This is a genomic window from Methylomonas sp. AM2-LC (assembly GCF_039904985.1).
In the GTDB taxonomy this organism is placed as follows: domain Bacteria; phylum Pseudomonadota; class Gammaproteobacteria; order Methylococcales; family Methylomonadaceae; genus Methylomonas.
This window is the reverse complement of the sequence record NZ_CP157005.1, coordinates 230,686-461,371: the sequence shown is the minus strand read 5'-3', so window position 1 is coordinate 461,371 and position 230,686 is coordinate 230,686. Positions and strand designations below refer to the sequence as shown.

The 230,686-nt window shown below is 41.5% G+C and carries 209 protein-coding genes and 5 pseudogenes (1 of these 214 cut by a window edge); 100 read left to right on the top strand and 114 right to left on the bottom strand.

The window, feature by feature from the left end; translation table 11 throughout:
• Both ABH008_RS02150 and ABH008_RS02145 read left to right on the top strand, forming a co-directional pair.
• Window positions 1-959 carry the 3' portion of a phosphomannomutase gene (locus tag ABH008_RS02150; protein WP_347988228.1) on the top strand. Its footprint begins 478 nt before the window's first position, so 959 of the gene's 1,437 nt are visible here — the last part of the coding sequence; the start codon falls outside the window, past its left edge; it ends in the stop codon at window positions 957-959.
• A 175-nt stretch (window positions 960-1,134) separates the two neighbouring features.
• Entirely contained in the window at window positions 1,135-1,473 is a 339-nt protein-coding gene (locus tag ABH008_RS02145; RefSeq protein WP_347988227.1) for a hypothetical protein, read from the top strand.
• A gap of 208 nt (window positions 1,474-1,681) precedes the next feature.
• Here ABH008_RS02145 and rmuC read toward each other — a convergent pair whose 3' ends face one another.
• The 4 genes from rmuC to gmk all read right to left on the bottom strand — a co-directional run bounded on the left by rmuC (window position 1,682) and on the right by gmk (window position 5,646).
• Window positions 1,682-3,001, bottom strand: a complete 1,320-nt coding sequence (rmuC, locus tag ABH008_RS02140; RefSeq protein ID WP_347988226.1) for a DNA recombination protein RmuC — start codon at window positions 2,999-3,001, stop codon at window positions 1,682-1,684.
• Complete coding sequence (gene hemL, locus ABH008_RS02135; protein WP_347988225.1) at window positions 3,001-4,281, bottom strand: glutamate-1-semialdehyde 2,1-aminomutase; 1,281 nt, start codon at window positions 4,279-4,281, stop codon at window positions 3,001-3,003. The genes rmuC and hemL overlap by 1 nt, the downstream gene beginning before the upstream one ends.
• A 274-nt stretch (window positions 4,282-4,555) precedes the next feature.
• Window positions 4,556-5,005, bottom strand: coding sequence for a hypothetical protein (locus ABH008_RS02130; protein WP_347988224.1), 450 nt, complete (start codon window positions 5,003-5,005; stop codon window positions 4,556-4,558).
• 26 nt (window positions 5,006-5,031) lie between these two features.
• Window positions 5,032-5,646, bottom strand: a complete 615-nt coding sequence (gmk, locus tag ABH008_RS02125) for a guanylate kinase (protein ID WP_347988223.1) — start codon at window positions 5,644-5,646, stop codon at window positions 5,032-5,034.
• A gap of 231 nt (window positions 5,647-5,877) precedes the next feature.
• Here gmk and polA point away from each other — a divergent pair, with 231 nt between their 5' ends.
• The 3 genes and pseudogenes from polA to ABH008_RS02110 form a co-directional block, all read left to right on the top strand.
• Entirely contained in the window at window positions 5,878-8,604 is a 2,727-nt protein-coding gene (gene polA, locus ABH008_RS02120; protein WP_347988222.1) for a DNA polymerase I, read from the top strand.
• Window positions 8,605-9,121: 517 nt separating this feature from the next.
• Window positions 9,122-9,358 (top strand): annotated as a pseudogene (locus tag ABH008_RS02115) (hypothetical protein); the annotation flags it as partial.
• 75 nt (window positions 9,359-9,433) lie between these two features.
• Window positions 9,434-9,541: pseudogene (locus ABH008_RS02110) on the top strand (transposase); the annotation flags it as partial.
• Between the two features lie 80 nt (window positions 9,542-9,621).
• On the opposite strand, the gene ABH008_RS02105 reads toward ABH008_RS02110, so the two are convergent.
• The 3 genes from ABH008_RS02105 to ABH008_RS02095 are packed head-to-tail and all read right to left on the bottom strand — an operon-like array spanning window position 9,622 to window position 12,819.
• A complete protein-coding gene (locus tag ABH008_RS02105; protein WP_347988042.1) occupies window positions 9,622-10,635 on the bottom strand; it encodes a tyrosine-type recombinase/integrase in 1,014 nt (337 codons plus the stop codon).
• Window positions 10,616-11,575, bottom strand: a complete 960-nt coding sequence (locus ABH008_RS02100) for a tyrosine-type recombinase/integrase (RefSeq protein ID WP_347988043.1) — start codon at window positions 11,573-11,575, stop codon at window positions 10,616-10,618. The genes ABH008_RS02105 and ABH008_RS02100 overlap by 20 nt, the downstream gene beginning before the upstream one ends.
• Entirely contained in the window at window positions 11,572-12,819 is a 1,248-nt protein-coding gene (locus ABH008_RS02095) for a tyrosine-type recombinase/integrase (RefSeq protein WP_347988044.1), read from the bottom strand. Before ABH008_RS02095 ends, ABH008_RS02100 begins: the two co-directional genes overlap by 4 nt.
• A 180-nt stretch (window positions 12,820-12,999) precedes the next feature.
• Between ABH008_RS02095 and ABH008_RS02090 the strand changes: the two are divergent.
• Window positions 13,000-13,206: pseudogene (locus ABH008_RS02090) on the top strand (transposase domain-containing protein); the annotation flags it as partial.
• Complete coding sequence (locus ABH008_RS02085; RefSeq protein WP_347988221.1) at window positions 13,200-13,511, top strand: hypothetical protein; 312 nt, start codon at window positions 13,200-13,202, stop codon at window positions 13,509-13,511. The pseudogene ABH008_RS02090 and the gene ABH008_RS02085, both read left to right, overlap by 7 nt.
• Window positions 13,512-13,555: 44 nt before the next feature.
• Here ABH008_RS02085 and yihA read toward each other — a convergent pair whose 3' ends face one another.
• Complete coding sequence (yihA, locus tag ABH008_RS02080; RefSeq protein WP_347988220.1) at window positions 13,556-14,173, bottom strand: ribosome biogenesis GTP-binding protein YihA/YsxC; 618 nt, start codon at window positions 14,171-14,173, stop codon at window positions 13,556-13,558.
• A gap of 109 nt (window positions 14,174-14,282) precedes the next feature.
• Here yihA and ABH008_RS02075 point away from each other — a divergent pair, with 109 nt between their 5' ends.
• From ABH008_RS02075 to ABH008_RS02060, 4 genes are all read left to right on the top strand, one after another.
• Window positions 14,283-14,960, top strand: coding sequence for a c-type cytochrome (locus ABH008_RS02075; protein ID WP_347988219.1), 678 nt, complete (start codon window positions 14,283-14,285; stop codon window positions 14,958-14,960).
• A 125-nt stretch (window positions 14,961-15,085) separates the two neighbouring features.
• Window positions 15,086-15,688, top strand: a complete 603-nt coding sequence (locus ABH008_RS02070) for a thiol:disulfide interchange protein DsbA/DsbL (RefSeq protein ID WP_347988218.1) — start codon at window positions 15,086-15,088, stop codon at window positions 15,686-15,688.
• Between the two features lie 99 nt (window positions 15,689-15,787).
• The gene (locus ABH008_RS02065; protein ID WP_347988217.1) at window positions 15,788-17,320 is read left to right on the top strand and encodes a GGDEF domain-containing protein; all 1,533 of its coding nucleotides are present in this window, start codon (window positions 15,788-15,790) and stop codon (window positions 17,318-17,320) included.
• A 15-nt stretch (window positions 17,321-17,335) separates the two neighbouring features.
• Window positions 17,336-18,685 (top strand): GGDEF domain-containing protein, encoded by a 1,350-nt coding sequence (locus tag ABH008_RS02060; protein WP_347988216.1) that lies wholly within the window; start codon window positions 17,336-17,338, stop codon window positions 18,683-18,685.
• Window positions 18,686-18,693: 8 nt separating this feature from the next.
• Here the strand turns inward: ABH008_RS02060 and ABH008_RS02055 are convergent, their stop codons facing one another.
• The 7 genes from ABH008_RS02055 to ABH008_RS02025 all read right to left on the bottom strand — a co-directional run bounded on the left by ABH008_RS02055 (window position 18,694) and on the right by ABH008_RS02025 (window position 25,507).
• Entirely contained in the window at window positions 18,694-18,960 is a 267-nt protein-coding gene (locus ABH008_RS02055; protein ID WP_347988215.1) for an oxidative damage protection protein, read from the bottom strand.
• Complete coding sequence (gene mutY, locus ABH008_RS02050; RefSeq protein WP_347988214.1) at window positions 18,944-20,011, bottom strand: A/G-specific adenine glycosylase; 1,068 nt, start codon at window positions 20,009-20,011, stop codon at window positions 18,944-18,946. The genes ABH008_RS02055 and mutY overlap by 17 nt, the downstream gene beginning before the upstream one ends.
• Before the next feature lie 51 nt (window positions 20,012-20,062).
• Window positions 20,063-21,649 carry a glutamine-hydrolyzing GMP synthase gene (gene guaA, locus ABH008_RS02045; RefSeq protein ID WP_347988213.1) on the bottom strand — a complete coding sequence of 529 codons (1,587 nt, stop codon included), beginning with the start codon at window positions 21,647-21,649 and terminating at the stop codon, window positions 20,063-20,065.
• A gap of 198 nt (window positions 21,650-21,847) precedes the next feature.
• Window positions 21,848-22,852, bottom strand: coding sequence for a class I SAM-dependent methyltransferase (locus ABH008_RS02040; RefSeq protein WP_347988212.1), 1,005 nt, complete (start codon window positions 22,850-22,852; stop codon window positions 21,848-21,850).
• 31 nt (window positions 22,853-22,883) lie between these two features.
• Entirely contained in the window at window positions 22,884-24,350 is a 1,467-nt protein-coding gene (gene guaB, locus ABH008_RS02035; protein WP_347988211.1) for an IMP dehydrogenase, read from the bottom strand.
• Between the two features lie 85 nt (window positions 24,351-24,435).
• Window positions 24,436-24,912: a hypothetical protein gene (locus ABH008_RS02030; protein ID WP_347988210.1), complete on the bottom strand. Its 477-nt coding sequence runs from the start codon at window positions 24,910-24,912 to the stop codon at window positions 24,436-24,438.
• Between the two features lie 4 nt (window positions 24,913-24,916).
• On the bottom strand, window positions 24,917-25,507 hold the full coding sequence (locus tag ABH008_RS02025; RefSeq protein ID WP_347988209.1) for a CPBP family intramembrane glutamic endopeptidase: 591 nt from the start codon (window positions 25,505-25,507) through the stop codon (window positions 24,917-24,919).
• An 89-nt stretch (window positions 25,508-25,596) separates the two neighbouring features.
• Here ABH008_RS02025 and ABH008_RS02020 point away from each other — a divergent pair, with 89 nt between their 5' ends.
• From ABH008_RS02020 to ABH008_RS02010, 3 genes are all read left to right on the top strand, one after another.
• Window positions 25,597-25,869: a YcgL domain-containing protein gene (locus ABH008_RS02020; RefSeq protein ID WP_347988208.1), complete on the top strand. Its 273-nt coding sequence runs from the start codon at window positions 25,597-25,599 to the stop codon at window positions 25,867-25,869.
• An 82-nt stretch (window positions 25,870-25,951) separates the two neighbouring features.
• The gene (locus ABH008_RS02015) at window positions 25,952-26,971 is read left to right on the top strand and encodes a DUF2333 family protein (protein WP_347988207.1); all 1,020 of its coding nucleotides are present in this window, start codon (window positions 25,952-25,954) and stop codon (window positions 26,969-26,971) included.
• Between the two features lie 4 nt (window positions 26,972-26,975).
• Window positions 26,976-27,281 carry a DUF4389 domain-containing protein gene (locus ABH008_RS02010; protein ID WP_347990018.1) on the top strand — a complete coding sequence of 102 codons (306 nt, stop codon included), beginning with the start codon at window positions 26,976-26,978 and terminating at the stop codon, window positions 27,279-27,281.
• 265 nt (window positions 27,282-27,546) lie between these two features.
• Here the strand turns inward: ABH008_RS02010 and ABH008_RS02005 are convergent, their stop codons facing one another.
• Window positions 27,547-27,765 (bottom strand): Nif11-like leader peptide family natural product precursor, encoded by a 219-nt coding sequence (locus ABH008_RS02005; RefSeq protein WP_347988206.1) that lies wholly within the window; start codon window positions 27,763-27,765, stop codon window positions 27,547-27,549.
• A 423-nt stretch (window positions 27,766-28,188) separates the two neighbouring features.
• Between ABH008_RS02005 and ABH008_RS02000 the strand changes: the two genes are divergently transcribed.
• Both ABH008_RS02000 and ABH008_RS01995 read left to right on the top strand, forming a co-directional pair.
• Window positions 28,189-29,319 (top strand): efflux RND transporter periplasmic adaptor subunit, encoded by a 1,131-nt coding sequence (locus ABH008_RS02000; RefSeq protein ID WP_347988205.1) that lies wholly within the window; start codon window positions 28,189-28,191, stop codon window positions 29,317-29,319.
• A 3-nt stretch (window positions 29,320-29,322) separates the two neighbouring features.
• Window positions 29,323-32,460 (top strand): CusA/CzcA family heavy metal efflux RND transporter, encoded by a 3,138-nt coding sequence (locus tag ABH008_RS01995; protein ID WP_347988204.1) that lies wholly within the window; start codon window positions 29,323-29,325, stop codon window positions 32,458-32,460.
• 538 nt (window positions 32,461-32,998) lie between these two features.
• Here ABH008_RS01995 and serS read toward each other — a convergent pair.
• Both serS and orn read right to left on the bottom strand, forming a co-directional pair.
• On the bottom strand, window positions 32,999-34,270 hold the full coding sequence (gene serS, locus ABH008_RS01990; protein ID WP_347988203.1) for a serine--tRNA ligase: 1,272 nt from the start codon (window positions 34,268-34,270) through the stop codon (window positions 32,999-33,001).
• Between the two features lie 89 nt (window positions 34,271-34,359).
• Window positions 34,360-34,905: an oligoribonuclease gene (gene orn, locus ABH008_RS01985; protein ID WP_347988202.1), complete on the bottom strand. Its 546-nt coding sequence runs from the start codon at window positions 34,903-34,905 to the stop codon at window positions 34,360-34,362.
• Between the two features lie 88 nt (window positions 34,906-34,993).
• Between orn and ABH008_RS01980 the strand changes: the two genes are divergently transcribed.
• From ABH008_RS01980 to yacG, 14 genes are all read left to right on the top strand, one after another.
• Window positions 34,994-36,247, top strand: a complete 1,254-nt coding sequence (locus tag ABH008_RS01980; protein ID WP_347988201.1) for a M48 family metallopeptidase — start codon at window positions 34,994-34,996, stop codon at window positions 36,245-36,247.
• Window positions 36,244-37,143: a ribosome small subunit-dependent GTPase A gene (gene rsgA / locus ABH008_RS01975; RefSeq protein WP_347988200.1), complete on the top strand. Its 900-nt coding sequence runs from the start codon at window positions 36,244-36,246 to the stop codon at window positions 37,141-37,143. Before ABH008_RS01980 ends, rsgA begins: the two co-directional genes overlap by 4 nt.
• Before the next feature lie 231 nt (window positions 37,144-37,374).
• Window positions 37,375-38,085: a fluoride efflux transporter CrcB gene (gene crcB, locus ABH008_RS01970; protein WP_347990017.1), complete on the top strand. Its 711-nt coding sequence runs from the start codon at window positions 37,375-37,377 to the stop codon at window positions 38,083-38,085.
• Window positions 38,061-38,375: a DUF190 domain-containing protein gene (locus ABH008_RS01965; protein WP_347988199.1), complete on the top strand. Its 315-nt coding sequence runs from the start codon at window positions 38,061-38,063 to the stop codon at window positions 38,373-38,375. The genes crcB and ABH008_RS01965 overlap by 25 nt, the downstream gene beginning before the upstream one ends.
• Window positions 38,376-38,378: 3 nt before the next feature.
• Window positions 38,379-38,864: a phosphohistidine phosphatase SixA gene (gene sixA / locus ABH008_RS01960; RefSeq protein ID WP_347988198.1), complete on the top strand. Its 486-nt coding sequence runs from the start codon at window positions 38,379-38,381 to the stop codon at window positions 38,862-38,864.
• 56 nt (window positions 38,865-38,920) lie between these two features.
• Window positions 38,921-41,065, top strand: a complete 2,145-nt coding sequence (locus ABH008_RS01955) for a hypothetical protein (protein ID WP_347988197.1) — start codon at window positions 38,921-38,923, stop codon at window positions 41,063-41,065.
• Between the two features lie 205 nt (window positions 41,066-41,270).
• The gene (gene pdxA, locus ABH008_RS01950) at window positions 41,271-42,281 is read left to right on the top strand and encodes a 4-hydroxythreonine-4-phosphate dehydrogenase PdxA (protein ID WP_347988196.1); all 1,011 of its coding nucleotides are present in this window, start codon (window positions 41,271-41,273) and stop codon (window positions 42,279-42,281) included.
• A 231-nt stretch (window positions 42,282-42,512) separates the two neighbouring features.
• Window positions 42,513-43,325, top strand: coding sequence for a 16S rRNA (adenine(1518)-N(6)/adenine(1519)-N(6))-dimethyltransferase RsmA (gene rsmA, locus ABH008_RS01945; RefSeq protein ID WP_347988195.1), 813 nt, complete (start codon window positions 42,513-42,515; stop codon window positions 43,323-43,325).
• Between the two features lie 86 nt (window positions 43,326-43,411).
• Window positions 43,412-45,124 carry a type IV-A pilus assembly ATPase PilB gene (gene pilB, locus ABH008_RS01940; RefSeq protein WP_347988194.1) on the top strand — a complete coding sequence of 571 codons (1,713 nt, stop codon included), beginning with the start codon at window positions 43,412-43,414 and terminating at the stop codon, window positions 45,122-45,124.
• A gap of 2 nt (window positions 45,125-45,126) precedes the next feature.
• Window positions 45,127-46,347: a type II secretion system F family protein gene (locus ABH008_RS01935; protein ID WP_347988193.1), complete on the top strand. Its 1,221-nt coding sequence runs from the start codon at window positions 45,127-45,129 to the stop codon at window positions 46,345-46,347.
• 157 nt (window positions 46,348-46,504) lie between these two features.
• Window positions 46,505-47,371: an A24 family peptidase gene (locus ABH008_RS01930; protein WP_347988192.1), complete on the top strand. Its 867-nt coding sequence runs from the start codon at window positions 46,505-46,507 to the stop codon at window positions 47,369-47,371.
• A gap of 3 nt (window positions 47,372-47,374) precedes the next feature.
• Window positions 47,375-47,986, top strand: coding sequence for a dephospho-CoA kinase (gene coaE, locus ABH008_RS01925; RefSeq protein ID WP_347988191.1), 612 nt, complete (start codon window positions 47,375-47,377; stop codon window positions 47,984-47,986).
• Entirely contained in the window at window positions 47,983-48,753 is a 771-nt protein-coding gene (gene zapD / locus ABH008_RS01920) for a cell division protein ZapD (RefSeq protein ID WP_347988190.1), read from the top strand. Before coaE ends, zapD begins: the two co-directional genes overlap by 4 nt.
• Window positions 48,753-48,941: a DNA gyrase inhibitor YacG gene (gene yacG, locus ABH008_RS01915; RefSeq protein WP_347988189.1), complete on the top strand. Its 189-nt coding sequence runs from the start codon at window positions 48,753-48,755 to the stop codon at window positions 48,939-48,941. The genes zapD and yacG overlap by 1 nt, the downstream gene beginning before the upstream one ends.
• Here the strand turns inward: yacG and ABH008_RS01910 are convergent, their stop codons facing one another.
• Together ABH008_RS01910 and argJ are read right to left on the bottom strand one after the other, a co-directional pair.
• Window positions 48,942-49,913 carry a Nudix family hydrolase gene (locus tag ABH008_RS01910; RefSeq protein WP_347988188.1) on the bottom strand — a complete coding sequence of 324 codons (972 nt, stop codon included), beginning with the start codon at window positions 49,911-49,913 and terminating at the stop codon, window positions 48,942-48,944.
• Window positions 49,876-51,090, bottom strand: a complete 1,215-nt coding sequence (gene argJ / locus ABH008_RS01905; RefSeq protein ID WP_347988187.1) for a bifunctional glutamate N-acetyltransferase/amino-acid acetyltransferase ArgJ — start codon at window positions 51,088-51,090, stop codon at window positions 49,876-49,878. Before argJ ends, ABH008_RS01910 begins: the two co-directional genes overlap by 38 nt.
• Window positions 51,091-51,771: 681 nt before the next feature.
• Here argJ and ABH008_RS01900 point away from each other — a divergent pair.
• Window positions 51,772-52,635: a glycosyltransferase family 2 protein gene (locus ABH008_RS01900; RefSeq protein ID WP_347988186.1), complete on the top strand. Its 864-nt coding sequence runs from the start codon at window positions 51,772-51,774 to the stop codon at window positions 52,633-52,635.
• A gap of 98 nt (window positions 52,636-52,733) precedes the next feature.
• Window positions 52,734-53,531: an indole-3-glycerol phosphate synthase TrpC gene (gene trpC, locus ABH008_RS01895; protein WP_347988185.1), complete on the top strand. Its 798-nt coding sequence runs from the start codon at window positions 52,734-52,736 to the stop codon at window positions 53,529-53,531.
• Window positions 53,532-53,612: 81 nt separating this feature from the next.
• On the opposite strand, the gene ABH008_RS01890 is transcribed toward trpC, so the two are convergent.
• The 17 genes from ABH008_RS01890 to mnmG all read right to left on the bottom strand — a co-directional run bounded on the left by ABH008_RS01890 (window position 53,613) and on the right by mnmG (window position 70,710).
• Window positions 53,613-55,097, bottom strand: coding sequence for a carbohydrate porin (locus ABH008_RS01890; protein WP_347988184.1), 1,485 nt, complete (start codon window positions 55,095-55,097; stop codon window positions 53,613-53,615).
• 206 nt (window positions 55,098-55,303) lie between these two features.
• Complete coding sequence (locus ABH008_RS01885) at window positions 55,304-56,059, bottom strand: methylenetetrahydrofolate reductase (RefSeq protein WP_347988183.1); 756 nt, start codon at window positions 56,057-56,059, stop codon at window positions 55,304-55,306.
• Window positions 56,060-56,070: 11 nt separating this feature from the next.
• On the bottom strand, window positions 56,071-57,900 hold the full coding sequence (gene glmS / locus ABH008_RS01880) for a glutamine--fructose-6-phosphate transaminase (isomerizing) (protein WP_347988182.1): 1,830 nt from the start codon (window positions 57,898-57,900) through the stop codon (window positions 56,071-56,073).
• Between the two features lies 1 nt (window position 57,901).
• The gene (gene glmU, locus ABH008_RS01875; RefSeq protein ID WP_347988181.1) at window positions 57,902-59,272 is read right to left on the bottom strand and encodes a bifunctional UDP-N-acetylglucosamine diphosphorylase/glucosamine-1-phosphate N-acetyltransferase GlmU; all 1,371 of its coding nucleotides are present in this window, start codon (window positions 59,270-59,272) and stop codon (window positions 57,902-57,904) included.
• A 71-nt stretch (window positions 59,273-59,343) separates the two neighbouring features.
• Window positions 59,344-59,766, bottom strand: coding sequence for a F0F1 ATP synthase subunit epsilon (locus tag ABH008_RS01870; protein ID WP_347988180.1), 423 nt, complete (start codon window positions 59,764-59,766; stop codon window positions 59,344-59,346).
• Window positions 59,767-59,790: 24 nt separating this feature from the next.
• Window positions 59,791-61,164 carry a F0F1 ATP synthase subunit beta gene (atpD, locus tag ABH008_RS01865; RefSeq protein WP_347988179.1) on the bottom strand — a complete coding sequence of 458 codons (1,374 nt, stop codon included), beginning with the start codon at window positions 61,162-61,164 and terminating at the stop codon, window positions 59,791-59,793.
• A gap of 43 nt (window positions 61,165-61,207) precedes the next feature.
• On the bottom strand, window positions 61,208-62,071 hold the full coding sequence (gene atpG, locus ABH008_RS01860) for a F0F1 ATP synthase subunit gamma (RefSeq protein ID WP_347988178.1): 864 nt from the start codon (window positions 62,069-62,071) through the stop codon (window positions 61,208-61,210).
• 9 nt (window positions 62,072-62,080) lie between these two features.
• The gene (gene atpA / locus ABH008_RS01855) at window positions 62,081-63,622 is read right to left on the bottom strand and encodes a F0F1 ATP synthase subunit alpha (RefSeq protein ID WP_347988177.1); all 1,542 of its coding nucleotides are present in this window, start codon (window positions 63,620-63,622) and stop codon (window positions 62,081-62,083) included.
• 22 nt (window positions 63,623-63,644) lie between these two features.
• Window positions 63,645-64,175, bottom strand: a complete 531-nt coding sequence (locus ABH008_RS01850; protein WP_347988176.1) for a F0F1 ATP synthase subunit delta — start codon at window positions 64,173-64,175, stop codon at window positions 63,645-63,647.
• 3 nt (window positions 64,176-64,178) lie between these two features.
• Complete coding sequence (locus ABH008_RS01845; RefSeq protein WP_347988175.1) at window positions 64,179-64,652, bottom strand: F0F1 ATP synthase subunit B; 474 nt, start codon at window positions 64,650-64,652, stop codon at window positions 64,179-64,181.
• A gap of 113 nt (window positions 64,653-64,765) precedes the next feature.
• Entirely contained in the window at window positions 64,766-65,035 is a 270-nt protein-coding gene (gene atpE / locus ABH008_RS01840) for a F0F1 ATP synthase subunit C (RefSeq protein WP_347990016.1), read from the bottom strand.
• A 70-nt stretch (window positions 65,036-65,105) separates the two neighbouring features.
• Window positions 65,106-65,870: a F0F1 ATP synthase subunit A gene (gene atpB / locus ABH008_RS01835; RefSeq protein WP_347988174.1), complete on the bottom strand. Its 765-nt coding sequence runs from the start codon at window positions 65,868-65,870 to the stop codon at window positions 65,106-65,108.
• A gap of 18 nt (window positions 65,871-65,888) precedes the next feature.
• Window positions 65,889-66,257 carry an ATP synthase subunit I gene (locus ABH008_RS01830; protein WP_347988173.1) on the bottom strand — a complete coding sequence of 123 codons (369 nt, stop codon included), beginning with the start codon at window positions 66,255-66,257 and terminating at the stop codon, window positions 65,889-65,891.
• Between the two features lie 341 nt (window positions 66,258-66,598).
• Window positions 66,599-67,450 (bottom strand): ParB/RepB/Spo0J family partition protein, encoded by an 852-nt coding sequence (locus tag ABH008_RS01825; RefSeq protein WP_347988172.1) that lies wholly within the window; start codon window positions 67,448-67,450, stop codon window positions 66,599-66,601.
• On the bottom strand, window positions 67,447-68,223 hold the full coding sequence (locus ABH008_RS01820) for an AAA family ATPase (RefSeq protein ID WP_347988171.1): 777 nt from the start codon (window positions 68,221-68,223) through the stop codon (window positions 67,447-67,449). Before ABH008_RS01820 ends, ABH008_RS01825 begins: the two co-directional genes overlap by 4 nt.
• The gene (rsmG, locus tag ABH008_RS01815) at window positions 68,216-68,842 is read right to left on the bottom strand and encodes a 16S rRNA (guanine(527)-N(7))-methyltransferase RsmG (protein ID WP_347988170.1); all 627 of its coding nucleotides are present in this window, start codon (window positions 68,840-68,842) and stop codon (window positions 68,216-68,218) included. Before rsmG ends, ABH008_RS01820 begins: the two co-directional genes overlap by 8 nt.
• The gene (mnmG, locus tag ABH008_RS01810; protein WP_347988169.1) at window positions 68,842-70,710 is read right to left on the bottom strand and encodes a tRNA uridine-5-carboxymethylaminomethyl(34) synthesis enzyme MnmG; all 1,869 of its coding nucleotides are present in this window, start codon (window positions 70,708-70,710) and stop codon (window positions 68,842-68,844) included. Before mnmG ends, rsmG begins: the two co-directional genes overlap by 1 nt.
• A 55-nt stretch (window positions 70,711-70,765) precedes the next feature.
• Here mnmG and ABH008_RS01805 point away from each other — a divergent pair, with 55 nt between their 5' ends.
• The 5 genes from ABH008_RS01805 to ABH008_RS01785 all read left to right on the top strand — a co-directional run bounded on the left by ABH008_RS01805 (window position 70,766) and on the right by ABH008_RS01785 (window position 75,885).
• Window positions 70,766-70,933, top strand: a complete 168-nt coding sequence (locus ABH008_RS01805; RefSeq protein ID WP_347988168.1) for a hypothetical protein — start codon at window positions 70,766-70,768, stop codon at window positions 70,931-70,933.
• A 65-nt stretch (window positions 70,934-70,998) separates the two neighbouring features.
• Window positions 70,999-71,607: a GTP cyclohydrolase II gene (gene ribA / locus ABH008_RS01800; RefSeq protein ID WP_347988167.1), complete on the top strand. Its 609-nt coding sequence runs from the start codon at window positions 70,999-71,001 to the stop codon at window positions 71,605-71,607.
• Between the two features lie 8 nt (window positions 71,608-71,615).
• Window positions 71,616-74,009 (top strand): ATP-binding protein, encoded by a 2,394-nt coding sequence (locus ABH008_RS01795; protein WP_347988166.1) that lies wholly within the window; start codon window positions 71,616-71,618, stop codon window positions 74,007-74,009.
• A 173-nt stretch (window positions 74,010-74,182) separates the two neighbouring features.
• Window positions 74,183-75,292: an AAA family ATPase gene (locus ABH008_RS01790; RefSeq protein ID WP_347988165.1), complete on the top strand. Its 1,110-nt coding sequence runs from the start codon at window positions 74,183-74,185 to the stop codon at window positions 75,290-75,292.
• Window positions 75,286-75,885, top strand: coding sequence for a DUF4276 family protein (locus tag ABH008_RS01785; RefSeq protein ID WP_347988164.1), 600 nt, complete (start codon window positions 75,286-75,288; stop codon window positions 75,883-75,885). Before ABH008_RS01790 ends, ABH008_RS01785 begins: the two co-directional genes overlap by 7 nt.
• Window positions 75,886-76,184: 299 nt before the next feature.
• Here ABH008_RS01785 and ABH008_RS01780 read toward each other — a convergent pair whose 3' ends face one another.
• Entirely contained in the window at window positions 76,185-78,050 is a 1,866-nt protein-coding gene (locus tag ABH008_RS01780; protein WP_347988163.1) for a M48 family metallopeptidase, read from the bottom strand.
• 451 nt (window positions 78,051-78,501) lie between these two features.
• Between ABH008_RS01780 and nifV the strand changes: the two genes are divergently transcribed.
• From nifV to ABH008_RS01720, 12 genes are all read left to right on the top strand, one after another.
• Window positions 78,502-79,626, top strand: coding sequence for a homocitrate synthase (nifV, locus tag ABH008_RS01775; RefSeq protein WP_347988162.1), 1,125 nt, complete (start codon window positions 78,502-78,504; stop codon window positions 79,624-79,626).
• Between the two features lie 11 nt (window positions 79,627-79,637).
• Entirely contained in the window at window positions 79,638-79,802 is a 165-nt protein-coding gene (locus tag ABH008_RS01770; protein ID WP_347988161.1) for a hypothetical protein, read from the top strand.
• Window positions 79,799-80,578, top strand: coding sequence for a serine O-acetyltransferase (gene cysE / locus ABH008_RS01765; RefSeq protein WP_347990015.1), 780 nt, complete (start codon window positions 79,799-79,801; stop codon window positions 80,576-80,578). The genes ABH008_RS01770 and cysE overlap by 4 nt, the downstream gene beginning before the upstream one ends.
• Window positions 80,578-81,090 carry a hypothetical protein gene (locus ABH008_RS01760; protein WP_347988160.1) on the top strand — a complete coding sequence of 171 codons (513 nt, stop codon included), beginning with the start codon at window positions 80,578-80,580 and terminating at the stop codon, window positions 81,088-81,090. Before cysE ends, ABH008_RS01760 begins: the two co-directional genes overlap by 1 nt.
• A gap of 49 nt (window positions 81,091-81,139) precedes the next feature.
• Complete coding sequence (locus tag ABH008_RS01755; protein ID WP_347988159.1) at window positions 81,140-81,262, top strand: hypothetical protein; 123 nt, start codon at window positions 81,140-81,142, stop codon at window positions 81,260-81,262.
• A gap of 4 nt (window positions 81,263-81,266) precedes the next feature.
• Window positions 81,267-81,581, top strand: a complete 315-nt coding sequence (locus tag ABH008_RS01750; RefSeq protein WP_347988158.1) for a nitrogenase-stabilizing/protective protein NifW — start codon at window positions 81,267-81,269, stop codon at window positions 81,579-81,581.
• Window positions 81,578-82,057, top strand: coding sequence for a nitrogen fixation protein NifZ (locus ABH008_RS01745; protein WP_347988157.1), 480 nt, complete (start codon window positions 81,578-81,580; stop codon window positions 82,055-82,057). The genes ABH008_RS01750 and ABH008_RS01745 overlap by 4 nt, the downstream gene beginning before the upstream one ends.
• A 19-nt stretch (window positions 82,058-82,076) precedes the next feature.
• Window positions 82,077-82,913 (top strand): nitrogen fixation protein NifM, encoded by an 837-nt coding sequence (gene nifM, locus ABH008_RS01740; protein WP_347988156.1) that lies wholly within the window; start codon window positions 82,077-82,079, stop codon window positions 82,911-82,913.
• Window positions 82,914-83,085: 172 nt separating this feature from the next.
• Complete coding sequence (gene clpX / locus ABH008_RS01735) at window positions 83,086-84,390, top strand: ATP-dependent Clp protease ATP-binding subunit ClpX (RefSeq protein WP_347988155.1); 1,305 nt, start codon at window positions 83,086-83,088, stop codon at window positions 84,388-84,390.
• A 54-nt stretch (window positions 84,391-84,444) separates the two neighbouring features.
• Window positions 84,445-85,062, top strand: coding sequence for a Grx4 family monothiol glutaredoxin (gene grxD, locus ABH008_RS01730; RefSeq protein ID WP_347988154.1), 618 nt, complete (start codon window positions 84,445-84,447; stop codon window positions 85,060-85,062).
• 24 nt (window positions 85,063-85,086) lie between these two features.
• Window positions 85,087-85,620 (top strand): flavodoxin, encoded by a 534-nt coding sequence (locus ABH008_RS01725; protein ID WP_347988153.1) that lies wholly within the window; start codon window positions 85,087-85,089, stop codon window positions 85,618-85,620.
• Window positions 85,621-85,625: 5 nt separating this feature from the next.
• Window positions 85,626-86,081, top strand: coding sequence for a SoxR reducing system RseC family protein (locus tag ABH008_RS01720; RefSeq protein ID WP_347988152.1), 456 nt, complete (start codon window positions 85,626-85,628; stop codon window positions 86,079-86,081).
• A 142-nt stretch (window positions 86,082-86,223) separates the two neighbouring features.
• On the opposite strand, the gene ABH008_RS01715 is transcribed toward ABH008_RS01720, so the two are convergent.
• Window positions 86,224-87,081, bottom strand: a complete 858-nt coding sequence (locus ABH008_RS01715; RefSeq protein WP_347988151.1) for an SIR2 family protein — start codon at window positions 87,079-87,081, stop codon at window positions 86,224-86,226.
• 439 nt (window positions 87,082-87,520) lie between these two features.
• Here ABH008_RS01715 and hxlA point away from each other — a divergent pair, with 439 nt between their 5' ends.
• The 7 genes from hxlA to ABH008_RS01680 all read left to right on the top strand — a co-directional run bounded on the left by hxlA (window position 87,521) and on the right by ABH008_RS01680 (window position 94,305).
• Complete coding sequence (gene hxlA, locus ABH008_RS01710) at window positions 87,521-88,168, top strand: 3-hexulose-6-phosphate synthase (RefSeq protein ID WP_347988150.1); 648 nt, start codon at window positions 87,521-87,523, stop codon at window positions 88,166-88,168.
• A 149-nt stretch (window positions 88,169-88,317) separates the two neighbouring features.
• Window positions 88,318-90,330: a transketolase gene (gene tkt / locus ABH008_RS01705; protein ID WP_347988149.1), complete on the top strand. Its 2,013-nt coding sequence runs from the start codon at window positions 88,318-88,320 to the stop codon at window positions 90,328-90,330.
• Between the two features lie 81 nt (window positions 90,331-90,411).
• Entirely contained in the window at window positions 90,412-90,681 is a 270-nt protein-coding gene (locus ABH008_RS01700) for a hypothetical protein (protein WP_347988148.1), read from the top strand.
• A gap of 112 nt (window positions 90,682-90,793) precedes the next feature.
• Window positions 90,794-92,143, top strand: coding sequence for a hypothetical protein (locus ABH008_RS01695; RefSeq protein ID WP_347988147.1), 1,350 nt, complete (start codon window positions 90,794-90,796; stop codon window positions 92,141-92,143).
• Window positions 92,144-92,360: 217 nt separating this feature from the next.
• A complete protein-coding gene (locus ABH008_RS01690; protein WP_347988146.1) occupies window positions 92,361-92,705 on the top strand; it encodes a DUF2782 domain-containing protein in 345 nt (114 codons plus the stop codon).
• 266 nt (window positions 92,706-92,971) lie between these two features.
• On the top strand, window positions 92,972-93,643 hold the full coding sequence (locus tag ABH008_RS01685; protein WP_347988145.1) for an SAM-dependent methyltransferase: 672 nt from the start codon (window positions 92,972-92,974) through the stop codon (window positions 93,641-93,643).
• The gene (locus ABH008_RS01680; protein WP_347988144.1) at window positions 93,640-94,305 is read left to right on the top strand and encodes a thiopurine S-methyltransferase; all 666 of its coding nucleotides are present in this window, start codon (window positions 93,640-93,642) and stop codon (window positions 94,303-94,305) included. The genes ABH008_RS01685 and ABH008_RS01680 overlap by 4 nt, the downstream gene beginning before the upstream one ends.
• Window positions 94,306-94,315: 10 nt before the next feature.
• Here ABH008_RS01680 and glp read toward each other — a convergent pair whose 3' ends face one another.
• From glp to nhaD, 7 genes are all read right to left on the bottom strand, one after another.
• On the bottom strand, window positions 94,316-95,593 hold the full coding sequence (gene glp / locus ABH008_RS01675; protein ID WP_347988143.1) for a gephyrin-like molybdotransferase Glp: 1,278 nt from the start codon (window positions 95,591-95,593) through the stop codon (window positions 94,316-94,318).
• Between the two features lie 42 nt (window positions 95,594-95,635).
• Window positions 95,636-98,764: an efflux RND transporter permease subunit gene (locus ABH008_RS01670; RefSeq protein WP_347988142.1), complete on the bottom strand. Its 3,129-nt coding sequence runs from the start codon at window positions 98,762-98,764 to the stop codon at window positions 95,636-95,638.
• Window positions 98,761-100,023 carry an efflux RND transporter periplasmic adaptor subunit gene (locus ABH008_RS01665; protein WP_347988141.1) on the bottom strand — a complete coding sequence of 421 codons (1,263 nt, stop codon included), beginning with the start codon at window positions 100,021-100,023 and terminating at the stop codon, window positions 98,761-98,763. Before ABH008_RS01665 ends, ABH008_RS01670 begins: the two co-directional genes overlap by 4 nt.
• A complete protein-coding gene (locus ABH008_RS01660; RefSeq protein WP_347988140.1) occupies window positions 100,023-101,303 on the bottom strand; it encodes a TolC family protein in 1,281 nt (426 codons plus the stop codon). The genes ABH008_RS01665 and ABH008_RS01660 overlap by 1 nt, the downstream gene beginning before the upstream one ends.
• A gap of 133 nt (window positions 101,304-101,436) precedes the next feature.
• Window positions 101,437-101,784 carry a hypothetical protein gene (locus ABH008_RS01655; RefSeq protein WP_347988139.1) on the bottom strand — a complete coding sequence of 116 codons (348 nt, stop codon included), beginning with the start codon at window positions 101,782-101,784 and terminating at the stop codon, window positions 101,437-101,439.
• 86 nt (window positions 101,785-101,870) lie between these two features.
• A complete protein-coding gene (locus ABH008_RS01650) occupies window positions 101,871-103,220 on the bottom strand; it encodes an MFS transporter (RefSeq protein ID WP_347988138.1) in 1,350 nt (449 codons plus the stop codon).
• 41 nt (window positions 103,221-103,261) lie between these two features.
• Window positions 103,262-104,626, bottom strand: a complete 1,365-nt coding sequence (gene nhaD, locus ABH008_RS01645) for a sodium:proton antiporter NhaD (RefSeq protein WP_347988137.1) — start codon at window positions 104,624-104,626, stop codon at window positions 103,262-103,264.
• A gap of 160 nt (window positions 104,627-104,786) precedes the next feature.
• On the opposite strand from nhaD, the gene ABH008_RS01640 reads away from it, so the two are divergent.
• The 3 genes from ABH008_RS01640 to ABH008_RS01630 all read left to right on the top strand — a co-directional run bounded on the left by ABH008_RS01640 (window position 104,787) and on the right by ABH008_RS01630 (window position 122,780).
• Window positions 104,787-106,439, top strand: a complete 1,653-nt coding sequence (locus ABH008_RS01640; protein WP_347988136.1) for a nitrite/sulfite reductase — start codon at window positions 104,787-104,789, stop codon at window positions 106,437-106,439.
• Window positions 106,426-106,872 (top strand): DUF934 domain-containing protein, encoded by a 447-nt coding sequence (locus ABH008_RS01635; protein WP_347988135.1) that lies wholly within the window; start codon window positions 106,426-106,428, stop codon window positions 106,870-106,872. The genes ABH008_RS01640 and ABH008_RS01635 overlap by 14 nt, the downstream gene beginning before the upstream one ends.
• A gap of 398 nt (window positions 106,873-107,270) precedes the next feature.
• Complete coding sequence (locus tag ABH008_RS01630; protein ID WP_347988134.1) at window positions 107,271-122,780, top strand: hypothetical protein; 15,510 nt, start codon at window positions 107,271-107,273, stop codon at window positions 122,778-122,780.
• A 10-nt stretch (window positions 122,781-122,790) separates the two neighbouring features.
• Here ABH008_RS01630 and ABH008_RS01625 read toward each other — a convergent pair whose 3' ends face one another.
• From ABH008_RS01625 to ABH008_RS01615, 3 genes are read right to left on the bottom strand one after another with little or no spacing between them, the layout of a single operon-like run.
• Window positions 122,791-123,096: a hypothetical protein gene (locus tag ABH008_RS01625; protein WP_347988133.1), complete on the bottom strand. Its 306-nt coding sequence runs from the start codon at window positions 123,094-123,096 to the stop codon at window positions 122,791-122,793.
• 26 nt (window positions 123,097-123,122) lie between these two features.
• Window positions 123,123-123,296: a hypothetical protein gene (locus ABH008_RS01620; protein WP_347988132.1), complete on the bottom strand. Its 174-nt coding sequence runs from the start codon at window positions 123,294-123,296 to the stop codon at window positions 123,123-123,125.
• A gap of 20 nt (window positions 123,297-123,316) precedes the next feature.
• Window positions 123,317-123,799, bottom strand: a complete 483-nt coding sequence (locus ABH008_RS01615; protein ID WP_347988131.1) for a YajQ family cyclic di-GMP-binding protein — start codon at window positions 123,797-123,799, stop codon at window positions 123,317-123,319.
• 175 nt (window positions 123,800-123,974) lie between these two features.
• Here ABH008_RS01615 and glyQ point away from each other — a divergent pair, with 175 nt between their 5' ends.
• The 4 genes from glyQ to ABH008_RS01595 are packed head-to-tail and all read left to right on the top strand — an operon-like array spanning window position 123,975 to window position 128,221.
• On the top strand, window positions 123,975-124,889 hold the full coding sequence (gene glyQ, locus ABH008_RS01610; protein WP_347988130.1) for a glycine--tRNA ligase subunit alpha: 915 nt from the start codon (window positions 123,975-123,977) through the stop codon (window positions 124,887-124,889).
• Between the two features lie 2 nt (window positions 124,890-124,891).
• Window positions 124,892-126,961, top strand: a complete 2,070-nt coding sequence (glyS, locus tag ABH008_RS01605; protein ID WP_347988129.1) for a glycine--tRNA ligase subunit beta — start codon at window positions 124,892-124,894, stop codon at window positions 126,959-126,961.
• Window positions 126,958-127,497, top strand: coding sequence for a D-glycero-beta-D-manno-heptose 1,7-bisphosphate 7-phosphatase (gmhB, locus tag ABH008_RS01600; protein WP_347988128.1), 540 nt, complete (start codon window positions 126,958-126,960; stop codon window positions 127,495-127,497). The genes glyS and gmhB overlap by 4 nt, the downstream gene beginning before the upstream one ends.
• The gene (locus tag ABH008_RS01595) at window positions 127,466-128,221 is read left to right on the top strand and encodes a lysophospholipid acyltransferase family protein (RefSeq protein WP_347988127.1); all 756 of its coding nucleotides are present in this window, start codon (window positions 127,466-127,468) and stop codon (window positions 128,219-128,221) included. Before gmhB ends, ABH008_RS01595 begins: the two co-directional genes overlap by 32 nt.
• Before the next feature lie 58 nt (window positions 128,222-128,279).
• Here ABH008_RS01595 and ABH008_RS01590 read toward each other — a convergent pair whose 3' ends face one another.
• The 4 genes from ABH008_RS01590 to ABH008_RS01575 form a co-directional block, all read right to left on the bottom strand.
• Window positions 128,280-128,402, bottom strand: a complete 123-nt coding sequence (locus tag ABH008_RS01590; protein WP_347988126.1) for a hypothetical protein — start codon at window positions 128,400-128,402, stop codon at window positions 128,280-128,282.
• 197 nt (window positions 128,403-128,599) lie between these two features.
• On the bottom strand, window positions 128,600-128,731 hold the full coding sequence (locus tag ABH008_RS01585; protein ID WP_347988125.1) for a hypothetical protein: 132 nt from the start codon (window positions 128,729-128,731) through the stop codon (window positions 128,600-128,602).
• A 99-nt stretch (window positions 128,732-128,830) separates the two neighbouring features.
• A complete protein-coding gene (locus ABH008_RS01580) occupies window positions 128,831-130,738 on the bottom strand; it encodes a DCC1-like thiol-disulfide oxidoreductase family protein (protein WP_347988124.1) in 1,908 nt (635 codons plus the stop codon).
• Between the two features lie 131 nt (window positions 130,739-130,869).
• Window positions 130,870-130,998 carry a hypothetical protein gene (locus ABH008_RS01575; RefSeq protein ID WP_347988123.1) on the bottom strand — a complete coding sequence of 43 codons (129 nt, stop codon included), beginning with the start codon at window positions 130,996-130,998 and terminating at the stop codon, window positions 130,870-130,872.
• 213 nt (window positions 130,999-131,211) lie between these two features.
• Between ABH008_RS01575 and ABH008_RS01570 the strand changes: the two genes are divergently transcribed.
• Window positions 131,212-131,631: a hypothetical protein gene (locus tag ABH008_RS01570; RefSeq protein ID WP_347988122.1), complete on the top strand. Its 420-nt coding sequence runs from the start codon at window positions 131,212-131,214 to the stop codon at window positions 131,629-131,631.
• 68 nt (window positions 131,632-131,699) lie between these two features.
• Here the strand turns inward: ABH008_RS01570 and ABH008_RS01565 are convergent, their stop codons facing one another.
• On the bottom strand, window positions 131,700-131,888 hold the full coding sequence (locus ABH008_RS01565) for a DUF2970 domain-containing protein (RefSeq protein WP_347988121.1): 189 nt from the start codon (window positions 131,886-131,888) through the stop codon (window positions 131,700-131,702).
• Window positions 131,889-131,980: 92 nt separating this feature from the next.
• On the opposite strand from ABH008_RS01565, the gene metH reads away from it, so the two are divergent.
• From metH to ABH008_RS01545, 4 genes are read left to right on the top strand one after another with little or no spacing between them, the layout of a single operon-like run.
• Window positions 131,981-135,649 (top strand): methionine synthase, encoded by a 3,669-nt coding sequence (gene metH / locus ABH008_RS01560; RefSeq protein WP_347988120.1) that lies wholly within the window; start codon window positions 131,981-131,983, stop codon window positions 135,647-135,649.
• A 29-nt stretch (window positions 135,650-135,678) separates the two neighbouring features.
• Complete coding sequence (locus ABH008_RS01555) at window positions 135,679-136,167, top strand: TIGR00645 family protein (RefSeq protein ID WP_347990014.1); 489 nt, start codon at window positions 135,679-135,681, stop codon at window positions 136,165-136,167.
• Window positions 136,167-136,400: a glutaredoxin family protein gene (locus tag ABH008_RS01550; RefSeq protein ID WP_347988119.1), complete on the top strand. Its 234-nt coding sequence runs from the start codon at window positions 136,167-136,169 to the stop codon at window positions 136,398-136,400. Before ABH008_RS01555 ends, ABH008_RS01550 begins: the two co-directional genes overlap by 1 nt.
• 16 nt (window positions 136,401-136,416) lie before the next feature.
• Complete coding sequence (locus ABH008_RS01545; protein WP_347988118.1) at window positions 136,417-136,614, top strand: hypothetical protein; 198 nt, start codon at window positions 136,417-136,419, stop codon at window positions 136,612-136,614.
• 370 nt (window positions 136,615-136,984) lie between these two features.
• Here ABH008_RS01545 and ABH008_RS01540 read toward each other — a convergent pair whose 3' ends face one another.
• Together ABH008_RS01540 and ABH008_RS01535 are read right to left on the bottom strand one after the other, a co-directional pair.
• A complete protein-coding gene (locus ABH008_RS01540) occupies window positions 136,985-137,338 on the bottom strand; it encodes a hypothetical protein (protein ID WP_347988117.1) in 354 nt (117 codons plus the stop codon).
• A gap of 22 nt (window positions 137,339-137,360) precedes the next feature.
• The gene (locus tag ABH008_RS01535) at window positions 137,361-137,816 is read right to left on the bottom strand and encodes a transposase (protein ID WP_347988116.1); all 456 of its coding nucleotides are present in this window, start codon (window positions 137,814-137,816) and stop codon (window positions 137,361-137,363) included.
• Between the two features lie 78 nt (window positions 137,817-137,894).
• On the opposite strand from ABH008_RS01535, the gene ABH008_RS01530 reads away from it, so the two are divergent.
• Window positions 137,895-138,188, top strand: coding sequence for a hypothetical protein (locus ABH008_RS01530; protein WP_347988115.1), 294 nt, complete (start codon window positions 137,895-137,897; stop codon window positions 138,186-138,188).
• A gap of 44 nt (window positions 138,189-138,232) precedes the next feature.
• Here ABH008_RS01530 and ABH008_RS01525 read toward each other — a convergent pair whose 3' ends face one another.
• The 5 genes from ABH008_RS01525 to ABH008_RS01505 form a co-directional block, all read right to left on the bottom strand.
• On the bottom strand, window positions 138,233-138,625 hold the full coding sequence (locus ABH008_RS01525; RefSeq protein WP_347988114.1) for a DUF4279 domain-containing protein: 393 nt from the start codon (window positions 138,623-138,625) through the stop codon (window positions 138,233-138,235).
• Between the two features lie 176 nt (window positions 138,626-138,801).
• The gene (locus ABH008_RS01520; RefSeq protein WP_347990013.1) at window positions 138,802-139,485 is read right to left on the bottom strand and encodes a transposase; all 684 of its coding nucleotides are present in this window, start codon (window positions 139,483-139,485) and stop codon (window positions 138,802-138,804) included.
• Window positions 139,486-139,806: 321 nt separating this feature from the next.
• Complete coding sequence (locus tag ABH008_RS01515; protein WP_347988113.1) at window positions 139,807-144,657, bottom strand: AAA domain-containing protein; 4,851 nt, start codon at window positions 144,655-144,657, stop codon at window positions 139,807-139,809.
• A 194-nt stretch (window positions 144,658-144,851) separates the two neighbouring features.
• Window positions 144,852-145,295: a DNA polymerase III subunit chi gene (locus ABH008_RS01510; protein ID WP_347988112.1), complete on the bottom strand. Its 444-nt coding sequence runs from the start codon at window positions 145,293-145,295 to the stop codon at window positions 144,852-144,854.
• Between the two features lie 63 nt (window positions 145,296-145,358).
• Window positions 145,359-146,837 carry a leucyl aminopeptidase gene (locus ABH008_RS01505; protein WP_347988111.1) on the bottom strand — a complete coding sequence of 493 codons (1,479 nt, stop codon included), beginning with the start codon at window positions 146,835-146,837 and terminating at the stop codon, window positions 145,359-145,361.
• Between the two features lie 152 nt (window positions 146,838-146,989).
• Here ABH008_RS01505 and lptF point away from each other — a divergent pair, with 152 nt between their 5' ends.
• Both lptF and lptG read left to right on the top strand, forming a co-directional pair.
• Window positions 146,990-148,060 (top strand): LPS export ABC transporter permease LptF, encoded by a 1,071-nt coding sequence (gene lptF / locus ABH008_RS01500; protein ID WP_347988110.1) that lies wholly within the window; start codon window positions 146,990-146,992, stop codon window positions 148,058-148,060.
• Window positions 148,057-149,124 carry an LPS export ABC transporter permease LptG gene (gene lptG / locus ABH008_RS01495; protein ID WP_347988109.1) on the top strand — a complete coding sequence of 356 codons (1,068 nt, stop codon included), beginning with the start codon at window positions 148,057-148,059 and terminating at the stop codon, window positions 149,122-149,124. Before lptF ends, lptG begins: the two co-directional genes overlap by 4 nt.
• A 162-nt stretch (window positions 149,125-149,286) precedes the next feature.
• On the opposite strand, the gene ABH008_RS01490 is transcribed toward lptG, so the two are convergent.
• Together ABH008_RS01490 and ABH008_RS01485 are read right to left on the bottom strand one after the other, a co-directional pair.
• Window positions 149,287-149,676, bottom strand: a complete 390-nt coding sequence (locus tag ABH008_RS01490) for a hypothetical protein (protein ID WP_347988108.1) — start codon at window positions 149,674-149,676, stop codon at window positions 149,287-149,289.
• Between the two features lie 76 nt (window positions 149,677-149,752).
• Complete coding sequence (locus tag ABH008_RS01485) at window positions 149,753-150,208, bottom strand: RDD family protein (protein WP_347988107.1); 456 nt, start codon at window positions 150,206-150,208, stop codon at window positions 149,753-149,755.
• Window positions 150,209-150,974: 766 nt separating this feature from the next.
• Here ABH008_RS01485 and pcnB point away from each other — a divergent pair.
• The 5 genes from pcnB to panD all read left to right on the top strand — a co-directional run bounded on the left by pcnB (window position 150,975) and on the right by panD (window position 154,913).
• Window positions 150,975-152,273 carry a polynucleotide adenylyltransferase PcnB gene (pcnB, locus tag ABH008_RS01480; protein ID WP_347988106.1) on the top strand — a complete coding sequence of 433 codons (1,299 nt, stop codon included), beginning with the start codon at window positions 150,975-150,977 and terminating at the stop codon, window positions 152,271-152,273.
• Window positions 152,270-152,773, top strand: coding sequence for a 2-amino-4-hydroxy-6-hydroxymethyldihydropteridine diphosphokinase (gene folK / locus ABH008_RS01475; RefSeq protein WP_347988105.1), 504 nt, complete (start codon window positions 152,270-152,272; stop codon window positions 152,771-152,773). The genes pcnB and folK overlap by 4 nt, the downstream gene beginning before the upstream one ends.
• Window positions 152,755-153,579 carry a 3-methyl-2-oxobutanoate hydroxymethyltransferase gene (panB, locus tag ABH008_RS01470; RefSeq protein ID WP_347988104.1) on the top strand — a complete coding sequence of 275 codons (825 nt, stop codon included), beginning with the start codon at window positions 152,755-152,757 and terminating at the stop codon, window positions 153,577-153,579. Before folK ends, panB begins: the two co-directional genes overlap by 19 nt.
• A gap of 4 nt (window positions 153,580-153,583) precedes the next feature.
• Window positions 153,584-154,471 carry a pantoate--beta-alanine ligase gene (gene panC / locus ABH008_RS01465; protein ID WP_347988103.1) on the top strand — a complete coding sequence of 296 codons (888 nt, stop codon included), beginning with the start codon at window positions 153,584-153,586 and terminating at the stop codon, window positions 154,469-154,471.
• A gap of 61 nt (window positions 154,472-154,532) precedes the next feature.
• Window positions 154,533-154,913 carry an aspartate 1-decarboxylase gene (gene panD, locus ABH008_RS01460; RefSeq protein WP_347988102.1) on the top strand — a complete coding sequence of 127 codons (381 nt, stop codon included), beginning with the start codon at window positions 154,533-154,535 and terminating at the stop codon, window positions 154,911-154,913.
• Between the two features lie 206 nt (window positions 154,914-155,119).
• On the opposite strand, the gene fliW is transcribed toward panD, so the two are convergent.
• The 11 genes from fliW to ABH008_RS01405 form a co-directional block, all read right to left on the bottom strand.
• Entirely contained in the window at window positions 155,120-155,581 is a 462-nt protein-coding gene (gene fliW, locus ABH008_RS01455; protein WP_347988101.1) for a flagellar assembly protein FliW, read from the bottom strand.
• Between the two features lie 118 nt (window positions 155,582-155,699).
• Window positions 155,700-156,716 (bottom strand): anthranilate phosphoribosyltransferase, encoded by a 1,017-nt coding sequence (gene trpD / locus ABH008_RS01450; RefSeq protein ID WP_347988100.1) that lies wholly within the window; start codon window positions 156,714-156,716, stop codon window positions 155,700-155,702.
• A 156-nt stretch (window positions 156,717-156,872) separates the two neighbouring features.
• Window positions 156,873-158,114: a TIGR03862 family flavoprotein gene (locus ABH008_RS01445; protein WP_347988099.1), complete on the bottom strand. Its 1,242-nt coding sequence runs from the start codon at window positions 158,112-158,114 to the stop codon at window positions 156,873-156,875.
• Window positions 158,115-158,154: 40 nt separating this feature from the next.
• A complete protein-coding gene (locus ABH008_RS01440) occupies window positions 158,155-158,745 on the bottom strand; it encodes an aminodeoxychorismate/anthranilate synthase component II (RefSeq protein WP_347988098.1) in 591 nt (196 codons plus the stop codon).
• The gene (trpE, locus tag ABH008_RS01435) at window positions 158,742-160,229 is read right to left on the bottom strand and encodes an anthranilate synthase component I (RefSeq protein WP_347988097.1); all 1,488 of its coding nucleotides are present in this window, start codon (window positions 160,227-160,229) and stop codon (window positions 158,742-158,744) included. Before trpE ends, ABH008_RS01440 begins: the two co-directional genes overlap by 4 nt.
• Window positions 160,230-160,331: 102 nt before the next feature.
• Window positions 160,332-160,745 (bottom strand): TM2 domain-containing protein, encoded by a 414-nt coding sequence (locus ABH008_RS01430; protein WP_347988096.1) that lies wholly within the window; start codon window positions 160,743-160,745, stop codon window positions 160,332-160,334.
• 272 nt (window positions 160,746-161,017) lie between these two features.
• Window positions 161,018-161,458 carry a universal stress protein gene (locus tag ABH008_RS01425; protein WP_347988095.1) on the bottom strand — a complete coding sequence of 147 codons (441 nt, stop codon included), beginning with the start codon at window positions 161,456-161,458 and terminating at the stop codon, window positions 161,018-161,020.
• 10 nt (window positions 161,459-161,468) lie between these two features.
• Window positions 161,469-161,978 (bottom strand): hypothetical protein, encoded by a 510-nt coding sequence (locus tag ABH008_RS01420; protein ID WP_347988094.1) that lies wholly within the window; start codon window positions 161,976-161,978, stop codon window positions 161,469-161,471.
• Window positions 161,979-161,981: 3 nt separating this feature from the next.
• Window positions 161,982-163,865 (bottom strand): ATP-binding cassette domain-containing protein, encoded by a 1,884-nt coding sequence (locus ABH008_RS01415; RefSeq protein ID WP_347988093.1) that lies wholly within the window; start codon window positions 163,863-163,865, stop codon window positions 161,982-161,984.
• A gap of 195 nt (window positions 163,866-164,060) precedes the next feature.
• On the bottom strand, window positions 164,061-164,597 hold the full coding sequence (locus tag ABH008_RS01410; RefSeq protein ID WP_347988092.1) for an MEKHLA domain-containing protein: 537 nt from the start codon (window positions 164,595-164,597) through the stop codon (window positions 164,061-164,063).
• Window positions 164,557-165,315 (bottom strand): SDR family oxidoreductase, encoded by a 759-nt coding sequence (locus ABH008_RS01405; RefSeq protein WP_347988091.1) that lies wholly within the window; start codon window positions 165,313-165,315, stop codon window positions 164,557-164,559. Before ABH008_RS01405 ends, ABH008_RS01410 begins: the two co-directional genes overlap by 41 nt.
• A 385-nt stretch (window positions 165,316-165,700) precedes the next feature.
• Between ABH008_RS01405 and ABH008_RS01400 the strand changes: the two genes are divergently transcribed.
• Window positions 165,701-166,084, top strand: coding sequence for a hypothetical protein (locus tag ABH008_RS01400; RefSeq protein ID WP_347988090.1), 384 nt, complete (start codon window positions 165,701-165,703; stop codon window positions 166,082-166,084).
• A gap of 66 nt (window positions 166,085-166,150) precedes the next feature.
• Here ABH008_RS01400 and ABH008_RS01395 read toward each other — a convergent pair whose 3' ends face one another.
• The gene (locus ABH008_RS01395) at window positions 166,151-166,645 is read right to left on the bottom strand and encodes a YkgJ family cysteine cluster protein (protein WP_347988089.1); all 495 of its coding nucleotides are present in this window, start codon (window positions 166,643-166,645) and stop codon (window positions 166,151-166,153) included.
• Between the two features lie 3 nt (window positions 166,646-166,648).
• Window positions 166,649-167,233, bottom strand: coding sequence for a hypothetical protein (locus tag ABH008_RS01390; RefSeq protein ID WP_347988088.1), 585 nt, complete (start codon window positions 167,231-167,233; stop codon window positions 166,649-166,651).
• 556 nt (window positions 167,234-167,789) lie between these two features.
• Between ABH008_RS01390 and ABH008_RS01385 the strand changes: the two genes are divergently transcribed.
• From ABH008_RS01385 to ABH008_RS01375, 3 genes are all read left to right on the top strand, one after another.
• Window positions 167,790-168,257 carry a chemotaxis protein CheX gene (locus tag ABH008_RS01385; protein WP_347988087.1) on the top strand — a complete coding sequence of 156 codons (468 nt, stop codon included), beginning with the start codon at window positions 167,790-167,792 and terminating at the stop codon, window positions 168,255-168,257.
• Window positions 168,258-168,464: 207 nt separating this feature from the next.
• Window positions 168,465-169,364, top strand: coding sequence for a response regulator (locus tag ABH008_RS01380; protein WP_347988086.1), 900 nt, complete (start codon window positions 168,465-168,467; stop codon window positions 169,362-169,364).
• An 18-nt stretch (window positions 169,365-169,382) separates the two neighbouring features.
• Window positions 169,383-170,216: a hypothetical protein gene (locus ABH008_RS01375; RefSeq protein WP_347988085.1), complete on the top strand. Its 834-nt coding sequence runs from the start codon at window positions 169,383-169,385 to the stop codon at window positions 170,214-170,216.
• A 528-nt stretch (window positions 170,217-170,744) separates the two neighbouring features.
• Here ABH008_RS01375 and ABH008_RS01370 read toward each other — a convergent pair.
• Window positions 170,745-171,503: a hypothetical protein gene (locus tag ABH008_RS01370; RefSeq protein WP_347988084.1), complete on the bottom strand. Its 759-nt coding sequence runs from the start codon at window positions 171,501-171,503 to the stop codon at window positions 170,745-170,747.
• 49 nt (window positions 171,504-171,552) lie between these two features.
• Window positions 171,553-172,257 carry a transposase gene (locus ABH008_RS01365; protein WP_347988083.1) on the bottom strand — a complete coding sequence of 235 codons (705 nt, stop codon included), beginning with the start codon at window positions 172,255-172,257 and terminating at the stop codon, window positions 171,553-171,555.
• A 301-nt stretch (window positions 172,258-172,558) separates the two neighbouring features.
• Here ABH008_RS01365 and ABH008_RS01360 point away from each other — a divergent pair, with 301 nt between their 5' ends.
• On the top strand, window positions 172,559-172,768 hold the full coding sequence (locus ABH008_RS01360; RefSeq protein WP_347988082.1) for a cold-shock protein: 210 nt from the start codon (window positions 172,559-172,561) through the stop codon (window positions 172,766-172,768).
• 244 nt (window positions 172,769-173,012) lie between these two features.
• On the opposite strand, the gene ABH008_RS01355 is transcribed toward ABH008_RS01360, so the two are convergent.
• Window positions 173,013-173,285: a type II toxin-antitoxin system VapC family toxin gene (locus ABH008_RS01355; RefSeq protein ID WP_347988081.1), complete on the bottom strand. Its 273-nt coding sequence runs from the start codon at window positions 173,283-173,285 to the stop codon at window positions 173,013-173,015.
• A 109-nt stretch (window positions 173,286-173,394) separates the two neighbouring features.
• Window positions 173,395-173,625 carry a hypothetical protein gene (locus ABH008_RS01350; protein WP_347988080.1) on the bottom strand — a complete coding sequence of 77 codons (231 nt, stop codon included), beginning with the start codon at window positions 173,623-173,625 and terminating at the stop codon, window positions 173,395-173,397.
• A 73-nt stretch (window positions 173,626-173,698) separates the two neighbouring features.
• Between ABH008_RS01350 and ABH008_RS01345 the strand changes: the two genes are divergently transcribed.
• The gene (locus ABH008_RS01345) at window positions 173,699-173,857 is read left to right on the top strand and encodes a helix-turn-helix domain-containing protein (RefSeq protein ID WP_347988079.1); all 159 of its coding nucleotides are present in this window, start codon (window positions 173,699-173,701) and stop codon (window positions 173,855-173,857) included.
• A 247-nt stretch (window positions 173,858-174,104) separates the two neighbouring features.
• Here ABH008_RS01345 and ABH008_RS01340 read toward each other — a convergent pair whose 3' ends face one another.
• The 3 genes from ABH008_RS01340 to ABH008_RS01330 all read right to left on the bottom strand — a co-directional run bounded on the left by ABH008_RS01340 (window position 174,105) and on the right by ABH008_RS01330 (window position 176,587).
• A complete protein-coding gene (locus ABH008_RS01340) occupies window positions 174,105-174,491 on the bottom strand; it encodes a cupin domain-containing protein (protein WP_347988078.1) in 387 nt (128 codons plus the stop codon).
• A gap of 347 nt (window positions 174,492-174,838) precedes the next feature.
• On the bottom strand, window positions 174,839-175,576 hold the full coding sequence (locus tag ABH008_RS01335; protein WP_347988077.1) for a hypothetical protein: 738 nt from the start codon (window positions 175,574-175,576) through the stop codon (window positions 174,839-174,841).
• 783 nt (window positions 175,577-176,359) lie between these two features.
• Window positions 176,360-176,587, bottom strand: a complete 228-nt coding sequence (locus ABH008_RS01330) for a hypothetical protein (protein ID WP_347988076.1) — start codon at window positions 176,585-176,587, stop codon at window positions 176,360-176,362.
• A gap of 541 nt (window positions 176,588-177,128) precedes the next feature.
• On the opposite strand from ABH008_RS01330, the gene ABH008_RS01325 reads away from it, so the two are divergent.
• Both ABH008_RS01325 and ABH008_RS01320 read left to right on the top strand, forming a co-directional pair.
• A complete protein-coding gene (locus ABH008_RS01325) occupies window positions 177,129-178,130 on the top strand; it encodes a thymidylate synthase (protein ID WP_347988075.1) in 1,002 nt (333 codons plus the stop codon).
• Window positions 178,131-178,150: 20 nt separating this feature from the next.
• On the top strand, window positions 178,151-179,065 hold the full coding sequence (locus ABH008_RS01320; RefSeq protein WP_347988074.1) for a hypothetical protein: 915 nt from the start codon (window positions 178,151-178,153) through the stop codon (window positions 179,063-179,065).
• Here the strand turns inward: ABH008_RS01320 and ABH008_RS01315 are convergent.
• Window positions 179,044-179,319, bottom strand: a complete 276-nt coding sequence (locus tag ABH008_RS01315; protein ID WP_347988073.1) for a hypothetical protein — start codon at window positions 179,317-179,319, stop codon at window positions 179,044-179,046. The two genes, ABH008_RS01320 and ABH008_RS01315, sit on opposite strands and share 22 nt — an antisense overlap.
• Window positions 179,320-179,431: 112 nt before the next feature.
• Here ABH008_RS01315 and ABH008_RS01310 point away from each other — a divergent pair, with 112 nt between their 5' ends.
• Both ABH008_RS01310 and ABH008_RS01305 read left to right on the top strand, forming a co-directional pair.
• On the top strand, window positions 179,432-179,731 hold the full coding sequence (locus ABH008_RS01310; protein ID WP_347988072.1) for a DUF4031 domain-containing protein: 300 nt from the start codon (window positions 179,432-179,434) through the stop codon (window positions 179,729-179,731).
• A gap of 140 nt (window positions 179,732-179,871) precedes the next feature.
• A complete protein-coding gene (locus ABH008_RS01305) occupies window positions 179,872-180,693 on the top strand; it encodes a hypothetical protein (protein ID WP_347988071.1) in 822 nt (273 codons plus the stop codon).
• Window positions 180,694-180,836: 143 nt separating this feature from the next.
• Here ABH008_RS01305 and ABH008_RS01300 read toward each other — a convergent pair whose 3' ends face one another.
• From ABH008_RS01300 to dnaN, 8 genes are all read right to left on the bottom strand, one after another.
• Entirely contained in the window at window positions 180,837-181,910 is a 1,074-nt protein-coding gene (locus tag ABH008_RS01300) for an ImmA/IrrE family metallo-endopeptidase (RefSeq protein WP_347988070.1), read from the bottom strand.
• A complete protein-coding gene (locus ABH008_RS01295) occupies window positions 181,903-182,064 on the bottom strand; it encodes a hypothetical protein (protein ID WP_347988069.1) in 162 nt (53 codons plus the stop codon). Before ABH008_RS01295 ends, ABH008_RS01300 begins: the two co-directional genes overlap by 8 nt.
• A 569-nt stretch (window positions 182,065-182,633) precedes the next feature.
• Window positions 182,634-182,774: a hypothetical protein gene (locus ABH008_RS01290; protein WP_347988068.1), complete on the bottom strand. Its 141-nt coding sequence runs from the start codon at window positions 182,772-182,774 to the stop codon at window positions 182,634-182,636.
• Between the two features lie 98 nt (window positions 182,775-182,872).
• Window positions 182,873-183,085 (bottom strand): hypothetical protein, encoded by a 213-nt coding sequence (locus ABH008_RS01285; protein ID WP_347988067.1) that lies wholly within the window; start codon window positions 183,083-183,085, stop codon window positions 182,873-182,875.
• A gap of 312 nt (window positions 183,086-183,397) precedes the next feature.
• The gene (locus tag ABH008_RS01280; protein ID WP_347988066.1) at window positions 183,398-183,859 is read right to left on the bottom strand and encodes a hypothetical protein; all 462 of its coding nucleotides are present in this window, start codon (window positions 183,857-183,859) and stop codon (window positions 183,398-183,400) included.
• 269 nt (window positions 183,860-184,128) lie between these two features.
• Entirely contained in the window at window positions 184,129-186,534 is a 2,406-nt protein-coding gene (gene gyrB / locus ABH008_RS01275; protein WP_347988065.1) for a DNA topoisomerase (ATP-hydrolyzing) subunit B, read from the bottom strand.
• Between the two features lie 116 nt (window positions 186,535-186,650).
• Window positions 186,651-187,727 (bottom strand): DNA replication/repair protein RecF, encoded by a 1,077-nt coding sequence (recF, locus tag ABH008_RS01270; protein ID WP_347988064.1) that lies wholly within the window; start codon window positions 187,725-187,727, stop codon window positions 186,651-186,653.
• A 9-nt stretch (window positions 187,728-187,736) separates the two neighbouring features.
• Window positions 187,737-188,840 carry a DNA polymerase III subunit beta gene (dnaN, locus tag ABH008_RS01265; RefSeq protein WP_347988063.1) on the bottom strand — a complete coding sequence of 368 codons (1,104 nt, stop codon included), beginning with the start codon at window positions 188,838-188,840 and terminating at the stop codon, window positions 187,737-187,739.
• 1,992 nt (window positions 188,841-190,832) lie between these two features.
• Here dnaN and ABH008_RS01260 point away from each other — a divergent pair.
• The 5 genes from ABH008_RS01260 (at window position 190,833) to ABH008_RS01240 (ending at window position 195,182) form a co-directional block, all read left to right on the top strand.
• Entirely contained in the window at window positions 190,833-190,997 is a 165-nt protein-coding gene (locus ABH008_RS01260; RefSeq protein ID WP_347988062.1) for a hypothetical protein, read from the top strand.
• Between the two features lie 786 nt (window positions 190,998-191,783).
• Window positions 191,784-192,071, top strand: a complete 288-nt coding sequence (locus ABH008_RS01255) for a hypothetical protein (protein ID WP_347988061.1) — start codon at window positions 191,784-191,786, stop codon at window positions 192,069-192,071.
• Window positions 192,072-192,670: 599 nt separating this feature from the next.
• Window positions 192,671-193,012, top strand: a complete 342-nt coding sequence (locus ABH008_RS01250; protein ID WP_347988060.1) for a TraR/DksA family transcriptional regulator — start codon at window positions 192,671-192,673, stop codon at window positions 193,010-193,012.
• A 3-nt stretch (window positions 193,013-193,015) separates the two neighbouring features.
• Window positions 193,016-194,053, top strand: a complete 1,038-nt coding sequence (locus ABH008_RS01245; RefSeq protein ID WP_347988059.1) for a type IV pilus twitching motility protein PilT — start codon at window positions 193,016-193,018, stop codon at window positions 194,051-194,053.
• Window positions 194,054-194,066: 13 nt separating this feature from the next.
• Window positions 194,067-195,182, top strand: coding sequence for a PilT/PilU family type 4a pilus ATPase (locus ABH008_RS01240; RefSeq protein ID WP_347988058.1), 1,116 nt, complete (start codon window positions 194,067-194,069; stop codon window positions 195,180-195,182).
• Between the two features lie 84 nt (window positions 195,183-195,266).
• On the opposite strand, the gene dapD is transcribed toward ABH008_RS01240, so the two are convergent.
• Together dapD and dapC are read right to left on the bottom strand one after the other, a co-directional pair.
• Window positions 195,267-196,085, bottom strand: a complete 819-nt coding sequence (dapD, locus tag ABH008_RS01235; RefSeq protein ID WP_347988057.1) for a 2,3,4,5-tetrahydropyridine-2,6-dicarboxylate N-succinyltransferase — start codon at window positions 196,083-196,085, stop codon at window positions 195,267-195,269.
• Between the two features lie 7 nt (window positions 196,086-196,092).
• The gene (dapC, locus tag ABH008_RS01230) at window positions 196,093-197,295 is read right to left on the bottom strand and encodes a succinyldiaminopimelate transaminase (protein WP_347988056.1); all 1,203 of its coding nucleotides are present in this window, start codon (window positions 197,293-197,295) and stop codon (window positions 196,093-196,095) included.
• 369 nt (window positions 197,296-197,664) lie between these two features.
• Here dapC and ABH008_RS01225 point away from each other — a divergent pair, with 369 nt between their 5' ends.
• Complete coding sequence (locus ABH008_RS01225; protein ID WP_347988055.1) at window positions 197,665-199,194, top strand: fumarate hydratase; 1,530 nt, start codon at window positions 197,665-197,667, stop codon at window positions 199,192-199,194.
• 11 nt (window positions 199,195-199,205) lie between these two features.
• Here ABH008_RS01225 and ABH008_RS01220 read toward each other — a convergent pair whose 3' ends face one another.
• From ABH008_RS01220 to ABH008_RS01185, 8 genes are all read right to left on the bottom strand, one after another.
• Window positions 199,206-200,933, bottom strand: coding sequence for a hypothetical protein (locus ABH008_RS01220; RefSeq protein WP_347988054.1), 1,728 nt, complete (start codon window positions 200,931-200,933; stop codon window positions 199,206-199,208).
• Window positions 200,934-201,066: 133 nt separating this feature from the next.
• Window positions 201,067-202,737 (bottom strand): hypothetical protein, encoded by a 1,671-nt coding sequence (locus ABH008_RS01215; RefSeq protein ID WP_347988053.1) that lies wholly within the window; start codon window positions 202,735-202,737, stop codon window positions 201,067-201,069.
• 162 nt (window positions 202,738-202,899) lie between these two features.
• Window positions 202,900-204,993, bottom strand: coding sequence for a right-handed parallel beta-helix repeat-containing protein (locus ABH008_RS01210; protein ID WP_347988052.1), 2,094 nt, complete (start codon window positions 204,991-204,993; stop codon window positions 202,900-202,902).
• Window positions 204,994-205,035: 42 nt separating this feature from the next.
• Entirely contained in the window at window positions 205,036-206,817 is a 1,782-nt protein-coding gene (locus ABH008_RS01205; RefSeq protein WP_347988051.1) for a nucleoside-diphosphate sugar epimerase/dehydratase, read from the bottom strand.
• 40 nt (window positions 206,818-206,857) lie between these two features.
• Window positions 206,858-207,892, bottom strand: a complete 1,035-nt coding sequence (locus tag ABH008_RS01200) for a glycosyltransferase family 4 protein (protein ID WP_347988050.1) — start codon at window positions 207,890-207,892, stop codon at window positions 206,858-206,860.
• A gap of 1 nt (window position 207,893) precedes the next feature.
• A complete protein-coding gene (locus tag ABH008_RS01195; RefSeq protein ID WP_347988049.1) occupies window positions 207,894-208,856 on the bottom strand; it encodes an NAD-dependent epimerase/dehydratase family protein in 963 nt (320 codons plus the stop codon).
• Complete coding sequence (locus ABH008_RS01190; protein ID WP_347988048.1) at window positions 208,849-209,967, bottom strand: glycosyltransferase family 4 protein; 1,119 nt, start codon at window positions 209,965-209,967, stop codon at window positions 208,849-208,851. The genes ABH008_RS01195 and ABH008_RS01190 overlap by 8 nt, the downstream gene beginning before the upstream one ends.
• Before the next feature lie 7 nt (window positions 209,968-209,974).
• Window positions 209,975-210,313 carry a hypothetical protein gene (locus ABH008_RS01185; protein ID WP_347988047.1) on the bottom strand — a complete coding sequence of 113 codons (339 nt, stop codon included), beginning with the start codon at window positions 210,311-210,313 and terminating at the stop codon, window positions 209,975-209,977.
• A gap of 448 nt (window positions 210,314-210,761) precedes the next feature.
• Here ABH008_RS01185 and ABH008_RS01180 point away from each other — a divergent pair, with 448 nt between their 5' ends.
• From ABH008_RS01180 to ABH008_RS01150, 7 genes and pseudogenes are all read left to right on the top strand, one after another.
• A complete protein-coding gene (locus tag ABH008_RS01180; RefSeq protein WP_347988046.1) occupies window positions 210,762-211,064 on the top strand; it encodes an IS66 family insertion sequence element accessory protein TnpB in 303 nt (100 codons plus the stop codon).
• A complete protein-coding gene (gene tnpB, locus ABH008_RS01175; protein WP_347988045.1) occupies window positions 211,052-211,402 on the top strand; it encodes an IS66 family insertion sequence element accessory protein TnpB in 351 nt (116 codons plus the stop codon). The genes ABH008_RS01180 and tnpB overlap by 13 nt, the downstream gene beginning before the upstream one ends.
• A gap of 106 nt (window positions 211,403-211,508) precedes the next feature.
• Window positions 211,509-212,930, top strand: a pseudogene (locus tag ABH008_RS01170) (IS66 family transposase); the annotation flags it as partial.
• A gap of 149 nt (window positions 212,931-213,079) precedes the next feature.
• The gene (locus ABH008_RS01165; RefSeq protein ID WP_347988044.1) at window positions 213,080-214,327 is read left to right on the top strand and encodes a tyrosine-type recombinase/integrase; all 1,248 of its coding nucleotides are present in this window, start codon (window positions 213,080-213,082) and stop codon (window positions 214,325-214,327) included.
• Window positions 214,324-215,283, top strand: coding sequence for a tyrosine-type recombinase/integrase (locus ABH008_RS01160; RefSeq protein WP_347988043.1), 960 nt, complete (start codon window positions 214,324-214,326; stop codon window positions 215,281-215,283). Before ABH008_RS01165 ends, ABH008_RS01160 begins: the two co-directional genes overlap by 4 nt.
• Window positions 215,264-216,277: a tyrosine-type recombinase/integrase gene (locus ABH008_RS01155; protein WP_347988042.1), complete on the top strand. Its 1,014-nt coding sequence runs from the start codon at window positions 215,264-215,266 to the stop codon at window positions 216,275-216,277. The genes ABH008_RS01160 and ABH008_RS01155 overlap by 20 nt, the downstream gene beginning before the upstream one ends.
• Window positions 216,278-216,388: 111 nt before the next feature.
• Window positions 216,389-216,619: pseudogene (locus tag ABH008_RS01150) on the top strand (transposase domain-containing protein); the annotation flags it as partial.
• Window positions 216,620-217,029: 410 nt separating this feature from the next.
• Here the strand turns inward: ABH008_RS01150 and ABH008_RS01145 are convergent.
• The 6 genes from ABH008_RS01145 to ABH008_RS01120 all read right to left on the bottom strand — a co-directional run bounded on the left by ABH008_RS01145 (window position 217,030) and on the right by ABH008_RS01120 (window position 223,737).
• Window positions 217,030-218,094: a glycosyltransferase gene (locus ABH008_RS01145; RefSeq protein WP_347988041.1), complete on the bottom strand. Its 1,065-nt coding sequence runs from the start codon at window positions 218,092-218,094 to the stop codon at window positions 217,030-217,032.
• Between the two features lie 7 nt (window positions 218,095-218,101).
• Window positions 218,102-218,980, bottom strand: coding sequence for an alpha-1,2-fucosyltransferase (locus tag ABH008_RS01140; protein WP_347988040.1), 879 nt, complete (start codon window positions 218,978-218,980; stop codon window positions 218,102-218,104).
• Between the two features lie 285 nt (window positions 218,981-219,265).
• The gene (locus ABH008_RS01135) at window positions 219,266-220,783 is read right to left on the bottom strand and encodes an oligosaccharide flippase family protein (protein ID WP_347988039.1); all 1,518 of its coding nucleotides are present in this window, start codon (window positions 220,781-220,783) and stop codon (window positions 219,266-219,268) included.
• A 111-nt stretch (window positions 220,784-220,894) separates the two neighbouring features.
• A complete protein-coding gene (locus tag ABH008_RS01130) occupies window positions 220,895-221,818 on the bottom strand; it encodes a glycosyltransferase (RefSeq protein ID WP_347988038.1) in 924 nt (307 codons plus the stop codon).
• 46 nt (window positions 221,819-221,864) lie between these two features.
• The gene (locus tag ABH008_RS01125; protein ID WP_347988037.1) at window positions 221,865-222,812 is read right to left on the bottom strand and encodes a hypothetical protein; all 948 of its coding nucleotides are present in this window, start codon (window positions 222,810-222,812) and stop codon (window positions 221,865-221,867) included.
• A 4-nt stretch (window positions 222,813-222,816) separates the two neighbouring features.
• Complete coding sequence (locus ABH008_RS01120; RefSeq protein ID WP_347988036.1) at window positions 222,817-223,737, bottom strand: GDP-L-fucose synthase; 921 nt, start codon at window positions 223,735-223,737, stop codon at window positions 222,817-222,819.
• Between the two features lie 902 nt (window positions 223,738-224,639).
• Between ABH008_RS01120 and ABH008_RS01115 the strand changes: the two genes are divergently transcribed.
• On the top strand, window positions 224,640-225,443 hold the full coding sequence (locus ABH008_RS01115; RefSeq protein ID WP_347988035.1) for a glycosyltransferase family 2 protein: 804 nt from the start codon (window positions 224,640-224,642) through the stop codon (window positions 225,441-225,443).
• A 116-nt stretch (window positions 225,444-225,559) separates the two neighbouring features.
• Here the strand turns inward: ABH008_RS01115 and ABH008_RS01110 are convergent, their stop codons facing one another.
• From ABH008_RS01110 to ABH008_RS01085, 6 genes are all read right to left on the bottom strand, one after another.
• On the bottom strand, window positions 225,560-226,363 hold the full coding sequence (locus ABH008_RS01110) for a DUF268 domain-containing protein (RefSeq protein WP_347988034.1): 804 nt from the start codon (window positions 226,361-226,363) through the stop codon (window positions 225,560-225,562).
• Between the two features lie 31 nt (window positions 226,364-226,394).
• Window positions 226,395-227,105 (bottom strand): methyltransferase domain-containing protein, encoded by a 711-nt coding sequence (locus tag ABH008_RS01105; protein WP_347988033.1) that lies wholly within the window; start codon window positions 227,103-227,105, stop codon window positions 226,395-226,397.
• Window positions 227,106-227,441: 336 nt separating this feature from the next.
• On the bottom strand, window positions 227,442-228,482 hold the full coding sequence (locus ABH008_RS01100) for an NAD-dependent epimerase/dehydratase family protein (protein ID WP_347988032.1): 1,041 nt from the start codon (window positions 228,480-228,482) through the stop codon (window positions 227,442-227,444).
• Window positions 228,475-229,365, bottom strand: a complete 891-nt coding sequence (locus tag ABH008_RS01095) for a hypothetical protein (protein ID WP_347988031.1) — start codon at window positions 229,363-229,365, stop codon at window positions 228,475-228,477. The genes ABH008_RS01100 and ABH008_RS01095 overlap by 8 nt, the downstream gene beginning before the upstream one ends.
• On the bottom strand, window positions 229,362-230,138 hold the full coding sequence (locus ABH008_RS01090; RefSeq protein ID WP_347988030.1) for a transketolase: 777 nt from the start codon (window positions 230,136-230,138) through the stop codon (window positions 229,362-229,364). Before ABH008_RS01090 ends, ABH008_RS01095 begins: the two co-directional genes overlap by 4 nt.
• Entirely contained in the window at window positions 230,138-230,536 is a 399-nt protein-coding gene (locus ABH008_RS01085; protein ID WP_347988029.1) for a MarR family EPS-associated transcriptional regulator, read from the bottom strand. Before ABH008_RS01085 ends, ABH008_RS01090 begins: the two co-directional genes overlap by 1 nt.
• Between the last annotated feature and the right edge of the window lie 150 nt (window positions 230,537-230,686).

Below are 230,686 nucleotides of genomic sequence, written 5' to 3'. Positions count from 1 at the left end.
TACAACAATATGTGCAACGTTATCTACGGTTATTCCCAGTTGAGTTACTGGCAGGGCAACGTATTGGTATTTACGAACATTCCAGTGCTGCCCGAGATTGCCTACGCGAAATACTATCCGCACTGGGAGCAACCGTTATTGGTTTGGCACGAACGGATACCTTTGTACCTATTGATACCGAAGCAGTCAGTGACGAAGACCTCCAGCGCGGGCTAGGCTGGGCTGCAGAACATGGTCTTGATGCCATTATCTCTACGGATGGCGACGGTGATCGTCCGTTGATTGCTGATGAAACCGGCAACTGGTTACGTGGCGATATCGTTGGCTTATTATGTGCCAAATTTTTAGCGGCCGATACTGTAGTTACCCCAGTCAGTTGCAATACCGCTATTGAGGCATCGGCCTGGTTTGAAAAGGTAATACGCACCCGAATCGGCTCACCTTATGTCATTGCTGGCATGGAAGAAGCCCAAGCTAACGGTAGCCGCAGTGTGGCAGGTTTTGAGGCCAATGGTGGGTTTTTGGCTGGAGAAGGTTTAAGTGTTGGTGGTAAATCTTTAGCCGCTCTGCCAACGCGTGATGCCGTTTTACCGGCTCTAGCTGTATTGGCTATGGCCAAGCAGCATGGCAGCAAAATTTCGACCTTACTGACCGATTTACCACACCGTTATACGGCTAGTAATCGCTTACAAGATTTTCCAGTGGTTAATAGTCGTGCCTTACTGGATAGACTGCAAAGCGATAAACTGGCTTACCAAAGTTTATGGGGCAAAAGTCTGGGTGCAGTGATTCATCAAGATATTACCGATGGCTTACGTTTGACTTTTGAAAATGGTGAAATCATTCATCTGCGACCTTCTGGCAACGCACCGGAGTTGCGCTGCTATGCTGAAGCCGATAGAATGGAACGAGCTCAGGAGTTGGTAAATTTAAGTCTACAACGTATCGCTGGACGCTAAATAGCAAGCGGGAACTTGTCTGACTCATGGCGCTCTTAACAGGAGCGTCTATACTAATTACGCAGTCAGAATTGCTAAACTCAATATCTTGACTCCATAGCTCAGCTGAAACATTCAATTTAGCTTTTTACAATACTCTATTTAGCCCTAGTATTCTTATTTGAGGAACCTATCCATGCGTAACAAAGCAATTATTTTATCCAGTTTATTATTTCTGGCTTCAGGTAACAGTATGGCGCAGTCGTTTTTAAACTCTGCAACTCAGGCTGTTGAAAATGCAGGTGAACAAGCCGTAGTAAATGCTGCTCCAGCACCTGTTCAACAAGGTGTTAATGCTATAAATCAAGCACAACAATTAAATAACTTATCTAATGGCGCAACTGGCTTAACAAACGCTACTGGTTTACCGACTACAGTGACACCACCCACACCTACTGCAAGTGGTGTAGTTAACGCTGTTGAAGGTGAAGCCAAACAAGAAGCGGCTCAAAAAGCCTTAAATCTTCTTCAATAATAACAAAGCTTATCAGGAAGCAACTCAAAACCTGCGGGTTTTGAGTTGCGTATAAGGCTTACCCTAACTATTCACTGTAAAAGTAAGCCTGGATAGGATGTGCCGATACAAGGAGGCGCATCTATCGCGACAGATGCGCTTCATTTTGTTCAGCACATTCTATAATCCATTGATTTTAATTCAATAATATAACGCTGAATAACTACCGTTATTCTTCTCGCTCATCATCCAGCATTTGTTCGGTTAAATTTTTGGGTAATTTCTTTTTAATTTTTACACCCAGTTCTTCAAAGCTGCTAGCCTGACGCAACAGATTACCATTCCCGGTACTGAGTTTATTCACTATCGAATCGTATGTTTTGTGAACGGTATTGATCTGGTTACCCAGTTTATCGATTTCTTCTACGAAACCACGGATTTTTTCGTACAAAGTACCCGCCTTATCGGCGAGTAAGCGCGCATTTTCGTTTTGTTGTTCATAACGCCAGATATTCTGAACGGTACGCAAGGTTGCCAGTAGGGTAGTAGGAGTAACCACTACAATTTTATGTGCAAACGCCTCGTTAAAAAGGGTTTCATCTGCCTGAAAGGCGGCCATAAACGCAGCCTCTATCGGCATAAATAACAAGACGAAATCGAGAGAACGTAAACCTTTCAGACTGGAATAGTCTTTATTGCTTAAACTTCTTATATGATTTCTGACTGCTTCAGTATGTTGTTTTAAGGTTTCTTTACGTAGTTGATCGTCTTCGATTGAGCAATATTGTTCATAGGCCAGTAGCGACACTTTGGAATCAATAATTACATCTTTGTTATCGGGTAGACGTATAATCACATCCGGCTTAAATAAGCGGTTATCTTCATCGCGAAAGGCTCCCTGTGTTTCGAATTCTATACCCTTACGTAAGCCCGATTGTTCCAGCACTTTCTCCAGTATCATTTCTCCCCAGTTTCCCTGAAGTTTATGATCTCCTTTTAGAGCTTTAGTCAGGTTTAATGCTTCTTGATTCATTTTGCTGGTATCGCGCCGTAGCGAGATAATTTCTTCCCGCAAGGAAATCCTGTCCTTACTTTCGTTATCGTAAACACTTTCAACACGCTGCTTAAAATCACCAATTTGTTGCTTAAGGGGCGCAATCAGGTTCTCGACACTCAGTTTGTTTTGTTCGCTAAATTGTTTGCCGCGTTCTTCAAAAATTTTATGCGCCAGATTTTCAAACTGGGTTTTTAATTGTTGTTCGGCATCCTGAAGTAAGCGTATTTTTTCTACGGTACTATTCTGTTGTTCCTGAATACGTGTATTAAGCTCAGTCTTTTCAGTTTGTAATTGCAAACATTGCAGTTGTAGTGCCTCACATTGCTGTTCTGTAATATCCAGACGCGTCAATTTTTCTTCGGCAACAGCTATAGCAACCTGTGCTTGTTGTAGGCTGTCACGCAGTTGGTTATACCGTTTTCTAATCAGCAACAGACTAATTATTAATCCACCACAAGCGGCCAGTAATAACCAACCCAATGTTATAGTCATTACAATTGCCTAAATGCAATACGCGCAGCGTTAATAGTTTCCTGAATATCTGCTTCACTATGTGCTGCAGAGACAAATCCCGCTTCAAATGCTGACGGTGCCAGATAAACCCCTTGCGCTAACATGGCATGGAAAAATTGTTTGAATTTGGCTTGATCGCATTGCATGACCTGCGCGTAACGGCTGATATTTTTTTCGGCACTAAAAAACAAACCAAACATTGCTCCTACCTGATTGCTGGTAAAACTTACGCCAGCCTGATCCGCCGCCTGTTGCAAACCTTGTAGTAATTGGCTGGTTTTGGCATTAAGCTCTGCATAAAAACCAGGCGCGCTGATTAATTGCAGAGTTTTTAATCCGGCTGCCATGGCAACCGGGTTACCTGATAACGTACCTGCCTGATAGACTGGTCCTAGAGGCGCTAGATATTCCATTATTTTGTGACTACCGCCGAAAGCACCTACAGGCATACCACCACCAATAATTTTACCCAGAGTGGTTAAATCCGGCTTTATGTCATAAAGCCCTTGTGCTCCCTGCAAGCCCACCCTAAATCCGGTCATCACCTCGTCAAAAATCAGCACACTACCGTATTGATCACAAACTTGACGCAGGCAAGCCAGAAAACCGGGTTCAGGCGGAATACAATTCATATTGCCAGCCACAGGCTCAACAATAATACAGGCGATTTGTTCACCAAGCTGTGCAAAGGTATTCAACACAGCTTCACTATCATTATAACTAAGGGTAATAGTGTCAGCGGCTACAGCAGCGGGTACACCAGGAGAACTGGGAACTCCCAATGTTAAAGCACCAGAACCGGCTTTAACTAATAGCGAATCGGAATGTCCGTGGTAACAACCTTCAAATTTGACGATTTTATCGCGGCCTGTGTAACCTCGAGCCAATCGCAATGCGCTCATGGTAGCTTCTGTACCAGAACTAACCATCCTAACCAGTTCAACAGAGGGCAATAATGCGCAGACCGTTTCCGCCATTAGGGTTTCAATTTCAGTAGGAGCACCGAAGCTTAAACCTTTTTCCGCGCTCTGTATCACCGCAGCAATCACCTCTGGATGCGCATGCCCCAGTATCATTGGCCCCCAGGAACCGACATAATCAATATAGCGCTGCTTATCACTAGAAAATATATATGCACCTAGAGCGTGATCGAAAAAAACTGGTGTTCCACCCACCCCACTAAAAGAACGAACAGGCGAATTAACGCCGCCGGGTATAAATTTTTTGGCTTGAGCGAATAAATCTTGAGTTTGGGTCATAGCTTAAGGAATGCTGAAATGAATGGGGTTTATTATAAAGAGTAATGATTTGAATGGCACTTACTTCAGGATAATATTTTTATATCAACAACTTAAATATATTATCATCAGATGTATGGATTAGGTGTAGGCTAAGTTAAACTAAGTAAAATCCAGCCTACAGTATGCTGTATATATTTATAGACTATCGTTACCAGCCGTTAGTGCATCAAAAACGGCTGGCAAGCAATATAACAGAGCGTGCAGATTGGCCTAACTATTACCAACAGGGTAATTATTCTTTGCCAAACAAATGCGGGCCTTTTGGTTGTGGCTTGCTTTGCAAACAGAAGTATGCAGCATGATCAAACTTGATTTCCAAGGTTTGAGTATCTTCGTGTTCTTGTAAATATTTTTCCGCATCCAGATCGGATAAATCTTCAGCAATTTTTTTAGCAATACATTCACAGGAATCTGAAAAGCGTTTTTCATCAACATCTTTGTTAATGGAGTTTTTTAGTTCTCTAGCCACACAATTTTTGGCAAATTGCTTTTCAAATTTTTGTTTAACCGAATCACTGGCTTCGCCTTGATCAATATGATTTGCTTTGGCGTGTTTAGCTTGAGCGGGTTTCTCAACCGAAGCATTCTCAGTTTTATCGTCCGAGCAAGCACTAAGGAAAACAGTCATTACAGGTATGAGTAATAAAATCAGAAGTTTTTGCATACTGTTATTTTTTTTCATTGTCGATTTTGAAATATTATATAGTTTTAATTAAGAAGATTATCCAACAACGGCTTGAGTAACTGTTGCTGACGCAGTTGTAACAAACGATTTGCATGAATGATACTTTTCAACTGATTCAGTGCGATTTCGAAATCGTCATTCACCAACAAATAATCGAATTCGCAATAATGGCTCATTTCTGCAACCGCTGCGCGCATGCGCTTATCTATAATTTCTTCGCCATCCTGAGCACGATTTTGTAGACGCTGTCTTAATACCGCAATCGATGGTGGCAAAATAAATATAGAAATACTTTCTGGTAACATGCGCCTAACTTGCTCAGCACCTTGCCAATCAATTTCCAAAATAACATCAAGACCTTGAGCCAGATTTGCTTCTACGGTTTGTTGTGCTGTCCCGTAAAAGTTATCGTAAACCTGAGCATGTTCCAGAAAAGCCTGTTTAGCAATCATATCTGTAAACATCTCAACTGGAACAAAAAAATAGTCAATACCGTTAACTTCAGCACTGCGCTTAGCCCGCGTGGTGTGCGAAACGGATACGACCAGTTGCTCAGTATCAGCAATAAGTTGTTTAACCAGACTGGTTTTACCAGCGCCAGATGGGGCAGAAATGATATAAAGTTTACCTGGGATCATGAGTATTAATTGCGATTATTAATGCAGTTGTCATTCTTTTCTGATAACGTTAAAGAGTCAAGCTCAAAATCGCTATGCATGAATAATATTACTTTGCTATTGTTCATGACACAAAATTTATGCGGCATATATTGATCACACTAACTGATTGAGTTGTTTTCATTCTATACTTGCAGCTATTGTATTAGCCCTGTATCGTTAGCTTAATCTTACTCTGTTTGCTGATTTTTAATGTCTGATATTTCCGCAAAAAAACTTATTCTAGTAGATGGCTCGTCGTTTTTATTTCGAGCTTTTCATGCAGTACCCCCTTTGAACAATGCTAAAGGCGAACCTACCAATGCAATTTACGGCGTATCAAATATGCTACGCAAATTACTGCATGATCACGACACACCTTATTTCACTGTAATTTTTGACGCACCAGGTAAAACCTTTCGTCATGATTTATATGATCAGTATAAAGCGCATCGCCCACCCATGCCCGATGAATTACGTGTACAGATAAAACCCTTGCACGATTTAATTCGTAGCTTGGGTTTACCCTTGATAATTGAAGATGGCGTTGAGGCGGATGATGTATTGGGTAGTCTGGCTCAATATGCAGCGCGGGAAGGTTTCCGAGTTATTATCTCCACAGGCGATAAGGATATGGCGCAATTGGTCACCGAGCAGATTACTCTGGAAAACACCATGACCAATACGGTATTGGATAGTCAGGGGGTAATAGAAAAATTTGGAGTAAGGCCAGATCAAATCATAGATTATCTAGCTCTGATGGGCGATGCTGTGGATAACATACCCGGCGTACCTAAAGTTGGACCAAAAACAGCGGCCAAGTGGTTACAGGAATATGGCAGTTTAGATAATCTGATGGCCAATGCTGAGCAAATAAAAGGCAAAATAGGTGACAATCTTAGAGAGAGCTTAGCTACCTTACCTTTGTCGCAACAGCTGACAACTATCAATTGCGATATTGCCAATCACTATACGTTGGACGATTTAAAACGTGGTGAACCGGATATCGTCGCCCTAAAACAGCAATTGGGTAGTTTGGGCTTTAGCAGTTGGTTAAAAACCTTTGAAGGGCAAACCAGTGAAACAGCCGTAAAAGCTGAAACGACTCCCAGTTTACCAGTTGCTCCCGAGCATAAAGATTATCAGACTATTCTTACGCAAACTGAGTTTGATGGCTGGTTACAAAATCTAAAAAATGCAGACTTGTTCGCTTTCGATACCGAAACCACCAGTCTTAATTACAGTGAGGCGGAAATTGTTGGCGTCTCCTTTGCCATTAATATTGGTCAGGCGGCCTATGTACCTTTAGCGCACAACTATATAGATGCGCCCGAACAACTTGATCGGCAACAAGTGTTAACCGCTTTGCAACCGTTACTGGAAGATGCCACCCATGCCAAATTGGGTCAAAACCTTAAGTATGATGCGCATGTACTCAGTAATCACGGTATTTCCTTACGCGGTATCGGCCACGACACCATGCTTGAATCCTATGTTTTGAATAGTACCGCCAGTAAACATAATATGGATGATCTGGCTAAACATTATCTGGGGCAGGACACCATTCATTATGAAGATGTTGCCGGCAAAGGAGCAAAGCAGATCAGTTTTCAGGAAGTCGACATAATACAGGCGACTGAATATGCTGCTGAGGATGCTGATATTACCTTACGTTTACATCAAACTCTGTCTGAGCAACTGCAAAAACAACCGCGTTTATGGGATTTATATCAGCAGATAGAAATTCCGTTAATTGATGTGCTTACTCAGATTGAAGCAAACGGAGTGATGATCGATAGCGATATGCTGGCCCAACAAAGTATGGAGCTGGCTAATCGTATCTTGGGTATTGAACAACATGCTCACGATGTTGCCGGCTCTACCTTTAACTTGGGTTCTCCGAAACAGATACAGGAAATTTTGTATGACCGCCTGAATCTGCCGGTATTGAAAAAAACTCCAAAAGGCCAACCCTCTACGGATGAGTCGGTATTGCAAGAATTGGCATTAAGCTACCCTCTACCCAAACTTATTTTAGATTATCGCAGTATGAGCAAACTTAAATCGACTTATACGGATAAACTGCCACAACAGATCAATAGTAAGACTGGACGAGTGCATACCTCTTATCATCAAGCTGTTGCAGCAACGGGCCGTCTGTCCTCTTCAGACCCAAATTTGCAGAATATTCCGATACGTAGTGAAGAGGGTCGTAAAATCAGGCAAGCGTTTATAGCCCCGCAAGGATATAAAATGGTTGCTGCAGATTACTCGCAAATTGAACTACGCATCATGGCGCATTTATCTGGCGATACAGGATTGCTTACGGCTTTTTCACAAGGAGTTGATGTCCATAGTGCAACTGCGGCAGAAGTATTTGAAGTAGATATTTCTCAGGTAACACAAGATTTACGCCGTTCTGCCAAAGCCATTAATTTTGGTTTAATTTACGGCATGTCAGCTTTCGGCTTAGCACAACAACTAGGCTTATCCCGCAATCAGGCACAAGCCTATATTGATCTTTATTTTGCCCGCTATCCGGGCGTAAAACAGTATATGGACAGCATTCGTGAACAGGCAAAACTACAAGGTTATGTGGAAACCTTGTTTGGTCGGCGTCTGTACTTACCAGAAATTAATTCCCGTAATGCAGCCTTACGCCAATATGCAGAGCGCACGGCCATTAACGCCCCCATGCAAGGTACGGCTGCTGATATTATTAAACGCGCCATGATTGCCTGCCACAACTGGATTAGAGACAGTAGACCCGATGTTAAAATGATTATGCAAGTGCATGATGAACTGGTGTTCGAAGTTGCAGAGTCACAATTGGAAACCAGTATTGAAACTATCCGCAATAGGATGTCTGCCGCTGCAAGCCTGGATGTACCATTACTAGTTGATGTGGGTTGCGGTGAGAATTGGGATGAAGCGCATTAGCTCTAACAAAACATACCACAGCGAGTGCATATTGGTGGCAGTCTAGAGCCAGACACTACAGCGTCTCTCTTATCTCGTATTCCGCAGATGGTAGCATACCAATCCAATAGAAAAATAGTATAACTACTCACTCAGTTGCTTAGCTACCCGGCTTTTGGTGCTAGTTTGCGGTTTTTTTTAAAACGGGGTGACCAGTTACTATTTCACTTGACATACCCCTATATTCAGGGGGCTATTATATGAAAACTCTTTTGCAAGCAGGATAAGCATGCATACTAATCGACTACATCCTTTTTTAAAACTCCGGATTTTTCTGTGCTTATTATCTACTTCCGTTGTAAGTTCAGCGCCCGCCGTCTGAACTCACTTCAGCTGCAGCAGACCCTAATTTCCAGACGATCAAGACGATTCTTGAATTGCCCGAACAGCAAATCGATCTGGCAAGAGTCAAGCTGACTATCGACAAAATGATCGATCCAGGCATTGATATAGAAAAAAACTTAAACAACTTGATGAAATAGCTGCCGAAATTAAAGCTAAACTTCCTTTTGCAGCAAATAGTCCAACCAAGTTAGACATACTCCGCGCCGCCATATATCAACCCAACCCCATCAACGGATTTAAGCCATTTAGTTATGATCTTGACGATCCGTTAGGACAAAACATTCACAATAAGCTGTTGCCTACCTATCTGGCTACCAGAAAAGGTAATTGCATATCTATGCCTTTTCTGTTCATCATACTGGGTCAAAAATTGGGTCTGGATGTAACTGCATCAACAGCGCCAGAGCATGTCTTTGTTAAATACCGCGATGATATGGGTAATATCCTTAAATGCTGGCCAGCGTTCGTGCGTTACGCCAATACTGGACATCTGCCCATAGACAATAATCCCGTGGAAAACTGCATACGGCCCATTTCTCTGGGTAAGAATTATGCTCAGTCAGTTATTATGCTGAGTATTTATCGAAAGTCGGCAGCACACAATACTTACTGCGCTACCGACTGTGCATAATTTTATAGGCTCTCCAAAAACTTTAGAAGGTCATCAGATGGATGATAGCGCACCTGCCCAATTTCAGGTGGCAGAGCTATTGTCGACAAAGCACGTTCTTTCATAGATAGGTCAGCCTCAATATATCCATGGGTAGTTGCTGGGTTTTCATGACCCAACCATAAAGCGATAATGGTAATGTCTACACCTGCTTGTAGTAAGTGCATGGCTGTAGTGTGGCGGAGTGTATGTGGCGTTACTTTTCGACCTTGTAACTGAGGACAATGCTTTATTGCCGAGCTGACCGCTAATGCAATTCGCTCAGCCACATTGGATCTAGTCATTGGTAAGCCTTTGCGTGTTGGCACTAATGATTGCTCTGGATTTAACTTGGCATACAGCAGCCACTGACGTATTTTGGTGGCGGTATCTTTCCATAATGGTACAGTGCGTTGCTTGCGGCCCTTACCATGTAGACGTACCGAAGGTGAAATGGTTAACTCAACGTCTGCCACTCGAATACCAATTAACTCAGACACCCGAGCTCCAGTGTTATAAAGCAAAATCAACAAAATGCGATCCCGATACCCATACCAAGTTTGATCGTCGGGCGCTTCCAGCAAAGCCTGAATTTCTTCACGAGATAGAAAGCCTAACATAGGTTTTTCAAAGCGCTTCATCGGAATCGCCTGGATTTGTTGAGTCAACTGCATGGCCTCTGGACATTGTAGCGACACATAATGTGCAAAAGCTCGTATAGTCGCCAAACGAGCATTTCGTGTTCTTATCGTATTGTGGCGTTCCGATTCAAGGTATGCCAGGAAGTCGAGTATCAATGCCACATTAAAATCGATCAAAGCCATTTTGTTTGGTGATTTACCTATTTTGCGCTCGACATAACATAAGAGCATTCTAAAGGTATCACGATAGGCAGCGATTGTTCTGGGGCTGGCATTTCTCTGCTGAAGTAATCGTTCGACAAAGAAGCGCTGAACTAAGGCGGCAAATTCAGCGGGATTAGTTAGCAAACTGTTCATTGCTGATCTCCTTCGAATATCTTTCAAAACGTTCCGCTGCGATTGACATCAGTTCTGGAATGCCAGTGAAATACCAGTAGGTATCGCTGATTCGCGCATGTCCAACATAAGTTGATAAAGCAAGCACGGCGTGGTCAACATCAATACCTTGCTGGTAAAATCGCAACATGCTATGAACAATGAATGTATGTCGAAAATCATGTAGTCGATGATGTACATAATCTCCACGAGGCTTCCAGCCAAATTCTTGGCAAATCGAATGCAAGGCATACATAATATTTGCCCGTTTAATGGGCTGTCCTTCGTCAGACAAGAAAAAACGATTGCAGGCTGGATGAGATATGATTTGATTACGTAGCTTGGCGTAGTCGATTAGTGATTGGGTGGTGCTTGGATGTAACGGAACCCAGCGACTTTTCAGGAATTTGGTCTCATGGATATAAAGCACGCCATCATCAAGATCAACCTCACTACAAGTTAGCGATGTCGCTTCGGATATGCGTAATCCACTTGAAGCCAATAGACCGAAAACAGTTCGACAGGTGGCGGGACGTAAGCCGTGATGAGAAACGAGATTATCAGTTGCATTGAGCAGCGCAATGAGTTCGGCTTCTGTATAGATATGCGGAATAAGTCGCCGATGGGCAGGGCCGAATAATCCTATTGGTGGAATCACCGTAGCGGGATCAATCCGCAAACAGAATCGAGCAAATCCACGTAGAACTTCAAGTCGGCGCGCCCAAGTGATGGGTTGACTTCGTTTCGATTGGCGAGCCCATTGCACGGCAAGTTCTAACGTCAGGCAATACTGATCGCCCTGATCATCAGCGTAGCGGGCAAATCCATTAAGTACGGTTTCATCAATGGATAGTTTATAACCTAGACTGTGGCGATGTACTAAATAAGCTTCGACCCGCAACTTCCAGAAATTGGATTTCATGAGCAACTCCCTGGCCAAGGTAACGCCACAGTACGCAAAAGCTCAATGTCAACTCGGGCATACGTCTTTGCGGTATCAAGGCTTTGATGTCTTAGTAAATCCGCAATTTCCTTAATGGATGCTCCTGCCTTTTGTAGTCGTGTCGCAGTTGTTGACCGTAGAGCATGGGTATTGCAAAATTGACTTCGTAAACCGCAACGAACAAATGCACGATTCATCGCGCTGCGGATGGCAGGTACACCTAACGGTTGATTAAAAGGGGCTCTATGCCGAATAAACAGGATTCGACTGGTTGTCTGTGGTCGGCCTGCGAACAGATATTGAGCGATTGCTTGCCCAGTTGAAGTGGAAAGTGGCAATTGCTGTACTCGCTTGCTCTTGTTAATATTGATGGTCAGCGTTGCGTTACGCCAATCCACAGAATCCAGCGTTAAATAGGCTGTTTCTTGACCGCGTAAACCCAGGTCGAGCAAGCAGCGAGCTATGGCATAATCGCGCATACCGACCGGATAAGAACAATCGAATGCCTTTAAAAAAGCATCGACTTGGATGTCAGTTAGCACCTTGGGTAGTGTCGCATGCGAACAGGATGAAATTTTTGGAATAAAAGCCAGCAATACAGAAATGTGCTTCCCCTGCAAGGCGAGGAAGCGCAGGTAACTGCGTACGCTTGAGCTAACCTCTCTAAGCGATGCTGGCTGCCACTTCAAAGCTAGGTGTTGAAAAAAGGCATCAATATCGTCACCGGAAATCTGAGAAATATCAGGTGGAGCTGTGTCAAATCGATGTTTAAGAAAGGCGCAAATATGCTGGCGACGATTTACACAGGTCTGTGGCGAAATCCCGCAAATGTTAAGCAGATAATCAGAAAATCGATCAAGTTCTGCTTCTATCGGTTTTTTTGTGATTTGTACCTGCTGTTTAGGCAAAAGAATTAGCAAACACCTTAAAGCTGCTCTGTCCATTCTAATGAAGTAGCGGGCATCTACCGTTGCTGGGTACAGCAACATTAAATCATTAAGGTAGTGGTCAATCAGTTTAGGTGTGACACTTGATAAATCTAGGTTTTCTGTTTTTAGCCAGCAACTAAAACGAATAATACATTTAAGGTAAAGTTCAATAGTATGTTTGGCATATTGCTGTTTTTGTAATGCTTCAATGTATGGGGTGGCAATGCAGCTAAGCGGTGCATCGACGAGCAAGGCTAGGCGGGATAATCCCGTTGGTTGAATTTTGGTAGGCATGATGTATTCCTGATGAAAGCAAGAGGAACTACATAAAACCACCAATTTATTATGTTGAGTTAAAAAACAGCTCTATTGCGCTGAAAGCCTAATTGTTACGCGGCTTTCCGCATAGTTACAGGTAAACTCAGCATAATAACTGACTGAGCATAATTTTTTTTATGCAAAGCTTTGCATAAAAAAAAAAATTGGCTCTTCGCGGGTTCTGAGCGTGCAGGTCAACGCGCCGCTGCTATTCAAACCCTACTGGGTACGGCCAAGTTGAATGGACTTAACCCTTCCGAATGGCGAAAAGACACTTTAGAAAAACTGCCTATCTGGCCTAATAACCGTATTGCCTGGATTGAAGCCGTGAAACTGTACCCGATCAAAACCCCTGTGTGGTAGCGCTACGCGCTTACGATGTTTTATGTGAATTGATTTATACCCATGGGGATAAAAGCACTTATATTGAGTTCATCGACTCACCGGCTAGATTCGAAATTAAAATTAATGTTGATATTTTTGATGGCTGGAAAATGTTTCTTATCGACTTAGAGAATAAGACTTTGTTTATTTGCCAGCCACCCGATAAATCTATCAGTTTTTATGATTTAAAAATTGGGGATTTTGATGCTGCTGTTTCTGAGTTCTCAGAATATTTAAATAATTGCTACGAAAGAACGATCCCTATACAAGACAAAACTTTATGAATCCGAAAGTTCATAAAACACAATCAATAATACATTCACATTCATTAACTATCAGGCTGCGGCTTTTTAAACTTGAACCATTCATCCAGCACATGATGAATATCATTAATGCCGGTTTTGTTAAGTGCCGAAAACAGTTGCAATGTGACCTCGATACTCACTTGACCTAAATCTTTTTGCACCTGTAGCAGCGTATTTTTGGCCGCACCAAAATTAAGCTTATCCGCTTTAGTCAGCAAAATGTGCAGAGGTAATTGTGCCTGTTCGCACCATTCGACCATTTTCCAGTCAAAATCGGTCAATGGGTGACGAATATCCATGACTAATACGATGCCACATAAGGCATTACGTTCGCATAGATAGATTTGTATCATTTTTTGCCAGTCTTTTTTGACTGATTCCGGTACTTTAGCATAACCATACCCCGGCAAATCGACCAGTTTACGTTGTGCATCAACCTCAAAAAAATTCAATAACTGGGTTCGTCCAGGGGTTTTACTGACTCTTGCCAACGCATTCTGTTGCACTAATGTATTGATAGCACTTGACTTTCCAGCATTAGAGCGTCCAGCAAAGGCAATCTCCATGCCTTGATCCGGTGGGGCATCCTGTAAGCGCGGGGCACTATTGATGAATTTGGTCTGATGGTAAACTGGATTCATCGCTATCTCGCTTAGTCGTTATAAATCGGTTAGAATCCCACTATTATAACGTCTGCGCTTGTTTAACAGACGGCTTTATGTTGATTAATATTCCTTACAGGGGCTAATAATGATAAAAACACTGCTGACTGTTTCCATTTCTCTGGCACTGATAGTCAGTACGGCTAATGTCCGTGCACAGGGTAATTCAGGTATCGGTAAATCTAAAACCGCTAGTTGTGCAGGTTGTCATGGTGAAGATGGCAATAGTACAATGCCAAGTTTTCCAAAGTTGGCAGGCCAGCATAAAGGCTATTTAATTAAGCAATTACAAGCATTTAAAAGCGGTGCACGCATATCACCCATGATGGCTCCACTTGCGGCCAGCTTGGACGAACAAAGTATTGAAGAAATTGCCGATTATTATGCACATAATAAAATTGCAGCTAATCTTGCACCGGTTTTACCTGTCAGTGATGACGACGACGCCCCAGCTAAAACTAATGAAGAGAAAAAGGCTGAACTGGAAAATCTGATCCATAAAGGTGGGGATTTATACCGTAATGGTAATTTGTCGACAGCTGTTTCGGCCTGTATAGCTTGTCACGGACCTTTTGGTGAAGGTAACAGACCCGCAAACTTCCCGGCTTTACATTCACAGCATGCCGATTACCTGATAAAAACTTTAACTGATTTTAAAACGGGTGTGCGCAGTAAAAGTAATGAAAATATGATGCATATGATTGCCACTAAAATGACTGAGCAGGAAATTACCTCAGTTTCTTACTATATTTCGACCATGAAATAAACTGATTTTAGGTTAAATCTACCCAAAAGCGCATTGGCAATGGATACAACATTTTACAAATGTGACGCAACTTAATCAATGCAACCAATTTTTAACTGGATTTTATAATTTAACGGAGAACGATGATGTTGAAAAAAATTATATTTTTACTGCTATTGTGTATTGGTCAAGCGGCTTATGCTGAAGACGGCTATGAAGTTATTTCACCTGCACAACCGGTAGAAAACCCAGATAAAATCGAAGTCATAGAGTTTTTCTGGTATGGCTGTCCGCATTGCTATCATCTTGAACCAGCAATGTCCGCCTGGCTAAAAAACAAACCCGCTAATGTGCGCTTCATACGTCAACCAGCCGTATTTAGTGAAGCATGGGGCAAACACGCCAAAATATTTTATACCGCAGAAGCGTTAGGTATTCTGGATAAAGTGCATGCTGATATTTTTGATGCTATCCAAAATAAAAAGGAAAAACTGCTTACTGAAGAAGAAGCCGCAAAATTTTTTGTTGATCATGGTGTGAAAGCAGAAGACTTTCACAACGCATATAATTCATTTGCGGTTTACACCAAAGAACGTCAGGCTGAAAGCATGGGATCACGTTATGGAATATCTGGAGTTCCAGCCCTGATTGTTAACGGTAAATATCGTGTAACAGGGCCATCAGCAAAATCGCAGGAAAACATGCTCAATGTGGTTAATCAACTGATTCAAAAAGAAAGTAACAAATAAGTTCTAACCTTAAGCACAAGGATGTGTGGTCGCTTAATTCTATATATAGTCTATAATTTGTTATTTACTAACCAATTAACTGGTCAAATCTAAAACGCCATGGCCTTTCTAAGAAACAAGGACGACAATCAGGATAAGTGGAAAGATAAATACTACCATTTATTGGATAGCCAAGAGCAACTCGATAATAGCTATAGAGCCAATGAAGAATTACTGTGTAAAACTATTGTTCGTTTTGCACTAGCCATTAAAGGACTTAATCGGGAACTAGATCCTCATCTTAATCGCATTCGAAATATATTAAAAGATAGATTACAAACTGAGCAATTAAAAACTGAGCTAGAAGCTTTTTCAAACGTCCTAATGACCTTGGGCGACAATAATTCCAAACGTGAATTTGATAGTTTTTTATTGTTCGAATTTTTGCACAATCAATATCCCCAGCATCAAGCCGTACTCGACACGATTCAGGATAAATATGATCATCAGGGCTTTAAAAATACGCAAAGCCTGATTGTCTCTTTATTAGAAGTCGTTGATGAAAAACCAGCAGGAAGTGTTTATTTTGGCATCGAATTACCCGATTCAGAACACAAGGCTATTCGCGCTCATTTAATGCATTTGCTGGAGTTTACCGATATCCCATCAAGTTTCTCCGAACAACTTGAGCAAATTAAAGCGCGATTAACATCAGAAATTAATATCAAATCGCTCGTCTCTATTTTTGATAATACGGTTTCCTTGCTGCTTGCTGTAAAAAAACATCAGGCTCTGGAACAATTCGAAATGACCCAGTTTTTATCTCGACTGACTGAACAATTGGCAGAAATAGCCATAACAGCCACCGGGGTTGATCATGCCACAGAAAAAGCCAGCCTAAACCGAAATCATTTTGATGAATCAGTTACCAGACAAATGGTTGATCTACAAAACATTTCGAACAGTGCAACTCACCTGGAAGCTTTAAAGCAATTGGTCAACACGCACCTTACTAGTATTAGCCAACAAATTCAAGTACATAACCAACAAGAACAATTAGAACGTGAAAACTTTCAAGTCGACTTACATAGCTTGACACAAAAAATAAGGGAAATGGAAACAGAATCCACCGAACTTAAAGTCAAACTAGAAGTCGCTCAACAAAATGCAACTCGTGACCCGCTTACTCATCTACCTAACCGACTTGCTTTTGAAGAACGCATGACGAGTGAAGTTGCACGTTGCCAACGTAATGGTTTACCGTTAACCATGCTGATTTGGGATATTGATTACTTTAAAAAAATCAATGATAGCTATGGACATAAAACAGGTGACAAAGCATTGATTGTGATTGCCCAAATACTACAAGAACACTGTCGAAAATCTGACTTTGTAGCGCGTTTTGGCGGTGAAGAATTCGTTATGCTGTTTCCAGATACGGATGTACAGACAGCTTTACTTGTGGCCAATAAGTTACGAACCACTGTTGAAAAAGCTAATTTTAAAGCATCAGGCGATAAAATTTCTATCACTTTATCTTGCGGTCTTAGTCAGTATTTAACTAGCGATACGCATGAAACTATTTTTGAACGTGCCGATAAGGCTTTATATCAGGCCAAGCAAAATGGTCGTAACCAGTGTATTGTTATCTAGCCGGGAAATCTATCTGTGGACAGCTTATCACTCAATCCCTCTGAAAACGAAAAGTTGCTATATAAATTAGTGATTCAATTTCTGATTTTTAGTCAGGGTAGTCACAAACAGTTAGAACCTCATTTACTGCAAATAGGTAAACGCTTGAGAAACGGTGCCAACCTTGGACAATTGGTTCCAGAGTTGCAATCCATATCTAAAACCTTAGTTCATATTTCCAAACAAACCAAACAAGTCAAGCAAGAGAACCTCAACGATACCGTAGAGACAACAGAGGAAATACTTGCCTCTGATCGACCCATTGATCAAATAAATGAATATCTGTTCAAACGCATTGATGAATTACTGGATGAGATTGGCGTATCACCACGTTTTCAAAAACAAGCTACAGCCTTAAAACGACAAACACGAAACGAATTAACTAACGACTCCTACAGATCAGTTATAGACATTGCTGTAGCCTTATTAGTTGAAATAAAAGGATATGCCGAATGCGAACAACAAGGACTGGATGCTTTCTTGATAGGTATGACTCGCGAATTAAACTTGATTGAACAACAGGTTGAAATCGCCGGACAAGCTAATCGCTTGTCTATCGAAAATCGTGAATACCTCAATACAACCATGAATCATCAGCTAGGCAATATTAAAGATGCCACCGAAAAAGCGCAGGAACTATCTGTCTTAAAAAGTCAAACCAGTTCCCATCTGGATAGCCTCATGCAACAACTCATTGAGCATAAGCGCGAAGAAGACAAACGCCAATGGCAAGCTCAAACACAAATTGAGCTGATGACACAAAAACTCATGGATTTAGAGTGTGAAACTGAAAATTTACGCACCAAACTCAAGCTTGAACATGATAAGGCTATGAATGATCCCTTAACCGGATTGCCAAATCGTTTGGCTTACAATACCAGAGCCGAGTTTGAGGTTAATCGTTGGAATCGTTATAAAATACCTTTATCACTCGCTATTTTGGATATTGATCATTTTAAACGCATTAACGATACCTATGGTCACAAAGCTGGCGACAAAACGTTGGCATTGGTAGGGCAATTGATTAGCAGTCATTGTCGACAAACCGATTTTGCCGCTCGCTATGGTGGGGAAGAATTTGTAATATTAATGCCGAGCACAGATGCTAAACAAGCACTGGAAATGGCAGAAAATATAAGAGTACTTATTGAAAGTAGTGGCTTTAATTACAACGGTGAAAAAATCAACCTTACCCTTTCATGCGGAATTAGTGAATTTATGGAAGAAGATCAACTCGACGATGTATTTATTCGAGCTGATCAGGCACTCTATCGCTGCAAGCAAACTGGACGCAATTGTTGCATGATATTTAATAGTATCGATTAAGCCGCGTTTTATTTTGGCACGTAACCGTCCGGCATTTCAAATCCTCCCGAAAACAAGAATTTTTCGCGTTCGGCTTCCAGAATTTTTTTAGCCTCCGGATCAAAACTGGCTAAACGTTGTTCATTGATAATCATAGTCTGCATGGCTAACCATTGTTTCCACGCCTGTTTTGATACCTGTTCAAAAATGCGCTGGCCTTTCACACCTGGAAAAGGTGGTGAATCTAAGCCTTCGGCTTCTATACCGAGTTTTACGCAATTAACCATTCTGGTCATAACTCTCCTCTTTATTAAATTGTTGTAGCAAACGTTTAATGGGACTTGGCAATCCGATAGGATCAATATGCATAGGTTTATACCAAAGCTGAGCATTTGCTTCCATCACATAATTCTTATGGTTTATACAGTTTACCAATACGGCTGTATAATCAAGATGATAGTGCGAAAAACTGTGGCGTTGTGCGTCCTGGCATTGAAGTTCCATGATCAGAAAACCTTGTTGTTGGCACCAATCTTGTAATTGTTGTAAATCTGTAAATTCTGGCAAACTCCATAAACCACCCCAAATACCAACAGGCGGACGTTTTTCTAACAGAATTTGCTGTTCGGCATTTTGTAATACCAAAAAAAACAATTGTTTTACGGGTAATATTTTTTTAGGTTTAGGAACGGGTATCTCTTTAACTAGCTTAAGCGCCAGAGCCTGACACCCTGACACCAAAGGGCAATTATGGCACTTTGGTTTACTACGCGTACAAACAGTAGCGCCCATATCCATCATTGCCTGTGTATAAGCGGCACAGGAATGAGTCGGAGTATAACGCTGACTGATCTCCCAAAGTTGCACAGCAACCTGACTATTTCCCGACCAACCACAAATAGCATGAAAACGCGTTAACACGCGCTTTACATTTCCATCCAATATCGGCTGACTTTGTCCACAAGCAATACTGAGTATTGCTCCAGCAGTTGACCTACCAATACCCGGTAAATCACTCAACTCTTCAACGGTAAGGGGAAACTGACCACCCTTTGCACTAAGAAGCTGAGCAGTTTTATGCAAATTGCGGGCACGTGCGTAATATCCCAAACCAGACCAATAATTTAAGACCTCGTCCAAGTCAGCCTTCGCCAAACTTTCCAGTGTAGGAAATTGCGCGATAAATTTATTGAAATAAGGAATAACGCTACTTACTTGGGTTTGCTGCAACATAATTTCTGAAAGCCAAACCCGATAAGGACTAATTTGCTGTTGCCAAGGCAAATCCTTACGCCCATGTAACTCGAACCAATTTAAAAGTAATTGCTGAAATTGTTCGGGCAACATGCTTGAGAATAATATGCTGGATTAATATTAAAAATATCAACTAAAGCAACGTTATTCCCACTCAATAGTCGCGGGCGGTTTGCCAGAAATATCATAGGTTACCCTGGAAATTCCAGGCACCTCGTTAATAATACGTCGGGAAATCAAATCCAAAAATTCATACGGTAAATGTGCCCAGCGTGCCGTCATAAAATCAATGGTTTCTACTGCGCGAATTGCGATTACATAATCATAACGGCGTCCATCCCCCATAACACCGACTGATTTTACTGGTAAAAACACGGCAAAAGCCTGACTCACCTTGTCATACAAATCGTGACGATAGAGTTCTTCGATAAAAATAGCATCCGCCTGACGCAGTAGATCAGCAAAATTTTTAGTGACATTCCCCAAAATACGTACCCCTAATCCCGGGCCGGGAAACGGATGCCGATTAATCATATCGGCGGGTAAGCCAAGCTCCAAACCCAACTTACGAACTTCATCCTTAAAAAGTTCACGTAGGGGTTCTACTAATTTCAAACTCATATTTTCGGGTAAACCGCCCACATTATGATGCGATTTAATCAAATGCGCTTTGCCGCTTTTCGAGCCAGCAGACTCAATAACATCAGGATAAATAGTGCCTTGCGCTAACCAGCGAGCATCGGTCAATTTGGCAGCTTCTTCATCGAAAATTTCTACGAATAACTTTCCAATAATTTTTCGTTTTTGCTCTGGGTCACTAATACCAGCTAAAGCCTCCATATAGCGCTGCTCAGCATCCACACGAATCACTTTAATACCTAAATGTTGGCCAAACATGCTCATTACCTGATCACCTTCGTGTAATCGAAGTAATCCAGTATCCACAAATACACAATTAAGTTGCGCACCAATTGCTTTATGTAATAAAACAGCGACCACTGAAGAATCTACACCGCCAGATAAACCAAGAATGACTTGATCTCCCTGCACTTTTTCACGTATAGCGTGAATACTGTCTTCAATAATATTGTTGGCTGTCCATAGCGCCTGACAGTTACAAATTTCCAATACAAAACGACTGAGTATGCGCCCACCTTGTTTACTGTGAGTTACTTCGGGGTGAAATTGTAAACCATAGAAATGCTTATTCTCATCAGCAATACCTGCTATCGGCGCACCTTCAGAACTGGCGATGCAGACAAAACCACTGGGAAGCTCTACAACCCGATCACCATGACTCATCCATACATCCAACAAACCGTAACCTTCTGGAGAGGTATGATCTTCGATATTCAATAGTAATTTAGAATGGCCTCGCGCCCTAATCTGTGCATAACCAAACTCACGATGATTTGATGACTCTACTTTCCCACCCAACTGTTCGGCCATGGTTTGCATCCCATAACAAATTCCCAGTATCGGTATACCTGATTCAAAACAACCTTGCGGTGCACGTGGGGTATTTTCACTGGTAACGGTTTCTGGTCCGCCCGAAAGAATGATACCTTTCGGAGCAAACTGAACGATATCTTCATCACTGCATTCACAAGAATAGATCTCGCAATACACACCAATTTCCCTTATTCGACGGGCAATTAATTGCGTATATTGTGAACCGAAATCAAGAATGAGAATTTTATCAGCGTGAATACTGGCAGGTGATTTAGTCAAAACTGAACCTTTATTAAAGTGAAGTGTAAATTTATCTTGTAGATTATAAATTTCTAGGGCTTACAAAAAACCAGATTGCATCGAATGATTTTTATACCCACGTTCGATTACGATGCGCATATAAGACATAAATACTTAAAAATACTAAAAACTGCGTATCCTAACCCACCCAAAGCTGAATTTAAGCATGAGTTTTTATCAGTATTCGTGATAAACATGTCCTGCGTTCTGGTAAATTTGATCTAACAGCCTCTTATTCTTGTTTAAGCGGTTAATATACACTTTTTCCGAAACGCTTCTATACATACGCTTAAGAAAACGTATGTAGGGCTTTGTAGAGAAAAAATGATTGAGATTTGTATGATTTTTGACCAAATGGCTAATTCGTTCTGCATTATCGGCTATAAACCAACTCTCAGCGGGTTGTACGCAATCTAGGGCCTTACTAAAAAGCAGAGTCATATTACCTCTATCTTCAGAATAAATAGGCTTTTGTGCAATTAATCCGGCTTTCAATCCCATTTTAACCAGTGTTTCCAGATTAAAATTAAACAGATGGGCTTCATGAAAAGTACTTTTTGGTGTTTGACAAGTCGCTTCAATATTAGGCACTTCTACAACCAATACACCTTGTGGCTTTAACAGATCTCGTAATTTGCAGAGTACAAAAAACGGATCTTCTGTATGTTCCAACACATGCCATATAGTAATAAGATCAAAACTTTCAAGACTAAACTGACTATCCTGAATGAAACCGATATGCAGGTTTAATCCATACTCTGCAACTGAATACTCGGCATAACCTTTATTTGGTTCAATACCAAACAGCTCATGACCCGATGATTTAAGCAAATAGGCAAATTCACCACCACCCGTTCCCACATCCAGTATAGTTTTTTTCTCTTCTAATAAGTGCTTGATTTTTTGATATCGTCCTAGCGCTACTTTGCCCGCTCTCAGCACATGTTTAGACTTAGGCGAATACGTATTTTTATAATTAAGTCGGTACTCTTCTGCGTAGAAATGTTTGGGGTCATGAGGAAAAGGATCGCTCCAAACCAGACCACAATGCTTACAAATGACCGTTCTTAAAGGATTACCACTTCTGCTTCGGGTACCTAGAATTGAAACATCGTGATTTTCGCACAAATTACAGGGCATTAAGCTGTTTTCCGAATTTAATATGGAATTGCTTGGCATCATGTGAAATCCTTAGTCGAGTTAGGTAACAAGCTTAATTCAAATGATAATTAGGCGCTTCTTTAGTAATGGTTACATCATGCACATGACTTTCTCGCATTCCGGCACTGGTTACTCTCACAAATTGTGCAGTTTCATGCATAGCTGCAATGGTGTGATTGCCGGTATAACCCATACTGGAACGTATACCGCCTAATAATTGATGAATGATAGCGAGAACACTACCTTTGTAAGGAACTCGACCTTCAATACCTTCTGGTACCAGTTTTTCTACCACTTCAATTTCTTCTTGAAAGTAACGATCACTAGAACCTTGTGATTGAGACATCGCTCCCAACGACCCCATACCTCTATAGGATTTATAAGATCGGCCTTGGAATAATTCTACTTCCCCCGGTGCTTCTTCTGTTCCTGCAAACAGACCACCCAACATAACAGAATGAGCGCCAGCAGCCAGTGCTTTGGCGACATCTCCCGAATAACGAATCCCGCCGTCAGCAATTAATGGTACGCCAGTTCCTTTTAATGCCGCAGCCACATTGCTAACCGCAGAAATTTGTGGAACACCTACCCCTGCTACTATACGGGTGGTACAAATCGAGCCTGGACCAATACCTACTTTAACTCCATCTGCTCCAGCTTCAACCAAAGCCCTTGCTCCAGCAGCGGTAGCTATATTGCCACCAATGACCTGTACTTTTGGAAAGTTTTGTTTCACCCAGCGAACTCTATCTAATACGCCTTGCGAATGCCCATGCGCAGTATCCACAATAATTACGTCAACCCCGGCACTCACTAATGCGTCTACCCGGCTATCGGTATCGCTACCATTTCCTACCGCCGCACCTACTCGCAACCTTTCCTGCTCATCTTTACAGGCTTGTGGATTATCTTTAGCTTTTTGGATATCTTTGACAGTAATCATACCCCGCAACAGAAAATCATTATTGACGACCAATACTTTTTCGATACGATATTTGTGCAGTAAGGCTATTACTTCTTTATGGCTGGCTGATTCATTGACAGTAATCAGACGTTCTTTGGGTGTCATTACAGTACTGATAGCTTCATCCAATCGAGTTTCGAAGCGAAGATCACGACTGGTAACAATACCCACCAACTCTTCACCATCCACAACAGGCACACCCGAAATATTTTTAGCTCGTGTCAATTCTATAACTTCACGCACGGTTACATTGGGAGATACCGTAATGGGGTCTTTAATTACGCCACTCTCATATTTTTTTACGCGTAATACTTCACGAGCCTGCATATCAATCGTCATATTTTTATGTATGATACCGATACCACCTTCCTGGGCTATAGCAATGGCCAGCCTTGCTTCCGTTACAGTATCCATGGCTGCTGAAATTAAAGGGATATTCAGGGTAATCGTTCTGGTCAATTGAGTTTTAAGCTCAACATCGCGTGGCAACACTATCGAATGGGCAGGAACTAATAAAACATCATCGAACGTGAGTGCTTCTTGAATGATTTGCATGATCGCACCTAAGGCTAATCTGGAATAAGCCCGTTATTGTAACGCTTAACCAGCTCTGTTAAAAATTGAAAATAGAAAACCTGGGTCAAGTTGACTGGCTTTTTGTATGTAATGCCTCACAAATCCGCAAATATTCCTGTAAATCGGGTTTATGTAAAAACAATCCTAATGCTGCCAACACGCTAAAAATAGAGAGCGTATTGTATCCATCCCCCAAAATAAACAGTAAAAAGCCAAACATTCCCACGATTTCTATCACTGTCATTGTCAGCGCCACTGTAAAAAAATAACGCTGATAGGCATGCTTATTATCTAATGGCATGGTTTGATTAAGTCGCAGTAAAATATATCTCAGTAACTTGACCAATGGAAATAACAGTATTGTTATAGCGTACAACACACCTTTTAACAGCTGTCTATCCGCTGCCTCAAAATTAATCTGTATTTCGTTTCCCCAGCCATAGCAAATCAAATTGTAACCGATTAAAAACAACAGAAAAAAAACTAAAAGTATCCAATGAGGAATCAGATCCGCCTGTGAAAATTTAGGTTCTTGCATCATGAAATCAACCTATTAACGACTTTTTGTAATTACGCAATATGACAATAAATGCTACAAAATCATAAAGAGCATGAATAACCATAGGTACTAATAAATTTCGCTCACCCTGATAATCAAGGCTAACGCCAAGATAAAGACCTATAAGTAGGGCCAAAAGGGCATAAATTGGCGTTATAGCATGAACTAGAGCAAAAACCAGGTTACTGGCAACCAAACCAGTCATCATATTGAATGAATTTTCCAACCAAGGCTGTAAAACGCCACGAAATAACAATTCTTCAGAAATACCCGCAATACTGGACAAAACAAATAAATCTGTCCAGTGACGACGATATAAAGGCGGACCAAGTGTTGCCAATAACAAATCTCTGATTTTTTGTACGGCTAAATTAGGCAATTGCTGTATCACAAAAAACATAATTAACATTGGCAAGGTTGCCAATAATCCTAAACCAAGAGCCGCTTCAGAAAAGTGAAGATTGGCAAATGGATCGGTATTTGTTAACCAACCCAACACGATGGCTACAACAATCAAAGCCCCCTCAAATAAACAAGCCGTTTTAAAAAAATTAGTATCTAAAGAGGTTTTTTTCATGCTGAACATATAATGGCTGGAAACTCATCTGAAAATTTTAAACAAAAAACGTTAAAATTGTCAGAAATCTCAAACAAAGGTTTGTAATCATGCAATGTTTTATCTACAAAAGCCAAAAAAAAGACGAGCTATATCTTTATCTTGATAAGCTTGATGATTTCTCCGCGGTTCCCGACCCCCTACTAAACAGTTTGGGACGATTGGTTTTCGTAATGGAATTACAGCTTACTCTACAGCGAAAACTTGCCAGAGAAGATGTTAAAAAAGTGATGCATAGCTTACAAACCAAACACTTTTTTGTGCAGATGCCACCAGCATTTATCAATTTGGCAATAAACAAAACAACCGGACAACTACACTGAAAGCGGACTCAGCCAATAATCCGTGCTAACATGGCGACATTCAGCCAATTTGTCCTTTTTTTTACATCTGGATACGTAACACATGTCAGAAAACACATACGCATTTGAAGACACAAAGTCTAGGGGCATCCTCTGGGGGGCCGGAACATTGGTGGGCATTGTTGTCGTTATTTTGCTAGTGCTGGGAGAATGGTGGAGCCGCGAACCAGAGCAATTCAACGTTCAGGACGAAGCCATTGAACGCATGAATGTAACCCACACAGATCAAATGCCTATCGGTTATGTTTATGCAAGCACTCTTGCCCATATAGCCGATGTTATCCTGTTTAAGCCTGGCGGTTATCTCTCCAATGATGTAGCACCACCTGGTTTATTTTGCGATAACATACAGAGTTTCGAATACGGCGCACTGGTCATGCTACGTGATGGTACAACAGCCTTACGTAACCATTTTGCCCGCGATCAATCTCAATCAGCAGAAGATCCCGATCTGGCTAAAGCAGAGCCCAGTTTCTATTACGAACCTAACTCGTGGGCATTACCTTCCACTGAATCCGAATATGTTAAAGGTATTGAGGCCCTGCATGCCTATATGGGACGCCTGCAAAATCCGTCTGCCACTTCAAAAGCGGCACAATTCCATTCACGTGCTGACAATTTATGGCAATACACGGAAGTTGTCATTAAACGCTTAGGGGGTTTAAATACACGATTGGCAGCTAGTACCGATAAATTTTCTGGCGCGACACATGGTGATCCATCAAACCCGGTGGATATTAATATGCCTACCATAGGCCAAACACCCTGGATGGAAATTGATAACGTGTTTTACGAAGCACGTGGCTCCTGTTGGGCTTTATTGCACATTCTTAAAGCCATTAAGCACGATTTTGCGGATATTTTATTAGACAAACGTGCTATGAATACTCTGGATAACATGATACAGGCATTGGAAAATGCCTTGACACCAACTCTGAGTCCAGTGGTATTAAATGGAGATGGATTTGGTTTGTTTGCTAACTATTCCTTGGCAATGGCTAACTATATTGCCCGTGCAAATGCTGCGGCTTTAGACTTGCGGGATGTAATGAACAGAGGCTAATATGATACAGGAACAAATCAACGAAAATCTAAAAAAGATTGAAACCTGGAAACGTATTATCTTTATGTTGATTTACGCTCTCATCGACAGCATGGTCAAGTTAATATTGTGGCTGGTCGTTTTCTTACAGACTGGATCAGTTTTATTGACTGGCAATACTAATCCACATATTCTGGAATTTGGTCGCAGTTTATCGACCTATCATTACCATATTGTGCTGTTTTTGACTTTCAGTACCGAACGGCTACCGTTTCCATTCTCTGACTGGAATATTGTTAAAACCGATAGTGAACTACTGAAAAATGACTGAATAATGTTCGGTTTTTTAATCTTGTCTTAAAATTAAGCTAATTACCCATAAGCTTCAGCTAATTTAAACTAACGCGATAAACTGGTATAGGTCGTAATAGGCTAAGACGTATGCGATTGCGACACGGTTGGCTTCTGACCATACGCTGAAACTGCGCCCATAATACTGTCGCGTTGGCAATTACTAGTTATCGTGTTGACCCGTTCGCACAACTAAAAGAGCTTCCCAGCAATCAAAAACTGGAAAGCCCCCGTTTGTTAAACGACTAAACTCTAAGCAATGCTTTTGCTAATCTTTCTGAAAGTTGATCTTCGGTAAATTGGGGTTCGTTGGGTGGATACAGCTCAACCTCATCTATCTCAAAATCATACTCCCGTCCCAGGCTAATTAACTCTTTGATCTTTAAACATGCTTTTAGTTTTTCTTTCAGCGCCTCATCACTTTTTGCTTGTTCAGAAAACGCTTTTATTACCTTGATCGACATTGAATGCTCCGTAATGAATCAGAATAAAATAATTACTGTGTTCATTTAGCAAAATAGCTGCCACATTTAATCTAAAAATAAACTATTATTTTTCATACACTTAAAAATGCACAATTTAATCCAAAGAAAATTACCCGGCAATTGTTAGGTTTTTTGTCGTAAACCTGACAAATTTAGAATCCATATTGTCGTTTACGATTTTTGTGAAGATACGACTCCCTCACTATTAAGCTATATCAACATTCAATGTTAATCATTAAAAAAGTACGGTTGCACGAATTGCAAAACGCCTATAAGCTTAGTTTAACTACTGTTCGCCCAAAAAAATCGTTGAAACGAATTACGTCAGACTAAACGCCTTGTAGGTTACAAGCAGGGGATGGCGATAATCGTTAAGATAGGTTTTAATATTTAAGGATAAAAATGCAAAACGCCGGTTACCAGCCGTTTATACTGATTTCAACACTACTCATCATTGTCTTTTTTAGCCTACCGATTGTCCATGCAGAGTCATTACAAAGTATCGAAGCTAATCCAGCTTTGTTAAAATTGATAAAAATAGAGGAAATTAAACCGCGTAACATTGCAGACTCTTTACAGCTATCTGCTCGAGTAGAGCTAGATCAGAAACGCGTAGCTCGCATAGGCGCCTCCGTAACAGGGCGTGTGACAGAAATCAAAGCGGAATTAGGTCAAGCCGTTGAGAAAGGCCAATACTTAGCTCTATTGAATAGCAATGAGTTAGGTAAAGCTCAATCTGATTATCTAAAATCCAGCTCGCAAGCCAATCTGCGCCGATTAGTGGTACAACGTGCAGAACGCTTATTGCAGAGTGGCGTAATTGCTGAATCCGAACTACAAGACCGCCGAGCAATTTTGAATGAAGCAGAAGTAGATTTACAAGCTGCACGAGATCAATTACGCGTCATGGGCATGAATGAATCAGATCTTAAAAACTTAGCCAAAGAACGAACCATACACTCATACTCGCCAGTGACATCCAGTATAAAAGGCATTGTTATTGAGCGACATATTACTTTGGGACAAGTAGTACAACCCTCTGACAGTCTTTATACAGTCGCCGATCTTTCTCAATTATGGCTAGTAGCCGAAGTACCCGAGCAACAAGCACAGTGGGCGCATGAAGGTGATCAGGTAGAAGCAGAAATCCCCGCACTTCCAGGCATGGAAATCAAGGGGAAATTGATCTATGTTGCCGATTTGGTTAATCCAGAAACACGAACAGTCACAGTGCAAATGGAGCTTGCCAATCCACAACGACTATTAAAACCTCAAATGTTAGCAACATTAAAAATCAGTAAACACGGCTCACAATTGCTGGTGGTGCCTAGTCAGTCCGTCGTGCGAGATAATGATAAAGATTATATCTTTGTGCAAACGGCTACAACACGCTTCGAAATGCGTCCGGTAAAACTTGGTCGCGAAGAAAACGGAGTACGCGTTTTACTAGAAGGTTTGCCAAGTGGCGTGCATATTGTTACTGATGGTGCTTTTCATCTTAATAATGAGCGTCTACGTAGCACTTTGGAATAATTCATGATTGACAATTTGATTAAGAACGCTCTCCAGCAACGTATTCTTATTTTGGTGCTGGCGGTGGCTATAACTGTGCTTGGTCTGCGTGCCATGCAACTATTATCAGTTGATGCATTTCCTGATGTCACCAATATTCAAGTGCAAATAGCCACTGCAGCAGGCGGACGCTCACCCGACGAAGTTGAACGCTTAGTCACTGTACCTTTGGAAGTGGCAATGGCCGGCTTGCCTGGTTTGGAAGAAATGCGTTCGCTCAATAAAAATGGCTTATCTTTAATTACCCTGATTTTTAACGATAACACTGAAGTCTATTTCGCCAGACAACTAGTCATGGAACGTCTGATCGAAATTAAACAGCAAATGCCTAATGATGTAAATCCAGTACTAGGGCCCGTGTCTACGGGTTTGGGCGAAATTTATCAATACACGCTGGATAGGGAAGATGACGGCCAGCGCGCGCTAAGCTTAGAAGAATTACAACAACGTAGAGAAATACAAGATTGGATAGTACGTCCCTTGTTACGTGGAATTTCAGGTGTTGCAGAAATCAACTCTCAGGGTGGTTATGTCAAACAATATCAAGTATTAGTCAATCCAGATCGGCTTAACCATTACCGGATTTCTTTAACTGAGGTTTTTAACGCCTTGGCTCGAAATAACGCAAATAGCGGTGGAGGGGTACTACCGCATTTTGCCGAACAATATCTAATCCGTGGCGTTGGTTTAATTAATAATCTTGAAGATATTGGCAATATAGTACTCAAAGAAGAGCGTAGTGTTCCCATCCATATTTTGGATGTGGCCGATGTTACCATCGGCCATGAAGTGCGTACCGGCGCAGTCATTAAAAATGGCTATACAGAGTCAGTCGGCGGCATAGTCATGATGTTACGTGGAGAAAACGCAAAAGAGGTGGTCAATCAAATCAGGGAAAGAGTAGATGAAATTAATACAAAAGCCATGTTACCAAACGGATTGAAAATTGTTTCCTATTATGATCGTGGCGATCTTGTTGATGCCGCGCTACACACTGTCATTAAAGTGCTATTAGAAGGAATAGGGCTTGTAGTCATTATATTGTTTCTATTTCTGGGCGATATTCGTTCCAGTCTGATTGTGGCTAGCACTTTAATCGTTACACCGTTAGTTACCTTTATCATCATGAATCAGTTTGGCATTTCTGCCAATTTAATGTCACTGGGTGGCCTAGCGATTGCCATCGGTTTGATGGTAGATGGTTCTGTTGTGGTGGTTGAAAATGCTTTTCGTTTGCTGAGTGAACGTAAAGGCCGAACCTCTAGCCGAGTTCAAGTGGTAATGTTTGCGGCTCAAGAAGTAGCAACGCCAGTTTTGTTTGGCGTTGGCATTATTGTACTGGTTTTCTTACCGCTCATGACATTACAGGGAATGGAAGGCAAAATGTTTGCACCGCTAGCCTATACTATTGCCATAGCTCTGCTGATTTCGCTTTTACTTTCTCTTACCTTGTCCCCGGTACTGTGTTCCTATTTACTCGAAGGACATGACGGCGAACACGATACAAAGCTTATTGCTGTCATGAAGAAACCTTATTTAAATGTTTTGGATTGGTCCATGGCTAACCGACATAAGGTTGTGATTGCAGCAATTACTGTATTTTTTGCCACATTAGCCTTACTACCGCTATTGGGTACTTCATTCATTCCTGAAATGAAAGAAGGTTCCATTGTTCCTGGCATTACCAGAGTACCCAATATTTCTCTGGAAGAGGGCATTAAAATTGAGATGCAAGCCATGCAGATGGTCATGGAAACTCCCGGTGTAAAAATGGTGGTCACCAATATTGGCAGAGGTGAAAGCCCTGCCGATCCGCAAGGTCAGAACGACTCCACCCCTATAGCAACCCTAAATCCGCCGTCTGAGTGGCCGAAAAATTGGACACAAGACACTATAGCCGATGCCATACAGACAAAACTGACTACCAATCTACCCGGTGTACAGGTGGTGATGGCACAACCCATTTCTGATCGAGTGGATGAAATGGTTACCGGGGTGCGCTCTGATGTAGCGGTAAAAGTATTTGGTGACGATATGGCACAATTAAAAATAATTGCAGAACAAATTGCCGCGATTGCCAATGACGTGACTGGCGCACGTGATATTCGTATCGAACGACTCAGCGGTCAACAATATCTTAATATCAATATTGATCGTCATGCCATAGCTCGTCATGGTCTCAACGCCTCGGATATTCACGACATTATTGAAACGGCAATTGGAGGTAAGATTGCAACCGAAATCTATCAGGGTGAACGCCGTTTTTCGGCAGCAGTACGAATGGATGAATCATTTCGCAACAATATTGCAGCAATTGATGCCATCATGCTGACATCCCCCAATGGTGCCAGAGTACCATTGGGGGATGTTACCCAAATTAGCTTGAACGATGGCCCCGCTCAAATCAGCCGAGAAATGGGTAAACGACGTATTGTCATCGGCATCAATGTCCGTGATCGCGATTTGGGGGGATTCGTTTACGAACTTCAACAGGAAGTCAGTAAAAAACTAAACTTACCCTCTGGATATTATCTGAAATGGGGAGGACAATTTCAAAATATGGAGAGGGCTTTAGGACATTTGAAATTGATTATTCCCGTGACAATCGGCGCAATTTTCTTTTTGCTGTTTATGTTGTTTAAATCAGTACGTTTTGCAGCGCTAATTATTTTGGTTCTTCCCTTTGCTTCAATTGGTGGCATCATTAGCTTGTTTGCTACCGGTGTTTATTTGTCAGTACCCGCATCGGTGGGATTTATTGCTTTATGGGGAATTGCTGTATTAAATGGCGTGGTGCTGGTGTCTTATATCCGTAACTTACGTGCCCTGGGTATTCCACAGGCTCAGGCGATTCGCCAAGGGTGCGAACAGCGTTTTAGACCCGTAATGATGACCGCAACAGTTGCCTTATTAGGTTTGGTGCCCTTTTTATTCGCCACAGGCCCAGGGTCAGAAGTGCAAAAGCCACTGGCTATTGTTGTGATTGGTGGACTGATCAGTTCAACACTGTTGACGCTGATAGTTTTACCTGCTTTATATAGTTGGTTTGATAATCGAGATAGCGAAAAGCCTTTAAACAATTTTCGTAACTATTCAGAGTAATTGTCAGTATTTATAGGATGTGCATATGCCAGGAGGCGAGTAAATCTATCGATGCGCTTCATCTTGTTCAATACATTGTGCAGACCATAGATTTTAAGGTGTATACCACGCTGAATAGTTACCAGTTTTCAAAGAATTAAACTGAATTATGCTATTTAAAATGCGGAGTTACAATAGATTTTGAAACTCCGCATTCAATAATTTTATAAGTAAAGCTTCTTATTAATTCTCATTGCTTATATATTTTTACTCTTTCCAGGTGCTATAAATTACATAGGCTGCAAAAAGCATAGTTAGAACGTAAATTAGTGCTGCAATCATAGATATTCCTCATGTGTTTTGTTTGTCCAAGAGGCAAGGCAGCTTGGATGGTTAGACTTCCAGTAAAACCAACCCAAAAATCTATCCTGTAGAGTAATTGAGTAGAACACAATGCGCAATAAAATTCGTAACTGTTCACTCAAATAACCCGTTGAAACCATTCGTAGGGGCGTACTACGTAAGCTCTAAACCCCTAGAGCAGACATTACTTCTGACCTTAGCTAATTTTCTCAAGCCCCCCTAAATAATGCCGTAACACTTCTGGTACAGTTATAGAACCATCTGCATTTTGGTAGTTTTCCATAATGGCTATCAAGGTACGACCAGCGGCAAGGCCCGAACCATTTAAGGTATGTACTAATTCAGGCTTGCCTGTTTCAGGATTACGCCAACGTGCTTGCAAACGACGCGCCTGAAAATCTTTAAAATTACTACACGAAGAAATTTCCCGGTATTTTTGCTGCCCAGGTAGCCAAACTTCTAAATCGTAAGTTTTAGCGGAAGAAAATCCGGTATCTCCTGCGCATAACAACACTTTTCGGTAAGGCAGTTGCAGTTTTTTCAAAATAGTTTCGGCATGCGCGGTTAATTCCTCGTGGGCCTGCACAGATTCTTCGGGTTTGACGATTTGCACCAGCTCAACTTTTTCAAACTGATGCTGACGAATCATACCGCGTACATCACTGCCATAAGCACCCGCTTCACTACGAAAACAGGGTGAATGACAGACAAACTTTAAAGGCAGTTGTTTAGCCTCCAATATGACATCCCGCACAATATTGGTAACAGGCACTTCGGCGGTTGGAATAAGATACAAAGTAGGATCATTTTTAACGGTAAACAAATCCGCTTCGAATTTAGGTAACTGTCCTGTACCGCGCAAACTGGCTGCATTAGCCATAAACGGCACATAGGTTTCTTGATATTGATGTTCATTACTGTGCGTATCCAGCATCAGTTGAATAATGGCACGCTGCAAGCTTGCCAGCTTTCCAGTTAGCACAACAAAACGAGCACTGGCAATTTTAGCGCCCAGCTCAAAATTCATTCCTAAAGGTTCACCCAAATCTACATGATCTTTCGGAGCGAAGTCAAAAACAGGGATATTTCCCCACCGACTTACTTCGATATTATCCGTGTCACTTTTACCTGCTGGCACGCTTTCATCCAGAATATTGGGAATGCCTTCCAATAAAATAGTTAATTGCGCTTGCACATCTTGTAATTCTGTTTCGGCCAATTTAAGTTGATCGCCTAAATTCTCTACTTGATCCAGTAAGGGCTGAATATCCTGACCTTGCGCTTTAGCTTGACCAATAATTTTAGATCGGGTGTTACGCTCACTTTGTAATTCTTGAGTTTTAACCTGAATATCTTTACGGCGTTCTTCTAAAATCTGATAACCATTTGCATCAAAATTAAAATTACGTCTTTGCAATTGTTGCTGAACATAATCAAGTTCACTTCTAAATAATCTAGGGTCTAACATAACAAATGGTTACCTGAATAAAATAAAATTTTGGCTTTTCGGTTGACGACATGAATAGGCCAACAACCGGATTTAAGACATGCAAAACATTAAAACTTGAAAAAATGTTCTCGGTAATAACGCAGTTCTTCTATGGATTCGATAATATCGTCCAATGCTTGATGGGCAGATTTTTTCTGAAATCCGTCTTTGAGCTGAGGAGCCCAACGCCCAGCCAATTCCTTTACGGTAGAAACATCCAAATTACGGTAATGGAAAAACGCTTCCAGTTTAGGCATATAACGATATAAAAAACGTCTATCCTGACAAATACTATTGCCACACATAGGCGACGTTCTAACAGGTAACCACTGGCTTAAAAACTCAATAGTTTGCTGTTCTGCATCAGCCTCACTAATCGTTGAATTTTTAACGCGTGAAATCAAACCAGATTGTCCATGATGTTCCTGATTCCAATTATCCATTGCGGCAAGTGCCTCATCGCTCTGTTTTACGGCCATAAGAGGACCTGTAGCTAGAACATTAAGGTCTTTATCGGTTACTATGGTGGCTATCTCAATAATCCTATCATTATCGGGATCCAGACCTGTCATTTCCAAATCAATCCATATGAGGTTATTAGCATCCTGAGACATTTTATTTCCGCCAATTATATTAATGTTGCGGTAAATTGTAGCATTAGCTAATCTGTGTCGCTAATTGTTAACCGTATCCTAATTTACAATGACTACTTTTACTGTAATTTTTATTATCGCTTTAACTCTATCCTATGGTGTTCAATTTTGGTTAGCCTTGCGCCAGAAAGCCTATGTATTATCACATCGAGAGCAAGTACCCGCCGCTTTTAGCGACCGGGTATCGTTAAGTGCGCATCAAAAAGCTGCCGATTACACTATCGAAAAAAGTCGCTTGGGCGACATTGACAGTGTCGTTGGACTGATTTTTTTATTACTCTTGACGCTGGGTGGTGGCATCAGTTTAGTCTTCGAATTTTGGTCGACTTTCGATCTTTCCCCCTTGTTATCCAGTTTAATAGCGGTAGCTAACATTTTTCTGTTGATGACGTTGGTGGAAATCCCCTTCAGCCTCTATCAAACCTTTGTGATAGAAGAAAAGTTTGGTTTTAATAAAAATACCCTGCCGCAATTCATTAAAGATCAACTCATCTCCTTTACCCTGACCATGGGTATAGGTTTACCGATTATGGCCTTGATTTTGTGGGTGATGGATAGTATTGGCAGCTTGTGGTGGTTATACGCCTGGTTGATTGTGATGAGCTTTTCATTGCTAATGAGCTGGCTGTTTCCTACCGTGATTGCCCCGCTTTTCAACAAGTTTACGCCTATGGAAGACGGCAGTTTAAAAGAACGCATCCAAAACTTATTAAGCCGTTGTGGCTTTAATAGTCAGGGCATTTTTATTATGGATGGTTCAAAGCGCTCTGGACATGGTAATGCTTATTTCACTGGCTTAGGTAACAATAAACGTATCGTGTTTTTTGACACTCTCATTAATTCACTGGATGAAGACGAACTGGAAGCGGTACTGGCTCATGAACTTGGTCACTTTAAACGCAAGCATGTTATTAAAATGCTGGTTGCTTCGTCGATAATGACACTGATTAGTTTTGCCGTATTAGGTTGGTTAATCACACAGGATTGGTTCTTTGATGGCTTAGGCGTCAGCATACACTCAAATGCTGCAGCCTTGTTGTTGTTTACTTTGGTATCTCCGGTATTTACCACGTTCATGCAACCCATTAGTGCATATTTTCAGCGTCAATTTGAATTTGAAGCTGACGACTTTGCCACCGAACAAGCACAAGGCAGCAAAATGATCAGCGGCTTGGTAAAACTATACGAAGAGAATGCCAGCACCCTGACCCCTGATCCACTTTATTCGGCTTTTCATTATAGCCATCCTCCGGCTGCCATTCGTATCGCACATATCGAAGCGAAAATGCAGTCCGCTGGATGAGTGAACTGCAGCAAGGCTTAGTGATTGCCCACCTCGGCCAAGGTATAGCGGTTGAGGTGGGTGAGCAAACACTACTCTGTCAAACCTTACGTAAACTGGACACAGTAGTTGTTGGCGATCAAGTTATGATCTCCATAATCGCAGACCAACAAGGACGTATCGAACAACTATTACCCAGACGCTCAGTTTTGCAACGCCCTAGTCGTAGCAAACAAACCCGACCTGTGGCTGCCAATATCGACACTATTTTTGTCGTTTTTGCAGCGGAACCCGAATGCGACTTTTTGCTTCTGGATCAATATTTATGCATCTGTGAAAATTGCAATATTAATGCTGCCATCGTATTTAATAAGATTGATTTACCTTTTGCAAATACTATTGAGCTAGAATTACAGTATTATCAATCTCTTAGCTACCCTCTATACAAAGTCAGTAGCAAACTAAACATCGGCATTAGTGATTTGCAAGCCGTTTTAAGCCAGCAAACCAGTATGTTCGCCGGACAATCTGGGGTAGGTAAATCATCCTTAACCAACGCTCTGTTACCCGATAAAAACTTACGTATAAACAGTGTTTCAGAAACCACTCGCCATGGTAGACACACCACTACCGCCGCTACACTCTATCACCTGCTTGGTGGTGGGCAGTTGATTGACAGTCCTGGCGTGGCCATTTTTGGACTTGCCGGATTATCGGAAGCACAATTGGCGTGGGGATATCGTGAGTTTCAGCCTTTCATAGGTCAATGTCGGTTTAATGATTGTCGCCATGTAACAGATAAAGATTGTGCAGTCAGATCGGCTGTCACGAAAGGTGAAGTTTCTACCAGCCGTTATCAAAGATTTTTAAAACTGCGGGAAAAAATGCCGCCTACTCAGCCAGGCAACAACCGATAAATTTTCAATAAATCTTTTGAAACACCGTTAAAATGCAGTTTAAGACAGACACACTGAAAATATTTATCTACATTGCAAAGGCAATCTTTGCAAACAGGGGAGAACGATTGCTAGCACTACCCAAATTGCTGGGTTTGTAGAGACATTCTTTTTGAACCTCTCATATAATCGATCTTCAAGCTAACAAAACTCACTATAAATCTTGAGGCTGGTTCAAGTGAATCATAAAAAATTATGCAACAATTGATAGCGATAGCCATAGGCGGTTCAGTTGGCGCAATCACACGCTTTCTGGTTGCTAATTTAATATATGGCTTTTTGGGACGTAGTTTTCCAATTGGCACTTTATTCATCAATGTATCTGGCTCTTTTTTAATGGGCTTTCTGACAGAATTATTGTTACAGCGCTTTGCTTTAGCCATTGAATTACGTGCGGGAATACTGGTTGGCTTCCTTGGTGCTTACACCACTTTCTCAACTTTTGCACTGGAAACACTCTATCTTTTTGAAGCAGGAAGCCTGAGTAAAGCATTTTTAAACGTATTTTTGAGTACCGTATTTTGTATTGCTGCATGCTGCCTTGGCTTGGTTTTGGGGCGAAGCCTATTTAGCGATACCTTAGTTAACTGGCAAATACCAGCGCTACCCTATATCAATTTACTCAATATTTTATTGCTTACGTTTTTTAGTTCTATGCTGACAAAATTCCTAATGCACCGTTTTAATTTGAGTATAGAATGGCAAACTACCAGTTTTATTTTACTACTGGGTGTGGCGACCATTGCGTCAACCTTAAGTTTTGTATTTAAATCTGCGGATTTAAGCCTGGAATTTCATACGTTATTAAGCCTGTTCATCATTAACGCCCTATTAGGCGTTACTATGCTGTGGCTTGGTGCTTTGGTCGGGAATTGGTTATGGCAACTCAAACTATCACAATAGTCCGTATTTATCTTCGTGAAGGCGAACATCTCCTCACGCGTATTTTCAATTTTCTACGTGATCAGGAACAAGTTTCAGGCGTCACTGTATTACGTGGTATCGCAGGTTTTGGTACTGATGGCAAACTGCATACCAGCTCACTTGCAGATTTATCACTGGATTTGCCTTTAATTATTGAATTCTATGATTTACCGGAACGTATTGACAGCATTCTTAAAAATTTAGAATCCTTTACGGGCATTACGCATGTTATCAGTTGGCAAGCCTTTGCCCATTTAAGAGATCACTAAATCATGCTAATTACTTTACTAAGACACGCCAACGCAGAAGACAGAAGCCTTACAGTTGCAGACGAAAAACGCATATTAACTGAAAAAGGTATCAAACAAAGCAAACGCGTAGCAGACTTTTGTGAATCAAAGCAATTGCTACCAGAAATATTGCTATCTAGTCCACTCACACGCGCTGAACAAACTGCAAAAATAGTACAAAAAAACCTGAAAGCTTGCCCTGAAGTGACTCTGGTAACCTGGCTTGAAAATGGCACGCCACTCAAAGTGGTCGTTGCAGAACTTGGCAAACTTGCAGAACAACAACTAGATAATATCTGGCTGGTAGGTCACGAACCTGATTTTTCTGAGCTGATAGCTTATTTATTACAATCTAAAGGTGATCACTTCAGCATAAAAAAAGCATCACTTACCAGTCTTGATGTTTGCTTTACTGGAACGCCAACCGCTCGTTTGCTATGGAGCATCCCTTGCTCACTAATTACTTGACTATAATAATTACTAACATAAAGTTTTTACGTCTCCATTTCTGAGGATAGTTTGCAATGTTTGATGTTTTTGTTAGTGGTGTTAATCCAAATAGACTTGGAGAATTAGAGGATATTAAACAAAACATTAGCAGCACTTTGGGTATTGAGGGCGAAAATCTGGAAATGTTGCTTGCATCTGACGGCGAATTAGTTTGCATACAGGAAAATATTCCAGAAAACCAAGCCATCAAAATTTGTAATATTCTGACGGAAATGGGTTTACTGTGTTCCTTTGAAGTTACAAAAACCACACGCTGGGATCATTTATCAGTAGAACCGTCAAACAATCCTTCCCCAAAAACATTTATCTGTAGCGTTTGTGAAAAAGAAACACCCGCTGTTAACGGACAAAAATCTCAAATTTGTCCTAGCTGTAAAGAAAATATAGAAAAAATCCAAATACAGGATGAAATAGCTGAAATTGAAGCTTTACGGAAAAATCTGCTTCTGGAAGCAAAACTTGAAGAACAGCGTGAAGAAGAGGAAAAACGTCAAAAACAGCAGCATAATGACAATGCAAACATTGAAGAGCAATTCGCGAAAGATTTAGACGAACAAAACCAGCATCAATCATTTAATTTCGACGCACCAACTTTTAAGAATAAATATGTCATCCCCCTTATCCTGTTAGCACTTGGCTTGACTGGACTCACAACTTATTTATTTTGGCCTGAAAATAATACTAGCAACGCAGCACTGTTAAACAATAATACTGGAAAAACACCGAATCAGACTCAATCGGCCACTTTCGGAAATGACAATACGGTTAAAAACCCACCAGAAAATATTGGGGAAGCAGGGCAATTACCTAGCCTGTTGGATATCAGCAATTCTATTCCTGCATCTGCAGAAGGCGAATTATACGTCCAACCCCTCATATCCAGTTATCAGGCTATCAACAAATTCTTGCAGTCTTATAATCTTGGCTCCCAAAATTCCGAAGCAACTACCCAAAACAGAGTCTTTGAAACCACCTTGTATCATCAATTAGGTGCAGATATTGAATGGAATACCTTCCTTTATCGCAAAGCACAACAACTAATTAGTGACAAAAAATTTAAATCTGCCTATTTACTGAGTCAATTTCAAACTAATTTAGCTGACCAGAATAGCATTATTGTCAAACTAGTAACTGAATACGCCAAACTTAGTCGTCAAGATTTGATAAATGCCACTCTCACTAAATTAAACCAACGCATTAAAAACCAACCAGCTGAAATGCAAGCCATCTATTCCCTACAGCTTGACTTGGCTCTGCAAAACATCACCAATAAAAAAAATGGGCTTGAAGAGGGCGAAAACCAAGCATTTAAGTTGATAGACCCGGTTAAACAAAGTATGGTTTTCAGCAAAATTGCCGTTATAGAAAACACTCTTGGTAATGCAGATGCCTATAACAAGCATTTTTCACTTGCACAAGAAAAACTTAAAGAAGCACAACCTAGTCTGGAGCAAATTTCAGGCTTTATTGACCTTGCCGCTGATTATGCAAAAGTTGGAAATTCCCTAAATGCAGAAGTATCATTGATATTAGCCGAATTATCCTTGCTCAAATTAGATCCTGTAAAACAGGAAATAGGACTAGCATTATTGCTAAAATCCGCTTATCAAATCAATAATGCAACTTATATCAAAAAATATGCTGAATTGATTCACTCTGCTACTAGTCGCTCCAAGACCAGTTTTGAAAGTATTGAATTACAATACCACGACAACCTCTCAACCGATGTTAGTAAACAACTTAGCTATATAACTAACCCGGATTTCTCAGCCATAGCGACTGCATTTTCGGCTTTACTGGAAGAGGATCCCGTCATACAAAAAACGCTGTTTGATACTGCCATAAAGAAATTGTCGCAAATTACCGATAATGAGTCTAAAGCGTTGGCAAGTAGTAAAGTAGCGCGCTATATGTATCGACTGGGACACATTAATCCGGCAATTAGTTTATTTGATGAGGCGCTTGATCTGGCGCTCAAATTACCTAAAGACCAACAACAAGATGCAGTTCTTATCCTGTTGGCTGACGACAAATCTAAGGTATTTTTTACAGACAGTGCTAATAGGGTCGCGCATTTAATTCACGATGAAACTTTAAAATCCGACACCCTTGATATGCTTGGTAACATAACAGGGGTTTCAAACGAATTGAAATTATAAGTAATTGAATAGATAGCTCGTATAGGCTGGATAACGGTGATAATCGAAACCAGCAAGGGCAATTCAATTTAACTGACTACTCGTTTAACGCTGGTATTCACCCACAAAGCACATCGAAGTATAGTTTTCTCAGGCTTCCAAAAAAAGCTATTGTTTTCACTATTTCGAATTAACTTTCCTTAGCCACATCATTAAACAATTTAGTATGACTCACTCATCACTTATACCCAGAATTGCTCTCACTCCAGGCGAACCTGCAGGTATAGGCCCAGATCTATGTATACAATTAGCGCAACATCCACAAAATTGCCAGTTGCTTGCTATTGCTGATCCTGAACTGCTCAATCAACGCGCCAAACAATTAAACTTACCCCTAAACATTCGTATTTTTGAGCATTCTGAACCTGTTATTGTGCCAGCATCAACGCTGACCGTAATACCCATTTCCTTAGCAAGTCACGTAGAATGTGGCGTGCTAAATCCTGCGAATAGCCACTATGTGATTGAAACTATTCGGCGTGCAACTCAAGCTTGTCTTGAGGGCTATTGCGACGCAATGTTAACCGCTCCTGTTCATAAAGGGGTTATCAATGATGCGGGCATTCCGTTTAGTGGTCATACCGAATTTATTGCAGAAATCACAGGAGCTAACCCGGTCATGATGTTAGTCACCCCGGGTTTAAGAGTAGCATTGGTTACCACTCATTTACCTTTATCAGCTGTTAGTTCTGCTATTACCACTAATTCTCTGACAACCGTCATACGTTTGCTGAATAAAGATTTACAAGACCGCTTCGCCATTAAAAATCCACATATATTGGTGTGCGGTTTAAATCCACATGCGGGTGAAAATGGTCATCTTGGAAGAGAAGAAATTGAAGTAATAGAACCGGTACTAAAGCAATTGCGCAACGAAGGTATTAATTTGCAGGGCCCTTTACCTGCCGATACTTTATTCACACCTAAATATCTGCAAACAGCAGATGCCGTTTTAGCCATGTATCACGATCAGGGATTACCTGTTCTAAAGCATATGGGGTTTGGTCAAGCTGCCAACATCACTCTAGGTCTGCCTATCATCCGTACTTCTGTTGATCACGGTACTGCGCTTGACTTGGCGGGTACAGGTAAAGCTCAGCTGGGTAGCATGCAATTCGCCTTACAAACAGCATTAGAGATGATCCCTCAATCTAAATTTAAAAATAACAATCATTAATACCGAGTATTAATTTTAGGGTTTCCAACGACCAAACCAAACTAACGTTTATGCGATATTTATTCATCACTTGCATTATTTTACTGCGCGCAGCTAGTGACTGAAACAGCGCAATTTTTGGCAACATCAGATTATGTATAGTATTTACAACTAACAAAAAATCAAATATATACACCAAGTTTTCTACACGGTATAAAATCAAACATTGACACTGGATAAGCGCACTTCTTCATGACACATCAAGCTCGTAAACGATTTGGCCAAAACTTTCTACAAGATCAAAGCATTATCTACAATATTCTTGCACAAGCCCATCCAGTTAAGGGTGAGCATTGGCTGGAAATTGGTCCTGGCCTGGGAGCATTAACAAAACCTTTGCTAAAAACTCAGGTAAGACTGGACGTGGTTGAACTGGATCGCGATCTGGTCAAACACTTGCAACAACAGTTTGCTGATCATCCTAATCTGACTATCCACAGTGCAGATGCCTTAGAGTTCGATTTTTCGGCACTCGCTCACGCAAATGAAAAACTCAGGGTAATAGGCAATCTACCTTACAATATTTCTACGCCCTTAATGTTTCATTTACTGGAAAACACTAACTGCATTCAAGATATGCATTTTATGTTACAAAAAGAGGTGGTGGACAGAATTTGCGCAGCACCCGGCAGCAAAACCTATGGTCGCCTTAGCGTTATGATGCAATATTACTGTGCCACTGAAATTTTGTTTGATGTACCACCTGAAAGTTTTGATCCGGCACCCAAAGTGATGTCGGCCATCGTAAAATTAACACCGCATCTACAAGCGCCTGTTACTATCAAAAATTTAGTCAGTTTTAAACAATTAGTCACCCAAGCATTTTCTCAGCGTCGTAAAACCATCCGCAACTCACTCAAAAATTGGGTCGATGAACAACAAATGTTAGCATTGGGTATAGACCCCAGTCTTCGTGCTGAATCACTCAATCTGGAACAATTTGCCAGTCTTAATATGCATGCTAATAACGATGAGGTTGGTTTACCTCCATTAAAACCTATTTAAAATATATCGCGCCTGTTGTGCTGCACTATTATGCATATGCTATATAATTAAAGCTGGCGCTTATATCCAGTGAATTTATAAAAAACATGCAGACTGCACTCTTATCAACTCATTTGACCGGCTTGACAAAATGCCTTATAAAAAATGGCTTGCTGACAGAGCAAGTTGCTGTCACCTGCACACAAGAAGCACAAAAACTTAAGCAACCCTTGATCAGTTATTTGATCAAAAATAAATATACCGATAGCTTAACCGTTGCCTCATTGGCTTCTATCGAATTTGGCATACCTCTTTTCGATTTAGATGCTATGGATACCAGTTTATTACCCATTAAACTGGTCAATGAACGGCTTATACATAAACACCATGTGTTACCACTGTTTAATCGCGGTAACCGCCTGTTTATCGCCACATCAGATCCAACTAATTTTCAAGCACTCGACGAAATTAAATTTCAAACGCGGCTAACCACTGAAAACATTCTGGTCGAAGAGGATAAATTGACCAAGATGATAGAAGTGGCTCTGGAAGCTGCTGACTCTTCATCCATGAAAGATCTGCTGGATAGCGATCTGGAAAATATTAATATTTCCGCAGATGCTGAAAAACCAAATGATGAAATCTCTCCCGATGTTGACGATGCTCCTATAGTTCGTTATGTCAACAAAATTCTGCTTGATTCAATCAAACGCGGGGTATCGGATATTCATTTAGAACCGTTTGAAAAAAAATTTCGAATTCGTTATCGCGCAGATGGAATATTGTCAGAAATTGCCAATCCACCCAATAATCTTTCCAACCGAATTATTTCTCGTATCAAAGTAATGTCAAAGATGGATATTGCTGAGCGCAGAGTTCCTCAGGATGGCCGGATTAAAATGTTAATCTCCAAAAATAGAGCGATTGATTTTCGTGTCAGCTCATGCCCCACCATCTACGGCGAAAAAATTGTTATTCGTATTCTCGATCCTACCAGTGCCCAAATTGGCATTGAACAACTGGGATTTGAAGCAATACAGCAAGAACAATTTTTAAATGCTCTACAAAAACCCTATGGCATGGTATTGGTTACAGGACCAACGGGTAGCGGAAAAACAGTTTCTTTATACACAGGCCTCAATCTCCTTAATAGCATTGAACGTAATATTTCAACTGCCGAAGATCCTGTAGAAATTACAGTGGAAGGCATTAATCAGGTTAATGTTAACCCTAAAGCTGGCTTAAGCTTTGCTGAAGCCCTACGCTCTTTCCTACGTCAGGATCCAGATGTAATCATGGTGGGGGAAATTCGTGACCTAGAAACGGCTAGTATCGCCATCAAAGCAGCACAAACGGGTCATATGGTGTTATCTACCTTACACACTAACGATGCACCTGGCACCATTAATCGGCTGATGCAGATGGGTATTGAGCCTTTTAATATTGCATCTGCAGTCATCTTGATTGTTGCGCAACGTTTGGCACGTCGCTTATGCGAAAAGTGTAAAAAAGAAGCACAGTTACCCGACAACATCTGGTTATTAGCAGGATTTAATAAAGAAGAGATAGGCTCTTTTAAAATTTACGAGCCCGTCGGTTGCCAACACTGTACCAATGGTTATAAAGGACGAGTAGGTATATATCAAGTCATGCCTATTACTGATAATATGCGCAGCTTAATATTACGTGGTGGTAATTCAATGGAAATGTCTGCACTGGCCAAAAGTGAAGGCGTTAATGATCTCCGAGCTTCAGGCTTACTAAAAGTTCGTCAGGGTATTACTTCGCTGACAGAAATTGACCGTGTCACCAAGGAATAAGAATGGTTACTCCGAAAGAACAGATCGACTTTATCTGGGAAGGCTTTGACAAACAAAATCACAAAGTCAAAAACCAGCTAACTGCCAAAAATGAAACCACAGCGCGTGCAGAATTAAGGCGCATGGGATTTAGGGTTGTGAAAATCAAACCTAAACCAAAACCCTTATTTACAGCCAGTGCCCAAAAAATTACCCCTGCAAATATTGCGGTATTTTCAAGACAGATGGAAACCATGTTAAAGGCGGGGATACCTTTAGTACAATCACTGGATATTATCGCTAAGGGACAAACAAATCCCAGTATGGCAAAAATGCTTTTCTCTATCAAAGCCGACATAGAAGGCGGAGACACTCTAGCCCAAGCTTTAGGTAGAAAGCCTTTATATTTTGACGATCTGTTTTGCAATTTGGTTTACTCCGGGGAACAGGCAGGGGTATTGGATACCATGCTGGCCAAAATCGCCACCTACAAAGAAAAAACCGAAACCCTCAAGAAAAAGATAAACTCCGCTTTCCGCTATCCAGCAATAGTTTTCACCGTTGCCATCGGCGTGACTATTATCTTACTGATTTTTGTTGTACCGGTTTTTTCTGAATTATTTAAAAGCTTTGGCGCTGAACTACCCGCTTACACCCAAATGATTGTGGAGTTATCCAATTGGGTACAAAAATGGTGGTGGCTTGTATTAGGTATTATAGGTGGAGCTTTCTTTACTTTTACATACTTTAAAAAACGCTCACGAGCCTTAAACCAGTTTTTGGATAAATATCTTTTAGTGCTTCCAGTGGTTGGCGCTCTTCTGCATAAGTCTGCAATTGCACGCTTTGCACGCACCCTGGGTATTATGTCTACTGCAGGTGTACCTCTAGTTGAAGCCTTATCATCAGTTGCAGGAGCCTGCGGCAATAGTGTTTACTATGACGCACTTATGAAAGTACGTGATGACATTGCAACCGGTCAACAATTACAATTTTCCATGACACAAACCGGCCTGTTTCCCAGCATGGTTGTACAAATGGTGGCGATTGGTGAAGAATCAGGCTCTATTGATGCTATGTTAGGTAAAGTGGCCGACTTCTACGAAGAAGAGGTTGACCAAATGGTAGAAAACATGAGCAGTATGATAGAACCTATCATTATTGTGGTGATGGGAACTTTAGTGGCAGGCTTACTGGTGGCCATGTATTTACCAATATTCAAATTAGGTTCTGTTGTTGGCTAAGGCACACATTACCAAATCATTGCTGAGAATCGCTATACTTTGCATAGTCATTTAACATTACATTCCTAGTGGAGTGTAATGTTTTTAATTTTGGAAAAAACTAATACTTTAAATTTTATTTATCGTAGTAATCAATTTATATTTATATGACTCATCCATGATATTCAGTCTCCTACAAAACTCTACACCCCTGTTAATCAGTTTTATTTTTTTGACGGGACTGATGGTTGGCAGTTTTTTAAATGTGGTGATTTATCGACTTCCAGTCATGATGCAATATAAATGGCGACAGGAATGCCAACAGTTTTTAAATTTGCCCGTAGAAGAAAATACAGAAACCTTTAATTTATTATTGCCAAGATCGCGTTGTCCTGCTTGTAAATCCTTAATAACAGCAACGCAAAACATACCCGTAATAAGCTATGTTTTTTTACGTGGAAAGTGTGGCAACTGCGGTATTGCCATTTCACCTCGTTATCCATTGATCGAAGCACTTACGGGCGTGTGTTCTGCCATTATTGCCTGGCGATTCGGATACAGCGCCGCCATGTTATTTGCTTTGTTATTGACTTGGTGTTTAATTGCCCTCAGTTTTATTGATATTGACCAGCAACTACTGCCTGATTCAATCACATTACCACTTGTTTGGCTTGGATTAGGGCTAAGTCTGTGGAATGTATACACCGATTGCCAAACCAGTATTATTGGTGCCATTACCGGATACCTGAGTCTATGGAGTGTCTACAAGCTTTTTAAGTTAGTTACCGGAAAAGAAGGTATGGGCTATGGAGACTTTAAACTATTAGCACTGTTTGGGGCTTGGTTAGGCTGGCAATATTTACCCCTCATCATTTTACTGTCATCGCTGGTCGGAGCAATTATTGGTATCAGCATGATTATTTTAAAACGACAGGATGCAAGTAAACCCATACCCTTTGGCCCTTATCTGGCTACTGCAGGTTGGTTAGCACTTATCTGGGGTAATGACATTAATCATCTGTATCTACAAGCAACAGGCTTTTAGATAATGCTAAAAATCGGCTTAACAGGTGGCATAGGCACTGGCAAATCGACAGTTTGCAAGCTATTCGAGTCTTTAGGTATTAAAACCTTCGATGCTGACATAATAGCCAGACAATTAGTAGAACCCGGCATGCCAACTCTAAACCTACTGGAAAACACGTTTGGTGCAGATATTATTCAAGCTGACGGAACCCTGCATCGAGCGAAATTAAGAGAACTAATTTTTTCCGATCAAATAAAAAAAAAGCAGCTTGAAGATATCATGCACCCCTTGATTTATGCAAAAATTGCTGAAGAAACAGAAAACGCTAGCGGCCACTATTGTGTAGTCGCTGTACCGTTGTTGATGGAAACTCAAAAAACCGATCTGTTTGATCGCATACTGGTAATTGATTGCAGCAAAGAAATTCAACTAGAGAGAGTTATTCGTCGTAACAAGCTAAGTCGTGAACAAGTTTTAGCTATAATCGATAGTCAAATTTCAAGAGAACAAAGGTTGACACTTGCTGATGATGTGATTGAAAATTCATCTTCACTTTCCCGACTTGCAGAACAGATTAAAAGACTGCACAATTCCTATATTTTATTAGCCACTGCCAGGACAACTTCGGCTTGAAAACACAAACTACCTACGAATTCCCGCTCAATGAAAGAATCCGGATTTTCATGCGACTGGAACAATTGTTCAATCAGCTCAATCATTTCATGAAGGGATTATCCGTTTTTGATAAACGTGCTGCCATTGATGTTTTACTCGATATTTTGACTATTTTTAGTCGGAGTGATTTGAAATCTGAATTAATTAAGGAACTGGATCGCCATACGAAAGTATTAAACCAATTGATAGATAGCCAAAGTGTAGACACTATTAAATTACATGAAATACTTGCCGAACTTAATCAAGCCAGCCGCAGTCTATACAGTTCTAATGGCAAAATTGGTATCCGTGTAATGGAAAGCGATTTGTTTCAAAGCATTTCGCAACGTAATTCAATTCCTGGAGGTAGTTGTTCTTTCGATTTACCCGCCTTTCATTACTGGCTGGAACAGGATCAAGCCGAACAACAAAAAGATCTGGAACGCTGGACACAACCCTTTAACAATATCCGAACAGCTATAGACCTGATACTGGGTTTTATCCGCCAAAGCAACACTCCAAGTCAGGAAATAGCAGCCGCAGGCTTTTACCAACTTGCTCTTGATAAAAACCATCCCGTACAATTATTACGGGTGAGTATTGACTTAGATTTAAATTGCTTTGCTGAAATCAGTGGTGGCAAGCATCGCTTTAGTGTCAGATTTATGAAACCATCCAGCGACGAAAACCGCCCAAGTCAAGTGAGCGAAGATATTCCCTTTTCACTTACACGCTGTATGTTTTGATGAATAATATCAAGCCAAGCACCGTTAAATGTCCAACCTGCAAAAAAGCCGTTGTTTGGACACCAGAAGAGATATTTAAACCCTTTTGCAGCGAACGCTGTAAATTGATTGATTTAGGTGACTGGGCCACGGAAGCACACAAAATTCCGGGTCCGGCCTTATATGACCCGGAAGAAGAAATCGAATGATCAATCCAAAAAGGCACTAATCCCCGCCACGCCTTGTGCACCCGCAGAAAACGCCCGATCCAGATCACCCAACGTCAAGCCTCCCATCACATAAACGGGTATATTCACCTGATCAATCCAATCACTGACCAGATCCCAGCCTAAGGGTTGTTGCTTAGGATGGGTAGCCGTAGACTGAACAGCGGCCAATACCGCAAAGTCTACACCCAACTGCTCGGCATGTTTTAACTCGGCAAGATTATGACAAGAGGCTGCCACCCAAGCATAATTTTTCGGTCTAACTCGGCAGGCTAACAGTGCTCGACTCGTAAGATGTATGCCATCACCTTGTGCAGTCGCTACAGGCAAATCCGAATTAATTAACAGCTTAACCTGCTGTAACTGACAACTTGCCAGTATTTTCGGCAGAACAAACTCAACATCAGTCACAGACAACGATTTGATACGCAGTTGTAACAACTTAATGTCACGCTGCAATATACATCGACAATTGCTCAAGACTTCCTCGACAGTTTGGCCTTCGAGAATTGCATATAAACTGGGTAATTGCGCTGCTTTAATGATGGGATAATTAGCCGCAGGAAACGATAATTCACCAAGACGCTTAGCTGGCAACCAACACATAGATTGCCCCTCACACGCCATAGCCTGACCAGAAAACCGGGAAACACGCCACACATCCAGTAACACGCATCTGTCACCATAATCGTACCGGACTTTAATTAGGGGCGTGGCTAATTCAACCAGAATACCCACTTCTTCCTGCAATTCTCTAATTAAAGCGCGCTCTACCGATTCGCCAAGCTCCAGCTTGCCACCCGGAAACTCCCATAAGCCACCCTGATGAACATGTTTAGCACGCTGGGTAAGTAAAATATTACCCAAATTATCAGTAATGACACCTACGGCAACATGCAAGGCTGTAACCGAATTATCAGGAGCGATACTCAGCATTAATGCGGACATAATCATAGGAAAAATCGCAAGTCAACACTTCTGCACTTGCTTTGCCACGTCCTAAGCAAACGGTAACGGTAATTTCATCCTGATTCATTACTCGCTGACCATCCTGTTCAGTATACGATACTGCTCTGCCGCCATTTTCAACAATACAGACTGTACCTAGATAAATTTCAACATTATCCAGATTGATGTTTTCGATACCCGCCCGACCTACTGCTGCTAAAATTCTACCCCAGTTAGGATCGCTGGCAAAAAATGCAGTTTTCACCAAAGGCGAATGAGCTATGGTTTTTGCAACCTGAACCGCTTCGGCCTCACTTTGCGCACTATTAACCTGAATATGCATCAACTTGGTTGCACCTTCACCATCTCTGACAATCAATTCAGCCAAACGCTGGCTAATACTCAAAAGCCCCGCTTTAAACTGTTCATAATGATGAGTGCCTGCCATTATATGTGGAGCCTTAGAACAGCCGCTGGCTAAGATGACACAGGCATCGTTAGTGGAAGTATCACCATCCACCGTTATACGGTTAAATGACTGTTCTACCACTTCCGACAAACATTGTTGCAACAGTTCCTGATCAATTCTAGCATCGGTTGCAATAAAGCCTAACATAGTGGCCATATTTGGCTGAATCATGCCGGCACCTTTTGAGATACCCGTGATAGTGACTGCATTACCTGCAATATCAAGAACCAGCGAAGCACCCTTAGGAAACGTATCAGTTGTCATGATTGCGTGCGCCGCTCTATCCCAATGAGCTTCATCCAAACTTTGTAAAACAGTTGGCAATACAGCAACGACTTTGGACACGGGTAAAGGTTCACCTATCACACCCGTTGAAAAGGGTAATACCTGCTGCGCCAAACCTTCAACCTCATTAGCCAGACTGGTACAACAGGCAAATGCGTCCTGTAAACCTTGTTTACCAGTACCCGCGTTAGCATTACCCGAATTAACCAATAACCAGCGTGGCATATTAGGTAAATGTGATTTTGCAATATGTACCGGAGCCGCACAAAAAGCGTTCTGCGTAAATACTGCCGCACAACTCCCACCCTCTACCATTTCGATAATTAAAATATCATCGCGTTGGGTTTGTTTAATTCCTGCATTACCTGTACCAAGCCTGATACCATTGATTACACGCATACTGGGGAAAGGATTTTGACCGACTGCCATTTTATTTCCATTAATAGTTCTAGACGCTGTAAAACCACACAGCTGTTACTCAACGACCTTAATACAAGGATCTGAATTTGATTAGTTAATCATAATTTTAGCCGAAATACATTCTGAATATCGGGTATTTTTCTTGGCTAAGCCGTTACTAGCGAACATTATCATAACATGAAGACTCTGCGCAAAATCGAGTACTGTTCCAAACTACCGTTATCAGCAATAATTAATAATATTCGCATTACTCACACAGTTAGTTCAAAAAACCGCAAATATTTAACAACTTTGGCTTTTGGTAGCTGATGTCTGACAAAAACTAAAATCCAAGAAAGTCATTATTTTATGCAGAGTTATCTACCCTTCGTTACTCTTAATTTGAAATACATTAAAACCGAACTAAAAACTAAGTTTTTAAATGCTGGACTTATAGTAGTATTAATGCATAATTTTACTGCATAAATCATGCATTAACTCACGTTGATAGTTTGATTTTTCGTAACTATTCAGCGAAGTCATTCTACAATTAAAATCAATGGCCTATAGGATGTGCTGAACTACGTGTAGCGCATCTGTCGCGATTAATGCGCCTCCTGGCGTCGGCACATCCTATGCAGGCTTACTTTTATGGTAAATAGTTACGATTTTTCTTTATTTTTTACATCATTTTTCATCTAAAATTCCACCATGAAAATCTGGATCTGCATCCCGGTATTTAACCGCAGTGCTTTCACCTTAAAGTGCTTAACCTCACTTAGCACACAAACATTCCAACAGTTTACTATTGTCGTTTGTGACCATGGCTCTACTGATGGTACCAGTGATGCTATACGTCAACAGTTTCCAGAAGTTGTTGTTATTAATGCTAATAATAGTTTATGGTGGACAGGTGCAATTAATCGAAGTATTGCCTATGCGTTAGAACATGCCAATAATGACGATCTTTTGTTAACCATGAATAATGATAACGAAGTACCATCAGACTATCTACAAAATTTACTGAATAATTACCATCAACATCCCAATGCAATTATTACTTCCGTTATCCACGACATTAAGACCGGCGAACTAGTATCTTGGGGGTATCGGCAAAATTGGCTGTATGCCACCGCTTATCCGGTAAATTTTGCAAAAGAACATATTCCTGATGATACTACGCTCGCAGAAGTTACCCACGCTTCTGGACGTGGCACCTTATTTCCAATATCTGTTTTTAGAGAGATAGGGCTATACGATGAGCAGCATCTACCCCATTATCTAGCTGATTACGACCTGACCTTTAAAGCTGCCCGTGCTGGCTATCGAATCTATTCCAGCTTGAATTGCAAAGTATTTTCGTATATTGACGAAACTGGCTTAGTAAAAGTGCTTAATAAATTTACCCTAAGCAGTTTTATCAATTACTTTACCAGTATCCGTTCACCAGGCAATTTAAAAGCACGCTGGTGGTTTGCATGGCATAATTGCCCTAGATGGCTATTGCCAATATATGTTTCGCTAGATCTGCTTAGGGTTTCTGGTGGCTACTTCAAAAACATACTTAGCCTCTAAATGATTCAAAATCGCGTTATCAGCCAACTTTCGACAACAACTGTTATTTCATATAATAACGGATTGTTATCCCATCTTAATTCAGCCGCTTTCAAACCATGACCGATACACCTGATATTTTAAAAACCATCCTCGTAAAAAAAACAGAAGAGGTTGCGCGTCGAAAACTTAATATGCCTATTTCGGCATTACAGGAAATCGCCAACAGCGCTAGCAGCCCACGTGGATTTTACCATTCGTTACGCAGTAGAGCCGATGCGCATAAACCAGCCATTATTGCTGAAATTAAAAAAGCGTCTCCGAGTCAGGGGGTAATCAGAGAAAACTTTCAACCGGTAGAAATTGCCCAAGATTATGCTATGAATGGTGCCAGTTGCTTATCGGTTTTAACCGACAAGGAGTTTTTTCAAGGTTCCGAGGCCAATTTGCAAATGGTAAGAGATCGCTGTCCGTTGCCAGTTATCCGCAAAGACTTTATGATAGATCCGTATCAAATATACGAATCACGCGCTTTAGGAGCCGATTGTATTCTTCTAATTGCAGCCGCTCTAACAGACCCTTTAATGCACGAACTTTGTACTATCAGTACCTCTCTAGGCATGGATGTCTTGGTTGAAGTTCACAATGCAGAAGAAATGCAACGTGCTTTAGCTTTAGATACTAAATTAATAGGAATTAACAACCGAAATCTCCACACTTTCGAAGTTTCTCTACAAACCACACTGGATTTAAAAAATACAGTACCAGCAGACCGTTTAGTGGTAACTGAAAGTGGTATCCATACCCAAGAAGACGTAAAACTGATGCAAGATAATGGTATTTACACTTTTCTGGTTGGCGAAGCTTTCATGCGCGCAGAACATCCAGGACAAAAAATGCGAGAGTTATTTAGCTGATTTTTTAGATAATGAATAGCAGTTTAAGGTGCTATTTAGCTTTAAACTGCTTGTGCTACCGATCTTATAGCCGAGCCAAACTCAAAATTGAACGTGAATTTTGGCACCATAAATATCAATAGGACCTCGATCAGCATTGTAGGCGGGATTAGCAATATATTGATAATCGGCGGTTACCCACACTTCATTCCAAACGTTATAGCTGTAATAAATATCAACTACCTGCTCAGGACGATATTTAATTCGACCATCACCGATAAATCCATCTATACCGCCCAGATTCAAAAACTGTATATGTTCCTTGGAAAGAAAACCGGCTGCATATCCAAGACCAATAGAATCTTTGCTTCTTCCCCAGCGCGTACCTTTCAGAATACCCCCTAGCGATATTGATCGATCAGTTGAAGTGTAGGAATAAACCTCTGTTTTTCCATCTGAGTACATGCCGCGAAAGAACAGACCAAGATCATCATATAACTGCTGCTCAACATTTAAGCCTATACCCATTTTGATATTAGTTTGTCGCGCCCAACATAAATCTGGAGCAGAAGCGTTTGCAGAACCGTAATTAAAGCTTGTGCAGGTCGTTGCGTTTTTGGCACCTGCTGAAGCATTAAAAGCGGAAATAGCATCGCTGAATTTACCCATATTCTCCACATTTCGATAAGCCAGCAACCTTACCGCCCCTGGTTGACCGTCTATTTCATGGCGATGCTCTACTTCAATCTGTTGCCCAAAATATTTAAATGGCTCTATATCCAAGGCCAGTTGGTTCGGATTCACTGGAGCGAGAATATGACCGAACTTATACGACCAATCATCGTAATCAAGCTCGCCCACCATACCCCAAGTGTATCCTCTGGCATCTGCGGCAAAATCGTAAGCTGCATAAGTTAAAAAGGCCATATTATTAAACTGCCTGCGCAAATCACCGGAATAACTGTTTTTATCAAAAAAATCCAGAATACTAAATTCACCCGCTCGCAACACAAAACGTCTACTGTCTTCAGTCGTGCCTAACTGCATCGGATCAGAGGCGACAATTTGCTTACTGCCCCCAAACCCCCAAGTTTGTTTATAAAAACCTCTGGAGATGTAATATGAAGGTTCTTGTCCACCCGCTTTTTGCAGCTCAAAGTTCTGAATGACACTACCCAAACCTTTTAGGCCGGATAACGAACGTTCGGAAATCACTTCAGGCACTAAATAAAACTCGCCACCTTGCCAGGCTTTTCCCGCCAAATACAATGTGGCTGTACCGGTAAAACTGCGCTCTTGCGAATTTAATAAAGAGTTACCGCTATCATTCGCGTTGGTATATTGAGCAGGAAAGGTACTTTTCCAGCTATTAATAAACGTCATTTGTCCGTAAGCATTCCAGCGTTCATCATGAATATCATGCAGACCTTTATCCGCTAGTAATTGCATTAAATCGTAACCATCTTCTCGTGATGAGGGCTCCGCCGATTCGGCGTAAGTGCTTGCGGAATAAATTAAAGTAGAAAGGAAAAAAATCATATTCAGATAAAACTGAATATTCTTCGAGAGAAGTTTTGGCTGTGACATGCTAATTACGTTGGCGGTTTTGATTTTCTCAGATTTGCGTTATTAGTGGCTAATCTGATAATAAATACGATATGTCTAAGCTGAATTTGGACGTTTATCGAATTATAACAACATTTTCATTACGAACGTATTACAAACTAAATTTTGAACGATACCGTTGAAGAATTAGCAATAAAAATAACTGTCAACTATGCTCAAAACATCATTCAGGGCGAGTTGCCTTTTAACAAATTGATCCGACTAAAGTATAGTTCCAAATCAATCTTAATCGGCATAAAATAAATATTGAATCCACTATTTTTGGCAGATTCAATCACCTGATTAGCAAAGTTTACACTCCAATTTAAGTCTGGCTGGAAATTGGCAGGGAATTTGACTTTGTTTTTTATTTCCCAATAATTTTTAGAAGCCATATTTGTAATAGGACTTATACCAATATAGGTGTCTAGACCTTGCAAATGTTCGGTGTATATGTCGATTAGCCTAGTATCATAAAACGGTTGTGAAAATAAGCCACTAATACCGACATCAATTTTACGTTGTATATATTCACATTCATCCTGTAGTCCTTGTCGATGCGGATCAAAGCCCGCATAAATCCGCAACAAAGGATAACGTTGTTTTAATACTCGTATCAGACTCACCACATCGGTATTATAAAAAGCGCGCTTTAAACCTTCGGGTGGATCTCCAGATACCAACAATACTTGCGACAATTCCTGTTCTTCAATAATTCTGAAGATTTCCCCACCAGTTAAACTGAAATCAATTGCCCTGAAATGTGGAATAAATTGGTATTGTGTTGTGTCAATGTGCGTGCTTAATTCCCAACTACGTAACGAAAAGCGCTGAATATCCGGCACATTGATAACATTAATCGCAGCTCCCAACGTTTGCACAAACTGATACTGTTCAGCAAAAGCCGGAAAACTTCTGGGGACTATTTCAAAGGAAATCTTCATCTGCAACCGGCTTATTCCACCGTAACTGATTTAGCCAAATTACGTGGCTGATCAACATCGGTACCTTTTAATACCGCCACATGATAAGACAATAACTGCAACGGAATAGTATAAATAATGGGTGAAATAATATTGCTAACGCTCGGCATTTTTACAATTTGCACATTTTCATTTTCAGTATTCGCTAGATTTTCATCCATAAATACAATTAATTGACCGCCACGAGCGCTCACTTCCTGAATATTGGATTTTAGTTTTTCCAACAAATTATTATTCGGCGCAACAGTGACTACCGGCATTTCCGCATCAATAAGTGCCAAAGGACCATGTTTCAGTTCCCCCGCAGGATAAGCTTCAGCATGGATATAAGAAATTTCCTTTAATTTTAACGCGCCTTCCATTGCAATGGGATAATGGGTGCCACGCCCCAAAAACAAGGCATTGTGCTTATCAGCAAAACGTTGCGACAGTTTTTCTATAGTCGAATCCAGCCGAATGGCTTTTTCCATATTCCCAGGTAACGCAAATAAATCCGAAACAATTTGCGCTTCCAGTTCGGCGCTTAACGCAAAACGTCTGCCTACCGCAATGACCAACATTAACAACGCCACTAATTGCGTAGTAAACGCTTTAGTGGAAGCCACACCAATTTCTGGACCAGCGCGTGTCATTAACACGAGTTCTGACTCTCTAACCAGCGAGCTTTCTGCGGCATTACAAATCACTAGCGAATGTTTAACTCCCAGTCGTTTAGCTTCCTGCAAAGCCGCCAAGGTATCGGCAGTTTCACCCGATTGCGAAATGGTAACGACCAAAGTATCGGCAGAAATTACCGGATTACGGTATCTGAATTCGCTAGCTACTTCTATTGCGCAAGGTACCCGGGCCAATTCTTCAAACCAATATCGAGCCACTAAGCCCGCATGATAGCTGGTTCCACAAGCAATTATCTGCACTGACTTTATCTGGTCAAAAACTGCACTGGCATTATGCCCAAACGCAATTTCCTGAAAACGGTTGTCTATAAAACGGCCTTCCAGAGTTTCTGAAACAGCCCAGGGCTGTTCATAAATTTCCTTAAGCATATAGTGGCGGTATTTACCTTTATCAATCGCATCTGCTTTTAACTGACTTTCGATGATGGGACGCTCAACCAGGCAATCATTTTCGTCATAAATTAACAGACTATCTATTTTAAGTACGGCAATATCGCCTTCTTCAAGAAAGATAAAACATTGTGTTACTGGTAATAAGGCCGCTACATCGGATGCAATAAAAAACTCACCGATGCCTATACCAATGACTAACGGACTGCCTTTACGACAGGCTATCAATGTATCCGCTTGATCGCTGGAGACAATACCCAGTGCAAAAGCACCTTTTAAAGACGCTACCGTATTTTTGACAGCGATTAACAAATCATTGTTAATTTTTAATTGTTCGGCAATTTTGTGGACAATGACTTCTGTATCAGTCTCGGAGGTAAACTCAAAGCCACTTTGGGTAAGATCAAAGCGTAATTGTTCATGGTTTTCAATAATACCGTTATGCACTACTGCCACTTTCTCGCAACTAAGATGTGGATGTGCATTATTGGTACTTGGTTTGCCGTGGGTTGCCCAGCGCGTATGAGCAATTCCTAAATTGCCTTCGATAGGATCACTATTAATGAGTGCCTCCAGACCTTTAACTTTTCCCAACGCACGCTTTCTAAAAATTTGCTGATTATTCACGACTGCCAGTCCAGCTGAATCGTAGCCACGATATTCAAGCCGTTTCAAACCTTCCAGTAAGATTGGTACCACATTGCGCTGCGCAATGCCCGCAACTATGCCACACATATTATTTCTCCTGCTTTTGTGGACGTTGCCAGTTTGCAACGCTCACTTGTTTTACCCGACTTAAAGTTAATTGCTCAGCTGGCGTATCTTTGGTTATGGTTGAACCGGCACCAATAGTTGCATTTTTACCAATCACCACGGGTGCCACCAATTGGCTGTCGGAACCGATAAACGCACCATCGCCTATCACTGTTTTAAATTTATTGACTCCATCATAATTGCAGGTAATCGTGCCAGCACCAATGTTGACCTTGCTACCCACTTCACTATCACCAATATAACTCAAGTGATTAATTTTGCTGCCAGTTGCAACTGTGGATTTTTTAATTTCGACAAAATTGCCAATATGTACGTGTTCAGCCAATGTTGTTTCTGGTCTAAGTCTGGCAAACGGTCCAATGCGGCTATAGGCACCGATACTGGCATCGTCAATGATACTATTTGGCAGTATTTCAACATATTCAGCTATGTTGGCATTTTTGATTATGCAATTTGCGCCTATTTTGACATGCGAAGCAATACGATTGCTGCCTTCAAAGATAACATTAACATCAACTTCGATATCCTGACCCAATTCTATAAATTCGCCCCGTACATCAATTCGCTGTGGATCTCTTAAAGTAACACCCAGTCGCATCAAGTTTTCCGCCTGTTCCAATTGATACACACGTTCCAAATGAGCTAATTGACTGCGGTTATTCACTCCCAACACTTCGTCCTGACTTAAGGCTTGCGTGGTATTAACAATGAGACCATCGGCCACCGCCATCTCGATAATATCCGTTAAATAATATTCGTTCTGGGCATTATTGTTACTTAATCTAGCTAACCATTGCTTTAAGCGTTGACCATTTAAAGCCAAGATACCCGTGTTACCTTCTTTGATGACTAATTCAGATTCATTTGCATCTTTTTGTTCGACAATTTTAAGTACAGCATGATTTTTATCACGCACAATACGTCCGTAGCCTGTTGGGTCATCTAATTCGACTGTCAATAACGCAATAGAAGTTTCGCTAACCAGCGTTAATAAATTCTGTAGGGTTTGCGCTTTCAGCAAAGGCACATCGCCATACAATATCAATACTGTATCTGTGTTTTCAATGTAATTGATCGCTTGTTGTACGGCGTGACCGGTACCTAATTGTTGCTTCTGTTCTATCCAGCTAACATTAAGATTTGCTAATGTTTGTTTTACTACTTCACCACCATGACCATATACAACAAAAATTGTATTATCCGTCAGTGCTAAACTGGTTTCATAGACATGCTGCAATAAAGCTTTGTTAGCTATTTCATGCAATACTTTTGGCCGCGATGAACGCATACGCGTACCTTGACCTGCTGCCAAAATGATAGTTTTAATCGACATGTAATAATCCTAAAACAAAAAAGCCCGATACGTGTTGACGCATCGGGCTTGTTTCACACTAGAAAACGCAATTATGCCCCACGTTTTCTTAATCTATCCAAAGTTCTTAACTGGGAAATAGCTTGTATCAATTCTGCTTTTGCAGTCGCATAATCAATTTTTCCAGATTTATCGCTCAGTAATTCTTCTGCTCTGGCTTTAGCTTGCAATGCGGCAGCTTCATCAAGATCATGAGCCCTAATTGCAGTATCAGCCAATACGGTTACAAGATGCGGTTGAACTTCCAGTAAACCACCAGACACATAAAACTCCTGATATTCCTTATCACTAATTTTAACCCTGACTTCGCCCGGTTTTAGCATACTGATCAGCGGGGCATGACGTGGAGCAATACCCACTTCACCCATCTCCGCTGGTGCAAACACCATCTGAGCTAAACCTGAAAAGACCTCATTCTCAGCGCTGACAATATCAACATGTATGGTCATTGCCATATGGTAATCTCCTCTCAAGTAGGCTTACATGCCCTTGGCTTTTTCAATAGCTTCGTCTATGGTACCTACCATGTAGAAAGCCTGTTCTGGCAAACTGTCATATTCGCCACTAATGATGCCTTTAAATCCGGCAATGGTATCTTTTAAGGATACATATTTGCCTGGAGAACCGGTAAATACTTCCGCAACGAAGAATGGTTGTGACAAGAAACGCTGAATTTTACGTGCTCTTGAAACTGTCAATTTATCTTCTTCTGACAATTCATCCATACCCAAGATGGCAATAATGTCGCGTAATTCTTTGTAGCGTTGCAAAATACCTTGCACTGCACGTGCCACATCATAATGTTCTTGACCAATAACCAATGGATCTAACTGACGACTACTTGAATCCAAAGGATCAATAGCAGGATAGATACCTAATTCGGCGATTTGACGTGACAATACAACGGTTGCATCCAAATGCGCAAATGTTGTGGCTGGTGATGGATCGGTCAAGTCGTCAGCAGGTACATAAACCGCTTGAATAGACGTAATAGAACCTGTTTTGGTTGAAGTAATACGCTCTTGTAATACCCCCATTTCTTCTGCCAGAGTTGGTTGATAACCTACTGCAGATGGCATACGACCCAACAACGCCGATACTTCAGTACCCGCCAGTGTGTAACGATAGATATTGTCAACGAAGAACAGAACATCGCGACCTTCTTCACGGAAATATTCCGCCATAGTCAGACCGGTCAAAGCAACGCGTAAACGATTTCCGGGTGGCTCGTTCATTTGTCCGTAGACTAATGATACTTTATCAATAACGTTAGAATCTGTCATTTCGTGATAAAAATCGTTCCCTTCACGGGTACGTTCACCCACACCAGCAAATACAGAGAAACCACTGTGTTCGATAGCAATGTTACGAATCAGTTCCATCATGTTAACGGTTTTGCCTACACCAGCACCACCGAACAGACCCACTTTACCGCCTTTTGCAAAAGGACAAACCAGATCGATTACCTTAATACCGGTTTCCAGCAATTCGTTAGCAGGTGCCTGATCCTCATAGCTGGGTGCTTCTCTATGAATGACCCATTTTTCTTTTTCGCCAATAGGACCTTTTTCGTCAATGGCTTCACCCAACACATTCATAATGCGGCCTAGTGTTGCCTGTCCCACAGGTACCTTAATGCCTTCGCCGCTATTGCTAACTTCAATTCCGCGACTCAAACCATCGGTAGAACCCATCGCAATTGTACGGACTACACCATCACCCAATTGCTGTTGAACTTCCAAGACTAAACCATTTTTAACATTCAATGCGTCATATACTTTCGGCAGATTTTCGCGTGGAAACTCCACGTCTACAACTGCTCCAATTATTTGAACGATTTTACCCAAACTCATTGTGTCGTCCTCATTTAAATTCTATCTAAACTTGTAAAATGCACTAAACAGCGGCAGCACCAGCAACAATCTCTGAAATCTCCTGCGTAATCGCCGCCTGTCTGGCTTTGTTGTACACAAGTTGTAATTCTTTAATAATATTTCCTGCGTTGTCAGATGCGCTTTTCATGGCAACCATTCTCGCCGCCTGTTCACAGGCATTGTTTTCGACCAATCCCTGATAAACCATCGATTCAATATAGCGTACCAACAAATGATCCAGTACTTCTTTTGCACCGGGTTCATACAGATAATCCCAATGCCCACGATATTCTTCATCTTTTTCAGCAGCAATAACGGGAAGCAACTGCTGCATATCGGGTCTTTGAGTCATGGTATTAACAAACTCATTGTTTACCACATACAAACGATCAATTTCACCCGCAGTAAAACTATCCATCATGATTTTTATGATGCCGAGTACGTCTATTTGCCTGGGCGTATCACCTAATTTGCTGACTTGTCCACGTAAATTGGCCTTAATCATGCTGAAGAAACTGGCTGCTTTACTCCCTACAGAGCAAACATCAACCTCTATTCCTTCATTTTGCCATTGTTGCATTTCAATAAGCACTTTACGAAACAGGTTGGCATTTAGCCCGCCACATAAGCCTCTGTCAGAACTGATCACAATCAATCCTATACGCTTAACAGGCCGATTCGCCATGAGCGGATGTTTATACTCAGGATTCGCGAGAGCCAGATGACTAATTATCTGGCTAATTTTCTTCGAGTATGGTCGCGTTGCCTGCATGCGATCTTTGGTTTTACGCATTTTACTCGCCGCAACCATTTCCATGGCACGCGTGATCTTCTGAGTATTTTTAATACTTGCGATCTTGGTACGTATTTCTTTGCCAACAGCCATTGCCGTTCCTTACCAGCTACTTGTTTTAATGAAACGTTCTATGGCAGCATGTATGCCATCTTTAATTTCATCATTGAAATCGCCTTTCTCGTTGATTTTAGCCATCAAAACCGATTCTTCGGATTTCATAAAACCTAAAAGTGCCGATTCAAAATCGCGGACTTTTTTGATTTCCAGACTATCTAAAAAGCCAGAGTTTGCTGCATACAGAGAAACACTCATTTCCGCCACCGACATCGGCGCATATTGATTTTGTTTCATCAGTTCAGTGACGCGTTGACCACGCTCAATTTGTTTACGTGTACTTTCATCCAAATCAGATGCAAATTGAGCAAAAGCCGCTAATTCCCGAAACTGAGCCAAATCCAGACGAATACCGCCACCCAACTTCTTAATAATTTTGGTTTGCGCAGCACCACCCACCCTGGAGACAGATAAACCTGCGTTTACCGCCGGACGGATACCTGAGTTAAACAAACCTGTTTCTAAAAATATTTGGCCGTCTGTAATGGAAATAACGTTAGTCGGTACGAACGCCGATACGTCACCACCTTGAGTTTCAATAATTGGTAAAGCAGTTAAAGAACCTGTTTTGCCTTTTACCTTGCCATTGGTTAGTTTTTCGACTTCAGCTTCATTGATGCGAGCGGCACGCTCTAACAAACGTGAGTGTATGTAAAATACATCACCCGGATAAGCTTCACGACCTGGCGGACGACGCAACAACAAGGAAATTTGTCTATAAGCCCAAGCTTGCTTGGTTAAATCGTCATAAATAATCAGCGCATCTTCACCGATATCACGGAAGTATTCTCCCATGGTACAACCTGTGTAAGGTGCAATAAATTGTAGTGCAGCAGATTCGGAAGCAGAAGCAACAACGATTATCGTGTGCTCCATAGCGCCATGCTCTTCCAGTTTACGCACAACATTGGCGATGGATGAACGTTTTTGTCCAATAGCAACGTAGACACATTTAATGCCAGTGCCTTTTTGATTGATAATGGCGTCAATAGCAATCGCAGTTTTACCTGTTTGTCTGTCGCCGATAATCAATTCACGTTGACCACGACCAACGGGTATCATGGAATCAATGGCTTTTAAACCTAATTGTACAGGTTGATCAACCGATTTTCTGGCAATTACGCCCGGAGCAATTTTTTCAATGGGTGAACTCAAATCCGTATCGATTGCACCTTTGCCATCGATTGGATTACCCAAAGCATCGACAACACGACCTAACAACGCTGTGCCGATAGGTACTTCCAGAATTCTACCAGTACATTTAACGGTATCTCCTTCACTGATATGCTGATAAGCACCCAGCATTACTACACCGACTGAATCTCTTTCCAGGTTCAAAGCCATACCGTAAGAACCGCCGGGAAACTCCAGCATCTCTCCCTGCATTGCTTCCGACAAACCATGAACACGAACGATACCGTCAGTTACACTGACAACAGTACCTTCTGTATGTGCTTCAAGATGGACGTCGAAATTCTCGATCTTCTTTTTGATTAGATCACTTATTTCTGATGGATTTAATTGCATTTTATATTTCCCGATCTAGCTCTTAAAGCCTTTTGGCTAATTGATGAATCTGGCCTCGGATAGAACCGTCTATCACTTTATCACCGGCTACGGCCAATATGCCGCCAATCAATGATTTATCGACCGAAACGACTGCATTGACTTTTTTGTGCAATTGCTTTTCCAGCATCGCGCTATATTTACTTTGCTCAACTTTAGTTAACGGATAAGCGCTGTAAAGTTCTACATTGACATAGCCTTCATCTTCCGCTTTTTGCTCTTCATACATAACTGATATGGTAGGCAATAAACTTAACTTTCCATTATCAATCAGAATTTTAAGTAGATTTTGTGCTTCAGCAGAAACCTTATCCTGACAAATATCCAAAAATAATTCTTTTATTTTTGGTTTTCCGACCTTGGGGTTGCTCACAATTTCCATTAAGCCCTGATCTTGCGTTACAGTTGATAAAAACTGTAATACTTCAGACCATTCTGTAACTGAACTGGTTTGCTTTGCCCGTTTAAAAGCTGCTTCAGCGTAGGGTCTTGCTAATGTCGTTAACTCAGCCATTGATTATCCTAACTCGTCTACGGCTCTGTTTAGAATGTTTTGATGCTTGGCTTTGTCAATTTCTTCTTTCAGAATCTGTTCAGCGGCACGTAAAGCCAGTGCAGATACCTCTTTACGAAGAGTTTCTTTAGCCAGTTGCATCTCTTGTTCGACCTGCAATCTTGCAGACTCCAGCAAGCGTTCACCTTCTTTTTTAGCCTGTAATTTGGCTTCTTCAACCAACTCATTAGCTCGTTTTTGAGCAGAACTAATAATTTCAGCCGCGTTTTCTTTACTGTCTTTAAGAATAAGTTTAGCTTTCTTTTCAGCCAGTTTGATTTCTTCTTGTCCTTTCTCTGCGGCAGCCAAACCTTCAGAAATCTTGGCTTTACGCGCTTCAAGGGCAGCCATAATAGGGGGCCAGATATACTTCATGGTAAACCACACCAGAAGTGTAAAAGTGATCATCTGCCCGATAAGAGTAGCATTGATACTCATTGATGCTTTCCTCGTAATGCTGTTGTCATGTGTGTTTGCTCTGAACTGTCTGTGCCTTTATTGTTGACAACCGAATTTATGCCGGCCGTTTTTTTGCACAGTCTGAACAGCAATTAACCTGCAACAGACGCTTGTACAGCTGAAAGGAATGGGTTTGCAAAAGTAAAGAATAATGCCATACCTACACCGATCATGGTTACAGCATCTAGCAAACCGGCAACGATAAACATTTTTACTTGCAACATAGGAACCAGCTCAGGTTGGCGAGCTGCGCCTTCCAGAAACTTACCACCCAGCAAGCCAAAACCGATCGCAGTACCAGCAGCACCTAAACCTAAAATGATGCCAACTCCGATTACGGTTAAGCCCTGAACGTTGGCTATTAATGATGCGAGTTCCATAATGTCTCCTAAATGTGTATCAAAAAAAATTAATTAAAAAAATGCCTAAATTTTAGTGTTCTTCATGCGCCAAGCTTAAATATACAATAGTAAGTACCATGAATATAAATGCTTGCAGGGTAATAACTAAAATATGGAATACTGCCCAAGGAAAACCCAGCAAAGGCTGAATTAACGGTGGCAACAAAGCAATCAGAATAAAGATCAGTTCGCCAGCATACAGGTTGCCAAATAAACGTAAAGCGAGGGAGATAGGTTTTGCAACCTCTTCTACCAATTTTAACATCAGGTTAAACGGCATTAGCCAAGGACCAAAAGGCGTACAGGTCATTTCTTTGGCAAATCCCAAAACACCCTTTACTTTAATGCTGTAAAACAAAATAAGGAAAAAAACACTGAGCGATAATGCAAAAGTAGAATTTAAATCAGTACTGGGAACAACACGCATATAACCCATACCCATAAAACCAGCTATATCGGGTACCAGATCCACAGGTAACATATCCATGGCATTCCACAGAAATACCCAGCAAAAAATACTCAAGGCAAGTGGCGCAATCAGTTCGTTGCGACCATGGAAACTGTCTTTTACTTGCGTGTCTACAAATTCAACCAGCATTTCGGCAATATTCTGGGCCAAACCCGGCACACCAGCAGTTGCTCTATCAGCTACATATTTAAAAAACAAAATAAACAGCCCACCTAACACCGCAGAAAAAAACAGGGTATCCAGATGTAATGTCCAAAAACCTTCACCCACTGTCAGGGGGGTAAGGTGATGGACTATATATGCTGTTGCGCCACCTTCACTAGACATGCTTCCTCTCAATTAAGCCTAATTGCGCCAATAAAATAGCGCAAACCAAAAAACTGATAAAACTGCTACATAACCAATGAGCAGCGTCAAAAAATCTACAGAGGGTATCTGCAAAACTAATGCAAACAGAGCGGCTGTCAGGATTAGCTTTATCGTTTCGCCTACATAAAAGGCATTGACGACACCCTGCGCTTGCAAATTTCTGGCAAGGTATATTTTGTATGCAAATATGATATTTGGCAGCAACGCGATACCACTGCCAAGCAGAGGAGAAAACGTACGATCCCAACCACCAAGCCCAAAAAAGACCGCGGCAATCAAAACTGCCATCAGGGCTTGCACACACAATACTTTGGCGACAGTAGAAAACTGATTTTCAACTGCCATATTTAACCCCTTTACCCCAAAGCAGGCAGATTATATCTAGCCACTTCATTTAAAGCAAGGCAACAAACCGAGTCATTACATAAAGACCCCTGTTTTTCATGTTTTACGATACAGCTCACTATTGAGTCTGTTCTGAAAAACCCAGCCTACATCCCCAGCCTGTAAAAAACAGTGTTCTTGTTACCCTGTCTTGTATAGCAAAAGCCAAGCCAACTTGTAACATAATGATTTTTATTCCATTACATATCTTATGGTTTGTAGCATATGCATCAAAACCACCCGAGAGCAACATAAACCTTACAATTCTAATGACATATATTTTTATGCATCGCTAAATTGTTTTAGTGAATCTTTTGAATAATACCATCCAACTCTTCAAGACTGCTGTAACTAATCACCAGCTTACCTTTACCATTTTGTTGATGATTAATTTCAACCTTGGCACCAGTTTTTTCACTTAACTGACGCTGCAAGCTTAAGGTATCGGGATCGACAACTTTGCTAGCGACGGGCTTATTTTCCTGCTGCTCACGCACCAACTTTTCCACCGCTCTAACCGTTAAACCTTGCCTTACCACTTTATTGGCAATATCAACCTGCCGATCTTCAGCTAGCCCTAACAAGGCACGCGCATGCCCCATTTCCAACAAGCCTTTACCTAACAAATTTTTAACTTCAATTGGCAAATCTAGCAATCTCAGCAAATTGGTGACTGTGGCACGGGATTTACCCACTGCCGAAGCAATTTGCTGATGGGTTAATTCAAACTCATCTTGTAAGCGCTTTAATGCTTCCGACTCCTCTAAAGCACTTAAATCTTCACGCTGAATATTTTCAATCAACGCCATTGCCATAACAGCGCGATCATCAATATCCTTAACTACCACAGGAACATCTTGTAATTCTGCCAGTTGCGCTGCCCGCCAGCGACGTTCGCCAGCAATAATTTCATACTTATCACCCGGAATTTTGCGCACGATGATAGGCTGAATAATCCCTTGCGCAAGTATAGAATCGGATAATTCTTTAAGTTTTTCAGGGTCCATATCTTTACGTGGCTGATATTTTCCGCGCTGCAAAAACTCAATTGGTAGCGTTTGTACCTCTTGTGATTTTTCTTTATGCAAAGTAGGGGTAACATCACCCAGCAATTCGCTTAACCCCCGCCCTAAACCACGTTTTTTTTGTATCATTTTTTTGCCGCTTTTTCTTTTCTGATTAACTCGCCGGCCAGCGCAATATAAGCAACAGCACCGCGTGAAGATTTATCATAAGTTAAAACTGATACACCATGACTTGGCGCTTCAGCCAACCGGATATTTCTGGGTACTGTTGTACGAAATACCTTATCGTTAAAATATTCTACTAACTGATCTGAAACATCTTTACATAAACGACTGCGCGTATCGACCATGGTGCGTAATATTCCCTCCAGATATAAATCAGGATTGATATTGTCGCGCACGCTCTTCAAGGTAGCCATTAATGAAGATAAACCCTCCAGTGCATAGTATTCGCACTGCATAGGGATAATAATGCTATTCGAGGCAACCAGCGCATTTAAGGTCAGCATATTCAATGAGGGCGGACAATCTATCAGAATATAATCGTACTGATCGCGCACGCTCAGCAAAGCGTCTGCCAGACGCCTTTCCCGATGCTGAAGAGCCATCAGCTTGACTTCGGCAGCTGTTAAATCGGCATTACCAGGAATCAAATCAAAACCCAAATCTTTATTTTTGACGATAATTTCGCTGACAGGAACTTCTTCCAGCAATAACTCACAACTTGAATATTCAGTATCTTCTTTCAGGACACCACACCCCATGGCCGCATTACCTTGCGGATCTAAATCGATCAACAAAACTTTACGCTTTGCTGCAGCCAGAGCAGCCGATAAATTGACACTGGTGGTGGTTTTACCTACACCGCCTTTTTGATTGGTAATGGCAATAATCTTAGCCATGCTGAGCATTCTCCACTCGAATCAAGCAACGTTCGGCATCAATACCAGGCACCATTAGCGGCACGATATCGAATTCAAGCTGCAAGGACTGCAGCTCCTGATCGGGTTGTCGACCTTTCATAGCCAACAATAAACCCTCCGCAGCCAACAAATGCTTGGTCAGTTTTATAATGTCCGTCATCTCTGCAAAGGCCCGGGTAATTACAGTTGAAAATAAATTAGCAGGTTTAAATAATTCCACACGGCTATGTACAACTTCAACATTTTTCAATTGTAATTCCAGTACGGCTTGGGTAACAAAACGGGTTTTTTTGGCATTAGAATCTACCAACACAAATTCGCAATCGGGCCTACATATCGCCAGTGGTATACCCGGCAAACCCGCACCTGTGCCAATATCGGCAATTCGGGTTGGTTTTATATGCGCTAATATTGCCAAACTATCCAGTACATGCAAGTTGACCATATCGTCAGGATTACGCACCGCTGTCAGATTATAGGCTTTATTCCATTTATTAATTAGCGCTATAAAGCGCAGCAAATTTTCCTGTTGGACTTCTGGCAGCTCCAACATCATGTCAGCAAGGCCTTGCTGAAGTTTAATTCGACAGCTATCCATTAAGCACTTTTCTTCTTTAAATGTACCAATAGCAGCGAAATGGCTGCAGGGGTAATACCCGGTATTCGCGCGGCCTGACCCAAGGTTTCAGGACGCTGTTTTTTAAGTTTTTCACTGACTTCATTCGATAAACCAGAAACCAAGCTGTAATCGACATTATCTGGCAGTTTCAAATGCTCATAACGCAAGGTACGATTAATTTCAGTTTGCTGACGATCAATATAGCCGGCATATTTAGCCTGGATGGCAACTTGCTCGGCAACCTGTTCATCAACACCCGTTTCATCACTAAAACCCATTAATTGCTCGACATCGACTTCCGGGCGTCTCAGCAACTCCATCAAACTGGCTTCTTTTAACAGCTTTTTACCCCAAATAGCTTCAACTTGTGCCGCCTCGTCAGTTTCTGCTCTAATCCATTTTTTACTAAAACTGGTTTGTAACCGGGTAATCGCTTCACGTTTTGCTTCAAAATGCTGCCAACGCGCATCATCAACCAATCCTAGTTTGCGTCCCTGTTCAGTTAAGCGCAAATCGGCATTATCTTCACGGAGTTGCAAACGATATTCGGCGCGACTGGTAAACATGCGATAGGGTTCTGCGGTTCCACGCGTAATGAGGTCATCAATCATAACCCCCATATAGGCTTCCTCGCGTCCCGGACACCAGCTATCCAAACCCTGCGCCAGACGCGCCGCATTCACACCAGCCAACAAACCTTGAGCAGCCGCTTCTTCGTAACCCGTAGTACCATTTATTTGTCCGGCAAAAAACAAAGCTTGCAGATGTTTGGTTTCCAACGAGGATTTTAAGTCACGCGGATCGAAGAAATCATATTCTATGGCATAACCGGGGCGCACGATTTCTGCCTGTTCAAAGCCCAGCATGGTACGGATAAAGCGAATTTGAATATCATACGGTAAACTGGTAGAAATACCGTTAGGATAGACTTCATTAGTTAGCAAGCCTTCCGGTTCCACAAAAATCTGATGCGAATCGCGTTCGGCAAAACGCACCACCTTATCTTCAATAGACGGACAATAACGCGGACCTATACCATCTATCACCCCGGTATACATGGGCGAACGATCCAACCCAGAACGGATAATGTCATGCGTTTGTGCATTGGTACGCGTAATATGGCAACAGATTTGCTGCGGGTGCTGATTGCGGTTTCCCATAAACGAAAATACTGGCACAGGCGTATCGCCATGCTGCTCCTGCAATTTACTGTAATCGATACTACGCCCATCAATACGCGGCGGTGTACCCGTTTTTAAGCGGCCAATACGGAACGGTAATTCGCGTAAACGCTCGGCAAGCGAGACAGAGGCAGCATCACCTGCGCGACCACCACTGTAATTTTCTAAACCAATATGGATACGGCCCGCCAAAAAAGTACCCGCGGTTAACACCACGGTTTTGGCATGAAAATCCAGACCCATTTGCGTTTTAACACCGACGACCCGATCACCCTCAACAATTAAATCCGCGACAGTTTGTTGAAATAATGATAAATTTGGCTGGTTTTCCAGCGCAGTACGGACGGCCTGTTTATACAATTGCCGGTCTGCTTGGGCACGCGTGGCACGCACAGCCGGGCCTTTGCTAGCATTAAGCATGCGAAACTGTATGCCTCCGTGATCGATGGCTTTGGCCATAATACCACCCAGGGCATCGATTTCTTTGACCAAATGACCTTTACCGATACCACCTATTGCCGGATTGCAACTCATTTGCCCCAAAGTCTCAATATTTTGGGACAATAACAGAGTTTTAACACCACAGCGCGCCGCTGCCAAAGCCGCTTCAGTACCCGCGTGGCCGCCACCTATCACTATCACATCAAAGTCTTTCTGGAATTTCACTGGTATTCTATGGTCAAATAAAAGCGCTATCTTAATTGTTTATGAGGAAAAAATCATGAGAAAACAAAACAAAACAAAGGGCTTGCCCGAAATAGCCCCAAATAATCCGGTTGCAAAATTTGCTCACCAGTTCAATAAAGCCCTGGTTTATGCCGATAAACGCAAATATCAACGTAAAGCTAAACACTCTGGCCTGGAGCCTTTCTTAGTGGCTTTTGCATAAGCTATTAAGAAAGGCTTCAGGACAAATCCAGAAAACAGCCTAGCGATTTAAGGAACTCATCACCCGTGAAAGTAACTATAGAAAATAAAGTTAAAACCAGAATCCCAACCAAACACGGTGAATTCACCCTGTATTACTACACCAACAGCATTGATGATAAAGAGCATATCGCCTTTGTTAAAGGTGAGGTTGCCGATAAAGACGATGTACCCGTGCGCATACATTCGGAGTGTTTTACTGGCGACGTACTCGGCTCGCGCCGCTGCGACTGTGGGCCGCAACTGGATATGTCACTCAACATTATCAATCAGGCCGGTTTTGGCGTTTTGATTTACCTGCGTCAAGAAGGGCGCGGTATAGGTCTGCTGAAAAAACTGCAAGCCTACAATTTACAGGATCAAGGCCTGGATACCGTAGATGCCAACATTCATTTGGGGCATTTGGCCGATGAACGCCAATATGACATTGCCGCCTTGATTCTTAAAGATTTAAAAGTACGCTCCATAGCCTTGATAACCAATAACCCGCAAAAAATTGACGAACTGGTTAAACTGGGCACACAAGTCAATAATCGAATTGCTATTGAAACCAATGTTCATCTCGATAATGTTGATTACCTTAAAACTAAAGTCGAACGCATGCACCACATGCTTTCCGTACCCGACAGCCAATAACGCACCTCATGCTTGATCATTTAAAACTGCCCGCCCACTCCCTAAAACTGACCATCGACTTGCCAGACATAAACTCTCTGGACAAAACCAAGCACACACAAGGTATTTTAGGTCAAAACCGTGCGCAATCGGCGCTGGCCTTTGGTACCGCCATGAAAGCACCTGGCTACAATATTTTTGTAATGGGGCATTCCGGTACCGGACGCCTATCCATGGTCAGCAATTATTTGTCGGGTTTTGCCGAACAACAAGAAGCACCCTTATCGTATGCCTATGTGGAAAACTTTGAAAATCCACGCGAACCAGTCGCCGTTGAACTGCCATCTGGCGAAGGGCAAGCATTCAGCAAAGATATAGAAAAACTGATTGATGACATTCTGGCCACCTTTCCAGCCGCTTTCGAAAGCCCTAGTTATCAGCAAAAAAAAACCGCCATAGAACGCCGTTTTAATCAACGTTATAACTCGACCATCGATCTGGTAGACGCCAAAGCACGCGCTATGAGCGTGGCTTTGTACCGCGATAGCGAAACTATTACGTTTCTACCTATCCGCAACGACAAAGCCCTGGACGAAGAACAGTTTACCTTACTGCCTCAGGCAGAGCGCGATGCCTTTCATCAGCACACCGAAGAACTGGAAGAATATCTGGGTGATGTATTGCTGGAATTACCGCAATGGCGACGCGCATTGGTTGAAGAAATGCGACAATTGGACAGCGACACCATTAAACAGGCATTGGAACCGCTGTTTGCAGAGCTAAATAGTAAATATCTAAATGTCGATGACGTAATTACCTATCTTGCTGAAGTTGAAAAAAATCTTAGCAATACCATTTGCGACTTTTTAATGCCATCCCGCAGCCAGGATAGGCGGGAAAGTTTAGGTAAACGCCAAACCCTGATTGAACAATATCTGCCCAATATTCTGGTAGATTGCAAACAAGACGGCTTTGGCGCACCGGTTATTTACGAATCGCATCCTATCTATCAAAACCTGTTTGGACGCATAGAATACATCAGCGACCAAGGCACACTAGTCACCAATTATCGGCGTATTTGTCCCGGTTCTTTACACCGCGCTAACGGCGGCTACCTGATACTGGATGCCGAAAAAGTACTGACTTATCCGTTTGTTTGGGAAGGTTTAAAACGCGCATTACAGGCCGGTTGCATCGAAATTGAATCGCCGTATTCCGAACTGGGTATTAATACCATTACCCTAAAACCGGAAGTAATACCCCTGAATGTTAAAGTGATACTAATCGGCTCTCGCGATATTTATTATCTGCTGGAAGAGCTGGATAGCGAATTTAACGAAATGTTTAGAGTACTTTGCGATTTTGATGATCACATCAAACGTAATCAAGAAAACATCAGCCAATTTATTGCCTTGATGAGCAAACAGGCGCACGATTCCGGAGCAAAACCGCTCACTTCTGCCGCCTTATTACGCCTGATAGAACACAGTTGCCGCCTGGCTGAAAACCAATCCCACCTATCCGCGCATATTAACAACTGCCTGGAAATTATTGCCGAAGCCAATCTACTTGGTAGCCAAACTGGTGCCAGCCAAATTGATAAAACCGAAGTAGAACTGGCCTTGGCCGCCCGCGAACAACGGAATGGCCGCATTGCGGAAGCTATACTGGATGAAATGCTGGAAGGCACTATTCTGATAGACACACACGGGCTAGCCATCGGCAAAGTCAACGGCCTTACCGTCATGGACATTGGCGGCAGCAGCTTTGGCGCACCGGCACGCATTACCGCTACCGTGCATCCAGGCTCACGCGGTATTGTCGATATCGAACGCGAAGTAGAACTCGGTCAACCCATCCACTCTAAAGGGGTGATGATCTTGACTGGCTATCTGGGCCACAGTTATGCGCAACTTTTTCCACTGGCAATTTCCGCCAGTATTGCCATGGAACAATCCTATGGCCACATCGATGGCGACAGCGCCTCGTTGGCGGAATTATGCTGTTTAATCTCGGCGTTAACCCGCATTCCCATACGCCAGGGTTTTGCGCTGACCGGCTCTATAAACCAATATGGCGAAGTGCAAGCCATAGGCGGCGTTAACGAAAAAATAGAAGGCTTTTTTAACCTGTGTGCCGCACGTGGCCTAAGTGGTGAACAAGCAGTGATTATTCCCGCCTCTAACAAACGCAATCTGATGTTAAAGCAAAGTGTGATTGATGCAGTGGAGCAAGGCCAGTTTGCTATTTATTCGGTATCGAATGTTAACGAAGCACTGAGTCTGTTAATGAATCGTGAAGCAGGGGAAATAAACGCGGACGGGCAGTATCCGGAGGATAGCATCAACTTTAAAGCCGTTGCCCGGTTGAAAGAGATTTCTGATATGTCTGGGGATGAGGATAAGGATGTTGAGGGGGGGTAGGAGTTTCTACGAATTTCATTAAAAAATTAACCTGATAATCCTATAGCCAGCCCCCAATTTTAATAACGTATCCGCTCTAAGTATGTGTATCATAGCGGTAATCTACTGTCAGTGTGCGGGCTAAAGTTAAAAAAGAACCGCATGATTTTTATGCGTTAATTTTCCATGAAATTATGTCAGAACAACAAAACACAAATCTTCATCAAATTACGCTTAAGGGATTTAAATCCATAAAAAAGCTTAATTTGAAGATGAATCCGATCAATATCCTAATTGGTGCGAACGGTGCTGGCAAGTCGAACTTTATTTCTTTGTTTACCTTTTTGCGGAATTTATCTGAAGGCAAGTTGCAGACCTATACTGAGAAACAAGGTTATGCCAATACCTTTTTTCATTTTGGGCCAAAAACCACGCCTAAAATCATTATTGATATCGAGATTGGTAACAATGGTTATCATGTCGAGTTCGTACATAGCGAAAACAACGATGCCCTCGTATTTACTAATGAATATTGCACAGTTACATCTTCTAGTAGATTATGGTCAATAAAAGGTCAAATGGGAGAAAGCGGGTTGTTGCCAGGCTCTCAGTCCGACAGTGAATACGTTCGTAGATATACCCGACAGTATATGCAAAACTGCAGAGTCTACCATTTCCACGATACCAGCCCTTCTGCAGGATTTAAACAGGCGCAAAAACTGAGTTCAAATGCGTTTCTATATGCTGATGCCAGTAATTTAGCACCTTTTCTTGTTCGTGTTAAAGAACGTTACCCAACTCATTACCAAGATATTATCTCGACAATCAAAACCGTTGCACCATTTTTCCACGACTTTTACCTTGAACCAAGTGGGGAAAAAGGGGATGAGTCGGTGTTATTGCGCTGGCTGCATCGTGATTATGAAACGCCGTTTTCAGCAAATCAGCTTTCAGACGGTACTGCACGTTTTATCTGCATGGCCACATTGTTTCTTCAGCCAAAATTTCATAGGCCTAACACCATAGTACTTGATGAACCTGAGCTTGGTTTGCATCCTGCGGCGTTAAACGTTTTAGCCGAAATGATCAAGTTAGTTTCCAAAGAAAACCAAGTGATTTGTTCAACGCAATCTATCTCTTTTGCCAATCAGTTTGAGCCCGATGATTTTATTATTGTTGATCAAGTTAAAGGCGTTTCTACCTTTAGCAGACCTGATATAAATGCACTTAAACATTGGCTTGAAGATTACAGTATGGGCGATATCTGGTCGAAAAACCTGATTGGGGGACGTCCAGAATGGTAAGGGTAGGGATTTCTGTAGAGGGCATAACTGAAGAACGATTTATAAAAACTTTGTTGGTACCTTATTTACAGTCAAAAGGCATTTTTGTTACTCCGGTACCAATGAACGGTAATATTAGTGTGGATCGGGTAAGTTACGAATTGGAAAAGCTAGCTTATAGTTTCGATTATGTCACTACTTTCTACGATTTCTATGGCTTTAAACATAAACATGCTAGCGAAACCAAAGAGACCTTGCAATCCAAAATTAAGGAATCAATTAAAGACCATTTACAGCGAAAACTGCTACCCTATATTCAAATGTATGAATTTGAGGGTTTGTTATTCTCGTCCCCTGAAGCAATTGCCGCAGTATTGCAAAACGAATCGCATTTGACTTGGGCTAATAGTATCTTGGCCGAGTTTGATTATAATCCTGAAAAAGTAAACGATTCCAGGGAAACTGCGCCATCGAAGCGCTTTGAAAACAACACACATTATAGAAAAACCACGCATGGACCCGATATAGCCGAACGAATTGGTTTGGTGAAATTACGAGAAATGTGTTTGGGGTTTGATCAATGGCTGACAGCACTAGAAAGACTTGTGAGTTGATAGCTATAGCGGTCTGATATATAACATTGGGTACCAGTACACCCATTTCACCGCTGATTTTTATCAAAAAATACCCTCATTTTCTAGCAAGCATGTTTCGTAAAGCGCGAACAGCATTAACTTCTTCTTAACTTTTTTCAAGAGTTATCTCAGTTAGCTCAGTATCAGAAAGTTTATAGTATGCGGCGAATAATTCATCAACTGCTGATGTCGCACTGCCTGACGGATTAAGGTTTCTATAAAGGGGCTGAATAGTTAATTTTATTTTTGAACGTCAACGCCTCCATTTACAACTAATTCTAAAACAAACTCACCCCAACGCGCATCACGCGTTTGGCTATGGCTTTTTGTCTACCACCTTTCATAACCACAAAGCAGACACCTTCAACTTTTAGGATAGCGATGATTTGCTCTACCATATATTTTTCCGATTTCCACCAGGTTTTGCTAAATACCAGAACATAGGTTTTAACTTCTGGATAGTGTTGCATTTTCTTTTCTGCCAGCCAGGCATGTTTTATCACTTTCATGTTGCGAATCTGCTCGGCAATATGGTCACAAATACCCGTAGCAGTGTCTGGCGCGATGTAGTCATCACGTAGCGTAATTATTTGTCTTTCCAATTTTGCAGCCTGATTGATATCTATCTGCTTTTCAAGTTGTAATTGCCAATACTCTGCAGCTTGGTTGTCAGCTATTTTGTGGTAGTAATAAATTAACCATTCACAAGCATCCACTTTTAGGTTTTGCTGTTTATCCATTGCCCGTTGCAGATAATCAACTCCGCTAACGTCATCATTGACCAATAGCAATCTGCCAATAACGAAATCGGCTTTGACTTCATCCGGATATTTACTTTTGTAGAGATTGAAGAGTGGCAAACAGGCTGCTTCGCCTATAAATTTTTCCAAATTAACCGCTAGTTCCCAAAGTTGCTCTGCATTTAACTCATCTTGCGGTATGGCTTGTAGCTCTGCTAATTTGGCGCGGCCTTCCTGAAAATACTGGTAACGTTCCTGCCAATTAGTTTGGTTATTTTGCAGCCATTGTTGATCGAAATGAGCAATTATTTTATGTAAATGCTGGCTTAACCAATATTGAGCAGCTGATTTAGTCACTGCTTGCGGAGGCAGCGCCGCAGCCTGAATCGCCGCTAGCCGATCTTTTAAGGCGGGATGGGTATCATAATAACTTGTATTAATAGCCAAAGCCTTTTGCAGCTGTGCAGCTACGGCTGTTTCATCAAAAGCCTGTTGTTGTAAAAAAGTTTGTAACTGACTATAAGGTGAGCTGTGCGGCTGTGGAATTTGTTCCGCCTGTTTTACAAAAGGTTGCCAGTAGTGTTCGACAATTAATTGACTGGTAACATGACTGTTGACCAAGGCTTTGGCAACTTCCGGTGCAGAGGTCAGTTGCGCAGCCACTGCATCGGCTGCATATTCGTTGGCGCGCGCTAACGCAAAAGAATAGGCGGCAAACGTAGGTGAGTACCAATCAAAAAAACGCCGCATAATATTGGCACCAAAATTACTTTGTTGCTGTAGCGCAGAGACGATGCGATGCCAACTCAATCTGACACGGTATATCCAACCGGAAAACTGGCTGTGTTTGCCGGATAAATGACCTAGTTCGTGAGCGATAACCGCACGAGCCTGTTCCGGCGACATAACTAGTAACAGTTCCAGCCCGAGAAACAAGGTGTTTTTATACCAACCAAAGATACCCAGGCGTGGGATTTGCACAATAGCAGCATTGTGTTCGGGTGTGATAATAACCTGGTGTATTTTAGACGCTTTAAGTTGCTTGGTAAGTTGTCTTAGTTCGGAAAAAAATTGCGGATAGTCTTTGGCCTTGAGGGTAAACCCAGTGGGCTTGCCAAATTTTACCCAGAGTGCGCGCAACAATACATAAATGGTGACAAGTAACACAAAGATTAATTTTGTTTTAATCAGCATAATCAGAAATGTGGAACTGGCCAAAGCCGCCCAACCGATACCACCGACGATAGCTATTAATATTAATAACATGCTGAAAATCACTGCGTAGCCCAGCAATGCTAAACAAGCAACTTTGATGTTATACAATCGTGGGTTTTGTTGGATTTCCCGTTCTGCTGCGGCAATCAAGCGTTCGAAATTTTGTCTTTTTTCTGTGGTGGTTTTCATGCGCGTTTCCGTTTAGAGATCACAAAAATGAGAACGTTTTGAATAACACTTAACACAACACTAACCAATTGATTATGTTATTTTTATTTAAAATACCTATTTCATTATTGGCACTTTTATCGTTAATGATCATAAGCAATGACAGGTATTTACCATATCATCTCCGATTAAGCGATTCTAGACAATAGGCTCTGTAATTTTTTCATCGGAATAAAAAAACTTAGTTGTAAACAAGAAAATCTTCTTATCGCGTAAAGTTACCCGCCTAAGTGCAACCAATTGTCACCTTTCCTACAATCAACTTAGCTCAACGCAAATTGTTTTGTCGGTATCCCGACCAGCACCCGCCAAAACCCCAGTATTCAAGCCCGATTAACAGTTGGCAAGTGTTTTGCTTTATACCCTGTAAAGACAACATTGTCGCTGTTATGGCTAACTGCAAACTTAAACCATGAAAAACCAGTCTCGCACCATTATTATTGATGACACCACGCTCCGTGATGGCGAACAATCGGCTGGCGTGGCATTTTCGTTGGAAGAAAAACTTAGCATAGCAGGGCAATTGGCAGCACTGGGTGTACCTGAGCTGGAAATTGGTATACCTGCTATGGGTACTCAAGAGCGCGAAGAGATTAAAGCCATAGTGGATTTAAAACTACCCAGTACGTTGTTGGTGTGGTCGCGGATGCGGCACGAGGATTTACAACATTGTTTAGGTTTGGGTGTTGGAATGGTGGATTTATCCATTTCTGCATCTGATCAACACATTCAGCACAAACTTAAACAAAGCCGCGCCTGGGTTCTTAGCACCATAGACAGCTGCGTTAAAACTGCGGTGGATGCCGGTATGCAGGTATGTGTGGGGGCGGAAGATGCTTCCAGAGCCGATAGTGATTTTCTGGCACAAATGGCACAAACCGCTCAAGCTGCAGGGGCCTGTCGTTTCCGCTTTGCAGACACTGTAGGCATTATGGAGCCGTTTGGGGTGTTGGCTGCCATTCGTAACCTATGCTCAGTTACCGATCTAGCTATTGAAATGCACGCGCATGATGATTTAGGTCTGGCAACCGCCAACACCTTGGCAGCCGCAGTGGGTGGGGCCACACATGTAAACACTACTGTAAATGGCTTGGGTGAACGCGCAGGTAATGCTGCTTTGGAAGAAGTGGTGGTGGGCTTAACGCAACTGTATGGCTTACAAACTGGCGTAGATTTACACGACTTTACCCGCTTATCTCAACAAGTAGCCACGGCTTCTGGCGATACCATAGGCAGCCGCAAAAGTTTAATTGGCCGTGATGTGTTTAGCCACGAAGCGGGTATTCATGTCGATGGTTTGTTGAAAGATCCAAAAAACTATCAAGGGGTGGACCCCGCTTTAGTAGGTCGCCGTCATCAACTGGTATTAGGTAAACATTCCGGTAGTCAAGGTGTCATGCATGCTTACCGGCAGCTGGGTATTGCCATTAATCGTGGTCAGGCAGGTCGTTTATTGCCGTTGATACGCCAATTTGTCAGTTTTAACAAACGCTCGCCACAAGCAGTCGAGTTAAATCAATTTTTACACAGTCTGTAACGAGGTATCCGATGAGTAATATTCCGCAAAAACCACTACTGCCCGTCACCGAAAAAATTGTTGCTCAACCACAGCTACAATCCGATGAAAGTCCAGATGACCGTTATCCCGGTACATTTTTTCGGATTCCCGGCGTACCCATGCCCGGCAAAACCACATGGAGCTTGGCAAAATGATGTTCTTTTCGCCACAGGTTTCCAGCCCGACTCCCAGCTTGTGGCTGGAATGGCATGAGGATGTGGGTTGCGTTTTCGCCCGTGATCCTGCGGCGCGAAACTTGGTGGAAGTGCTACTGGCTTATCCTGGGGTGCACGCTGTTATTTTGTACCGGATTAGCCATCGCTTATGGCTGGCGGACTGGAAATTAACCGCTCGCTTGTTGGCCGCTTTTACGCGTTGGTTAACCAATGTGGATATTCATCCAGGTGCTTGTATCGGTAAACGTTTTTTTATCGATCATGGTGCAGGGGTGGTGATTGGTGAAACCGCCGAAATTGGTAACGATGTCACTTTGTATCACGGCGTTACGTTAGGTGGCACTTCCTGGAACCAGGCCAAACGCCATCCTACACTTGGCGACAATGTGTTGGTGGGTGCGGGTGCCAAAATTCTGGGTAACATCAAACTTGGCAATAATGTCAGGGTAGGGGCCAATTCGGTGGTGGTTAAAGATGTACCGCCTTGTTGCACCGTTATCGGTATACCTGGGCGTATTATTCAAACCAAGGGCTTAAAAATACAGGATCCCAGAGGCATTGATCTTGATCATCATCTGCTTTCTGACCCGATAGGCAAAGCAATAAATTGCTTAAGCGAACGTCTGGATCAACTGGAAGAAAAACAGCAGCAATTTCGGGTGAACGTAACAGAAAGTTGTAACCAGTGTGACGCAGAAAGCGTTTGTCACTCCGAAGAACACGATATGCCAAAACGTGCAGCAGGTGGTCAATAATGGATTTGCTGGAATTTGATGCCAAAGACTTATATTTTGAGCAGGAAGACGCGCCGGAAGTGCAAGAATTAATTAAATTTGCATCTGAGTTATACAGTAGTGGCACCGCAGAATTACCCTTGCTTAAAGCCTATCTGCGCGCACCAGAGTCTTTAAATGTATTAGTGGCATTGAATCGATTTTATTACTACCAGCATCGTTTAAGCGAAGCACTACTGATTTCTGAAAAAGCCTTGGCTCTAATTAGAATCGGCATTGGTTTTCCAGACGATTGGCGGCAATTGGAGATGCACACTATTAGCATGGCTCCCAAAGACGATTTGTGTCGGATTCGTTTGTATTTATTTACCTTGAAATCTATTGGCTTTTTACATATGCGTATGGAAAACCTGGCATTAAGTCGCAGTATTTTTGAAAAACTGGTATCACTGGACGAGAAAGAACGTATTGGTGCCAAAGCTTTATTGGACTTGGTAATACAAAGACAAGAGACAGGGGAATTGATTTCTTAATTTAACGGTAGTGGGCTTAACCCGCTTCATTTAACAAAAGGTGATTGTCATGCTTAAACAAAAATCTGATCCATTTCTCGCCCAAACATCGGCAATACTGGCTATTTTGCTAGTGGTGTATATTTTCGGTGGCGATACTACGGTAGTAGAACATTTAACGGCAGCGAGGTAGAAACATGAGTTTTGTTGATGAAATAGAAGAACTGGAAGCTGCAGAAGATTTTTTACAGTATTTTGAACTGGACTACGATGCCAGTATCGTCCATGTAAATCGGCTGCATATTTTGCAACGTTTTCATGATTATCTAAGTAAAGGCGGCGAGTTTATGCCTGCCGACGAAGACAGCAAAAAGCAGGTTTATAAGCAATTACTGTCTCGTGCTTATAACGATTTTGTGCAATCTGATGCGCAAACCGAAAAAGTGTTTAAGGTTTTTAAAATGGCCGAACCACAAAGTGTTTTTGTTTCGCTTAGCGACATAAAAGTATGATTGAAGAGCGCTTTGACGAAGGTCGTTTCGATTTTGGCGAAGCCGTACGTGTAACACGTAACGTCCGTAATGATGGCACCTATCCTGGTATGGAAGTAGGTGAATTGCTGGTACGTCGTGGTAGTGTCGGCAATGTGGTTGAGAAAGGTACCTTTCTACAAGATCAGGTTATCTTTACTGTGCATTTTCTGGATCAGGGCCGCATGGTAGGCTGTCGACTGGAAGAATTATTACCTGCTGAGGCTTATTGGAACCCCAGTCGCTTCGAATTTCGTGACAAAGTGCTATGCAGCATCGATTTAGGTGTACAAGGCAATGTTATTGTTAGTAAAGGCAGTGAAGGCGAAATTTTAAAAATTTTACGTGAATTATCGCCTATTCAATATCACGTTCGCTTCCCTGGTAAAACCTTACAAGTACCGGAAACAGCACTGGAACCCGCTGATCCTGCCAACTTTAAAGAACCCGAGGATTGATATGCAGCAGGCTTTGGATATGAGCATTGAACCTTACACACTATTACGCGCAGCTTTAAGTTTATTTCAAAAGCCGCCTGCCGACCTGGAATCTGAACAGTTACATCAGGTACAACGACAAGCTCGAAACGAATACGCCATTGAAAGCCGGGTCATCAACTCGCCAGAAGCGGCGAGCGTAATTGTTACTGATCAGGAATTAGAGCAAGCCATTGCAGAAGTACGTGGCCGCTTTGTTGACGATGAGAGCTTTGCATCGGCATTGGCCAGCAATCACCTCAATACCGAAACTTTACGCGCCGCGCTAGCCAGACAATGTAAAGTCAATGCAGTATTGGAACGAATCGCCGCGCGTTCTCCTAAAGTTAACGAGGTAGAGGTGGGTATTTTTTATCACTCACATCCAGAAAAATTTCACCGTCCGGAACAAAGACAGGCCAGACATATTCTGATCAGTATAAATCCAGACTTCCCTGAAAATGAACGAGAAACAGCCCAATTGCGCTTGCAAGAAATTGCCCAATTATTAAAACGCAAACCGCATAAATTTGCTGATTTGGCTCTTAAACATTCGGAATGTCCTACTGCATTAAATGGTGGTACATTAGGAAACATAGTGGCAGGAAAACTCTATCCAGAGCTAGATAAGGCTTTGTTTTGTTTAAAAGAAAATGAAATTAGTGATATTGTAGAAACCGAAATGGGATTCCATTTAATTCAGTGTCAGAAAATTATACCGGCGGAAACCTTATCCTTGAAAAAAGCCACACCTAATATTCGTAAACTGATGCAGGAGCGTTATCGTCGCAATTGTCAACGTACCTGGTTGGCTAGTTTACCAAAGTTAACAGATTAAGCTGTAATCAAGCGTAAAACTACTATGCAAATTTTTTATGAAACCCTTTACGGTAGCTTACTTTCAGAATGGACGTTCGCCCTATGTAATTGGCTTTCAGCAGGGTGTTAGTGATGGGTAATTTGATCATCGTGTCGTGAAAACGGCCAAATTTTAAAAGCGAGGAATTGGCATGACAAAAGAACTCAAACATTGTTCGTTTTGCGGTATAGAAGCATCAGCCGCAGTGCCCATGATCGCTGGCACGGAAGGCTTTATCTGTGAAGCTTGCGTTATGCTTGCCAGCCAAGTGGTTTCAAGCTGGAGCAAGAAAAAGGAACTTAACGACATGCAAGGGCCGCTACCCAAACCTGTTGGCATTAAAGCTTTGCTAGATCAATATGTTATAGGCCAAGATCTGGCAAAAGAAATTTTATCTGTCGCTGTTTACAACCACTATAAACGCCTAAAACAAGAAAGCAGTAAAACCGGAAACTTGGGTAATGCTGAACAGTTGGTAGAAATTGGCAAATCCAATATTTTATTGATTGGCCCATCGGGTACCGGCAAAACCCTTATGGCTAGCACACTAGCAAAAATTGTTGGAGTGCCGTTTGCTGTAGCTGATGCCACCACTCTCACTCAGGCAGGCTATGTCGGTGACGATGTGGAAAATATTTTGGCACGCTTGCTGGATGTCGCTGATGGACAAATCAATAAAGCCGAATGGGGGATAGTCTATATTGATGAAATTGACAAAATTGCCCGTAGCCCAGAACAGGCTTTTGGTACCCGAGATGTATCCGGCGAAGGTGTGCAACAAGCCCTGTTAAGACTGGTTGAAGGTTCGCAGGTTAAAGTCTCCGTGAAAGGCCGGCGTAAAGATGCACATGGCAGCGATTCGGTGATGATCGATACGCGTAATATTCTGTTTATTGCCGGCGGGGCATTTCCTGGCCTGGAAAAACATGTTGAAAAACGTTTACACCCCCCCAAAACGGCCATTGGTTTTCACGCAGAAGTCACCAATAGTGCAGACAAACCCAGTTTAGAAGCCTTACTGAATGCCACCCAACCTGATGATCTGAAAAAGTTTGGCCTGATTCCCGAGTTTATTGGCCGCTTTCCAGTGCTAGCACCCTTGGAACCACTGGATGTAGATGCATTAATACAAGTGTTAACCGAACCGAAAAATGCTTTGGTGAAACAGTATCAGCAATTGTTCGCTTTTGATGATATAGAGCTAGAGTTTACTCAGGACGCCTTGGTGGAAATTGCCGAAAAGGCCATAGAACGTAACACTGGAGCGCGAGGTTTACGTGGCATTATGGAACATGTATTAAGAAAAGCCATGTTTGATGTGCCTTCCAGAGAAAATGTACAGCGTTGTATTGTAACTGCTGAGCTTATTCGTGGCGAAGCTGAGATTCAAGTAGTAGAAGGCGAGTATCATGAACCCTTAGAACCTTCGGCTATATTGGTTTCTGCGGGTCAATAATTCGACAAATCATCGATTTTATGGCCATAACTTTATTAAATTGGACATGTTTATATGAGCAGCGTTAAAGAAAAAATCCTTACCCAACTAGCAGAAAATCCTATCATTCTGTACATGAAAGGGGTACCGAGTGCACCTGAATGTGGCTTTTCCGCAAAAGTCGTTGCCATCCTGAATGCTACTAAAATTCCGTACACCTATGTCGATGTGTTGAGAGCGCCTTTTATCCGCGAAAAATTACCTACTATCTCGAAATGGCCGACTTTTCCACAATTATTTGTTAACGGGGAATTAATTGGCGGTAGTGATATTGTCGAAACACTGGATAAAGACGGTAGCTTATTGCCTTTACTGCAGAATGCTGTGCAGATTGAAACTCCTCATAATCCAGCTGTCATTTCACATTCCGAGGTGGAAGTATTAATCACCAACGGCTACCAGGATGCTGAAATTCATATAATTGGCGAAGCGTGTAATCTGGAGATTATTGTGATTAGCAGTCAATTTGCTGATTTACCCATGCTGAAACAACATCAGGGAGTGATGCATACTCTACAAACCGAACTGGCAAGTGGCCGCTTACATGCAGTTACTTTAAAAACTTTTACGCCTGAGCAATGGCAGGCACAGCAAACAAAGTCCAACTCTGGCTTGTTGCAAATTCAGAATTGATTTAATTAAACAGGAGTAAGCACTATGGCTAAAGTGGGCATTTTTTTTGGAACAGATACCGGTAACACCCGTAAAGTTGCCAAGAATATACACAAGCAATTGGGTGATGAAATCGCCGATAAACCCGTTAACATCCGTAACGCCAGTGTTGACGATTTACTGGCTTATGATGTACTTATTCTGGGTTCTCCCACCTATGGTGAGGGTGAGTTACCTGGTTTAACCAGCGGTAATCAAAACGAAAGTTGGGAAGAGTTTTTACCGACACTGGTGGGCGCTGATTTTTCCGGAAAAACCATAGCCTTATACGGTTTAGGCGATCAGGTTGGTTATGGTGATAACTTTGTTGATGCACTGGGTTTTCTTTATGATGCATTCAGCGATGTGGGTGCCAAGATTATCGGCCTAACGAGTACAGACGGTTATGATTTCAATCGCTCCAAAGGTCTGCTGGATGACCAGTTTCTGGGCTTGGTATTAGACGAAGATAATCAAAAAGAGCTGAGCGAATCACGCCTGAACGACTGGTTAACGTTAATTGGTCCTGCTTGGCAGTAAGCATAATGATAGAACAGCAGGCAGTTGTCACCCGTGTTGCATCCGGTCAGGTTTGGATTAAAAGCCAGCAAACCGGTTGCGGGACTTGTGCACAACTAGCCTCCTGTTCCACTGCCAGTCTGGCAAAACTATTACCAAAACGAGAGTTCTCGCTGGAATGTGAGCTTAATTTACAAGTAGGTGATGAAGTACTGGTGGGAATTGATGATTCGCATCTACTCTCTACTTCTATGTTGCTATATCTACTACCCATAGTGATAATGTTGCTATGTGTGGGTTTTGCCAATATGACATTATCCGTTGCCGCAGCCGATCAGTGGTTACCTGTGATCGCTCTATTATCCCTGCTATTAGTGTTCTGTTTATTGCATCGTTTTCAAGCCATATTGCTATGGTATTTTTGTTTTAAACCACAAATTATCCGTAAGACGCATGGCATTAACAATAAACAACAGGCATAGATCGCTAACTGGGCCATTATCTTAACAAGATAAATCTAGTGTAAACCTTTCTACTGGCTCAGGAGGAGCGGTGAGAAATGACCATGCTTTATAGTTACTGTAGTAGTAAAGGGCAAAAAATTTGCCCTTTTTAACCCATTTTTTAAGCAGCAATGGTGGCTGCTGTTTCCAAACTTTGCAAAAATTCTTGGCATTCGATTTCTATCAATTCGAAGCCCATGCGCTCACTAAAGCGCTTTTCTTTATCGGTTGGATTTTTTCTTAAAAACCACCCCCTATGTTCATTGGCAGCATAGACAATATCACTCATAACCATTCGCTCAGAATCGCGATTTAACGGCAAACCCAGTAATAAATATTTTTTATCCTTACGATATTCTTTTAAAAAATCCGGAATAGCAAATCCACCCATCAGTTCCGTAATGTAATCCACATAATCTGCATCCGAAGCCACATAGTTAGATTCTGGCCTTGGCGTACCCATTGGCTTAAATAGAACAGGCAAGTTTAAGTCGACCTGATGTTGGGGAATTTCAAAATAACTGCTGCCGTCATAATGATAAATTTTGAAGCGGAACGAATTACCAATCACACGCGCTAAACCAACTATTAGAGTGTGTTCTTCATCGGCATAACTGTCTTGCAATTGCGTATCCCGATTGATGTCAATGACATACTTCGGGCGCCATTCAGCTAACCAATTATGTACGGCAGCCCTGCTCCATTGGTTTTGTGCATACGTTTTATCCAAAAATTGTGTAACAAAACTGCGCCCACGCTTTAGCTCTTGATTCATTGCTGCGCGCGGAAATTCGTACATTAGCTTGGGAGCCATGGGTTTGCCACCATTCATCGCCAGAATCAAGCTGTTACTATCAGCTGGAATTGACTCACCATTAATCGTATTAACGACATCATTCAATACACCAGGACCCAGGTAAGGAATGACTTGGTTATCATATAATCCACTTAAAATTTCGGAAAAATTTGTACTTGACATACGCACTCCATATAGTTTTAAAAATATCTAAAACCTAGAAGCAATATTCAATCCAATTTAAAATTCCATGACCAAAAATTCTTATATCCCTTGCCAATCAAGGCATACAGCACATTGAAGTACTTATAAATTTGCATTTATTCCTTGTAAATTGTATGGATTACGACAGCTTTACATAACAAAACAACAAGTGGCTGTGGCTATGTTGCCAGGAAATATTTATAATTCGAATTTGGCATGCACAAGTCAAACTTCGGCACATAGTACTTTAACTTGGTTTTTGCATTGACAGAGCGCCATATTCTGATTTAGAGTTGCGCCAGATTGTCTTTTTATTGCTCGTCAACATAGGTGTGACTGTTTTCTGGTCTAATACCTGGAAAACGATGTTGATGGGTAGTCTTTATAACTATAACTGTAACAAACGGAGCACATCATTATGGCAAGACCATTAATTCAAATGGCGTTAGATTCACTGGATTTCAACCAAACTGTCGCACTGGCTGACCAAGTAGCGCCATATGTTGATATTTTTGAAATTGGCACTCCTTGTATCAAATACAATGGTATCAATTTGGTAAAAGAATTGAGAAATCGTTACCCAGACAAACTGTTGCTGGTTGACCTGAAAACTATGGATGCTGGCGAATACGAAGCAGGTGCGTTTTATGATGCTGGCGCAGATATCTGTACCGTATTAGGTGTTTCTGGTTTGGCAACAATTGCTGGTGTTATTAAAGCAGCTAAAAAAAGCGGCGCTGAAGTACAAATCGACCTGATCAATGTTGGCGACAAAGCTAACGTTGCAAAAGAATCAGTGAAACTGGGCGCTCAAATCGTCGGTATTCACACTGGTTTGGATGCTCAAGCTGCAGGCCAAACACCATTCTCTGACTTGCAAGACATTGCTCGTCTGGGTTTGAACGTCAGAATTTCTGTTGCTGGCGGTATTAAACAAGCGACTGTTCAACAAGTTGTTGAAGCTGGCGCAAACATCATCGTCGTCGGTGCAGCAATCTACGGTGCACCATCACCTGCTGAAGCGGCACGTGAAATTCGCGAACTGGTAGACGCTGCAGCTGCATAATCTATGCATTGCTAACATCTACTTTTTCGTAGCAATGTCAAGGACGAGTGGTAATGCCACTCGTCCTTTTGTTCGTTTTGACCCCCAGTTTTTTACAAACATAACATTAAAGCCGGGGGTTTTTGTACCCCAATAAAAAGGAGACCATCATGCCTTCGCGTAGAGATTTAGCGAACGCCATCCGCGCCCTCAGCATGGACGCCGTGCAAAAAGCCAATTCAGGACACCCAGGCGCACCTATGGGTATGGCCGATATAGCAGAAGTACTGTGGAACGATTTTCTGCAACACAATCCTGCCAACCCCCACTGGCCAAATCGCGACCGTTTTATTTTGTCCAATGGTCACGGCTCCATGTTGCTGTACTCGTTACTGCATCTGGCAGGCTATGATTTGCCGATAGAAGAACTTAAGAATTTTCGTCAATTGCATTCACGTACCGCCGGTCACCCGGAATATGGTTATGCACCTGGCGTAGAAACCACTACGGGTCCTTTGGGCCAAGGCATTACCAATGCCGTGGGTTTTGCACTGGCAGAACGTACGCTGGCAGGCCAATTTAACCGTCCAGGACACAGTATTGTCGATCACTACACTTATGTGTTTTTGGGTGATGGCTGCTTAATGGAAGGCATCTCGCACGAAGCCTGTTCACTGGCGGGTTCCATGCAACTGGGCAAACTGATTGCAATCTACGACGACAACAACATCTCGATTGATGGTGAAGTGCGTGGTCATGGTAATGTAACGGGCTGGTTCCTGGACAACACACCAAAACGCTTTGAAGCGTATGGCTGGCATGTTATCCCTAAAGTAGATGGTCACGATGCTGAAGCGGTGAAAAAAGCGCTTGAAGAAGCCCGTAAAGTAACTGACAAACCGACTATTATTTGCTGCCAAACCATCATTGGCTGGGGTTCACCCAACAAAGAAGGCAAAGAAGAATGTCACGGAGCGGCACTTGGCGAAGCAGAAATTGCAGCAACGCGTGAACGTATTGGTTGGCCACACCCTGCATTTGAGATCCCTGCTGACATTAAAGCAGGCTGGGATGCACATAGCAAAGGTGCGCGTCTAGAAACAGAGTGGAATGCACAACTGGCCGCTTATCGTGCCGCTCATCCTGAGCTGGCTGCCGAATTTGAACGCCGTGTGTCAGGCAAACTACCCAGTGACTGGAACGAAAAAGCCAACGCATTTATAGCTGCGGTGGATGCCAAAGCTGAAACCATTGCCAGTCGTAAAGCGTCACAAAATACCCTGAATGGTTTTGGGCCTTTATTACCTGAGTTATTGGGCGGCTCTGCTGACTTGGCAGGCTCCAACCTGACGCTGTGGTCTGGTTGTAAAGATGTTAACGCCAGTGGTCATGACGGCAACTATATTTACTATGGCGTACGTGAATTTGGTATGTCTGCCATCATGAATGGCTTGGTTCTGCACGGTGGCTTCAGACCTTATGGCGCAACATTCCTGATGTTCTCGGAATATGCGCGTAATGCACTGCGGATGGCGGCGTTGATGAAAATTCCGACCATTTTTGTTTATACGCATGACTCCATCGGCTTAGGCGAAGACGGCCCAACCCATCAACCCGTTGAACAAACGGCAACTTTGCGTATGATACCCAATATGCAAGTTTGGCGTCCTTGCGATGCGGTTGAATCAGCGGTTAGCTGGAAAGCAGCGATTGATCGTCAAGAAGGCCCAAGTACACTGATTTTCTCACGTCAAAATCTGCCACACGTTCCACGTACAGCAGCACAGATTGAGGCTATCAGAAAAGGTGGCTATATTCTGAAAGACAGCGTGGGTAGCCCGGATGCCATTATTATTGCGACGGGTTCTGAAGTGGAATTGGCGCTGAAAGCAGCAGAAGCACTGTCAGGTAAAGGCAAAAACATTCGCGTGGTTTCTATTCCCTCTACGAATGTTTTCGAAGCGCAAGATCAAGCTTATCAAGACAGCGTGCTGCCACCCAGTGTCAGCAAACGGGTCGTGGTAGAAGCAGGTGTGACCGCAGGTTGGTGGAAATATGCCGGCAGCCAAGGCAAAATCGTCGGCTTGGATCGCTTCGGCGAATCAGCTCCGGCAGGCCAACTTTTCAAAGAGTTTGGCTTTACCGTCGATAATGTTGTCGCAAATGTCGAAGCAGTGCTTTAATTAGGTTATAGTGTAACTATGTTTTGCCGGAATATTCCGGCAAAACATCTGAATTTTCTAACGGTAGAGTAAGGTGAATAAATGAAAAACTCACAATTGAACCAAAGATTACTCATAGCATTATTGCTATCGACTTCCGTAGCGCATGCTGAGGATTATCCGGCAGCAAATTTTCAACCGAAAGTCATCTATAGCACTGAAGCGGTAGCGACAACTTCAACTGCCTCAACGTCCACCCCCTGCGAACCCAAAGCGACAAAATCGTCTCAAGTTGAACAAACTCAATTTGATGCAAAATATCCCGCTGCCAGTTTTCAGCCAAAAGTTATTTATAGCAACCAAGGTTCCTAAGCTAATACAATAGGCGGCTAGTTTTTATTGACAAACAATCCGCTCATAATTTAAAAGAATAAATAGCCAGGATCGTTATGCACCCATTTAAAATAATCAGGAGTATTCTCAAATGCAAAAACCTAATTTGATGAATAGCTTATTCGGGATAATCCCGACTTTTTTCTTCAACACCCCTTCAGCGAACAGCAGCAGTGATAGCAATAGAGAAGAATTGCAATTAACTGGCGTTGCCCGTTATCTGAAAAAAATTGAAGACATTGAAAACTTAACCGGTGTTGCTAAATATCTGGCTCGCCAAGCATTGGTTGAAGAAGCTTTACTAGAGAAAAAACAGGCTCTGCTTGCCGAACAACAAGCACAACAAGCAGCATTAGACGCTGAAGCCGCAGCAGCTGAATCCGCCAGGATTGCCGTTCAAGAAGCGTTTGAGAAACTGCCAAGCGGCGTTGAAAAATATCTGTCACAACAAGAAGCTAATCCTATTACACGCGTTGCCAAATATTTACTTAAGCAAAAATTTCTAGCGAAAGAAGCGCCTGTTACAGGTGTTGCTAAATACGTAACTATCCATGATCGTGAACCGCACACTGTAACGGGTGTGGCTAAGTATTTAACCAGACAACATTTATTGGCTGGTGATGCTCCCACAATCACAGGTGTCGCTAAATACGTAATGAAACAGGAATTACAGGCAAAAGAGGCTCCAATTGCAACTAGTGTTAGTAAATACGTCAGTAAACAAACTAAGTTGGCAAAAGATGCTCCTGTCATCACGGGTGTCAGCAAATACATACAAACTCAAGAACGCTTGCTAAAAGAACAGACCCCATTAACCGGAGTAGAAAAGTTTTTAGCCGAACAGGCTATTGTTGCTCGAAAAGCAGCAGCGGCTGCACTGATTGCACACTACCAAGAACAGGAAGCCAGAATGCAACAAGAAAAAGCTGAGGCAAAAGTGCCGCAAGTTGAAGAAAGTGCAGAACAGGTTGTTGAAGAAGAGTTTGTTGGCTCTAGTGTTGCCAAATACCTAGCCAAACTAGCAGCTTCCGAAAAAAATGCACCTAAAACAACGAGTGTCAGTAAATATATTGCTCGCCAAACACAACTGCAAAGCCAAGCTGAGCCTTTAACAGGTGTAGCCAAATATGTGGCAAAACAAGCTATTCTAGCTAGACAACAACCACCTTTAACGGGTGTTGCAAAGTATCTGACTAAACAGCTGTTACAAGTTAAACCTGCCACGACTATTACTTCAGTCAGTAAATATTTGGCACAACAAAAATCTCAAGAAAAAGTTTCTGTGGGATTAACTGGAGTTGCCAAGTATTTAAATAATCAGGAAGATGCCCCCGCTATTTCAGGTGTGGTTAAATATCTAGCCAAACAACATTTACACGCGAAAGAAACAGTTACCACCAGAACCACTGGCGTTGAAAAATATCTTCGTAAACAGGCTTGATAAAAAATTCCGGTGATTTACTCAGCATAACTGCAGAATAAATCACCGGACTATTCTCTTCCCATCAAATTAAACCTACGCTTGAGCATCAGTGCTATAGAAATAGTCTGTTACTACTTCAGCCACACTTGCCAAGACTAAACAATGCAAGCAAATTAATACAGATTATATAAAACTGTATTATTATTCCCAATAATACTGCTTATTAGAGATAGTCATGCGTTATTTTTTCCCGCTCAGTTTGTTGCTAATTTTGCCGTTGTTGTGTCTTGCCGCAGAAAACGAACCTGCTGACGTGCCAGAACCTCCAGAACTACCTTTACCTGTACAATCAGGTGAAGAAATGCAACCAGACATTACCATTATTCGTAAAGGTCAGGATACCATTCAGGAATATCGCCGTAACGGCAAGCTTTACATGGTAAAAATTATTCCGCAAGTGGGTCCACCTTATTACATGCTTGATACCAATGGCGATGGTGAAATGGATACCAAAAAAAACGATATGGATAAGAATACAAATATCAACAAATGGACCCTATTTGAATGGGACTGGCCATAAAATCAATAAACCTGTCGATATACTAGTTCCATATGATTGGCACAGTAAAAACTTAACTAAGCACAGCCTTACTTGCCAAAAAAACATCAAAAATTAACATTTTGTCTAGCCAAAATGTTATGCTGAGACACACCCTTAGTTTTTAACTGCGAAGCAATCCACGCGAGTGCCTTTTCGCCCTGCATTCCTCTTCTTTAAGAAGCTGCTGAATGCGTTCGATCAGTACATTTACCTGACGAACCAGCTGCATTCTTTGAGAAACCTTTATGCTCGATTATCAAGTCAAGTTCCAGACTGTCACTGTCGGTGGTACCGACTATGTAATCCGTTCCTTGTTGGATCTTCAACAATATGCAGATACCGACGGGGAAGCTGCTTTGACAGGTATTTCACCCGCCAGTTGGTCTTTATTTGGTCATTTGTGGCCATCTGCACGCATATTAGCTCTGTGTATGGATAGTTATGAGCTTACCGGAAAACGTATCCTGGAAATTGGAGCTGGACTTGCACTAGCCAGCCTGGTAATCCATCGTCGACAAGGTGATATGACTGTTAGCGACTGGCATCCGTTAAGTGAAATTTTCTTAAATGAAAATTTACTATTAAATAAAATGCTACCCATGCATTATCAAATTGGCAACTGGGAAACAAGTAATCCAGAGTTGGGCCAGTTTGATCTGATTATTGGTAGTGATATTCTCTACGAACGCCAACAAGCAAGTCAGCTCGCTCATTTTATCAATCAGCACACTACTGAAGCGGCTGAAATTATTATTGTCGACCCTGACAGGGGAAATCGGGTACGATTTTGTCGGGAAATGAATGAGTTAGGCTATGGATTTAACAGTAGACGTGCAGAGAGCTTCACTGAAAACGGCGATCCGTATAAAGGTTGTTTTCTAACATTTAGTCGATCACTGTTTCAAGTCGACTTATGAATAGTCGCGACAATAATTTATGGTTAAAATTCTGGCTAGATCAACGCACCGATTTTCACCAAAACAATGTTAATCAATTACTGATACGTTTTTGGCCCAGTTTCCATACTCAACCTGGCAGCCGGGTATTTATACCTCTGTGCGGTAAAAGCCTGGACATACTCTGGCTAGCAGAACAAGGGTATGAGGTGATAGGTGTTGAGTTAAGTCCGATAGCCGTAAAAGCCTTTTTCCGAGAAAACCATATGCAACCCAGTAAACGGCGTATGGGTAAATTTACCGTTTGGCAGCAGGGAAAAATTAGCATCCTGTGTGGGGATTATTTTGCTTTGTTACCAGAAAATTTAGGTGTAATCGATATAGTTTATGATCGGGCTGCATTAACAGCTCTACCAGAGGATATTCGTAAACACTATGTAAAACATTTACGTTTAATTGTACCTGACGCGGAACAGATTTTTTTGCTGACAGCCGAAGACGTTGAAGGAACTAAAGAATTTAGCTCCAATAATGAGGTAGACAGTGAAATTAGCAGTCTTTATGCAACTGAATATAATATTGAAGTTGCGCATACTGAATGCGTATCCGTCACTGACTCCGCAAATTCAGAACTAGTGGAACGGATAGAGTATAAAGTTTACCAACTGACTAGCCATAGATAAGTTTAATGGCTTACAGACAATCAACAAAAGGTTGTACCATCACCACTTCACCAACATCAATATGAGTTTGCTGAGCGTTTAAGACAATAAAGCAATTCGCACGCGACATTGATAATAAAATTCCCGATCCTTGATTACCCGTTTTAGTTACTATCAAACTACCATCTTCTGCTTGACTAAGGATGCCCCGCTGATATTCAGTGCGACCAGCTCTCTTTTTTAATGTTGACGTTGTTACGGCATTCAACATCAAAGGAGGGTGACTAATTTCACCCGCCAGACGCTTTAAAGCAGGTTGCACGAATTGGCTAAAATTAACCATCACGGCTACTGGATTACCGGGTAAACCAAAAAATAAAGCCTGCCGCAAATAGCCAAAGGTTAAAGGACGACCGGGCTTCATAGCAACTTTCCAGAAAGCAATGCTGCCTAGTTCAGCTAACACATCTCTAACATAATCTGCTTCGCCGACAGAGACACCTCCCGTGGCAATAACGACATCATAACCATCAGCCGCCGCCAGAAGAGTAGATCGTAATTGCGCAGGATCATCACGCACAACACCAAAATCTTTGATTTGACAATGTTGATGACTTAACATACCAAACAAGGTATATCGGTTACTATCGTAAATCTGTCCCGGCATTAGTGGTGTATCTATACTGCATAATTCGTCACCAGTAGAAAAAAATGCAACTTTCAAATAACGCTTAACGGCAACTTCACCGATACCAAGCGATGCAATCAACCCCAGATCGGCAGCTGTTATACGCCGCCCCCTGCTTAAGACTGTCTGTCCTATCTGAAGATCTTCACCGGCCAAGCGCACATTGTCACCTGATCGAGTTCGCCCATCAATGCGTATGTAATTTTCAGGTAATAATTGCACAGACTCTTGTGGAATGACTGTATCCAAACCATTTGGTACCAGCCCACCAGTCATAATGCGTACACATTCCCCACTTCCGCAAACCTCCTGGAACGGATGCCCAGCAAAACTACTACCCACTACGCGCAATTCCCGTGTAGTATTTATTGGGATATCCGTAGCTGTTAAAGCGTAGCCATCCATTGCAGAATTCATATGTGGTGGAACATTCGACGTTGCAACAATATCTTCCGCCAACACCCTATCCAAACAATTTAACAAATCCAAACGTTCAGTGGCATTTGCACCTAAAGGTGTAATAGTATCCAAAATACGTTGTCGAGCTTGATCCACTGGCAAGGCAGTGGGGTCATGATCATCTCCACAGGCGACCAAATTAAATTGCAGGGTTTGGGTCATTATGATTTATTTACAAAAAATATTAGATATATAAACTAAGTTTTAAGCCTTCTGCAACGCTCTACCGCGCATCAATCGATACGCAGCCGGAATAACCAGCATTGAGAGAAGCGGAGCAGTAATCATACCGCCAATCATTGGTGCGGCGATACGACTCATTACTTCACTGCCAGTACCACTACCCCATAAAATGGGTAGTAAACCCGCTATTATTACCGCTACCGTCATCGCTTTAGGTCTCACTCGCAATACGGCACCTTCACGAATGGCTGCCAATAAGCCAATTTCGGTATTTTCTCCACTGCTAAGACGTTTTTCCCAGGCCTGTTTTAAATAAAGAAGCATGATAACGCCAAATTCTGCCGAAATTCCTGCCAAAGCAATAAATCCGACACCTGATGCAGCAGACAAATTGAAATTTAACAAATACAAAAACCAGACTCCACCCGTCATGGCAAAGGGTAGAGTCAACATAATCAACAACGCCTCATCAAATCGAGAAAAAGTTTGATAGAGTAATACAAAAATAATTAATAAGGTAATAGGCACCACCACAGTTAATCGAGCATTGGCGCGTTCCATAAACTCAAACTGACCTGAATAACTTAGGGTAATACCGGGCTCCAGCTTTACATCCTGTTGTATAACTCGTTTCAAATCAGCGACAACTGACGCTAAATCTCGACTATGCGCGTCAATATACACCCAGGCACTTGGACGTGCATTTTCACTTTTTAACATAGGCGCACCATCACTAATATGCACATGTGCAACACTGCCTAAGGTGATCGGTATACCTGTTGCAGTCATGATAGGTAGTTCTTGCAACCGCTGTAGTGAATCACGCCACTCACGAGGATAGCGTAAACTAATTGGGTAACGGGCCAGACCTTCTATAGTTTCGCCTATGTTATCACCACCAATCAAACCAGCCACTACACTTTGTAATTCCGCAATAGTGAGTCCATAGCGTGCAGCGGCAGCACGATCAATATCAATATCGATATAACGCCCACCCGTCAATCGCTCTGCCAATGCCGAGGATACACCGAGTACTTGTTTAGCTGAATGCTCCACAAGTTGTGCAACTCTGTCTATATCGGCCAGCTTACTACCGGTAACTTTAATTCCTATCGGACTTTTAATACCGGTAGCCAACATATCTATACGATTGCGTATAGGTGGTATCCATATATTAGAAAGCCCAGGCACTTGCACGGCTTTATCCAGCGCTTCCACTAATTTTTCTGGAGTCATATCCTTTCGCCATTCCTGTCGCGGCTTAAACTGGATAGTGGTCTCAAACATCTCTAGCGGTGCTGGATCAGTTGCGGTCTCGGCTCGGCCAACCTTGCCAAAAACTCGAGCCACTTCGGGTACAGATTTAATCATACGATCTGTCTGTTGTAATAATTCTGTCGCTTTTTGTGCGGACAAACCAGGCAGAGCACTAGGCATATACAGCAAATCACCTTCATCCAGAGGTGGTAAAAACTCCCCACCCAATTGACTAAGTGGCCAACTAATCGTTAAAAAAATCAAAAAAGAAACACTGAGCGTGATTTTAGGCTGACTAATCACGCTATTTAAAATCGGCCAGTAACGCTTTACCAACCAGCGATTAAGGGGATTATCTGCTTCATTTGGAATTTTACCGCGTATCCAATATCCCATAAGGATGGGAATCAGGGTCACTGATAGTCCGGCAGAAGCCGCCATGGCATAAGTTTTGGTAAATGCCAGTGGGCTAAACAAGCGTCCTTCTTGAGCTTCTAAGGTAAAAATAGGCAAAAATGATAAGGTGATAATTAATAAGGAAAAAAACAAAGCAGGGCCAACTTCCACTGCTGCCTCAGTCATTACCTGCCAATGTGTTTCACCTTGTAGTTTTTCACCTACATGCTGATGCTGCCACAGTTCAATCTTTTTATGCGCATTTTCTATCATGACCACAGCGGCATCAACCATAGCACCTACGGCGATTGCAATACCACCCAATGACATAATATTGGCATTAATACCCTGGTAACGCATAACGGCAAAGGCGGTTAATACGCCGATCGGCAAGGCAATGATTGCAACAAAAGCAGAGCGTAAATGCCAGAGAAATAGGATGCATACCAGCGTAACAACCATAAACTCTTCAATTAATTTATCAGTTAAATTTTCAACTGCTCTATCAATGAGTTGACTGCGATCATAAGTTGTAACTATCTCCACCCCTTTGGGTAAACTAGCTTTCAGCGTTTCAAGTTTATGTTTTACGGCAGCAATGGTTTCTCTTGCGTTTTTACCGGTACGCAAAATAATTATCCCACCCACAGTTTCGCCTTCTCCATCCAATTCCACCACACCACGCCGCATTTCTGGACCTAGCTGTATACTGGCTATATCTGACAATAAAACGGGTACCCCATCAGCTAATTTTATAAAAATTGTTTTAAAATCATCTAAAGATTTTAAATACGCACTGGATCTCACCATCAACTCGGCTTCGCCCAATTCCAGTACGGAACCACCCACTTCGGCATTAGCCTGCGTAATGGCATCACTGACTTGTTGTTGACTAAGCCCATAATTCACCAATTTCAGCGGATCAAGCAGAACCTGATATTGTTTTACCATACCACCAACCGTAGCAACCTCGGCGACATTCGGTAAACTTTTTAACTCGTATTTTAAAAACCAATCTTGTATTGAACGTAGTTGCGATAAATCATGTTGACCACTTTTATCTATCAATGCATATTGAAAAATCCAGCCAACACCCGTGGCATCCGGTCCTAAACTGGTGCGTGCCGTAACAGGTAATCGGCTTTGTACCTGATTAAGATATTCCAAGACGCGAGATCGAGCCCAGTATAAATCGGTATTATCTTCAAAAAGCACATAGATAAAACTATCTCCAAAAAAGGAATAACCCCGTACAGTTTTTGCACCTGGCACAGACAACATAGTCGTTGCCAATGGATAGGTGACTTGGTTTTCAACCACTTGTGGAGCCTGCCCCGGATAGCTAGTACGAATAATCACTTGCACATCCGATAAATCTGGCAGCGCATCTATGGCCGTTGTTTTTACCGACCATATGCCCCAAACGCATAAACACAAGGTACTCAGTAGCACCAAAAAACGATTTGCAACAGACCAGCGAATTAATGAGGCAATCATTTTGCCTCCATAGGTATGGACTGTATGGGTAACTTCTGAGCTTCTATACCATTTAAACTGGCGGCAGAATCAATTAAAAACTGTCCACTGGCAACGATATTTTCACCTTCTTCCAAACCAGCAATCACCGCTGTTTTATCGCCCCATTCGTGACCGATAGTAATCTCACGCGGAAGATACCGTCCTGCTTGAACAGCAAGCATGACTAAGGTGCGTTTACCCGTCCGAATCAAGGCTTCAGTTGGAACAAATAACGCTGCACCACCACCATTACTGCTAAGTTTAATCTGCGCTGTTTGACCCGGCCTAAATTGTTGTTGTGGATTTTTAAGTTCAATACGTACCCTTACACTTCGACTACTTTCGTTTAACATGGGTAAAATGGCTGCAATCTTTCCAACTAACGACCTTTCTGGAAAACTGGTTAAGCGGATTTCAGCCGTATCTCTCACATGTAAAACATCCGCTTGAGCTTCCGGCACTGCTGCTTCTAACCAAACGCTAGATAACCCATTAATACGTGCAACTGTTTGTCCATTCGTAACACTCATACCATTACGTAGCTCTAAACTCTGTATCACACCACTAATAGGTGCCTTAATGGTATAGTTTAGTTGCACAACCCCACTGCGCTGCAACTGCTGAATAACAGACTCCGGCATTCCTAACAAAAGCAAGCGCTCATGTGCTGCGGTAAGTAAACTGGCATCGTTCATAGTCTGAACTGCCAAAAATTCATGTTGTGCAGCTACCCATTCGGGTTGCAAAATTTCTGCTAAGGGCTGTCCCGCTTGGACTATATCGCCACTAGCTAATGACCAAACACGTTTCACAATGCCATTACTGAGAGTCTGCACCACGGCAACGTCACGATCATTAAAAGCCAATAAACCCGATACTTCAATTTGTCGGCTTAGTGGCTGACGTTTTACTGTTACGAGACGCATGCCCATATTTTCGGCAAGTAACGGATCAATTTGCACACCTGCTGCAGCTTGTTCATCTGCATATTTAGGCATTAATTCCATATCCATAAATGGTGATTTTCCGGCATGCTCAAAATGCTGCTGTGGCATCATTGGATCATACCAGTACAACACGCGGCGTTGACTCTCATTAATCAGTTCAGTTGGTGCCAGCATCGTCTGATTTTCTTGTGAGAGCTGGTGCGTAGCAAACCACCAACCACTTCCAGTTCCAATCAGCAATAAAACTAAGGCAATGGTTAATTGAATAACAATAGATTTTGCGTTATACATTATTGCCCCTCTCCATAAACCAACGTTTCTTTGCTATAGGTATAATGCAATCGCGCCGCAAGCTGCTTGCGCTCACTTTCCGTCGTAATAGCTTTCAATTCAGTGTCAATAAGTTCCTGTCTAGCCGTAATAAGCGTCGCTAAATCACTACGATTACTCTGCCAAGCTGCTAGTGTTAATGCCACTTTTTCCTTTGCTAACGGAATTAATACCTCCTGACTACGTCGTTCTGCTTTACACAAGCGTTTATATTCTGCCAATCCTGATTCCAACATAGCATTATGCTCTTGTAGAGCAGCATTATGTTCTGCAGCTAAAGCATTACGCTCCGCTAATTTAGCGGCAATCTTTGGTTCTTGCCGGGAGTCTGCAAATAAGGGCAAATCCACACTTACTTGCATAGACACCATATCACCATAAGCTGGACCACGGCGTTGATAGGCAAGCTGTAGTGCCCAATCTGGAATTTTATCGGCTTTAGCTTCAGCGACTTCTGCGTCCAGAACCTTACCTTTTGGCATAAACAAATCTAGTTCCGGATGGCGGTGCAAACCATGCGATAAGTCTTCATAGCTAATTGGCCACTCTGGCACCTCACCCGACAAAGGTTGTTCTGCTGCACCACCAATCCAACGTTTAAGCTGAGCAATTGTTTGCTGCTTGGCACTTTCCAAATCATCTCGGCGTTCAGCAATTCTTGCTGCTTCCTGACGTGGAGCCAATAATTCACTAGGCATACCCGCTCCCCCAGCAAAACGCGCTTTAACTGATTGCGCGAGATGTTGATTTTCGATTTCTAATTCAGTCATTTTTTGCAATTGGCGTTCAATACCGGCACGATTAATCCAAGCGACTGAAGTCTCTTGTAATATTTGCAATCGTACCAATCGGGTTTGCGCCTCTGCCACAGCCAAACGACCTTCGGCAATCGCTATTCTTGCATCCAGCTTAGCCAGGTTAGGAAATGACTGCATAATCCCCACCCTTTGCATAGTCATAAAATCTCTAGACAGACTAAAACTTTCATTACCCTGAATGGGTAAATTGTCGACACCCAAAGCTAATTGTGGATCAGGAAGTTCGCCTGCTGGAATCGCTGCCTGTCTAGCCGACTCGATTTGTGCCTGATTGGCAACCAATACTGGTGCATTCTCCAATGCGAGTTTAAGGGCATCGGCAAAAGATAACTCTATTGCTGAAACATTAAGTGGCAAAATACCTAGTATGGTAATAAATAGGGATATAAATTTTAATGGTCTAGATGGAAATGGAATAAACATAATCTAAATCCTAATAAGCACTGAAAGCCGTTAATGCGTAGTTATGCGGACGAATAACAAATTTACGGCTAAAAATAATTCACAAACCGCATCAGTTATTACTCATCAACCAATGCAGATGGAAAAAATGGAACTAGATTAAATTGGGAGGTCGCCAAGTATTAAAAGGCTGAAATGATAAAACCAACTGATTAGCTAATAGCGGTATTTTATTAGTAGTTACCACCACCGTTAAAGGTTCAAGCTTGTTTAACACAGCATAATTTAAGCCCTGACAGGACTGTTCCGCTTTACAGATCTTACCTGTTTTAGTGACTTTAAGCGTATCTTGACAACAACTGTGTTCATCATCTACTTGGGTTTGACTAACTGAACCATCTGTTTTAGAGCACATATCTCCAAGCAAAGACTGGCTCACACCGCCCTGAATGGACAGCATAAAACACAACAAGACTGTGACTAATAATTTAAATGGTTGCATACCTTTAGTATAGAACTAGAGAATGCACGTTGCAAGAACTGCTTAGATTATGAGGATTTAGGCGGACATAGATTAGTAATAACTATCTATTCACGTAATGTATTCACAGCAACAGGTGAACGCATCAAAAAAATAACCAAAAAGATAGCCGGTAACCCTATGACTGCCGAATAGATAAAAAATGCGCTATAACCATAAGTGGCTGCCACATCGCCAGAAAAACTACCAATTAACTTGGCAGGCAAAGTCATTAAGGAACTAAATAACGCATATTGGGTGGCCGTATAGGCGGTATTAGTTAAACTTGATAAGTAGGCAATCAAACTGGCAGCAGCAATGCCACCACTCAAGTTATCGATACTGATGACTCCTGCCAACAAAGCAATGCTTGGCTGGCTTGACGCGAGTAAAGCAAACAACAGATTAGTTATTGCCGCCAGAATAGCACCAATCAGCAAAGGCTTCATGATCCCCAAGCGCACGATCATTATACCGCCCAACGAAGTACCGAAAATGGTCATAAAAAAACCAAACAATTTGCTAACATCTGCAATGTCTTTTTTACTAAAGCCCAAATCCAGGTAAAAAGGTATAGCCATTACCCCCATAGCTATATCACTTATCTTGTAAACAGCAATCAGCAATAAAATCCAAATTGCTGCACGGCCATTACGCTGAAAAAACTCTACAAAAGGACTAACAACAGCATCGGAAAACCACTTTAAAAAGTTAGAAAAAATAGGCACGGCTTTGTGAACACCTAATGCCGACTCTACCTTTTCCTCTATGGCTTTAGTACGTTGATCCGCAATATGTTCCGGCTCTGATATTATCAAGGTGGTTACAATACCAACCAACATAGCACTGGACATAACCTGATAAGCCACCTTCCAGCTACCGTACTCGGCTATATATAATACACCTGCACCAGCAATTAAAAGCGCCAATCGATAGCCAAACACATACATTGCCGCCATAGCCCCCTGATACTTGGGATTTACGGCTTCAATTCGATAAGCATCAATAGCAATATCTTGCGTTGCAGAACAAAAAGCCACACACACAGCCAATAAAGCAACTTGATGTAAATGCAGATGCATATCAACAGCACTTATACCAAAAAGCCCTGCAGCTATGCCAGCTTGAGCTAACAACATCCAGCTACGTCGCTTACCCAGCAGTTTGTGCAGCAAAGGTAATGACACGCGATCAACGATAGGAGCCCAAAACACTTTTATAGAATAAGCAATTCCTACCAGACTGAAATAACCAATGACAGATAAAGATATTTGCTCATCTGCCAGTCTGGCAGATAAAGTGGAAGAAATGAGCGAAAACGGCAACCCTGCCGAAAATCCGAGAAAAATCATGCCCAGCACTTTTGACTGGGCATAAACGGAGAAAGCGCTACGCCAACTGGCGTTATATTTTGACATGCGCTTTCTCTTGTTTGTTAAAGCTTGAATTATCAGATCAATTAGCCATTAATTAAATAATGAGTAAAAATACTAGCAGCATACCCAAGAGCAATCACTGGCGTCCATTTTAAGTGACTGAAAAATGTATACTTATGATTAGACTGACCCATCAATGCTACACCAGCAGCAGAACCCACTGAAAACAGTGATCCACCCACACCCGCAGTTAAAGTAACCAACAACCACTGATACAGATCCATATCCAAGTTCATATTTAATACTGCAAACATCACAGGAATGTTATCAACAATAGCAGAAATAATACCCACCAAGATGTTAGCTGTGGTAGCACCAAGACCATCGTACATGGCTCCCGATAATAATTCCAAGTAACCGATATAACCCAGCCCACCAACCGCGAAAACCACGCCAAAGAAGAACAATAATGTATCCCACTCTGCGCCTTTTACTTTCTCGAAAATATCAAAACGCTCGCCGTTTTCAGGATCAGGGAAAGTAACTTTTATGTAGTATCCGTAAAGCATTAACACAGACAAACCTAACATCATGCCCATGAATGGAGGTAAATGCAGGAATTGTTTAAAGCAGACCGCAAAAATAATGGTTAACAGAAATAATGCACACACCTGAATTGCGCCGGGTTTAAGTTGCACTGCAGCTTCATTGGTCGCCAAGGGTTGTCCTGCGGGAACAGCTTGCGCCATAAAAAAGGCAGGTACAACGAAATTGACGATGGATGGAATGAATAATTTGAAGAAATCAAAAAATTCAGCATAACCTGCTTGCCAAACCATTAAGGTGGTAATGTCTCCAAATGGACAAAATGCACCACCAGCATTAGCGGCAATCACCAGATTAACAAAACCAACCGAAACGAATTTTTCATTATCCGCACCTACTGCTAATACCACGGCACCTACCAAAAGGGCAGAAGTCAGATTATCCGCTACAGCCGATAAGAAAAAGGTGATAATGCCAGTGATCCAGAATAATTGTTTATAACCGAATTGTTTTCTAATCAACCAAGAACGCAATGCTTCAAATACATTACGATCAGCCATTGAATTGATATATGTCATCGCTACCAGCAAGAACAACATCAGTTCTGCATATTCTTTCAGATCATGCTCGAAAGCCTGATGCAATTCCTCAGATGGAACTCCCGCATCACTCGCTAAAACGGCAACATGAGCCCAAATAACAGCTGCGGCAAAAATGACTGGTTTTGACTTACGCAAATGCGTAAACTCTTCAGCCATTACAAATCCATATGCGACCAAGAAGATTAAAACGGTGTAAATTCCGCGTTCAGTACCTGTCAACCCCAGGTTCTTAAATTCTTCGGCCATGGCCATTTCCGGTATCAACAGCAAACCGGCTAATATTAACAGTAAGCGCAACAAGGCAACCCCCTTCCCATATGATTAAGTTTTAGTTGTTATCAAATCAGTATAAATCAGTGCAACATGTTATCATTAGATCATGTTTTTTGTCATTTAATCCCTACCGGTATCTTAAAACTATCACTAAATTTTATAGTTGCTTATAGACAGCAAAATTCAAATGTATCAATACACAAACGACGATCAAACACTTATTGAACAGCGAGTTCTCCAATTCAGAGGCCAGACCCAACGCTTCCTAAACGGAGAACTTGGCCCTGATGAATTTAGAGCCTTACGCTTAATGAATGGCCTTTACGTGCAAACCCATGCACCGATGTTGCGTGTAGCTGTACCCTACGGGTTACTGTCTTCTCGGCAATTACGTATGCTGGCAAAAGTGGCCCGTAAATACGACAAAGGCTATTGCCATTTTACAACCCGGCAAAATGTCCAATATAACTGGCCCGCATTGGAAACAGTACCTGATTTGCTTGCAGAGCTTTCTACAGTGCAAATGCATGCTATTCAAACCAGTGGTAATTGCCTGCGCAATACTACCTCAGACCATCTGGCGGGTGTCTGCACAGATGAAATCGAAGATCCACGTCCCTACTGCGAAATTATCCGTCAGTGGACTACTTTACATCCTGAGTTTGCTTACTTACCGCGAAAATTCAAAATTGCAGTCAGCGGATCTGAACACGACCGCGCTGCTGTGCAATTACATGATATTGGTGTCTATCTGGTTAAAAATGCAGAGGGAGAAACAGGTTTCCGCGTTCTGGCAGGGGGCGGTCTGGGCAGAACACCGATTATCGGGCAAACCATTAGACCGTTTCTGGAAAAAAAATATTTACTCTCTTATCTCGAAGCCATACTGCGCGTATACAACCAGCTAGGCAGACGTGATAATAAATATAAAGCTCGCATTAAAATTTTAGTTAAAGAAACCGGACTGGAAAAATTTACCGCCCTGGTTGAGAATGAATGGTTACACATTAAAAATGACCAACTGGTTAGCGATGAACGTATTGCTGCTATGCAGGCACAGTTTTTACCTCCTGCTTACGATACAAAAGCAGCAGTAAATACTACGCACACAGATATTGCCGCAACCAATACCGACTTTTCCAAATGGCTTAAATTTAATACAGTACAGCATAAAATACCTGGTTATCGAATAGTTTTTCTGTCGTTAAAAGCACCTGATTCACCACCAGGCGACATCACTGCCGATCAACTTGATGCTGTAGCTGAACTGGCAGATTTGTACAGCTTTGGCGAAATCAGAAGCACTCATAGACAAAATCTGGTTTTAGCAGATATAAAACAAGCGGATCTATTTACCCTATGGCAAAAACTGACTGCTTTGCAACTGGCAACACCTAACATTGGCACAGCCACCGATATGATCTGCTGCCCAGGCTTGGATTTTTGTTCTTTAGCCAATGCCGGCTCGATTGGCGTCGCAAAAGAAATTAATGAAGCACTGGATGATCTTGATTATCTGCACGATATTGGCGATATTAAAATTAATATGTCCGGCTGCATGAATGGCTGCGCTCATCAAAGTGTCGGGCATATTGGTATTTTGGGTGTCGACAAAAAAGGCGAAGAATGGTATCAACTCACTTTGGGTGGATCCTCTGAAAATGAGGCTGCAATTGGCGAACGCCTCGGACCTTCAGTCCCTAAAAGTCAGATCACACAAACTGTCGTTGATATTCTTGATGTCTATGTACAAAAACGCCTGGAAGACGAAGCTTTTCTACAAACCGTAAAACGGATTGGACTAGAACCTTTTAAAGACAAAATTTATGCAAATCATTAAAGATAAACAAATCGTCCCTAACGACTGGATTTATGTTGATAATGAAACCGAAATCGGTGATCAAGGCAACATCACTGTTTCCCTTGATCGCTGGAAAAATCATCATCAGCAATGTTTAAATCATTCTGGAAAAAGAGGGGTGCGCCTAACTTCAACTGATAATGTTAACGATTTATCCGATACCTTAAACAGTCTTGATCTGATTGAACTAGATTTTCCTGGCTTTGGTGACGGTCGTATATTTTCGCAAGCCCGCTTGTTACGCACGCGATTGGGATATCAGGGTGAAATTCGGGCAACAGGTCATTTTCTGGCAGATCAAGTATTTTATTTGATGCGCGTTGGTGTCAATGCATTTCAATTAGAAAACGAACAACAACTTCCTTTAGCGCTATCCTGCATGAATGATTTTTCTGTCACTTATCAGCCTTGATAGACAGCTATACAATTATTAGTTGGCTTTGTATCCGCCTGTTTACTGAAAGTAAGCAGGCCAGCTCAACCTTCGACAAAACAGCATTTTCAAAAATTCCGCCATCAGCTGGAAATCAGCGCTTAATTTAACCGTAAGATCAAATTAGTAACCATGCAATTGCTTGCAATGAGTGACTACTTTTCAACCTAATTCTATAGTCTAGCTATATAGCCCATGGTTTAATCTTCTGATAGACAGAACACAATTTTCATATAATTGTACCTTTGTACGCTATCAAAACCGTTAGAAACCGTATAACATTTCTGCATAGCTGTATTTAGTCAAAAAATATTGGCTATTTAGAATAATGCAACTTAATTATCACTTGCTGAATATACCTGAATTTTATTAGGAAAATGATGACAATTAACCTCACAATTCCAACATCTTCAGTGAGTCAGGCCCTTAGTGCCTATCAAACAAATAATAATATTGCTGCTCTAAGCATTGCTGATAGTTCAGTGCAGATTGCTGCCAATATTGATGCTCTGAACATTATGGCCTTGGCTGGCAAGATTGTCGGTATCACGCAAACTGGCAGCATTACCCCTTTGACCATTAGCGCTCCGCAATTAGTTAATGACATTGCAGTACTGAATGCCATTACCAATATCTATACGCTGACAATTTCGGATACAGCGTCAAGCGTTTTATTCAATATATCTACTTTAGAGAGCAATTTGGCAAATATTGCCTCTATTGAATTAGTCAATACCAGCACACCAACTTTAACCATTTCTTCAAGTCAATTACAGCTTTATCTTTCTGTATTTTCAAAAATTACAAGTAATTATACGATTACGCTAACAGATACCAACGCACCAACTTTGGCAGCACTGGTCTACAGCGATTACAACACCGATTTAACTGTTCTGAATAAAATCAGCAGCGCCTACAGTCTGACCGTCAGCGCTGTCAGTGCCACTAACATAGCCAGTGTACTCGGCAACAGTCATGTCAGCAGTATTACCGTATCGGATAGTGCCGCTAATCTTGCAGCCAATCTGGCCAGCAATACCCCCACGCTGTCAACAAGCATCACCAAAATTACCGCGATCACCGTCTCAGACAGTGCAACGCTAACGCTCACCTTAACAGCAGCGCAACTGACAAGCTATAAAAACGTACTCAATCTCATCAGTACGAATGGCGGTACGCTCAATCTGACCGTCACTGGCGTCACTCTAGCGAATCTGCCGAGCGTGTTCGCCACCACGGGCGTCAGCCACATAGCCATACTGGACACGGCAGCCAATGTCTTCAGCAGCAGTAACTTATCCAGCTTGCTGAATGATGTAACGAAAATCAGCGCCATCACCCTGAGCGACACCGTAACACCCACGCTGACGTTAACGGCAACCACGCAATCGATTCTGACTACTGACGCCGCAGTGCTGGCCTTGATCAACAGCAGTTTCAAGGTAGCTGGTGTTGCTGCCGGCAGTGTGGCTAACCTGTTAAGTACCTATAGCCATATCGCCTCCGTAACGGTCACCGATAGTCTGGCCAATGTCATCAGCAATGAAAATGCCTTGCTAACCAGCCAAACGACCGGCATTACACTTTCGCCGTTGCCCACCACGGCGGCAGCACTGGTCTACAGCGATTACAACACCGATTTAACTGTTCTGAATAAAATCAGCAGCGCCTACAGTCTGACCGTCAGCGCTGTCAGTGCCACTAACATAGCCAGTGTACTCGGCAACAGTCATGTCAGCAGTATTACCGTATCGGATAGTGCCGCTAATCTTGCAGCCAATCTGGCCAGCAATACCCCCACGCTGTCAACAAGCATCACCAAAATTACCGCGATCACCGTCTCAGACAGTGCAACGCTAACGCTCACCTTAACAGCAGCGCAACTGACAAGCTATAAAAACGTACTCAATCTCATCAGTACGAATGGCGGTACGCTCAATCTGACCGTCACCGGCGTCACTTTAGCGAATCTGCCGAGCGTGTTCGCCACCACGGGCGTCAGCCACATAGCCATACTGGACACGGCAGCCAATGTCTTCAGCAGCAGTAACTTATCCAGCTTGCTGAATGATGTAACGAAAATCAGCGCCATCACCCTGAGCGACACCGTAACACCCACGCTGACGTTAACGGCAACCACGCAATCGATTCTGACTACTGACGCCGCAGTGCTGGCCTTGATCAACAGCAGTTTCAAGGTAGCTGGTGTTGCTGCCGGCAGTGTGGCTAACCTGTTAAGTACCTATAGCCATATCGCCTCCGTAACGGTCACCGATAGTCTGGCCAATGTCATCAGCAATGAAAATGCCTTGCTAACCAGCCAAACGACCGGCATTACACTTTCGCCGTTGCCCACCACGGCGGCAGCACTGGTCTACAGCGATTACAACACCGATTTAACTGTTCTGAATAAAATCAGCAGCGCCTACAGTCTGACCGTCAGCGCTGTCAGTGCCACTAACATAGCCAGTGTACTCGGCAACAGTCATGTCAGCAGTATTACCGTATCGGATAGTGCCGCTAATCTTGCAGCCAATCTGGCCAGCAATACCCCCACGCTGTCAACAAGCATCACCAAAATTACCGCGATCACCGTCTCAGACAGTGCAACGCTAACGCTCACCTTAACAGCAGCGCAACTGACAAGCTATAAAAACGTACTCAATCTCATCAGTACGAATGGCGGTACGCTCAATCTGACCGTCACTGGCGTCACTCTAGCGAATCTGCCGAGCGTGTTCGCCACCACGGGCGTCAGCCACATAGCCATACTGGACACGGCAGCCAATGTCTTCAGCAGCAGTAACTTATCCAGCTTGCTGAATGATGTAACGAAAATCAGCGCCATCACCCTGAGCGACACCGTAACACCCACGCTGACGTTAACGGCAACCACGCAATCGATTCTGACTACTGACGCCGCAGTGCTGGCCTTGATCAACAGCAGTTTCAAGGTAGCTGGTGTTGCTGCCGGCAGTGTGGCTAACCTGTTAAGTACCTATAGCCATATCGCCTCCGTAACGGTCACCGATAGTCTGGCCAATGTCATCAGCAATGAAAATGCCTTGCTAACCAGCCAAACGACCGGCATTACACTTTCGCCGTTGCCCACCACGGCGGCAGCACTGGTCTACAGCGATTACAACACCGATTTAACTGTTCTGAATAAAATCAGCAGCGCCTACAGTCTGACCGTCAGCGCTGTCAGTGCCACTAACATAGCCAGTGTACTCGGCAACAGTCATGTCAGCAGTATTACCGTATCGGATAGTGCCGCTAATCTTGCAGCCAATCTGGCCAGCAATACCCCCACGCTGTCAACAAGCATCACCAAAATTACCGCGATCACCGTCTCAGACAGTGCAACGCTAACGCTCACCTTAACAGCAGCGCAACTGACAAGCTATAAAAACGTACTCAATCTCATCAGTACGAATGGCGGTACGCTCAATCTGACCGTCACTGGCGTCACTCTAGCGAATCTGCCGAGCGTGTTCGCCACCACGGGCGTCAGCCACATAGCCATACTGGACACGGCAGCCAATGTCTTCAGCAGCAGTAACTTATCCAGCTTGCTGAATGATGTAACGAAAATCAGCGCCATCACCCTGAGCGACACCGTAACACCCACGCTGACGTTAACGGCAACCACGCAATCGATTCTGACTACTGACGCCGCAGTGCTGGCCTTGATCAACAGCAGTTTCAAGGTAGCTGGTGTTGCTGCCGGCAGTGTGGCTAACCTGTTAAGTACCTATAGCCATATCGCCTCCGTAACGGTCACCGATAGTCTGGCCAATGTCATCAGCAATGAAAATGCCTTGCTAACCAGCCAAACGACCGGCATTACACTTTCGCCGTTGCCCACCACGGCGGCAGCACTGGTCTACAGCGATTACAACACCGATTTAACTGTTCTGAATAAAATCAGCAGCGCCTACAGTCTGACCGTCAGCGCTGTCAGTGCCACTAACATAGCCAGTGTACTCGGCAACAGTCATGTCAGCAGTATTACCGTATCGGATAGTGCCGCTAATCTTGCAGCCAATCTGGCCAGCAATACCCCCACGCTGTCAACAAGCATCACCAAAATTACCGCGATCACCGTCTCAGACAGTGCAACGCTAACGCTCACCTTAACAGCAGCGCAACTGACAAGCTATAAAAACGTACTCAATCTCATCAGTACGAATGGCGGTACGCTCGATCTGACCGTCACCGGCGTCACTTTAGCGAATCTGCCGAGCGTGTTCGCCACCACGGGCGTCAGCCACATAGCCATACTGGACACGGCAGCCAATGTCTTCAGCAGCAGTAACTTATCCAGCTTGCTGAATGATGTAACGAAAATCAGCGCCATCACCCTGAGCGACACCGTAACACCCACGCTGACGTTAACGGCAACCACGCAATCGATTCTGACTACTGACGCCGCAGTGCTGGCCTTGATCAACAGCAGTTTCAAGGTAGCTGGTGTTGCTGCCGGCAGTGTGGCTAACCTGTTAAGTACCTATAGCCATATCGCCTCCGTAACGGTCACCGATAGTCTGGCCAATGTCATCAGCAATGAAAATGCCTTGCTAACCAGCCAAACGACCGGCATTACACTTTCGCCGTTGCCCACCACGGCGGCAGCACTGGTCTACAGCGATTACAACACCGATTTAACTGTTCTGAATAAAATCAGCAGCGCCTACAGTCTGACCGTCAGCGCTGTCAGTGCCACTAACATAGCCAGTGTACTCGGCAACAGTCATGTCAGCAGTATTACCGTATCGGATAGTGCCGCTAATCTTGCAGCCAATCTGGCCAGCAATACCCCCACGCTGTCAACAAGCATCACCAAAATTACCGCGATCACCGTCTCAGACAGTGCAACGCTAACGCTCACCTTAACAGCAGCGCAACTGACAAGCTATAAAAACGTACTCAATCTCATCAGTACGAATGGCGGTACGCTCAATCTGACCGTCACTGGCGTCACTCTAGCGAATCTGCCGAGCGTGTTCGCCACCACGGGCGTCAGCCACATAGCCATACTGGACACGGCAGCCAATGTCTTCAGCAGCAGTAACTTATCCAGCTTGCTGAATGATGTAACGAAAATCAGCGCCATCACCCTGAGCGACACCGTAACACCCACGCTGACGTTAACGGCAACCACGCAATCGATTCTGACTACTGACGCCGCAGTGCTGGCCTTGATCAACAGCAGTTTCAAGGTAGCTGGTGTTGCTGCCGGCAGTGTGGCTAACCTGTTAAGTACCTATAGCCATATCGCCTCCGTAACGGTCACCGATAGTCTGGCCAATGTCATCAGCAATGAAAATGCCTTGCTAACCAGCCAAACGACCGGCATTACACTTTCGCCGTTGCCCACCACGGCGGCAGCACTGGTCTACAGCGATTACAACACCGATTTAACTGTTCTGAATAAAATCAGCAGCGCCTACAGTCTGACCGTCAGCGCTGTCAGTGCCACTAACATAGCCAGTGTACTCGGCAACAGTCATGTCAGCAGTATTACCGTATCGGATAGTGCCGCTAATCTTGCAGCCAATCTGGCCAGCAATACCCCCACGCTGTCAACAAGCATCACCAAAATTACCGCGATCACCGTCTCAGACAGTGCAACGCTAACGCTCACCTTAACAGCAGCGCAACTGACAAGCTATAAAAACGTACTCAATCTCATCAGTACGAATGGCGGTACGCTCGATCTGACCGTCACCGGCGTCACTTTAGCGAATCTGCCGAGCGTGTTCGCCACCACGGGCGTCAGCCACATAGCCATACTGGACACGGCAGCCAATGTCTTCAGCAGCAGTAACTTATCCAGCTTGCTGAATGATGTAACGAAAATCAGCGCCATCACCCTGAGCGACACCGTAACACCCACGCTGACGTTAACGGCAACCACGCAATCGATTCTGACTACTGACGCCGCAGTGCTGGCCTTGATCAACAGCAGTTTCAAGGTAGCTGGTGTTGCTGCCGGCAGCGTGGCTAACCTGTTAAGTACCTATAGCCATATCGCCTCCGTAACGGTCACCGATAGTCTGGCCAATGTCATCAGCAATGAAAATGCCTTGCTAACCAGCCAAACGACCGGCATTACACTTTCGCCGTTGCCCACCACGGCGGCAGCACTGGTCTACAGCGATTACAACACCGATTTAACTGTTCTGAATAAAATCAGCAGCGCCTACAGTCTGACCGTCAGCGCTGTCAGTGCCACTAACATAGCCAGTGTACTCGGCAACAGTCATGTCAGCAGTATTACCGTATCGGATAGTGCCGCTAATCTTGCAGCCAATCTGGCCAGCAATACCCCCACGCTGTCAACAAGCATCACCAAAATTACCGCGATCACCGTCTCAGACAGTGCAACGCTAACGCTCACCTTAACAGCAGCGCAACTGACAAGCTATAAAAACGTACTCAATCTCATCAGTACGAATGGCGGTACGCTCAATCTGACCGTCACTGGCGTCACTCTAGCGAATCTGCCGAGCGTGTTCGCCACCACGGGCGTCAGCCACATAGCCATACTGGACACGGCAGCCAATGTCTTCAGCAGCAGTAACTTATCCAGCTTGCTGAATGATGTAACGAAAATCAGCGCCATCACCCTGAGCGACACCGTAACACCCACGCTGACGTTAACGGCAACCACGCAATCGATTCTGACTACTGACGCCGCAGTGCTGGCCTTGATCAACAGCAGTTTCAAGGTAGCTGGTGTTGCTGCCGGCAGTGTGGCTAACCTGTTAAGTACCTATAGCCATATCGCCTCCGTAACGGTCACCGATAGTCTGGCCAATGTCATCAGCAATGAAAATGCCTTGCTAACCAGCCAAACGACCGGCATTACACTTTCGCCGTTGCCCACCACGGCGGCAGCACTGGTCTACAGCGATTACAACACCGATTTAACTGTTCTGAATAAAATCAGCAGCGCCTACAGTCTGACCGTCAGCGCTGTCAGTGCCACTAACATAGCCAGTGTACTCGGCAACAGTCATGTCAGCAGTATTACCGTATCGGATAGTGCCGCTAATCTTGCAGCCAATCTGGCCAGCAATACCCCCACGCTGTCAACAAGCATCACCAAAATTACCGCGATCACCGTCTCAGACAGTGCAACGCTAACGCTCACCTTAACAGCAGCGCAACTGACAAGCTATAAAAACGTACTCAATCTCATCAGTACGAATGGCGGTACGCTCAATCTGACCGTCACTGGCGTCACTCTAGCGAATCTGCCGAGCGTGTTCGCCACCACGGGCGTCAGCCACATAGCCATACTGGACACGGCAGCCAATGTCTTCAGCAGCAGTAACTTATCCAGCTTGCTGAATGATGTAACGAAAATCAGCGCCATCACCCTGAGCGACACCGTAACACCCACGCTGACGTTAACGGCAACCACGCAATCGATTCTGACTACTGACGCCGCAGTGCTGGCCTTGATCAACAGCAGTTTCAAGGTAGCTGGTGTTGCTGCCGGCAGTGTGGCTAACCTGTTAAGTACCTATAGCCATATCGCCTCCGTAACGGTCACCGATAGTCTGGCCAATGTCATCAGCAATGAAAATGCCTTGCTAACCAGCCAAACGACCGGCATTACACTTTCGCCGTTGCCCACCACGGCGGCAGCACTGGTCTACAGCGATTACAACACCGATTTAACTGTTCTGAATAAAATCAGCAGCGCCTACAGTCTGACCGTCAGCGCTGTCAGTGCCACTAACATAGCCAGTGTACTCGGCAACAGTCATGTCAGCAGTATTACCGTATCGGATAGTGCCGCTAATCTTGCAGCCAATCTGGCCAGCAATACCCCCACGCTGTCAACAAGCATCACCAAAATTACCGCGATCACCGTCTCAGACAGTGCAACGCTAACGCTCACCTTAACAGCAGCGCAACTGACAAGCTATAAAAACGTACTCAATCTCATCAGTACGAATGGCGGTACGCTCAATCTGACCGTCACTGGCGTCACTCTAGCGAATCTGCCGAGCGTGTTCGCCACCACGGGCGTCAGCCACATAGCCATACTGGACACGGCAGCCAATGTCTTCAGCAGCAGTAACTTATCCAGCTTGCTGAATGATGTAACGAAAATCAGCGCCATCACCCTGAGCGACACCGTAACACCCACGCTGACGTTAACGGCAACCACGCAATCGATTCTGACTACTGACGCCGCAGTGCTGGCCTTGATCAACAGCAGTTTCAAGGTAGCTGGTGTTGCTGCCGGCAGTGTGGCTAACCTGTTAAGTACCTATAGCCATATCGCCTCCGTAACGGTCACCGATAGTCTGGCCAATGTCATCAGCAATGAAAATGCCTTGCTAACCAGCCAAACGACCGGCATTACACTTTCGCCGTTGCCCACCACGGCGGCAGCACTGGTCTACAGCGATTACAACACCGATTTAACTGTTCTGAATAAAATCAGCAGCGCCTACAGTCTGACCGTCAGCGCTGTCAGTGCCACTAACATAGCCAGTGTACTCGGCAACAGTCATGTCAGCAGTATTACCGTATCGGATAGTGCCGCTAATCTTGCAGCCAATCTGGCCAGCAATACCCCCACGCTGTCAACAAGCATCACCAAAATTACCGCGATCACCGTCTCAGACAGTGCAACGCTAACGCTCACCTTAACAGCAGCGCAACTGACAAGCTATAAAAACGTACTCAATCTCATCAGTACGAATGGCGGCACGCTCGATCTGACCGTCACTGGCGTCACTTTAGCGAATCTGCCGAGCGTGTTCGCCACCACGGGCGTCAGCCACATAGCCATACTGGACACGGCAGCCAATGTCTTCAGCAGCAGTAACTTATCCAGCTTGCTGAATGATGTGACGAAAATCAGCGCCATCACCCTGAGCGACACCGTAACACCCACGCTGACGTTAACGGCAACCACGCAATCGATTCTGACTACTGACGCCGCAGTGCTGGCCTTGATCAACAGCAGTTTCAAGGTGGCTGGTGTTGCTGCCGGCAGTGTGGCTAACCTGTTAAGTACCTATAGCCATATCGCCTCCGTAACGGTCACCGACCTGGCGGCCAATGTCCAAGCGGATTTAATAGCCACGCCCTCCAATCTTGAAAGCAATGTCACCAAAATTACCAGCATTATCCTGACTGACAACGGTACACCCACTATTACATTGGCTGCGCAAACGCAGGATACCAATGTACTGGCTTTGATCAACAGTGCCTTTAAATTAAGTGGCGTTACCGTCAGTAATATCAGCACCGTACTAGGCAATAGCCATTTGACGGGATTTAGTGTCAGCGACTCGTTGTCCAATGTACTGGGTGGCATGAGCACTCTGGTGAGTGATAACAGCAAACTGGGCAGCATCAGCTTAACTGATAGCGGCACAGTGACCATCAATTTAAGCTGGTCAACCTATAACACTGATAGTGCCGTGCTCAGCAAGATCAATACACCTTACAGCCTTACGCTGGCGAGCGTTCCTGCAGCCAGTGTGACGACCGCGCTGAGCAATAGCCATGTCAATAGTATTGCGATAGCTGATACCGCAGGCAATGTGGCGAGCAACATCACCACTCTGGTGGCGGATAAAAATACTATTAAAGCGATAGCCATTACTGATACGGCTGCCAATATTATCAGCCAATTTAGCGTTCTGAAAAATAACGTTGCCAATCTCACTGGCTTAAACATTACCATCAGTGACAATAATAACCCGTTAAACTTAACCGTTACTCAAATCAGTAATAGCAATTCACTTCTGCAAAGTATTAATAATAGCTATACATTGACTGTATCTGACTTAGCTAGCAATATTTTTAATAACTTAAATGCTCTATCGTCTTTTAGCTCACAAATCAGTTCAATACATTTTACGGATACCACAGAACCCACATTTACCTTAACACCCTCAACACAATCTCAGATAACAAGTTTTGCCAATGTATTCGGATTAATTAACAGCAATTTTATGGTTGCGGGGGTAACCATCGGGAATGTCGAGACACTCCTCAGTAGTTATAGTCATGTAACCGCTGTTGCTATTGCGGATTCAGCGGCATCTATCTCAACGAATTTTGATGGCTTACAGGCTTTGGCTACCGATAGAGTACTTAATGCCATTACTATATTGGATTCAGCACCACTTACACTCTCTATCGCGCAAATTTTAAACGATAGTAATGCTCTTGCTAAAATTTCAAATGCTTTTAGCGTTGCTGTCACCGACAATAGCACCAATATTTCCGCTAACCTGGATGCCTTGGAAAGTCTTTATAAAAAGAACGAACTGTCTAGTATCACCGATACTACTTCCAGCACTCCTATAAGTGTGTCTCTCGCTCAAATCACTACTGATAAAGATGTACTTGCCAAATTAACAAACTATACGCTTGCTGTTACAGATACTTCAACAACCCTTGCCAACCTGTTAAGTGACTTTACAAACTATCTTGAACCCAACGCCAACCATATCAATAACATTACCCTACCCAGTAATGTTGCGTTAACACTCACCAGTCAACAATATGCTAGCAATATAGACGCTCTGGCCGAGATTAGTACTCCTTATACATTAAACATTTCTAATTCAAATAATGCGCTAGCCCCTTTAAAAATATCGCCTTTCATCGTACGCGCACCCTTTGGCAGCAGTGATACAGTAACCTTGACAGTAAATGTCTCCATCAACGGCGCTGCTGCTATAGCTGTTGGAACGTTAACCACCAATGGCAATACGCCTGTTGAGTTTTCACCCAGTCTAAATACTCAACCTGGTGATCAATGGACTATTTCCGTTACTGCCAGTAACGCAAACGGCTCTCTGGGAGCAGGGCAAATTGAGATTGCGCCTGGTTTTATGGGTAGTACGGTCAGTAGTAGCTTTGGTACAGGTATCAGTGTTCAGTTTGTCAGCTTAAGTGCTGATGGCACAATCACCGGACTACCCAGCACGTATTCCGCAACGGATAACCATTATTATGTTCTACAGGGTGACAGCACTGGCTTTACGCCCAATTTAAGCACTATTACTGCCGCATTTAATAGTACATCTGATCCAACATATTACAACTCACTGTTGCAATATCTGAAGGCTGGCCGCTTGATTATCGATACGCTGGATGGAGCCAGTGCTCCAGCTGGAAATTTTCTGGCAACACCCGCTGCACACATTACTGTTGGCAGTACTACTTATAGCGTTCCGGTGATCAACGAAAACTTTGATGCACAACAAGGTGCCATATTGGTGAATACCGATAGTAGCACCAATCAAGGTGTAGAAATGTATGTAACGCCGACATCAACAAATGCAACCGGAGGTGTTTACACAAGTCTTCTGCAAAGCATCGCTACGACAGAACAGTTTTACGGATTTAATGCGCCAACTGGCTTGACAGCTGGTAGCTATAACTTGTATTTTTACGATCCCATCACTGGTAGTAATTTTACAAATTTACAAGTTGCTGTTAGCTCTGTGAGCGGCGGTGCGCCCTCTCAATGGACAACGGTTAATTCAATATTCGATCCTAACACCAATCAGGTAACCAATCCTATTTCTCTACAAGTCGACACTGTCAGTAATCTGGAAGCTTATGCAAAAACTCACACTAACAGCAATACTTGGTACATTATTTCAGACACCACTCAAAATATACAAAATGCAGGTAGCGGTTTAAGCATTTTGATGAATGGCAGCCAACATCTTATTGGCGCTTATCCAACAGATGGTTTTGTGAATAATAGCAATGCGCAACCTACTGCATTGGCCGTAACAGTTGGTAGCAGTGTAAGCTATGTACGGGTACTACAGGATACTGGCACAAACCAGCAGGCTTACAGTGTTTTAGCACTGCAAACTAAAGACAGTAGTGGAAATCCACTGCCGGCAACCAGTAATACAACCACTTATACTGTACAGTTTTATCTGGGCGGCGTAATAATAGGAACTACCCCATTTATCATTGACGGCATACATACTGCACAAGCTATACAACTTCCAGATGGCCTAAACCTAACTAGTGGTACATTGACGGCTAAACTCAGCTTGAATGGTGGATTAGCCACTGCAATTGGACTGGGATTAGTACCCGCAGGTGGCGGCAACCCCAGTTTTACATCGGCTATCACCCTCTGGGCAGGCTCAGCAAATCAATTACCAGCAACAGTGTCGGCCATAAATAGTAGCACCTTGTACATTATTCTAGACACGGCACAGAATATTGCCGCGCTGACAAATTCGGCAGTGGAAACCAGTGTATTGAAAACCTTATCAGCAAATGGGCAACTGGCATTTGATTTATCCCGCAGTGGCGACAATCAATTGAGCTATATGCAACACCAATTGATAGAGCAATCGAATGTTAATATTGCTAATGTCACAGGATACACTCTGGCTGATAGCCTATTTGCTTTGCAAAAACTACCCTCAGCAGAAACGGGTGTAACTATAGCCATTCATGACAGCATAGCCGGAATCAGCCAGCTATATGCACAAGCCGCGGCTATTTATAACTCTACAGCCGTCCAAAACCTTGTGTCTACGCCTGTCGCTACCGCTTTAACTAACGGACAAATATGGCTGACAGATACTCTGGCTAATCTGACCAACAGTCAGAGCATGCAAAGTCTAACAAGTATCAACGTACAAGGCATAGTCGTTGCAGATTCTATAGCCGATTATCAATCGCAATTTTCTACTGTTAAAACAAACCTTAATACCTTAGCAACCCATTTTCATACTACTTTGAGTTATGAAGTACAAGACAGTGTTGCTAATCTACAAGCGGCCCTGACAAATGCCAGTGCGCAAACTCAAACCAATTTGCAACTCACATCAGTTCAAATAGATGTAGTTGACAATGTGTTTAACCTACAAACCGCTTTTAACGCTGGCAGCTTTGCCAGTCTGTCTACAGCTTTGGCTGGCTATGGTGATTCTAATCAAACTATTGCCATTACTGCCAAAGATACAGTTGCAAATTTAAATGCATTGCTAAATCATTACACTAACAATGGCTTGTATTCACATATACATGATGTCACTGTCATTGATAGCGCAAACAATATAAATACAGCTTTAGCTAATCAAAATTACAATAATATTAATCCGTTACAGATAGCCAATAACATCGCCATTCAGGATAGCTACCAAAATGTAATGAACGAAACGTTGGGGAATTTAACTCTGCTTGATAATGTCTCCACCTTAATTCTTACTTCGGGTGCCAACAACGGCGACTTGCCGATACAGATTCTATCTCAACCACAAACTAATGGTAATACCGCAATCAATTTACCAGACCTGATTCTGCCTTTCATGAGCGGCACATTAACAGCTACTGAGGCCATAGACAGTGCAGGCACTGGCACGCTTGTTACTATTTCTGACACGAATAATCATACGGTTATCATCGATTTTGAAAATTATCTGGATAATTCATCCGCCAAAAATGCTTTTACCCAAGGCGGCTGGTACCAAATCGGTAATAACAACGCAGGCATAAATCCGACGGTAAGTTCGGTTAGCTATGATGCCAGCACAGGCATACTGACTCTTCACGGCACCGACCTTAGCACTAACACGAACGATTACCAGACCAACGACCTCACCTTAACCGGAAAAGGCGGGGGGCACTATACGTTAACCAATAGTAATGTGATCGGCAATCCAAATAGTAGCAGTGTTAACATTCAATTATCTGCCAACGATGAACTAGCAGTAAACGCTTTGTTTAACCAAAATGGAACGACGGCAAACGACAGCACTAATACAGTCTATCAGTTATCTGCAAGCAATGGCTGGGATACGTGGACTTACAACGCAGATACCATTACCGCGAAGACTATTACTGTCAGCAATGACGCAGCACCCACTATTAGCCAAGTAAGCTACAACACAGCAACAGGCACTTTGACTTTTAGCGGCACGGGTTTTATCACCTTAAACAACAATAATTACAACTTACTGCAAAACGGTTTTAGTATCGTTGCAGGCAATTCGACATATAACTTTACAATTAGCAATAGTGATACATTCAGCAATGTTAGTACTACTGGCTTTACTGTCACTTTAAACGAAAGTAATGAAGTACAACAAATCAATAGCTTGCTCAGCTCCAAACTCCAGAATTATACTTTTAAAACCGCAACGAATTGGGATAACAATCTGGGAACAGCCACCAACCAGACTCTGGCAATTACCCGCCAACCCTACTCAGCACTACAACTAATTGCCGAGGACAATTCCAGTAATATTTTACCCGCAAACACGGTTATCCAGTTTTCAGAAAACGGAAGTATCTTAACCTCTACAGTAAGCGTAGATGGGACTACGATATTCTTACCCTTTCAATTACCCGCAGACGCAATATCGGGTAGTTTAACTGCGACAGCAACTGTTCTGGGTGCCACTTCAAATCTGAATATAGGTTTAATGCCTTTGGGTGGCGGCGGTTTACCAGCCAACTTTAATTCATCAATCAACTTGTGGGTAGGAACAGTAAGCGCATTTAATCAACTCACACTAACATCACCCGCTGCCAATACACTTTATGTAGTCAAAGATACTGCACAAAATCTGGAAGCATTTGCTGCCGCCACCTCCGCAACCGGATTAGCAGCAAACCTGTCTAGCAATGGTGTGCTGGCTTATGAAGTAACCAATTCAGAACTAAGCTATTTACAGCAGCAATTGATAGAGCTACCAAATCTGAATTTTATTAATGTTGCCGACACATCAACACTGTCTAATTCACTTTTAGCGCTGGCGCAGGTACCACAATTATATACGGGTGAAACCATGGTAGTGCATGATGACCTTGCCCGCCTGATGTACGCCAGCAATGTGAATGAAACGTCATCGTTAGTAAACAACACCTTAACTAATAATAACGTTTGGCTAACCGACAACTTGGCAATGTTGACCAACACCAGTAATTCATCGGCTTTGAATGCAATTATGAGCGATACCAGCTCACAGTTACACTCGTTCAGTACCTTGCAAGGTATTCAGGTTGCAGACACGCTAGCACAGTTTGAAGCCCAAACTCTCTCGGTTTCGAGTATTAACACAAAGTTGAGCAGTGCCTACGGCACCAATAATATTCATTATATTGTAAACGATACTTATGCTAACCTCACTCCACCCACCAATACTACAAAAGAAGTATTGGAAACAGCTGTATTAAAAAACTTTACAGCCGCTGTAAATATAGTGGATAGCGTTTCCAATCTGGAATCTGCCTATAGTTCAAGTTTTTCTGGACTAACCAATGAACTTATTGCTGCACAAGATAGCAGTGGTTATACCCTTACCGCAAAAGACACCATTGCCAATCTGCAAGGTTTGTTTAGTAATTCCAGTTATACTGGGTTATATACTCTTTTAAAAAATATTAACATCATTGACTCGGCACAAAATATTGCAAATGCCATCGAAAACAAAGTGGTCAACAACAATGCTTTAAATCCCATCGAAGTTGCCAATAAAATTATAATCAGCGATAGTTTTGATAACGTTAACAGCGCATTACATATTGATGCAAACTTACTGGGACAAATTTCGGAACTGGATCTAACCACAGGGGAAACAAAAACTGAAATTAACAATCATATGGCTTTAATTGTTAATCCAGGCACAACCAACAATAATGTAAGTGCAGTAGCCTCAATCCCAGAACTGGTTTTATCGTTTATGAGCGGCACTTTAAATGCTACCGAAACACAATCGGGTGCAAATCTATTTGTTAGTATTAGCGATACCCATGCAGATACCGTTACAATTGAATTAGTGGGTGTTACCGATGCAGCCCTTAACACTACAACCCATCAGGGAACCTTCACGCAAGGCGGCTGGTACCATACCTAACAGTTATCTATTACTCCCAACACCTTACCACTTGATATTCCACTCCTGAGGCTAAAGAGCAGGACTCAAGCAAACAAAAGCGGGCAGTTGTCCAGATAATCGGCTCAAATTCGATATCTGGCAGCGCTTTGGCTTTACGCATCAGGGTAATGTGTGGTTTGTAGGAGCGTGTATCAATGCTAATCCCATTTTGTATAGCAATAGCCAGCAATTGTTCTGCCAGTCTTGTCACTTCATGATCAAATGCAGCACTGCCAGTAATGCACAGTATACCGGGCTGTTGCCAATAACTGAGTTGGTCAAAAACCAGATTCATTGTAGAGACTTGCAAACCATTTGCCGCTATGCTGACAGCCTGCTCTGCGCGGCAGACACATTACCCAAAAATAACAAGGTGCAGTGTAAATTACTGGCTAGTACGGGTTTACCCATTGAATTAGGCAGTTTTTTATAAACCGCAACACACTGTTCTCGCACCGCAGTCTCAGGCCAGAGTGCAAAAAACAATCGTTTCATGCTGTAAACTTACTCAAAGCTTAATCTCGAAAATTATTGAATTGTAAGGGTTGTTCCAGTTCCTCAGTTCTTAACATCTGGATTACCTCTTGCAAATCATCACGCTTTTTACCGGTAACACGCACCTTGTCACCATTAATCGCTGCCTGTACTTTTAATTTTTTATCTTTAATCAGCTTAACGATTTTTTTGGCAAACTCACTACTTAACCCCTGTTTCAGCGTAATGGGTTGTTGCGCAGTTTTACCAGTATCCTGAATTTTACCGCTTTCCAAACTGCTGATATCAATACCGCGTTTACCCATTTTTGCATACAAAATAGGTAACATTTGTTGCAGCTGGAAGGTTGATTCGGCTTTCATAAGTATACTGTCATCCTGCTGTTCAAATAAGGCATTAGAGCCTTTAAAATCAAATCGGGTCGATACTTCCTTATTAGCTTGATCAATGGCATTGGTAATTTCGTGGCTGTCAATTTCAGAAACAATATCAAAAGAAGGCATAGTGAAAACTCAAGGTAAAAAAATCAGGATAGCACTATAAAAGCCTTAAACACTTTATTCAACTGGCAATACCTATAAAGATACAATCGACAACTAAGAATTTCAAATTATGCAACGATTTCTAGCTTAATTTTCGGCTATAATTCAAGGTTTTATTATTCAAGTGGCTCCCAACGTGTCGACTAGCAAAAATGATGTCTCTACTTTTCAGGGCCTGATCTTGACCTTACAGGAATACTGGTCGAATCAGGGATGTGTGTTATTGCAACCATTAGATCAGGAGGTCGGTGCTGGCACCTTCCACCCAGCTACTTTTTTACGCGCTATAGGCCCTGAACCTTGGAATGCCGCATATGTACAACCTTCCCGCCGCCCTACCGATGGTCGTTATGGCGAAAACCCCATGCGTCTGCAGCATTATTATCAATTTCAGGTGGTCATGAAGCCTTCGCCAGCGGATATTCAAGACTTATACCTGGGCTCTTTGCAACACTTGGGGCTGGATTTACTGGAACATGATGTACGCTTCGTAGAAGATAATTGGGAATCGCCCACTTTAGGTGCTTGGGGCTTAGGCTGGGAAGTATGGTTAAACGGCATGGAAGTCACCCAGTTTACCTATTTTCAACAAGTCGGTGGTCTGGAGTGTAGGCCCGTAACGGGGGAAATAACCTATGGTCTGGAACGTATCGCCATGTATTTGCAAGGTGTCGAAAGTGTGTTCGATTTGGTGTGGACGCGCGGCCCACAAGGCATAGTGACTTATGGCGATGTCTTTCATCAAAACGAAGTCGAAATGTCTGAATTTAATTTTGACTGGGCTAATGTTGAATTTCTGTTCCAATGCTTTGACACTTATGAACGTGAATGCTTGATGTTGCTGGAAAAAAATCTGCCATTACCTGCATATGAAATGGTTTTAAAAGCCTCACATGCGTTTAATTTATTAGATGCCCGGCATGCCATTTCTGTCACTGAACGCCAACGTTATATCCTAAGAGTACGCAATATGGCCAAATCTGTGGCTGAAGCCTATTACAATCGCCGGGAAGCATTAGGCTTTCCTATTCTTGCCAGACAGGGAGTGTAATTATGACTGCAAGTAATCACTTATTATTCGAATTAGGTTGCGAAGAATTACCGCCTAAATCATTAAAAGCCCTGAGCCAAGCCCTGTTGGATAATATATTGTCAGGGCTAACTGAGGCAGGACTCGCTTACCAACAAGGTCATGCTTTCGCCACCCCACGTCGTTTGGCAGTGCTGATTGACGATATACAAACCTTTCAAGCAGATAAGAGCGTAGAAAAACGTGGACCAGCTGTGCAAGCGGCTTTTACTGCTGATGGATCTCCCAGTAAAGCCGCGCTGGGTTTTGCTAGTAGTTGTGGTACTACAGTGGAGCAATTAGCACGTATAGCTACCGATAAAGGAGAATGGCTGGTATTTAATGAAGAAGTAAAAGGCCGACCCACGACTGATTTACTTCCAGACATTATTCGTAAAAGTCTGCATAATTTACCGATAGCCAAACGCATGCGTTGGGGTAATTTTGATTGTGAGTTTGCCCGTCCGGTACATTGGTCGATATTATTGTTTGGCGAACAGCTCATAGAAACAGAAATTTTAGGCACACAAACTAGCAAGCTCACTAGAGGCCACCGATTCCATGCCCCGCAACCCGTGCAGATAGATAACCCACAAACCTATCAGCAAACGTTACGCGTGCAAGGCAAGGTCATTGCAGATTTTGCTGAACGTATGTCTGTCATCCGCGATGCGGCTAATCACGCCGCAGCCAAAGTCGGCGGCACAGCTCATATTGAAGAAGATTTACTGGAAGAAGTAGCAGCACTTAATGAATGGCCAGTACCTGTAGTTGGCAATTTTGACGCGCGCTTTCTAGAACTGCCTATGGAAGTATTAATTACCACCATGCAAGCCAACCAGAAATATTTTCCGGTCAAAAATGCACAAGGTGGCTTACTACCTTACTTTATCACTTTCAGTAATATTGAAAGCTCCAACCCTAGCTCTATACAGCAGGGCAACCAGCGGGTGGTGTTGCCAAGACTGGCCGATGCCGAGTTTTTCTGGAAACAGGATAGAAAACTATCTCTGGCTGATCGAGTTGAAAGTTTATCCAGTATTGTTTTTCAGAAAGACTTGGGCACTTTAGCTGACAAAACCACGCGGGTTAGTCATCTATCCGCTTATATTGCTGAATTATTGAATGCGGATGTTGCTCAGGCACAGCGCGCTGCTTTATTGGCCAAAACTGATTTAATCACCAATATGGTCGGCGAATTTGCCAACTTACAAGGCATTATGGGCCGTTATTACGCGCTGGCAGATCATGAAGCGGCTGAAGTTGCCTTGGCTATTGAGGAGCACTACTTTCCCAAACAATCAGGTGGCCCCACCCCAAGTGGTGTCATCGGTCAGATTTTGGCAGTTGCGGAAAAAATAGATACCCTCAGTGGAATTTTTAGCGCCGGATTAATTCCCACAGGCGATAAAGATCCTTACGCTTTACGACGCGCAACACTGGGTATTTTAAGAATACTGATCGAAAATCGGATTTCGATTGATGTAGTAGCTCTTCTTGATACGGCATTAGCGCAATTTAGCCATCAATTCAATAAAGAAGAAACGCGGGAACGAATTCTTGAATTTATTTTTGATCGTTTAAAAGGCTATTGTCTGGACCAAGGTTTTAGTAGTGACGAATTTGAAGCAGTGCTGGCCGTTAAGCCTACTCAACCATTAGATTTTATGCTTCGTATCCGTGCTGTACAAGCTTTTAGGCAGCTACCTGAAGCAGCAAGTCTAGCGGCAGCCAATAAGCGTATTAGTAATATTCTGAAAAAATCTGATCAGCCTATATCCACTAGCATAGGTCAACTGGTCGCTACAGAAGAAAAAATCTTACTGGCGGCTGCAGAACTATCATTCACCGATATTCAACCATTATTGGCTGAGCAAAATTATTCGCAAGCTTTAAGTCGCCTAGCTCAATTGCGTGACAACGTGGATGCTTTTTTCGATCATGTCATGGTTAACACCGATGATCTTGCGCTGCGTAATAGTCGACTGGCATTATTGTCGATGATATCGGCACAATTTCTTAAAATTGCTGACATCTCCAAATTACAATCGTGACACAAGCCTATGTTATTTTAGATCGTGATGGGGTCATCAATATCGATTCGGATGACTTTATTAAATCACCACAGGAATGGCTGCCGATTCCCGGCAGCCTGGAAGCCATAGCCTTGCTAAACCAGCACGGCTATCGGGTAGTGGTCATCACCAATCAATCTGGCGTGGCAAGGGGCTTATACGATTTAGCCACTCTGGACGCTATACACGCCTATATGCATCAACTAGTCATTGCCGCAGGCGGCCACATTGAAGCCATCTATTTTTGTCCACATGGGCCGGATAGCCATTGCAACTGCCGTAAACCAAAACCCGGATTATTCAAAACTTTTGCGGAAGAAAAAAACATAGACTTAACACAGGTATTTTCAGTGGGCGACTCATTACGCGATCTTGAGGCCAGTTGGGCAGTATCTGCCCAACCCATACTGGTAAAAACCGGAAAAGGACTACAAACTCTGCTTAACAATCCACAACTTAAACTACCCATTTTCGATAACCTCTATGACGCAGCAACCTACATCGTCTCGACGTAACTTAAGAGTCTATCTCGGCTCAACATTCTTATTTATTTATATCGTTTTTTCGACCTTAATTGTTGGTATATTAATCTTATCGACCGCTTTTTTACCTTTCTCAGTACGTTATCGCATCTCTGATTACTGGATTTGCACACTGCTGTTTATGCTAAAAATTTGTTGCGGCTTAACTTATGAAGTGCAGGGTTTGGAAAATATCCCAGTTGACGGTCCAGCCATCATCCTTAGCAAACATCAATCTGCTTGGGAAACCATTGCCTTACGGCAATTTATTTCGCCACAAACCGCAGTGCTCAAAAAATCACTATTGCAAATACCTTTCGGCGGCTGGGCATTAGCAACCCTTAAACCCATCGCCATTGACAGACAAAATCAGAAAGAAGCCTTACGCATGCTTATAGAACAAGGTACCGAACGCTTACAGGAAGGTTTTTTTGTCATCGTTTTTCCTGAAGGCACCAGAGTAGCGCCTGGCGAATATAAAAAATTTAATGCGGGCGGAGCGATGCTAGCACAACGTTCAACCTACCCAGTCGTTCCATTGGCGCATAATGCGGGTGAGTTTTGGCCGCGGAACAGTTTTTTAAAATATCCTGGCGTGATAAAAGTAAAAATAGGGCCAAAGATCGAAACTAAGGGAAAAAAATCAAAGGACATTAATAACGAAGCTGAAGCGTGGATCAATCAAGCTATGCAAGAAATTACTTCTGAAAATCCTTGAAATACTCGCTGACTGAAAAGCATAAGGCCCACCGAAGTGGGCCTTACTTAAGCAAAATTTAAAGCTGAACTGAAGATGTAGAGCTTGAAACTTTTTGTTTAGAGCCGTCTGGGTTATCCATGCAGCCAGTCAAACCAACAATCATTAACGCCACAGCCAATAGAGACAATACTTTTTTCATAACATCCTCCAAATTAATAAAATTTTTTTATATTTCTTTTTTGTACTAAGTTAAGCACGGCGGAATTTATATCATGGTAAAACCGCTTTGTGCAATAGTAAAATTATCTCAATAGCATCGATTGTGTCTGAACAATGTTTTAACACAGTAAGACTCTTGCCCCACACTTTAACATTTTCAGGTTTACGATTGCTTTTTTAGCCTTTTTGTTGCCCTGGACCGCTACCATAATTGGCTGGCTTTTTATTGCCACCATCTGGGTTATCCATGCAAGCAGTTAGACTCATAAGTATAAGAACCGTCACTAAGACAGAAAATATTTTTTTCATTACACCCTCCGAATAATTTAGGTTTTTAAAATTTATGTGTGCTTGAGATGAGCACAATAAATTTATATCACGCCAAAAACCGACTTGCAATAGCCTTTTTTACAAAGCATCTATATCCGTAGGGAGAGTTATTTTTACTTCTTTACCTTGCCACCGGGCTTCACCAATTGTTCGCCATTCACCCGATAAGTTTTTACTTCTGAGATCTTTTTCCCATTCAAACGGCGCATCTATTTTTTTCATTTTAATCAAAAATTGGGTGTTTTGCAGATCAAGACCCGATTTTATTCCCCAAAATGCCGTTACTTTCATGATAAATTTTTTAAGTCTCACTTCGTCTATATTGGGAGTAACGGCAATATTGGCCCACATAGAATGCACTCTTCCCCAGTTTGGTGCCAACATACGACCTTGCTCATTAATAAAGGGCAGAAAATGCTCTCCGCCTTTAGCATCCAGATACGTAATCGCCAACAAATGGTTATATTCGGCAAAATGATCATGTAAATACAGTGCATGCGGCGTAATACCCAAAAATGTATTTGAAACTAATAGTAAAGCATTACTCATATCAGTCATAACGCTGGTAAGCGCAGTTTGCCTAGTATCAACATGTAATCGATATAGCAATCCATAATGAAAACTGCTGTTAAGTTGCAGAATGATTAAAACCACTAATACTTTAGTGATCATAAATACTTTTATTTTTGCGGTTTGTGTCGTCTCCGTTTCAAAAATACGTGCGTACCAGGTTTTTTCAAACCGGATATCTGGCCCAGTATCACAGCTAACATCGCACACCATGCGCACACGATTATCAGCAATTTTTCGATATCGACTACAAGCGAACTGGTAGATAAGTGGTAACTTCAACACATATCCAAAAAGCATAGGATAACGCATAGCTATTAAAATTTGCGCATAAGTGGCCACACCTTCAAACAGCTGACCTTTGCTATTCAATGCATATAAATCTTTTAATAATTGCTGCTCTTCCAACGAATTCAGTTCAGGATAATTTTTAGCAAACACTTGAGCAGGCTTAAAATCTACCCCCTGCAAAATATCAAAATGATTTAAGAGTAAAACGGTACGACAACATAATGGACATTGCTGATCATAAAACACAGTTAACACAGGTTTTTTTAATCTAAACTGATTTCCCAAAAACCGATACCAGGAAAAAGGTGCCACCAAGCTATAAAAAATCAACATACCCAATCCAAACGGGTAAATATTGAACGATAAAGCAATGCCCAAATGCATGCTCACACCTACCCAAAAATAAAGCGGTCTAAAACGTCGATTATGAAAAAAAAACAAAAAAGTGAACTGAAAAACGATAATGGTGTAACCAAAAAACTTTTGCAAAAACTCAATATTTAACAACCACGACAAATCGAGTGCAGAAATGTAGTATGGAATTGAAGACGGCAACCAAGCGCCTAAACCATTGCGCCAATGTTGAGCAAACATTTTGTGTATTGCCGAATCGAAGTACAGAAAACCCAAACAAATAACAACAGGTAAGTAATAGACTAATCTCGAAACTTCTTCAGCTTTATAGTGTGAATAGTGTACAAAAGGGGTTGACCATTTTTTTCTTAGGCTATCAATAGCGAAAGCCTTATCAATAGGCATAAAAATCAGGAAAAAGTTGGCACCTATCATAAACAGATCGAAGCCACCATCAAAATCACGCTGCATAGGCGTAAAATTAACGAAAATCAGCCAAAATAAATAATTAACAATACTTGCGGTTTGACACCGATAACCCACCGCTAAAGCCAAAGCGACTAAGGCCCATAACCACAGAAAAAACACGATCATAGGAAATTCGACATCCAAAAAAGGAATGGGATCGAAAATCAGATGATTAAAAAATATAAGAAATAAAACCTCTTGAAAAGTCACCAGCCCGAACAGAATTCTGAACAAGCCTACCCCCGTTGCGGGTGATTTTTTAAGATACAGTGCATTTATTTTAGACAGGAGTAGCGTGTACATTTTTTCCGTCAACAGTAAAAAATATACAGATTATAAGGTATTTGCCACCGATCTATTGTTTTTTAAGCATAAAAAAAGCGACTAAGTAACCTTAATCGCTTTTTGATTAAGCTACGCGAAAAGCAATTAGCTTATTCTTCGTCTTTAGGTTCTTTAAACACCCATTTTACGAAGAAGTATCCTGCAGCGATAATTACAACCGCTCCAATCATGCCTGACGGTTCTTTCAGCATTTCTGTTAAATCTAAGATCGCTCCCATGGGTGCCTCCTACCTTTTAGTTAGTTGTTATATAAAAATCTGCCATTTCGTTGGCGGCCGAAGCTCATATGTTACTTCAGCTGCCTTTAAAGTCAAGCAATTGATAGCTATTAAAGAAAGATTGTCTCACAAATTGCCATACAGGTAGAATATGAGTAGTATGGAGTTTTGATCCAAAATTTAAAAAACAATAAAAAACTTGAGGGGAAACTTATGATAAGTGGTGTAGTGATGATTTTGGCAGCGATATGGGTATACCAATCGTTAATTAAAGTAAAAAAAGGTAATTTGCTATTGTGGGTAACAGGCAGTTGTATCGTTTTCTTTGCTATCCTGTTCTTAAGCGATTTATTTTGCATCGAAATTATTGATGCACTGAATGGCAAAGATATTGGTGGTGAATACGATCCAAGCTTAACCGATGTGGGTGATCGTAAAACTCAAGAAGGTGCCGGTGGATTATTTATGCCTGCTGTTTGTGAATTATTACCTTCGATACTGGCTTTTGTGGGCGTAGCTTTTATTCGTACGTTTTTTATTACCAAAGAAGCCTTAACCCCTGCAAATTTGTTCAGCGGGCTTAAAGAACTGCTTATTAGTATCAAAGACAGCTTTAAAACTACAAGCAATTAATTAAAAACTACGGAAAGCCAAATTCTTAAATCAGCTTTCCGTAGACCATTTTCGCGCTCGCTTTTAGTCTAGGCAATGACCAAGCTAACAACTTTAACTAGCGCAAAAATAAATAACAGCGTTACGATGATTCCAATAACAACATAAGAAGTCAAAGAACCATGTTGAAAATCTTTCTCCAGGTTAGCTCCGCTTTGCACACCGATTAATCCTGCAATAACGCTTTTTACAATTTGTAATAGGCTGGGTTTAGACATAGTTTTCCATTTATTATGGTACAAAAAATATTTCTGGGGCCATTCAGCATTTTCCCTTATTCTACATTTAACTGCCGCACACAATCAGATTGATGAACAGTACACAACGATTAAACCAGCAATTATCCGAACGCATATTGTTTCTGGATGGCGCCATGGGAACTATGATACAGGGCTATAAGCTAAGCGAAAAGGATTATCGTGGCACCCGTTTCGCAAATTGGCACACTGATTTAAAAGGTAATAACGATTTACTGTCCTTAACACAACCCGACATTATCAAAGCCATTCACCGCGCTTATCTTGATGCTGGCTCTGATATTATCGAAACCAATACTTTCAATTCCACTCGCGTAGCAATGGCAGACTATGCAATGGAAGAACTGGCTTACGAGATTAATGTTGCTTCTGCACAAATAGCCAAACAGGCAGCTCTGGAAGTCAGTGTATTAACCCCCGACAAACCTCGTTTCGTTGCAGGGGTATTAGGACCTACCAATCGCACCTCATCAATGTCTCCTGAGGTTAACGACCCAGGTTTTCGCAATATCACTTTCGATGATCTAGTTAACACCTATAGCGAAGCAACCCAAGGTTTAATCGACGGTGGTGCCGATATTATCTTGATCGAAACAGTTTTCGACACATTGAATGCCAAAGCCGCTATTTTCGCCGTTGAAGAAATTTTCGATAAAGTGGGCTATCAGCTACCTGTAATGATTTCTGGCACTATTACCGATCTTTCTGGCCGTACATTGTCGGGCCAAACAGCGGCTGCATTCTGGAATTCTTTAAAACATATCAATCCTATCTCGATTGGTTTTAATTGCGCTTTAGGTGCCAAAGATTTACGTCAATATATCGCCGAACTGTCCAGCATTGCCAACACGCATATTTCAGCGCATCCCAATGCAGGTTTACCAAATGAATTTGGCGAATATGATGAAACCCCCGAGGAAATGGCTGCCGAATTGGCTGATTGGGCAGCCAATGGCTATCTAAATATTATTGGGGGATGCTGCGGAACCTCACCCGATACTATCCGCGCCATTGTCAATGCGGTCAGTAAATCCGCACCCCATAGAGTTGCGCAATTGGAGAAAAAATGCCATTTGTCGGGCCTGGAACCCATGGTGATTGGACCTGAAACGCTTTTTGTCAATGTAGGTGAGCGTACCAATGTTACGGGCTCTGCTGCATTTAAAAAACTGATCATCGAAGAAAACTACGAAGCCGCCCTGGAAGTCGCCAAACAACAAGTTGAAAGCGGTGCACAAATTATCGATATCAACATGGATGAAGGCATGCTCGATTCCAAAGCGGCTATGGTACGCTTTCTGAATCTGGTTGCTGCAGAACCCGATATTGCTAAAGTACCGGTAATGCTAGATTCTTCTAAATGGGACATTCTGGAAGCTGGATTAAAATGCATTCAGGGTAAAGGCATAGTCAATTCTATTTCCATCAAAGAAGGCGAAGCCAATTTTATCAAACAGGCCAAATTGGTACGCCGCTATGGCGCAGCGGTTATCGTGATGGCTTTTGATGAGCAGGGTCAGGCCGACACCATGGCCCGCAAAGTCGAAATCTGTACCCGCGCCTATAAAATCCTAACTGAACAAGTCGGTTTTCCGCCAGAAGATATTATTTTTGACCCCAATATCTTCGCGGTAGCGACAGGTATTGAAGAACATAATAATTATGGCGTCGATTTTATCGAAGCCACTCGCATTATTAAGCAAACCCTGCCTCATGCCTTAATTTCGGGCGGCGTATCTAATGTTTCATTCTCGTTCCGTGGCAACAATCCAGTACGAGAAGCCATACATGCAGTATTTTTATATCATGCCGTCCAAGCTGGGATGGATATGGGTATTGTCAATGCCGGACAATTAGCCATTTACAACGACATTCCCACCGAACTGCGCGATATCGTTGAAGATGTCATTTTAAATCGCAGCCCAGAAGCCACAGAACGATTACTGGAAATTGCGGAAAAATTCCGGGGCAGTGGTCAAGTCATTAAACAAGAAACGCTGGAATGGCGTGAATGGCCAGTTAATAAACGTCTGGAATATGCCTTGGTAAAAGGTATTGCCGATTTTATTGATGAAGATACCGAACAAGCACGTCAGGAAGCAGAAAAACCACTGCACGTAATCGAAGGTCCATTAATGGATGGCATGAACGTGGTTGGCGATTTGTTTGGTGAAGGCAAAATGTTTTTACCGCAAGTGGTTAAATCAGCACGCGTAATGAAAAAAGCCGTGGCTTATTTACTGCCATTTATGGATGACGCCAAAGATGGGGTTAGGCAAACCAATGGTAAAGTATTAATGGCAACCGTAAAAGGCGATGTACACGATATAGGTAAAAATATCGTTGCAGTAGTCTTGCAATGCAACAATTATGAAGTCATTGATCTGGGCGTAATGGTCTCAGCCGAAACCATACTTAAAACTGCGCGTGAAGAAAAAGTCGACATTATTGGTCTTAGTGGCCTGATTACACCGTCTTTAGATGAGATGGTACATGTTGCCAAAGAAATGCAACGTCAAAATTTTAAAATTCCGCTGATGATAGGAGGAGCAACCACTTCTCGTGCGCATACGGCCGTTAAAATCGAACCTAATTATGATTTTCCTACGATTTATGTAACCGATGCATCAAGAAGTGTGGGAGTGGTCAGTGCCTTGTTAAGTACCGATCAGCAGGCAGAATTTATTGAAAAAACGCGCACTGAATATGCCTTGGTTAGAGAACGTCATAAAGGTCGTCAGGCCAAAACACCACAGCACAGCCTGGAAGCGGCAAGGCAAAATAAATTTAACTTTGCCCAATATCAGCCCGTCACACCCAAATTCACGGGTAATAAGGTTATTGATCACTTCCCGCTGGATACACTGGTCAGGTACATCGACTGGACACCGTTTTTCCACACATGGGAATTGGCTGGACATTATCCAGCCATACTCAACGATCAAGTGGTAGGTACAGAAGCTCGCAAATTATTTGCAGATGCAGAGGATATGCTGAAACAGCTGGTAAGCGAAAAATGGCTAACGGCTAAAGCTGTTGTTGGCTTTTATCCTGCCAACAGTGTCGATGATGACATTGTGCTGTATACCGACGACACGCGTACTGAAGTTTTGGAAGTATTACATCATTTACGCCAACAAAATATTAAAGCACCCGGACGTCCAAATTATTGTTTGGCCGACTTTATTGCTCCGCAAGGAAGTGGTGTTCAAGATTATTTGGGTGGCTTTGCCGTGACGGCTGGCATTGGTATTGATGAAAAACTCAATGAATTTGCAAAAGAACACGACGATTACAAAGCCATAATGCTAAAAGCATTAGCAGATCGTCTGGCAGAAGCGTTTGCCGAATACTTGCACGAAACGGTAAGGCGTGATTACTGGGGCTATGCTGAAAATGAAGATTATGATGCACTAGCCCTTATCCAGGAAGCCTACCAAGGTATTCGCCCAGCGCCTGGTTATCCTGCCTGCCCAGATCATACCGAAAAAGCCAAGCTATTTGAGCTATTGAATGTGACCGAACATACCACAATCGAATTAACCGAAAACTACGCGATGACACCTACTGCCGCAATCAGCGGCTGGTATTTTTCTCATCCCGAGTCACAATACTTTAACGTGGGTAAAATCGATCAGGATCAGTTACACAGCTACGCACTGCGTAAAGCTATGCAGGTTGAAGTGGCTGAACGCTGGCTAGCCGCACATTTAAATCATTAAAATTTTTAATTATAAAAATGAATCTAAAAATCGAACATTTTCTAGAACGAGTCATGTATGCCAGTCGCTGGATCATGGCTCCGATTTATCTAGGCATGAGTTTGATTCTTTTTGCTCTGGCCATTAAGTTTTTTCAGGAGCTGTACCATTTTATCCCGCATATACTGGCATTGCCGGATTCGGAAATTATTTTAAAATTACTCACCATCATTGACTTAACACTAGTCGGCAACCTAACGGTAATCGTCATGTTTAGTGGTTATGAAAACTTTGTTTCCAGAATTGATATAGAGAATGATACCGAAAAACTTGGCTGGTTGGGTACTCACGATTATGGCTCGTTGAAAACCAAAGTCACCTCCTCGATTGTGGCGATTTCTTCCATACACTTGCTAAAAATATTTATGAATCTAGAAGCCACTTCGAGTGACAAACTCATCTGGTACGTAATTATTCATTTATCATTGTTATTTTCAGCCTTTTTTATGGGTTATCTAGATAAAATTACTAAACACTAATGGCTGATTTTATTCTTTTTGGTACAGAAGCCTGTCATTTATGCGAAGAAGCCCAGCATCTTCTCTACGAAAATAACATCCAGTTTCAATTAAACGACATCCTGCAAGAACAGGAATGGCAAGAAAAATACGCTCTGTTAATTCCCGTGTTAGTGCATAGCAAAACTCAACAACAACTTAACTGGCCTTTTACTGGGCAGCAAGTGCAAGAGTTTTGTGCAGAAAGAATATAATTTGGCTAAATCGTGAATGTTGGAACATCATGACCGCCGCTTGAGGGTTTTGTCGCAAAGAATCAGCAAAATTTGCGACAAAACCATTCGTAACGGCTCGGTCTCCACCTGGAAGCATTTCAACCTGCATGGGGAGTTCGATTTCTCGGATGAGCGAATGGTCGACTCAATGGGCTTAGAAGTTCCCAAAAATCCGGACTGGAAGTCGGACTAAAATTGGGAAGCCTTAAATCGGTTCAAAGCCACGCCAGCTATGGCTTTGAAAAAAATCCTATGGGACTTTGGTGTCGTTTGTTTAAATGCACCCTAATTTCCCAGAAAAAACACCAGTTTTTCATGGCTAAAAATTAGGACGTGAATAATTGACGCAAGGTCTTGTCATCTGTAGGTTTTCGCAATATCCTATGTAGATTCAGTTTCGTTTGTTTAAACCCAACCCAAGTTGAGATATTTGATGTTTCTGAATTGAAAGAGATACCAGAAAATGCCCATGAGGATATACAAAAGCGGCGTTCAGATTGTGAGACGGCGATTTAAGTGCAGGGCATTGTGGTCAGGTCTTTCCATAACACATGCAAGTAATTTCATTTTACCGTTCGACTAACTGTTGAGTAATGCACACCAAAAATAGTCGCTATTTGTTGTAAAGTAAAGTCGCCTGTTTTGAATGCTAACCTCATACCTTCTTTCCTATTTTGATAATTATTCTTATAGAACTCTAACGGTTCAGCGGGTGGACGCCGTTGAGCCTTGGGAATTTCATTAATAAGTTCGGAATTGCCTTTTAAATTGCTTTGTAGTTGTAGAACAAAGTCTTTATTTCCTAAATAAATTTGATTGCGTAAATTCTGCCAAATTGGTGGCAAACCAACGCCAGCATTTACAAAATCAAGATATTGAATTATTGCATGTGCTCTATTAAGGCTAAATTGGCTCAATAACCAATCCGTTTGCAGCCATCTAGGGGGATATTACACTATCAATCATAGCGTTATAACTACTCCATTTCCATTGTCCAGGTAATGACACCATTAACACTCTAACGGGATTCAAAACCACATATCGCGACAATTCCAGTAAATAGCTCTCTTTTTCAACCAAAATTCCTTTAAATCTTCCCTGATAGACATGCCCTACCCGTTGATGCCTACGGTTAAAGCTTTGAGTATAAACCCCATTTAACTGCCGCATGCCAGCTGATAAATTACCTTCAATGGTTTCAATAACAACGTGGTAATGGTTAGTCATCAAACAATAAGCATGGCATATCCAGTTGAATCGCTCGCAAACTTGACCAAATATTTCCAGCCAACATAATCTATCGTCATCGTCTAAAAAAATATCATGGTGAGCATTTCCTCGCGAAGTGACATGATACAAACCGCCCGCTAATTCAATTCTTAAAGGTCTTGCCATATTGTTTAACCTTTCATATATATTTATGTTATTCATTCTGTATATGCTGTACATTTATTTTAACATAAAAATGCGTTATTGAAAGACCTGACCCCATTGCATTCCGAAAAAAGACAGCGACAGCTTCAAGCGCAGTATGGCGTCAGTGCAGACCAGGACTTCGCCAACCTCACGGCTGATAACGCTCTCTTACTGATAAAAAAAGAAGGGTTGCAGCGTGATATTGCGGAACTGGAACTGGAGAAACGGCAGCGGCTGGGACAGGATGTGTCCGTTAGCGATATTGGGCCTTTGGAGATCAGCAACCCGGCGGCAAAGGTTCGAACCGTGGCGGTGAACAGAGGACGGCAGGGGCCGTCCTTGCGGATGTAAGGCCAGCGGATGGCGGAACCTGTGGACGGTTCCGCCTTGTAGCCTTATGCTGTATTCGACTTTATATACAGATCAATATCAAAATTTGCTCCAAGAATTGATATTCCTTCAACTATGTTTTTTTCGAAATATAGAGAAGGAATATCATCAGCATATATAGAGCATAGAACCTCGACAGTATGTCGCGCCGATAGCTTTTTAATTACATCGGCAATGGATTTTGTCCGAAGAAGCAGAGCTTCTATATGCTGATCAAGTGAGGCTTCTTTTTCAAGACCTGAATTCAATATACAACCAGCCTTTTTCTCAATAAGTTTAGTATTAGGTCTCGTATCACCTTTTGACCATATTCGATCAGGATGAAATTTATGTAATTCTTCAAAATCCGAGACATTATCGTCACCTAAAGTTATTTTGAGTCTAACAAAGCAGTCCATAATATAGCCTTTCAGAAATCATTAAAAACGGCATTGGGGTCAAGGCCATAACCCGCACAAAGCGATTATCTCATAGGGCGTCAATAGCGTAGCGTATTGCGCCGGATGCAATCAAACAACTTTGTCGACAAGCGGGGCATTGAGGTCAGGTCTTTCCATAACACATGCAAGTAATTTCATTTTACCGTTCGACTAACTGTTGAGTAATGCACACCAAAAATAATCGCTATTTGTTGTAAAGTAAAGTCGCCTGTTTTGAATGCTAACCTCATACCTTCTTTCCTATTTTGATAATTATTCTTATAGAACTCTAACGGTTCAGTGGGTGGACGCCGTTGAGCCTTGGGAATTTCATTAATAAGTTCGGAATTGCCTTTTAAATTGCTTTGTAGTTGTAGAACAAAGTCTTTATTTCCTAAATAAATTTGATTGCGTAAATTCTGCCAAATTGGTGGCAAACCAACGCCAGCATTTACAAAATCAAGATATTGAATTATTGCATGTGCTCTATTTAGGCTAAATTGGCTCAATAACCAATCCGTTTGCAGCCATCTAGGGGGTATTACACTATCAATCATAGCGTTATAACTACTCCATTTCCATTGTCCAGGTAATGACACCATTAACGCTCTAACGGGATTCAAAACCACATATCGCGACAATTCCAGTAAATAGCTCTCTTTTTCAACCAAAATTCCTTTAAATCTTCCCTGATAGACATGCCCTACCCGTTGATGCCTGCGGTTAAAGCTTTGAGTATAAACCCCATTTAACTGCCGCATGCCAGCTGATAAATTACCTTCAATGGTTTCAATAACAACGTGGTAATGGTTAGTCATCAAACAATAAGCATGGCATATCCAGTTGAATCGCTCGCAAACTTGACCAAATATTTCCAGCCAACATAATCTATCGTCATCGTCTAAAAAATATCATCGCGAGCATTTCCTCGCGAAGTGACATGATACAAACCGCCCGCTAATTCAATTCTTAAAGGTCTTGCCATATTGTTTAACCTTTCATAAATATATTTATGTTATTCATTCTGTATAGGCTGTACATTTATTTTAACATAAAAATGCGTTATTGAAAGACCTGACCCCATTGTGTTTTTCTATTGACGCCCTATGAGGCGACCGCTTTGATAATTGCGGCTTATGGCCTTAATACAGATAACAACATCAGGCGTTATCTTGAAGCCTAATACGCTCGTTCTTGGCTTTGTACTTTTCTACTTTATTTTTTCTAATCAAAGTTCCAAGAGCTTTGGATACTTTTTTTTCAAAGTCGATTCGTGGTTTACCACGAGTAATTATCCCAAGATCTTTAAGTACTCTTGTTGGAATTGATTCGATTGTGCAGGACTGATTTGGACAATTGGTAAGTACATTGAGAATTGTTTGTTGAATTTCAGATAATTCAATAATATCCAGAATTCGATGATCAGCAGACTCAATCACTTCCTCAATGATGTTTTCAGCAAAGATGTCTTTTTTTTGTGATGTAACTTGAGGTTTAGTTTCATCATCGATATCGATTTCCTTTACCTCAAATGTTAATTCTTCTGATTCATCCTCTTCAACATCATTCAACACTTGATATGGATCGACAACTTTCGAGCAAACCCATAGAGAATTATCAACAGCATCAGAACCTAATTGCTCAATTCCCATTTTATTGAGTGTCGAAAGCAAATCATCAAAAACTTCTTTCCTGCGCATTACGAAACTTGACGCAAAACAACGCCAGAACGTCCAACCGGCACGCTCAAGTACGCGCTGACGTACCATATCGTTCATCCATTGGCTTGGTCCATGAAATTTATCACCGTCACATTCAACCGCCAGTCTACGACCTTCTGAACCTTCAACGACAAAATCTATACGATAAGCACCACACCGAACCTGGGGCTTCACTCGATAGTTTCGCTCAACCAATAAATCAAAAATTTCTAATTCAAAATCCGACTCGCATAATTCACGCAGCGATGAAACTTGCTTAGCATTTTGCGTAAAAGGTTGCTTGAAATGACGGAAAACTTTTGCTGTTAAGCTGTTACTGTTTATTTGGCTTTCATCGATAGACCGAAAAAGATACATTCGATCCCGTGCGCGTGATAAGGCGACGTTAAATCGTTGTTCATAGGTTAAATCATTTGAAATACCTCTATCGCCTTTTTCAAGTACATTTGAAATCAACATGATATCGCGCTCACGCCCCTGAAATACGGGTGGAGCACCAACAGAAATTGATCGTTCAAGAATATCAGCTTGTGAGATTTCACTATTGATCAAGTTCCATATGTGATTAGGCTGCTCTGTACCTAGTAAGGTCACAACGCCAATGCTTCTGCCAACCATTTCTGGATTGGCAATAATACCTTTAATTTCGTTAACAATCGCCCTGGCTTCGGGTGGATTGTGATTACCTTTACGATAGCCACCTAATACCATGACATCAATTAATGGCGGGTCAATGCGTTCCGAGCTTTTTGGTACACGCAAAGGCTTGATCTGACCATCGTAGAATTCACGATTAGAAAATTCGATAATTGGATGTACACATCGGAAGTGTTCTTTCAGCATCACTGAATTTCCTGCGAATACCACTCTTGCCAAATCGTAAATCGACTTGCCTGGTGTCATTTGATCACCATGCGGTTGATTTCTCAAAAAGCGGTTTTTAAGCTCTTGAATTTTTAATTCTTTTGTTCCAACTGTTGATGGGGAAACCTGCTTATGGTCGCCAACAACTAATAGCTTTTTACCTCGTAATAGTGCTGGCAATGCCCAGATATCTGATTGAGAAGCTTCATCAATAATAACTAAATCGAATAAGCCTACCTCTGCCGGAATGGTTTCAGATACACGCCACTGCGGAAGAATCCAACAAGGTACTGCTTTATAAGCACGTTCCATTGCAGCACGTGCATCTTTTCTAAAGCGGATGGCCCTTATACCATTGCCTGACCCCATTGATTGAATTGCATTTAAGTAGGATTGTAAAGCTTGCCGAATATCATTCGGGGAGTTGTTGTAGACGCCAAGCCAGGTTTTTTCTGAAATTAACTTCTGGTAAGTTTTAGATAAGTTTTTTTCAAGTGAATGTCTTTCATCGAATAGTTGTTTAAGCTTATGGTGTCCATCGATTTGCTCAATAAATGTTTTAGCTGATCGCCAATTCCAAGCTTCCAACCAATCAAAAGAGGTAATCCGTTCATTCTCTTGGTAGGGTATTGATTGGATGGCATGCGCCCATTTTGGCGCACCCGCTTCAATCAACAGAGCTGAAATTCTTTTAATTTCTCTGAACGATGGTTGAAGACTATTCCACCTATTAAGCTCATTAATATGTGTATGCCATGTATCACGTAATAATGTGTCATCAATCATGGAATTCCCCAATGATTGATTTAAAAATACTGAAATATCTTCGATGATGGATCCTGAATAACCATCCAATTTTTTGATTAATGCGGAAACTTGCTGTAGAGCATACGTAAATCGATCTCGATCCAAATGCTGAGAGAGACTGGATTTTATAGTTTCAATCTGTTGTTTTGAGATATGGAGTGATTCGGCAATTGTATGACCAAAAACAACCGAAATCTTGTTGCCAAGGGAACGGTCAAAATCATCAACCAATCGTTTGAGTTCAATAATGTGATCTTTATAACGGGCAGCTAGGCGAAATGACCGTTCTAAATCACCATCAACAACTTCGATCTCCATTTCATAAGCAATAACATTCCAGCGAGACATGAGTTTTCGCGCATCCAATCGATATTCAATGTGGCTCGCTACTGCTTGCCATGCTTCACGATTTTCAGCTTTAGGATTCAATCCTGTAACCAGGACTTTCGCTAATAATTGCTTAACTTCTTTTGGTCCAAATAACTTAAACGCGCTTTTACCATGTGAAAGGCGCTGAATGGCTTGAATAAACTGTTCGTTAAGTTCTGATCCATCTGGAATAGATACCGCATGCGATAAATTAGATTTACGAATGGAATCCAGCGTATTAATTTCATCACACAATGACAACAAATGATTGATAGCTTGATCATTTATAGATTGTAAAAACTTTTCTCGAAGTGCAATTGACCATTTAATTCCTTCCCGTTCTATCTTTTCTTCAATAGCTTGCCTATGAGCAATAAATTCCAATAGTTTTTTCGCTTGCTCAAAAACCTCGACAGTGGCATTCGATAATGGCAATACTGTGCCTGTGGTAACTTTTTCCTTAAATTGTTTCGCACGAATGAGGTCGTTATGCAAATTATATAAAACTTGCCATTCTGGAAATGCATCACTAACTGGAAAAGAATGTTCAAGATTGATAAGATCATTACCAATCGTTGCGCGAGCATTTCTCAACAATTTGATGTCATCATCACAAAATTTCAAAGTATTAGATTTTGAGTTAACTTCGTCTTCTAGCCAACTGTAATTATCCTCATGATCCAAGACGAATTTTGCAAGCTGAACGGACAAAACTTCTTTACCCTGAAACGTATAAAGTTTCATGTGTTTTTCTGCAAAACTATTAATAGTTTGATCAACCACAGAAATTTTTGCGTGCAATCCATTTAATTTATCTTCAAGTGTTTGAATAGTTTTGCTAGTCTGATTTGGATTTAAACTGTTTACACTAGTGGCAATTTCTTGAATCGAATATTCAAATTGACGTCTGCCATCTCGTTCATCAGTTAACAAGGCGACACTTAATGGCCTGATTTGCTGTGGTAATTTCTCTTGCAGAACGGCCAATGCAGATTCGCCGGATGCCGTTACTAATACACGTTTCCCTTGAGCTAGAAAATGACAAATCACATTGGCTATAGTATGAGTTTTCCCTGTACCTGGTGGACCTTGTACTACAACACCATCATTTGTTTCCAGCTTTTCAATGATGGAAACTTGTTCGTCGTTATAAGGCATCGGGAAATAGAGCTCTTTTAAACCTGGCTTTGCATCACTGCATGACAGACCTCTGAAACCTACTGATTCCCTTGGTCTAATAATTGAATCACCTGGCTGGACAAAGCCTTCAATTACTGCTGGTATTTTTATGTCTTCAGCTATATTTTTCTTTAGTCGCTCAACATCTTGAATAAAAATGTGTTCAGAGCGTTTTCGACCAAATAAGACCCAAGTATCAGTGATGATTAGCTTATCAGTTGGTGATGGTAATATAGGGTCTAATTGTTTGGCAAAATAAAGACCATTAGGGTCTAAATGCAAAACAGCCGCTTTTAAAATGCCTTCATAAGTTGAAGATTCAAACGGATTAACACGGTCAGCTGCATTTTCATTAGCACTTTTCCAAAATTCAATTAATGGTCTAATGCCTTGATTTTCATTGTCTTCATAACAACTCAATTCAAGTTTAGGTTCTAAATCACGCGGCCTAATCTCAATATCAAAGTTTGATGGATTAAGATAAATTTCGCATGATTGAGTCAATAATGGATGCTTAATCGTGTTTTTACTATCAGGAATAGACCAAAGCGCAAAACCAATGCCCCAAGCTAATTCTATTGGTGAATCGGCACTATCAGATGCGATAGTTTGTTGAACGGCAAATAACTTGTTGTAATAACTTATGGTTTTTCGTCGTGGTTTCTCTGCATTTGACCACGGTTCCCAGAACAAATTGATATAGGTATCAAATTCAGCTTGAATTTCAGGATGACGGTCTATCGTTTCGACTTTGACTGCCACCTTGTTCTCATAAACAGTATATTCATCCTTGAGGATTGCCTGTTTGTCAGGTGATTTGGAAACGATTACCCAAGGCTTTAAAGTCTCACTTGGTTCAGGTGCAGGCGTTTCTTTCAATCGAGTTACACGTAACCAAACATCATCATGTTGTGATTGTATGTTGAAGTCGATACCAGGAAGTCCTTTAAGATCATTCTGATAGGCTTCAAAAATATCGCTTGGAACAGTATAGACTGGTTTTCGATTGAGCTTTTCAACTTGTTTAATGTAGTCAAGCAGGTCGATCAGTAACTTGTTGCTTTCTTTCATTTAATCACCACGTCCATTTCCTACCAAACCTACTACTAACATCAGTTTATTTTATCATTTCGTTATCTATAGCAACAACATTTTGTAAAGCATCGTATCTTGTCTTTTACCCGTAAAAATAAGATTGAAAAACAGCTAAAACCACGATTTATAAATTTACCGTTAATCTGTTACAACGAAACAACACGTTATTCTTAAATTTTATGTGTCTCAATCTCCAACCCCAATTCCTGGTAATGCCGGTAACGTTGGCGACCTGCTTGTTTACTGGTTTCGCTAGCATCCAAAATTTCAATAATACGTTTAGTTTGTTCGCTTAAAGTGGGGAAGATAGACGACAGATTGATGATGATATTTTGTCTGCTTTCAGGAATATCACTGCCGCCAATCAAGATAGTTTGATTTAAGTCGGGCAGTATGCCCTTATAAATTTGATGTGGTATAAAACTACCCGCCCTGAATGTCCAAAGCTGTTTATCCATACTGCCAGCTTGTTCTGCGGAGTCGGTTAATACATAGCAGTTTTGCTCACTGCGATAAATTTTTTCGATTAATTTACATGCAAACATCTCGCGCTCAGGTTGCAATTGCGTACTGAGCACATAAAAGGTAATTTTCGGCTTATCAGAGTAGGTCATCGCTGCAATCTAGCTAAGTCTGGCGTGGATATAAACCTATGCCCACGCCGACCAGATTAAGCATTAAGCGCGATTTAACAAAAACTGACTAACCAGTGGCACCGGACGTCCGGTTGCGCCTTTAGCAGCCCCAGTGCGCCACGCTGTACCCGCAATATCCAGATGCACCCAGCGAAAATCTTCAGCAAAGCGCGACAGAAAGCAAGCTGCGGTAATACTACCGCCATCTGGACCGCCGATATTGGCCAAATCAGCAAAGTTGGATTTGATTTGGTCCTGATATTCTTCCCAAATCGGCATACGCCAAACCTTATCGCAAGCAACTTCACCCGCTGTTAATAATTCTTCACACAGCGCATCGTCATTACCAAATAAACCACTGGGTACCCGACCTAAAGCTACAATACAGGCACCTGTTAGGGTAGCCATATCGATCACCACTTCTGGATTGAATTTTTTTGCATAAGTAAGGGTATCGCACAGTAATAAACGCCCTTCAGCATCGGTATTCAAAATTTCAATGGTTTTACCGGACATACTGGTAACAATATCACCAGGTTTGTTGGCATCGCCATCTGGCAGATTTTCAGATGAAGGTACAAGTCCTACAATGTTCAGTTTTAAATTCAGTAAGGTAGCCATGCGTATTAAGCCCAGAACACTGGCTCCGCCACACATGTCGTATTTCATTTCATCCATGCCTAAACCAGGTTTTAACGAAATACCTCCGGCATCAAAAGTTAAACCTTTACCAATTAAAACGATGGGTTTAACACTGGCTTCCGCACCTTGATAAAAAAGACTGATCAGCTTGGCAGGCTGGCGGCTACCACGAGAAACAGACAGGAAAGCACCCATACCCAAGGCTTGCAAATCGCTCTCTTCTAAAATTTCACACTTTAATTTTTCATGCTGTGTAGCTAACTCGATTGCCTGTTCGGCTAAATAAGTTGGCGTACAAATATTACCGGGTAAATCCGCCAATTGTTTGGTCAATTCGACGCCTTTAGCAATGGCCTTACCTTGTAATAAACCCAATTCAGCCTGTGACGAAACGAGCTTATCGGCGTAGATATACAATTGTTGCAAGGCAGGCATTTCCTCGCACACTTTGGTTTTACTATATAAGTAAATAGCGTCGTTAAATACTTCTATATTTTGTCGGGTCAACCATTGCGTATCAACATTTTCAACATTAATATCCAGCAAAGCACTAGTTGCCACACTCACCTTACTTTCTTTAACAACTTTAATGGCTGCAGCCAATGCTTTACGGTATAACTTACGAGTCACTTTGCCGGACTCACCAAATCCTACCAAAATGATGCGCTGAAAATTTTCATGCGGCACATTATTAATCAGTAAGGTTTCGGCATTTTTACCTTTTATGTCTCCGCGTGCAATCAGCTTGGTCAGCAAGCCCTCACACAGTGTGTCTACAGCAGTCGCAACCGGACTTAATTGCTGGTTTTCGTAAATACCGACCAGCAGACAGTCGCTTTGCAGTTTGTCTAAAGATAAGCTTACTATAGAATAGTCCATGATGGCATTGGCCTTTAAAAAATCGCGAAGTAGGAATTTATGCCCATTAATAGGCAAGATATAAGATTATACATCAGAAATTCGGGGGATAGTTGTTGAGCATTGCAGGAACTTCAGGTCGATCTTTCAGGTTGCTAAGAGTGTTAGATAGAATGATTATTGTAGATTTAATCAAAACATTCTCTGCAATTCTGCTGGTACTGGTCATCATCATCGTCAGTCAAAAATTTATCAAAGTATTAGCGCAAGCGCTGGAAGGCAATATTGCTAATGACACCGTATTTATGCTTTTAGGCCTAAAAACCGTGATAGTCACTGCTTCTTTTTTGCCTGCAGCTATTTTTATGTCGGTACTCATTGTTTTGGGCCGTATGTATCAGGAGCAAGAGATAGCCGCTATTGCTTCAGCTGGTTGTGGTATTTTTTCGCTTTACCGTGGCATATTTATGTTGATGATTCCATTAACCGTCATCGCCATGGCTTTATCCATGTTTGCTGCACCTTGGGCAGAAGAAACGTCCCAAGAACTTATGCACGATGATAAACAAAGCGCGGATATTCGGGGTATTTCTGCCGGTGGCTTCAGTGAATACAGCAACGGCGAATTAATTTTTTACACTGAAAAAATCGATGCCGATGGTGAAATGCATCATGTTTTTGTACAAAATCTGCAAGGCGATAAAACCGGGTTGGTAAATGCTGATGCGGGTCGTTTAAAAATGCTGCCAGGTGGTTTATATCTGATACTGGAAAATGGCGAACGACTCCTAGGAATCGCTGGACAAAAAGATTTTGTGCTTGAAACATTTCAAGAATATGCAGTACTGATTGAAAAAAAAGCCACTGTCTTAAACTTGAATAGTCAATCAATACCCACTCAACAGCTACTGTCTTCTTCTGGGCTACGGGAAATTGCAGAATTCCAAAGCCGCTTAAACACTCCATTAGGCGTCTTATTATTAGCCTTTTTAGCCGTTCCACTGGCTAAAGTGTCACCACGCGGTGGTATCTATAGCAGTGTATTCATTGCCTTTGGCATTTATTTTGTCTATGGCAATTTGCAACGTTTAACGTTTAGTTGGGTTGTGAGCGGCGTTATGCCAACCTGGCTAGGCTATTTCTGGTTGAATGGCTTGTTATTTCTATTGGGCCTACTCACTTTGATCCGCTCATACGGATGGAAATGGTTATTTCAACATTTCCGGGAAACGTGGCTACCATGAAAGTATTAAGCATTTATATTGTTAAAGAGGTACTTAAGGGTTCGCTAATTGCCATATTATTGCTGGTGACACTATTCAATTTATTTACCTTCACTGACGAATTAAAAAATTTGGGGCATGGCAACTATGGCATGAAACAGATTTTAATGTTTTTAACGCTCACCACGCCCGGCTTGTTTTACGAGGTCATACCCTCAGGTGCTTTAATAGGCAGTCTGGCCGTGGTTGGCGCTATAGCCAACCATCGCGAAATTATAGCTATGCGTGCCGCAGGTTTATCAACTGGGTGGATAATAAGACGCATCATGCTGGCGGGCCTTTTCCTGGTTTTGCTTTCCATAACAGTGGGTGAATTTATTGCCCCTACCTGCGAACGCGCCGCGCAGTTACTTAAAAATACCGCACAAAATGACAGCGTCGTGATGCGTACCCGCTATGGCATGTGGCTTAGAGAAGGCAATAGTTTTATCAATGTGCGTAAAATCATGGAAGACAGTTCGCTCTCTGATATACGGATTTATGACATTAACCCACAACATAAACTTGAGCGTTTTACCCATGCGGACCATGCAAAGTTTTTAGGGAATCAACAATGGCGATTAGAAAATGTCAAACATTCGGAATTTGATGCCAACCGCTTTACTGCCGACACTCAATCTGAACAAATCTGGCAATCCAGTATTGATTCAGATCTACTAAAAGTAGCTGTTGTCTCCGCTGATAATCAATCCTTATACGATTTATACATGTATATCGATTTTCTAAAACAAAATAATCAAAAATCACAACGTTACGAGGCCGCGTTTTGGAACCGATTGATTAATCCTTTCGTCACCTTTGTTATGTTGATGGTTTCTGCACCGTTTGTCATTGGCATTGGTCGCGGCACCAGTACTGGAGCACGTATTTTGGTAGGTGTTTTAATCGGTGAGCTTTTCGATGCTTTCGATAAGATGATAGGGCATGCAGGCTTGATTTATGAGCTTAATCCAATACTGACGGCTGCATTACCCAGTACTTTAGTCTTTTTTGCCGCCCTATATGCTGTAAAAAGAGTAGGATAGCCAGCAACCATTTAGCTTAGTAAATCCAGTAAACGGCTATATCTCTAAGGGCGGGTTACACCCGCCCAAAAACCTGACTAGTAACAATAATTGTGGTTTAGGGCGTATGCAATACGCCCCTATACTAAGACCTTACTCTGTTAATATAAATGTTGGTTTTACTTAGATGCGGCTAAGAAAAAAATACAATGATCTGCATTTTAAAGTCATATCCTTACCACTCATCTCCACAACGGCACAATCTTCATATTTTTCTCTGCCAGGCGCAGATTGCTTTTTAATGACACCATTTTCAACGCTGTATTTAATCGCTATATCCATTTCTTTGGTGCGTCCCAGAGAATCTTCACCAATGGTCAGCAGGGTACCGTTTTTTTGAAAATCCCAACTGACATGCAATGCCTTTTTTTCTTTATCCAGACCAAGAGATTCGGCATTCACCTTCCATTTTCCAAGAATTTTGCTGTTATCTTGCAGCTTAATGTCTTCTGCGTGTGCTGAAATGCTTAGCATTACTGCTAACGCGGCTAAGAGTGTTGTTATTTTTTTCATTAATTTCTCCCGACAAAGCGATAGGATGAGCTGACAAACAAATATAACATATTAGCCTGAGGCCATTAGTGTTTTCTCATTTGTCCCTATAGAGGCGGGTTTTAGACAGATAATCGTGCCAGCATAAGCGATTTTTATCCCATAAACACCAGAAAAAACCCAGCCCCAAACACGCCCACGATAATATTGCGGCCAAATAACGTAATGTCGCATGTTGCCAAGTGATTGCACCACCATCAAAACGGACCAGTTTTAACTTCCAGGCACGTAAACCCAAGGTTTGCCCACCGTTAACCCAAAACCAGCCGTAAAAAATAAAGCTTACGCAAATAAGATAGAATCGATAAGAAAATTGTTCGGCAGAAAATGCCTGAGTGGCATTGAATGGCAATGCCAGTAGTGTGGCCAGAAAAAGCACGGCCAACAATAACAGTATATCGTAGCAAATAGCGGCTATTCTGATTAAAAAACCCGGTGCAGAATTTAATTCTGCGCCGGGTTTTTTGGGATTTTTATTAACAATTTTTGGCAATTACTTGTTAAATAATTCGAGTTTTTGGCCCAAATACATGCTCATTGCTACTAATGCACCTACCATCACGATTGAAAATAGAAATGGCGGTCTGTGAAAAAGTAGTATAAAAAAATCGGCCAAATATAAACTAGCAAAAACAGGTTGGTCTATCAAACCATTAAGCAGTTTTTTAAGCATAAATCCCCCAGGCATCTTAAAGTGGTTGCCAGTACTCAAGCGAGCCTATGGCCGTTTTGTTCTTATAAAAGAATGCACCAGCAACTGTGGTGCGTAGTGAGATTCTACTATATTGGTAAAGAATGTGAAAGAAACAGTTGATTGAGCTGGTATCTAGCAAGATGTTATGATAATAGGATATAAAAATTTAGTGTTAGTCAAAATCTTTAAGTCAGCAAGACAGATGCGTTAATCTATAATAGTGATAATCGGCAAAATTCGATTAAACCTTTATAAATTGTGGGGTTAGCTGCGTAAAATTAATTTGGGTGAGCGTTGCATTCTGTTAGTGACTATGGTCTATTGCTCTATAACTTAAGCTTAAAGAATAAAAAACTTTAACTGTACAAATCGGCGTAAAGCGATTTTTACCACTAAATTGAAACACAAATACTGAGGTTTTTACGATTTCCTAGCTGGTTTTCGGTGTTTATTTTAGAGCACAAGGATACCAAACAAATAACATCAACAAAGGAATAGTGTCATTTTAACTTTCTTCAAAAAAATCTTTTCCCCTACAGAACAACCGGTACTTCCGGTTGTTAATTTGGTAAAGATTTATCCGCGCTCCGAACATTGTATTTCTCGTTCGAAAATCAGCGAGAATGCATTGAAGGTCTTGATACGCCTGAAAAAAGCAAATTTCGAAGCCTATCTGGTCGGTGGGTGTGTACGCGATTTACTTTTGGGACGAGAACCCAAGGATTTTGACGTAGCAACCAATGCCAGTCCGGAACAAATTAAACAAATTTTCCGAAATTGCCGGATTATTGGCAGACGTTTTCGTCTTGCCCATGTATTTTTTGGACGGGAAATTATCGAAGTAGCCACCTTTCGTGGCTCCGAACCGGATGAATCTGATCAACAGGTGGTTCACGAAGATGGGCGCTTACTACGCGACAATGTTTTTGGTACTTTAGAACAAGATGTGTGGAGACGCGATTTTACTGTCAATGCTCTGTACTATAATATTCGCGACTTCTCTGTAGTTGATTATACAGGTGGAATGCAGGACCATACTGCGGGCGTATTACGCCTGATTGGCGATCCTGCCACTCGTTATCGTGAAGATCCGGTTAGAATGTTGCGTGCCATTCGCTTTGCTGTGAAATTAGGTTTTAGCCTGCATCCTGATACCAAACAGCCTATTCATCAATGTGCAGAGCTATTAAAAAGTATTCCGTCCGCACGGTTATATGACGAAATGCTTAAACTATTTCTATCGGGCTACGGATTACAAACATTCGAAATGCTTAGACATTACGGTCTGTTCGCCATTTTGTTTCCGGCTACGGATAAATGCCTAGAAACCCAAGAACAAGATTTTCCGCGTCTGTTTTTGATTAAGGCCCTAGATAACTCCGACAAGCGTTTTGCTTCTGGTAAAAGCCTAACACCCTATTTTCTGTTAGCGGCCATACTCTGGGAGCCGCTACAACTTGCCGTTAAAAAACGTATGTTAGCTGGCGAAAACGAAACCATCGCTTATCAAAATGCCGCCAATCAAGTGTTAAGTGATCAAATTAAAATTACCGCTATGCCGCGTCATATTACTCAAGCCATGCGCGATGTATGGTTTTTACAAAACAAATTTACCCGAACAGTAGGGGTCAGACCCTTTCGTTTACTGGAACAAGTAAAATTTAGAGCCGCTTACGATTTTCTAGAACTTCGTGCAGCAACTGGAGGCTCTGATCCGCAACTAGTGGAGTGGTGGACACAATTTCAACTAGCGGACGAGGAATTACGTCAAAAAATGACCACCCCAACTAAAGGCAGCCAAGGCAAACCTAGACGCAAATCAGGGCGCTACCGCAGTAAAGTAAAATCGGCTATTCAGGAATGAGTTTATCAGAGTCATGGAATGAAGTATTTATAGGCTTAGGCAGCAATCTCGATAACCCAATCCAGCATATCCAACAAGCAATATCCGCAATTACTCAACTGACGACTGTTGAGTTTATCGCTTGCTCTTCGCTTTATAATAGCCTGCCCGTTGGTCCTCAAGATCAACCCAATTTTGTAAACGCCGTTCTCCGTATCAAAACCTGCCTGACACCTCAAAATTTGCTTAAGGCATTACAAAACATAGAAAATGATCATGGTCGAGTCCGAAATCAACACTGGGGAGCCCGAACCTTGGATTTAGATATTTTATTATATGGTACGGATATTGTTAAAGAACCCAATTTGCAGATACCCCATGCAGAAATATCAAATCGTGGTTTTGTGTTATATCCCTTGGCAGAAATTGTTGCAGAAGATTTATTCATACCTGGCAAAGCGTATCTGTCAGAACTCTTGACGGCTTGTCAAGCTGATGGCTTATGGAAGATACAGTCATGAATTTATATGGAACACCCAACCAAACACTGACCATCACCGATCTACAAGCCATGAAAGTTAAGGGTGAGAAAATCAGCTGTTTAACTGCCTACGACGCCAGTTTTAGCGCCTTGCTAGATGAAATTGGCATTGATGTGTTGCTGGTTGGTGATTCTCTAGGCATGGTCATCCAAGGGCATAGCTCCACCGTACCTGTTACGGTCGATGATATGGTCTACCATAGCCGACAAGTTGCGGCAGCCCGTAAACGTGCTGTTATCATTACAGATATGCCATTCGCCAGCTATGCAACTCCCGAACAAGCGCTGGAAACAGCCACCCGCCTGATGCAAGCAGGTGCGGCACAAATGGTTAAACTGGAAGGAGCCAAACCAGATATTATTCGCTTTTTGGTTGCTCAGGGTATTTCTGTCTGTGGTCATTTGGGTTTACTGCCGCAATCCATCAATTATCTTGGTGGTTTTAAGGTACAGGGAAAAGAGCCTTCTGAAGCTCAACAGATTATTGAAGAGGCTAAAAAAATTGAACAAGCCGGGGCAAGCTTATTAGTTCTGGAATGTATTCCAGCCAGCTTAACCCAGCAAATCTGCCAACAACTGACTATTCCAGTGATCGGTATAGGTGCCGGTCCTGATTGCGACGGTCAGGTACTGGTACTTTACGATATACTGGGCATTAGTATTGGCAAGCAAGCACGCTTTTCTAAAAACTTTATGCACGGAGCCAACAGCATTGAAGATGCCATACGCCGTTATCATCAGGCCATAAAATCCCAACAATATCCAGACTTAGAACACTGTTACTAAACGCATGCAAACCATCACTACCATTAAAGCGTTACGAGGCTGCATTCGCCAATGGCGACAAGCAGGGTACAGTGTAGCTTTCGTACCTACCATGGGTAATTTACACGCCGGACATATACAACTGGTAGAAACTGCCAAACAAAAGGCGGACAAAGTAGTGGTGAGTATTTTTGTTAATCCAACACAATTTGGCGTTAATGAAGACTTTAACAGCTACCCTCGCACAGAACAACAAGATCAAACGGCACTACAGGAACATAGTGCCGATGTACTGTTTTTACCCAGTATTGCAGAAATGTATCCACAATTGCCACAAACCGTCATTAGTGTCAGCGAATTATCCAAATTACATTGCGGCAGCAATCGCCCTGGTCATTTTGATGGGGTTGCCCTGGTAGTGTGCAAGCTATTGAATATTGTACTGCCGGATTTATTGCTTCTAGGCGAAAAGGATTTTCAACAATTAACAGTCATCCGCAACATGATTACTGATTTAAATATACCGGTGGAATTGCAAGGTGTTACCACTGTAAGAGAAGCAGATGGCTTGGCGCTGAGCTCACGTAACGGTTATTTGACAGATGCACAACGTCTGGTCGCACCTATGCTGTTTCAAGCCCTGTGTTGCGTACGTGATGCCGTTTTAACGCATTCTGACAATTATCATCATGTTTTGGCCGAACAAAAATTAAGCTTGCAACAAGCAGGTTTTGAGATTGATTATTTTAATCTTTGTCGCAGCAGTGATTTATTGCCAGCAAAGTCAGATGATCAACACCTAGTGTTGATGATTGCAGCAAAACTAGGCAGTACACGCTTAATCGATAATATCTGTTTTAACCGACAAGCAACTGATAGGACTGACTATTTAAATAATAAATACTATGCTTAAATTTGATAGAGAATGCGAATTAAGGCATAATCGCTCCCCCTAGTATATAAAGTTGTTAACCATGCACATAAACATGCTTAAAGCCAAGTTACACCGAGCGCGTGTAACGCACTCAGAATTGGATTATGAAGGCTCCTGTGCTATTGACAGCAAGATCCTGGAATTTTCAGGTATCAGGGAATATGAACAAATCCATATCTACAACATTAACAATGGTCAGCGTTTTACGACCTATGCAATTCGCGCTGAAGAAAATTCAGGTGTTTTTTCCATTAATGGTGCTGCCGCGCGCTTAGCTTGCCCAGGCGACCTAATAATAGTCTGCGCTTTTGCCAGTATGGATGAACAGGAACTAAAGGACTATAAACCTACTTTGGTATATTTTGATGGCAATAATACTATCAGCCATTCCAGCCATTCTATTCCGGTGCAGGCGGCATAAATGAATACCATTCAGTAACTGCCTATGCGGTTGCTGAATGTTTCAAATTATCAAAGCTCCGGGTAATTACTCAGAGAAATATCGGACACCCGCTAGGGTTACGCAATTAGGCAGATACTGATGCCTTCGGTGGGTTACGTTGCGCGCAACGACTTTTGAAACTTTAAAAGTTTAGCAATTGCGCATCTAACCTGCTCACTCGGCAATTACACTTCAGTTAATTGAATTTCACTCTTTTTTTCAATTAAAGTAATACTCTGTTCAACAACAGCCAATACTTTTTGATAGCCTACACGCTTTTCGATATTAATCAGCAAAGGCGACTTGATTGAACCTTTAATAATAGGCTGACCAATCTCAGAGCTCTCTTCATCTTTGTGCAAAACAATAAGAATGATTAGCTCTTCACTGTTAGTAATCTGTAACAACTTTTCTTCCTCGTCAGTCAGAGTAAAGCTGTAATTAATATTAAATAACAGTGGATTAGATACTGAAAATGTTAAATCGGCATTATCAACTGCTTGTAGCCAGAACACAATCTCGCTACCTTCCTGATGAAATAGTTTGAAACGCGTCTGATCTTCAAATCCAGGAATACCCAGCGGAAAGCTAATAATGGTATTTGGATCGATTTCCTGCTTGCCTAATAATTTTGATTGTATTTCCATAATGGCTTCCGATGAGAGTAGTTTTTAAAATTGTTTAAAGCTACCCAAGGTATAGCAGGAAAGTACAAATTTGCAATAACAGATGTTATAAATGTACTGTTAAATTAAATGCTTATTGCTACAAATTATTAGAGTAACTAACTAACTGCGCAAATTTTTGTTTAGCTGTGCCGTTTTCTATGACTTGTAAGGCTGTTTCAATACCTGCTTGCAAAGTAGTCACCAAATCTGCTGCATAAATAGCTGCACCAGCATTTAAAACCACAATATCTCTTGCAGGGCCAGGCTGGTTATCCAGTAGGGCGTTAATCATATCCAGACTGGCTTGCGCATTATCTACGGCTAAACTGGCCAAACTACCACGAGCCACTCCCAGTTTTTCGGGTGATAAGGTATAACAACTGATACTTCCATCTTTTAATTCGGCCACATCAGTATCGGCAGAAATACTAATTTCGTCTAAACCATCCTGAGCATGCACCACCAACACATGCTTACTACCCAATTTTTTTAATACCTCCGCCACGGGTAATAGCCACTGGCGGCTAAATACTCCCACTAACTGATGTGGAGCATTGGCTGGATTAGCTAGCGGACCAATCAAATTAAACAGTGTCCTCACGCCCATTTGTTTACGTGGATCGACAGTATGGCGCACTGCACTATGATGCTTGGCTGCAAACAAAAAACCAACGCCAATGTCTTCAATACATTTTGATACTTTGGCAGCAGACATATCCAGATTTACGCCAGCCGCTTCCAGTAAGTCCGCACTACCACAGCAACTGGAAACGGATCTGTTACCGTGTTTTGCCACCTTGCCGCCTGCTGCTGCCACGACAAACGCCGCTGCTGTAGAAATATTAAATGTGTTGGCGCCATCTCCTCCCGTACCACAGGTATCAATCACGTGTTTACCTACAACCGGTACACGTTGCACCAATTCGCGCATCACAGACACTGCCGCCGCTATTTCTTCTACTGTTTCCCCTTTGCAACGCAACGCAATCAAAAATCCTGCGGTTTGCGCATCGGTTAATTCGCCACGCATCATCGCGTACATAACGGCCTGCATTTCTTCGGTATTGAGATCTTGTTTATTAAGAAGTTTTTCTAACGTAGCCTGGATTTGCATAATATAGAGAGTTGCGTGTCAAATGAATGAAGCGTAATGATGTTACAGGTTCATAGAGATTATTATACTGTATCGTGATTTTATATTTGGACTTGCAGATTGTGCTGTTTATAACATCAATAATTTTGTTTTACCGTTTGAAATAGCCAGTATCCGCTAAACAGTTAAATTTAACCAATCACGCACTCCCTGCCCCGCGCACAAACCGCTGGCAAAACAAGCATTGAGTAGATAACCACCTGTTGGCGCCTCCCAATCCAGCATCTCGCCAGCCACAAACACACTGGGTAGATTGGTGAGCATCAGATTTTTATCGAGATTACTAAAACACACACCACCTGCAGTACTAATGGCTTCTACAAGTGGCCGAGTGGCATGTACGCTAATAGGTAAAGCCTTAATGGTTGCCGCCAGGGTAGTCACATGATTGAATTGTTCCTTGCCAAGTACCTCATGCAATAAAGCAACCTTAAGGCCTGTCAAACCAAGACGGCTTTGTAAATGGCTGGATAACGAACGGGAGCCACGCGGATGACTCAGCGTTTCGATTATCTTCACTATATCCCGATCAGGCATCAAATCCAGCGTGAATGTAGCACTGCCATCTGCATGCAGTTGTTCGCGCAAGCGCTTCGAGAACGCATAAATCAAACTGCCTTCCACCCCGCCAGTACTGATCACCATTTCTCCTTGGCGTCGTTCAGTATTACCCTGCGCATCAGTAAAGGTTAAAGCCACCGCTTTAAGCGGTGTACCGGCAAATTTGTCACGTAAATACTGGCTCCAGCCTACTTCGAAACCACAATTGGCACTTTGCAAGGGTGCAATTTCAACACCCTTTGCCTGTAATAACGGTAACCATGCACCATCAGAACCCAGTTGCGGCCAACTGGCACCACCCAACGCCAATACAGTTGCTTGAGGTTTGAGCGAAATTTCACCATCGGGATTTACCATTCTTAATGCACCCGCATTATCCCAACCCAACCAGCGATGCCGCACATGCAAACGCACACCCGCGCCACGCAAGCGATGCAACCAGGCACGCAATAAGGGTGCGGCTTTCATCTGCGTAGGGAATACACGGCCGGAACTGCCGATAAAGGTATCAATACCCAAATCGTGTACCCATGCACACAAGCGACTAGGAGGTAGTTTGTCTATTATTGCTTGTAAGTGAGCTTGTCTATCGCCATAACGTGAGCAAAAACTGTCATAGGGTTCACTGTGAGTAATATTCAAACCACCCACTCCCGCCTGCAATATTTTACGGCCGAATGAGGGCATAGCATCGTATACATCGACCTGCACACCTGCAAAAGCAAGGGTTTCAGCAGCCATCAGACCAGCCGGACCTCCACCAATAATGGCGACTTGCAGAGGTGCGTAATCGGGCATAGGGTTGATGGCGAGTAAAGACGGGGTTAAATTTTTAGCTTTAACGCTGCAAAAAATTACGCAGCATATCGTGTCCATGTTCAGTCAGAATCGATTCCGGATGAAATTGCACACCTTCAATATCCAGCGTTTTATGACGCACCCCCATAATCTCATCCAAATTACCAGCCGCATCCTGCGTCCAGGCAGTTACTTCCAAACAGTCTGGCAGAGAGGCCTGTTCAATAACCAAAGAATGATAGCGAGTTGCAATAAAGGGGTTATTCAAACCGGAAAAAACCCCCAGATTATGATGATATACCTGTGACGTTTTGCCATGCATAATTGACTTTGCATGGATGATATTGCCATCAAACGCATAGCCTATACTTTGATGCCCCAAACAGACACCTAAAATTGGATATTTGCCTGCATAGGTGCGAATAGTATCAACAGAAATACCGGCTTCTTTTGGTGTACAGGGTCCAGGCGAGATAACAATCTTATCAGGCCGTAATGCATCTATAGCTTCGACACTGACTTCGTCGTTACGCACAACGGTTACCTCTGCGCCTAACTCGCCAAAATACTGCACCAGATTATAAGTAAACGAATCATAATTATCGATCATGACCAATTTAACAGTGCTCATGCCTTACCTCCTTCCAAACCTGCTTCGACCATAGTCACCGCCATAAACACTGCTCGACCTTTATTCATGGTTTCCTCCCATTCGCTACGTGGTATCGAATCGTAAACGATGCCAGCACCCGCCTGAATATGTAAGGTTTTATCTTTAATTACCGCAGTACGGATAGCAATAGCCGTATCCAGATTACCCGACCAGGAAATATACCCCACTGCACCAGAATAAATACCACGCTTTACTGGCTCCAGCTCGTCGATAATTTCCATGGCTCGAATTTTAGGCGCACCACTGACAGTGCCAGCCGGAAAAGTTGCCGCCAACACATCGAAAGCATTTTTATTATCCTGCAATTCGCCAGTGACATTAGACACAATATGCATGACATGAGAATAGCGCTCTATAATCATTTTATCAGTCAATTTAACGGTACCGATTTTAGCCACCCGCCCCGTATCGTTACGGCCCAAATCTATCAGCATCAAATGCTCGGCAATTTCTTTAGGATCTGCAAGCAACTCTTGTTCAAAAGCCAAATCCTGTTCCTGACTAGCACCACGCGGACGCGTACCGGCAATAGGGCGTACAGTGACCAAATCATCTTCCAGACGCACCAGTATCTCCGGTGAAGAACCAACGATATGAAAATCTTCCAGATTAAGATAATACATATACGGGGAAGGATTCAGACAACGCAAAGCGCGATACAAATCAAGTGGGGAGGCAGAAAACGGTATAGACATGCGCTGCGATAATACGACCTGCATAATATCGCCATCCGAAATGTATTGTTTGGCTTTTAATACCGCATCTTCGTAACCTTGCTGGGTAAAACCGGATACAAAATCAGCTTCCTCTACACATTTTAGTTGTACATGGGGCTGCGGATTTGCTTTAGCTTCGCGCAACGTTACCACTAGTTCATCCAATCTAGCTTGGGCTGCGTTAAAAGCATCGGCCTTAGACGGATCAGCATGCGTCAGTAATAGCATCTTCCCGGATAGATTGTCGAACACCAGTAAATCTTCTGACACCATCAATAGTATATCGGGTGTGCCAATCGGATCGGGTTTACCCTTTGATTGCAGACGTGGCTCAATATAGGCAATAGTTTCGTAGCCGAAATAGCCAACCAGGCCACCATTAAAACGGGGTAGGCCTTCTATATCAGGCACTTTAAATTGCAAACGGTATTCTTCTATCCATTGCAATGGGTGACTATGCTCAAAGCATTCAGTAGCAGCACCCTCTGTTTCTATACGAATAGTCAACCCGCTGATTTTAATGCGAATTCTACAAGGCAACCCAATAATAGAGTAGCGTCCCCATTGCTCTCCACCATGAACCGATTCAAATAAATAGGAATAAGGAGCATCTGCCAGTTTGAAATAGGCGCTAAGCGGGGTATCTAAATCAGCCAATACTTCGCGACATACCGGTATGCGGTTATAGCCCTGTTGGGCATATTCTATAAATTGTGCGGGTGTCATTCTTGTTCTCTGAGCAGGGTCACATTCAACCGTGTAAACAAGTGCTGATTGTAACCTAGAAAGGAGATAATCAGCGACCGCCAGACGATTTTATGTAATTGATTATTTTAAAGGCCTGCCTTTAGCATCTTTATAGATGTGACCCAAAAAAATCAAAATACCTTCTGTAAATCCCCACACAACGCCATAACCGCCAGTTAGATAGGTCACCGCAATTTGTGCAAGACCTAAAGTATAAAAACCCAAATAAAAACGATGTATGCCTACAAAACCTAAAACAATACCCAATAAGGCAGCTAAAATGCGACTTTTTACCGGCTTTAATTCCACCAAATAAGCACCCACTAAACCAATTTCGGTGACTTTACCCTCATCATGATCAAAATCAACATCATCCCCTGTTTTAGGTGGTTGATTAGAAGTCCATTGATCAAGATGAAATTCGTAAAACTCATCCTGATACTTAACGATACCGGTTTGAAATTTTTCGTCGTAACTTTCTATATGTCCAAGCATGTTTTTTTCCTATTATTGTTATGTGCTTGTGTAAAGGTGTTTCTCTCTATCATTACCCAACAGGGTTACTTGCCGAAAGGCATTAGTCATCTTACTAGCCAACGTTATACAGCTTAAAGTTTACCGATTGAAAATTCAATGTACCTTTATTAATCAACCTTACTATCCTGCGTAAAAATCAGCTTTTATAGAATGCGCTCACTCTGTTCAGCATATCCTAAAGGCTATTGATTTTAATTTATAAAAACTATGCGGAATAATTAAAGCAGCCACTAGTCATCTTTTAAGCGTACCGCCAATACATCGCATTTAGCGTGATGCAAAACTCCGTTGGCGGTAGAACCCAGCAATAAACCCAAACCATGCCGACCATGAGAGCCTACCACAATTAAATCGACCTGATTTTCTTCCGCAACACGCACAATTTCCAATTTAGGACTACCCAGTTCAAACCACTGACGTTCTTCTGGAACGGACAAGTCATCCGCAAATTTCCGCAAACCAATTTGTGCATTTTTCATCAACTCTTCGGCAATATCAGCATCAAAGGTCATGGGCGCATACAAAGGTTCGGCAATAGGAATATTTTCAAATACGTGTATGACACTGAGTTTCGCCTGATTTTGTTCAGCGAGCTGCTTGGCCACATGACTCACTTCATGGCCATGATCGGAAAAATCAGCTGCAATCAGAATATGCGTGTAGAGAGACATAAAACCCCCACTATGTTTGGGTAGAAATAACAGGAAACAGCAAAGCCATGACCTGGGATAAGATCAATTTGTATAAAAGAGCTAAACCTAAACCAAAAAATAAAGGTTTATCCAGTGCATGCCTTAAAATATGTCCACTGACCAACCAATGCCATATCATGAGTATAAACATCATGAAAATGGCGAATCCTGAGGGCTGCGCACTCAGTGTACTAACGACCGGAATTGCAAAAAAACTAATCACCGCATCCGTGCCAAGAAAAGCACATAGAGTTTGCGAAAAGCGAGCAGTCTTGGCTGAAAAGTACAATAAAGGCCAAATAAACGCTACCATCATTAAAAAATCAACCGCTATTTGCAAAAATGCCGTTGCACTTTCCTCGCTCAATAGTAGTATCAGCATATTAATGGCGATATAGACAGGCAAAACCACACGTATTACCCAAACAGAAGCTGGCACATCCTGAGGGCCTTTGCGTAATAAGGTAATATTAAAAAACAGTACGATTAATGGGTACATAGTTTACTCCGCTTGTTGCAGATTTTCCTCGGCAGTCAGCCAATCAATTTCTGCTTGTTCAAGAGCATTATCAATCTGACCTTTTCTGTTTAGTAATTGTTTTAAGTTTTCCTTATTTTCATCCAGATAAATCCCCGGATCAGCCAACATATCTTCCAATTCGCGCTGTTGTTGATGAAATTTCTCCACAGCCGCTTCCGCTTTTTTAACCGCATCCTGAAACGGTTTTAAACGTATTCGCCGCTCTGCATCTAATTTACGCTGATCTTTGCGCGAAACACCGCTTGCATCCGTCAGGGATGCATCATCACCTGTTTTCTTTTGCTCCGCCAACCAAGTACGGTAATCATCCAAATCACCGTCAAAGTTTTGTATCTTACCATCTGCAACCAATAATAATTGATCTGTAACCGAACGTAATAAATGCCTGTCATGCGATACCAGCACAATAGCACCCTGATAATCTTGCAAAGCGACACTCAAAGCATGTCGCATTTCCAAATCCAGATGATTGGTAGGCTCATCCAGCAATAATAAGTTCGGGTTTTGATAAACCAGCAAAGCCAGTACCAATCGTGCTTTTTCGCCACCCGAAAACGGCTCGACAGCCTCGGTGACTTTGTCACCACAAAAATCAAAGCCACCCAAAAAATTGCGTAAATCTTTCTCGGTGGCCTGATTATCCAATTTTTGCAAATGCCACAGCGGACTCTCGTCCAAACGTAACTGCTCAAGCTGATGTTGTGCAAAATAACCAATATGCAAGGCTTCTGCCGTTTGCAATTTACCGCTTAAGGGCTTCATTTCTCCAGCCAACACTTTAATTAAACTGGATTTACCTGCGCCATTAGGACCTAATAAGCCTATACGATCCCCAGGTGATATTGACAAACTGGCACTATTAATCACTACTTTATTAGCATAACCAATTTCTGCGTCCTCAATCTTCAACAAGGGATTGGGTAGTTTTTTAGGTGCAGGAAAGCTAAAATTAAACGGTGAATCGACATGCGCCTGAGCGATAATTTCCATTCTTTCCAGCGATTTAATCCGACTTTGCGCCTGTTTCGCCTTGGTAGCCTGCGCCTTAAAACGGTTTATAAAACTCTGTATATGGATAATTTCGCGTTGTTGCTTTTCAAAAGCAGATTGTTGCTGTGAAAGTTTTTCCGCGCGCATGCGTTCAAAATCGGAATAATTACCGGTATAAATTTCCGCTTTATTCTGCTCAATATGAATAATATGATCAGTAATCATATCCAGAAAATCCCGGTCGTGTGAAATAAGCAATAAAGTACCCGGATATCGACATAACCATTCCTGCAACCAGATCACTGCATCCAAATCCAAGTGGTTGGTTGGCTCATCCAACAACAACACATCGGAACGACACATCAGCGCCTGCGCCAAATTCAAGCGCATCCGCCACCCACCAGAAAAAGAATTAACTGGTTGTGTTTCCTGAGCAGTAGTAAAGCCTAAACCATTTAATAAACGTGAAGCCCTGGCCTGAGCGGTATAACCGCCAATATGCTCAAGTGCTGCATGCAGTTCTGCCTGTTTAAGGCCATCGTGTGATTGTTCGGCTTGCAGTAAGCGCGCTTGCAATTGTCGTAACTCACGATCACCATCCAGCACATAATCCAGTGCCGAACAGGTTAATGCGGGTGTTTCTTGCGCCACATGAGCAACTTCCAGATTAGGCGGCATGGAAAAATCGCCTTCATCGCTTTGCAATTGGCCCCGCAACATGGCAAACAAACTGGATTTACCCGTTCCATTGGCTCCGGTTAATCCTATTTTCTGCGACTTATGAATAGTGAATGATGCCTCGCTAAACAGCAAACGATTGCCGCGACGAATAGCGATATTTTTAAAATTAAGCATAGAGGTAACAATAATCTCGGTTATTGGCTACGACATCAGGTCGTAAATGAAAGGATTTTATCGCGGGATGCTTTAAGATGTACCAGCATTTTGAAAAAACGCTGTTCTCCAAAATCGCTACGAAAAATAATTACAATAAATCAAAGCGTTATCAAGTTCTAATACGCTTAATCTAAATAGAGGTTTTAGTATTTCCTATGGCATCATTACCCAATCTTTAAAATAAGCCGCTTGACCATAAAAATGCTGTTGCTGATCATATACATTCCAAACCACTGCATTGTTGATCAAAAACCGTTTACCACTTTTTGCGATACGCACCCCAGAATAATGATCAATATAGCCCTTATCAGCCACTTCTTTTAATAACTGCTCACGTTGCATCTGTAGCATCGGTTCTGCGGATAAGCGCGATGGCATACCCACTAACTCTTGCCACTCCAACTCAAACAAATGCAAAGCAGTAACATTGGCATAATTGAATAAAGGCTCATTATCAGTATTATGCGATAACAAAGCAAAACCGCCCTTAAACACCTGCTCTGCAAGCGTTAAATCTGGAGCAACCAGCAGCAAAGGCTTGTTTAACAAACGCTGATAACTATCCAGCAGCAACTGAATATGATCGGCATAAAATTGATTAGTCGGGTTAGGCGGATCTATAGGCAGCATAAATAAGGAAATATTCAGATTAAATAAACATACCGCCAGAAGCTTCAATACGTTGCGCATTAATCCAAGCACTGTTTTCGCTTAATAGAGCAGCAACCACTCCACCAATATCATCCGGCAAACCCACTCTGCCCAAAGCGGTTTGAGAAGCAATAAATGTATTTAGCTGCGTATTATCCCGCACCACTCCACCACCAAAATCGGTTTCAATTGCGCCAGGAGCCACCACATTAACTGCAATACCGCGTTCACCCAACTCTTTAGCCAGATATTTGGTTAACACTTCAATAGCGCCTTTCATAGCCGCATAGGCAGAAAAGCCCGGCAAAGCAAATCGAGTCATTCCCGTAGAAACATTCACAATCCGCCCCTGATCTGCCAATAATGGCAATAACTTTTGGGTTAGAAAAAATACCCCTTTAAAATGGATATTAACCAAATTATCAAACTGTGCTTCTGTGGTTTCGGCAAAACTGGCATGCCCACCAATTCCGGCGTTATTGACCAAAAAATTGAATGTATTACGTTGCCATTTATTAGTTAATACCTGTGTAACACGTTGCACAAAGTCGTTTAATCCTGCTATGTTACCAACATCCAGTTGCAAAGCCGCCGCCTTACCACCCAGCGCTTCTATTTCGGCGACCACAGCCAAAGCTTCTACCTGATTAGTGTGATAAGTCAAAATGACATCAATACTTGCTTCGGCCAGTTTTAAGGCCGTACTTTTGCCCAAACCGCGACTACCACCGGTAACGATTGCTATTTTATTGGTCATCAATGTCTCCTTTGCTGAAATGCAAAATTGTTACAATATATATTATAAAATTATAACAAAATCATAAGCTTTGTATCTCACCATAAAAAATCCACTCACAATTACCGTAGAAAATTTAACAAATAGGCAGTGATAAAGCTTACATATATATTTTTATTATCTGTTTACTATTATCAACGAAATCAAGTTTTAACATTGAATTGCATACGGCTAAACAGCATTACTTAACCATACATGGACAGTTGGATCCAAGCAAATAAGCAACCGGCTTATGAGTTAAATATTAGCGGGTTACTAGCTGTTTAACGACTAACAATTTACCCAGTTGATCACATTGATTTTCAAAAACAACCCATACGATTGTTAATTAAATTGAGATTTCGTTATGAACAAGTTTAGTTTGGCATTAATTTTAATATTGGTTAGCTCTGCTAGCCAAGCCATGGAAACTACTGGCTGGTGTGCGCCTGAGTTTGACAGTTGCGGAGATGAGAGTGATTCAATATTTGGTAGCGGAGGCGGTGGAGGTGGCGGTGGCGGCGGAGCAGATACTTTAGCGGGCTGTAGAGATGGCGTAGATTTAAATATTGCTCGTTCGGGTAAAGATGTAGCAATACGCTGCGAAACCTCTGGCGGGGCAGCCTATCCAGACAGTAATAATGGTTGGCTACAAGGATTTGAATGCATAATTAACGGCGTCTCAGACTATACCAGTCTGGGTACTCCTCAAGCATGTTACGATTCCTGCTCAGTAAACTCTAACTGTTAGTAAAAGTACACTTGATCAGCTACGAGCTGACATGTTGGGTTAGGGTTAAAACCTAACCCAAACCTTTTACTTCCTCCATTCAGCATACCAAACGGTCAATTCGTGTGATTCACCCAGACCACAAAGACCACGATCAATAACGTCATGATTGCCCCACACCACCTCGGCCAACCAACCATCCTCTACAATCGCTTCAATCTCTTTACAGTACAAGCCTTTGTCACGTTGGACATAAAATCCGTAGGTTCGGCAAGCTACAGGTCGATAGGCGTATACTTTACAGGCACCTATCATGCTGTCCAAAAACGGGCATACGAAAGGGCGAGAGGATTGATTACCCATAGCGGCCATTTTCTTATCGATGTCCAGAAGCTGTTCAGTCGATAAGGTTAGTAATCCCACTTTTAGCCAATTCCATTCTTCCTCGGTAATATTTGGTACTTCGGCAAGCCGCTTACAACAGTTATCACAGCCCTGTCTGCATAACCAATCGGGATGACCCTCGCGAATAGCGTTTACGCGGATTTCGATATCAGTTTGGAGTTGCAAGAGAGTAGTCATCTTTCACTTATTTTGTACTGCTATGAGAAATCCATCGATATACTGGGCAGGCAGGTCTAAGGTTTCGTAGTTTTTGTCAGCAGAACTCAGTATCAAAGTTAAACCGGATTGACGACCACTTTGCAACTGCTCCAGACTAATCGCCACATTTGCCCGATCACGAAACAGGCAGCCATTAACCATGTCGCCGTACATCTGACAGCTTAACGCATCATGCCTAAGTTGTGTGGTTGGTATAACAACACCATTTTGCATTTTCGCCATGTCATAGTGTCTAATGTAACGGCTACCAACAATGCCGTATTTAGCATCAAATTGCAGTTGGTAATTTAAGCCTGAAGACTGATCATCCTTAATTGCGGCCAAAAGATAAGAAACAGTATTGTATCCATAAAACGCCATGCGAAACTGCTGAACATTCAAGTCCGGCGCAGTCAAAATACGATTAGGGCTATCGGGCAAACTTTTAACACTGATTTGCTGTTGAATTTCTGCTGAGGATTGATCTCTAATTTCTGGGGTACAGCCAGTTAAGACCGCTACTATAGCCGCCAATAAAGCAGATTTTAAAGTGGTATGCAGTTTCATTGTCCCTATCAAAGGTCAAGTAAATTCATAATATATACGTAAAACTATTAAATGGCCACTGTATAGATGACTATTATGAACTTGAACAAATTTGAATACAGAACCGAATAAATCAAAGTTTTAGAAACTTTATCAACAAATGCACTGATTAGTCATTTGCACGTAGGCGTATAGTTTACAATTAATTTAACTAAACCTTTACGCAAGAACGCCAGATAAACGATGTGATTATCAGCATGGAAAAATACAGACTAACAGTTATCACCGCGTTAAACGACGTGCTGAACGATATTGGTTTACCGAAAAAATATATATGTGAATACAGTAGCATAAAATAAAGTTGCTCTAACCTTTGTTTATTGAAAACGAGCATTGTTAGTCTATACTTTTTTTAATATTAAGTTAATCCGAATTATCTAGGGTTGGACATGGCAAAGTGTTAGATTCGAAACCGAGCAAATGCCAAAAATGGATTTCCAAATAATTTTAGACTTTGCGATATTCACACAAAACTAAAATGGTTAAGTGACTTTTTTAAAACAGATAACAATTATCCATGGATCAGAACCCTATTGCAGCAAAGATCACAAATAGCTGGGAAGTACTTGCCGGTTATGCTTTGATTTTTATCGAAGATATCTGTCCCTGTAAACCGGATTTGCTTGCATTACACTTTATGGTACCCATTAATATTGTTGATGAAACCCGCGAAGCAACTACTGTGCTTGAAATTTCTGAAACCCATGCAAAATATTTGACATCATCAATGTTTGCTATTAGTGAAAATGATGTTAAAAATGATGATGTTATTGATGCCTGTGGTGAATTATGCAATGTCTTTTCAGCGAATGTCAGATCAGCAATTATTAGTACATCAAATATTGATTTAGGTGTCCCAAAAAATTTGAAGCCAGCAGAATTTCAAAGCATAATTGATGCCAGCCATTTAGACCTCTGCTTTAAAGGACAAACCAATGAGGGGTCGGTGATTGTTTATTTATTTAATGCTTACCGAAATAAATGATCAACAAAATAGTTATTTTAATTTATTAAATGCAATTCATAAGCACACCAAATCTGCATGTAGAAAAAAATAATTTTTTTAATAAATATGTGTATTTTATGTAAGTGTAAACTTGGTTTTTAAAACTTTTACTAAATAAATGCTTGTTTATCATATAAAATATATAACAGATCGAGCATTTCAACATCCTGTTAGGGGAAGATTATAATGAAGTTTCTGATTGTAGATGATAGTCGTGCTGTTCAAGCGATTATCAAAAGAGCATTAGAACAATCTGGAATAGCGGGAATGGAATTTAAAATGGCTATGAACGGGGAACAAGCCATGACCATTATTCCTGACTGGCAGCCAGACTTGGTAATTACTGACTGGCACATGCCAACAATGACAGGAATTGAATTATTAAAATTATTACGTCAATCAAATTTTGGTCACATTAAAGTCGGATTTGTAACGACTGAAACCGCTGCACACTATCTTGACGAAGCCATAAACCATGGAGCCTGTTTTGTAATTAATAAGCCTTGTAGCGATGTTGAATTGCAAAACGCAGTTTTTTCGGTTTTTCCAAAAGCCAAACAGGTTAACGCACACGATTCCAAATCTGCAGACGATAAACTTGTTGTATTTGCTGCTAACTCTAAAACTGAATTACTTGAATTTTTAAAAAATGAGCTGCAAACAACCTTGACACTTACACCAGTGTTAAGAAAACCACTTGAAGAGCTGGTAGGTCCAATGGTAATTGGGGCTTATAGACTACAGGATGGCAAAAACGTAGTTGGAATTTGCTTACTAGACAAAAGTGCAGCAATCCTGATTGGCGGCAAAATGTCAGGTAAGGCTGTTAAGGACATTGCAAAATTTATAAAAACTGAAGGGCTAGAAAAAGAATTTAGTGACCACGCAATCAAAGTTTTATCAAAATGTGCAAATATAGTTTTTTCTGCAAATACAAACAATGCCTTAGAACTGGGTGCAAGTAATGTAGTAAATCGACCTTCTGAAAAACTCAGTGCGGTCATTGAAAATTCTGCTTCCCGCTTCGATTACATTATAAGCCACCCAGACTTTGGTAACGGTTTGATTTCGATTATTTGTAATTAACTTAAGATATAAATACCGATGAAATTTGCTGACTTTGGATTAATAGAATGGGTATTCTTAAGTAGCAATCTACTTTTAGGATTACTAGGTAGCTTTTTTTTAATTTGGCTTTACTGGTATTCTTTTCATGACAAAAATAAATTATCCAAAATTGAAAAGCATTGTGAAAATTTGAATAAGTTGTTGAACGGATCCAAATCTTTTATGCAATTGGATGATGCAAACCTCATAGAAGCAAAATGGAATAGGGAAAATCTTGATTTAGTTAGCAATGTGCTACAAGGTTTAAGCCGGGAAGAAATTCGTAAATTGACTGAAGATGTTAATAAATACGGCGAACTGATTGTTGAAATGAATGAAGTAGAACCGGCAGATTTCAGTAACTGGAAACGTTCTAAACAAGCAAAAATCAATAGTGCCATGCAATCCGTAACTAACGTACAAAAAAACTCTGAAAGCATTCAGGAAAAACTGAAAAATGCCAATTCTATGATTCATTCTGTTAAATCTAGAGCGACAAGCACAGATTCAACGGAAACATGGCTAAATGACAACGGAGTTATTCGCGAAAAACTTGATAATAACGTAATCCAATATCAAATTCAGCACGCCCAAACAGAAGCAGAATTAAAAGCAATTAAACGCTCCGAAGCGCGTTTACGGAAAGAATTAACTCTTGAACAAGAACGCTTTGATTCTTTTAAAGCACTTACAAAGCAAAACGAACAGCTTCTTAGCAATGAACTAGCAGTTTCTCGCTCTAAATACGATGAACTGAAAAACAAATTTGATCAAATACTGTTAGAAAAAACCTTTATTGAAAAAGCGTATATGCAAGAGAGTAATCAGTAATATTATTAAATCATTTCCCCGCTTCCAAACCCTTTAAAAGGGGTCAGGTTACTTTTTAACCAGAATTTATTTTAATTTTACCTTAGCGAACAATTCTAGCCCACCAACCCAAAGTCAACTCAATTATATCTTGATAATGACTTGCACTCAGTATGGACTTCTAATCCTGCTATCGCTATCCTAACAACAGCACATAAAATTAATCAGGTTGCGACAGAGTGTTAACCATCAGCAATTTATCTGCACTATCAGATTGCACAACTATAGAAACCCTTAACGATCCCAACATTAGCAATAAAGCTTACTCTGGAACAGTCATTCACTTTGAGATGAAATGCGCCCATGCTTGATCCTCTTCATCTCGCAACAGTCGGTTACCAAAACAGATTCTCAACTACAACACGCTCACTACTTCATCCCTCTAGGCAATAATGTCACTAGGATATACATATTTCGTCATTGAAACAAAAACTTAAAAAATAAAAACAACCACAGACAGCCTACACCCTGAATAGTGACCATTATGATTTACAAAGGTGTATTTAAATCCGTAACCAACTTCTTAATAATATTAGCCGAGCCATCTGCCAATTTTCCCTTGATATTTTCTGAGGTAACGTTTGAATCGTTTAAATAAAACACATTCCGATAAAGTCGATTACCCGCTTCTAACGGACGCGACTCGTCAGGATTTTTTCTTAACTTAAGTAATTCATTGGATTTTGGATACATTTCAGCCGCTAAACACATATTTAAAGTTTTGGAAGACAACATATACTCAAGTTTGACAAACAATACCGCTGAAGATTTAGACTGAGACAGCCACAGTTTACGCCAGACACTGGTATCCGATTTTACAAGCATCACAGGCGTGTTAATCTTTATTTTTTGAACGGATGGAACAGCGGATGAAAAATTTTTATAAACCACTGACCGGAAATCATAGTTTTGCAACTGAGTTATAATAGGTTCCAGTTCTTTCATATCCATAGAAAGTATCGCCTGATTGGCTGCTTCATTAATGGAAGCCGCTAGACCAGAACCAACCACAGGTTGATTCGGTTTTTGAAAGAGCGGATATTCGTTTTCTACTGAAGATTGCGTAAATTTTGTGTAACCTGGCACGTTTACATGATTTTGCAATTCAATATCAATCTGATCTTGAGGAATTATCAAGACCACATCGACTGCCTCAATTTTTTCTTGAACCTGCTTGGTCATAGCAAGCTCTCCATTGAATGCGCAACCATTGAGCAACACAAAAACAATCAAAAATAATTTCAACACTGCAAATATCCTATCATTTAGAAAAAGTGGCATAAAAAAAGAAATCGAGTTACTTAAATTTATCAAAATCCTTAGTTTTAGGTCTACCTTGCGGAACAATTCTAGTCTGTCGCCCCAATACCAACTCAATTTTATCTTGAAAATGGCTTGAACCCAGTACCCTATCTTTATTCAAATGCGCGCGAATAGCATCAAGCTCGAACGTGGCTAATTTTTGCTTGCAAAGCGCTTGGTAAGCTAAAGCGCGTAATTCTGCTGTTAATCCTAACCGATGATATTCAACTGGTTCTGATATCCAATCAATATTACTTTTAGCAATATGCTGCGCATAACTAGACCAAGGATAATCGTCAGGCTGCTTAACCATGCCTGCTCTTACCGGATTTAATTCAATATAACGCATGCAAGTCAATAAATAGGTTTCGCTTTCCACCATACTGGCTTTAAAGCGTCCTTCAAACAAAGTACCTGTTCGACTATAGGTAGCATTAATATAACGTACATAACGGCGACCTATGGATTGCATTAAACCAGAAACAGCACCTAACGCATTCCCAGATACCAGCAGATGTACATGATTAGTCATTTGCACGTATGCGTATAATTTACAGTTATTTTTAACTAAGCCTTCACGCAAAAAATCCTGATAAACCGTGTAATCATCCTCATGGAAAAATACCGGCTGGCGATTATTTCCGCGTTGAATGATGTGCTGCGGTATATGCGGAATATCAATTCTGGGGAGTCTAGGCATTTTTAGTTTACCGACAATTTATTGAGTGTTAGTAGCATAACATAAATCAACCTGACCCCTTTAAAATCAAAAATTGGTTGCATAAAAACAAAGTTACAACAGCGACTGCTGATTCTGGTACATCTAATAACAATAAATTCATGTAAATACAACAACCTATTAATGGCATAATATTTGCATTATATAAATTACTGGATAGAGCTACCAATTGACCTAATGGTCTTATAGGTGTGTAAGTAATTATCTATCAGTTCAATGCTAGTCTGTGTTAAGCAATATTTTTAAGATAAGAGAGAGATTTATGGCAGCATTAATTCAAGGCAAAGTAAAATGGTTCAACGACGATAAAGGCTTCGGCTTCATTGAACAAGAAGATGGCAAAGATGTATTTGTACACTTTAGTGTTATTCAAGGGAGTGGTCGTAAAACCTTAAAAGAAGGGCAACGCGTTAGCCTGGAAGTCACCGATGGCGCTAAAGGTCCGCAAGCTGAAAATGTGACGCCGTTATAGTCAGCTTATCAGTTTCTCACGGTTTAGGTTAAATTATGGACCAGATCATTCCCCATGCAATTTCGAAGTAAAAACGAATTAGATAGGCTAGAGAAAGACCAAAACCTATCTGCTGTTTTTTCTGAGGACTGAATGCATACACTGATATTAGTTTGCCTAAGGTCGTAAAAGGGGTCAGGTTGCTTTTTAATTAACACTTTAACGACCCCTCTATATAGTTAATGGGTTGCTAAAAATATAAGGATTACCAGATAAGATTTACCGGATAGTCGGTAAATACCTGATCAGCACTAATAATGTGCATTTGCTGTTTGATGCCTTTAGCTATCAGTAAGCGATCACATGGATCGCGGTGGGGCGATGTCAAATTTGCAAGTGCCTCAATGTGTGCCAATTCAATTGGCAATAACTGCAAACCGTTTTGTTGCTGTTGGGTGCTGATAAGGGTCTGCAAATTTTCACTAAGTTCTAACTTGCCTAGTTGCTGTTTGATTTGAATTTCCCAAGCCGATACCAAACTCAGATACAGGGTATTTTTTCATCTTGACAAGCAGACAATGCCGCAGGCGATAACTTTTCCGGTGTGTCGTTCAGCCAGAGGAATATATGGGTATCGAGTAACAGATTCATGCTTCCTTACCTGTCCAAAAATCTTCGGGTAACTCGTTATCGAAATCATCACCCACTTTGATTTTGCCGCGAAATTGACCGAATACCCGTTTTTGCGGCGGTATTATTTCTGAGGCTTCTTCGAGTAATACTATTACTTTTGCTTTTCCAGCCTCGATGGAATCAGGTAATTGCAAATGGATTTGATGTTGCTCATTGATGACGGTGTTTAGTTCCAATGCTCGCATAATTTTTTACTCATGTTGATTGTGTCCAGCTTGCTTGCTCAGCATAAAGAGTTTCAATAATGCAAACAGCTCAATGGCAAAAATTGCAAAATCAGCAGGCATTACCCGCGAAACACTTTATAAAGCGCTACACCCTGGCAGTGAACCAAGCTTTGATACAATTAACCGCGTTTGCGCCGCCTTAGGCGTACGGCTTATTGCTCAACCATTACACCCACAACCAGCACCTTGAAATAAAACAAAAGCCAATCCAAGCGGAAATTAAACTGCGCAAGAGCCGCGAGGTCTTTTCTTCAGCAGCGGTTATAATGCTTAGGAGTAATTATACGTTTATCCATTTAAGTATTACACCAAATCAAACAGATAAAATAAAGTAACCCGCCCCCCTTTATACAATGACATTCCGGTTTTCGTAAAAAATCTCATAATAAAGGTAAAAACCTGATGAAATCTCACAATTAGTGATACGTCTGCATCGTCTAATACGATGCACCGTTCTTATGCAAAAACTGCCAATTACCATCCACCAGCAAAGCTTTCAAATCATCATCAGGATAACAGCCTTCGTCTCCCGGCGTTCTATCGCCAACTTCAAGAAACAATACTTCTTCAACTGTTTCGTTGATCAGACAGTGTCCGTTGCCGGTACCCGCCTTGAAACCTGCGCACATTCCTGGTGAAAGTACGGTCCTGCCTTCGTCGGTATGAAGCGTGGGATGCCCCTTCAAAATATAGACGAATTCATCTTGCTTGGTATGCGCGTGTCTAAGCGCCGAAACGGCATTGGGGGCTAGGCTTGTAAGGTTTATACCAAAATTTGCGAGACCAAAAATATCCCCAAGTGCCCGCTTTACTCTACCAGTCATAAGCGCGGCGAAAGGTTCAGGATAGTTCGACGGTTTAGTGCGCACAGGTGCTTCTAATGCAATTATAGCGACTGGGTAAGTTTGTTTGGACATATAAGCCTCGTGATACGAACAAAAGAGGTCACCCATTAACCAGCAGTTGTCTAACAAAAAGGGTCGGGTTACTTTTTACCAGAATTTATTTTAATTCTACCTTGGTAAATAATTCTAGTCCACCAACCCAACTCACAACTTATTGTGTATGAATAGAATAGCATAAAACAAAGTAACCTGACCCCTTTACTTTCTTTTTTACTGCGAATACCTGACACCTTTAGCGCGTATGCGTATTGCGTATTAAACTTCTGTTAGCTAGTAACCACAACTGGTAGTCCTAGATTACTGCCAACGGCATAATACAAGCTTTCTTCCATAAACTGTTTGCTAAATGCTGCGTAGAACTGTTCGGCTTTGTTAGCCGCAGTAATCGCCTTCTTTCTTGGGCTTGCTTTTGGCTCAGACTGCAAAAAGGAATCGAACTGTAACTGCGGAGTATAATTATTTCTAAGTTCTGTATCCACTTCGCCAGCTCGCTTCATGGTACTGTCGTTTGCAACCAAAAACGGGTCGTGCGATGAACCACCTGGTTGTTCGCGCGCGGTAACCGTGCCTATAGTGTTGGTAACTGTTGCTCCTTTATAGCCAGTAATCTTAACGCCTTTCCGAAATGTGCTTAGTCCTTTGGCAAATAGATCGATAGGGCGATAATTTACTGTACCGTAAGCAGCATAGCAGGCAAATAACACTATTTTATTCGCCTTAACTGAAAGATGTTTTCCGATAAGGTCTCCAAGACTTGTCCAATCGTGTTTATATCCATCAAGGTAAGTTTCATTTGAATTTTTGCCACCGTGACAAATAACATATAGAGGTTCAGAACTGTCAATGTCTTTGAGCTGATCCAACCCTAAAAGATCAATGATAGTGCAGTCCTGTGTTTGGAAGCGTTGGGTTTCAAGAAGTTCTAGCTGTATGGCAAACTCTACGTCTGCCCACATAATGAAGTCCTTGATTTGTGACATATCTTTATGAACCAGAAGTATCATGGCGGTATCCTCGTGGATAAAATGCACCTTAGTAAGAAATGGTTTAACTCATAAAACTAATAATTTTTCACAATCCAATATTTACCAAACTAACAATATTCACTACTTATTATGTTACGCGATGCGTTTCTCGTGAAAACTGGGTGGCCATAAGGATTCGTTCACCAATAGGCAATGGCAGCTACATTCATGCCCATAACATTTATGAGTTTAGTGCAGCATTTCACATAGTTTTCTGTGTATTATTTAACCGGAAAATTGGTAATATGAAAGCAATTGTTCATCAAACATCATTGCTCAGTATCTTATATTCAAATATCACCCTAGTCAATTCAAAAAGGGCCCCAAAAAGGGGTCAGGTTTATTTTTTACCTGGAAGCTTTAGTCAGTTTCTTATTACCAGATTGTGTCAACTTGATATTGTGTGATCATTTCATCTGATGTCAGAATGGTAAGCTGTTTTTGCAATGCCTGACAAATTAAAATTCTGTCAAGTGGATCTCTAAGTATGTTAGGCAATATCGGTAGTTGATATACTGCCAATTCGTCTAATGAAATCAATTCAATTTGGTGAATCTGGCACTGATGTCTGATAAAAATTGTTGGATTTTCAGGTAGCGGCAATTTGCCAAGCATGTTTTTAACAATTATTTACCATACTGATACAGAACTTAAATAAACCTGATTCTCAGGGGTACGAAATAATGTCTTGGCCTTTTCACTTAATTCTTCTGCATCGGTTGTTATCTATAAAAATGCACAGGTATCCAAAAGAATTTGCATTTAATGACCTTCAAAAGCGTCAAGTAAATCAGTTGGCAACGGTTCAAAGAATGAAGCGGGTACTTGGAAACTACCTTTGGCCAAGCCAATAGGACGTTCTAAATTTATGGGTTTTACTGTGGATTCCTGTTTCAATCCTAAGCGGAAAAAATGGATAAGATCGTAAATTTCCGCAAGTCTATCTTCAGGTATTAGTTTAATTTCTTCAATCAGTTGGTCTGGTATCATAGTCAATACTCCTGATGAATTGATATTTGACAATGTAGCATTTTATACACTGAAATTAGTTTTCGCAAAAACTCCAGATAAACAGGGCAATCTTCCTCATAGAAAAATACTGGTTGACGGTTATTACCGCCTTGAATAATGTGCAGAGATATATGGTGTACATCAATTCTAGGGGGTGAAGGTATTTGGGTTTACCGACAATTTATTGTGTGTTAGTAGCATAACATAAAGCAACCCGACCCTTTTAGTGTATAAATTGACCCGCACTATTAATTTTCATACACTAGGGATGTTGACTTCATTATAAAGATATAATTCGTGCTTAAGCAGCATATAATGGCAGTTATTTTACATTATAACTAAAATTTGTCGTAATCAATATACCTTAAAGGAAAATGCCATAACCTAATTAGAAACAATTACTTTTCTCTTACCTTACAATTTTTAACAGACTGGCATAGCTATAAATCTGATCTAAATAAAAAAAAATGCTGATTTGTAAAAATTATTTTTGCAGGGATTAACAAGGAGATGACTCCATATGCATAAAGGCATTTATTTTGAAGCAGATACACTTGATGATTTACTCACGGATGTATTTAAACAATTACTTGATAATCGGAAAATTATTAATGCAAGTCGAGGAAACTTTACAGAAATATTTGGGGCAATGCTGGTATTGAATAACCCAAGAGCAAGACTTAGTAGAAGTGAAAGTAAAGGAAAAATATTCACTGCGCTAGGGGAGTTATTTTGGTATTTGTCCAAAAAAAATAACTTGGAATTTATGGAATACTATCTTCCAGGTCGCTATACAAAAGAATCAGATGATGGTGTTTCAGTTAGAAGTGGATATGGTGAACGTTTATTTGGACATAATGGAAACAATCAAATCCAGAACATAATTACATTGCTAAGAAAGAAACCGACCACCCGTCAGGCTGTAATTCAGCTATTTGACGCTAGTGATCTTTCAATCAACTTCAAATCTATACCATGTACATGCACTCTTCAATTTATTATTCGTGATAATAAATTAAATTTGATGGCTAATATGAGATCAAATGATGCATTTATTGGATTGCCTCATGATGTTTTTACATTCACTATGTTACAGGAAATTATCGCACGCTCAATTGGTATCGATATTGGAATATATAAACATTCTGTTTGTAGTTTACATCTCTATGAAGATAATCACGAAAAAGCAAAGACATATCTAAGTGAAGGATGGCAATCACCTATCGCAATGGATCCAATGCCTATAGAGGATCCTTGGGAAGCTATAAAAGTTGTACGTAATATAGAAGAGCAGGTAAGAACCAATATGGAAATAGATTTATCTAGCATCAAATTATCCCCTTTCTGGGTTGATATTTGTAGACTTCTAGTAGTTTTTCAGAAATGGAAAGCTTCTCAAAATCATAAAGCGGACATGTTCACTGCTTGTCAGGAAATTAAAACACAAGTGTCAAGTAAGGTCTATCACATGTTTATAGATGCGAAACTGGATTCGTTAAATCCACTGGGAGATGGTAGATGAGTCGGCATGATTCCACAAATATGCAACAATTGAGCGACTTATTAACTCGTTACGAAGCCGAACAATTTCCGCTGCCCGGTATTCATAATCATCAACATAAAACAGTTTTAGTAAAACAAATTATAGACAGTACAAGGCGAGTCAACTACGTTTCCAAAATAGCTAAAAAACCATTACGTGCTGATCGAGCTAATCCGAATAGTACATTGTTTGACCCGATTAGAGCAGCACTGATACATAAAACTGCTGGCAATTTTGATGAGGCGTGTTGGCTGGTCTTTTTGTTTATTCATTTTGGTAAGCATCGTAAATCTGAGTGGCGATTCGTCAAAGAAGTTTATGGCAAACTTGGGGGGCATCCTCATTGGACATGGGCAGAGATAGTTGTGAACCCTCAACTCTTTCGTAATTGGCTGGGGCTAAATCAAGTAAAGTTGTTGCGAGGTAAGAACCGAGGGTTTGGCAATCACCGTAAATACCAAAGCATGGATGCCTACAAGCCGACTGGGACGGGATCAGCAGTACTAAGTTATGTGGACTGGATCATGGCATTTGGGGGGCACCAGCAACTTATCAATCACTCTTTGCAGCAATGCCAAAACAACCCTGAGCAGGCATTTGACTGGCTCTATAATTCAATGAAAAAAGTTGTATCATTCGGGCGAACGGCTAAGTTTGACTATTTAACCATGCTAAAAAAAATGGAATTGGCGCAAATTCAACCAGGTTCAGCTTATCTAGCTGGTGCCACGGGACCTATTTCTGGTGCAAGATTGATTCTTCAAGGCAATATGACTAGTAATCTTTCGCTGAAGACCATGGAAACTAGGCTAGCTATACTGGCTAAATATTTGAATGTAGACATGCAGGTTATCGAAGACTCGCTATGTAACTGGCAGAAAAATCGGAGTCATTACATGCTTTTTTCTGGCTGACATAACCGTTCTAATGCGCTAAGTATTTCTTCTGCCGCAGCACAATGTTGCGGTGAACGGGCAGCAAAATGTTCCAATCTCATACCAAGATCGCTTTTTTGGGATACGATTGGCTGCTTAAAAATTTGCAAAAAATTACATAATTTTTGCAAATTTTTGGAGTTTGTTTTGAAATCTCCAGCTTCAAAGCGTGATAATTGTCCACAGTTTATTTTTTGTGATGCTTCAATATCCTTAAGCGTCATGCCGAGCATAGTTCTCCGCTCCTTAAGTTTGACGGCTAATTTCTTTATCTCGCTTTTCGACTTGAACTTTTTCGACATTTTGCATAATATATAACAAATTTGCATATCGTGGAATATTTCTGTGGCTGTCTATGTTGATAACGTACAGGTTGTATGGAGAGGACGTCAGTGGTGTCACTTGGTGGCAGACTCTACTGAGGAATTGCATGAATTTGCAAAAAAACTAGGAATGAAGCAGATTTGGTTTCAACGTACAGCGTCTTACCCACATTACGATATCACAATGGAAGTTCGAGCACGCGCCTTGAAGTTAGGGGCGATTGAAGGTAACAGAATTCAGGTCATTACTTGTGCTCGTAAGCTAAAAGCCGAGTTGACGAAGTCTAAGTTAATTTTACCTGAACAGCTTTCGTTGTTTTAGTAGTTCGGGCAAAGAATAGTTTAAAAAGTTACTTAGATACTAATGCTAGCTATACTGTAGGTGCGGATAAGTAGCAACTTGAATTGTCATAATTGTATTTAATTGCCAGCCATAAAGAGTTCAAAAGTAGGAGAGAAAACATGAGTACATTGGATATACTAGCAACGATGGTTAATCGTTTGGAAAACCCATCGCTAAGTGAATTAGGTGTAATACCTTGGGCTGCTCCTGTGATCTCCTTTGGCAATCTATCGCAATCTAAAATTGCTACACTTGGCTTAAATCCAAGCAACCGGGAATTCGTAGATTTGTCAGGAATTGAATTGGACGGACATGATCGTCGTTTTCATACCTTAAGGTCTCTAGGACTCAATACATGGTCTGATGCAACAGATGATCACCTCCATCGTATCCTTGATTCATGCAACAATTATTTTTACGGCAATCCTTATGATGGCTGGTTTCGAGCACTAGACAGACTGATTATTGGAACAAGCGTTTCATACTATGGAATATTCTCAGAAGCGTGCCACCTAGATCTGGTTCCCTACGCTACAGCTTGTAAATGGGGGGAATTGACTTCTACACAGAAAGCAACATTGTTAAATTCAGAGGGAGACGCCCTTGGATTGTTGTTACGCGAATCATCTATTGAAGTTATAGTGCTAAACGGCCAGTCAGTTATTGAAAACTTACAAATGATTGCAGAATGCACACTCAAAAGAAAGGCAGTTCCAGACTGGACATTGCCTAGGCGGACGAGTACTGGTGTGACGGGTTATGCATATACGGGTAAAATTTGCAAAATTTCAGGAGTGGATCTAGGTCGAGAAATATCGGTTCTTGGCTATAGTCATAACATTCAAAGCAGTTATGGGGTAACTACTCAGGTTAAGACGGCAATTCAGCAATGGATTACTAATAGGACTAGTGAGGTTTTTGTTGAGAGATCAGTTTATTGAGCAGCGCAATCAAATAATACACGGCTACCCCCACTTTTTGTAAAGTTGATATGGCTTGCCAAAGCGCTTATTTAGCATGAGAAAGTTCTTTGTAACTATCATTACCATGTAGATTTTCTCGTTTCAGAAGCTTTTAACGCCACTTATTCCTCGGCCCAAGTGTATCTCACTTTCAGATTGTTAAGCTGCCTTTGAGTAAAGTTACCCAAATATTGCTGTTGACCTATGACGATGCCCGGTGAAACGCCAATTTTTCTTGCGAAGCGCATTACTGCACGTCCGTCTACTGGCAGTGATCTCATCTCACTCCTGTGCTCTGGCGTTATAAGTTGGTTAGATGCGAAATCGTTTGCCTCTTGCTCCTCTTTACCAGAACAAAAATCGCCACCTTCGAGAAAAAGCTCTTTCGTATTGTGGAGAATAAGGTGACCGGCCTCATGAAAAAATGTGAACCAAAAGTGATCATCTGAGAGATATCGGAAACTAAGCATCAAAAGAGCTTTGTTGTTTGAAAGGAAGCGAGTAGCCCCGCTTGCCCTACAACCAGATGGTGCTCTTGCAATTACAACAGCCACGCCACATTCTGAACATAGCTTTTGCAATTCAGGGATGAAAACTGAAGGGTCTTTTTTACGTGTTAGTGCGCGAATTTTTGGTAGTGTAGAACGAAACTCTTCCAGACTCCATTCTCTACAGTCCATAGTTGCACTGTCTATCTCTCCTTTTCTCAGCCACGCTAATACCGCGCCCTCAGCAGAACAAAAGGTTTTGGAGGTTCTAAAGGCCGCCAGTCTTGCTGCACCTTCGTAGCGTCTGTGCCAATCTGAAACTGCGGACACTCCAAAAAAATCAAGGCATGCAGCTATTTTATCAGCTGTGTTACTGGTGTTCCGTATCCACTTGAATTTGATTAAATCGTTGACCGGCAATTCCTTGAGCCATTCTTCGTTCTTTGCTAACCGCTCCAGGGCATCTCTGAATTGAGATTCGCGAGATATCCAGAACCCAGCAGAAATGCCAAATACTTTGGCAAGATGATCGGCAACGTCATCGGTAATATGTGTATAACCTTTCAGCAATTTATGCGCATCATCAACAGAATCCCCCATAGCCTGTGCAAATTCAGCAATAGACTGTCCACGTTCCTCAAGTATGTCGCTAATTGTCGCACCAGGAGGAGATGCCCAGTCCGGAAGAAAATTGGCTAATTCAATCATGACCGTTTTCCAAGCCTAGTATTTTGACTCGCCTAACGCGCGTCCAATCGACAGAGCCAGATTGCAAGAAACCTACTTTAATATGGCCGTTTTGGAAGACAAGCTGCTGCCCATTGATGAGATCTATCACCATATCACCTGATCGATTATTCATTAGCTCACGTGGTCTTCCCGGTAGTGCGAATAAATCTGATACGAATGTTGCGGCAGCTAGGTCAGCTAAACGCCTTTTTAATTTTCCAGCAAGCGGCGCTCCTAGCACCTGTATTGCAAGGAATTCATTTAGGCACAAATCTCGAAAATTCTTGTCGGTAAATGCTAGCTCCAATGTTTCCGGGTCCTATGAATTGGAACACTTCATTGTGTGGTTCAGGTATTTAGGCGTGTTGACTTTAAAAACAATAATACAATACACTTGTCATAATGTGCAATCAACATCTGCCTGCACGATCAATCGATTAGCTATTTCAGTCTTTGATTAAAAACCTTACCCATACGTCCAAAAATAGGAGACATTTTCATGCAACCAGCAATTGCCAGAGATCAGGCCTCATCTACAATCCCTTGGCACTACAGGGTTAGGTCTAACCCACCATTGGTGAAATGGTGGTAATAATAGCCAGCAGAGTTAGGAACACGTTAGTCATGATGAAATACTAACAGAGATTTTAGAGTTGATCAAACGAACGAATTGCAAAGGGTTTGCAGTGCGTATCTACATAGCTATCTCTTGGGCAGCCCTTTAAATGCAGTTTCAATCCAATCATCAAGTTTATTGCCTTTCTCAAAAGACAGGACATCAAGCATTTCTGGATTAAGGATTTGAAAGACAGCTTTGAATTCTGCAAGATCCAATTCTTCCATATTCTTATCGCGCTTGATTCTTTGGAAGATTTTAGTGAAATTTGCCTGCTTGAAACCTATATCTTTTTTCCCTAATGGAATCGAATTTCCATTCTTAGTTATGCCAATTCTTGGGCAGCACGAAATGCTTCTTCTTTGACTTTGTATACCTTGTCATGTAGTGCGAGCCTTTTAATTACATCACGCGACTGTTGGCAATCATATTTTTTCAGTTCATTCAAAGCAATTAAGCGTGTTTCCCAGCAGTCTTTGCGATTGGCATTTTTGACCAATTCATTAATATTGGCAGGCGTCTCTTTGAAATGTGGCATAGAGTCTCCGATTTTGAATTTGTATGAACCCTAACTAGCTTTACCCATTGATTAGATGGATCGTAATCAGTCTATGCCTGCCAGCATGATCAACTGGCAAGGCATTTAATAAATTTAAGATCCGTATACCGACTGTCGGTTTTCATAATTAGCGACAAATCCGGAACCAGATTTGTCAATGAGTTGTAGAAATTATGAGAATTTGAATTCAGTAAGAAATCTCATAATTGAAGGTAAGAACTCGACAAAATCTCACAAATTAAGAGCAACAGTGAAGGTTGCCAGTGTCATGGCGTTAATAGGCTTGACTTGTTAGGCATTCGGCGCCTCGCTCTCTGGATGTAGTGATGAACTTCGTACGCCCAGAATGTAAACGAAGAGGAGATAGATCGCTGATCGGAGGTCATCTGCAGTGCTGGTTTTCGAGGTATCACCAGGGTGCTCGTAATATAGAGATAAAAAACTATCCAGTCGTCGCTGTGCCAATGGATGATCCAATCTATGCGCCAGCGAGTTCCTCAGCGAATTAAGTTTCTCGCCCATTTTCCATCCGTGCGACATATCATCTCGTCCCGATAGAGCGGCGGCCAGCTTCAGCTTTATAGAAAAACTAATCTGAACGTCTTCGAGAATTGCGCTGTTTCTGCAGTGCGCCCAAATAATGTCATCTAGCAACTCTTCTACGAGCAAATGCGCTTTTAATGTTATGAGCGTTATATCTTGCCCCTCCGGCAGATGCTCGTGAATTCTGCGCATGTCATCGTGCTTATTCACCTAGAACTCTCCCAGCTATGCCTAACGCAAAAGTAATGACGCGCTGGTTGGCAGTTGATTGGCATATGATTTTCCTTTCTATGTAACATCGAAGCCAAGTAGATATGGCTATTAAACATCGTATAGCAGCCATTCAATCAAATTGAACGATAGACCGCAACGTGTCGTAAGCGGTCTAGCAATGCCTGTCGGCCTGGTCAACCGACAAGGCATTTAATTAATTTTTGAGAATCCGTATAACAATTATGAGAACTGACACCGACACAACCCTAAACATCCAAATTAGCCACATCCAACGCATTCTTAACAATAAAATCTCTTCTAGGCTCTACCACATCACCCATTAAGGTAGTAAACACCTCATCAGCACCCACAGCGTCGTTAATGGTTACTTGCAACAAGCGGCGGCCATTGGCATCCAAAGTAGTTTCCCACAACTGTTCGGGGTTCATTTCGCCCAAACCTTTGTAGCGCTGGATATGCTGGCCTTTTTTAACTTCTTTCATCATCCATTCAAAAGCTTGTTTAAAGGTATTTACCTGTTGTTCGCGTTCACCCATGCGCATCATAGAAGCATCACTAAACATGCTCAGGGTTTTTTCCACATAACGGGCAATTTTTTGATAATCGTTGCCAGAGAAGAACGGTGCATGTAATACAAAAGTTTTGGTAATGCCGTGTAACCGTTTACTGATGGTTACATCAAAATCGTCTGCATCGCGATATTTCAGCTCGGTACTAAAAATGACTTTATGTCCGCCATTATTTAAAGCAGTTTCCAAAGTCATGAACCAGTTTAACAATTGTTCGCGGTCGGCTTTAATCTCATTACTTAATACCTGTTGGTAAGTCATTTGTTCCAGATACAAATCGTCAAAACGTCTGGATAGGCGATTAATTACCGCCATAACATCCGCATACTCGGTTGCCAATTTTTCCAGGCCCTGGCCTTGAATAATAGGGGTATCCGCATCGGTTTGTAATTGCGCTTTATCCAACGCCAATTGAATCAGGTATTGGTTTAATGCGTTGTCGTCTTTGACGTAATGTTCCTGCTTGCCTTTTTTAACTTTGTACAACGGTGGTTGCGCAATATAGATATAGCCGCGCTCTATCAGCTCGGGTAATTGCCGATAAAAGAAAGTCAGTAACAAGGTACGAATGTGCGAACCGTCCACGTCCGCGTCGGTCATGATAATGATGCGGTGGTAACGCAGTTTTTCGATATTGTATTCGTCTTTGCCTATACCACAGCCTAAAGCGGTGATTAAGGTTCCTACTTCTTCAGACGAAATCATTTTATCGAAACGGGCGCGTTCTACGTTCAGGATTTTACCTTTCAACGGTAATATGGCTTGTGTGCGTCTGTCTCTGCCTTGTTTGGCAGAACCACCCGCAGAGTCCCCTTCCACTATAAACAATTCAGACAAAGCCGGATCTTTTTCCTGACAGTCAGCCAGTTTACCTGGCAGGCCGGCAATATCCAGCGTGGTTTTACGCCGCGTCATCTCTCTGGCTTTTCTAGCTGCTTCCCTGGCACGAGCGGCATCAATAATTTTATTAACAATGGCTTTGGCAACTTGCGGTTGTTCCAACAAAAATTCCTGCAGCTTTTCATTCATGGTGGATTCCACCAAAGGCTTAACTTCCGACGAAACCAGTTTATCTTTAGTTTGTGACGAGAATTTAGGATCAGGCACTTTAACCGACAATACAGCGGTTAAACCTTCCCGTGCGTCATCGCCAGTGGTGGCTACTTTTTCTTTCTTAGCCAAACCATTGCTTTCGATGTATTGGTTAATGGTACGGGTTAAAGCCCCTCTAAACCCGGCCAAATGCGTACCACCATCGCGTTGTGGGATGTTATTGGTATAACAGAATACATTCTCTTGGTAAGAGTCGTTCCATTGCATAGCCACTTCTACCACTACGCCTTCTTTCTCAGCAACAAAGTGAAACACTTTTTCGAATAGTGGGGTTTTGTTTTTATTCAAGTGCTGTACAAAAGCGCTAATGCCGCCTTCAAACTCAAACACATCTTCTTTACCGCTGCGTTCATCACGTAGCGAGATACGCACGCCAGAATTTAAAAACGATAGCTCGCGTAACCGTTTAGCCAAAATATCGTAATGGAACTCGATATTGGTAAAAATGGTAGGGCTGGGTTTAAAGTTGATATAAGTACCGGTGCCTTCTGCATCGCCCACTATGGCCAAAGGTGCAACAGGTTCGCCCAGCAAATATTTTTGCATGTGCAGTTTGCCGTTCTTACGGATTTTAAGGATTAATTCTTCGGATAAGGCGTTTACTACCGATACCCCTACGCCGTGTAAGCCGCCAGATACTTTATAGGCGTTATCATCAAATTTACCACCTGCGTGTAACACAGTCATAATCACTTCTGCAGCGGATTTACCTTCTTCCTTGTGTATATCCACCGGAATACCACGACCATCGTCGTAAACAGAGATAGAACCATTTTCGTGGATTACCACATCCACACCTTTACAGTAACCTGCCAAGGCTTCGTCGATGGAGTTATCTACTACTTCAAACACCATGTGATGTAAACCGGAGCCGTCATCGGTATCGCCGATATACATGCCAGGACGCTTTCTAACCGCATCCAATCCTTTTAATACAGTGATATTCGTACTATCGTATTGTTCACTCATGGTGTTTTATCCAGTTTCTGCTGTTGTACAACAATGCCGTGTCAGCTTTTGCAGCGTTAATGCAAAGTGGCTTAATGATACGTACTTGCTGTGTTGTATTTATGTTCCACGTGGAACTATTCAAGTTGTTTAATGCAACCTTGTTCCACGTGGAACATTTTGTAATTCTCTATTGCTTGCAAATTTCCAAAATCTGCCAGCTCTGTTCCTGTCATAAAAACCTGACAACCTAACAGAGACAGGTATTTTAACAACTTTAGCCTGTTTTCTGTATCCAATTCGGCAGTAAGATCATCAATTAGGATACAACAGTTATTTTGGCTAGCTTCATCCATTAATTTAACTTGAGAAAGTAGCAGGGCTAGCACCAGTAACTTAAGCTGACCACGCGATAAATAGTCTTTAGCCAAGCGGTTTTCCAGGTAGGTAAAAAAGTCTGCTCGATGTGGGCCATTGTGGGTAAAACCATAGCGCATATCTTTCTCTAACTGGGTTTGTAACACATTTTCCAGGCTTTGTGCTTCTTCCCATCCGCTATAGAATTTTAAATCAATGGCTGTAGAGCCTAAAAAGTAGTTTGCCATTTCAATAAACACTGGTTGCAGGCTTTGCACGTACTGCTGGCGAAATTGATTAACGGCTTCACCATAGTGACTAAATTCCTTATCCCAGGCAGAGAGTTGTTTATATTGCCGACTTTTTAATAAAGCATTGCGTTGATGCAAAGCTTTATTAAACTTCCGCCAATTAGCTAAAAACTGTTTATGCTGATTAAAAATACCCCAATCCAAAAACTCACGCCTAATTTGTGGGCCACCATCCAATAAACGATAACTTTTAGGATGAATCATCTGCACAGGTAAGGCATAAGCTAAATCAGCTTTTAAACGATTTTCCAAGTCAATGTGGATTTGCGATTGTTTATTGTCTACCTGTATGCCGATATGGCTAATTAAGGCGTTTTGCATCCGTTTTTGAGCAGTAATAATCAAATGTGTTTGCTCAAAGCTAATGGCCTGTTTAAGGTAACTGGTACGGAAAGAGCGCGCTCTGCCCAATATAAAAATGGCTTCCAGAAGCGAGCTTTTCCCACTGGCATTCGCACCGGTAATCAAATTAAGCGTCGGTGCGGGATATAAAGTAGCGGTATGGATGTTTCTCAGCGCATATACATCCAGTTTTAACAATGTCATGACTTAGCACTACATGAGCATAGGCATCACAATAAACTTAGATAAAGAATGTTCAGGTTCTTCTATAAAACAGCTGCTGGCGTTGCTAGCAATGGTTAACACAGCTAATTCTGCATCCAAATTGGCAACCGCTTCCAACAGATATTGAGAATTAAAAGAAATCCGTAATGGTTCGCCCTGGTATTGGATGATTAATTCTTCTTCAGCTTCATCATGCTCAGGATTGTGCGAACTCAGCTTCAGCAGATTACTGGTAATATCAAAGGTAATGCCTTTGTATTTTTCATTAGACAAAATAGCAACCCTAGTTAAAGCGTCTTTTAAAATGTTCTTTTGAATCAGCATAGGGCTCATAAACGGCTGATTAAACACTTTACTAAAATCTGGAAATTTAGAATCTATCAGTTTTGACGAAAATATCACGTCTTTATAAAAAACCTTGATGTTGTTAACTGAAAATTGCACATTCAATTCAGCATCGTCGTCATCCAGTAAGCGACTTAATTCCTGAACCGCCTTTCTGGGAATGATAATGCGTGCTTCATAACCCGTGGCTTGGCCAATGTCATCTTCATAAATAGCTAAACGATGGCCATCAGATGCAACCAGTTTCAGTTTGGTATTGCTGATGTTCAACAGTAAACCATTTAAATAATATCTGACATCCTGTTGCGCCATACAAAACTGGGTTTTATCCAATGCATTCTTAAACATACCCGCATTGATGAGGAAATGATGCTCAAATTCAAACTCACTAAATTCCGGGTAGTGTTCTGCGGGTAAGGTACTAAGAGAAAAACGACTGCGTCCAGAAACCAGTTTTACCTTGTCTTCAACAACTTCAAAGCTAATATCACAGTTACTGGGTAATAAACGACAGATATCCAAAAACTTTTTAGCCGGCACGGTAATGTTACCAACTGCCTGACAAGAATCTAAAGTTATTTTACTGACAATTTGGATTTCGGTATCGGTTCCAGTCAGCACTAATTGCTGTTCGTCAATTTGTAGTAACACATTAGCCAAAATAGGTAAGGTTTGGCGTTTTTCTATAACACTTACAATTTGCTGTAAGGGTGGTAATAGTTGATCGCGGTTAATAATAAATTTCATAGGCTATTTTCTATCTTTACCATTAAATATATTTAAATCTGGTAAAAAAGGCATTATTTTATATAAAAATCAATACCTTAATTTAAAAAACTTATAACAGGGCTGTCAAAAAATTAACTGTTACAAGCGTAATCTATGCGTAGATTGCTAGTGGTATAAAAACTTGGCAGCTTTAACTACAAGCTCAAGACAACATTAACCAAACTAACCATCATTTGCTCATCGTAACTATTCAGCCTAATTACCTGCTTACGTGCATTGCTCTGGGCGGATGCAATCTGCTTCTACCGAAATAGGCTGTTTGCTGTTTACCGATATCGATTTAACTAAGGCTAATAGTGACAATCAATTCACAACATAAAACCGCTATTATGGTGAAATTAATCACTAATAGCTACCCTGTGTTTAATTTAGATTTCTGCTCAAAAAAAACACGTTTCAACGATACATTTTTGACAGACACTAGATTCTCATTTGCTAAGTTTTGCATAAGCAAAATCAGCTTCCAAACAGTACAAGGTCTTGCCAAGTAGCAATAGCTTTAAGCTACACGTTTTGTTCTTAAGTTTAATAAATTCAAATAATTTCCTGATTACCTATAATCTTCAGCAACTTCAATTATTAGCCATCTAAACCGTATTCCGGTATGGACCTACCAGGATTCAGGGCGTTGGCTGGGTTGAATAAAAATGACTTGAAAAGCGCGATAGCGAAACCCAGCTTCCAAGCTTACGTATGCCTGTTTAGCTGAAGCTTGTGAGTAACCAGGAATAATTTTAGTCTGCCATATACAGTCGTGCTAAGCCTAGTCAAACCTTAAAAGCTATAAAACACACAATAAACGCCAAGTCTGCGGATTTTCCAAACTTAATCACAACACAAAGTTTTATCAACTGATCTAGTCCTTATTGCTGATAATCCAAAATAACAAAAATTAGTAATAATTATTTATATAGATCTTTTAAATCTATTATTACTATTACACAGGCCTTTTTCTGTGGAAAACACATTTTTTCAACTATTAATCAAAATATTAGCTATGTATAAACATGTCATATCAACAGACGTGGTCTTGTGTGTTGATTGTGGATAAACGCATAAGCTATTTTTAGTCGCAACTTATACACAGCTTGTATGGGTGTTTGTTAACAGCTTTTTAACAAGCTCATTTTTTCAGTGTATTTATCCTTGCAAATTTTTGATGTCTATTTCCTGATACTAATAAACACTGTTGGTCTGCAACTTTCAATAAGGCTTATCTGAATTGTATAGAAGGGTAAACGGCGAAAGCATGATTCTTAGTTTATCGGTATTTATAGTTACCACTTTGTAATCACCTGTGTTTCGCAAATAAAAACACTGGGTAAGATGTGGTGAGGCACGAACCGCATCATAAGACCTAAATCATCAGCATCAGTCTCAAAATATAAGCTACTAATAATCTTAGCTAAATTTTTTATAATCTGTCTTTAATAAGCAAAGCACCGCATACTGGTTTTAGTTTAAAGTGGCCATCAATAAGCATATTTAATCTCTACTTAGTTGGGTGATGTTTACGTGACTGTGCTGCATAACACTTAGACTTGAACTTAATTAAACATAAACAAGTAAACGCAACTTTAAAAAGCCTGGCTTTTGTGCTTCGACAGGCTCAGCACGAACGGTAAGTTGTTATATATAAATGCCAGCGTTCGGCTTGAGCCCTTCGATACGACTCAGGTGAGCATTGTTGAAGGATGTTTTTTCGGAATTCCCTAAAGATAATTGTTCCACGTGGAACAATTTATGTAGGGTTTGCAGCTCAGCAATCGCTTTAAACCGACTCTGTGGTGGAAATAAGCACATGAAATGGTTTATTTAAACCTTTTTTAAATAAACCATTTTATTAAAAAAGTTATTTTTTTTATAACATGATGAAATTTAAAACTAATTTATTTGTGGCATGCTTATGGCTTTATTTTAGTCGTAATAAATACTGAAAGGAAAAAAGCGATGAAAAAATCAATTCATTTTTATAAAGATATTACGATAAGTGTGTTTTTTATTTTAGGAATATTGGCATTTATGTCGGGTGAATTTATTTTATCGACTACATTGTTCGGTGCATCTTCATTAATCAGCAATCTCGATTTTCGCTCCGACTCCTTGCAAGCATAAAGTTTTTTCGTGGTGAACTCGTAGTTAAGTAGTTTTTTTTGCTATGACTACAAACCTCTATTTGTGCTCCGAGTAGAGGTTTTTTTTTGAAAAACTTTAGCTAAACCTAGAAAATAGATTTAAGTATTCTAAGTAAAACGCATAGAAAAATTTCTTTACAACCCTCCATTGAGTTGGATGTGATTAGCTACAAATCGCATCATAAATCTTAAACACTTACCTCATAATCAAGACCTGTATTGAGAGTGACAAAAGTTTTCCTGATTACCCATAAGCTTCAGAAAATTCAATTTTTAGTCATCGAAGTCGTCATTTCGGCATGGATTGCCGAAATCCAGAGTGGGTTGAATGGAAATGAAACCCAGCTTCCAAGCTTGCCATACTTGGGGTTATGGTCTACCCACTTAAGCCGGGACAGCTTGAGGTTAAGCCTGACATGGTGTCCCGCTTTAAGTGGGTAGCTGGCTTACGCATACCCACTACACCCCCAGCTGGTATGACCATTTAGCTGAAGCTTGTGGGTAATCAGGATTGTTTTAGTAATCTATTTTCTAAAGCGGATAATTAAAAACATTGTTCGTATGATCCCTACGATACAACTCAGAACAGCCTTGTCGAAGTATAGAGGGTCTTTTTTCACAACAGTACTTATAAAACCATAAATACCTAACGAAAATAAACTTCCCGTATTTTTCAATAATTTTTTGCTGAAATTTGTTATTGCTAAGCGGCACGGTATTCTTAATAATGTACCGTTTTTAATAGGCTCTACACAGGATCAATTTTATGAATACCTTGATTTACTATTCTCTCGAAGTTCTAATTTTGTCAGGATTAGTGTTAATTGTTGGTTTAATAAAACCAAACTGGATTTTTTTGTGGATGGACAAACCGGGTCGTATGCCGGTCATTTGGCTGGCAACTGCCTTATTTATGATAGGGATGGTTTTAAATGGTGAGGGCAGAAAAAAATTGAAGCTGGAAACCCCTCCTGCCGTTCAATCGGAGCAAGTAAAACCAATCAGCGAAATACCAGTACCTGAAAGTACAGTCGTTCAACCACAAACTAAGTAAATTATAAAAAAGTATAGTTTTTATAATTAACCATCTACCTAATACGGGATGGGTAGAGCAGCAGAAAAACTAACAGAGTAGCAGTCAGAACACCAACAATTTTGATATTTTTAGCCCAATTACGCCATCATTACCTTAATTGAAGGGGTTCCCTGACGCTCTACCCATTTGACTTACTGAGGCTTATGGGTAATCAGGAAACCTTAAATGATTCAAGTCATTTTATATCAACTATAATGTAAAGCTTATATTTTCTTGCCTGCATTATGTTTATGTTTTAGCCTTAAAAACAACATTCAAACTTAATTTTTTTAGATAACAGACTACTTTTATAAGTAGGCTACTATGCTGCTGGCTGGATTTTAAAAATTGGTTTTACAACTAATCGTTGTAATAACAGATAGCTTGTACTGGATACAGGTTGATGCGATGTGGCACACAACAAATTTGTAAGTTTATTGATTGAGTATCCATATCATTGTATAAGAATGTTCAAATGCAACTGTATGTTGGGTACCAGCAATTTTAGTGCTAAGTGCGCATACAGATTTACTCTGTGATTCAGGGATTAACAAATGCTTAGCGAGGACATTGTTATTATGAAAGAACATCAAATAGTGCGTAAAAATTTAATCGATATGCTGGAAGAGCTTGACGATAAATTAAGTAGAATCAGTGATGATGTCAAGCATGTTGATAACCCACCAGAACAGGATTTTTCAGAATCGGCTGTTGAAAACGAAAATAATGAAGTTATAGATGCATTAGGTATTGCTGCACGCAATGAAGTAGAAAAAATAAAGCAAGCGATTCATAGAATTGATGCGAGTACCTATGGTAAATGTTTAATTTGCGGTCAACCAATTAAGCAGGAAAGACTAGCTGCTTTACCCTATGCCAATTACTGTATCACTTGTGCGGAACAAGAAGAGAGAAAATAATCTATGGATATTGCAGAATTATTAAGTTTTTCTGTTAAAAATAAAGCTTCGGATTTACATTTATCAGCTGGATTACCCCCCATGATTCGGGTAGACGGCGATATACGTCGTATTAATATTCCAGCTCTGTCGCATAAAGAAGTTCATGCACTGATTTACGATATTATGAATGACAAGCAACGCCGTGATTATGAAGAATTTATGGAAACCGACTTCTCTTTCGGTTTACCCGGTGTAGCCAGATTTAGGGTTAACGCATACAATCAGGATAGAGGTGCGGCAGCGGTTTTTCGGACTATTCCTTCAAAAGTGTTATCGCTGGAAGAGTTGGATGCACCCAAGTTTTTTCAAGAGCTTTGTACTAAACCACGTGGCTTGGTATTAGTAACCGGGCCTACCGGTTCCGGTAAATCGACAACTTTGGCTGCTATGATTAATCATATTAACCAAAATGATTATTCGCATATTCTGACGGTTGAAGATCCCATTGAGTTTGTTCACGAAAGCCAAAAATGCTTAATCAATCAGCGGGAAGTGCACAGAGATACCTTGGGTTTTTCGGAAGCATTGCGTTCAGCATTGCGGGAAGATCCCGATATTATTCTGGTGGGAGAAATGCGCGATCTAGAAACCATTCGTCTTGCTTTAACCGCTGCTGAAACTGGACATTTGGTGTTTGGTACTTTGCATACCACCTCAGCGGCAAAAACCATAGACCGGATTATCGATGTGTTTCCATCTGCGGAAAAGGACATGATACGTTCGATGTTATCTGAATCCTTGCAGGCTGTTATCTCACAGACATTGTTGAAAAAAAATGGTGGCGGGCGAATTGCTGCTCACGAAATTATGGTCGGCACCTCTGCCATTCGAAATTTAATCCGCGAAGCCAAAGTCGCGCAAATGTATTCGGCCATTCAGACAGGACGAAAAGATGGTATGCAAACTTTGGATCAAAATCTTAGAGATCTAGTAGACGCTGGTTTAGTCACTAATAAAGTGGCTGCGGTAAAAGCAGTTAATAAAGAGTTGTTCCGATAATCTGGAGATACAGGTGGACTTTAATGCTCTTTTGGCTTTGATGGTAGAAAAAAAAGCCTCTGATCTATTCATTACTGCCGGAAGGGCACCTGCTATGAAAATTGATGGCAGAGTCATTGATGTTTCAAAAACAGCATTAAATTCCGAACAGTCCGCGGCGGTGGTTTTAGGTATTATGGATCATCGCCAAAAACAGGAATTTGAAAATACTAAAGAATGTCAATTCGCGCTTAGTGTCACTGGATTAGGACGTTTTCGGGTTAGTGCGTTTACGCAGCGTGATTCGGCCGGTATGGTGTTAAGACGTATCGAAACGGAAATTCCGTTACCAGAAGACCTGCATTTACCAGAAATTCTAAAAGAACTGGTTATGCATAAACGCGGTCTGTTGATTTTCGTCGGAGCTACCGGTACCGGTAAATCCACCTCGCAAGCAGCCTTGATACGCTATCGGAATGAGAATAGCGCGGGTCATATCATTACTATTGAAGATCCTATTGAATTTGTGCATCAGCATCGTGGTTGTATTATCACTCAGCGTGAGGTGGGTTTAGATACCGCCTCATTCGAAGTGGCATTGAAAAATACTTTGCGGCAAGCACCCGATGTAATTCTGATTGGTGAGGTAAGAACCCGCGAAACCATGCAACATGCCATTACTTTTGCTGAAACAGGCCATTTATGTATCTGTACCTTACATGCAAATAATGCAAATCAGGCTTTGGATCGTATTCAGCATTTTTTCCCGGATGATTTACAAAGTCAGTTGTATATGGATTTATCACTGAATTTACGCGGCATTGTTGCCCAACAATTAGTAAAACGGGCCGATGGTCAAGGGCGCTATCCGGTTATCGAAATTATGTTAAACACTCCTTTAATGGCCGATTTAATCCGTAAGGGTGAAGTGCATAAACTTAAAGAATTGATGAAGAGTTCGCGAGAACTGGGTATGCAGACTTTTGACCAAGCATTGTACGAATTATATACAGCAGGCAAAATAAGTTATGAAGATGCATTAAATTCTGCAGATTCACGTAATGAAGTGCGCTTAATGATCAAATTGGGTGCTGAGCAAAATAGTAGCCATGAAATGCATTTGGCAGAAGACGATAGTTACCGAAAATAGGCTTAGAGTTTCAGTACCCGGCCTTTAATTTACAAGTAATTCAGTTGCACGTACCCTAAGCCACGTGCAACTGCTGTTATAGCGTTAATCCCTTAATAATTCGTTAATGCCGGTTTTACTACGGGTTTTTTCATCAACCTGTTTAATAATAACCGCGCAATATAAACTGTGGCTACCATCTTTAGACGGTAAATTGCCAGAAACCACCACCGAGCCTGCAGGTATACGACCATAACTGACTTCGCCAGTCATGCGGTTATAAATTTTGGTGCTTTGACCAATATAAACCCCCATAGACACCACACAATTGTCTTCGACAATGACGCCTTCCACGATTTCGGAGCGGGCACCAATAAAACAGTTATCGCCAATAATAGTTGGATTTGCCTGTAAGGGTTCAAGTACACCACCAATACCCACACCACCGGATAAATGTACATTTTTACCTATTTGCGCACAAGAGCCTACCGTTACCCAGGTATCCACCATAGTGCCACTATCAACATATGCACCGATGTTCACATAGGAGGGCATTAAAATTGCGCCAGGTGCAATAAACGAACCATAGCGTGCCACAGCATTAGGCACTACGCGTACGCCAGCAGCGGCAAATTCAGCTTCACTGTATTGACCAAATTTGGTTTCAACTTTGTCGTAATAGCGTAACGCGCCACTTTCCATCATCCGGTTTTCATTGATACGGAAGGATAATAGCACCGCTTTTTTTAACCATTGGTTTGTTACCCAGTCACCGTCTTTTTTTTCGGCAACCCGAACTACACCCTTATCGAGTAAATTTAGCACTTCAGTAACTGCCGAACGGACTTCGGCAGTCACATTACTGGGGCTGATTTCAGCGCGGATTTCAAAAGCTTGATTAATTATGTTTTCCAAATTTGACATGAATGTTCTATGTTATAGAGTTAATAAAAAATTTGATGCGTTGAGCTGCTTCAATGCATTCTGCTAAGGGTGCAACCAACGCAATTCGCACATGGTTTGCACCGGGATTAATGCCGTTACATTCCCGGGACAGATAACTGCCTGGTAAAACTGTCACATTTTGTTGGGCAAAAAGTTGCTGGGCAAAATCAGTATCAGTTAATGCTGGAACTTTTAGCCATATATAAAAACTGGCGGGTGGTCGGTAAATGACACAGTCATTTTGTAAAATGTCTATAAATGCCGTAAATTTTTCCCGATATAACTGCCGGTTTTGTCGAACATGTTCTTCATCCTGCCAAGCTGCAATGCTGGCATGTTGGCTGGGAACAGGCATAGGACAACCGTGATAAGTGCGATATTTTAAGTATTGATTTAATATTTCGGCATCGCCTGCCACAAAACCGGAGCGTAACCCGGGTGCGTTAGAACGCTTGGACAAACTTTGAAAGATGACACAACGTTTAAATAAAGTGTTGCCGCTTGCATAAGCACTTTGTAATAAGCCTTGCGGTGGTCGTGTTTCGTCATCATACAATTCTGTATAACATTCATCAGATGCAATAATAAAATCAAATCGTTCCGCAAGCGTCATTAATTTTTGATGACTGGCTTTTTCCATCACGGTACCTGTAGGGTTACCGGGAGAGCAGATAAATAATAATTGGCAGCGTTCCCAAATGCTATCGTGTACAGAATCAAAGTCGGGTAAATATACATTTTCCTCTATGGTATTCAAATAATAAGGCTCTGCACCCGCAAGAATAGCAGCACCCTCATAAATCTGATAAAACGGATTAGGCATCACAACCACTGCATTGGCATTGGGAGTAATCACTGCTTGTACCAATGAAAACAAAGCTTCACGTGTGCCATTAACTGGCAGAATTTGAGTTTCTGCATCAATATCAGACACCGGAATTGCAAAACGCCGACTAAGCCAGCCCGCAATTACCTGACGTAATTCTAATAAGCCTTTCGTTGTTGGGTACTGCGTTAAACCTGGTAAATGCTTTACCAATGCTTCCTGAATAAAAGCTGGTGTACTATGTTTAGGTTCACCTATCGACAAGGTAATTGGGAGCTTGTCTTCGGGTGGCGTAATATGTTGTTTAAGCGCAGCCAGTTTTTCAAACGGATAAGGATGCAGCAGTGCTAAGTGCGGGTTCATTATTCCTGAGTGTGATTATTGATTGAAAGTGCTGAATGCATAGTGTTTACTAGTACCTATAGAGGGTAGTTAGGTAATGAAATCAGCTTGATTAAAATAAATATGCTAAGCAAGCAAAATATCAGCTATTTTAACGTAACTAGCCTATTGAGGCTAAAGCCTTTTTGTTAAGGTGTAAACAGAGTTTTTCTGGTTAACCATTAAATAGTGTTAAATTGATCCTTATAATTCAATGTCATTTATTCATCGGATGTAAGCTGTGCTGAACAGAATGATGGGCATTCTTGCTTTGGCATAGCCTATAAAAACTAACTTTTACCCTAAATAGTGACAATTTATCAAAGATTACTTAAATTCTAAGGTACTGACATGACTGTTATTCGCCAGGACGATTTCGTTGATAGTATTAGCGATGCATTGCAATTTATTTCCTACTACCACCCTTTGGATTTTATCCAGGCCTTGCAGATAGCTTACGAAAAAGAACAAAGCCCAGCGGCCAAAGACGCAATGGCACAAATTCTGATTAATTCCCGAATGTGTGCTGAAGGGCATCGGCCTATTTGTCAGGATACAGGTATTGTTACTGTTTTCCTTAAAATAGGTATGAATGTGCAATGGGACGCCAAACTCAGTGTCACAGAAATGGTAAATGCTGGCGTACGTAAAGCTTATTTAGATCCAGATAATTTATTACGCGCATCCATACTGGCTGATCCAGCAGGCAAACGAATTAATACTCAGGATAATACGCCAGCAGTGATACACATGGAGTTGGTACTCGGTGATAAAGTTGAGGTGGAAATTGCTGCTAAAGGCGGTGGTTCAGAGGCAAAATCAAAATTTGTTATGTTGAACCCTTCAGATAGTATTGTGGATTGGGTAATGAAGACAGTACCTACTATGGGCGCTGGCTGGTGTCCACCGGGTATTTTAGGAATAGGTATAGGTGGAACTGCAGAAAAATCCATGATTTTAGCAAAACAGGCCTGTATGGAAAGTATCGACATTCAGGCGTTGATAGCGCGTGGTCCAGAAAATGCATTGGAAGAACTGCGTTTGGAGTTGTATGAAAAAGTAAATGCTCTGGGAATAGGTGCGCAAGGTTTAGGGGGTTTAACTACTGTCCTGGATGTGAAAATAAAAGATTATCCTACGCATGCTGCCAATAAACCGGTGGCGATGATTCCCAATTGTGCGGCGACTCGGCACACCCATTTTGAATTAGATGGTTCGGGTCCTGCTCAATTTATTCCGCCAAAATTGTCTGATTGGCCAGTGATTACGCAGACAGCTGGTAATGCACGTCGCGTGAATCTTGATTCTCTTAACAAACAGGACATTGCAACATGGCAAACGGGTGAAACCTTGCTGCTAAGTGGTACATTGTTAACAGGCCGGGATGCGGCACATAAGCGTATAGTTGAATTATTAAAGAATGGCGAGGCTTTGCCTGAAGGTGTCGATTTTACAAATAAAATGATCTATTACGTAGGGCCAGTCGATCCAGTACGTGACGAAATTGTTGGTCCGGCAGGCCCAACTACGGCAACCCGAATGGATGGTTTTACTGAGATTATTCTGGAAAAGACTGGCTTGTTGGGCATGATAGGTAAGGCCGAACGTGGTGCAATGGCAATTGCTGCTATCAAAAAGCATCAGTCTGTATACTTGATTGCAGTTGGTGGCGCAGCGTATTTAGTCTCTAAAGCAATAAGAAAAGCACGTGTTGTCGCTTTTCCAGAATTAGGGATGGAAGCCATCCATGAATTTGTGGTTGAAGATATGCCGGTAACTGTTGCTGTCGATAGTCGTGGATCTTCTATTCATACCAGTGCGCCACTGCACTGGCAGGCAAAAATTGGCAAGATTCCAGTAATACAAGTAAATTCCAATTAGGTTTTGTGGTGTTAATGAATCCAACCTATAGACCTAAAATATTCAATGGCTCGATAAGAAAAGCTATTTGGTTTGATTGAATAAGGAAATGAGTAAGCGGCAACACCGCCGTAACGATTTTTTAGCTCTAAAAATTTTTGATTCATGGCATCTGGACAAATTGTACGTTGCTGTGCATCAAATACATAACGTTGAAAATACAAATTTCCATGAAAACTCATGGATGCGTCTAGATAACGTTGATCTAAAACGATGCTGTTTTTAGGGAAACACACCATATAAGGGCCTATATGTGCGGATTGCCCTTGCACGGGTTCAATCACGCCAATAATGTCATTTTCTACCAAATAGTTTTCGCGATCCGCTATCCAATAATTGATATCTAAATGGTCAACAAAATCAAGACCCTTATCGGTTGACATAGCTTTGTAATACTCTGTTGAACTGACCAAACCTTCGGTATGAAAAAAACGATAATGATTACCCAAGAAGAAGCCAAACGATCCGGCACGATCACCCATTGCAAAATAGGTGTTTTCCGGTAATTGTTTTTTGTGAATCCAATTAACTAATTCCAGATTTTTACTGCCGAAAGTTTCTTCAACAGAATTAGCATTTGCTGCTGAGACTGCCATGTTTATTCTGGACAACATTGAGGTTATGGCAGGGTTTAAGGTAAAAAATATAACTAAGCATAAAACACCGACATAAATATAATTAAAAAAACTAAAATTATCGTTTAATAATTTTTTTATTAAATAAATACATTCAAGAGTTATAAAAAAATTAATTAGGAAAGTTGCCCAAAAATACCATGCCCATATCGGCCAACCGGACAGTGTGCCATAATATAATAAGCATAAGAAGCAGGCTACAGTGGCTATCACTATTTCAGATAAAAAATTTAGCTCATTTATTTTATATTTCTTTAGTTTAAGTATAACTACGATGATTAAAAAAACTTCTGCAGGATAAATGAGTCCTTTTAAATAGATATATCCGCCAATAAAGAAGTTTTCTGCAAAATGATTACCTACGGACTTTGACAATCCTGATACTGGAACAGGAATATTAAAATAATAAAAATTGATGGCTGCATAAACAGCAATCATTGGGATTATTACCAAATAATGACGTAAATCGACCTGTTTTTTTATAAAAAAATAATAGATATCTCTAGCGACAATAATTGATAATGTATCTAAGCGACTTAAAAATAAAAATGAACCAAAAACCCCACGAAGCTTCCAGTTTAAGGCATTGATAAATAATATAAAAAAAGTGGGAATCAATACCGATTCCATACCACAGATAATATTGGAAAAGGCTAAAAAACTGAGTGCTGAGTTAAATCCAATAAGATATTGTATTTTTGAAAAATAGGTAAAGGCGGCAACAAATAAAAATGTTAAGGAATATAGCTGTATAACCAAGCTTAAGTCACTGGTTCCGAATATAAATCCTGTTAATGTCAACAATAATAACCATAGCGGTTGATAACCGTTTGTTTTAAACGGAGGCATAAAGCTACTTATGCCGTTTTCAACCATATTCCGTGCGATACCCAAATAATAATAGGCGTCATCAGTAATTATATCAACCCATACTAAGGCATCGTAAGAAATAATAATATAGATGCCAACCGAGAAAAAAATAATAATAATTAAAACTGAAAATATATCAAAAATATTGATTATTTTATTGAAGTATAAGAGGTTTTTATTTAATATTAAATTCATTGTCCGTCCATTTTTAATTATTAATAACTACAATTCCATCAATATTAAGTCTGAGTTATAAAAATAAAAAGAAGATGTTAAAATTAGAGTAATTTATAGCTAACTAGGTGATTATCACTATCCTGTATTTGTGTCATTTCTGTGTTTCAATTGGCAATGAAAATTTTCTAACTCCACCGTAAACCCTTTTTAATTCAGCTAGCTTAATTGTGAATTCGTCTGGGCATACCACCCGATTTTTCATGTTGAAAACATACCGATATTCATATTTTTGGCTAGCAGTATACTTAGAGGGGATATAGCTTTGATCAAACACTATTCCTTGTTTTTGGAAACAAATTAGGTAAGGACCCTTATGTGCTGATAAACCCTGGATAGGCTCTATAACACCAATCGTTTCATTGGCTTCCAAGAAATTCTCCCTCTCAGCTATCCAGTAATCTATATTTTGTGTATCTATAAAATCTAGTGCATTATCTGTTTTCATGGCTTGATAATATGCTGTGGGGCCAACCAGTCCTTCTGTATGTAGAAAACGATAATGATTACCTAAAAAGTAACCAAAAGACCCAGCCCGATCACCCATGGCAAAAAAGCTATTTTCTGGAATGTTGTATTTTTTTATTAATTCAACCAGTTCGATATTCTTCCGGCCAAAAGTTGCATCTAGAGCAGAAATCGTTGGGGCATTTGTAAAAAAAATTATACGATCAGATATAAAATCAACAGAGGGCTTTATGGTATAAACAATACCCAATGTTAGTAAAGTTAAATAGACAAATTTAACATTATTTTCTTTAGAAATTATCAGCTTATTGAGTAGAAACGCAGTTTCAAGCAAGGCATAGTAAATTAGTAAAAAAGGTGCCCAGTAATACCATGACCAAAATCCCCAACCGGATTTGGTACTATAATAAAATGCTACAAAGCAGCATGAAATTAATAGTATTGAAATTTCATCCAGATAGCGCAACTCGCCTATTTTTTGTTTACGAACAATATAAACAAATAATATGACAATAATGAGTCGAAAAGAGGTTTTAAGTGTTAATAAATAACCTAAACCGGCATTGATGTTCTCACCAAAATTGTTACCAATCGATTTGGCAAGTCCAGAAACCGGTACCGGAATTCCAAATAGTAAGTAGTTTATTAGGCCATAAACCAGTATGACCGGAATTATAATGAGATAGTGTTTAAAATCAGTTTTGCGTTTTGTTAGTACAAAATATAAGTCTCTTGCTATAACCACAGACAAAGCATCTAAACGGCTAAGAAATAATAGAGAGCCAAAGCAGCCCCGAAATTGCCAAGATTTTGAAGTCATGAACAGTATAAAATAGACTGGAATCATGACAGACTCCATACCATTAATAGTGATATGAGCGTATGAAAGAGAACAAATAATGGCAGGAAAAGCCATAGCATAGCAACGTCTGGATAATGCTATAAAACAGAGAACAAATAGGCAAGTAACCAGATAATTCTGAATGACCAGAGAAACTTCATCGGTGCCAAAAATGGCTGCAAAGCAAGTTAAAACTACTAACCAGAGCGGTTGATAGCCATTAGTGGAAAATGGAGGTAAAAAGCTACTAGCACCATGCTCTATGATATTACGCACTATGCCTAAATAGTAATAGGCATCATCCATGATTAGGTCAACCCAGACAATTGGCGGATACTTTAAAAATATGAATAAACCCAGAAAAAGAGTCGATAAAATAACTGTAACAAATAGGCTATCAGTAATATTTATTATCCGTCTGAAAGGCATAGAAACGCCATAATCCAATTTATTCATTGTCTATCCTTTACAATTTACTGATTAAGATCTAAGGTAATTATCCAACTAGCTTATCAAAAAACCTCTAGGTAGCAAATAACTTTGGCTTTTAGTGTAGGGAAAATTATTGCTCGGTGCCTAGGCACTAAAGGCCAAATAGCAACTTTATAGTTTGAATTGTTAGGGTTTAATGAGTCCTATATCATTACTCAATGGTTGAAACCCAATATTTTTAGCGGGTGTGTTTGCACAAAATGTTACATTATTTCCGGTAATGGTTGCACATGGATCAGCATTCATACTATTTTTTTCAAGGCCAATTGCGTACCATTCAGGCCAGTAAGCAATACCATTCAGTTTAGGATTATCTAGAATAGTATAAGCAACCCTGACTTTGCCGTTTGTATTCCACACTAGATTATTAGAAATGTTTGACGATTGTGCCGGTAGGGTATAGTTGATAGGTAGGCTTTCATTAACGGTGGAAATGATAATATTATGTGTAATCACGTTACCTTCAGGCCAAGTATCATGCTGCATGGGTAATGCCAATTCGGGATATTTTGTTTTCCATATAGCGTTTTGGTATGGCACTTCAGTTAGCGATTTTCGGTTGGCACTCCAGTCGTAATTTGGCCAACGTGCATCAATACAAATTGCACAATTTTCAGTATAAAACAGATTGTTTTCAATTCGATGATCACGTCCACCACCCAATTGAATAGCTTTAGCACCCGCTTTGTTAAAAATATTGCCTATGACGCTAAAACTGCTGACACCATCATCCAGGTACAAACCCACGGCGCCATGCTTAGTATATTTAAAGGCGAGGGTTTGTGGATCAACGCTTTGTAGTCCATAACCTTCAATATCATGAATACTGTTAGAACGAATGATATTGCCTCGATTTGTCCAGTTACGACCACTGTATATTGCGCCACAATCAGAAGACTGTTCGCAAATATGACTAAGCTCATTATTTTCAAATAAATGATCGTTTCCATTGATGGCTGTGCCTGTGCCAGGTAGATTTTCAATCAGATTATGTGTAAATCGATTACCCACGCCTGTAGTTGTGATAGCTGGAGTGAAAGCAAAAAAGTGTCTACCAAGATGATGAAAATGGGTATTATGGATCAAATTATTAGCGGGTTTAAGTGTGGCACGATCACCACCATTTATGGCTATTCCCATTCCGCCAGTATCGTGGATACGACTGTTGCTAATTGTCAATTCAGTGCAATTTTGAGTATCCAGCGCTGATAAGTCCACAGCATTAATTTCGATATTATCAAATGTTATATGGCTAGCATCTGTAATGAGGATAGGAATACCTGTAGTATAACGAAAATTAAGATTTTGGAAGTCCAGAAAATGTGCGCCTTTGATATTGATAAGATTGGCTAAAGAAGAGGCGACAATCACTTTTGGTGTAGTGCTTTGTTCGGGTGGTATAAATAATATTTTAGCGTTTATCTGATCGTAGTACCATTCGCCTGGGACATTGAGTTCTGATTGAATATTTTCTAGATAAAATCTTTCACCACTAATAATTGGATAAGTTGTATTTTTAGCTAGATTGATTTGATTTAAATGGCTATCGACAGACGTTACGGGTATGTACTCGTCAAACCAGTCATTACCAGCAAAAATATGTACCTGAATTTGTTCGCTATTGTTTACATCAGGTAGTTGTTCATGGCTGGTATAACTGTTTTTTTCAGTTAAAGGATGTTTAATATGAGCCCATCCACTATCTGGCCAGCGCGCCAGTTGTAAGCAATTTTGGTCAACGTATAGGTTGAATGTAGGAATAGTGATGTTTTTAATGGTTTCTTTGTTGGGGCTACTTTCTGGTAAATGTATACCGGCAGCTGTACAACTCCAAACTGTTTGGTTTTCTGCAGAACAGTTTGATAATGCAATACCACCACTAATAATAGTATCGGTTGTTTCTGCTTTCCAAATGATCTTTCTCTCAGCAAAACCCGTGTCTCGTACATCAAAAGTTAGCGGTTTTGCTAATTGATAGGTACCTGAAGCAATATGAACTGTTACTGATTCTTTAAATTGGCCATTGGTTTTTAAGTCACGAATGGCTTGTTGGGCACGCGCCAAGGTTTGAAAAGGTCCATTTGTATTACTTGAATCAGGAATTGGGCTAATACCCGTTGCTTGATCGTTGCCTAGTGGTGATACATAGAAATCTTGTGCTGATACGGTAACACTGAAGCAGAAAGTGATGACTAAAAGGTAATTTTTAGAGTTCGACATAGATTCTCACTTCACATCCTTTGACGTTGTTTAAATGATGTATCAGAATATGTTTGGAGTAAATTCAGGCACTAGTTGTTTTAATAGTATTAATAGGGCGTTTTGGTCGCGATGTTGACAGGCAAGCACCAAATCTTCTATTAGAATAGACCATTCAGTATTTTCATATAATCTGGCTTTAGCCAAGTGTAGTTTTTCATGGCTAGTCGCTAATAATTGTTCTTGATCATGGAACAATTCTTCATATAATTTCTCACCAGGTCGCAGGCCAACGTATTTTATCTCAATATCTTTGTCGGGCAGTTTACCGCTTAAACGAATCATTTGTTCGGCAAGATAAGCAATTTTGACTGGTTCTCCCATATCCAATACAAATACTTCGCCGCCTTTACCGATGGTTTCTGCTTGCATGATTAATTGGCAGGCTTCTGGAATGGTCATAAAGTAACGGATAATATCTGGATGCGTAACTGTTACAGGCCCACCCGCTTTAATTTGTTCGCGAAATAACGGTACCACACTTCCAGCTGAATCTAACACATTACCAAAGCGAACAGTAGTAAAACGGGTATTTCCGCTAAGATTCATGTGTTGACAAAGAATTTCAGCGGCGCGTTTAGTTGCTCCCATCACATTGGTTGGATTGACCGCTTTATCGGTAGAGATTAAAACAAATCGTCCTACACCAGAAGCTAAGGCTGTTTCTGCAATAATTTTAGTGCCAATCAAATTATTATGTACTGCTTCTCGGGCTTGTCCTTCTAATAAGGGTACATGTTTATAGGCAGCTGCATGAAATATGATGTCTGGATGATGTTGGCGAACAACATGTTCGACTGATAGCCGATCTGTAATATCACCAAGTACCGTATGATGTTGGATATTTGGAAAAAGTCGAGTGAGCTCTGCGTCAATTTTGTATAAATTAAATTCGCATTGATCGAATACAATTAAGCTGCGGGGTAAAGTTTTTGCCAATTGTCTACAAAGTTCAGAACCAATTGAGCCGCCGCCACCAGTTACCAGTATGTCTTTACCTTGTAGATGGGTTTTGATGGCTAGCCAATCGAGTTGAACTGGGTCACGTCCCAGTATATCCGCTATGGATACGCTACGAAGATTGGCTTTTGTGACCGCACCGCTTAATAATTCTTTTACAGAAGGCAGGGTTTGAAACGGTACTGGACTATTCTCACAGATTTCAACAATGCGGCGCATTTGGGTATCCGTCGCAGAAGGAACTGCAATAAGCATAACTTCAATATCCCATTGTTTAACTAATTCGGGTATTTGCGAGATGTTGCCTACAACACGTATGCCGCGAATTTCTCGGTTAATTTTATTCGGCGAATCGTCGACAAAAATAATTGGTATATAACCACTATTGCGGTTGGATAAGAGGTCTCTGACCAATAAATCTCCAGCAGAGCCTGCACCTACAATCAACGCCCGTTGTCCAGTGCATTGAAGAAATAACCGCTCTTTCCAAAATCGATAGACTAAGCGCGGAACACTTAGAAAAGTCAGTAAAGTGAGTGCATATAAAGGCAAAACCGAACGAGGTACGCCTTGCAGACGGTTATAAAGAAACAGACTACTGGCAATTAAGAAAACACCCACGAGTACTGAATTACCAATACGTATCAGATCGGGAAGTGAAGAAAATCGCCATACACCACGATACAACCCAAAATACCAGAATTGACTAACTTGAAGACCTATCACTGCGGGTAAAATAAGTGTGGCAGAATAAAAATATTCATCCGGTATAGTTTGCAGGTTAAAGCGAAGCCAGTAGGCACCAAACCAGGCAAGGGGGATCATACATATATCATGCAGAAAAATAGTTGTACGTGAGCGGAACTTAAATTTCATGAGTACTAGCGGCTTGACCCGCTTTAAAATGATGGGCTATAGCAAATAAGGGCAGGTAGGCAATAAATATACCCAACAAGGCTGCCGTGGGATGTAAAAAAACCAGCCATGAGATAGGGAGTAACCAGAGTAAATTAATAGCCCAGCACATTTTTAATACAGTGAGATGCCCGTGCAATTTAGCAACACGTTGATAAGTGTGTGAACAATGGGCAGAATACCATTTTTGTCCGGTTTTGATGCGCACCAGTAAAGTATAACTGGCATCGACAATAAATAAGCCGAACAGAATTAAACCGCAATATAACAACACTGCCAGTTGTTGTGAGGCCAGCAAAATTAGTATACCCAATACCAGTCCAAGAAATCCGCTGCCGACATCACCCATGAAAATACTGGCTTTTGGCCAGTTCCAGATTAAAAAGCCCAAAGCTGCGGCGGTTAAGCTGATTGAAACCATGAATAATGAAGTATCGATATTTAGTAAATAAGCGGCAAGCGCGGCACTAACGAAAACAGCTTCCGAGGCAGCAATTCCGTCTGTACCATCCATGAAATTAAATAAATTTAATATCCAAACAAGTGCAATTACTAGGGGTATATAGCTCAACCAACCCATAATTAAGGTACTACTACCAAGTAAACTGGCAAACGGTTCGGGTATCAAAAGTAAAGGTAAGCCATTAAAAAAATACAAGGCTAAAAATGCACTACATAAGTGAGTCAAAAAACGCCAACGGGAAGCTATAGGTGTGTGGTCGTCACAAAAACCAATAACTGCGACTAGAAGAGTTGCACTAAATGAATAAAACCACGCGCTACTAATCTGTGCGGTTAAAAATAAATACACACAAGCAGAATAAAACACCAAGACTATAGCCAGACCACCACCGCGAGCTGTGGGTGTGCTGTGAGAACTGCGTTGATTAGGGATGTCGAGTACATTGCGCGCAACAGCATAATAACGAATCAGGCGCGTAAGCAACAGACTAATGATAAATACAAACAGAAAATGGATTAGCACATTAGATTAAGTTTAGATAACGAATGATGTCAGGTAATGATTCTGAGAGGGTGTGTCGTGGGCTAAATCCCAACTCACTAGTAATTTTAGCAGACGAATAGCTAGCCGAACCGGATAATTTTAGTAAGGCATCACTATCAAACACAAAACGTCTAGCGGTAACACGACTGATCATGTCCCCAGTTTTTGCTAACAGACGTAAAACCTCAAACGGGATTGCCCAATGTCTGCTAGGTTTACCTAATGCAGCACGTATCCAGTTGTAAAGTTGTCGGCTTGAATAATTTTGTTGATCGGTAATGATGTATATTTGACCACTAGCCTGTGTTTTTTGCGAAGCTAATAATGCTGCAGAAACCACATCATTAACATGTACCATTGAACGACGATTGTTAAATTCGGGTAGCGGCGGGAAAAAACCACGTTGAATAGCATTTATCATCTTGGGTAAATTGCCTTTGCGGCTATTGCCGTAAACCATGCTGGGGCGTATTACAACCGGATGGGGTATGTAACCACCGTGTAATACCAGTTGTTCTGCTGCATATTTGGAGCGTCCATAAGGAGTATCGGCAGGCGGATTTACCGATTCATCCATCGGTTGTTGCAGACTGTCACCGACAGCTTTAACGCTACTGAAATAAACAAAATGCTGCACACCTGCTTGTTGAGCTGCTTCCAGTAATTTACGGGTAGCTTCGGTGTTGATTTGGAAGTATTCGTGTTCATCTTGCCGTGTTTCTGCTAAGGCGTGGGCTTTTCCTGCCAGATGGAAAATAGTATCAATGCCCGCACATAGCTCTGTTGGACAGGGGTCTACAGCTAGATCCAAAACCCAATTTTTAGAGCCAAAATCGCAGGGCTGTCGGGTTAAGGTAGTAAAATCTCGAGATAAGTTTTGTAATGTGTGTGCAAGCTGAGAGCCTATGAAACCATTACAACCTGTAATAAGTACTTTATGCATGTAATTGTTCATAGATGGCCAGCGTTTCTCGATTGACTTGCTCTGTAGAGTAGCCATTGATTGCTATATTTCGCCCGTTTTCCCCCATTTCTAAACGTAATCCAGAATTTGAGATTAATAAGTTTAGTGTATTTACTAAGCTGTCTATGGATTTTGGGGGTATTAAATAACCATTTTCTGCATTGTGCACAATTTCTCTGCAGCCTGGTATATTTGTGGTAACAATGGGGAGGCCTGAAGCGGCTGCTTCAATTAATACTCTTGGAAGTCCTTCTGCATAGGAAGGTAGACAGATGATATGTGCTTGGCTGAAAACGGATGGCATATCGTCCTGATGCCCCCACCATTCTATACAGCCTGCGTTTTGCCAGGCAATTAATTGATTTTCTCCTATTGATTCAGGATTTTGCGTATCAGGAGCGCCAACCAGAACAAAACGAGCATTAATCGTATTTTTATTAATTATTTTAGCCGCCTCAACAAATTCTCCAACGCCTTTATCCCACAGCATGCGTGACGCTAAAATAACAATGGGTAAACCATCCGGTTTTTTAGTTGGCACAAATTGTTGCATGTTGACACCGGCACCACGAATTAGACGCGTGTGTTCAAGTTTGATAATTCCTTTGTTGGCAAAAAATGCTCTATCATCAGGATTTTCAAAAATAGCAATACTATTGATTGGATTCAATAGAAAACGATAGGCTAATAAAATCAGGGGTTTTAAAAGTCGGGCTTTTAGTTGTTTAGAACTAAAAACATAACCCAAACCAACTGGAGCATTAACTATATAAGGTACACCTGCAATTCTAGCTGCAAGACTGCCATATAGAATTGGTTTTAATGCCACTTGATGAACAATTTGTGGACGTTCCTGACGATATAAGGTGACCAGTTTTTTAATTAGTTTAATTTCATTAAAGGGATTTATTTTACTGCGATCGATAACCAGCGGAATAAGATTAATACCCTGATCTAAAATGATTTGTGCATGCTTATTAACACGGGTTAATACTGAAACTTCATATCCAGCATTTTTTGCAGCAACAGCTCTATCCAGAAAATGGGAACAAAAAAACCAATCTTCTGTAACAAAGTAAATTAATTTCATTTTTAATTTATGATTGTGTAGCTCTAAACACTGATTTTGCGAAAAATAACACTGATCCAAACAGCCATTTAATTTTACCGGAGCGCATAAAGGTCTCAAACAGAGTGGAAGCTACGTGAATATAGGCTAGACGTGAACGCCGAGCCTTGCTTTGGATAGGTATACGATAGCCAATGAGTGTTTCCGGTATGTTAGCAAAAATTAAATTTTTCTTTTCTGATAAACGTAACCATAGATTATAGTCTTCGCCACCACAATTGCCAAAATATTCACCTTCTTTAATAATGTTAAGGAGTCTTCTGTACACTACAAAAAATAAACAAATAGGATAAGCTAAATCTATCACTAATCTTATTCACTCAAAAGCAATAAAACTGGGGAGCGAAATGGAATTAAGCGATGGGGCAAGAGGAACTTGCAAAACTCTCGAATTGAAATCAGAGCAAGTAAGTTTTGACACAATTAGCGCCATTTTTTCGAGTAAACTTCACTTTCGATGAGAAGTCGTAAATGTTGTAATTTTAATAAAATTTAATGCGTAGCTAACTATTTAAATCCTTTAGTGATTCTTCGTCTGATTAAAATCAGTATCTGATTGGGAACCTTAATGTCAAACATTAAGCCGAACATAACCTTAGCATGACTGTTTTTCCGCCCACTCTTCCTCCAAATTAATCTTTTAATCGTTCATTAACGTGTCGACAACGTTTATTTTTAGTATCCGTCCAGCCGTCCCATCTAGCTAAATAGAGTCAAAAATATCATCCTTAGTGTTTTTCTAAGGAGATTAAGCAATGAGTTTACCCAGTAAGTGGATTAGTCATATTGAAAACTGGCAGCGCAGCGGTCTAAAGCAAGTCGATTATTGCCAGCAACAGGGGCTTAACTATAATACGTTTTCAGCACGCTTGTGTGATTATCGAAAGCGGTTCGATCAATCGCTACCTGCCTTGATTCCAGTTCAGGTACAAGGTGCGGGTAAAGCATCTGATGCTGACAGAGCAATTATATTAAAGCATAGCAAAGGCCATCAGCTCGATTTACCCGTGTCTACTTCAGCCTTATGGTTGGCAGAGTTGCTGCGATGCCTGGATTGATTTCCTGTCCGCCGCAAATTTGGTTAGCCGTCATGCCTGTGGATATGCGTCGAGGTATTGATGGTTTGTCATTCATTGTACAACAAGCGCTAGGCCATTCGCCGTGCGCTGGTTCCGCGTTTGTGTTCCGCAATCGGGCGGGTAATCGTTTGAGATTATTGGTTTGGGATGGCGCGGGAGTCTGGCTATGTCAGCGGCGTTTGCATCAGGGCAATTTTGTTTGGCCCAAGTCAACGGCGGTGAATTATTCGATGAGTCAGGAGCAATGGCAATGGTTAATAGCCGGTGTTGATTGGCAACGATTGTCGGCGATTCCGCAGGCGCATTGGCAGGTTTGAATTCGATTTCATAGCCTTAAAATACGATAAAAAAACAGTGAGGATATTGTGAAATACACCTGTATTTACAGTATGTTAAAGGGTTTTTTATTGTATAATATATCCCATGAAATCGCTGACTGAACTTGATCATTTAAACCTTGATCCCACGACTAAAACGCAGGTGGCCGCTTTACTGCAATCATTACTGGAGCAAGCCGAACGCGATACCGCTCTGTTGCAATCTAAAGACGCACTCATCAAAGCAAAGGATGCCGCCATTATAGCCAAAGACTTCAAAATCGAAGCCTTGACGCATGAAGTGGCCTATTACCGCCGTATCCGCTTTAGCGTTAAAAGCGAATCCCTTTCGCCCATGCAACGGGATTTGTTTGAGGAAACCTGGAATACCGACATGTCCGCGATTGAAGCGGAACTCGAACAACTGAAAGACGATCAGCCCTGCGAAACAGTAGCCAAACCCAAACGTCCGCGCGCAGGCCGCCAACCGTTACCCGCTCATTTACCCCGCATTGAACATCGTCACGAACCCCAGTCATGCGCCTGTGGTCAATGTGGCAAAGATTTAGTCAAAATCGGTGAAGACATTACCGAGCAGTTAGACGTTGAACCCGCTAAGTTTTTTGTTCACCGTCATATTCGCCCACAATACGCCTGTCGCGTTTGCGAAACCATCACAGCCGAACCGATTCTACCCGCCGTTATCGATGGCGGCATGGCGGCCATCGGTTTACTGGTTTGGGTGATGATTAGTAAATTCCAAGATCATCTGCCTCTCTATCGTTTGGAACAGATTGCAGCGCGTGACCAGGTGATTCTTTCTCGCTCGACCTTGGCAGACTGGGTGGGACGCATCGGTGTGACCTTACGGCCTTTAGTGGATCGTCTGATCTGGCATCTCTTGCAAGGCAATACCCTTCATGCGGATGAAACGCCGGTGTCACAGCTTGAACCTGGCAAAGGCAAAACCCGCAAAGCCTATCTGTGGGCTTACCGCAGCAATGATCTGGATGACGTGCCACGCATGATCGTTTTCGATTACCAAACGGGGCGGGGTGGCGAACATGCCCGCCACTTTCTGGGCGATTGGCAAGGCCATTTGATGGTCGATGACTATAGCGGCTATAAGGCGTTGTTCTCAAGCGCAGGCTGCACCGAGTTGGCTTGTCTGGCGCATGCGCGTAGAAAATTCTTCGATCTGCATCAAGCCAATCAAAGTGCGATGGCTTACGAAGCGTTGCAACGTATTAACATTCTTTATACAATCGAAGCCGAAGGTAAAGAGATGACTGCAGCAGAGAGGAAACAATTACGCCAAGAAAAAAGCCTACCGCAACTTAACGCTTTTCATGCATGGCTACTGCAATCGCGGATCAATACCGCCAACGGCGGTGCTTCGGCTAAAGCTATCGACTATACCTTAAAACGATGGCCTGCACTGATCCGCTATGCTGAAACAGGACATCTACCGATAGACAATAATCCAGTCGAAAACTGTATACGACCCATTGCCCTTGGAAAAAATTATGCTCAGTCAGTTATTATGCTGAGTTTACCTGTAACTATGCGGAAAGCCGCGTAACAATTAGGCTTTCAGCGCAATAGAGCTGTTTTTTAACTCAACATAATAAATTGGTGGTTTTATGTAGTTCCTCTTGCTTTCATCAGGAATACATCATGCCTACCAAAATTCAACCAACGGGATTATCCCGCCTAGCCTTGCTCGTCGATGCACCGCTTAGCTGCATTGCCACCCCATACATTGAAGCATTACAAAAACAGCAATATGCCAAACATACTATTGAACTTTACCTTAAATGTATTATTCGTTTTAGTTGCTGGCTAAAAACAGAAAACCTAGATTTATCAAGTGTCACACCTAAACTGATTGACCACTACCTTAATGATTTAATGTTGCTGTACCCAGCAACGGTAGATGCCCGCTACTTCATTAGAATGGACAGAGCAGCTTTAAGGTGTTTGCTAATTCTTTTGCCTAAACAGCAGGTACAAATCACAAAAAAACCGATAGAAGCAGAACTTGATCGATTTTCTGATTATCTGCTTAACATTTGCGGGATTTCGCCACAGACCTGTGTAAATCGTCGCCAGCATATTTGCGCCTTTCTTAAACATCGATTTGACACAGCTCCACCTGATATTTCTCAGATTTCCGGTGACGATATTGATGCCTTTTTTCAACACCTAGCTTTGAAGTGGCAGCCAGCATCGCTTAGAGAGGTTAGCTCAAGCGTACGCAGTTACCTGCGCTTCCTCGCCTTGCAGGGGAAGCACATTTCTGTATTGCTGGCTTTTATTCCAAAAATTTCATCCTGTTCGCATGCGACACTACCCAAGGTGCTAACTGACATCCAAGTCGATGCTTTTTTAAAGGCATTCGATTGTTCTTATCCGGTCGGTATGCGCGATTATGCCATAGCTCGCTGCTTGCTCGACCTGGGTTTACGCGGTCAAGAAACAGCCTATTTAACGCTGGATTCTGTGGATTGGCGTAACGCAACGCTGACCATCAATATTAACAAGAGCAAGCGAGTACAGCAATTGCCACTTTCCACTTCAACTGGGCAAGCAATCGCTCAATATCTGTTCGCAGGCCGACCACAGACAACCAGTCGAATCCTGTTTATTCGGCATAGAGCCCCTTTTAATCAACCGTTAGGTGTACCTGCCATCCGCAGCGCGATGAATCGTGCATTTGTTCGTTGCGGTTTACGAAGTCAATTTTGCAATACCCATGCTCTACGGTCAACAACTGCGACACGACTACAAAAGGCAGGAGCATCCATTAAGGAAATTGCGGATTTACTAAGACATCAAAGCCTTGATACCGCAAAGACGTATGCCCGAGTTGACATTGAGCTTTTGCGTACTGTGGCGTTACCTTGGCCAGGGAGTTGCTCATGAAATCCAATTTCTGGAAGTTGCGGGTCGAAGCTTATTTAGTACATCGCCACAGTCTAGGTTATAAACTATCCATTGATGAAACCGTACTTAATGGATTTGCCCGCTACGCTGATGATCAGGGCGATCAGTATTGCCTGACGTTAGAACTTGCCGTGCAATGGGCTCGCCAATCGAAACGAAGTCAACCCATCACTTGGGCGCGCCGACTTGAAGTTCTACGTGGATTTGCTCGATTCTGTTTGCGGATTGATCCCGCTACGGTGATTCCACCAATAGGATTATTCGGCCCTGCCCATCGGCGACTTATTCCGCATATCTATACAGAAGCCGAACTCATTGCGCTGCTCAATGCAACTGATAATCTCGTTTCTCATCACGGCTTACGTCCCGCCACCTGTCGAACTGTTTTCGGTCTATTGGCTTCAAGTGGATTACGCATATCCGAAGCGACATCGCTAACTTGTAGTGAGGTTGATCTTGATGATGGCGTGCTTTATATCCATGAGACCAAATTCCTGAAAAGTCGCTGGGTTCCGTTACATCCAAGCACCACCCAATCACTAATCGACTACGCCAAGCTACGTAATCAAATCATATCTCATCCAGCCTGCAATCGTTTTTTCTTGTCTGACGAAGGACAGCCCATTAAACGGGCAAATATTATGTATGCCTTGCATTCGATTTGCCAAGAATTTGGCTGGAAGCCTCGTGGAGATTATGTACATCATCGACTACATGATTTTCGACATACATTCATTGTTCATAGCATGTTGCGATTTTACCAGCAAGGTATTGATGTTGACCACGCCGTGCTTGCTTTATCAACTTATGTTGGACATGCGCGAATCAGCGATACCTACTGGTATTTCACTGGCATTCCAGAACTGATGTCAATCGCAGCGGAACGTTTTGAAAGATATTCGAAGGAGATCAGCAATGAACAGTTTGCTAACTAATCCCGCTGAATTTGCCGCCTTAGTTCAGCGCTTCTTTGTCGAACGATTACTTCAGCAGAGAAATGCCAGCCCCAGAACAATCGCTGCCTATCGTGATACCTTTAGAATGCTCTTATGTTATGTCGAGCGCAAAATAGGTAAATCACCAAACAAAATGGCTTTGATCGATTTTAATGTGGCATTGATACTCGACTTCCTGGCATACCTTGAATCGGAACGCCACAATACGATAAGAACACGAAATGCTCGTTTGGCGACTATACGAGCTTTTGCACATTATGTGTCGCTACAATGTCCAGAGGCCATGCAGTTGACTCAACAAATCCAGGCGATTCCGATGAAGCGCTTTGAAAAACCTATGTTAGGCTTTCTATCTCGTGAAGAAATTCAGGCTTTGCTGGAAGCGCCCGACGATCAAACTTGGTATGGGTATCGGGATCGCATTTTGTTGATTTTGCTTTATAACACTGGAGCTCGGGTGTCTGAGTTAATTGGTATTCGAGTGGCAGACGTTGAGTTAACCATTTCACCTTCGGTACGTCTACATGGTAAGGGCCGCAAGCAACGCACTGTACCATTATGGAAAGATACCGCCACCAAAATACGTCAGTGGCTGCTGTATGCCAAGTTAAATCCAGAGCAATCATTAGTGCCAACACGCAAAGGCTTACCAATGACTAGATCCAATGTGGCTGAGCGAATTGCATTAGCGGTCAGCTCGGCAATAAAGCATTGTCCTCAGTTACAAGGTCGAAAAGTAACGCCACATACACTCCGCCACACTACAGCCATGCACTTACTACAAGCAGGTGTAGACATTACCATTATCGCTTTATGGTTGGGTCATGAAAACCCAGCAACTACCCATGGATATATTGAGGCTGACCTATCTATGAAAGAACGTGCTTTGTCGACAATAGCTCTGCCACCTGAAATTGGGCAGGTGCGCTATCATCCATCTGATGACCTTCTAAAGTTTTTGGAGAGCCTATAAAATTATGCACAGTCGGTAGCGCAGTAAGTATTGTGTGCTGCCGACTTTCGATAAATACTCAGCATAATAACTGACTGAGCATAATTTTTTTTATGCAAAGCTTTGCATAAAAAAAAGAACTGGTTGTTTACCGGTTCAGAACGAGCCGGTAAACGCGCGGCTGCCATTCAAACCTTGTTAGGTACAGCTAATCTGAATGGACTTAATCCGGCCGAATGGTTAAGGGGGACTTTGGAAAAATTACCCACATGGCCTAATAACCGTATCGACGAATTATTGCCTTTAAGTCCAGAGTGGATTGCGAACATTAAACTCAATCCGCCGAAAAAATCTACGTGGTAGCGTTATGCGCATACTATTTTTCGCCGTCATTTCATTTTTGAGTTCCTGATTTCCAAGCGATTTTGTCGCAACCCTTACCAAGGGAAATTGACAGATTTATTTGATTAGTGATTTTCTAAATACTCTTTTAGTAAAGTCAGAGGTTGAGAAGGCTGTTTCTTATGAATTCAAAAGCCCAACTTACTGTTGATATAATTTTCAAAATCGCTCAAGGTGAGATAAAAATTATCAATGCTTCCATGCTGTTAAATAAATCACGTCGAACAATTTAACACTATTTGGAACGGTAACAGAAAATACAATGGCTTTTCCTTAATTGACACTCTTCTCGCACCTGCAAGTCTCTGAATAAGGTTTCTACTTTGGGTGATATAGAACACCCTTATTGATATGAGCTGGAGCAAGAGCAATCAGGAAAGTTTTTCGATAAAAGAAATACAATAAAAATAGAATGTTTTTATTCTATTAAACCACAGACTGTTAGGCCCAATTTGAAAAAAACTAAGTAAAAAAAGTTTTAATTTAGTGCCTATAGAAAAGCCACGACCAAATTTTTTATGCAATTCACTCCATCTGTTTACTACATTCGGGTAATTAGCAGCTAGACGAAAATACAATCTCGTAATATGGTCAAATACTACCTGTTGCGCCTCGCCATCAAGCTCTTGTAATAGCTTTGTAAATGCGTAGTCGATATAGTCAATATTTAAGTTAAATATATGCTGTTCACGAGTTTTTATTATTTCATCTATCCATTCTGGTTCTATTTTTATGGACTCTGCTAAAAACTCCCAATATCTGCGTCTAATTTCCTGTGTTTTTATTTGTTGTTGAATAAATGCTTTATTAGAAATTTGTGCTGTGTGTTGCCGATACCATAACAACACCTCAGGAACATTAACCATTACACTGTGATTTTGGGTGGCTCGCACCCATAAATCATAATCCTCAACATTTTCCCATTCGCAATCGTAATATAATTTTTTCGCTAAAGCTGTTTTCATCATCACTGTTGGGTGAGCAAACGCAGATCCAAATAATAATGCCATTTTTATTGCGGAATCTGACTGTGGATGCCTAAGCACTCGGGAATCTTTAGTTCCAAATAATTTGATCCAACTACCACAAATATCAGCCCCTGTTTGCTCTAAATAGAATAATTGTCGTTCAAAACGCTGTGATAAGGCTATATCATCAGCATCCATTCTAGCTATCCATTCGCCATGGGCTAAATCTATGCCTTCATTTAGTGTATTTATAAGCCCGGTGTTGGCGTGGGAAAATATACGAATACGACTATCTGAGTTTTGATAATGTTGTAGAATTGACAAACTGTTATCGGTTGAACCGTCATTAATCGCGATTAACTCAAAGTCAGTATAGGTTTGATGCAAAATGGATTCTATTGCCTCGGCAATATATTTTTCGGCGTTATAGATGGGCAATATTACAGAAATTTTGGGGAGGCTTTGCATAGCGTATTCACAATTTTATCCAGTCAGTTGGCAATAAATCCTTAGTGTCATTATTATTAGCAAACCACTTTTGAGGTGCAATTACCAATTTATTCGGATTGGAGTTTAACCAAGCCCCCCACCAACTAAATGAGCTATTTGCGATAATATGATGCTTACATAAACTCATCAAGCGCATATCATTAAAGCTATCATTACCTGAGTTATGATCAACATAATATGTTTTATAATTAATATTAATATTCTTTTTAACCCAATCGATATCGTCAGAAAAAATAAAGAAAACTGGATCTAATACATGGTTGGCTATGTACTGTATTGCCAAATCGTAATAGTCTAATGAACATACACCATGATTTTTAAGCGTTGCAGGATTGCTTACGTAATCTCCTCGGCGTACATGTAAACTAATTGCATTAACTTGTTTTATCTGATCTGCGAATTCGGCATTCTTATTAACTAACGGTATTTTATATGTAAAGTCAGCACGAATTTCTGTAGTGTACTTTTGAAAATATTGAAAAGATTGCCAGTAACCCGATAAATAACATTTTTTTGGAATAGAGTTTATTTCAGGCCAGTATTGAAAATACGGTTCAACGACAAAATTATTTTTTCGGAAAGCACTCATATAAGGGTGCAATAAAATATTTCTGATTCTAGATGGAGACTGCCAGCCCAATACACTTTTAAAATCTAATTCAGTAGCTAGTTCAATTTTGCATGAAAATAATCGATCTAGTTCAAACCCCTGATGTAGAGTATAAGAAGAAAATCCTGAAATATCTAATAAAGTAGGTTCAGCAAGTTCCAATGCTAAAGCTCGGCAAAATGCATATTGAAACATTTGATTGCCAAGGCCACCGATAAGATTGACAATAATCATTTACCAAATTTTTTTATTAAAATATATTGTATTAATAAGAGTATATGCATATTATAAATATGCTTGTTTAGATTAGTAGACTTTTCAAGTCGGATCCTTCAACATCTAAGGAAATTAAGTAAAGTATACCATTTACTGACTTAATTTGGATTTGAATGTTCAAAATTTTTAGCCTTATTTAGTGAAATTATTCATCGATGGGTTTTTCATTATCTTTCACCATGCTCTTTTCGAATTAAAGTAGTAACCGAACGTTTTCAGTGCGTTTTATAAAAATTCTACCGCCTATCGAAACTTTAGTGATTTAATATGAATATTCCTTTTTAGTAGGTTTCTGCCTAAAGGAGTAACTAAAAATGCAACGATAATTCCTAGTATTGCTGCAAGTAAAATATCGATAATATTAACTATTGGTTGATTAATACTAGGAACTGGCATTACATAGTAAAGAGCACTAATTGCTGCAAAAATACTAAGCAATGGCAGAACAATGTCTTTTTGATACCAGCTCCACATTTCATTTGGAAGCAATCTACTATGCATAATTGGTATAGTTACAACGATATAGACAATGTTTAGAATGATCCAAATAATAGGGGTTGCTTTGACTCCATAGATAGGCACTGTTATATATACGGCTGGTACCAAAATCAATATTGATATGAAATTTGTAGTTAAGTTAAGTTTAGTCCAGCCGTAAGCAAGTTGCAAAAAATAAGGTATTTGCAGCATACCATTTAATAAATAACCTACTACCAATAAAGATACTAAAGGCGCAACTGCCTTTGCTGTAGACTCGTTATTCATCCAAAGTAGTAATACGTTTTCTGAATAAAAAGCGAGCACTATTGCTGTTGGAGCAACAACCATCGAGAGCATTTGTGATAATTTGTGATATGTTTTAATCAAAGTTTGACTATCACCACGTTCAATCAATAATACAAATTGCGGATATGCGGCATTCGTAATGGCACCCATCAATATATACAATCCACCAGCCAAAGTTATAGCTAAATTATAATAACCAAATTCAGCAATGGGTAAAAGTTTGGATAACAATAGTTTATCAACTTGGGTAAGTAAAAGTGCTTGCAACGAATTTGCACTCATACCTGCTGCAAATTTCCAAACATGTTGCAGTGAATCTATACTAAAATAAGAAGGCTTATCAGATTTTGGCAGTAAAAAATGCATTTTAACAGCCAATACTATCGCCTCAATAGCAGCAAGTACGCTTTGAAAAATTAAGAATGCAAAAACAGTTGGAGAAATCCACGCCAAAACGCCTACTGCCCCTAAACCACGCACGGTAGCAAATAGGGCGCTAGTGTAATTAAGCCATACCTGCTGTTGAAGACCCATAATAGCCCCACGGTATAGTCCTGAAAACCAGCGTAAAACAATAAATACGCCTGATAAAGACAATGCATTTGCTACCACGGATGCATTAAGCGTTTCAATTTGCAACCAATTAATGGTTATCCAATCACTAACCAAAAGCAAGCCAATCAACACAGTTATGGCTATGAATATATAGATTATCTCCAGTGAACGAACAAAATTTCGAATTTTCTGTGAGTCGTACGCACCTGCATCAAATCGAGCCATTTCACGACTTAGTGTAGGTGTAATACCCATGTCCAAAAGGAATAGCCAAGTTTGCAGCATGGTAAACACACCAATCAAACCATAGGCTTCAATGCCAAGATAATGAACGTACAAGGGCGTAAAAACAATTCCCATAAGAGAACTCCAGCCACTTCCAATATAGTTGGAAATGATATTCCGTTTCACGCTACTCATTAAGGCATACCATTTTCTTGGGTACGTTAAAAATTAAAAAAATATGTATGTCAGTCAAAATAATAAGTCAGTTACTAGAAGTAAGATCATAATTCTTTTCTAATTCACTATTCATATTATATTTTTAATAAATTGGCGAATCTGAAAGTATGGAATTCTTGGTAAAAATAGTTGTAACCGATTTATTGTTGTTTGTTTATTTTTAGCGATTGGATTGCCATTTCCATCTCGAAAAACATGCTCAAGTTTACCCAACATGACTGATTTGCGATAGTTTCGCCAATTTTCATTATAAATCCGTAAATAACGATTATTTTTTTCACTAATCTGGGCTTGATTGGGGTGTGTACGACCAAAATTGGCTAAAACAGGTTGATAACTGGAAATATAGCCTAAACGATTAAACTCGAAATGAAAGCGTAAAATTGGATCAATGTCATTCAAAGTTGGAAACTCTGAGCTGGGCCCCATTAACTGTTTGAAAACCTCCATACGCACACAATAATTTAACTCTGGTAAATACGAGGCTTCCAAACCGTATTGTAACCATAATTGGGATAAACGCCCTTTTTCCTGCTCTTCCTGAAAAGGGAATTGCACCGGATAGGTAATTGCACCTAGTGTGCCTTCACTACCCATGGCCGCACTGCCACCAAATACGAGCGATACCTGTGAATCTTGATCTAAGATCGTAGCTGCCCGTTTGAACCAATCTCTGGAAAGATAGCCGTCGGTCGAGGTCGTTACCATGACGTAACGGCCCCGTGCTGCATTTAACGCGCGAAGCAAGCCCTCTTCACGGCATGTATCTTGCCCCGTCACCAACTGAATAAACGGATATTGACGAATAATGTCAAGGGAGGAGTCCGTAGAACCGCCATCGGCTATCAGAAATTCAAAATTGTCGAATTTCTGAGCTAGTACCGATAGTATGGTGTCTTCGATATATTTTTCATGATTTCTATTTATGCAAATCACTGATATATCAGGATGCTCAGCGGGCAGACATTTAAGATCAAATACAAAATTACTCACACAGCATTCCTCTCTTGGCGATTACGAACGGATGGGTTTTTCTAAACTAAACAGGAGACCAGACTATAATTGAATAACCCTCTATAAACAGACTGCCAATGTAAGTACGTTGAGCTTTGTGAATTTTAATTTGCCCGATTTGTTCGAGCTGTCGCAATCCATCTAAAAAGCCGTTGAGATAATTACGCTTTTTAAAATAAGCCACCGATAAATAATCTATCAGTTTGCTTTCATCCAGCAATTCCGCTATGGGTTCTATATGAATACACAGTTTTGGGCGGTTTTTCAGCAAATAGTTTAAAAATGGTTCCCAGCGTGAACCGATTTGTTCTAAAGACGCCACGGTATACACAACGGCATTTTCTGCCAACTGAAAATCCTGATCGGGATTAAAATAATCGAAACGATGACCATGTATATCCGGGTCGATTTGATGCCGGGCTAAGTTTTCGATGATACGTTGCGAGGCTACTGTCCAATCAAGCCCATAGAGACTAGCTTGTTCATTTACACCCCTAGCCCGCAGTAAGTTATGTCCAGTGCCGCAGCCGAATTCATAAATCGCACTGGCCTGACGTAAATATTTATCAAATAGCCAGTCTAAAATAATCGCTAATGAATGACACTCAAACTTTTCAGAGATCGGCCGGATAAAATCACCGCGCCAGCGGATAGCTCCATATTTATTAAAGTATTTCGGCACAATCAAGTCGATATTACCTGGATTGTGTAAAATCAATTCCAAATTCTCTCCCCAGCCTAATTCCCATTGGTCAAGCCTATGTTCACCCGATTGCAATAAATTTGGATCTAGTAAGGTTTCCACTACTTTTATCAACAAGCCTTCTTTTTCAGCTGGCGAAAACTCAGTGTATTCAAACGCATATGCGCGAATGCGCTCCTCTACATAAGCACTGAGAAGTTCACCAAAAGCAGCTGCAAAATCGGCCACTGCCAATGATTTAATCGGGGGATTTGTCTGCGTATTTACCATGCAATTACAACCTTACATTTGGGTAATGGCTTAAGAACCAATCGATCGTGCGTTCTATCCCTTCTTCGAGAGGCGTCCACTTAAAATTGGGTAAGTAGCTATTTAGCTTGCTGGCATCTGAGGGTTTGCGGTATTGCCCATCTGGTTTCTCTGCATCGAACAGCAGATTACCTTGAAAACCTATTTTTTTGGCTACAATTTCTACCAGTTCTCGGATGCTAACTTCAATACCCGAGGTAAAAATAATCGGTGTATCGTCGGAATAATTTTCTAACGCCCACAGCGTTAATCGGGCAATATCCTCGGAGTAGACAAACTCACGTAAGGGTTTGCCACTACCCCAGACTATCAGGTCGGTACCTTGCTGTTTGGCTAAATAAGTACGATGGATCAACGCAGGGACTACATGCCCTTCGGTCAGACTAAAGTTATCATTAGGACCATAAATATTGGTTGGAATGGCGACGATATAATTACAGTTCCATTCTTTGCGATAGGCGCTACTTTGTACTTCTAACATGCGTTTGGCATAGGCATAGCCAAAATTTGACGGATGCGGTGGCCCATTATGTAGGTCTTTTTCGTTGAGTGGATAGATGCATTTATCGGGAAACACACAGGTAGACATAAACGAAATCAGTTTTTTACTACCTGCTATTCTAGCGCTTTCCAGTACATTAGTATTGATCAGGATGTTGTTGCGAAAATACTCACCGGAGTGAATTAAATTGCCACCAATACCACCTACTTGAGCCGCCAAATGAATCACATTCTCAGGAGCCAAGGCTTTAAAATGTGCTTGTGTTGCCACAAAATCGGTTAAATTCAGCGTTTCTCGGCTCAAATAAGTCGTATTTGGTTGGTTTAATTGCCGCAGGGCGTACCCTACCAAGCCGTTAGCGCCTGTGACTATGGTTTTGGTCATTAATGAGTTTCCTTCACTTACAATTCTGTAGTATTTAGAGCTTTCTGCCATTCGATGGTGCGGGCCAGACCCTCAGTGAAAGCAATGTATTAAGTTATATTAATTCTGTCTCAAAATCACGCATACATAAACATACGTATTCTGTAACATTTCTTATTTAACTGACTAATTCTATCATGAATCAGTGCCTGCAAATGTATCTGGACAGTTTGTTTTGTAAGCTGTATAGAATGTAACTATGAACTCTAGTAATATAAAAAGAGACGCGGCAACCTAACCATTCCATAATCACCTGTAGAGGGAAATAACAGCCGCGAATTAGGTGAATAATTTGTCAGCGAAAATATAAATCTCACTAACACAGCTAAGCAATAAAAAATCATTTCTAGGCACATCGATAGGTCAAACTTGTGGTATTTCTTTCTCAAAGATGTTGTGAGGTACATTTCCAAAGATTGAATGAAAATGCTAGCGGTAATAAAGGCAAACGATTTAGTCAGTAATGTAATTACTGGCTTCCAGATTGGCTTTAATTGGTTTTAGGTAATAGACTACGCACGTTTCAAAAATAACGTACTGTTAAAAAAGACTGCTTTACCCACGAACTCAAACGATTTACCAGTATATATCGACGCGTCCATTATTAGCCCACTACAAAATGTAGGGTAAAATATTAAGAGCATTGTATATAAAGTAGCCTATAAACAATTTATGGTTGCCGTGATAACTACTCAAAAGCGTTGCACAAGTTGTATGCGTTGTATGTTATCGGTTGGTCATCAATATTCGCTGTTAACTGTGATGCTGTTTATAGGTTTACCATGATCTATCCAAAGACGGTTTTATATCAAAAAACTTTTTTGCGTTAGTATATTTTAGTTTATTATCTATCCATACCTTTAATGATAAATAATACATACGTCCCTATTTCAGTAATTGTTCCTTGCTTTCGTTGTGCAAACACGATACATAGAGCGGTACAGTCAATTGAACAGCAAACCAAAAAACCTTGTGAAGTCATTTTAGTTGAGGACTCAAGTGGTGATGGCACCCTTGAAGTATTGTACGAGATTGAGCGACAATATAGCGGTTGGATAAAGCTTATCACCTTACCTAACAATTTTGGAGCAGCAACGGCACGGAACTTAGGATGGTCGGTAGCTAGTCAGCCCTATATTGCTTTTCTTGATTCAGATGATTCTTGGCATCCTGATAAACTGCTCATACAGTATCAAGTTATGCTAGAAAACCCTGACATAAGCTTATGCGGGCACCAAACTATCTGGTTAAAGGCTGGCAGTTCTACCCCCAATATTACCCAAAATGCCAGCATCACTAAAATCTATCCTTATAGTTTGTTATACAAGAATGCCTTCTCTACACCATCGGTGATGCTGAAACGTAATATACCTGTTCGTTTCCAGAGTAATAAGCGTTATGCTGAAGACTTACTATTATGGCAACAAATTGCTTTTGCAGGTCTAGGAGTACTAAGGATTGAAAGCCCATTGGCTTATGTTTACAAGCCACTTTATGGTGCAACTGGGTTAAGTGCGAATTTGTGGCGAATGGAAAGTGCTGAATTGGATAACCTTACTGTATTATATGCTGAAAAAAGTATCGGATTTACGCATTATGCCTTAGCTACATTATTTTCTATTGCGAAATTTATAAGGCGCTTAGTTCTAATTAAGTTATTCAATTGAATTACAGTTACTAAGTACTTTTTATTGTTAAGTCCTTAAATTTGCCTCTTTAGATTCGACTTTTGCGCCTCATCTTGACAAGGAAGTGTGTATCAGTATCTAGAATGTTGCCAGACTTATTTGACAGCACCCTTGGTAAACACAAAACATCCTAGACCACAATCCAAACTGGCGTTTTCATCATAGACGATACATTCCGGTGTTATATGTTGGTGAAATACCCCGTGATTATCAATCCATGCCATTTCAACTAGACTAAGTTCTGATAAAAATTGCCATATTTCACTAAGTGAAAGTATGCGGTGCCCATTAAACTGAACTCTGGGAGTTCCTATTGGGGTGGAGAGATATAAATACCCGCCAGGTTTCAGCACCCTCGCTAATTCGGCACAAGCCTTTGCTGTTCCGTCTGGATCAATAGGGTCACCGTATCGACCTAAGCCAATATGCTCAATAACATGCAGGCAAGAAATAGATTGAACACTCGAATCGGCATAAGGTAAGTTTAAAATTGTTCCCTCGCGGCAAACCAGATTTTCTAATTTCACAGATAGAGGGCGAATATCAACGAATTCGACTTTGATTGCTGCACTGAGCATTCCGACAAATTTAACATCAGAACCAACATCCACATGAACCTGCGGTAAATGTGACCAGATTTGTGAAGCTCCCCAGACCGCCTGATAAAAATAATGAGGATCAATTGGTGTTTCGTGTGTTCGGTCCGTTAAACAGGGATAAAAATCTTTCAGATAGGCGATACCGCCCGCAGCCCGATAACGTTGCCAATCTTTAAAAAAACGTAGGTATTCAAAGCAGCCTGTTACGGGCTGTGCATAAAGTGGGCGTAACCAACGTTGCAAAGGTCGCGCCATACGAAATAGTATCGGATTACTTCGAATATATAATTTCCAGTTCAAGAATCGAATTCCTATCAGTAAAGTTAAGCCGTTATGATTTTACTGCAATGCAATGCCAGCCAAAACACCCAACATCCTCTGCAGTCCTTGATTTTCCATGCAGTGAAAAATAAAGACATCCGATTGCTGTTACCAAATAAGCTAGCGGCCAACACCAACTGCCGTAATGGCGGGCCATGCCCGGTAGCCGCAATATTTCCTGTTTGGTATAAGAAAACCAGTCGCCATTCGGGATAAGCTCTAGGATGATGAAATTCCGTAGAGGCAGGTGATACTCGTACCAATATCGGCTAAAACCACTGACAAAATGATAAGGGGCAAAATGAACCAATGATGCGAAAGGCGCAGTGATTATCAGTTTGCCATCCTGTTTCAGTAAACGGGAAAACTCATCGAGTGCTCTGAGCGCATCAGGCAGATGCTCAAAAACTTCGCTACACAGGATCACATCAAACGAAGCATCCGCTTCAGGAATATTTGTAATATCGCATACTACATCAATGTTGCTGGTATCCCATGTGCCTGTTTGCAGGCCTTGACCATCTCCGTCACCTTGATATTGGCATACGTCTTGCGATACATAGTTCAGATGAGTACATAAGGGCTTATTCCGAAGCTCTCCAGCACCCGCGTCCAGTATACGTAAACCAGGGGGAATAGCAGCCAATGTTTCTGAAAGCCATTGATTTCGAGCTTCTTCATTTTTATTTATCCCGATAAACTTTTTAAATGATTCCTTCATTTGCCAGTCCTAATAGTTGAGAAAAAGTAAAAAAGACCGAGACACAACTCTATGAGAAAGGGCATTTTGATCTGATTAAATAAAAAATTTTACCATTTATTAAAATAAATGGGTAGTTGATCGCTAGGGCAATCGTACTTAAATCGATTTGAAAATAGAAGATAGATGAGTATATGTTTTTCTATCTGAAATTAAAGAATTATAAAATTAAGTACTTAGATGTTAGATCATTTTGTCACAATAACAAGCCCAGGGAGTCGATAGACAAAAAACATCTATTTCAAGACATTTTTGTGATTACTATGGATCCAAAAGCACCAAAAGCCATGTCAGTGTTCAAAAATAGCCTGTGGCATAAAGCGCTTTTTGCCATTCGATGGTACGAGTTAAACCTTCCTCTAATGTAATGTACTTTGTTTTTTTAAATTCCTGTTGTACTAAGCTCATATCCAGATATACATCTTCCGGTGCGCCGCCCAATTCCTGAACATCTTTGGGAAATTCCACTGGCACGTTCATGTTGCTGCCTACTTTTTTGGCAAGTTCAGCAATGGTTGTCCGGGAAAATCCGCCAACATTGTAAATCGGTTCACGTCCGAGAAGGAGGATATGCCACAGAATTTCAACAGCATCCGAAACATAACAATAAGTGCGTTTTGCAATTCCCATGTCTTGAAGTATGATTTTTCCCTGGGTAGCGCCTCTTTCTATAAATGAGTTAATAACCCGACGGTCGGCCGGTTTGGTTCCTGGTCCATAGGCTAATGCCAATCGAGCTGAATTGGCATTAATGCCATTAGCCCGATAAGCGTTACAGATTGCCTCCCCCGAACGTTTGCCCTCAATGTAACAGGCACGGAAATGAGTGGTATTGGTGGTGCCGATCTGGTCTTCGCGAAAGGGTGGATTGTTCAGTCCACTATATACTTCGCTAGTGCTAAGAAAAAGAAAGCTTCCACCGCTAGCAAGGCGATCAAACAAAGCCAAAGTAGTTGATGTATTTAGTTGTAGTGTTTTAATTTGATTTTCCATGAACCGACCAGGTTGACCATAACCTGCTGCATGAATAATAAAATCAAATTCTCCCAAACCGTCGACAAAATTTAAATCGGTCAAATCGCCCTGTATTACTCGAACTCCGTCAAAAGCTAAAAATGGCTTGAGCGATGCAGAGACTTCAGAATACACTACAGCGGTTACTGAGCAAGGTGCGAAACCCTGTCGTGCCAATTCGCTCAAACTGGCCAAAAAATAGGTGCCAAGCAATCCTGATGCGCCAGTCAATAAAATAGATTTACCAGCCAGTTTTTGGAGGTTAGCTGCCGCTACTACTTTTTGCGCATCTTCTTCAATAATTGAAACCAGTAAATTAGCCATTAATCAACGCCTCCAGTTTGGCTAGAATATTGTCACAAGTAAAGCCGATGGCTTGGTCATGCTCGTTGGCTTTTCCGTAATGTTTCAGGAATTCGCGAGGAACGCCTACCGAGTCTATCGTTACCGGTTTGGGATAAACAGCAGAGAAGATCTCGCGGGCCAGCGTTCCTGAATAAAAGGGCTCGACCAACAGAATCTTGCCCGAATTTGCTAAATTATTGCGGAGCATTAAACCATCGAATGGCGCAAGCGTGGTGTAGTAGATGATACTAACGTCAAGATCTTCGATTGCCGGTAGGGCATAATCGAGAGTGGGGCCAACAATAACAACGGTAGCCAGTGTCCCTTTTTTGAGCAAGTTGGCATGACCAAATGTTACCGATTGCGATTTGTTGTTTTCCCGCTCGCTGAGGCGATAATATGTGGGATTGCCGTTGGCATAGGATTGTTGGAAAAGCGCATCAAATTCAGCTGCGGTTCCAGGCACCACAATTTCCATTCCAGGAATATTCTGCAATACACCGACATCGCCAGGGCAATGGTGAGTGCATCCTAGCGACGCATAATCATAAGATGCGCCAACGCTGACAAAATTGCCGCCCAAGCGTTGATAGCCAAAATCGATTTTGAGCTGCTCAAAACTACGCTCGACTAAAAAAGGAGCAATAGTATGGACAATAGGGATAAATCCTGTTTTGGCCAACCCTGACGCCAAGCCTATGGTGGCTGGCTCCAAAATGCCGATATTGTATACCCGGTTGGCAAAGTTATGGAATGCCTTGCGAAAGCCAAAAATACCGATATCTCCTAGCAGAAGGACAATTTTTTCATCGCAAGCTAACTGCGATTCGACAGTCTTAACAAATTGTTGTCTCATGCTCATGACAATTCCTTTATCATGCTGTTAAGCTCCTCGGCGTTAGGTGATCTATGGTGCCAGGCAGGCTCGTTTTCCATACTTTTAATGCCGTATCCTTTAATGGTTTCTGCAATAATTGCCAAAGGACGGTGTGGATGCCGATGACTTAAAGCATGGAAAATTTCCTGGTGGTCATGTCCTGGTATCGAAAGAACTTCCCAGCCGAATGATTTAAACTTTCCTGCCAAATCATTCAAATCTAATGCACGGTCAGTAGAGTGATTATAATCAACAATACAGCATAGATTCGAAAGCTGGTGATGAGCCGCTAAAAGAGAGGACTCCCAAATAGTGCCTTCGTTGCATTCACCATCACCAATCAAGCAAAAAATTCGATTATTGAACTGACTGATTTTAGAGCCTAAAGCCATGCCCACAGCGATTGGCAGCCCATGGCCAAGAGAACCCGTGGAGGCCTCCACACCTAATATCTTGTTACAGTCAGGATGCCCACCTAATTTGCCGTCATACTGACAAAAGTTGTTTAAGCTATCGTCAGCTAAAATCCCTTTTTCTGCCAGAACCGCATAAAGAGCAAGTGATGCGTGACCTTTGCTAAGCACAAAATGATCCAGATATATCTCATCGGGTCGAGTTGCATCAAAACTCATTACTTTATCGTAAAGTACCCAAAGCAAATCAAGGATGGAGAATGCGCTTGCCACATGCCCTTCGCCAGCTAAATATGCAGCATGCACGATTTGGCGCTTCATTTTTTTTATTAATTTTTCAGGCATTAGCGGACCTCCAAAATTAATTTTCCGATACGCTTATAGTCTTGCTTTGTGATGCTGTTAAGTTTCGCTTCACGCTTCAAGTCTGCAATTTCAACACGCAACTGCTCATATTCTTGCATCTTAATTTTCAAGAATTTTAAGGTCATACGCGCTTTTTGCCCAATGCCGAGAGGACTTAACAAATAAACATAAGTCATTTTGTTGTTATTTTTATGAAAATTTTGCAACTTGATGAGTCCTATGTCGAGAAGAACTTTAATGCAGTAGTTGGTCGTGCCCAAGCTCACTGCTAAGGCTTTAGACAAATCGCCCTGGCTCATCTGTGGATTTGACTCAAGAAGAGGCAACAATTTTAAGTGGTTTTCTTGGTGCAAAGAATTGTCAGGAAAGATTTTCATCTGCTTTTATCAAGGAAGCTAATTTTTTACACCAATTTATACTGCATAACTGCTAGTAAATTCTGGTTAATATGACGAAACAATCTAATCTGTTTATCATATCAACACAATATAACATAAAACTTGCGATGTTGATTAAATCAAAGTTTG

What these genes read in the sequence shown, in the direction of transcription:
- ABH008_RS02145 (WP_347988227.1), top strand. Translation starts at nt 1,135, where the DNA reads ATGCGTAACAAAGCAATTATTTTATCCAGTTTATTATTTCTGGCTTCA.
- rmuC (WP_347988226.1), bottom strand. Translation starts at nt 3,001, where the DNA reads ATGACTATAACATTGGGTTGGTTATTACTGGCCGCTTGTGGTGGATTA.
- hemL (WP_347988225.1), bottom strand. Translation starts at nt 4,281, where the DNA reads ATGACCCAAACTCAAGATTTATTCGCTCAAGCCAAAAAATTTATACCC.
- ABH008_RS02130 (WP_347988224.1), bottom strand. Translation starts at nt 5,005, where the DNA reads ATGAAAAAAAATAACAGTATGCAAAAACTTCTGATTTTATTACTCATA.
- gmk (WP_347988223.1), bottom strand. Translation starts at nt 5,646, where the DNA reads ATGATCCCAGGTAAACTTTATATCATTTCTGCCCCATCTGGCGCTGGT.
- polA (WP_347988222.1), top strand. Translation starts at nt 5,878, where the DNA reads ATGTCTGATATTTCCGCAAAAAAACTTATTCTAGTAGATGGCTCGTCG.
- ABH008_RS02105 (WP_347988042.1), bottom strand. Translation starts at nt 10,635, where the DNA reads ATGAACAGTTTGCTAACTAATCCCGCTGAATTTGCCGCCTTAGTTCAG.
- ABH008_RS02100 (WP_347988043.1), bottom strand. Translation starts at nt 11,575, where the DNA reads ATGAAATCCAATTTCTGGAAGTTGCGGGTCGAAGCTTATTTAGTACAT.
- ABH008_RS02095 (WP_347988044.1), bottom strand. Translation starts at nt 12,819, where the DNA reads ATGCCTACCAAAATTCAACCAACGGGATTATCCCGCCTAGCCTTGCTC.
- yihA (WP_347988220.1), bottom strand. Translation starts at nt 14,173, where the DNA reads ATGAATCCAGTTTACCATCAGACCAAATTCATCAATAGTGCCCCGCGC.
- ABH008_RS02075 (WP_347988219.1), top strand. Translation starts at nt 14,283, where the DNA reads ATGATAAAAACACTGCTGACTGTTTCCATTTCTCTGGCACTGATAGTC.
- ABH008_RS02070 (WP_347988218.1), top strand. Translation starts at nt 15,086, where the DNA reads ATGTTGAAAAAAATTATATTTTTACTGCTATTGTGTATTGGTCAAGCG.
- ABH008_RS02065 (WP_347988217.1), top strand. Translation starts at nt 15,788, where the DNA reads ATGGCCTTTCTAAGAAACAAGGACGACAATCAGGATAAGTGGAAAGAT.
- ABH008_RS02055 (WP_347988215.1), bottom strand. Translation starts at nt 18,960, where the DNA reads ATGACCAGAATGGTTAATTGCGTAAAACTCGGTATAGAAGCCGAAGGC.
- mutY (WP_347988214.1), bottom strand. Translation starts at nt 20,011, where the DNA reads ATGTTGCCCGAACAATTTCAGCAATTACTTTTAAATTGGTTCGAGTTA.
- ABH008_RS02040 (WP_347988212.1), bottom strand. Translation starts at nt 22,852, where the DNA reads ATGATGCCAAGCAATTCCATATTAAATTCGGAAAACAGCTTAATGCCC.
- guaB (WP_347988211.1), bottom strand. Translation starts at nt 24,350, where the DNA reads ATGCAAATCATTCAAGAAGCACTCACGTTCGATGATGTTTTATTAGTT.
- ABH008_RS02030 (WP_347988210.1), bottom strand. Translation starts at nt 24,912, where the DNA reads ATGATGCAAGAACCTAAATTTTCACAGGCGGATCTGATTCCTCATTGG.
- ABH008_RS02025 (WP_347988209.1), bottom strand. Translation starts at nt 25,507, where the DNA reads ATGAAAAAAACCTCTTTAGATACTAATTTTTTTAAAACGGCTTGTTTA.
- ABH008_RS02020 (WP_347988208.1), top strand. Translation starts at nt 25,597, where the DNA reads ATGCAATGTTTTATCTACAAAAGCCAAAAAAAAGACGAGCTATATCTT.
- ABH008_RS02015 (WP_347988207.1), top strand. Translation starts at nt 25,952, where the DNA reads ATGTCAGAAAACACATACGCATTTGAAGACACAAAGTCTAGGGGCATC.
- ABH008_RS02005 (WP_347988206.1), bottom strand. Translation starts at nt 27,765, where the DNA reads ATGTCGATCAAGGTAATAAAAGCGTTTTCTGAACAAGCAAAAAGTGAT.
- ABH008_RS02000 (WP_347988205.1), top strand. Translation starts at nt 28,189, where the DNA reads ATGCAAAACGCCGGTTACCAGCCGTTTATACTGATTTCAACACTACTC.
- ABH008_RS01995 (WP_347988204.1), top strand. Translation starts at nt 29,323, where the DNA reads ATGATTGACAATTTGATTAAGAACGCTCTCCAGCAACGTATTCTTATT.
- serS (WP_347988203.1), bottom strand. Translation starts at nt 34,270, where the DNA reads ATGTTAGACCCTAGATTATTTAGAAGTGAACTTGATTATGTTCAGCAA.
- orn (WP_347988202.1), bottom strand. Translation starts at nt 34,905, where the DNA reads ATGTCTCAGGATGCTAATAACCTCATATGGATTGATTTGGAAATGACA.
- ABH008_RS01980 (WP_347988201.1), top strand. Translation starts at nt 34,994, where the DNA reads ATGACTACTTTTACTGTAATTTTTATTATCGCTTTAACTCTATCCTAT.
- rsgA (WP_347988200.1), top strand. Translation starts at nt 36,244, where the DNA reads ATGAGTGAACTGCAGCAAGGCTTAGTGATTGCCCACCTCGGCCAAGGT.
- ABH008_RS01965 (WP_347988199.1), top strand. Translation starts at nt 38,061, where the DNA reads ATGGCAACTCAAACTATCACAATAGTCCGTATTTATCTTCGTGAAGGC.
- sixA (WP_347988198.1), top strand. Translation starts at nt 38,379, where the DNA reads ATGCTAATTACTTTACTAAGACACGCCAACGCAGAAGACAGAAGCCTT.
- ABH008_RS01955 (WP_347988197.1), top strand. Translation starts at nt 38,921, where the DNA reads ATGTTTGATGTTTTTGTTAGTGGTGTTAATCCAAATAGACTTGGAGAA.
- pdxA (WP_347988196.1), top strand. Translation starts at nt 41,271, where the DNA reads ATGACTCACTCATCACTTATACCCAGAATTGCTCTCACTCCAGGCGAA.
- rsmA (WP_347988195.1), top strand. Translation starts at nt 42,513, where the DNA reads ATGACACATCAAGCTCGTAAACGATTTGGCCAAAACTTTCTACAAGAT.
- pilB (WP_347988194.1), top strand. Translation starts at nt 43,412, where the DNA reads ATGCAGACTGCACTCTTATCAACTCATTTGACCGGCTTGACAAAATGC.
- ABH008_RS01935 (WP_347988193.1), top strand. Translation starts at nt 45,127, where the DNA reads ATGGTTACTCCGAAAGAACAGATCGACTTTATCTGGGAAGGCTTTGAC.
- ABH008_RS01930 (WP_347988192.1), top strand. Translation starts at nt 46,505, where the DNA reads ATGATATTCAGTCTCCTACAAAACTCTACACCCCTGTTAATCAGTTTT.
- coaE (WP_347988191.1), top strand. Translation starts at nt 47,375, where the DNA reads ATGCTAAAAATCGGCTTAACAGGTGGCATAGGCACTGGCAAATCGACA.
- yacG (WP_347988189.1), top strand. Translation starts at nt 48,753, where the DNA reads ATGAATAATATCAAGCCAAGCACCGTTAAATGTCCAACCTGCAAAAAA.
- ABH008_RS01910 (WP_347988188.1), bottom strand. Translation starts at nt 49,913, where the DNA reads ATGATTATGTCCGCATTAATGCTGAGTATCGCTCCTGATAATTCGGTT.
- argJ (WP_347988187.1), bottom strand. Translation starts at nt 51,090, where the DNA reads ATGGCAGTCGGTCAAAATCCTTTCCCCAGTATGCGTGTAATCAATGGT.
- ABH008_RS01900 (WP_347988186.1), top strand. Translation starts at nt 51,772, where the DNA reads ATGAAAATCTGGATCTGCATCCCGGTATTTAACCGCAGTGCTTTCACC.
- trpC (WP_347988185.1), top strand. Translation starts at nt 52,734, where the DNA reads ATGACCGATACACCTGATATTTTAAAAACCATCCTCGTAAAAAAAACA.
- ABH008_RS01890 (WP_347988184.1), bottom strand. Translation starts at nt 55,097, where the DNA reads ATGTCACAGCCAAAACTTCTCTCGAAGAATATTCAGTTTTATCTGAAT.
- ABH008_RS01885 (WP_347988183.1), bottom strand. Translation starts at nt 56,059, where the DNA reads ATGAAGATTTCCTTTGAAATAGTCCCCAGAAGTTTTCCGGCTTTTGCT.
- glmS (WP_347988182.1), bottom strand. Translation starts at nt 57,900, where the DNA reads ATGTGTGGCATAGTTGCGGGCATTGCGCAGCGCAATGTGGTACCAATC.
- glmU (WP_347988181.1), bottom strand. Translation starts at nt 59,272, where the DNA reads ATGTCGATTAAAACTATCATTTTGGCAGCAGGTCAAGGTACGCGTATG.
- ABH008_RS01870 (WP_347988180.1), bottom strand. Translation starts at nt 59,766, where the DNA reads ATGGCAATGACCATACATGTTGATATTGTCAGCGCTGAGAATGAGGTC.
- atpD (WP_347988179.1), bottom strand. Translation starts at nt 61,164, where the DNA reads ATGAGTTTGGGTAAAATCGTTCAAATAATTGGAGCAGTTGTAGACGTG.
- atpG (WP_347988178.1), bottom strand. Translation starts at nt 62,071, where the DNA reads ATGGCTGTTGGCAAAGAAATACGTACCAAGATCGCAAGTATTAAAAAT.
- atpA (WP_347988177.1), bottom strand. Translation starts at nt 63,622, where the DNA reads ATGCAATTAAATCCATCAGAAATAAGTGATCTAATCAAAAAGAAGATC.
- ABH008_RS01850 (WP_347988176.1), bottom strand. Translation starts at nt 64,175, where the DNA reads ATGGCTGAGTTAACGACATTAGCAAGACCCTACGCTGAAGCAGCTTTT.
- ABH008_RS01845 (WP_347988175.1), bottom strand. Translation starts at nt 64,652, where the DNA reads ATGAGTATCAATGCTACTCTTATCGGGCAGATGATCACTTTTACACTT.
- atpB (WP_347988174.1), bottom strand. Translation starts at nt 65,870, where the DNA reads ATGTCTAGTGAAGGTGGCGCAACAGCATATATAGTCCATCACCTTACC.
- ABH008_RS01830 (WP_347988173.1), bottom strand. Translation starts at nt 66,257, where the DNA reads ATGGCAGTTGAAAATCAGTTTTCTACTGTCGCCAAAGTATTGTGTGTG.
- ABH008_RS01825 (WP_347988172.1), bottom strand. Translation starts at nt 67,450, where the DNA reads ATGATACAAAAAAAACGTGGTTTAGGGCGGGGGTTAAGCGAATTGCTG.
- ABH008_RS01820 (WP_347988171.1), bottom strand. Translation starts at nt 68,223, where the DNA reads ATGGCTAAGATTATTGCCATTACCAATCAAAAAGGCGGTGTAGGTAAA.
- rsmG (WP_347988170.1), bottom strand. Translation starts at nt 68,842, where the DNA reads ATGGATAGCTGTCGAATTAAACTTCAGCAAGGCCTTGCTGACATGATG.
- ABH008_RS01805 (WP_347988168.1), top strand. Translation starts at nt 70,766, where the DNA reads ATGAGAAAACAAAACAAAACAAAGGGCTTGCCCGAAATAGCCCCAAAT.
- ABH008_RS01795 (WP_347988166.1), top strand. Translation starts at nt 71,616, where the DNA reads ATGCTTGATCATTTAAAACTGCCCGCCCACTCCCTAAAACTGACCATC.
- ABH008_RS01790 (WP_347988165.1), top strand. Translation starts at nt 74,183, where the DNA reads ATGTCAGAACAACAAAACACAAATCTTCATCAAATTACGCTTAAGGGA.
- ABH008_RS01785 (WP_347988164.1), top strand. Translation starts at nt 75,286, where the DNA reads ATGGTAAGGGTAGGGATTTCTGTAGAGGGCATAACTGAAGAACGATTT.
- ABH008_RS01780 (WP_347988163.1), bottom strand. Translation starts at nt 78,050, where the DNA reads ATGAAAACCACCACAGAAAAAAGACAAAATTTCGAACGCTTGATTGCC.
- nifV (WP_347988162.1), top strand. Translation starts at nt 78,502, where the DNA reads ATGAAAAACCAGTCTCGCACCATTATTATTGATGACACCACGCTCCGT.
- ABH008_RS01770 (WP_347988161.1), top strand. Translation starts at nt 79,638, where the DNA reads ATGAGTAATATTCCGCAAAAACCACTACTGCCCGTCACCGAAAAAATT.
- cysE (WP_347990015.1), top strand. Translation starts at nt 79,799, where the DNA reads ATGATGTTCTTTTCGCCACAGGTTTCCAGCCCGACTCCCAGCTTGTGG.
- ABH008_RS01760 (WP_347988160.1), top strand. Translation starts at nt 80,578, where the DNA reads ATGGATTTGCTGGAATTTGATGCCAAAGACTTATATTTTGAGCAGGAA.
- ABH008_RS01755 (WP_347988159.1), top strand. Translation starts at nt 81,140, where the DNA reads ATGCTTAAACAAAAATCTGATCCATTTCTCGCCCAAACATCGGCAATA.
- ABH008_RS01750 (WP_347988158.1), top strand. Translation starts at nt 81,267, where the DNA reads ATGAGTTTTGTTGATGAAATAGAAGAACTGGAAGCTGCAGAAGATTTT.
- ABH008_RS01745 (WP_347988157.1), top strand. Translation starts at nt 81,578, where the DNA reads ATGATTGAAGAGCGCTTTGACGAAGGTCGTTTCGATTTTGGCGAAGCC.
- nifM (WP_347988156.1), top strand. Translation starts at nt 82,077, where the DNA reads ATGAGCATTGAACCTTACACACTATTACGCGCAGCTTTAAGTTTATTT.
- clpX (WP_347988155.1), top strand. Translation starts at nt 83,086, where the DNA reads ATGACAAAAGAACTCAAACATTGTTCGTTTTGCGGTATAGAAGCATCA.
- grxD (WP_347988154.1), top strand. Translation starts at nt 84,445, where the DNA reads ATGAGCAGCGTTAAAGAAAAAATCCTTACCCAACTAGCAGAAAATCCT.
- ABH008_RS01725 (WP_347988153.1), top strand. Translation starts at nt 85,087, where the DNA reads ATGGCTAAAGTGGGCATTTTTTTTGGAACAGATACCGGTAACACCCGT.
- ABH008_RS01720 (WP_347988152.1), top strand. Translation starts at nt 85,626, where the DNA reads ATGATAGAACAGCAGGCAGTTGTCACCCGTGTTGCATCCGGTCAGGTT.
- ABH008_RS01715 (WP_347988151.1), bottom strand. Translation starts at nt 87,081, where the DNA reads ATGTCAAGTACAAATTTTTCCGAAATTTTAAGTGGATTATATGATAAC.
- hxlA (WP_347988150.1), top strand. Translation starts at nt 87,521, where the DNA reads ATGGCAAGACCATTAATTCAAATGGCGTTAGATTCACTGGATTTCAAC.
- tkt (WP_347988149.1), top strand. Translation starts at nt 88,318, where the DNA reads ATGCCTTCGCGTAGAGATTTAGCGAACGCCATCCGCGCCCTCAGCATG.
- ABH008_RS01700 (WP_347988148.1), top strand. Translation starts at nt 90,412, where the DNA reads ATGAAAAACTCACAATTGAACCAAAGATTACTCATAGCATTATTGCTA.
- ABH008_RS01695 (WP_347988147.1), top strand. Translation starts at nt 90,794, where the DNA reads ATGCAAAAACCTAATTTGATGAATAGCTTATTCGGGATAATCCCGACT.
- ABH008_RS01690 (WP_347988146.1), top strand. Translation starts at nt 92,361, where the DNA reads ATGCGTTATTTTTTCCCGCTCAGTTTGTTGCTAATTTTGCCGTTGTTG.
- ABH008_RS01685 (WP_347988145.1), top strand. Translation starts at nt 92,972, where the DNA reads ATGCTCGATTATCAAGTCAAGTTCCAGACTGTCACTGTCGGTGGTACC.
- ABH008_RS01680 (WP_347988144.1), top strand. Translation starts at nt 93,640, where the DNA reads ATGAATAGTCGCGACAATAATTTATGGTTAAAATTCTGGCTAGATCAA.
- glp (WP_347988143.1), bottom strand. Translation starts at nt 95,593, where the DNA reads ATGACCCAAACCCTGCAATTTAATTTGGTCGCCTGTGGAGATGATCAT.
- ABH008_RS01670 (WP_347988142.1), bottom strand. Translation starts at nt 98,764, where the DNA reads ATGATTGCCTCATTAATTCGCTGGTCTGTTGCAAATCGTTTTTTGGTG.
- ABH008_RS01665 (WP_347988141.1), bottom strand. Translation starts at nt 100,023, where the DNA reads ATGTATAACGCAAAATCTATTGTTATTCAATTAACCATTGCCTTAGTT.
- ABH008_RS01660 (WP_347988140.1), bottom strand. Translation starts at nt 101,303, where the DNA reads ATGTTTATTCCATTTCCATCTAGACCATTAAAATTTATATCCCTATTT.
- ABH008_RS01655 (WP_347988139.1), bottom strand. Translation starts at nt 101,784, where the DNA reads ATGCAACCATTTAAATTATTAGTCACAGTCTTGTTGTGTTTTATGCTG.
- ABH008_RS01650 (WP_347988138.1), bottom strand. Translation starts at nt 103,220, where the DNA reads ATGTCAAAATATAACGCCAGTTGGCGTAGCGCTTTCTCCGTTTATGCC.
- ABH008_RS01640 (WP_347988136.1), top strand. Translation starts at nt 104,787, where the DNA reads ATGTATCAATACACAAACGACGATCAAACACTTATTGAACAGCGAGTT.
- ABH008_RS01635 (WP_347988135.1), top strand. Translation starts at nt 106,426, where the DNA reads ATGCAAATCATTAAAGATAAACAAATCGTCCCTAACGACTGGATTTAT.
- ABH008_RS01630 (WP_347988134.1), top strand. Translation starts at nt 107,271, where the DNA reads ATGATGACAATTAACCTCACAATTCCAACATCTTCAGTGAGTCAGGCC.
- ABH008_RS01625 (WP_347988133.1), bottom strand. Translation starts at nt 123,096, where the DNA reads ATGAATCTGGTTTTTGACCAACTCAGTTATTGGCAACAGCCCGGTATA.
- ABH008_RS01620 (WP_347988132.1), bottom strand. Translation starts at nt 123,296, where the DNA reads ATGAAACGATTGTTTTTTGCACTCTGGCCTGAGACTGCGGTGCGAGAA.
- ABH008_RS01615 (WP_347988131.1), bottom strand. Translation starts at nt 123,799, where the DNA reads ATGCCTTCTTTTGATATTGTTTCTGAAATTGACAGCCACGAAATTACC.
- glyS (WP_347988129.1), top strand. Translation starts at nt 124,892, where the DNA reads ATGACTGCAAGTAATCACTTATTATTCGAATTAGGTTGCGAAGAATTA.
- ABH008_RS01595 (WP_347988127.1), top strand. Translation starts at nt 127,466, where the DNA reads ATGACGCAGCAACCTACATCGTCTCGACGTAACTTAAGAGTCTATCTC.
- ABH008_RS01590 (WP_347988126.1), bottom strand. Translation starts at nt 128,402, where the DNA reads ATGAAAAAAGTATTGTCTCTATTGGCTGTGGCGTTAATGATTGTTGGT.
- ABH008_RS01585 (WP_347988125.1), bottom strand. Translation starts at nt 128,731, where the DNA reads ATGAAAAAAATATTTTCTGTCTTAGTGACGGTTCTTATACTTATGAGT.
- ABH008_RS01580 (WP_347988124.1), bottom strand. Translation starts at nt 130,738, where the DNA reads ATGTACACGCTACTCCTGTCTAAAATAAATGCACTGTATCTTAAAAAA.
- ABH008_RS01575 (WP_347988123.1), bottom strand. Translation starts at nt 130,998, where the DNA reads ATGGGAGCGATCTTAGATTTAACAGAAATGCTGAAAGAACCGTCAGGC.
- ABH008_RS01570 (WP_347988122.1), top strand. Translation starts at nt 131,212, where the DNA reads ATGATAAGTGGTGTAGTGATGATTTTGGCAGCGATATGGGTATACCAA.
- ABH008_RS01565 (WP_347988121.1), bottom strand. Translation starts at nt 131,888, where the DNA reads ATGTCTAAACCCAGCCTATTACAAATTGTAAAAAGCGTTATTGCAGGA.
- metH (WP_347988120.1), top strand. Translation starts at nt 131,981, where the DNA reads ATGAACAGTACACAACGATTAAACCAGCAATTATCCGAACGCATATTG.
- ABH008_RS01550 (WP_347988119.1), top strand. Translation starts at nt 136,167, where the DNA reads ATGGCTGATTTTATTCTTTTTGGTACAGAAGCCTGTCATTTATGCGAA.
- ABH008_RS01545 (WP_347988118.1), top strand. Translation starts at nt 136,417, where the DNA reads ATGTTGGAACATCATGACCGCCGCTTGAGGGTTTTGTCGCAAAGAATC.
- ABH008_RS01535 (WP_347988116.1), bottom strand. Translation starts at nt 137,816, where the DNA reads ATGGCAAGACCTTTAAGAATTGAATTAGCGGGCGGTTTGTATCATGTC.
- ABH008_RS01525 (WP_347988114.1), bottom strand. Translation starts at nt 138,625, where the DNA reads ATGGACTGCTTTGTTAGACTCAAAATAACTTTAGGTGACGATAATGTC.
- ABH008_RS01515 (WP_347988113.1), bottom strand. Translation starts at nt 144,657, where the DNA reads ATGAAAGAAAGCAACAAGTTACTGATCGACCTGCTTGACTACATTAAA.
- ABH008_RS01510 (WP_347988112.1), bottom strand. Translation starts at nt 145,295, where the DNA reads ATGACCTACTCTGATAAGCCGAAAATTACCTTTTATGTGCTCAGTACG.
- ABH008_RS01505 (WP_347988111.1), bottom strand. Translation starts at nt 146,837, where the DNA reads ATGGACTATTCTATAGTAAGCTTATCTTTAGACAAACTGCAAAGCGAC.
- lptF (WP_347988110.1), top strand. Translation starts at nt 146,990, where the DNA reads ATGATTATTGTAGATTTAATCAAAACATTCTCTGCAATTCTGCTGGTA.
- lptG (WP_347988109.1), top strand. Translation starts at nt 148,057, where the DNA reads ATGAAAGTATTAAGCATTTATATTGTTAAAGAGGTACTTAAGGGTTCG.
- ABH008_RS01490 (WP_347988108.1), bottom strand. Translation starts at nt 149,676, where the DNA reads ATGAAAAAAATAACAACACTCTTAGCCGCGTTAGCAGTAATGCTAAGC.
- folK (WP_347988105.1), top strand. Translation starts at nt 152,270, where the DNA reads ATGAGTTTATCAGAGTCATGGAATGAAGTATTTATAGGCTTAGGCAGC.
- panB (WP_347988104.1), top strand. Translation starts at nt 152,755, where the DNA reads ATGGAAGATACAGTCATGAATTTATATGGAACACCCAACCAAACACTG.
- panC (WP_347988103.1), top strand. Translation starts at nt 153,584, where the DNA reads ATGCAAACCATCACTACCATTAAAGCGTTACGAGGCTGCATTCGCCAA.
- panD (WP_347988102.1), top strand. Translation starts at nt 154,533, where the DNA reads ATGCACATAAACATGCTTAAAGCCAAGTTACACCGAGCGCGTGTAACG.
- fliW (WP_347988101.1), bottom strand. Translation starts at nt 155,581, where the DNA reads ATGGAAATACAATCAAAATTATTAGGCAAGCAGGAAATCGATCCAAAT.
- trpD (WP_347988100.1), bottom strand. Translation starts at nt 156,716, where the DNA reads ATGCAAATCCAGGCTACGTTAGAAAAACTTCTTAATAAACAAGATCTC.
- ABH008_RS01445 (WP_347988099.1), bottom strand. Translation starts at nt 158,114, where the DNA reads ATGCCCGATTACGCACCTCTGCAAGTCGCCATTATTGGTGGAGGTCCG.
- ABH008_RS01440 (WP_347988098.1), bottom strand. Translation starts at nt 158,745, where the DNA reads ATGAGCACTGTTAAATTGGTCATGATCGATAATTATGATTCGTTTACT.
- trpE (WP_347988097.1), bottom strand. Translation starts at nt 160,229, where the DNA reads ATGACACCCGCACAATTTATAGAATATGCCCAACAGGGCTATAACCGC.
- ABH008_RS01430 (WP_347988096.1), bottom strand. Translation starts at nt 160,745, where the DNA reads ATGCTTGGACATATAGAAAGTTACGACGAAAAATTTCAAACCGGTATC.
- ABH008_RS01425 (WP_347988095.1), bottom strand. Translation starts at nt 161,458, where the DNA reads ATGTCTCTCTACACGCATATTCTGATTGCAGCTGATTTTTCCGATCAT.
- ABH008_RS01420 (WP_347988094.1), bottom strand. Translation starts at nt 161,978, where the DNA reads ATGTACCCATTAATCGTACTGTTTTTTAATATTACCTTATTACGCAAA.
- ABH008_RS01415 (WP_347988093.1), bottom strand. Translation starts at nt 163,865, where the DNA reads ATGCTTAATTTTAAAAATATCGCTATTCGTCGCGGCAATCGTTTGCTG.
- ABH008_RS01410 (WP_347988092.1), bottom strand. Translation starts at nt 164,597, where the DNA reads ATGCGCAACGTATTGAAGCTTCTGGCGGTATGTTTATTTAATCTGAAT.
- ABH008_RS01405 (WP_347988091.1), bottom strand. Translation starts at nt 165,315, where the DNA reads ATGACCAATAAAATAGCAATCGTTACCGGTGGTAGTCGCGGTTTGGGC.
- ABH008_RS01400 (WP_347988090.1), top strand. Translation starts at nt 165,701, where the DNA reads ATGAACAAGTTTAGTTTGGCATTAATTTTAATATTGGTTAGCTCTGCT.
- ABH008_RS01395 (WP_347988089.1), bottom strand. Translation starts at nt 166,645, where the DNA reads ATGACTACTCTCTTGCAACTCCAAACTGATATCGAAATCCGCGTAAAC.
- ABH008_RS01390 (WP_347988088.1), bottom strand. Translation starts at nt 167,233, where the DNA reads ATGAAACTGCATACCACTTTAAAATCTGCTTTATTGGCGGCTATAGTA.
- ABH008_RS01385 (WP_347988087.1), top strand. Translation starts at nt 167,790, where the DNA reads ATGGATCAGAACCCTATTGCAGCAAAGATCACAAATAGCTGGGAAGTA.
- ABH008_RS01380 (WP_347988086.1), top strand. Translation starts at nt 168,465, where the DNA reads ATGAAGTTTCTGATTGTAGATGATAGTCGTGCTGTTCAAGCGATTATC.
- ABH008_RS01375 (WP_347988085.1), top strand. Translation starts at nt 169,383, where the DNA reads ATGAAATTTGCTGACTTTGGATTAATAGAATGGGTATTCTTAAGTAGC.
- ABH008_RS01365 (WP_347988083.1), bottom strand. Translation starts at nt 172,257, where the DNA reads ATGCCTAGACTCCCCAGAATTGATATTCCGCATATACCGCAGCACATC.
- ABH008_RS01360 (WP_347988082.1), top strand. Translation starts at nt 172,559, where the DNA reads ATGGCAGCATTAATTCAAGGCAAAGTAAAATGGTTCAACGACGATAAA.
- ABH008_RS01350 (WP_347988080.1), bottom strand. Translation starts at nt 173,625, where the DNA reads ATGCGAGCATTGGAACTAAACACCGTCATCAATGAGCAACATCAAATC.
- ABH008_RS01345 (WP_347988079.1), top strand. Translation starts at nt 173,699, where the DNA reads ATGGCAAAAATTGCAAAATCAGCAGGCATTACCCGCGAAACACTTTAT.
- ABH008_RS01340 (WP_347988078.1), bottom strand. Translation starts at nt 174,491, where the DNA reads ATGACTGGTAGAGTAAAGCGGGCACTTGGGGATATTTTTGGTCTCGCA.
- ABH008_RS01335 (WP_347988077.1), bottom strand. Translation starts at nt 175,576, where the DNA reads ATGATACTTCTGGTTCATAAAGATATGTCACAAATCAAGGACTTCATT.
- ABH008_RS01330 (WP_347988076.1), bottom strand. Translation starts at nt 176,587, where the DNA reads ATGATACCAGACCAACTGATTGAAGAAATTAAACTAATACCTGAAGAT.
- ABH008_RS01325 (WP_347988075.1), top strand. Translation starts at nt 177,129, where the DNA reads ATGCATAAAGGCATTTATTTTGAAGCAGATACACTTGATGATTTACTC.
- ABH008_RS01320 (WP_347988074.1), top strand. Translation starts at nt 178,151, where the DNA reads ATGCAACAATTGAGCGACTTATTAACTCGTTACGAAGCCGAACAATTT.
- ABH008_RS01315 (WP_347988073.1), bottom strand. Translation starts at nt 179,319, where the DNA reads ATGCTCGGCATGACGCTTAAGGATATTGAAGCATCACAAAAAATAAAC.
- ABH008_RS01305 (WP_347988071.1), top strand. Translation starts at nt 179,872, where the DNA reads ATGAGTACATTGGATATACTAGCAACGATGGTTAATCGTTTGGAAAAC.
- ABH008_RS01300 (WP_347988070.1), bottom strand. Translation starts at nt 181,910, where the DNA reads ATGATTGAATTAGCCAATTTTCTTCCGGACTGGGCATCTCCTCCTGGT.
- ABH008_RS01295 (WP_347988069.1), bottom strand. Translation starts at nt 182,064, where the DNA reads ATGAATAATCGATCAGGTGATATGGTGATAGATCTCATCAATGGGCAG.
- ABH008_RS01290 (WP_347988068.1), bottom strand. Translation starts at nt 182,774, where the DNA reads ATGGAAGAATTGGATCTTGCAGAATTCAAAGCTGTCTTTCAAATCCTT.
- ABH008_RS01285 (WP_347988067.1), bottom strand. Translation starts at nt 183,085, where the DNA reads ATGCCACATTTCAAAGAGACGCCTGCCAATATTAATGAATTGGTCAAA.
- gyrB (WP_347988065.1), bottom strand. Translation starts at nt 186,534, where the DNA reads ATGAGTGAACAATACGATAGTACGAATATCACTGTATTAAAAGGATTG.
- recF (WP_347988064.1), bottom strand. Translation starts at nt 187,727, where the DNA reads ATGACATTGTTAAAACTGGATGTATATGCGCTGAGAAACATCCATACC.
- dnaN (WP_347988063.1), bottom strand. Translation starts at nt 188,840, where the DNA reads ATGAAATTTATTATTAACCGCGATCAACTATTACCACCCTTACAGCAA.
- ABH008_RS01260 (WP_347988062.1), top strand. Translation starts at nt 190,833, where the DNA reads ATGAAAAAATCAATTCATTTTTATAAAGATATTACGATAAGTGTGTTT.
- ABH008_RS01255 (WP_347988061.1), top strand. Translation starts at nt 191,784, where the DNA reads ATGAATACCTTGATTTACTATTCTCTCGAAGTTCTAATTTTGTCAGGA.
- ABH008_RS01250 (WP_347988060.1), top strand. Translation starts at nt 192,671, where the DNA reads ATGAAAGAACATCAAATAGTGCGTAAAAATTTAATCGATATGCTGGAA.
- ABH008_RS01245 (WP_347988059.1), top strand. Translation starts at nt 193,016, where the DNA reads ATGGATATTGCAGAATTATTAAGTTTTTCTGTTAAAAATAAAGCTTCG.
- dapD (WP_347988057.1), bottom strand. Translation starts at nt 196,085, where the DNA reads ATGTCAAATTTGGAAAACATAATTAATCAAGCTTTTGAAATCCGCGCT.
- dapC (WP_347988056.1), bottom strand. Translation starts at nt 197,295, where the DNA reads ATGAACCCGCACTTAGCACTGCTGCATCCTTATCCGTTTGAAAAACTG.
- ABH008_RS01225 (WP_347988055.1), top strand. Translation starts at nt 197,665, where the DNA reads ATGACTGTTATTCGCCAGGACGATTTCGTTGATAGTATTAGCGATGCA.
- ABH008_RS01220 (WP_347988054.1), bottom strand. Translation starts at nt 200,933, where the DNA reads ATGAATTTAATATTAAATAAAAACCTCTTATACTTCAATAAAATAATC.
- ABH008_RS01215 (WP_347988053.1), bottom strand. Translation starts at nt 202,737, where the DNA reads ATGAATAAATTGGATTATGGCGTTTCTATGCCTTTCAGACGGATAATA.
- ABH008_RS01210 (WP_347988052.1), bottom strand. Translation starts at nt 204,993, where the DNA reads ATGTCGAACTCTAAAAATTACCTTTTAGTCATCACTTTCTGCTTCAGT.
- ABH008_RS01205 (WP_347988051.1), bottom strand. Translation starts at nt 206,817, where the DNA reads ATGATCCCCCTTGCCTGGTTTGGTGCCTACTGGCTTCGCTTTAACCTG.
- ABH008_RS01195 (WP_347988049.1), bottom strand. Translation starts at nt 208,856, where the DNA reads ATGCATAAAGTACTTATTACAGGTTGTAATGGTTTCATAGGCTCTCAG.
- ABH008_RS01190 (WP_347988048.1), bottom strand. Translation starts at nt 209,967, where the DNA reads ATGAAATTAATTTACTTTGTTACAGAAGATTGGTTTTTTTGTTCCCAT.
- ABH008_RS01180 (WP_347988046.1), top strand. Translation starts at nt 210,762, where the DNA reads ATGAGTTTACCCAGTAAGTGGATTAGTCATATTGAAAACTGGCAGCGC.
- tnpB (WP_347988045.1), top strand. Translation starts at nt 211,052, where the DNA reads ATGCCTGGATTGATTTCCTGTCCGCCGCAAATTTGGTTAGCCGTCATG.
- ABH008_RS01165 (WP_347988044.1), top strand. Translation starts at nt 213,080, where the DNA reads ATGCCTACCAAAATTCAACCAACGGGATTATCCCGCCTAGCCTTGCTC.
- ABH008_RS01160 (WP_347988043.1), top strand. Translation starts at nt 214,324, where the DNA reads ATGAAATCCAATTTCTGGAAGTTGCGGGTCGAAGCTTATTTAGTACAT.
- ABH008_RS01155 (WP_347988042.1), top strand. Translation starts at nt 215,264, where the DNA reads ATGAACAGTTTGCTAACTAATCCCGCTGAATTTGCCGCCTTAGTTCAG.
- ABH008_RS01145 (WP_347988041.1), bottom strand. Translation starts at nt 218,094, where the DNA reads ATGCAAAGCCTCCCCAAAATTTCTGTAATATTGCCCATCTATAACGCC.
- ABH008_RS01140 (WP_347988040.1), bottom strand. Translation starts at nt 218,980, where the DNA reads ATGATTATTGTCAATCTTATCGGTGGCCTTGGCAATCAAATGTTTCAA.
- ABH008_RS01135 (WP_347988039.1), bottom strand. Translation starts at nt 220,783, where the DNA reads ATGAGTAGCGTGAAACGGAATATCATTTCCAACTATATTGGAAGTGGC.
- ABH008_RS01125 (WP_347988037.1), bottom strand. Translation starts at nt 222,812, where the DNA reads ATGGTAAATACGCAGACAAATCCCCCGATTAAATCATTGGCAGTGGCC.
- ABH008_RS01120 (WP_347988036.1), bottom strand. Translation starts at nt 223,737, where the DNA reads ATGACCAAAACCATAGTCACAGGCGCTAACGGCTTGGTAGGGTACGCC.
- ABH008_RS01115 (WP_347988035.1), top strand. Translation starts at nt 224,640, where the DNA reads ATGATAAATAATACATACGTCCCTATTTCAGTAATTGTTCCTTGCTTT.
- ABH008_RS01105 (WP_347988033.1), bottom strand. Translation starts at nt 227,105, where the DNA reads ATGAAGGAATCATTTAAAAAGTTTATCGGGATAAATAAAAATGAAGAA.
- ABH008_RS01100 (WP_347988032.1), bottom strand. Translation starts at nt 228,482, where the DNA reads ATGGCTAATTTACTGGTTTCAATTATTGAAGAAGATGCGCAAAAAGTA.
- ABH008_RS01095 (WP_347988031.1), bottom strand. Translation starts at nt 229,365, where the DNA reads ATGAGCATGAGACAACAATTTGTTAAGACTGTCGAATCGCAGTTAGCT.
- ABH008_RS01090 (WP_347988030.1), bottom strand. Translation starts at nt 230,138, where the DNA reads ATGCCTGAAAAATTAATAAAAAAAATGAAGCGCCAAATCGTGCATGCT.
- ABH008_RS01085 (WP_347988029.1), bottom strand. Translation starts at nt 230,536, where the DNA reads ATGAAAATCTTTCCTGACAATTCTTTGCACCAAGAAAACCACTTAAAA.